Source organism: Pseudomonas sp. VS40 (assembly GCF_018587885.1).
GTDB classification, from domain to species: domain Bacteria; phylum Pseudomonadota; class Gammaproteobacteria; order Pseudomonadales; family Pseudomonadaceae; genus Aquipseudomonas; species Aquipseudomonas pergaminensis.
This window is the reverse complement of the sequence record NZ_JAGYWD010000004.1, coordinates 1-230686: the sequence shown is the minus strand read 5'-3', so window position 1 is coordinate 230686 and position 230686 is coordinate 1. Positions and strand designations below refer to the sequence as shown.

The 230686-nt window shown below is 60.2% G+C and carries 210 protein-coding genes, 5 tRNA genes, 1 other RNA gene and 1 riboswitch (1 of these 217 cut by a window edge); of the genes, 138 read left to right on the top strand and 78 right to left on the bottom strand.

Going from position 1 to position 230686, the window contains the following annotated elements:
- The 7 genes from acs to KHP07_RS13770 all read left to right on the top strand — a co-directional run.
- On the top strand, positions 1-1302 hold the 3' portion of the coding sequence (gene acs / locus KHP07_RS13800; RefSeq protein WP_078049889.1) for an acetate--CoA ligase. The gene continues 654 nt to the left of window position 1, outside the view; the window shows 1302 of its 1956 coding nt (coding positions 655-1956); its start codon lies beyond the left edge, outside the window; it ends in the stop codon at positions 1300-1302.
- Between the two features lie 685 nt (positions 1303-1987).
- Positions 1988-2773 (top strand): L-arginine-binding protein AotJ, encoded by a 786-nt coding sequence (aotJ, locus tag KHP07_RS13795; protein WP_078049888.1) that lies wholly within the window; start codon positions 1988-1990, stop codon positions 2771-2773.
- Between the two features lie 91 nt (positions 2774-2864).
- Positions 2865-3554: an ABC transporter permease gene (locus KHP07_RS13790; RefSeq protein WP_024077013.1), complete on the top strand. Its 690-nt coding sequence runs from the start codon at positions 2865-2867 to the stop codon at positions 3552-3554.
- Positions 3551-4249, top strand: a complete 699-nt coding sequence (locus KHP07_RS13785) for an ABC transporter permease (RefSeq protein WP_010208307.1) — start codon at positions 3551-3553, stop codon at positions 4247-4249. The genes KHP07_RS13790 and KHP07_RS13785 overlap by 4 nt, the downstream gene beginning before the upstream one ends.
- 1 nt (position 4250) lies before the next feature.
- Positions 4251-5363: a succinylglutamate desuccinylase/aspartoacylase family protein gene (locus KHP07_RS13780; RefSeq protein ID WP_214497346.1), complete on the top strand. Its 1113-nt coding sequence runs from the start codon at positions 4251-4253 to the stop codon at positions 5361-5363.
- Positions 5364-5390: 27 nt separating this feature from the next.
- Complete coding sequence (locus KHP07_RS13775) at positions 5391-6155, top strand: ABC transporter ATP-binding protein (RefSeq protein WP_003214336.1); 765 nt, start codon at positions 5391-5393, stop codon at positions 6153-6155.
- A 245-nt stretch (positions 6156-6400) separates the two neighbouring features.
- A complete protein-coding gene (locus KHP07_RS13770; protein WP_078049886.1) occupies positions 6401-7381 on the top strand; it encodes a GlxA family transcriptional regulator in 981 nt (326 codons plus the stop codon).
- Between the two features lie 3 nt (positions 7382-7384).
- On the opposite strand, the gene KHP07_RS13765 is transcribed toward KHP07_RS13770, so the two are convergent.
- The gene (locus tag KHP07_RS13765; protein ID WP_214497345.1) at positions 7385-13294 is read right to left on the bottom strand and encodes a dermonecrotic toxin domain-containing protein; all 5910 of its coding nucleotides are present in this window, start codon (positions 13292-13294) and stop codon (positions 7385-7387) included.
- Positions 13295-13584: 290 nt separating this feature from the next.
- Between KHP07_RS13765 and KHP07_RS13760 the strand changes: the two genes are divergently transcribed.
- From KHP07_RS13760 to astE, 7 genes are all read left to right on the top strand, one after another.
- Positions 13585-14805, top strand: a complete 1221-nt coding sequence (locus tag KHP07_RS13760; protein WP_099493702.1) for an aspartate aminotransferase family protein — start codon at positions 13585-13587, stop codon at positions 14803-14805.
- Between the two features lie 246 nt (positions 14806-15051).
- Complete coding sequence (gene aruF, locus KHP07_RS13755; protein ID WP_003175655.1) at positions 15052-16071, top strand: arginine/ornithine succinyltransferase subunit alpha; 1020 nt, start codon at positions 15052-15054, stop codon at positions 16069-16071.
- A 51-nt stretch (positions 16072-16122) separates the two neighbouring features.
- The gene (gene astA / locus KHP07_RS13750; RefSeq protein WP_078049883.1) at positions 16123-17148 is read left to right on the top strand and encodes an arginine N-succinyltransferase; all 1026 of its coding nucleotides are present in this window, start codon (positions 16123-16125) and stop codon (positions 17146-17148) included.
- The gene (gene astD / locus KHP07_RS13745; RefSeq protein WP_188322596.1) at positions 17145-18614 is read left to right on the top strand and encodes a succinylglutamate-semialdehyde dehydrogenase; all 1470 of its coding nucleotides are present in this window, start codon (positions 17145-17147) and stop codon (positions 18612-18614) included. The genes astA and astD overlap by 4 nt, the downstream gene beginning before the upstream one ends.
- Positions 18615-18775: 161 nt before the next feature.
- Positions 18776-20122: an N-succinylarginine dihydrolase gene (gene astB, locus KHP07_RS13740; protein ID WP_100492273.1), complete on the top strand. Its 1347-nt coding sequence runs from the start codon at positions 18776-18778 to the stop codon at positions 20120-20122.
- A gap of 38 nt (positions 20123-20160) precedes the next feature.
- Positions 20161-20451 (top strand): hypothetical protein, encoded by a 291-nt coding sequence (locus tag KHP07_RS13735; RefSeq protein ID WP_003214319.1) that lies wholly within the window; start codon positions 20161-20163, stop codon positions 20449-20451.
- 11 nt (positions 20452-20462) lie between these two features.
- Positions 20463-21467 (top strand): succinylglutamate desuccinylase, encoded by a 1005-nt coding sequence (gene astE / locus KHP07_RS13730; protein ID WP_214497344.1) that lies wholly within the window; start codon positions 20463-20465, stop codon positions 21465-21467.
- Here the strand turns inward: astE and KHP07_RS13725 are convergent.
- The gene (locus tag KHP07_RS13725) at positions 21464-22939 is read right to left on the bottom strand and encodes a M91 family zinc metallopeptidase (protein WP_214497343.1); all 1476 of its coding nucleotides are present in this window, start codon (positions 22937-22939) and stop codon (positions 21464-21466) included. The genes astE and KHP07_RS13725 overlap by 4 nt on opposite strands.
- A 143-nt stretch (positions 22940-23082) precedes the next feature.
- On the bottom strand, positions 23083-23595 hold the full coding sequence (locus KHP07_RS13720) for a 6,7-dimethyl-8-ribityllumazine synthase (protein WP_099493698.1): 513 nt from the start codon (positions 23593-23595) through the stop codon (positions 23083-23085).
- 96 nt (positions 23596-23691) lie between these two features.
- A riboswitch (FMN riboswitch) is annotated at positions 23692-23861 on the bottom strand.
- Positions 23862-24052: 191 nt separating this feature from the next.
- Here KHP07_RS13720 and ltaE point away from each other — a divergent pair.
- The 8 genes from ltaE (at position 24053) to mgtE (ending at position 31791) form a co-directional block, all read left to right on the top strand.
- Positions 24053-25057, top strand: a complete 1005-nt coding sequence (gene ltaE / locus KHP07_RS13715) for a low-specificity L-threonine aldolase (protein WP_214497342.1) — start codon at positions 24053-24055, stop codon at positions 25055-25057.
- Positions 25058-25203: 146 nt separating this feature from the next.
- Entirely contained in the window at positions 25204-27822 is a 2619-nt protein-coding gene (alaS, locus tag KHP07_RS13710; protein WP_100492277.1) for an alanine--tRNA ligase, read from the top strand.
- A 94-nt stretch (positions 27823-27916) separates the two neighbouring features.
- Entirely contained in the window at positions 27917-29158 is a 1242-nt protein-coding gene (locus KHP07_RS13705; protein ID WP_010208327.1) for an aspartate kinase, read from the top strand.
- A gap of 174 nt (positions 29159-29332) precedes the next feature.
- Entirely contained in the window at positions 29333-29521 is a 189-nt protein-coding gene (gene csrA / locus KHP07_RS13700; RefSeq protein ID WP_003175645.1) for a carbon storage regulator CsrA, read from the top strand.
- A 62-nt stretch (positions 29522-29583) separates the two neighbouring features.
- A tRNA-Ser gene (locus KHP07_RS13695) sits at positions 29584-29674 on the top strand.
- 108 nt (positions 29675-29782) lie between these two features.
- Positions 29783-29859 (top strand) — tRNA-Arg (locus KHP07_RS13690).
- 72 nt (positions 29860-29931) lie between these two features.
- Positions 29932-30008: transfer RNA gene (locus KHP07_RS13685), tRNA-Arg, on the top strand.
- Positions 30009-30348: 340 nt separating this feature from the next.
- Positions 30349-31791 (top strand): magnesium transporter, encoded by a 1443-nt coding sequence (gene mgtE, locus KHP07_RS13680; protein ID WP_058427502.1) that lies wholly within the window; start codon positions 30349-30351, stop codon positions 31789-31791.
- A 171-nt stretch (positions 31792-31962) separates the two neighbouring features.
- Here mgtE and KHP07_RS13675 read toward each other — a convergent pair whose 3' ends face one another.
- Positions 31963-32289 carry an Arc family DNA-binding protein gene (locus KHP07_RS13675; RefSeq protein ID WP_003175643.1) on the bottom strand — a complete coding sequence of 109 codons (327 nt, stop codon included), beginning with the start codon at positions 32287-32289 and terminating at the stop codon, positions 31963-31965.
- A 49-nt stretch (positions 32290-32338) separates the two neighbouring features.
- Between KHP07_RS13675 and KHP07_RS13670 the strand changes: the two genes are divergently transcribed.
- Positions 32339-32653, top strand: a complete 315-nt coding sequence (locus KHP07_RS13670; RefSeq protein ID WP_143523225.1) for a hypothetical protein — start codon at positions 32339-32341, stop codon at positions 32651-32653.
- A 20-nt stretch (positions 32654-32673) separates the two neighbouring features.
- On the opposite strand, the gene KHP07_RS13665 is transcribed toward KHP07_RS13670, so the two are convergent.
- Both KHP07_RS13665 and KHP07_RS13660 read right to left on the bottom strand, forming a co-directional pair.
- Positions 32674-32853 (bottom strand): PA3371 family protein, encoded by a 180-nt coding sequence (locus KHP07_RS13665; protein ID WP_078049874.1) that lies wholly within the window; start codon positions 32851-32853, stop codon positions 32674-32676.
- An 11-nt stretch (positions 32854-32864) separates the two neighbouring features.
- Positions 32865-33092, bottom strand: a complete 228-nt coding sequence (locus KHP07_RS13660; protein WP_078049873.1) for a hypothetical protein — start codon at positions 33090-33092, stop codon at positions 32865-32867.
- A gap of 325 nt (positions 33093-33417) precedes the next feature.
- Between KHP07_RS13660 and KHP07_RS13655 the strand changes: the two genes are divergently transcribed.
- A tRNA-Arg gene (locus tag KHP07_RS13655) sits at positions 33418-33494 on the top strand.
- 269 nt (positions 33495-33763) lie between these two features.
- Complete coding sequence (locus tag KHP07_RS13650) at positions 33764-35143, top strand: MFS transporter (protein ID WP_214497341.1); 1380 nt, start codon at positions 33764-33766, stop codon at positions 35141-35143.
- A gap of 60 nt (positions 35144-35203) precedes the next feature.
- On the opposite strand, the gene KHP07_RS13645 is transcribed toward KHP07_RS13650, so the two are convergent.
- From KHP07_RS13645 to flgA, 4 genes are all read right to left on the bottom strand, one after another.
- On the bottom strand, positions 35204-35953 hold the full coding sequence (locus tag KHP07_RS13645; RefSeq protein ID WP_078049871.1) for a flagellar brake protein: 750 nt from the start codon (positions 35951-35953) through the stop codon (positions 35204-35206).
- A 96-nt stretch (positions 35954-36049) separates the two neighbouring features.
- Positions 36050-36520, bottom strand: coding sequence for a flagella synthesis protein FlgN (locus tag KHP07_RS13640; protein WP_015885461.1), 471 nt, complete (start codon positions 36518-36520; stop codon positions 36050-36052).
- A gap of 48 nt (positions 36521-36568) precedes the next feature.
- Positions 36569-36892, bottom strand: coding sequence for a flagellar biosynthesis anti-sigma factor FlgM (gene flgM / locus KHP07_RS13635; RefSeq protein WP_078049870.1), 324 nt, complete (start codon positions 36890-36892; stop codon positions 36569-36571).
- Positions 36893-37034: 142 nt separating this feature from the next.
- Positions 37035-37799, bottom strand: coding sequence for a flagellar basal body P-ring formation chaperone FlgA (flgA, locus tag KHP07_RS13630; protein ID WP_078049869.1), 765 nt, complete (start codon positions 37797-37799; stop codon positions 37035-37037).
- Between the two features lie 81 nt (positions 37800-37880).
- Here flgA and KHP07_RS13625 point away from each other — a divergent pair, with 81 nt between their 5' ends.
- The 7 genes from KHP07_RS13625 to KHP07_RS13595 all read left to right on the top strand — a co-directional run bounded on the left by KHP07_RS13625 (position 37881) and on the right by KHP07_RS13595 (position 44159).
- Positions 37881-38813, top strand: a complete 933-nt coding sequence (locus KHP07_RS13625; protein ID WP_033901287.1) for a chemotaxis protein CheV — start codon at positions 37881-37883, stop codon at positions 38811-38813.
- Between the two features lie 44 nt (positions 38814-38857).
- The gene (cheR, locus tag KHP07_RS13620) at positions 38858-39685 is read left to right on the top strand and encodes a protein-glutamate O-methyltransferase CheR (RefSeq protein ID WP_016979774.1); all 828 of its coding nucleotides are present in this window, start codon (positions 38858-38860) and stop codon (positions 39683-39685) included.
- A gap of 312 nt (positions 39686-39997) precedes the next feature.
- On the top strand, positions 39998-40405 hold the full coding sequence (flgB, locus tag KHP07_RS13615; RefSeq protein ID WP_010208346.1) for a flagellar basal body rod protein FlgB: 408 nt from the start codon (positions 39998-40000) through the stop codon (positions 40403-40405).
- Positions 40406-40408: 3 nt separating this feature from the next.
- Entirely contained in the window at positions 40409-40852 is a 444-nt protein-coding gene (gene flgC, locus KHP07_RS13610) for a flagellar basal body rod protein FlgC (RefSeq protein WP_076949604.1), read from the top strand.
- 16 nt (positions 40853-40868) lie between these two features.
- Positions 40869-41594, top strand: a complete 726-nt coding sequence (flgD, locus tag KHP07_RS13605) for a flagellar hook assembly protein FlgD (protein ID WP_214497340.1) — start codon at positions 40869-40871, stop codon at positions 41592-41594.
- 31 nt (positions 41595-41625) lie between these two features.
- A complete protein-coding gene (gene flgE / locus KHP07_RS13600) occupies positions 41626-42936 on the top strand; it encodes a flagellar hook protein FlgE (RefSeq protein WP_078049867.1) in 1311 nt (436 codons plus the stop codon).
- Between the two features lie 224 nt (positions 42937-43160).
- On the top strand, positions 43161-44159 hold the full coding sequence (locus KHP07_RS13595) for a hypothetical protein (RefSeq protein ID WP_214497339.1): 999 nt from the start codon (positions 43161-43163) through the stop codon (positions 44157-44159).
- A 102-nt stretch (positions 44160-44261) separates the two neighbouring features.
- On the opposite strand, the gene KHP07_RS13590 is transcribed toward KHP07_RS13595, so the two are convergent.
- Complete coding sequence (locus KHP07_RS13590) at positions 44262-47156, bottom strand: ribonucleoside-diphosphate reductase subunit alpha (protein ID WP_214497338.1); 2895 nt, start codon at positions 47154-47156, stop codon at positions 44262-44264.
- Positions 47157-47873: 717 nt separating this feature from the next.
- Here KHP07_RS13590 and KHP07_RS13585 point away from each other — a divergent pair.
- Positions 47874-48599, top strand: a complete 726-nt coding sequence (locus KHP07_RS13585; protein WP_078049865.1) for a response regulator — start codon at positions 47874-47876, stop codon at positions 48597-48599.
- On the top strand, positions 48596-50206 hold the full coding sequence (locus KHP07_RS13580) for an ATP-binding protein (protein ID WP_099493660.1): 1611 nt from the start codon (positions 48596-48598) through the stop codon (positions 50204-50206). The genes KHP07_RS13585 and KHP07_RS13580 overlap by 4 nt, the downstream gene beginning before the upstream one ends.
- A 65-nt stretch (positions 50207-50271) precedes the next feature.
- Here KHP07_RS13580 and KHP07_RS13575 read toward each other — a convergent pair whose 3' ends face one another.
- Positions 50272-50988: a 4'-phosphopantetheinyl transferase family protein gene (locus KHP07_RS13575; protein WP_214497337.1), complete on the bottom strand. Its 717-nt coding sequence runs from the start codon at positions 50986-50988 to the stop codon at positions 50272-50274.
- Between the two features lie 137 nt (positions 50989-51125).
- Between KHP07_RS13575 and KHP07_RS13570 the strand changes: the two genes are divergently transcribed.
- The 3 genes from KHP07_RS13570 to KHP07_RS13560 are packed head-to-tail and all read left to right on the top strand — an operon-like array spanning position 51126 to position 53473.
- Positions 51126-51434, top strand: a complete 309-nt coding sequence (locus KHP07_RS13570) for a hypothetical protein (RefSeq protein ID WP_078049862.1) — start codon at positions 51126-51128, stop codon at positions 51432-51434.
- Between the two features lie 18 nt (positions 51435-51452).
- Positions 51453-52130 carry a response regulator transcription factor gene (locus KHP07_RS13565; RefSeq protein WP_015885446.1) on the top strand — a complete coding sequence of 226 codons (678 nt, stop codon included), beginning with the start codon at positions 51453-51455 and terminating at the stop codon, positions 52128-52130.
- On the top strand, positions 52127-53473 hold the full coding sequence (locus KHP07_RS13560) for an ATP-binding protein (RefSeq protein WP_078049861.1): 1347 nt from the start codon (positions 52127-52129) through the stop codon (positions 53471-53473). Before KHP07_RS13565 ends, KHP07_RS13560 begins: the two co-directional genes overlap by 4 nt.
- Positions 53474-53603: 130 nt before the next feature.
- Here KHP07_RS13560 and KHP07_RS13555 read toward each other — a convergent pair whose 3' ends face one another.
- Positions 53604-54602, bottom strand: a complete 999-nt coding sequence (locus KHP07_RS13555) for an AraC family transcriptional regulator (protein WP_078049860.1) — start codon at positions 54600-54602, stop codon at positions 53604-53606.
- 338 nt (positions 54603-54940) lie between these two features.
- Here KHP07_RS13555 and KHP07_RS13550 point away from each other — a divergent pair, with 338 nt between their 5' ends.
- The 3 genes from KHP07_RS13550 (at position 54941) to KHP07_RS13540 (ending at position 58107) form a co-directional block, all read left to right on the top strand.
- On the top strand, positions 54941-56272 hold the full coding sequence (locus KHP07_RS13550) for a dicarboxylate/amino acid:cation symporter (protein ID WP_028617588.1): 1332 nt from the start codon (positions 54941-54943) through the stop codon (positions 56270-56272).
- A gap of 261 nt (positions 56273-56533) precedes the next feature.
- Complete coding sequence (locus KHP07_RS13545) at positions 56534-57520, top strand: XdhC family protein (RefSeq protein ID WP_078049859.1); 987 nt, start codon at positions 56534-56536, stop codon at positions 57518-57520.
- Entirely contained in the window at positions 57517-58107 is a 591-nt protein-coding gene (locus KHP07_RS13540) for a nucleotidyltransferase family protein (RefSeq protein ID WP_100492299.1), read from the top strand. The genes KHP07_RS13545 and KHP07_RS13540 overlap by 4 nt, the downstream gene beginning before the upstream one ends.
- A gap of 103 nt (positions 58108-58210) precedes the next feature.
- Here the strand turns inward: KHP07_RS13540 and rne are convergent, their stop codons facing one another.
- Complete coding sequence (gene rne / locus KHP07_RS13535; protein ID WP_502937532.1) at positions 58211-61405, bottom strand: ribonuclease E; 3195 nt, start codon at positions 61403-61405, stop codon at positions 58211-58213.
- A 759-nt stretch (positions 61406-62164) separates the two neighbouring features.
- Here rne and rluC point away from each other — a divergent pair.
- The 3 genes from rluC to KHP07_RS13520 are packed head-to-tail and all read left to right on the top strand — an operon-like array spanning position 62165 to position 64778.
- Complete coding sequence (rluC, locus tag KHP07_RS13530; RefSeq protein ID WP_028617584.1) at positions 62165-63124, top strand: 23S rRNA pseudouridine(955/2504/2580) synthase RluC; 960 nt, start codon at positions 62165-62167, stop codon at positions 63122-63124.
- On the top strand, positions 63111-63773 hold the full coding sequence (locus tag KHP07_RS13525) for an HAD-IA family hydrolase (RefSeq protein WP_214497335.1): 663 nt from the start codon (positions 63111-63113) through the stop codon (positions 63771-63773). The genes rluC and KHP07_RS13525 overlap by 14 nt, the downstream gene beginning before the upstream one ends.
- A gap of 21 nt (positions 63774-63794) precedes the next feature.
- Positions 63795-64778 carry a S49 family peptidase gene (locus tag KHP07_RS13520; protein ID WP_099493655.1) on the top strand — a complete coding sequence of 328 codons (984 nt, stop codon included), beginning with the start codon at positions 63795-63797 and terminating at the stop codon, positions 64776-64778.
- Positions 64779-64905: 127 nt separating this feature from the next.
- Here KHP07_RS13520 and KHP07_RS13515 read toward each other — a convergent pair whose 3' ends face one another.
- Positions 64906-65484, bottom strand: coding sequence for a Maf family protein (locus tag KHP07_RS13515; RefSeq protein ID WP_099493654.1), 579 nt, complete (start codon positions 65482-65484; stop codon positions 64906-64908).
- A gap of 105 nt (positions 65485-65589) precedes the next feature.
- On the opposite strand from KHP07_RS13515, the gene KHP07_RS13510 reads away from it, so the two are divergent.
- The 20 genes from KHP07_RS13510 (at position 65590) to KHP07_RS13415 (ending at position 83315) form a co-directional block, all read left to right on the top strand.
- Positions 65590-66120, top strand: coding sequence for a YceD family protein (locus KHP07_RS13510; protein WP_010566563.1), 531 nt, complete (start codon positions 65590-65592; stop codon positions 66118-66120).
- A gap of 13 nt (positions 66121-66133) precedes the next feature.
- Positions 66134-66316, top strand: a complete 183-nt coding sequence (gene rpmF, locus KHP07_RS13505; RefSeq protein WP_003179396.1) for a 50S ribosomal protein L32 — start codon at positions 66134-66136, stop codon at positions 66314-66316.
- 4 nt (positions 66317-66320) lie between these two features.
- The gene (plsX, locus tag KHP07_RS13500; RefSeq protein WP_099493653.1) at positions 66321-67331 is read left to right on the top strand and encodes a phosphate acyltransferase PlsX; all 1011 of its coding nucleotides are present in this window, start codon (positions 66321-66323) and stop codon (positions 67329-67331) included.
- Positions 67332-67457: 126 nt separating this feature from the next.
- The gene (fabD, locus tag KHP07_RS13495; protein ID WP_021491483.1) at positions 67458-68396 is read left to right on the top strand and encodes an ACP S-malonyltransferase; all 939 of its coding nucleotides are present in this window, start codon (positions 67458-67460) and stop codon (positions 68394-68396) included.
- A gap of 24 nt (positions 68397-68420) precedes the next feature.
- Positions 68421-69164 (top strand): 3-oxoacyl-ACP reductase FabG, encoded by a 744-nt coding sequence (gene fabG / locus KHP07_RS13490; RefSeq protein WP_005790544.1) that lies wholly within the window; start codon positions 68421-68423, stop codon positions 69162-69164.
- Between the two features lie 191 nt (positions 69165-69355).
- Positions 69356-69592, top strand: a complete 237-nt coding sequence (gene acpP, locus KHP07_RS13485) for an acyl carrier protein (RefSeq protein WP_003175607.1) — start codon at positions 69356-69358, stop codon at positions 69590-69592.
- A 128-nt stretch (positions 69593-69720) separates the two neighbouring features.
- A complete protein-coding gene (gene fabF / locus KHP07_RS13480; RefSeq protein ID WP_068935423.1) occupies positions 69721-70965 on the top strand; it encodes a beta-ketoacyl-ACP synthase II in 1245 nt (414 codons plus the stop codon).
- Entirely contained in the window at positions 70965-71780 is an 816-nt protein-coding gene (gene pabC, locus KHP07_RS13475) for an aminodeoxychorismate lyase (protein WP_214497334.1), read from the top strand. The genes fabF and pabC overlap by 1 nt, the downstream gene beginning before the upstream one ends.
- A gap of 1 nt (position 71781) precedes the next feature.
- Complete coding sequence (mltG, locus tag KHP07_RS13470) at positions 71782-72927, top strand: endolytic transglycosylase MltG (protein WP_214497333.1); 1146 nt, start codon at positions 71782-71784, stop codon at positions 72925-72927.
- A 19-nt stretch (positions 72928-72946) separates the two neighbouring features.
- On the top strand, positions 72947-73579 hold the full coding sequence (gene tmk / locus KHP07_RS13465; protein ID WP_214497332.1) for a dTMP kinase: 633 nt from the start codon (positions 72947-72949) through the stop codon (positions 73577-73579).
- A complete protein-coding gene (locus KHP07_RS13460) occupies positions 73572-74561 on the top strand; it encodes a DNA polymerase III subunit delta' (RefSeq protein ID WP_214497331.1) in 990 nt (329 codons plus the stop codon). The genes tmk and KHP07_RS13460 overlap by 8 nt, the downstream gene beginning before the upstream one ends.
- A 63-nt stretch (positions 74562-74624) precedes the next feature.
- Positions 74625-75410, top strand: coding sequence for a TatD family hydrolase (locus KHP07_RS13455; protein ID WP_100492305.1), 786 nt, complete (start codon positions 74625-74627; stop codon positions 75408-75410).
- A gap of 446 nt (positions 75411-75856) precedes the next feature.
- The gene (locus KHP07_RS13450; RefSeq protein ID WP_028617572.1) at positions 75857-76510 is read left to right on the top strand and encodes a TetR/AcrR family transcriptional regulator; all 654 of its coding nucleotides are present in this window, start codon (positions 75857-75859) and stop codon (positions 76508-76510) included.
- A gap of 115 nt (positions 76511-76625) precedes the next feature.
- A complete protein-coding gene (locus KHP07_RS13445) occupies positions 76626-77594 on the top strand; it encodes a GTP 3',8-cyclase MoaA (RefSeq protein WP_078049846.1) in 969 nt (322 codons plus the stop codon).
- Positions 77595-77795: 201 nt separating this feature from the next.
- Positions 77796-78401: a DUF4823 domain-containing protein gene (locus KHP07_RS13440; RefSeq protein WP_214497330.1), complete on the top strand. Its 606-nt coding sequence runs from the start codon at positions 77796-77798 to the stop codon at positions 78399-78401.
- A 16-nt stretch (positions 78402-78417) separates the two neighbouring features.
- On the top strand, positions 78418-78978 hold the full coding sequence (locus tag KHP07_RS13435) for a DUF1285 domain-containing protein (RefSeq protein WP_214497329.1): 561 nt from the start codon (positions 78418-78420) through the stop codon (positions 78976-78978).
- A gap of 70 nt (positions 78979-79048) precedes the next feature.
- On the top strand, positions 79049-79762 hold the full coding sequence (locus KHP07_RS13430; RefSeq protein ID WP_078049843.1) for a GntR family transcriptional regulator: 714 nt from the start codon (positions 79049-79051) through the stop codon (positions 79760-79762).
- Positions 79759-80760, top strand: coding sequence for an ADP-ribosylglycohydrolase family protein (locus KHP07_RS13425; RefSeq protein WP_214497328.1), 1002 nt, complete (start codon positions 79759-79761; stop codon positions 80758-80760). The genes KHP07_RS13430 and KHP07_RS13425 overlap by 4 nt, the downstream gene beginning before the upstream one ends.
- Positions 80761-80938: 178 nt before the next feature.
- Positions 80939-82405, top strand: a complete 1467-nt coding sequence (locus KHP07_RS13420; RefSeq protein ID WP_025854160.1) for a purine-cytosine permease family protein — start codon at positions 80939-80941, stop codon at positions 82403-82405.
- The gene (locus KHP07_RS13415) at positions 82398-83315 is read left to right on the top strand and encodes a PfkB family carbohydrate kinase (RefSeq protein ID WP_214497327.1); all 918 of its coding nucleotides are present in this window, start codon (positions 82398-82400) and stop codon (positions 83313-83315) included. Before KHP07_RS13420 ends, KHP07_RS13415 begins: the two co-directional genes overlap by 8 nt.
- 125 nt (positions 83316-83440) lie before the next feature.
- On the opposite strand, the gene KHP07_RS13410 is transcribed toward KHP07_RS13415, so the two are convergent.
- The 3 genes from KHP07_RS13410 to KHP07_RS13400 are packed head-to-tail and all read right to left on the bottom strand — an operon-like array spanning position 83441 to position 85373.
- A complete protein-coding gene (locus KHP07_RS13410) occupies positions 83441-83707 on the bottom strand; it encodes a hypothetical protein (protein ID WP_078049840.1) in 267 nt (88 codons plus the stop codon).
- A gap of 51 nt (positions 83708-83758) precedes the next feature.
- Positions 83759-84091, bottom strand: a complete 333-nt coding sequence (locus KHP07_RS13405) for a hypothetical protein (protein ID WP_028617564.1) — start codon at positions 84089-84091, stop codon at positions 83759-83761.
- 46 nt (positions 84092-84137) lie between these two features.
- The gene (locus KHP07_RS13400; RefSeq protein WP_214497326.1) at positions 84138-85373 is read right to left on the bottom strand and encodes an MFS transporter; all 1236 of its coding nucleotides are present in this window, start codon (positions 85371-85373) and stop codon (positions 84138-84140) included.
- A 195-nt stretch (positions 85374-85568) separates the two neighbouring features.
- Between KHP07_RS13400 and KHP07_RS13395 the strand changes: the two genes are divergently transcribed.
- From KHP07_RS13395 to KHP07_RS13370, 6 genes are all read left to right on the top strand, one after another.
- The gene (locus KHP07_RS13395; RefSeq protein WP_034099874.1) at positions 85569-86048 is read left to right on the top strand and encodes a GNAT family N-acetyltransferase; all 480 of its coding nucleotides are present in this window, start codon (positions 85569-85571) and stop codon (positions 86046-86048) included.
- Between the two features lie 256 nt (positions 86049-86304).
- Complete coding sequence (locus tag KHP07_RS13390; RefSeq protein WP_099493642.1) at positions 86305-87126, top strand: SDR family oxidoreductase; 822 nt, start codon at positions 86305-86307, stop codon at positions 87124-87126.
- Between the two features lie 32 nt (positions 87127-87158).
- Entirely contained in the window at positions 87159-88139 is a 981-nt protein-coding gene (locus KHP07_RS13385) for a substrate-binding domain-containing protein (RefSeq protein WP_078049836.1), read from the top strand.
- On the top strand, positions 88136-89635 hold the full coding sequence (gene araG / locus KHP07_RS13380) for an L-arabinose ABC transporter ATP-binding protein AraG (RefSeq protein WP_214497325.1): 1500 nt from the start codon (positions 88136-88138) through the stop codon (positions 89633-89635). The genes KHP07_RS13385 and araG overlap by 4 nt, the downstream gene beginning before the upstream one ends.
- A gap of 17 nt (positions 89636-89652) precedes the next feature.
- Positions 89653-90618, top strand: coding sequence for an L-arabinose ABC transporter permease AraH (gene araH, locus KHP07_RS13375; protein ID WP_028617559.1), 966 nt, complete (start codon positions 89653-89655; stop codon positions 90616-90618).
- A 183-nt stretch (positions 90619-90801) separates the two neighbouring features.
- Positions 90802-91605, top strand: coding sequence for an IclR family transcriptional regulator (locus tag KHP07_RS13370; protein ID WP_099493640.1), 804 nt, complete (start codon positions 90802-90804; stop codon positions 91603-91605).
- Here KHP07_RS13370 and KHP07_RS13365 read toward each other — a convergent pair whose 3' ends face one another.
- The gene (locus KHP07_RS13365; RefSeq protein ID WP_078049833.1) at positions 91606-92658 is read right to left on the bottom strand and encodes an NAD(P)-dependent alcohol dehydrogenase; all 1053 of its coding nucleotides are present in this window, start codon (positions 92656-92658) and stop codon (positions 91606-91608) included. It lies immediately after the preceding gene.
- Between the two features lie 181 nt (positions 92659-92839).
- Between KHP07_RS13365 and KHP07_RS13360 the strand changes: the two genes are divergently transcribed.
- Positions 92840-93733: an AraC family transcriptional regulator gene (locus tag KHP07_RS13360; protein WP_078049832.1), complete on the top strand. Its 894-nt coding sequence runs from the start codon at positions 92840-92842 to the stop codon at positions 93731-93733.
- 192 nt (positions 93734-93925) lie between these two features.
- Here the strand turns inward: KHP07_RS13360 and KHP07_RS13355 are convergent, their stop codons facing one another.
- Positions 93926-95590: an electron transfer flavoprotein-ubiquinone oxidoreductase gene (locus tag KHP07_RS13355; RefSeq protein ID WP_214497324.1), complete on the bottom strand. Its 1665-nt coding sequence runs from the start codon at positions 95588-95590 to the stop codon at positions 93926-93928.
- A gap of 521 nt (positions 95591-96111) precedes the next feature.
- Here KHP07_RS13355 and KHP07_RS13350 point away from each other — a divergent pair.
- The 14 genes from KHP07_RS13350 to KHP07_RS13285 all read left to right on the top strand — a co-directional run bounded on the left by KHP07_RS13350 (position 96112) and on the right by KHP07_RS13285 (position 107672).
- A complete protein-coding gene (locus tag KHP07_RS13350) occupies positions 96112-96861 on the top strand; it encodes an electron transfer flavoprotein subunit beta/FixA family protein (RefSeq protein WP_028617555.1) in 750 nt (249 codons plus the stop codon).
- Between the two features lie 2 nt (positions 96862-96863).
- Positions 96864-97793 (top strand): electron transfer flavoprotein subunit alpha/FixB family protein, encoded by a 930-nt coding sequence (locus tag KHP07_RS13345; RefSeq protein ID WP_028617554.1) that lies wholly within the window; start codon positions 96864-96866, stop codon positions 97791-97793.
- A gap of 70 nt (positions 97794-97863) precedes the next feature.
- Complete coding sequence (locus KHP07_RS13340; RefSeq protein ID WP_214497323.1) at positions 97864-98679, top strand: substrate-binding periplasmic protein; 816 nt, start codon at positions 97864-97866, stop codon at positions 98677-98679.
- 9 nt (positions 98680-98688) lie between these two features.
- Positions 98689-99051: a DUF4398 domain-containing protein gene (locus KHP07_RS13335; RefSeq protein WP_016980006.1), complete on the top strand. Its 363-nt coding sequence runs from the start codon at positions 98689-98691 to the stop codon at positions 99049-99051.
- Positions 99048-99863, top strand: a complete 816-nt coding sequence (locus KHP07_RS13330; RefSeq protein ID WP_028617552.1) for an OmpA family protein — start codon at positions 99048-99050, stop codon at positions 99861-99863. Before KHP07_RS13335 ends, KHP07_RS13330 begins: the two co-directional genes overlap by 4 nt.
- 251 nt (positions 99864-100114) lie before the next feature.
- Entirely contained in the window at positions 100115-101554 is a 1440-nt protein-coding gene (locus KHP07_RS13325) for an aminotransferase-like domain-containing protein (protein WP_078049829.1), read from the top strand.
- A 104-nt stretch (positions 101555-101658) separates the two neighbouring features.
- The gene (locus tag KHP07_RS13320) at positions 101659-102144 is read left to right on the top strand and encodes a translation initiation factor 2 (RefSeq protein WP_078049828.1); all 486 of its coding nucleotides are present in this window, start codon (positions 101659-101661) and stop codon (positions 102142-102144) included.
- Between the two features lie 162 nt (positions 102145-102306).
- Complete coding sequence (locus tag KHP07_RS13315; protein ID WP_025854178.1) at positions 102307-102561, top strand: YkgJ family cysteine cluster protein; 255 nt, start codon at positions 102307-102309, stop codon at positions 102559-102561.
- 41 nt (positions 102562-102602) lie between these two features.
- Positions 102603-103208 carry an START domain-containing protein gene (locus KHP07_RS13310; RefSeq protein ID WP_214497322.1) on the top strand — a complete coding sequence of 202 codons (606 nt, stop codon included), beginning with the start codon at positions 102603-102605 and terminating at the stop codon, positions 103206-103208.
- A gap of 103 nt (positions 103209-103311) precedes the next feature.
- Positions 103312-103548 carry a hypothetical protein gene (locus KHP07_RS13305; RefSeq protein ID WP_100492315.1) on the top strand — a complete coding sequence of 79 codons (237 nt, stop codon included), beginning with the start codon at positions 103312-103314 and terminating at the stop codon, positions 103546-103548.
- Between the two features lie 213 nt (positions 103549-103761).
- The gene (locus tag KHP07_RS13300) at positions 103762-104103 is read left to right on the top strand and encodes a ribonuclease E inhibitor RraB (protein ID WP_065873940.1); all 342 of its coding nucleotides are present in this window, start codon (positions 103762-103764) and stop codon (positions 104101-104103) included.
- A gap of 404 nt (positions 104104-104507) precedes the next feature.
- Positions 104508-105917 (top strand): circularly permuted type 2 ATP-grasp protein, encoded by a 1410-nt coding sequence (locus tag KHP07_RS13295; RefSeq protein ID WP_078049825.1) that lies wholly within the window; start codon positions 104508-104510, stop codon positions 105915-105917.
- Positions 105918-105921: 4 nt separating this feature from the next.
- Positions 105922-106872, top strand: coding sequence for an alpha-E domain-containing protein (locus KHP07_RS13290; protein ID WP_071493927.1), 951 nt, complete (start codon positions 105922-105924; stop codon positions 106870-106872).
- Positions 106869-107672 (top strand): transglutaminase family protein, encoded by an 804-nt coding sequence (locus KHP07_RS13285; RefSeq protein WP_099493634.1) that lies wholly within the window; start codon positions 106869-106871, stop codon positions 107670-107672. The genes KHP07_RS13290 and KHP07_RS13285 overlap by 4 nt, the downstream gene beginning before the upstream one ends.
- A gap of 64 nt (positions 107673-107736) precedes the next feature.
- On the opposite strand, the gene KHP07_RS13280 is transcribed toward KHP07_RS13285, so the two are convergent.
- Entirely contained in the window at positions 107737-108543 is an 807-nt protein-coding gene (locus tag KHP07_RS13280) for a c-type cytochrome (RefSeq protein WP_214497321.1), read from the bottom strand.
- A 648-nt stretch (positions 108544-109191) separates the two neighbouring features.
- On the opposite strand from KHP07_RS13280, the gene KHP07_RS13275 reads away from it, so the two are divergent.
- The 3 genes from KHP07_RS13275 (at position 109192) to KHP07_RS13265 (ending at position 113371) form a co-directional block, all read left to right on the top strand.
- Entirely contained in the window at positions 109192-110397 is a 1206-nt protein-coding gene (locus KHP07_RS13275; RefSeq protein WP_214497320.1) for an acetyl-CoA C-acetyltransferase, read from the top strand.
- A 16-nt stretch (positions 110398-110413) separates the two neighbouring features.
- Positions 110414-112561 carry a 3-hydroxyacyl-CoA dehydrogenase NAD-binding domain-containing protein gene (locus KHP07_RS13270; RefSeq protein ID WP_214497319.1) on the top strand — a complete coding sequence of 716 codons (2148 nt, stop codon included), beginning with the start codon at positions 110414-110416 and terminating at the stop codon, positions 112559-112561.
- Positions 112562-112645: 84 nt separating this feature from the next.
- Positions 112646-113371, top strand: a complete 726-nt coding sequence (locus tag KHP07_RS13265; RefSeq protein WP_214497318.1) for an amidotransferase — start codon at positions 112646-112648, stop codon at positions 113369-113371.
- Here the strand turns inward: KHP07_RS13265 and KHP07_RS13260 are convergent.
- The 3 genes from KHP07_RS13260 to KHP07_RS13250 all read right to left on the bottom strand — a co-directional run bounded on the left by KHP07_RS13260 (position 113368) and on the right by KHP07_RS13250 (position 116098).
- The gene (locus KHP07_RS13260) at positions 113368-114339 is read right to left on the bottom strand and encodes a magnesium and cobalt transport protein CorA (protein ID WP_028617543.1); all 972 of its coding nucleotides are present in this window, start codon (positions 114337-114339) and stop codon (positions 113368-113370) included. The genes KHP07_RS13265 and KHP07_RS13260 overlap by 4 nt on opposite strands.
- A 131-nt stretch (positions 114340-114470) precedes the next feature.
- Positions 114471-115193: a 1-acylglycerol-3-phosphate O-acyltransferase gene (locus tag KHP07_RS13255; protein WP_214497317.1), complete on the bottom strand. Its 723-nt coding sequence runs from the start codon at positions 115191-115193 to the stop codon at positions 114471-114473.
- Between the two features lie 212 nt (positions 115194-115405).
- Positions 115406-116098 carry a crotonase/enoyl-CoA hydratase family protein gene (locus KHP07_RS13250; protein WP_010208444.1) on the bottom strand — a complete coding sequence of 231 codons (693 nt, stop codon included), beginning with the start codon at positions 116096-116098 and terminating at the stop codon, positions 115406-115408.
- A 320-nt stretch (positions 116099-116418) separates the two neighbouring features.
- Between KHP07_RS13250 and KHP07_RS13245 the strand changes: the two genes are divergently transcribed.
- Positions 116419-116508: transfer RNA gene (locus KHP07_RS13245), tRNA-Ser, on the top strand.
- 226 nt (positions 116509-116734) lie between these two features.
- On the opposite strand, the gene KHP07_RS13240 is transcribed toward KHP07_RS13245, so the two are convergent.
- Positions 116735-117343: a TetR/AcrR family transcriptional regulator gene (locus KHP07_RS13240; protein ID WP_099493630.1), complete on the bottom strand. Its 609-nt coding sequence runs from the start codon at positions 117341-117343 to the stop codon at positions 116735-116737.
- A gap of 178 nt (positions 117344-117521) precedes the next feature.
- Here KHP07_RS13240 and sdhC point away from each other — a divergent pair, with 178 nt between their 5' ends.
- Entirely contained in the window at positions 117522-117899 is a 378-nt protein-coding gene (gene sdhC / locus KHP07_RS13235) for a succinate dehydrogenase, cytochrome b556 subunit (protein WP_099493629.1), read from the top strand.
- Positions 117900-118080: 181 nt separating this feature from the next.
- On the opposite strand, the gene KHP07_RS13230 is transcribed toward sdhC, so the two are convergent.
- Together KHP07_RS13230 and KHP07_RS13225 are read right to left on the bottom strand one after the other, a co-directional pair.
- Positions 118081-118350: a short-chain dehydrogenase gene (locus tag KHP07_RS13230; protein ID WP_099493628.1), complete on the bottom strand. Its 270-nt coding sequence runs from the start codon at positions 118348-118350 to the stop codon at positions 118081-118083.
- Between the two features lie 331 nt (positions 118351-118681).
- Entirely contained in the window at positions 118682-119314 is a 633-nt protein-coding gene (locus KHP07_RS13225; protein WP_214497316.1) for a hypothetical protein, read from the bottom strand.
- A 269-nt stretch (positions 119315-119583) separates the two neighbouring features.
- Here KHP07_RS13225 and KHP07_RS13220 point away from each other — a divergent pair, with 269 nt between their 5' ends.
- Complete coding sequence (locus KHP07_RS13220; protein WP_028617538.1) at positions 119584-119952, top strand: hypothetical protein; 369 nt, start codon at positions 119584-119586, stop codon at positions 119950-119952.
- Between the two features lie 153 nt (positions 119953-120105).
- Here the strand turns inward: KHP07_RS13220 and KHP07_RS13215 are convergent, their stop codons facing one another.
- Both KHP07_RS13215 and KHP07_RS13210 read right to left on the bottom strand, forming a co-directional pair.
- On the bottom strand, positions 120106-120684 hold the full coding sequence (locus KHP07_RS13215) for a DUF4337 domain-containing protein (RefSeq protein WP_028617537.1): 579 nt from the start codon (positions 120682-120684) through the stop codon (positions 120106-120108).
- Positions 120685-120738: 54 nt separating this feature from the next.
- Positions 120739-121104: a DUF2784 domain-containing protein gene (locus KHP07_RS13210; RefSeq protein ID WP_214497315.1), complete on the bottom strand. Its 366-nt coding sequence runs from the start codon at positions 121102-121104 to the stop codon at positions 120739-120741.
- Between the two features lie 109 nt (positions 121105-121213).
- Here KHP07_RS13210 and KHP07_RS13205 point away from each other — a divergent pair, with 109 nt between their 5' ends.
- Entirely contained in the window at positions 121214-121900 is a 687-nt protein-coding gene (locus KHP07_RS13205; RefSeq protein WP_214497314.1) for an HAD-IA family hydrolase, read from the top strand.
- 70 nt (positions 121901-121970) lie between these two features.
- Here KHP07_RS13205 and KHP07_RS13200 read toward each other — a convergent pair whose 3' ends face one another.
- A complete protein-coding gene (locus KHP07_RS13200) occupies positions 121971-122717 on the bottom strand; it encodes a 3-oxoacyl-ACP reductase family protein (RefSeq protein WP_214497313.1) in 747 nt (248 codons plus the stop codon).
- 126 nt (positions 122718-122843) lie between these two features.
- Between KHP07_RS13200 and KHP07_RS13195 the strand changes: the two genes are divergently transcribed.
- Positions 122844-123767 (top strand): LysR family transcriptional regulator, encoded by a 924-nt coding sequence (locus KHP07_RS13195; RefSeq protein WP_078049769.1) that lies wholly within the window; start codon positions 122844-122846, stop codon positions 123765-123767.
- Positions 123768-123872: 105 nt separating this feature from the next.
- On the opposite strand, the gene KHP07_RS13190 is transcribed toward KHP07_RS13195, so the two are convergent.
- The 3 genes from KHP07_RS13190 to KHP07_RS13180 all read right to left on the bottom strand — a co-directional run bounded on the left by KHP07_RS13190 (position 123873) and on the right by KHP07_RS13180 (position 127350).
- Positions 123873-124601, bottom strand: a complete 729-nt coding sequence (locus KHP07_RS13190; RefSeq protein ID WP_214497312.1) for an aspartate/glutamate racemase family protein — start codon at positions 124599-124601, stop codon at positions 123873-123875.
- A 13-nt stretch (positions 124602-124614) separates the two neighbouring features.
- On the bottom strand, positions 124615-126144 hold the full coding sequence (locus KHP07_RS13185; protein ID WP_099493620.1) for an NCS1 family nucleobase:cation symporter-1: 1530 nt from the start codon (positions 126142-126144) through the stop codon (positions 124615-124617).
- Positions 126145-126615: 471 nt separating this feature from the next.
- Entirely contained in the window at positions 126616-127350 is a 735-nt protein-coding gene (locus KHP07_RS13180; RefSeq protein ID WP_025854206.1) for a phosphoadenylyl-sulfate reductase, read from the bottom strand.
- Between the two features lie 152 nt (positions 127351-127502).
- Here KHP07_RS13180 and thrH point away from each other — a divergent pair, with 152 nt between their 5' ends.
- The gene (gene thrH, locus KHP07_RS13175; protein ID WP_099493619.1) at positions 127503-128120 is read left to right on the top strand and encodes a bifunctional phosphoserine phosphatase/homoserine phosphotransferase ThrH; all 618 of its coding nucleotides are present in this window, start codon (positions 127503-127505) and stop codon (positions 128118-128120) included.
- 139 nt (positions 128121-128259) lie between these two features.
- On the opposite strand, the gene KHP07_RS13170 is transcribed toward thrH, so the two are convergent.
- The 6 genes from KHP07_RS13170 to rloA all read right to left on the bottom strand — a co-directional run bounded on the left by KHP07_RS13170 (position 128260) and on the right by rloA (position 133637).
- The gene (locus KHP07_RS13170) at positions 128260-128616 is read right to left on the bottom strand and encodes a helix-turn-helix domain-containing protein (RefSeq protein WP_099493618.1); all 357 of its coding nucleotides are present in this window, start codon (positions 128614-128616) and stop codon (positions 128260-128262) included.
- Positions 128616-128918, bottom strand: a complete 303-nt coding sequence (locus KHP07_RS13165; protein WP_214497311.1) for a type II toxin-antitoxin system HigB family toxin — start codon at positions 128916-128918, stop codon at positions 128616-128618. Before KHP07_RS13165 ends, KHP07_RS13170 begins: the two co-directional genes overlap by 1 nt.
- 229 nt (positions 128919-129147) lie before the next feature.
- On the bottom strand, positions 129148-130491 hold the full coding sequence (pabB, locus tag KHP07_RS13160; protein ID WP_214497310.1) for an aminodeoxychorismate synthase component I: 1344 nt from the start codon (positions 130489-130491) through the stop codon (positions 129148-129150).
- 85 nt (positions 130492-130576) lie between these two features.
- The gene (locus KHP07_RS13155) at positions 130577-131563 is read right to left on the bottom strand and encodes an alpha-L-glutamate ligase-like protein (protein ID WP_016979244.1); all 987 of its coding nucleotides are present in this window, start codon (positions 131561-131563) and stop codon (positions 130577-130579) included.
- The gene (gene rloB / locus KHP07_RS13150; RefSeq protein ID WP_078049762.1) at positions 131563-133095 is read right to left on the bottom strand and encodes an osmotic stress tolerance membrane protein RloB; all 1533 of its coding nucleotides are present in this window, start codon (positions 133093-133095) and stop codon (positions 131563-131565) included. The genes KHP07_RS13155 and rloB overlap by 1 nt, the downstream gene beginning before the upstream one ends.
- A 5-nt stretch (positions 133096-133100) precedes the next feature.
- Positions 133101-133637 carry a retropepsin-like aspartic peptidase RloA gene (gene rloA / locus KHP07_RS13145; RefSeq protein WP_058427391.1) on the bottom strand — a complete coding sequence of 179 codons (537 nt, stop codon included), beginning with the start codon at positions 133635-133637 and terminating at the stop codon, positions 133101-133103.
- A gap of 270 nt (positions 133638-133907) precedes the next feature.
- Between rloA and KHP07_RS13140 the strand changes: the two genes are divergently transcribed.
- The 6 genes from KHP07_RS13140 to prpD all read left to right on the top strand — a co-directional run bounded on the left by KHP07_RS13140 (position 133908) and on the right by prpD (position 142465).
- A complete protein-coding gene (locus KHP07_RS13140; protein ID WP_214497309.1) occupies positions 133908-134618 on the top strand; it encodes a GntR family transcriptional regulator in 711 nt (236 codons plus the stop codon).
- Positions 134618-135511: a methylisocitrate lyase gene (gene prpB / locus KHP07_RS13135; RefSeq protein WP_078049760.1), complete on the top strand. Its 894-nt coding sequence runs from the start codon at positions 134618-134620 to the stop codon at positions 135509-135511. The genes KHP07_RS13140 and prpB overlap by 1 nt, the downstream gene beginning before the upstream one ends.
- Before the next feature lie 150 nt (positions 135512-135661).
- Complete coding sequence (gene prpC / locus KHP07_RS13130; RefSeq protein ID WP_078049759.1) at positions 135662-136789, top strand: bifunctional 2-methylcitrate synthase/citrate synthase; 1128 nt, start codon at positions 135662-135664, stop codon at positions 136787-136789.
- A 197-nt stretch (positions 136790-136986) separates the two neighbouring features.
- Positions 136987-139581, top strand: a complete 2595-nt coding sequence (gene acnD / locus KHP07_RS13125; protein ID WP_214497308.1) for a Fe/S-dependent 2-methylisocitrate dehydratase AcnD — start codon at positions 136987-136989, stop codon at positions 139579-139581.
- Between the two features lie 9 nt (positions 139582-139590).
- Positions 139591-140781, top strand: coding sequence for a 2-methylaconitate cis-trans isomerase PrpF (gene prpF / locus KHP07_RS13120; protein WP_099493612.1), 1191 nt, complete (start codon positions 139591-139593; stop codon positions 140779-140781).
- A gap of 199 nt (positions 140782-140980) precedes the next feature.
- Positions 140981-142465, top strand: a complete 1485-nt coding sequence (prpD, locus tag KHP07_RS13115) for a 2-methylcitrate dehydratase (RefSeq protein ID WP_078049756.1) — start codon at positions 140981-140983, stop codon at positions 142463-142465.
- Between the two features lie 114 nt (positions 142466-142579).
- Here the strand turns inward: prpD and KHP07_RS13110 are convergent, their stop codons facing one another.
- From KHP07_RS13110 to KHP07_RS13090, 5 genes are read right to left on the bottom strand one after another with little or no spacing between them, the layout of a single operon-like run.
- Positions 142580-143308, bottom strand: coding sequence for an alanyl-tRNA editing protein (locus KHP07_RS13110; protein ID WP_078049755.1), 729 nt, complete (start codon positions 143306-143308; stop codon positions 142580-142582).
- Positions 143309-143310: 2 nt separating this feature from the next.
- On the bottom strand, positions 143311-144303 hold the full coding sequence (locus KHP07_RS13105; RefSeq protein ID WP_078049754.1) for a serine O-acetyltransferase: 993 nt from the start codon (positions 144301-144303) through the stop codon (positions 143311-143313).
- A 37-nt stretch (positions 144304-144340) separates the two neighbouring features.
- Positions 144341-145255 carry a PLP-dependent cysteine synthase family protein gene (locus tag KHP07_RS13100; RefSeq protein ID WP_078050985.1) on the bottom strand — a complete coding sequence of 305 codons (915 nt, stop codon included), beginning with the start codon at positions 145253-145255 and terminating at the stop codon, positions 144341-144343.
- Positions 145256-145270: 15 nt separating this feature from the next.
- Positions 145271-147133, bottom strand: a complete 1863-nt coding sequence (gene moeB / locus KHP07_RS13095; protein ID WP_214497307.1) for a molybdopterin-synthase adenylyltransferase MoeB — start codon at positions 147131-147133, stop codon at positions 145271-145273.
- A 26-nt stretch (positions 147134-147159) separates the two neighbouring features.
- Complete coding sequence (locus tag KHP07_RS13090; protein WP_164673174.1) at positions 147160-148053, bottom strand: DMT family transporter; 894 nt, start codon at positions 148051-148053, stop codon at positions 147160-147162.
- Between the two features lie 160 nt (positions 148054-148213).
- Here KHP07_RS13090 and KHP07_RS13085 point away from each other — a divergent pair, with 160 nt between their 5' ends.
- Positions 148214-149638 (top strand): aminotransferase-like domain-containing protein, encoded by a 1425-nt coding sequence (locus KHP07_RS13085; RefSeq protein ID WP_078049751.1) that lies wholly within the window; start codon positions 148214-148216, stop codon positions 149636-149638.
- A 75-nt stretch (positions 149639-149713) separates the two neighbouring features.
- Here KHP07_RS13085 and ppsR read toward each other — a convergent pair whose 3' ends face one another.
- Positions 149714-150532 carry a posphoenolpyruvate synthetase regulatory kinase/phosphorylase PpsR gene (ppsR, locus tag KHP07_RS13080; protein ID WP_003193298.1) on the bottom strand — a complete coding sequence of 273 codons (819 nt, stop codon included), beginning with the start codon at positions 150530-150532 and terminating at the stop codon, positions 149714-149716.
- A 178-nt stretch (positions 150533-150710) separates the two neighbouring features.
- Between ppsR and ppsA the strand changes: the two genes are divergently transcribed.
- From ppsA to KHP07_RS13040, 8 genes are all read left to right on the top strand, one after another.
- On the top strand, positions 150711-153086 hold the full coding sequence (gene ppsA, locus KHP07_RS13075; RefSeq protein WP_078049750.1) for a phosphoenolpyruvate synthase: 2376 nt from the start codon (positions 150711-150713) through the stop codon (positions 153084-153086).
- A gap of 106 nt (positions 153087-153192) precedes the next feature.
- Positions 153193-154182 carry an alpha/beta fold hydrolase gene (locus KHP07_RS13070; protein ID WP_099493609.1) on the top strand — a complete coding sequence of 330 codons (990 nt, stop codon included), beginning with the start codon at positions 153193-153195 and terminating at the stop codon, positions 154180-154182.
- A gap of 188 nt (positions 154183-154370) precedes the next feature.
- The gene (rraA, locus tag KHP07_RS13065; protein WP_010208490.1) at positions 154371-154862 is read left to right on the top strand and encodes a ribonuclease E activity regulator RraA; all 492 of its coding nucleotides are present in this window, start codon (positions 154371-154373) and stop codon (positions 154860-154862) included.
- A gap of 24 nt (positions 154863-154886) precedes the next feature.
- On the top strand, positions 154887-155882 hold the full coding sequence (gene cmaX, locus KHP07_RS13060) for a divalent cation transporter CmaX (protein ID WP_078049748.1): 996 nt from the start codon (positions 154887-154889) through the stop codon (positions 155880-155882).
- An 86-nt stretch (positions 155883-155968) separates the two neighbouring features.
- Complete coding sequence (locus KHP07_RS13055; protein WP_025854229.1) at positions 155969-156214, top strand: hypothetical protein; 246 nt, start codon at positions 155969-155971, stop codon at positions 156212-156214.
- A gap of 2 nt (positions 156215-156216) precedes the next feature.
- Positions 156217-157041 carry a mechanosensitive ion channel family protein gene (locus tag KHP07_RS13050; protein WP_003175519.1) on the top strand — a complete coding sequence of 275 codons (825 nt, stop codon included), beginning with the start codon at positions 156217-156219 and terminating at the stop codon, positions 157039-157041.
- 87 nt (positions 157042-157128) lie between these two features.
- Positions 157129-157719, top strand: coding sequence for an RNA polymerase sigma factor SigX (gene sigX, locus KHP07_RS13045; protein ID WP_010208495.1), 591 nt, complete (start codon positions 157129-157131; stop codon positions 157717-157719).
- A gap of 107 nt (positions 157720-157826) precedes the next feature.
- Entirely contained in the window at positions 157827-158807 is a 981-nt protein-coding gene (locus KHP07_RS13040; protein WP_010208496.1) for an OmpA family protein, read from the top strand.
- Positions 158808-158867: 60 nt separating this feature from the next.
- On the opposite strand, the gene cobA is transcribed toward KHP07_RS13040, so the two are convergent.
- From cobA to KHP07_RS13015, 5 genes are all read right to left on the bottom strand, one after another.
- Positions 158868-159608 (bottom strand): uroporphyrinogen-III C-methyltransferase, encoded by a 741-nt coding sequence (gene cobA, locus KHP07_RS13035; RefSeq protein WP_078049747.1) that lies wholly within the window; start codon positions 159606-159608, stop codon positions 158868-158870.
- Positions 159609-159634: 26 nt separating this feature from the next.
- Positions 159635-161305: a bifunctional protein-serine/threonine kinase/phosphatase gene (locus KHP07_RS13030; protein WP_099493707.1), complete on the bottom strand. Its 1671-nt coding sequence runs from the start codon at positions 161303-161305 to the stop codon at positions 159635-159637.
- Complete coding sequence (locus tag KHP07_RS13025) at positions 161305-162516, bottom strand: nitrate/nitrite transporter (protein ID WP_034108223.1); 1212 nt, start codon at positions 162514-162516, stop codon at positions 161305-161307. Before KHP07_RS13025 ends, KHP07_RS13030 begins: the two co-directional genes overlap by 1 nt.
- 209 nt (positions 162517-162725) lie before the next feature.
- Positions 162726-163301: an ANTAR domain-containing response regulator gene (locus KHP07_RS13020; protein ID WP_015885342.1), complete on the bottom strand. Its 576-nt coding sequence runs from the start codon at positions 163299-163301 to the stop codon at positions 162726-162728.
- Between the two features lie 13 nt (positions 163302-163314).
- Entirely contained in the window at positions 163315-164541 is a 1227-nt protein-coding gene (locus tag KHP07_RS13015; RefSeq protein WP_250883567.1) for a CmpA/NrtA family ABC transporter substrate-binding protein, read from the bottom strand.
- Positions 164542-164814: 273 nt separating this feature from the next.
- On the opposite strand from KHP07_RS13015, the gene sctC reads away from it, so the two are divergent.
- The 5 genes from sctC to KHP07_RS12990 all read left to right on the top strand — a co-directional run bounded on the left by sctC (position 164815) and on the right by KHP07_RS12990 (position 168623).
- The gene (gene sctC, locus KHP07_RS13010) at positions 164815-166242 is read left to right on the top strand and encodes a type III secretion system outer membrane ring subunit SctC (protein ID WP_214497474.1); all 1428 of its coding nucleotides are present in this window, start codon (positions 164815-164817) and stop codon (positions 166240-166242) included.
- A 15-nt stretch (positions 166243-166257) separates the two neighbouring features.
- Entirely contained in the window at positions 166258-166482 is a 225-nt protein-coding gene (locus KHP07_RS13005; RefSeq protein WP_099493606.1) for a FliM/FliN family flagellar motor switch protein, read from the top strand.
- Positions 166483-166637: 155 nt separating this feature from the next.
- Complete coding sequence (locus tag KHP07_RS13000) at positions 166638-167057, top strand: winged helix-turn-helix domain-containing protein (protein ID WP_078049743.1); 420 nt, start codon at positions 166638-166640, stop codon at positions 167055-167057.
- Positions 167050-167511, top strand: coding sequence for a transglycosylase SLT domain-containing protein (locus KHP07_RS12995; RefSeq protein WP_100492335.1), 462 nt, complete (start codon positions 167050-167052; stop codon positions 167509-167511). Before KHP07_RS13000 ends, KHP07_RS12995 begins: the two co-directional genes overlap by 8 nt.
- Positions 167512-167597: 86 nt before the next feature.
- Positions 167598-168623 carry a quinone-dependent dihydroorotate dehydrogenase gene (locus KHP07_RS12990; protein ID WP_099493604.1) on the top strand — a complete coding sequence of 342 codons (1026 nt, stop codon included), beginning with the start codon at positions 167598-167600 and terminating at the stop codon, positions 168621-168623.
- 180 nt (positions 168624-168803) lie between these two features.
- Here the strand turns inward: KHP07_RS12990 and rmf are convergent, their stop codons facing one another.
- The gene (gene rmf / locus KHP07_RS12985) at positions 168804-169019 is read right to left on the bottom strand and encodes a ribosome modulation factor (RefSeq protein ID WP_002553055.1); all 216 of its coding nucleotides are present in this window, start codon (positions 169017-169019) and stop codon (positions 168804-168806) included.
- Positions 169020-169551: 532 nt separating this feature from the next.
- On the opposite strand from rmf, the gene rlmKL reads away from it, so the two are divergent.
- Positions 169552-171816 carry a bifunctional 23S rRNA (guanine(2069)-N(7))-methyltransferase RlmK/23S rRNA (guanine(2445)-N(2))-methyltransferase RlmL gene (gene rlmKL, locus KHP07_RS12980; protein WP_078049740.1) on the top strand — a complete coding sequence of 755 codons (2265 nt, stop codon included), beginning with the start codon at positions 169552-169554 and terminating at the stop codon, positions 171814-171816.
- A gap of 142 nt (positions 171817-171958) precedes the next feature.
- Complete coding sequence (locus tag KHP07_RS12975; RefSeq protein WP_214497306.1) at positions 171959-174358, top strand: sensor domain-containing diguanylate cyclase; 2400 nt, start codon at positions 171959-171961, stop codon at positions 174356-174358.
- A gap of 101 nt (positions 174359-174459) precedes the next feature.
- Here KHP07_RS12975 and dacB read toward each other — a convergent pair whose 3' ends face one another.
- Complete coding sequence (dacB, locus tag KHP07_RS12970) at positions 174460-175920, bottom strand: D-alanyl-D-alanine carboxypeptidase/D-alanyl-D-alanine endopeptidase (protein ID WP_214497305.1); 1461 nt, start codon at positions 175918-175920, stop codon at positions 174460-174462.
- A 238-nt stretch (positions 175921-176158) separates the two neighbouring features.
- On the opposite strand from dacB, the gene KHP07_RS12965 reads away from it, so the two are divergent.
- On the top strand, positions 176159-176503 hold the full coding sequence (locus KHP07_RS12965) for a YggL family protein (RefSeq protein ID WP_010208515.1): 345 nt from the start codon (positions 176159-176161) through the stop codon (positions 176501-176503).
- A 36-nt stretch (positions 176504-176539) separates the two neighbouring features.
- Here KHP07_RS12965 and KHP07_RS12960 read toward each other — a convergent pair whose 3' ends face one another.
- Positions 176540-177730: a benzoate/H(+) symporter BenE family transporter gene (locus KHP07_RS12960; protein WP_099493601.1), complete on the bottom strand. Its 1191-nt coding sequence runs from the start codon at positions 177728-177730 to the stop codon at positions 176540-176542.
- Positions 177731-177955: 225 nt separating this feature from the next.
- Between KHP07_RS12960 and KHP07_RS12955 the strand changes: the two genes are divergently transcribed.
- Positions 177956-178720, top strand: a complete 765-nt coding sequence (locus KHP07_RS12955) for a GntR family transcriptional regulator (protein ID WP_003175499.1) — start codon at positions 177956-177958, stop codon at positions 178718-178720.
- Between the two features lie 122 nt (positions 178721-178842).
- Here KHP07_RS12955 and guaD read toward each other — a convergent pair whose 3' ends face one another.
- The 4 genes from guaD to xdhA are packed head-to-tail and all read right to left on the bottom strand — an operon-like array spanning position 178843 to position 184864.
- Positions 178843-180147: a guanine deaminase gene (guaD, locus tag KHP07_RS12950; RefSeq protein ID WP_099493600.1), complete on the bottom strand. Its 1305-nt coding sequence runs from the start codon at positions 180145-180147 to the stop codon at positions 178843-178845.
- Between the two features lie 12 nt (positions 180148-180159).
- A complete protein-coding gene (xdhC, locus tag KHP07_RS12945; protein WP_101272467.1) occupies positions 180160-180999 on the bottom strand; it encodes a xanthine dehydrogenase accessory protein XdhC in 840 nt (279 codons plus the stop codon).
- Positions 181000-181020: 21 nt separating this feature from the next.
- Positions 181021-183423, bottom strand: coding sequence for a xanthine dehydrogenase molybdopterin binding subunit (gene xdhB, locus KHP07_RS12940; RefSeq protein ID WP_214497304.1), 2403 nt, complete (start codon positions 183421-183423; stop codon positions 181021-181023).
- Positions 183416-184864, bottom strand: coding sequence for a xanthine dehydrogenase small subunit (xdhA, locus tag KHP07_RS12935; RefSeq protein ID WP_214497303.1), 1449 nt, complete (start codon positions 184862-184864; stop codon positions 183416-183418). Before xdhA ends, xdhB begins: the two co-directional genes overlap by 8 nt.
- A 280-nt stretch (positions 184865-185144) precedes the next feature.
- Between xdhA and KHP07_RS12930 the strand changes: the two genes are divergently transcribed.
- The 13 genes from KHP07_RS12930 to KHP07_RS12870 all read left to right on the top strand — a co-directional run bounded on the left by KHP07_RS12930 (position 185145) and on the right by KHP07_RS12870 (position 203793).
- Positions 185145-185804 carry a GntR family transcriptional regulator gene (locus KHP07_RS12930; RefSeq protein ID WP_099493597.1) on the top strand — a complete coding sequence of 220 codons (660 nt, stop codon included), beginning with the start codon at positions 185145-185147 and terminating at the stop codon, positions 185802-185804.
- 2 nt (positions 185805-185806) lie between these two features.
- Positions 185807-189295 carry a chromosome segregation protein SMC gene (smc, locus tag KHP07_RS12925; protein ID WP_078049732.1) on the top strand — a complete coding sequence of 1163 codons (3489 nt, stop codon included), beginning with the start codon at positions 185807-185809 and terminating at the stop codon, positions 189293-189295.
- A gap of 259 nt (positions 189296-189554) precedes the next feature.
- Positions 189555-190418: a cell division protein ZipA gene (zipA, locus tag KHP07_RS12920; protein ID WP_078049731.1), complete on the top strand. Its 864-nt coding sequence runs from the start codon at positions 189555-189557 to the stop codon at positions 190416-190418.
- A gap of 87 nt (positions 190419-190505) precedes the next feature.
- Complete coding sequence (gene ligA, locus KHP07_RS12915; protein ID WP_214497302.1) at positions 190506-192863, top strand: NAD-dependent DNA ligase LigA; 2358 nt, start codon at positions 190506-190508, stop codon at positions 192861-192863.
- 240 nt (positions 192864-193103) lie between these two features.
- Entirely contained in the window at positions 193104-194267 is a 1164-nt protein-coding gene (locus tag KHP07_RS12910; RefSeq protein ID WP_068934598.1) for a zinc-binding metallopeptidase family protein, read from the top strand.
- 149 nt (positions 194268-194416) lie between these two features.
- Positions 194417-194513, top strand: an RNA gene (ffs, locus tag KHP07_RS12905) — signal recognition particle sRNA small type.
- Between the two features lie 324 nt (positions 194514-194837).
- Positions 194838-195764, top strand: coding sequence for a HamA C-terminal domain-containing protein (locus KHP07_RS12900; RefSeq protein ID WP_214497301.1), 927 nt, complete (start codon positions 194838-194840; stop codon positions 195762-195764).
- A 1-nt stretch (position 195765) separates the two neighbouring features.
- A complete protein-coding gene (locus tag KHP07_RS12895; protein ID WP_214497300.1) occupies positions 195766-198276 on the top strand; it encodes a DEAD/DEAH box helicase in 2511 nt (836 codons plus the stop codon).
- Positions 198277-198470: 194 nt separating this feature from the next.
- Positions 198471-199115, top strand: a complete 645-nt coding sequence (locus tag KHP07_RS12890) for a hypothetical protein (RefSeq protein WP_214497299.1) — start codon at positions 198471-198473, stop codon at positions 199113-199115.
- A gap of 363 nt (positions 199116-199478) precedes the next feature.
- Positions 199479-200015 (top strand): hypothetical protein, encoded by a 537-nt coding sequence (locus KHP07_RS12885; protein ID WP_250883568.1) that lies wholly within the window; start codon positions 199479-199481, stop codon positions 200013-200015.
- A 20-nt stretch (positions 200016-200035) separates the two neighbouring features.
- Positions 200036-201997 (top strand): AAA family ATPase, encoded by a 1962-nt coding sequence (locus tag KHP07_RS12880; protein ID WP_214497298.1) that lies wholly within the window; start codon positions 200036-200038, stop codon positions 201995-201997.
- 157 nt (positions 201998-202154) lie between these two features.
- Complete coding sequence (locus KHP07_RS12875; protein ID WP_214497297.1) at positions 202155-203201, top strand: N-acetylmuramidase family protein; 1047 nt, start codon at positions 202155-202157, stop codon at positions 203199-203201.
- Position 203202: 1 nt separating this feature from the next.
- Positions 203203-203793, top strand: coding sequence for a hypothetical protein (locus KHP07_RS12870; RefSeq protein ID WP_214497296.1), 591 nt, complete (start codon positions 203203-203205; stop codon positions 203791-203793).
- A gap of 127 nt (positions 203794-203920) precedes the next feature.
- On the opposite strand, the gene KHP07_RS12865 is transcribed toward KHP07_RS12870, so the two are convergent.
- A complete protein-coding gene (locus KHP07_RS12865) occupies positions 203921-204784 on the bottom strand; it encodes a LysR family transcriptional regulator (RefSeq protein WP_214497295.1) in 864 nt (287 codons plus the stop codon).
- A 102-nt stretch (positions 204785-204886) separates the two neighbouring features.
- Between KHP07_RS12865 and KHP07_RS12860 the strand changes: the two genes are divergently transcribed.
- Positions 204887-205846, top strand: a complete 960-nt coding sequence (locus KHP07_RS12860) for a DMT family transporter (RefSeq protein ID WP_214497294.1) — start codon at positions 204887-204889, stop codon at positions 205844-205846.
- Here the strand turns inward: KHP07_RS12860 and KHP07_RS12855 are convergent.
- Both KHP07_RS12855 and KHP07_RS12850 read right to left on the bottom strand, forming a co-directional pair.
- Entirely contained in the window at positions 205760-206131 is a 372-nt protein-coding gene (locus KHP07_RS12855) for a VOC family protein (protein ID WP_078049723.1), read from the bottom strand. The two genes, KHP07_RS12860 and KHP07_RS12855, sit on opposite strands and share 87 nt — an antisense overlap.
- Before the next feature lie 54 nt (positions 206132-206185).
- Positions 206186-206935, bottom strand: coding sequence for a substrate-binding periplasmic protein (locus tag KHP07_RS12850; protein WP_099493590.1), 750 nt, complete (start codon positions 206933-206935; stop codon positions 206186-206188).
- A 133-nt stretch (positions 206936-207068) separates the two neighbouring features.
- On the opposite strand from KHP07_RS12850, the gene dnaX reads away from it, so the two are divergent.
- The 5 genes from dnaX to KHP07_RS12825 all read left to right on the top strand — a co-directional run bounded on the left by dnaX (position 207069) and on the right by KHP07_RS12825 (position 212732).
- Positions 207069-209165, top strand: a complete 2097-nt coding sequence (gene dnaX, locus KHP07_RS12845; protein WP_214497293.1) for a DNA polymerase III subunit gamma/tau — start codon at positions 207069-207071, stop codon at positions 209163-209165.
- 43 nt (positions 209166-209208) lie between these two features.
- A complete protein-coding gene (locus KHP07_RS12840; RefSeq protein ID WP_003175481.1) occupies positions 209209-209547 on the top strand; it encodes a YbaB/EbfC family nucleoid-associated protein in 339 nt (112 codons plus the stop codon).
- Between the two features lie 134 nt (positions 209548-209681).
- Positions 209682-210716, top strand: coding sequence for an NADPH-dependent curcumin/dihydrocurcumin reductase (gene curA, locus KHP07_RS12835; RefSeq protein ID WP_214497292.1), 1035 nt, complete (start codon positions 209682-209684; stop codon positions 210714-210716).
- A 65-nt stretch (positions 210717-210781) separates the two neighbouring features.
- On the top strand, positions 210782-211384 hold the full coding sequence (gene recR, locus KHP07_RS12830) for a recombination mediator RecR (RefSeq protein ID WP_078049720.1): 603 nt from the start codon (positions 210782-210784) through the stop codon (positions 211382-211384).
- A gap of 199 nt (positions 211385-211583) precedes the next feature.
- A complete protein-coding gene (locus KHP07_RS12825; protein WP_214497291.1) occupies positions 211584-212732 on the top strand; it encodes an acyl-CoA dehydrogenase family protein in 1149 nt (382 codons plus the stop codon).
- Positions 212733-212867: 135 nt separating this feature from the next.
- Here the strand turns inward: KHP07_RS12825 and KHP07_RS12820 are convergent, their stop codons facing one another.
- The gene (locus KHP07_RS12820) at positions 212868-213416 is read right to left on the bottom strand and encodes an adenine phosphoribosyltransferase (RefSeq protein ID WP_025854263.1); all 549 of its coding nucleotides are present in this window, start codon (positions 213414-213416) and stop codon (positions 212868-212870) included.
- Between the two features lie 92 nt (positions 213417-213508).
- Positions 213509-214243, bottom strand: coding sequence for a fumarate/nitrate reduction transcriptional regulator Fnr (gene fnr, locus KHP07_RS12815; RefSeq protein WP_015885309.1), 735 nt, complete (start codon positions 214241-214243; stop codon positions 213509-213511).
- A gap of 153 nt (positions 214244-214396) precedes the next feature.
- On the opposite strand from fnr, the gene KHP07_RS12810 reads away from it, so the two are divergent.
- Complete coding sequence (locus KHP07_RS12810; RefSeq protein ID WP_078049718.1) at positions 214397-214864, top strand: hypothetical protein; 468 nt, start codon at positions 214397-214399, stop codon at positions 214862-214864.
- A 10-nt stretch (positions 214865-214874) separates the two neighbouring features.
- On the opposite strand, the gene hemN is transcribed toward KHP07_RS12810, so the two are convergent.
- From hemN to ccoN (KHP07_RS12730), 16 genes are all read right to left on the bottom strand, one after another.
- The gene (gene hemN / locus KHP07_RS12805) at positions 214875-216257 is read right to left on the bottom strand and encodes an oxygen-independent coproporphyrinogen III oxidase (RefSeq protein ID WP_214497290.1); all 1383 of its coding nucleotides are present in this window, start codon (positions 216255-216257) and stop codon (positions 214875-214877) included.
- A 261-nt stretch (positions 216258-216518) separates the two neighbouring features.
- Entirely contained in the window at positions 216519-217202 is a 684-nt protein-coding gene (locus KHP07_RS12800; protein ID WP_078049716.1) for a sulfite exporter TauE/SafE family protein, read from the bottom strand.
- Complete coding sequence (gene ccoS, locus KHP07_RS12795; RefSeq protein WP_078049715.1) at positions 217195-217407, bottom strand: cbb3-type cytochrome oxidase assembly protein CcoS; 213 nt, start codon at positions 217405-217407, stop codon at positions 217195-217197. Before ccoS ends, KHP07_RS12800 begins: the two co-directional genes overlap by 8 nt.
- Before the next feature lie 22 nt (positions 217408-217429).
- Complete coding sequence (locus tag KHP07_RS12790; protein WP_214497289.1) at positions 217430-219880, bottom strand: heavy metal translocating P-type ATPase; 2451 nt, start codon at positions 219878-219880, stop codon at positions 217430-217432.
- A 112-nt stretch (positions 219881-219992) separates the two neighbouring features.
- Positions 219993-220532 (bottom strand): FixH family protein, encoded by a 540-nt coding sequence (locus KHP07_RS12785; RefSeq protein WP_078049713.1) that lies wholly within the window; start codon positions 220530-220532, stop codon positions 219993-219995.
- A gap of 16 nt (positions 220533-220548) precedes the next feature.
- Positions 220549-221964 (bottom strand): cytochrome c oxidase accessory protein CcoG, encoded by a 1416-nt coding sequence (gene ccoG, locus KHP07_RS12780; RefSeq protein WP_214497288.1) that lies wholly within the window; start codon positions 221962-221964, stop codon positions 220549-220551.
- 207 nt (positions 221965-222171) lie between these two features.
- Positions 222172-222582, bottom strand: coding sequence for a type II toxin-antitoxin system VapC family toxin (locus KHP07_RS12775; protein WP_214497287.1), 411 nt, complete (start codon positions 222580-222582; stop codon positions 222172-222174).
- On the bottom strand, positions 222582-222836 hold the full coding sequence (locus KHP07_RS12770; protein WP_099493585.1) for a type II toxin-antitoxin system Phd/YefM family antitoxin: 255 nt from the start codon (positions 222834-222836) through the stop codon (positions 222582-222584). The genes KHP07_RS12775 and KHP07_RS12770 overlap by 1 nt, the downstream gene beginning before the upstream one ends.
- 175 nt (positions 222837-223011) lie before the next feature.
- Positions 223012-223989 (bottom strand): cytochrome-c oxidase, cbb3-type subunit III, encoded by a 978-nt coding sequence (gene ccoP / locus KHP07_RS12765; RefSeq protein WP_078049709.1) that lies wholly within the window; start codon positions 223987-223989, stop codon positions 223012-223014.
- Positions 223986-224171 carry a CcoQ/FixQ family Cbb3-type cytochrome c oxidase assembly chaperone gene (locus KHP07_RS12760; protein WP_016775513.1) on the bottom strand — a complete coding sequence of 62 codons (186 nt, stop codon included), beginning with the start codon at positions 224169-224171 and terminating at the stop codon, positions 223986-223988. Before KHP07_RS12760 ends, ccoP (KHP07_RS12765) begins: the two co-directional genes overlap by 4 nt.
- A 5-nt stretch (positions 224172-224176) precedes the next feature.
- Positions 224177-224785 (bottom strand): cytochrome-c oxidase, cbb3-type subunit II, encoded by a 609-nt coding sequence (gene ccoO, locus KHP07_RS12755; protein ID WP_025854274.1) that lies wholly within the window; start codon positions 224783-224785, stop codon positions 224177-224179.
- Positions 224785-226227, bottom strand: a complete 1443-nt coding sequence (gene ccoN, locus KHP07_RS12750; RefSeq protein ID WP_028617468.1) for a cytochrome-c oxidase, cbb3-type subunit I — start codon at positions 226225-226227, stop codon at positions 224785-224787. Before ccoN (KHP07_RS12750) ends, ccoO (KHP07_RS12755) begins: the two co-directional genes overlap by 1 nt.
- Before the next feature lie 351 nt (positions 226228-226578).
- Positions 226579-227526 (bottom strand): cytochrome-c oxidase, cbb3-type subunit III, encoded by a 948-nt coding sequence (gene ccoP, locus KHP07_RS12745; protein ID WP_099493584.1) that lies wholly within the window; start codon positions 227524-227526, stop codon positions 226579-226581.
- Positions 227523-227723 (bottom strand): cbb3-type cytochrome oxidase subunit 3, encoded by a 201-nt coding sequence (locus KHP07_RS12740; protein WP_010208563.1) that lies wholly within the window; start codon positions 227721-227723, stop codon positions 227523-227525. The genes ccoP (KHP07_RS12745) and KHP07_RS12740 overlap by 4 nt, the downstream gene beginning before the upstream one ends.
- Before the next feature lie 3 nt (positions 227724-227726).
- Entirely contained in the window at positions 227727-228335 is a 609-nt protein-coding gene (gene ccoO, locus KHP07_RS12735; RefSeq protein WP_003193159.1) for a cytochrome-c oxidase, cbb3-type subunit II, read from the bottom strand.
- Positions 228336-228345: 10 nt separating this feature from the next.
- Entirely contained in the window at positions 228346-229770 is a 1425-nt protein-coding gene (gene ccoN / locus KHP07_RS12730; RefSeq protein WP_099493583.1) for a cytochrome-c oxidase, cbb3-type subunit I, read from the bottom strand.
- Between the two features lie 79 nt (positions 229771-229849).
- On the opposite strand from ccoN (KHP07_RS12730), the gene KHP07_RS12725 reads away from it, so the two are divergent.
- The gene (locus KHP07_RS12725) at positions 229850-230542 is read left to right on the top strand and encodes an alpha/beta family hydrolase (RefSeq protein ID WP_078049706.1); all 693 of its coding nucleotides are present in this window, start codon (positions 229850-229852) and stop codon (positions 230540-230542) included.
- Positions 230543-230686: the final 144 nt, after the last annotated feature.

Genomic DNA, 230686 nt, shown 5'->3' with positions numbered 1-230686 from the left:
GTGTGCAAGCGCACCAATGGCCAGATCAAGTGGAACCAGCATCGCGATATCTGGTACGAAGACCTGATGAAAGTGGCGGGCACCGTGTGTGCGCCCAAAGAGATGGGCGCCGAAGAAGCGCTGTTCATCCTCTACACCTCCGGTTCCACCGGCAAGCCCAAGGGCGTGCAGCACACCACCGGCGGCTACCTGTTGTACGCCGGCCTGACCCACGAGCGCGTGTTCGACTACCGCCCGGGCGAAATCTACTGGTGCACCGCCGACGTCGGCTGGGTCACCGGCCACACTTATATTGTCTACGGCCCGCTGTCCAACGGCGCGACCACCGTGCTGTTCGAGGGCGTGCCGAACTACCCGGACATCACCCGGGTGGCGAAGATCGTCGACAAGCACAAGGTCAATATCCTCTACACCGCACCGACCGCGATCCGCGCGATGATGGCTTCCGGCACCGCTGCCTGTGAAGGCGCCGATGGCAGCAGCCTGCGTCTGCTTGGCTCGGTGGGTGAGCCGATTAACCCAGAGGCGTGGGACTGGTACTACAAGAACGTCGGCCAATCCCGTTGCCCGATTGTCGATACCTGGTGGCAGACCGAAACCGGCGGCAACATGATGAGCCCGCTGCCAGGCGCCCATGCGCTCAAGCCGGGTTCTGCGGCACGGCCGTTCTTCGGTGTGGTGCCGGCACTGGTGGACAACCTCGGCAACCTGATCGAAGGCGCGGCTGAAGGCAACCTGGTGATCCTCGATTCGTGGCCAGGCCAGGCGCGTACGCTGTACGGCGACCATGACCGCTTTGTCGACACCTACTTCAAGACCTTCCGTGGCATGTACTTCACCGGTGACGGTGCGCGCCGTGACGAGGACGGTTACTACTGGATCACCGGCCGAGTGGACGACGTGTTGAACGTGTCCGGCCACCGCATGGGCACTGCCGAGATCGAAAGTGCCATGGTTGCTCACCCTAAAGTCGCTGAAGCGGCGGTGGTGGGTGTGCCGCACGACATCAAGGGGCAGGGCATCTATGTGTATGTCACCCTCAAAAATGGTGAAGAACCGAACGAAGCGCTGCGCCTGGAGTTGAAAAACTGGGTGCGCAAGGAAATCGGGCCGATTGCTTCTCCAGATGTGATCCAGTGGGCACCGGGCTTGCCGAAGACGCGATCGGGGAAAATCATGCGGCGGATTCTGCGCAAGATTGCCACGGCTGAATACGACGGGCTGGGGGATATCTCCACCCTGGCGGACCCGGGCGTGGTGGCGCATTTGATTGAGACGCACAAGACCATGAACGTCGCTTAAGGCAGGTTTGAGCGATGGAGCCCCATTCGGCGTAGGCCGGATGGGGCTTTTTTATGCGCTCTCAAAAACACTGAAGATCAACTGTGGGAGCGGGCTTGCTCGCGAAGGCGGTGTATGAGTTGGCTGATATGCTGACTGACACACCGCCTTCGCGAACAAGCCCGCTCCCACAGTTTGATTGCATTCCAAGGCTGCTCATGGGTGGGGCGACTTACATAAGGTCAATAAATATCGGATTGTGCTGTGGGATATTTCTGAATGTTACCGTCGAACGCAAATGTGTAACCCGCCGCCCAAACCTGAGGCAAAGCGCTACGCCCATGCCTCGAAAAACCGCGTTTTAGACACCCCCGGAAATAAGATTAAACGCCAGACTTGCCGTGCTAGAAGGGTTTGCGAATAATAGGCCCGCAATTTGCAGCGTCTACAGGTTTAATGTCTTTTGTCTCTGCATAAAATTCAGAGGCTGTCAATGAGCTGGAACCGCTTTCTCGGTGCTTCTGTAAATTGTTGTCGCATTGAGGAAATATCGACTTCCGGCCTGTCGTTAGAATGCCGATCACTCGCTCGTCGTCTCCAGTGTGTAACTGGTGTGGGACGCAGCACCGCAATTCGGTTTCCCTTAAGTCGCATCGTGGGCCATGGCTCATACTGCTGTTTTGCCCTATACCGATGGAGTCCCAAGATGAAGAAACTCGTGCTGTTGGGCGCCCTGGCGCTGTCCGTGCTGTCCATGCAGGCTTTCGCTGAAGGCAAGCCCCTGAAAATTGGTATCGAAGCGGCTTACCCTCCGTTTGCCTCCAAAGCTCCCGACGGCAGCATCGTCGGTTTCGACTACGACATCGGCAACGCCCTGTGCAAGCAGATGGACGTGAAGTGCACCTGGGTCGAGCAAGAGTTCGACGGCCTGATCCCAGCGCTGAAAGTGCGCAAGATCGACGCGATCCTGTCGTCCATGTCCATCACGGATGACCGCAAGAAGTCCGTGGACTTCACCACCCGCTACTACCTGACCCCAGCGCGCCTGGTGTTGAAGGAAGGCACCACCGTCAGCGATAGCCTGGATGAATTGAAGGGCAAGAAGATCGGTGTGCAGCGCGGTTCGATCCACGACCGTTTCGCCAAGGAAGTCCTGGCTCCAAAAGGCGCCACCGTGGTGCCTTACAGCTCGCAGAACGAAATCTACCTGGACGTGGAAGCCGGTCGCCTCGATGGCACCGTGGCTGACGCTACCCTGCTGCAAGACGGTTTCCTGAAAACCCCTGCCGGCAAAGGCTACGCGTTCGTAGGCCCGGCCTTCACCGACGCCAAGTACTTCGGCGACGGCATCGGCATCGCCGTACGCAAAGGCGACAAGGAAAACCTGGACCGCATCAACGCAGCCATTGCCGCGATCCGTGCCAACGGCGAGTACAAGAAAATCCAGGACAAGTACTTCGACTTCGATATTTACGGCGCTGACCCTAAGTAAATCGTCGCAGCTGTCTGTCCCAAATGGCGCAAGCAACAGAATTCCTGAGGTTTGCGCCATTTTTTCATCCCCTTTTTCGAGGACCTGAATCATGTTGAAAGGCTACGGGGCCGTCATCCTCGATGGCGCATGGTTGACGCTTCAGCTCGCCTTGTCGTCCATGGCCTTGGCCATTGTTCTGGGTCTGATCGGGGTCGCGTTGCGCCTGTCGCCGGTGCGCTGGTTGGCCTGGCTGGGTGACTTGTACTCCACGGTGATCCGCGGGATCCCCGACCTGGTGCTGATCCTGCTGATTTTCTACGGCGGTCAGGACCTGCTCAACCGCGTCGCGCCGCTGCTCGGCTATGACGACTATATCGACTTGAACCCCTTGGCCGCCGGTATCGGCACCCTGGGTTTCATCTTTGGCGCCTACCTGTCGGAAACCTTCCGCGGCGCCTTCATGGCCATTCCCAAGGGCCAGGCCGAAGCCGGCCTTGCGTATGGCATGAGCAGTTTCCAGGTGTTTTTCCGGGTGATGGTGCCGCAGATGATCCGGCTGGCGATCCCCGGGTTTACCAATAACTGGCTGGTCCTCACCAAGGCCACCGCGCTGATTTCGGTGGTGGGCCTGCAAGACATGATGTTCAAGGCCAAGCAGGCGGCAGACGCTACCCGCGAGCCTTTTACCTTCTTCCTCGCAGTGGCGGCGATGTACCTGGTGATCACCAGTGTGTCGTTGCTGGCCTTGCGTCATCTTGAGAAGCGCTACTCGGTAGGCGTAAGGGCGGCTGATCTATGATCTTCGACTACAACGTCATCTGGGAGGCCATGCCGCTGTACCTTGGCGGCTTGCTGACCACCCTGAAACTGCTCGCCATCTCGCTGTTCTTCGGCTTGCTCGCCGCGTTGCCCCTGGGCTTGATGCGCGTGTCCAAGCAGCCGATTGTCAATGGTGCGGCCTGGCTCTACACCTATGTGATCCGCGGCACGCCGATGCTGGTGCAGTTGTTCTTGATCTACTACGGCCTGGCCCAGTTCGAGGCGGTGCGCGAGAGTTTCCTCTGGCCGCTGCTGTCCAGCGCCACCTTCTGCGCGTGCCTGGCCTTTGCGATCAACACCAGCGCCTACACCGCCGAGATCATCGCCGGTAGCCTCAAGGCCACCCCCAATGGCGAGATCGAAGCCGCCAAGGCCATGGGCATGTCGCGCTACAAGCTGTACCGCCGCATCCTGCTGCCGTCGGCCCTGCGCCGCGCGCTGCCGCAGTACAGCAACGAAGTGATCATGATGCTGCAGACCACCAGCCTGGCGTCGATCGTCACGCTGATCGACATCACCGGTGCTGCACGTACAGTGAACGCGCAGTTCTACCTGCCGTTCGAAGCGTATATCACCGCCGGTGTGTTCTACCTGTGCCTGACCTTCATCCTGGTGCGCCTGTTCAAGTTGGCCGAGCGCCGCTGGCTGAGCTACCTGGCGCCGAGGAAGCACTGATATGGAACGTATCGATCACCTGTTGCCCTGGGGCCACTTGGGCTGCGAGCGCCAGCTGAGCGTGTTCCGTTTCGGCAAGGGCGAGCGCAAGGCCTATATCCAGGCCAGCCTGCACGCCGACGAATTGCCCGGCATGCGCGCCGCGTGGGAGCTGAAAAAGCGCCTCGCCGAACTGGAACAGCAAGGCGCCCTCAACGGCGTGATCGAGCTGGTGCCGGTCGCCAACCCGATGGGCCTGGGCCAGTTGCTGCAAGGCAGCCACCAGGGCCGTTTCGAGGTGGGCAGCGGCAAGAACTTCAACCGTGATTTCGTCGAGCTGAGCGAGCCGGTGGCCGAGCTGCTCGAAGGCAAGCTGGGCGATGATCCCCACGCGAACGTGCGCATGATCCGCCAGGCCATGGGTGATGCACTCGCCTCATTGCCTGAGCCGAGCAGCCAGTTGCAAGGCATGCAGCGCATCTTGCTGAGCCACGCCTGCACTGCCGATGTGGTGCTTGACCTGCATTGCGACGCCGAAGCCGCACTGCACATGTACGCGCTGCCGCAGCACTGGCCGCAGTGGCGTTCGCTGTCGGCGCATTTGAATGTGAAGGTCGGCCTGCTGGCGGAAGACTCCGGCGGCAGTTCGTTCGATGAAGCCTGCTCGCTGCCGTGGTTGCGTTTGTCCCAGGCATTCCCTGAGGCGCAGATCCCGTTGGCCTGCCTGGCGACGACGCTGGAGTTGGGTGGTCAAGCCGATACGGGCCGCGACGAGGCGATCTTCCACGCCGAAGGTATCCTCGCGTTCCTCGCCGAGCAGGGCTTGATCAAGGGGGAATGGCCCGCGCCACAGTTCGAGCCCTGTGAAGGCTTGCCGTTTGAAGGCACCGAATTGTTGTTCGCGCCCCACGCCGGGGTGATCAGTTACCTGCGTAAAGCCGGTGATGTGGTCGAAAAAGGCGAGCCGATTTTTGAAGTGATTGACCCCCTGGAAGACCGCGTCAGCACGATTTGCGCGGGCACCTCGGGGGTGTTGTTTGCCGTTGAACGGCTACGTTATGCCCAAGCGGGTTTCTGGCTGGCCAAGGTGGCGGGGCGCGAAGCGCTGCGTCACGGGCGCTTGCTCAACGACTGACCACCTGTTTTTGTGAGAACCGACCGCATGTACAAACTTGAAGTCCAAGACCTGCATAAACGCTATGGCAGTCATGAAGTGCTCAAAGGCGTGTCCCTGGCCGCCGCAGCCGGTGATGTGATCAGCATCATCGGTTCCAGTGGTTCGGGCAAAAGTACCTTTTTGCGCTGCATCAACCTGCTGGAGCAACCCCACGCCGGCAAGATTCTGCTGAACAACGAAGAGCTGAAACTGGTGGCCAACAAGGACGGCGCCATGAAGGCCGCCGATCCTAAACAGCTGCAGCGCATGCGTTCGCGCCTGTCCATGGTGTTCCAGCATTTCAACCTGTGGTCGCACATGACCGCGCTTGAAAACGTGATGGAAGCGCCGGTGCACGTGTTGGGCATGTCGAAGAAAGACGCGCGTGAAAAGGCCGAGCACTACTTGGCCAAAGTCGGCGTGGGCCATCGTAAGGATGCGTTCCCAGGCCACATGTCCGGCGGCGAGCAGCAGCGCGTGGCCATCGCCCGCGCCCTGGCGATGGAGCCGGAAGTGATGCTGTTCGACGAACCCACTTCGGCCCTCGATCCGGAACTGGTTGGCGAAGTGCTCAAGGTGATGCAGGACCTGGCCCAGGAAGGCCGCACCATGGTGGTGGTGACCCACGAAATGGGCTTCGCCCGTGAGGTGTCGAACCAGTTGGTGTTCCTGCACAAAGGCATCGTCGAAGAGCGTGGCAACCCGCGCGAAGTACTGGTGAACCCGCAGTCGGAGCGTTTGCAGCAGTTCTTGTCCGGCAGCTTGAAGTAATCAAGACTGCCGTTGTGCACTGACTTAGTGCATGCTTTGCAGTCTTGAGTTTGGCCTCGACCCCCTGTGGGAGCTGGCTTGCCTGCGATAGCGGTGTATCGGAAACAGATGTGCCCACTGACCCACCGCTATCGCAGGCAAGCCAGCTCTCACCTCGATCTCCATTTGTGTTGAGCTTTGTGTTGCTTTACGGGCTAGCATTGGCCCTTGTCTTCATTACTGTTACTGGCTTCGGATAGCACTCCATGACCGCCCATAAAATTGGTTTCCTGATTTGGCCCAGCACAAAAGCACTGACGCTTGCGCTGGCTGAGGAGGCCTTGCGCGTTGCCCAGCGGGTGCATCCGGACGTGGTCTATGAGCTGTCGTTCCTGCAAGCCGAGCCGCCGAGCGATGGCGCCTGGCAATTGCCGGGCGAGCCGTGGGCCGGCAAGCTCGAGGGTTTCCAGAAACTGTTCCTGCTGGCGGATGAGCCGCCAACCGTGATCGCCTCGCAACTGAGCACCGCGCTCAAGCAGCTGGTGCGCGCCGGCTGCGTGATCGGCGGTTTGTCGGCGGGCGTTTACCCGCTGGCCCAACTCGGTTTGCTCGATGGTTACCGCGCCGCTGTGCACTGGCGCTGGCAGGACGATTTCGCCGAGCGTTTCCCCAAGGTCATTGCCACCAGTCATCTGTTCGACTGGGACCGCGACCGTCTCACCGCCTGCGGTGGCATGTCGGTACTCGACTTGCTACTGGCGGTGTTGGCCCGTGACCACGGCGCCGAACTGGCCGGTGCGGTATCCGAAGAGCTGGTGGTGGAGCGCATCCGCGAGGGTGGCGAACGCCAGCGCATTCCGCTGCAAAACCGCCTGGGTTCCAGCCATCCCAAGCTGACCCAGGCCGTGTTGCTGATGGAAGCGAATATCGAAGAGCCGCTGACCACCGACGAAATCGCCCAGCACGTCTGCGTGTCGCGACGACAACTCGAACGTATCTTCAAGCAGTATCTCAACCGCGTCCCCAGCCAGTACTACCTGGAACTGCGCCTGAACAAGGCACGCCAGATGCTCATGCAAACCAGCAAGTCGATCATCCAGATCGGCCTGTCGTGCGGCTTCTCCTCGGGGCCACACTTCTCCAGCGCCTACCGCAACTTCTTCGGCGCCACCCCGCGTGAAGACCGCAACCAGCGGCGCAGCAGCAGCCCTTTCGAGCTGTCCTCGGTGCCGTCAGAGCGGGGCTAGGCGTTATTCTTCCATGAGCTCCTCGTCCACCGATTCCAGTGGATTGTCGTTTTCGTCGACAGTGACTTCCAGAATCTGGAAATCATTTCCGGTTCGCTGGTAGTACTCCCTTAGAAGCTCGATGCTTTCCGGTGTCCAGGGGTTGTTATGCAAATCGCTGTCGTTGTCGAGCACTTGCTGCATTTCCATTATGTCCGCAGGAATATCACGTAGCGCGTTATTGCTCAGGTCCAGGTTTTGCAGCCCGTGCAATTGAAATAATCCGGCCGGCACCTGACTGATCTGCGTGTTGGACAGCTGCAGCGTGGTCAACTGCTGCAGGGCGCTGACATCCGGCGCATTGCCCAGTGGGTTGTTGTTCAAATGCAAGAACTCAAGGTTGTCCAGGTCGCTGATAGAGCGTGCTTCGGCTGGGGTAAGGGCGATTTCGCAGCCGGAAAGTTCAAGGCCGCTCAGCTTGGGCATTGCGAAAATCGCAGAGGGTAACTTCCCGAGCGTGCAATTCGTCACGATCAGGGTTTGCAGGCAGGGAAAGGCTTTGAGAGTGCCGTTTATATCGGTGATGGTGAACGCTCCCTTGAGCTCAAAGTACGTCACATGGTTCAGGCGTACGCTCAGTATCGGCAATGTGCCGATGATGGGTTGGTCGAGCACAACTTCATAGGTGGTGCGGTCATCCAGGCTTTCTTCATCTATCGGGCTTTCGCGTCGCCAGGCCTCTTCGAGCAGGCGCTTGTACTGCTGACGACTGACCTCGTCGGCAATGCGCAGGTCGTCCGATAAGACGCCACCGGTCAGTGGGTGCTGCTCGGGTGTATCGTTCGCCCAGTGCTGCAGTTCGGCGACCAGTCGCTGGTAATCACCCTCCAGTTCAGTCAATTTGGCATCAACGTTCTCCAGAGTTCCAGGCAGCCCGAAAATCAGCCTGTCCGTGTCTTTTTCGGCCATTCTTGGATAGAGCTGCCGGGCCCTGTTGCGGTGCTCGGCGGGTGTCTGGACGTGGAAGCATTCATCGGTGCGCTGGCAGTAGCTTTTGATCAGCTCAAGGCTCTGGTAGGTCAGGGGGTTGGCGGAAAGGTCGAACACTCGGCCCAGATGCTTTGGCAGGGCGAACAGTTCGGGGGGGAGTTGCGTGATGGCATTGCCGCTGAGGTTTATGGTGTAGCGCTGGACGTGTGTCAGCAGGGTCAAAGGCACCGTGTTGAGCCCGGTATCACGCAGGTGCAAGGTGGTCAGTTGAGTCAGATGGCTGAAATCAATGGGAGCGCCCAACGGGTTGCTGTTCAGGTTCAGGTGACTGAGATTTGACAGGCGCTCCAAGCGTGCGCGGCTGTTGTCTGAAAGGCGGATTGCGCAGTTTTCCAGACGCAGGTGCGTGAGCTTGGTCCGTGACAAAATCTCGGGCGGGATGTCGCCGAGTACCGTCTGACTGAGACTGATGGACATCAATTCGGGGAAGTGGGTAAGGAAGCTGTCGACATCCAGTGGGGCGTTATTGCCCTGTATGATCAGCACGGTGATGTGGTCGAACGAGGCGTCAATGGCGGGCAGCGCGCCCGTCAGTTCTTTTGGGATGAACAGCGAATGGCGTTGCACGCCGCTCTCGGTCAATTCATGGCGCCAGCATTTTTCCAGGCGTATGCGCAGCGCGATTCGCCTGGCGAACTCTTGACCACTAAGGTCAGGCGCGCCCTCCCATTGTTGGAGTCGCGCTTGCAGTGTTTGCAGCTCAGCCGCCCTGCGTGCCAATTCCACCTGGCCAGCTTCGACCGTGCCGGGGAGGTCGTAGATCAATCGATTGAGCGCTGACTTGCGCAAGCTTGGATAGAGCTGGTGTGCGTCGCGCAAATCAATGTGGAGTGCGTTGGCTTCAAACGTGAGGCCGTGGCTTTGATAGTAGGATTTGATCTGCTCCACTGCCGCCCGCGACAGCGGGTTGTCGCCCAAGTCGAAGGCGCTGCCCTTGTTCGGCGGCAATGAAAAAAGGGCCGGCGGTAGCTCGCGGATCCGGGTGTTGCTGAGCAGTGCAGTTTGAAGGTTGGGGCGGTCGACTATGCCGTCCGGTAGCTGTTCGATCTGGGTGTGGGATAAGTCGAGGTGAGTCAGCTCCGTCATGGCTTCGACGCTGGGCGCCAAGTCCAGAGGGTTGTCATGCAAAACCAGGGATTGTAAACCTCGCAGCGAGGCGATACGTGCCTGGTCTGCGGGCGTCAGCCTGATATTGCAACTGCTCAGGCTCAGGGAGTTCAAGTGTGGCAGGTTGAAAATGAGATCCGGCACGCTGCCGAGGTTTAAACCCCTGACCGTCAGTTGGCGCAGTTGCTGGAAACGCCCCAGAAACGCAAGGGCGCTAGCGGTTTGCGGGCGACCGCTGAGGGTCAGCAGCGACACGTGATCGAAATTTGCCGTCAGTTCCGGCAACGCGCCGAGAATCGGGTAATCCAGGCGCAGGCTGTAGCCATCTACGCTTGGGTCCAGGAAGAGGTCGGCGGCTTCTTCACGGCGCCAGCATCGGCGCAATTGTCTGGCGATCATGCGACGGTTCTGGCGCTCATTGCGCCGTTCGGCGACGGATAGCCGCGCGCCGGTTTCGGGGTGGGCGGTGGGGATTTGGCGCTGCCAGCTTGTCAGGTCGTTGCGCAGTTGTCGGTATTCCTCGGCCAGTGCCGCGAGGCCATTGGCTGCGCCACCTGGTTGGGTGTGCAAGTGGGTGAGCAAGTCTTGGAGTTGCTGCGGATCGAGCGCGGGGTATATCGCGCGAGCACGTTCCTCCAAGGTCGCGACTGGGGCAGGCGGCGCGTCCTGGATCGGGTAACCGGCATCCATTCCTAGCAAGCGCAGCGTTTCCAGTGTGGGCGGTTTGATAACGGAGGTGTCCAGTACCTGGCGCAGCTCTTCACGTGGCAGCGGTCGTTGTCGCAGTCGCTCTCGCAGCGCAGGCCCCTGATTGACGCCGAGCCCCAGGGCGTCGCGTTGTGCGTCAGGCAGGGCATTGAGTATGGCGGTGTACAGGTCGGTCTCACCTGACAGCGGGCCTTTTTCATCGTGGGGCACGTAACGGCCGTCGGCGGTACGCACCAGCGTGCGAACAACCGTGGCGTCCTTGACGCCAATCTGCAGCCACATTTCCCCCTGGGCAGTGAGGTGCCTGGCCTCAATGCGTACGTTGCCCGGCCAGCCGGGTTGAGTTCTAAGGGTGTTCAGTGCCAGGCGTTCGCTGTCGACAGTGGGCATTGCCTCAAGATGCAGACCTTCGTAGGCACGGTTGATCCGCAGTTCATCCAGCGTGCTGCGGGCAAGGTCGGCCAGGCGCGGCGGGGTGTGTTGGTTGTCCAGCTCTGTGAGCTCCTCAGCGCTGGCGTGGTCGAGCACGTGAGTGATGACCTGGGTTGGCAGGCCGGGGGCGCTCTGTATCAATTGTTGCGCAGGCGCGTGCGCTGTCGGTTGCAGCTGGGCGTAACGTGATTCGAACAGCGTGGCGCGATGCCGCTCGGCCACTCGCGCGAGTTTCTTGCGCCACTGATAGGCGCGGTGGTCCAGGCTCAGCTCAGGGTCGGCCGCGCGTTCGCCGAACAGCGTGCGGATCTCTTCCGGTGTCAGCCTTTGCAGCAGTTCCTTGAGCAATTGACCCTTGTTCAATTGCGCCTCTTGGATCTGCACCACCGGTTTGTTGGTGTCTCCAAACGCCCAGGCTGTATTGCCGTGGGCATCGAGTATCTGTAGGCAGCGGGTCTCGGGCCATTCGCCGTAGGCGGTGAGCAGGTGCAACACGTCTTGTGGATCGACGTGCTGGTACGTGGTGGGATCGTCACTGCCAAGCTGGTCGATAAGGGTGCGCAAACTGCGGTCAATACGCACACGTTCAAGGGTGTCAGCCAGGAGGGGCGGTACGGGTTCGCCCAGTACATGCATTCTGCGCAGCGCGCCGTCATCGACGCCACTGAGCGTCAATGCCAACTCCCGGTCGGCCTCACTCAATTCACTGACGTTATGGCCAAGACGGCGTAACAGGGTGGGACGGTCCCAATGCAAGGGGTCTTCCAGCTCGCTGTGCCAGGCTCCCGCACCGTTGTGCTGTAGCTGCGGGGTATAGGCGTCTGGGCGCGTTGGATGTGTGATTACATACTGTTCGCTGTCGGTCAGCGGTTGCACGGCATACAGATCACCCTCAAGAGGTAACACTGACTCACCGCGCAGGGTGTGCAGGCCCTGTTCATTGATCCCCAGGCGTGGCGGCAGGGTGGTTTTTTGCCGGTAGGCCGTCAGGTCCTTGTTCCAGTAGCGGCCGCTGCCATTGGCGAGGGTGACTGGCTTGAAACGGTCGATAAACGCCAGCACATCGGGCGGCGCGACCTGGCGCAACAGCTTCACCCCGATCGTGCTCCCGGCCGCAAAGGCGCCGATTTGCACCAGCGACTCCAGCATGCTCATCAAGTGACCGAAGGCTTCACTGGACTCACCTATAGCCCAGTCGATGATGCCTTCAAACACCTCATCCAGCAGTTGGTAGGCCATGTAGCCCAGCATCAACTCGCCCAATCCGGGAATGAACGGCGCCACCACCATCACCACCGCATTAACGATCGAAGACGCTACGTTGACGAAGGCATCCCAGGCCGCCCAGCGCGCCTTGCGGTCAGCCTCGGCAGTGGAGACGGCCCGTGTACGCGCATCATTGATGATCTGGTTGAGTCGTTGTTCATAGACGTGCTGCCAGAGATCGCCGGCAATGGGTTGCACAGAGAAGTTCAGCCGAGGATCCGTGGTGGGCTCCTTGCGCCATGGCGCCTGGTCGCTTCCCGATTGCGGTGGGTGCCAGGTAATGCGCGCCAGGCGTTGGCTGAGCCCGGAAAAAAATGGCCCGTGATGTTCATGGTTGACAAAGCGGCTGAAAAAACCCTGATATTGCTCGTCGCGCAGCTTTTCGGTCAGTGCTTGCTTGAAGGCCAGTGATGAGGGGTATTCCTTGATCGGGTGTCGAGGGTCATCAGGCACATAGGCGACGACGCGCTGCACGGAACGGGGGTGTTCAAGGTCAACGGCAAACAGCAGGACGCCGTTCAACGGGGCCTCCATCATGTGCAAATCATAGGCGCGCAGGGGCTGACCGTCCTGGAGCCGCGCAGGCTTGCCCTCGATCAGCTCGCCAATGGCAAGCCACATGTCTTCGGCGATGTCCCCGCTGATGCGAGCCAGGTGCAAGGCATTGCGCAAGGCGGCAGTGTGGCTGGCTATGACTTTGTGTTGCAGTGCGCTGGCGGCCACGGGCTCATCCAGGCCTAAAGCCTCACGCACATGACGAGCGTATTGGGCGCCGATGTCCAGCTCGCGGCACAACCGAGTGAACGCCGTAATCGACAACACCTTCTTGACCGCCGGCAATGTGTCGAATTGGCCGCTGGCGGACGGGCGGGTGATGAACGTTGAATCCGTCTCGTAGGCGTCGACCTCGGTCTCCGTGCTCTCGAAGTTGTGCAAGGCCGCATCGAGCAACGACACCGTCCACGTGCGCGCAGCCCCTGTGCGCACGGGAAACCAGGGGGTGGTCTGTGGGATGTACAGGCGTAGATAAGTGGTTTCGCAATTCAGCTCCAGGTTGAAGCGCTTGAGCAGGGCGTCTTCAAGAATGGGCTTGGCGAACGCCTTGGCATCTTCAAGCTGCTTGAGCGTTTGCTCGACCTTGTTGCGTGCTGTCCAATGCTCAGCTGTTGCCTTTGTGAACGCCGACTTCAAGGGGCTGGGGGCTGTGCCAAGCGCCTGACCCAGTGAGAGTTTGGCTGTTTTTACGGCATTGCGTGCCTGCTGTGAGGATTGGCCCAGCCATGGAGGGATTGCGCTCTTGAGCACCTCGTAGTGGCTGTCGGGTTGGGGGCTGCCGAGGGCTGCTGGCAGTAAGGAAGACGGGGTGGTCATGCGCGCTGATCTCCAATGGACGTGAAAACGCCAGTAGATCAGCCGCCTGGCGACGGATGAGCTTAGATAGATATGCGTGGACGCCTGGTTTTGGTCCTGCCGCAAAACCGCTGGGCAGTTTAAACTGCGCCTTTGCGACGGTAATTGTCGCATTGGCGTAAACCCGCCAAAAACGCGGGTTGGCGCTATAAGAAGTTGTCGCTTGGCGGCAAGGCCGCACTGAAAACTGTCCTTACAATCCCTGCATCGCCCGCCAGTTCCAGGCAGGCGTTCCTCTTCAGGAGACTCCGATGTCCGTTGAGCAAGCCCCGGTGCAACGTGCCGATTTCGACCAGGTGATGGTTCCCAACTACGCACCTGCCGCGTTCATCCCCGTGCGTGGCGCAGGTTCGCGCGTATGGGACCAGGCCGGTCGCGAGCTGATCGACTTTGCCGGCGGCATCGCGGTCAACGTATTGGGTCACGCCCACCCGGCGCTGGTCGGTGCGTTGACCGAACAGGCCAACAAGCTCTGGCACGTCTCCAACGTCTTCACCAACGAGCCGGCCTTGCGCCTGGCTCACAAGTTGATCGACGCCACCTTTGCCGAGCGCGTGTTCTTCTGCAACTCTGGCGCCGAGGCCAACGAGGCCGCGTTCAAGCTGGCCCGTCGCGTGGCGTTCGACCGTTTCGGCACTGAGAAATACGAGATCATCGCTGCGCTGAACAGCTTCCACGGCCGTACCCTGTTCACCGTCAACGTCGGTGGCCAGTCGAAGTACTCTGATGGCTTCGGTCCTAAAATCACCGGCATCACCCACGTCCCTTATAACGACCTGGCTGCGCTGAAAGCCGCCGTGTCGGACAAGACCTGCGCCGTGGTGCTGGAGCCGATCCAGGGCGAAGGCGGCGTGCTGCCGGCCGAGCTGGCCTACCTGCAAGGCGCCCGTGAACTGTGCGACGCCAACAACGCGTTGCTGGTGTTTGACGAAGTGCAGACCGGCATGGGGCGCAGCGGCCATCTGTTCGCTTACCAGCATTACGGCGTGACCCCGGACATCCTTACCAGCGCCAAGAGCCTGGGCGGCGGTTTCCCGATCGCGGCGATGCTCACCACTGAAGCGCTGGCCAAGCACCTGGTGGTCGGCACCCACGGCACCACCTACGGCGGCAACCCGCTGGCGTGCGCGGTGGCCGAGGCGGTGATCGACGTGATCAACACCCCGCAAGTGCTGGCCGGCGTCAACGCCAAGCACGACCTGTTCAAGGCGCGCCTGGAGCAGATCGGCAAGCAATACGGCATCTTCACCGAGGTGCGTGGCATGGGCCTGCTGCTCGGTTGCGTGTTGAGCGATGCGTTCAAAGGCAAGGCCAAGGACGTGTTCAACGCGGCCGAGAAAGAAAACCTGATGATCCTGCAAGCCGGCCCGGACGTGGTGCGTTTTGCCCCGAGCCTGGTGGTGGAAGAGGCGGACATCCAGGAAGGCCTGGACCGTTTTGAACGTGCAGTTAAAGCGCTGACGCAAGCTTGATGGACCGCTCGGCGTCCGAACAATCGGGCGCCGAACACAAATTCCAAAGGCCGGACTGGATCAAATGTGGGAGCTGGCTTACCTGCGAAGACGGTGGTACAGGCAACATCTGTGCTGACTGACGCACCGTAATCGCGGGCAAGCCCGGCTCCCACATAGATTTGTTTACACCGTGAGAGCGGTGTGAGCAGTTCTCCTGTCCGGCATTTTTCCCTCTGTGAGTTTTTCGAGTTAAGGAGTGACACCATGCTGGTGATGCGCCCCGCGCAAATGGCTGATCTGGGCGAGGTACAGCGTCTGGCTGCGGACAGCCCGATTGGTGTCACCTCCTTGCCGGATGATGTGGAACGCCTGAGCGACAAGATCGCCGCCAGCGAAGCGTCCTTCGCGGCCGAGGTCAGTTTCAACGGTGAAGAGAGCTATTTCTTCGTGCTCGAAGACACCGAGACCGGCAAGCTCGCCGGCTGCTCGGCCATCGTCGCCTCGGCCGGTTACTCGGAGCCGTTCTACAGCTTTCGTAACGAGACCTTCGTGCACGCGTCTCGCGAGCTGAAGATCCACAACAAGATCCACGTGCTTTCCCAGTGCCACGACCTCACCGGCAACAGCCTGCTCACCAGTTTCTATGTGGTGCCCGAGCTGGTCGGTTCGCCGTGGTCGGAACTCAATTCCCGTGGCCGGCTGCTGTTTGTCGCCAGCCACCCCGAGCGCTTTGCCGACTCGGTGGTGACCGAGATCGTCGGCTACAGTGACGAGAACGGTGACTCGCCGTTCTGGGACGCCATCGGCCGCAACTTCTTCGACCTCAACTACGCCGCCGCCGAGCGCTTGTGCGGGCTGAAAAGCCGTACCTTCCTCGCCGAGCTGATGCCGCATTACCCGATCTACGTGCCGCTGCTACCGGACGAAGCCCAGGAAGCCATGGGCCAGGTGCACCCGCGTGCACAGATCACCTTCGACATCCTGATGCGCGAAGGCTTCGAGACCGACCATTACATCGACATCTTCGACGGCGGCCCGACGCTGCACGCACGGGTGTCGGGCATTCGCTCGATCGCCCAGAGCCGTGTGGTGCCGGTGAAGATCGGTGAGATGGTCAAGGGTGTCGGTCGCCAGTACCTGGTGAGCAACGCGCAGTTGCAGGATTACCGCGCGGTAATGCTGGAACTGGACTACGCGCCGGGTAAACCGGTGACGTTGGACCTGGCAGCGGCCGAAGCCCTGGGTGTTGGCGAAGGCGCGAGCGTGCGCCTGGTAGCGGTTTAAAAAAAGAGTTTCGCGGGTGGCTGACAACAGCGGCCCGTTCGAGGAGATAGCATGATCGTTCGTCCCGTACGCAGCAGCGATTTACCGGCCCTGATTGATCTGGCGCGCAGCACCGGCACCGGCCTCACGACCTTGCCGGCCAACGAAGAGCGCCTGACCCACCGCGTGGGCTGGGCGGAGAAAACCTTTCGCGGCGACGCCGGGCGCGGCGATGCCGACTACCTGTTCGTGCTGGAAAACGACGAAGGCCGCGTGGTGGGCATTTCTGCCATCGCCGGTGCCGTCGGCCTGCGTGAGCCCTGGTACAACTTCCGGGTCGGGCTGACCGTCAGCGCCTCCCAGGAGCTGAACATCTACCGCGAGATTCCGACGCTGTTCCTGGCCAACGACCTCACCGGCAATTCCGAGCTGTGCTCGCTGTTCCTGCACGCCGATTACCGCACCGGCCTCAACGGCCGCATGCTGGCCAAGGCGCGGCTGTTGTTTATCGCCGAGTTCCCGCAGTTGTTCGGCAACAAGATCATCGCCGAGATGCGCGGGGTGTCCAACGACGCCGGGCGCTCGCCGTTCTGGGAAAGCCTGGGCCGACACTTCTTCAAGATGGAGTTCAGCCAGGCCGATTACCTCACCGGCGTGGGCAACAAGGCGTTTATCGCCGAACTGATGCCGAAGTTTCCGCTGTACAGCTGCTTCCTTTCCGAAGATGCACGCAACGTCATCGGCAAGGTCCACCCGGACACCGAGCCGGCGCTGAGCATGCTCAAGAGCGAAGGGTTCAGCTACCAGGGCTATGTCGACATCTTCGACGCCGGCCCGGCGGTGGAGTGTGAAACCACCAAGATCCGCGCAGTGCGCGACAGCCAGTCATTGGTACTGGCCATCGGCACACCCGGGGACGACGCCACGCCGTTCCTGATCCATAACCGCAAGCGCGAGGATTGCCGCATTACCGCCGCACCGGCCCGCCTGGCCGCAGGCACGCTGGTGGTCGATCAACAGACCGCCAAGCGCCTGCAACTGGTGGTGGGTGATCAAGTGCGTGCCGTACCGTTGTCCGCTGCTCGGGAGTCGAAATAATGAATTCGCTGTATATCGCAGGTAGCTGGCTGGCTGGCCAGGGTGAACTGTTTGAGTCGCGCAACCCCGTGACCCAGCAGGTACTGTGGGCCGGCAATGGCGCCACTGCCGAGCAGGTCGAGTCCGCCGTGCAGGCAGCGCGCCAGGCGTTCCCGGCCTGGGCCCGGCGCCCGCTGGAAGAGCGCATCAATGTGCTGGAAACCTTCGCGGCCACGCTGAAAAACCGGGCGGATGAAATCGCCCGCTGCATCGGCGAGGAAACCGGCAAGCCACTGTGGGAGTCGGCCACCGAAGTCACCAGCATGGCCAACAAGATCGCGATCTCGGTGCAGAGCTACCGCGAGCGTACCGGCGAAAAGAGCGGCCCCCTGGGCGATGCCACCGCCGTGTTGCGCCACAAGCCCCACGGTGTGGTGGCGGTGTTCGGGCCGTACAACTTCCCGGGCCACTTGCCCAACGGCCATATCGTGCCGGCCTTGCTGGCGGGTAACACCGTACTGTTCAAACCGAGCGAGCTGACCCCTAAGGTCGCCGAACTCACCGTGCAATGCTGGATCGAAGCCGGCCTGCCGGCGGGCGTGTTGAACCTGCTGCAAGGCGCGCGGGAAACCGGCATCGCGTTGGCGGCCAACCCAGGTATCGATGGGTTGTTCTTCACCGGCTCCAGCCGCACCGGCAATCATCTGCACCAGCAATTCTCCGGGCGCCCGGACAAGATCCTCGCCCTGGAAATGGGTGGCAACAACCCGCTGGTCGTCGATGAAGTGGCCGATGTGGATGCGGCGGTCTACACCATTATCCAGTCGGCGTTTATCTCGGCTGGCCAGCGTTGCACCTGTGCCCGCCGCTTGCTGGTGCCGGAAGGCGCCTGGGGCGATGCGTTGCTGGCGCGCCTGGTGGCGGTCAGCGCGACGATTGAGGTCGGCGCGTTTGATCAGCAGCCGGCGCCGTTCATGGGCTCGGTCATCTCCCTCGCCGCCGCCAAAGCGTTGATGGACGCCCAGGAGCTGATGCTCGCCAATGGCGCTGTGGCGCTGCTGGAAATGACTCAGCCTCAGGACCAGGCCGCCTTGCTGACCCCCGGCATCATCGACGTGACCGGCGTGGCCGAGCGTGAAGACGAGGAACTGTTCGGCCCACTGTTGCAGGTGATCCGCTACGCTGATTTTGAAGCGGCGATTGCCGAGGCCAACAACACCCAATACGGTTTGGCCGCTGGTCTGTTGTCGGACTCCGAAGCGCGCTACCAGCAGTTCTGGCTGGAAAGCCGCGCCGGCATCGTCAACTGGAACAAACAACTGACCGGCGCCGCCAGTACCGCGCCGTTCGGTGGGGTAGGGGCCTCGGGCAACCACCGCGCCAGTGCCTATTACGCGGCGGATTATTGCGCGTACCCGGTGGCCTCGTTGGAAACCCCAAGCCTGGTGGTGCCAACAACCCTGACCCCCGGTGTAACACTCAAGTGAAGGTGGCACCGATCTAATGTGGGAGCTGGATTGCCTGCGAGGCAGACGACTCGGTCTTTCAGTACAACCGAGTTGATGCTATCGCAGGCAAGCCAGCTCCCACAGTTGATCGGGATGACAAGTTGATGCCTATAAAAACAGATGTTCGTGGAGCCTCGCCGATGAAATCCTATGAAGTCAATTTTGACGGTCTAGTGGGGCCGACCCATAACTACGGCGGTTTGTCCTATGGCAACGTCGCGTCCCAGAGCAACAGCCAGCAGTCTTCCAACCCAAAGGAAGCGGCGTTGCAGGGCCTGCAGAAAATGAAAGCCCTGATGGACATGGGCTTTGTGCAAGGTGTGCTGGCACCCCAGGAACGTCCTGATGTGGCGGCCTTGCGCAACCTCGGTTTCAGCGGCACCGACGCCCAGGTCATCCAGCAGGCCGCCAAGCACGCTATGCCGTTGTTGGTCGCGAGCTGCTCGGCGTCGAGCATGTGGGTGGCCAACGCCGCCACCGTCAGCCCGAGTGCCGATACCTTCGACGGTCGCGTGCATTTCACCGCCGCCAACCTCAACTGCAAGTACCACCGCAGCATCGAACACCCAACCACCAGCCGCGTGCTGGGGGCGATGTTTGCCGACCAGAAGCACTTCGCCCATCACGCTGCATTACCGGCGGTGGCGCAGTTCGGTGACGAGGGCGCGGCCAACCATACACGCTTCTGCCGCGACTATGGCGAGGCGGGCGTGGAGTTTTTCGTGTACGGGCGCAGCGCCTTCGACACCCGTTACCCGGCGCCGCAGAAGTACCCGGCGCGCCAGACGCTCGAAGCGTCCCAGGCCGTTGCACGCTTGCACGGCTTGAAGGATGAGGGCGTGGTCTATGCCCAGCAGAACCCGGCGGTGATCGACGCCGGCGTGTTCCACAACGATGTGATCGCGGTGGGTAACGGCGAAGTGCTGTTCTATCACGAGGACGCGTTCCTCAACACCGAACAGATGCTGGGCGAGCTGCAAGGCAAGTTGGGCAAGCTGGGCGGCAACTTCCAGTCTGTCTGCGTACCGCGGGCCCAGGTCAGCGTCGAGGACGCGGTGCGTTCTTACCTGTTCAACAGCCAGTTGCTGAGCCGCCCTGACGGTTCGATGCTGCTGATCGTGCCGGAGGAGTGCCGCGCCAACGAACGCGTGTGGCAGTACCTGCAGAACCTCACGGCCTCTGGCGGGCTGATCCGCGAAGTCAACGTCTTTGACCTCAAGCAAAGCATGCAGAATGGCGGCGGCCCGGCCTGCCTGCGTTTGCGTGTGGCGTTGAACGAAACCGAGCTGGCGGCGGTGAACCCAGGGGTTATCATGACCGCGCCGTTGTACGACACATTGACCCAGTGGGTCGACAAACACTACCGCGACAGCCTGCGCGAAACCGACCTGGCGGACCCGCAATTGCTGCTTGAGTGCCGGACGGCATTGGATGAACTGACGCAAATCCTTAAACTGGGCTCGGTATATCCTTTCCAGATCAATTAACGCCACCTTCTTTTACGCCCTATGCTGAGAGCTACTTTATGACCACCGACACCCTGAAACTGATTCTTGAAGACACCGACGGCACCCAGCTGGAAACTTCCTGCACCCGCGTCGCCGTGGTCTGGCAGGGCAAGGAAATCTGGATCCAGCACGACGGCCGTGGTCAACTGCTGATCGGTGTGGACGTGGAAGAAGGCGACGCCGAGTACGCGAACCTGCTGATGCGCCCGCTGGCCACCAACCTGATGAGCCTGCAACTGGAAATGGAACCGGCCGACGTCGAAGGTGATGACGACGATCACGTCCACGGTCCTGGCTGCAACCACTAAGGAAGCTGCTTATGCTCGCCCTCGGCAAACTGCTTGAACTGACCCTCGCCGGTCGCGAACCGGCGCAAAAAATTCAACTGACTGTCGACGGCGTGCAGATGCGCTGGCTCAGCGAGGGCGCACTCGAAGTGCGCCCGCCTGAAGCGAAGGACAACGGCAGCGACGTGCTGCTGTCGTCCGGCATCCATGGCAACGAAACCGCGCCGATCGAACTGCTCGACCGCCTGTTGCATGGCATTGCCCGTGGGGAGATCAAGCCCCGTTCCCGTATTCTGTTCCTGTTCGGCAACCCCGAGGCCATGCGCCGCGGCGAGCGTTATCTCGAACTGGACGTCAACCGGCTGTTCAACGGCCGCCATGAAAAAAACATCGGCCCCGAAGCCATGCGCGCCGCTGAGCTGGAGCAATTGGCTCGCAGCTTCTTCAGCCTGTCGGGCCGTTCGCGCCTGCATTACGACCTGCACACGGCCATTCGCGGCTCGAAGATCGAGCAGTTTGCCCTGTACCCGTGGAAGGAAGGTCGCCAGCATTCACGTCAGCAGTTGGCGCGCTTGAACGCGGCCGGCATGCAGGCGGTGCTGCTGCAGAACAAGACCTCGATCACCTTTACGGCCTTTACCTACGAGCAACTCGACGCCGAGGCCTTCACCCTCGAACTGGGCAAGGCCCGGCCATTCGGGCAGAACCAGGGCGTGGATGTGTCGCGCCTGGAAACACGCCTCAAGCAGATCATCGAAGGCACCGAACCTGAGACTGACAGCCTGGAGGGCTTGCAACTGTTCGCCGTGTCGCGCGAAGTCATCAAGCACAGCGATGCCTTCTTGCTGCACCTGCCGGCAGACGTGGAAAACTTTTCGCCGCTGGCCAAGGGTTATCTGCTGGCCGAAGACGTGGCCAAGACCCGCTGGGTGATCGAGGAGGAGGGCGCGCGCATCATCTTCCCCAACCCGAAGGTGAAGAATGGTTTGCGCGCGGGAATTTTGATTGTGCCCACCACCGAGGACGGCCTGGTTTAATTATTCCGGTACTGTTTGCGCGGCGGTAACCCGAGTTCCTTGCGTAGCCCGTTTTCGCTGAACTCCCTCGGGTTGGTGTTGGTGGGCGGCGTGCTCGGGTCGCGATCAAAGTCGAACGGCGGTGCTGTCGTGGGCAGGCCCACGGCTTGCAGTTCGAGGTTTTTCACCGGATAGCGCGGTTTGTTGCCGTCAATACCGTCGGGGCTCTCACCGCGCAACAACGTGCCGCTGATGTGGTTCCAGGCGTGGCACAACTCGTGGAACAGGTTAATGATGCTGGGCGTTCCGGGGATTATGTCAGTGGTGTTGTACCAAATGTCTCCGCCGAACGAGGGACGGCCAGGCTGGTCATTGTCGATAAACGGCCAATCTGCGGTACCGGGCGCCGGGACGAATAGCCCGTTGAGCCTGGGGTAGAACTCATGAATGGTGATGGGGTGTCCGTTCTCGCGTGCGGCATGCTCCAGTTGCGCGAGCAAGCGTTGCCCGGTCGGTGAGCCGAGCAGCAGACGTAGATCGTCATTGACCCGCTGGACGAATTGCGCACTGCCTTGCACAACGAGTCCACTCTGGCCCAAGGGCTTGGGCTCCAAATGAACCACGTGGGAAGCCAATTGGCCGGGAGGAAGGTCATCCGGCACGTCCGGGTGCATCATCAAGGCACAGTCAACTGTCAGGCTGCTCTTGAAGTTGTAGTACGTGACATCGTCGGCCTTGAGCTGGGTGACGTCGTTGAGCCCATCGCCGGTGTAGATAACGTTTTTGGCCGGGCCGGCCTTGATCCGGTCGTTACCGGGGCCGCCGCTGAGGATGTTCAACCCGCGCCCGCCGACAATATGATCATTACCCTGGCCTCCATCCAGGAAGCATGAGCCGCTGCCGCCGCTGATCTCGTCAGCACCGGGGCCGCCATACACGGTCATGTGGGTATCTTGAAAACCGTGGACCTCGTCGTTGCCGTCGCCCGCTTCCACATGGCAAGCGCCGTTGACGACAGCGATGAAGTCATCGCCAGGGCCGGTGTAGAGGGTGGCCGTTTTGGCTGCGGTGACCACGCGGTCGTCGCCTTCGCCGCTGTACACAAAGACCGGCACAATGACGTTATCTTCAATATGAATTCGATCGTTTCCGCCGCGGGTGTCCAGCACCACTGTCTGGGTGCGCCAGTTGAGGGTGATCTCGTAGCGGGCCTGATTGATCTGCACCGTCAGTGTCAGTAGGGCGTCTATCGGAGGGGCGCCAACGATATTGACCATGTCGGGGGTGTTGAAGGTGGTGAGGCATAGTTGGTCGACCTCTTCATCCCTGAACAGCTTGCGTTCGATGCGCACATTTTCATTTTCAAGGATGTCGTGGATTTCGATAAAGCCCGGGCCGCCAGGACGTTTGTTGGTGGGTTCGCGCCTTGGTTTGGGGGTGAGTGTGCGTGCATCGATGACGTAGACGCCTTCGGCATTTTGATTGGGGTGCATCTCGCAGTTCCTTGCGTCGGAGGTAAGGGGGCAGGCCTTACTAAACCGCAGGGGTGCGCTCTTGAAACGGTAGATATGCAGCGTCAAAAAAAAGCCCCGGCAAAGGCTTGCCGGGGCATTTTTGATTACGGGCTGAGAAGGCGTCAGACCGCCAGTTTTTGCGGCTCTTCGCTGCGACGGATCGCGCGGACTTTCTTCAAGGTATCAGCGCAGGTACGGGCGGCTTCCTGGCCCTTGTGCACGAAGTGCTCGTAGAAGAATGTTTGGTGCTCGCTACCGGCGTGGAAGTGATGCGGGGTCAGGGACACCGAGAACACCGGTACTTCGGTTTCCAGCTGCACTTGCATCAGGCCGCTGACCACCGATTGGGCGACGAATTCGTGGCGGTAGATGCCACCGTCCACCACCAGCGCAGCGGCGACAATGCCGGCATAACGACCGGTCTTGGCCAGCAGCTTGGCGTGCAGGGGCATTTCAAAGGCGCCGCCGACTTCGAAGAAGTCGATGTCCGATTCCTGGTAGCCCTGGGCGATGATTTCGGCGAGGAAGCCTTTACGGCTCTGGTCGACAATATCCTTGTGCCAGCAGGCCTGGATAAATGCGATACGTTCGCCGTGGTGGTGTTTGCTTTTGCTGTCGATTGCGGTGGGTTGCATGTTCTGACTCCTGTTTAAGAAAAAAACAGGGCGTTATGAATCGAATGGGATTTAAGGGTACGCAAACACACGTCGTGCGCGGCCCTTAGGTGCCAATCCCGTTCTCTCTTCATCCGGACTATGACCGTCGGCCCCGGGATCACACCGGGTCTGCTGACCTTGGCGCCGTCCTGCATGAGCAGTTCGAGGCGCCAAGCGCTCGCGGGCTATGCACATTGCGTGCAATTACCGCCGGTGGGGAATTGCACCCCGCCCTGAGAACGTTGCCGCCAGAACCCTGGCGGCGGAGAGTTTTTAACACGGTTTTTCGAAAACTGCACGACCGCTGTATCGATAAGCTATATCGGTTTGTTTGGTTGGTATTCGATTGAATGCAGTTGGGGCTTGATATTGCGCGGCTTTGCCCGCAGTAATCACTCACAAAAGGAACTTACTCAACCCTTGAGAGGCGTGCTTCATGTCTGTGATCGACCTGCGCAGCGACACCGTGACCCAACCCACCCCCGGCATGCGGGACGCGATGGCCAATGCCCTCAGCGGCGATGATGTGTATGGCGAAGACCCCAGCGTCAACCTCTTGGAGGCCGAACTTGCCAAACGCCTGGGCTTTGCCGCTGCGCTGTTCGTGCCCACCGGCACCATGAGTAACCTGCTGGCGTTGATGGCCCACTGTGAACGCGGCGAGGAATACATCGTCGGCCAACAGGCCCACACCTACAAATACGAAGGTGGCGGGGCGGCCGTGCTCGGTTCGATCCAGCCCCAGCCACTGGAAGTGCAGGCGGACGGCTCCCTGGACCTGAACCATGTGCTCGAAGCCATCAAGCCCGACGACTTCCACTTCGCCCGCACCCGCCTGCTGGCGCTGGAAAACACCATGCAGGGCAAGGTGCTGCCGCTGGAGTACCTGGCAAACGCGCGCGCGTTCACCCGCGAACACGGCCTGGCCCTGCACCTAGACGGCGCGCGGCTCTACAACGCAGCGGTCAAGCTGGGGGTGGATGCGCGCGAGATTGCCCAGCACTTCGATTCGGTGTCGGTGTGCCTGTCCAAGGGCCTCGGCGCGCCGATCGGCTCGGTGCTGTGCGGCTCCACTGCGCTGATTGCCAAGGCACGGCGCCTGCGCAAGATGGTCGGCGGTGGCATGCGCCAGGCCGGCTCGCTGGCGGCGGCGGGGCTGTACGCGCTGGATCACCAGGTGCAGCGCCTGGCGGACGACCACGCCAACGCACAATGGCTGGGGGATGAGCTGCGCAAGGCCGGCTTTACCGTCGAGCCGGTGCAGACCAACATGGTCTATGTGCAAATCGGTGATCAGGCCCAGGCGTTGAAAGCCTTTGCCGCCGAGCGCGGGATCAAGTTGAGCGCCGCATCGCGCTTGCGCATGGTCACGCACCTTGACATCAGCCGGGCGCAGATCGAGCAAGTCGTGCAGACATTCGTCGACTTTTCCCGGAAATGACAGTGCAGACCGTCTAATTGACAGTTTCTATCGCATAAACACGCTGTACCACCGGCAAAGGGCCGATATAATGCGGCCCTTTGCCGTCGCTTCGTCTGATGATGTTGCGCACTGGCCTTTGGCCGCAGCCTCCGTGGAAGAACCTAATGAAAAGCGCAGAAATCCGTGAAGCCTTCCTTCGCTTCTTCGAAGAGCAAGGTCACACCCGTGTCGCCTCCAGCTCCTTGATCCCAGGCAATGACCCAACCCTGCTGTTCACTAACGCGGGGATGAACCAGTTCAAGGACTGCTTCCTGGGCCAGGAAAAACGCGCCTACACCCGTGCTGTCAGCAGCCAGAAGTGCGTGCGCGCCGGTGGTAAGCACAACGACCTGGAAAACGTCGGCTACACCGCCCGTCACCACACCTTTTTCGAAATGCTCGGCAACTTCAGCTTTGGCGATTATTTCAAGCAAGACGCGATCAACTTCGCCTGGACCTTCCTCACCGGCGTACTGAAACTGCCGAAGGAAAAACTCTGGGTCACCGTCTACGCCAGCGATGACGAAGCCTACGACATCTGGACCAAGCAGGTCGGCGTACCGGCCGAGCGCATGGTGCGCATCGGCGACAACAAAGGCGCGCCGTACGCCTCCGACAACTTCTGGACCATGGGCGATACCGGCCCGTGCGGCCCTTGCACCGAGATCTTCTACGACCACGGTGCCGATATCTGGGGGGGGCCACCGGGCTCGCCAGAGGAAGACGGCGACCGTTACATCGAGATCTGGAACAACGTGTTCATGCAGTTCAACCGCACTGCCGATGGCGTGTTGCATCCGCTGCCAGCGCCGTCGGTCGACACCGGCATGGGCCTGGAGCGGATCAGTGCGGTGATGCAGCATGTGCACTCCAACTACGAAATCGACCTGTTCCAGAGCCTGCTGGCCGCGGCCGCCAAGGCTATCGGTTGCGCCAATGAAGACCAGGCGTCGCTCAAAGTGGTGGCTGACCACATCCGTTCCTGCGGCTTCCTGATTGCCGACGGCGTGCTGCCGTCCAACGAAGGCCGTGGCTACGTGCTGCGTCGCATCATCCGTCGCGCTTGCCGCCACGGTAACAAGCTGGGCGCCAACGGCAGCTTCTTCTACCAGATCGTCGCGGCACTGGTGGCCGAGATGGGCGAAGCCTTCCCGGAACTCAAGCAGAACCAGGCGCACATCGAGCGCGTGCTCAAGGCAGAAGAAGAGCAGTTCGCCAAGACCCTGGAGCAGGGCCTGAAGATCCTCGAGCAAGACCTTGCCAACCTGCAAGGCAGCGTGGTGCCGGGCGACGTGGTGTTCAAGCTCTATGACACCTACGGTTTCCCGATGGACCTGACCGGCGACATCGCCCGTGAGCGCAACCTGACCCTTGATGAGGCCGGTTTCGAGCGCGAGATGGAAGCCCAGCGCGTGCGTGCACGTTCGGCCAGCTCCTTCGGCATGGACTACAACAGCCTGGTCAAGGTTGACGTGGCCACCGAGTTCACCGGCTACAAGGCCACCCAGGGTGCGGCCAAAGTGGTTGCCCTCTATAAAGACGGCCAGTCGGTTGACGTATTGAATGAAGGCGATGAAGGCGTGGTGGTCCTGGACCAGACCCCGTTCTACGCAGAATCCGGTGGCCAGATTGGCGACTGCGGTTTCCTCAAGGCGGCGTCCGGGCGTTTTGACGTGCGTGACACCACCAAGACCGGCGGTGCGTTCCTGCACCACGGCGTGTTGGCTTCGGGCAACCTGACCGTCGGTTCGCCGGTGGACACCCAGGTAGACGCCGACGTGCGCCACGCCACCGCGCTGAACCACTCGGCCACGCACCTGCTGCACGCCGCGCTGCGTCAGGTACTGGGTGAGCACGTGCAGCAGAAGGGTTCGTTGGTCGACAGCCAGCGCCTGCGTTTCGACTTCAGCCACTTTGAAGCGATCAAGCCTGAGCAGATCAAGGCCCTGGAAGAAATCGTCAACGCCGAGATTCGCAAGAACACCCCGGTAGAGACCGAAGAGACCGATATCGAGACCGCCAAGGCCAAGGGCGCCATGGCGCTGTTCGGCGAGAAGTACGGCGACAGCGTGCGGGTACTGAGCATGGGTGGCGACTTCTCGGTGGAGCTGTGTGGTGGTATCCATGCCAACCGTACCGGCGACATCGCCCTGCTGAAAATCGTCAGTGAAGGCGGCGTGGCCTCCGGTGTGCGCCGTATCGAAGCGGTGACTGGCGCAGCAGCCCTGGCCTACCTGAACGCGGCTGAAGAACAACTCAAGGAAGCGGCCACCCTGGTCAAGGGCAGCCGCGACAACCTGATCGACAAGCTGTCCGCTGTGCTGGAGCGCAACCGTGCCCTGGAGAAGCAGCTGGAGCAGTTGCAGGCCAAGGCGGCCAGTGCTGCAGGCGACGATCTGTCGGCCTCGGCCGTGGACGTCAAGGACGTGAAAGTCCTGGCTGCACGCCTGGATGGCCAGGACGGCAAGGCGCTGTTGGCCCTGGTCGATCAGTTGAAGAACAAGCTCGGCCGCGCAGTGATCCTGCTCGGCGGTGTCCATGAGGATAAGGTCGTTCTGGTTGCTGGTGTAACCAAGGACCTGACTGGCCAACTCAAAGCCGGTGATTTGATGAAGCAAGCCGCCGCGGCAGTGGGCGGGAAGGGCGGTGGTCGTCCGGACATGGCGCAAGGCGGTGGTGTAGACGCTGGCGCCCTGGACGCGGCCCTGGCCCTGACCGTGCCGTTTGTCGAGGCAGGTATTTAAGGCACCGTTAACCGGCCCGTGGTCTAGTCACGGGCTGCTCGGTGCTGGTTGATTGGATATTAGGCGCCCCTTTACGGGCTGAGGCGGCTTAGAAATGGCTTTGATCGTACAGAAATTTGGAGGCACCTCGGTCGGCTCTGTCGAAAGAATCGAGCAGGTGGCCGACAAGGTTAAGAAGTTCCGCGATGCCGGCGACGACCTGGTGGTGGTGCTGTCGGCCATGAGCGGCGAGACCAATCGCCTGATCGATCTGGCCAAGGCAATCAGTGGTGATCAACAGCCGCTGCCGCGTGAGCTGGATGTGATCGTGTCCACCGGCGAGCAGGTGACCATCGCCTTGCTGGCCATGGCGTTGAATAAACGCGGTGTGCCGGCGGTGTCCTACACTGGCAGCCAGGTGCGCATCCTCACTGACAGCGCGCATACCAAGGCGCGGATCCTGCAGATTGACGATCAGAAAATTCGTACGGATCTGAAAGCCGGGCGCGTGGTAGTTGTAGCAGGCTTCCAGGGTGTGGACGAGCAGGGCAACATCACCACCCTCGGGCGTGGTGGTTCGGACACCACCGGCGTGGCGCTGGCCGCGGCCCTCAAGGCCGATGAATGCCAGATCTACACCGATGTGGATGGCGTCTACACCACTGACCCGCGTGTGGTGTCCGTGGCCCAGCGCCTGGACAAGATCACCTTTGAAGAGATGCTGGAAATGGCCAGCCTCGGTTCCAAGGTGTTGCAGATCCGTGCGGTGGAGTTCGCCGGCAAGTACAACGTTCCGCTGCGCGTACTGCACAGCTTCAAAGAGGGTCCGGGCACCCTCATTACTATTGATGAAGAGGAATCCATGGAACAGCCGATCATTTCCGGTATCGCATTCAACCGTGATGAAGCCAAGCTGACTATCCGTGGCGTGCCAGACACCCCGGGCGTGGCCTTCAAGATCCTGGGCCCTATCAGCGGCGCGAACATCGAAGTCGACATGATCGTGCAGAACGTTTCGCACGATAACACCACCGATTTCACCTTTACGGTGCACCGTAACGAGTACGATGCGGCGGAGCGAATCCTGCAGAACACCGCGAAGGAAATCGGCGCCCGTGAAGTGGTCGGCGATACCAAGATTGCCAAGGTGTCGATCGTGGGGGTGGGCATGCGTTCCCATGCCGGCGTTGCCAGCCGCATGTTCGAAGCCCTGGCCAAGGAAAGCATCAACATCCAGATGATCTCCACGTCGGAAATCAAAGTCTCGGTGGTGATCGAAGAGAAGTACCTGGAACTGGCCGTGCGCGCGTTGCATACCGCTTTTGAGTTGGACGCTCCGGCCCGACAGGGCGAGTGATGCAGTGCCAGGAAGGCGCGGTTTACCGCGCCTTTCCTTTTTTTGTAGGGCGCATGTTCTTTTGCGTGCGCTCGACAATACTTAGGCAGTAGGACTATGACCTTTTGGTTGTAGGTCGAAGGCCTTTTTTTTGCAGACTGTTGTTCCTGAACTGAAATGCGTGAGGAGAAAGGTATGCTGATTCTGACTCGTCGTTGCGCAGAAAGCCTGATTATCGGTGATGGCGAAATCACCGTGACCGTGCTCGGCGTCAAAGGCAATCAAGTGCGTATCGGGGTTAACGCTCCGAAAGAGGTAGCGGTGCACCGCGAGGAAATCTACCTGCGGATCAAGAAAGAGAAGGACGAAGAACCAAGCCTTTAATTTTTATCGTTTTTTATGTTTGCAAACGGGGATGAACGTGGTTAATATACGCCCCGTGTTGCGGAGAGCTGGCCGAGTGGCCGAAGGCGCTCCCCTGCTAAGGGAGTACACCTCAAAAGGGTGTCGGGGGTTCGAATCCCCCGTTCTCCGCCATTATTTGCTTAGTACGTTGCAATCTGGTTTTTTCGGTAAGTTGTTGAAATTACTCGAAAAAATAGCTTTACATAGAGATTGAACGGCCTATAATGCGCGGCAACAAATGCACTCGTAGCTCAGCTGGATAGAGTACTCGGCTACGAACCGAGCGGTCACAGGTTCGAATCCTGTCGAGTGCACCATTTAAGAGTCAGTTGCAGCAATGCAAGTGATTCGGTTACAACCAGTTGTGATCTGGTCTAAAAACACAATCTGCACTCGTAGCTCAGCTGGATAGAGTACTCGGCTACGAACCGAGCGGTCACAGGTTCGAATCCTGTCGAGTGCACCATACAAACAAAAAGCCCGCCTAGTGCGGGCTTTTTGCCATCTGGGGTTTGTGTAGGACTTCATCTTTTTCTCCTGCCTGCATGTGTTTTCCTTTCCCGCTGCGTCGTCGCAGTTCTTAGATGCAGCCAATGCTTAGCTTTGGCTCGCAAGCGCTTGTTCTTTCCAGTTTTTTAACGTTTAAAGTGGCCGGGCGGTGTATCATTGCGCCCGTCAGCCCCGCCGGGGCTTGTGGAATACCTCCATGGACTTACCCAGTAGTTACTCAGTATCCCGTTTTACCAATCATGAATTGACTGATTGATCCTTCCGGCGTGCCCCGCTGCTGGGAGTGGAGTTCGCCTATGACCGAAGTAGAAGTAAAGAAAACACAAGAAAGCCTGCAGGATCGCCTCGCTCAAGTCATCGAGCTGCTGCAGCGCCAGCGCGTGGTCGAAGACCTGACGCATCGCCAGGACGGCCCGAATAACAACCTGGTCGAAAACCTGGTTCACCGGCAAAACCTCGTCGAGCTGCAACGCAAGCTCGACGACCTGCACTCCGCCGACGTCGCCTACATTCTCGAAGCCTTGCCGCTGGATGATCGACTGACCCTCTGGCAGTTGGTCAAGGCCGACCGCGACGGCGACATCCTGCTAGAAGTTTCCGACTCGGTCCGTGAAACCCTGATCGCCGACATGGACGATCACGAGCTCCTGGCTGCGGCCAAGGAGATGGACGCCGACGAACTGGCTGACCTGGCTCCCGAGCTGCCCCGTGATGTTGTCCATGAGCTCATGGAAGCGCTGGATACTCAGCAGCGTGAGCGCGTGCGCTCCGCGCTGTCCTACGATGAGGATCAGGTCGGTGCGCTGATGGACTTCGAGATGGTCACCATCCGCGAAGACGTCAGCCTGGAAGTGGTCCTGCGCTATCTGCGCCGACTCAAAGAGTTGCCAGGTCATACCGACAAATTGTTCGTGGTTGATTACGAAGGCATTCTCAAGGGTGTGCTGCCGATCAAGCGCCTGCTGGTGAATGATCCGGAAAAGAAAGTTGCGGACTTGATGGCCAGCGACACCGTGAGTTTTCATCCCGATGAGGATGCTTATGATGCGGCCCAGGCGTTCGAGCGTTATGACCTTATCTCGGCGCCGGTGGTCGACAAGAACGGCAAGCTGATCGGGCGTCTGACCATCGATGAAATCGTCGACTTGATTCGTGAGGAAAGCGAAACCGAAGTCCTCAACATGGCGGGTCTGCGTGAAGAGGAAGATATTTTTGCCTCGGTCTGGCGTTCGTTGCATAACCGCTGGGCCTGGCTGGCCGTTAACTTGATCACCGCCTTTATTGCCTCGCGTGTGATCGGGCTGTTCGAAGGCTCCATCGAGAAGCTGGTGGCGCTGGCGGCGCTGATGCCGATCGTGGCGGGGATCGGTGGCAACTCGGGTAACCAGACCATTACGATGATCGTACGGGCGATGGCGCTGGATCAGGTCAGTACGGCCAACTCATCGCGTCTGTTGCGCAAGGAGCTTGCGGTAGGCCTGATAAACGGCCTTGTGTGGGGTGGAGTGATCGGCGTGGTGGCCTACCTGCTGTATGGCAGTTGGTCGCTGGGTGTGGTGATGACCGCCGCCATGACGCTCAACTTGCTGCTCGCTGCCCTGATGGGGGTGTTGATCCCCATGACCTTGGCCCGTCTTGGTCGTGACCCTGCCATGGGCGCCAGCGTGATGATCACGGCTATGACCGACAGTGGTGGCTTCTTCATCTTCCTGGGTCTGGCAACCATCTTCCTGCTCTAATCCCTCTTGGCGCCAGCTCCCCTGTAGGAGCTGGCTTGCCAGCGAAAAATCCTCAACGATAACGCACAAGGCCCAGTAACCCGTTCGTTCTCTCCGGCGCTTTCGCGACCCCCCTCAAATCCCAGGCAAAAAAAAGCCAGCACATGGCTGGCTTCGGCTTTCAGCTGCAAATCAATTGGCTTCTGCGGCCGCCTCAACGTCATGCGCGATAAGCGAGACGAGAGCATTTTGCTGGCGGTGGGAGAGCTGACGAAAGCGCTGCAGCAGTTCGCGTTCGTGCAGCGACAGCTCGGGGCTGTCCAGGCGCATGCTTAACTCGTCGCCCAGCGCACCTTCCTGAATGAGGCTTTGTTCCAGGCGTGCGATGATTTCGGAGTTCATGCTGCGGTGATGATTGCGAGCCACCTCGGCAATGCGTTCCCGCATTCCGTCTGGCAGACGTACGACGAACTTGTCAGCCGTACGGCTGGAATAAATTGCCTGTTTCAATGGGCGCATATATTTAACCGGTTAGTTCAGGGGGGCGGTTTTTGGAATTGGCCGCAAGATGAGTGTTAAGACAAGGCTCACGACCAAAGTTCAACCTGAATTGCAAAGAGGTCGCATCATGCCTCAGATTTGCCATTTCCTTGGCGTCAATTCTGTGACAAATATTGAACTGCCTAAAGGCTTTATGCCAGCACTCATTTGCATTTTTGCGGACTGGTTGGAAAATTTTTCTTCGCGTAAATCCGCGAGGGAACTTCCCGCAAGTCAGGCCACCACAGGGTTTGAGGCCGCACATCCTATCGCAAAGTGGCCTTTTGCCCTTAGCTTTAAGACTAGTGGCAATTTGCCGATTAGCGAGGGTGAGGCGACATAAGGTAGGCGAGGGGGGGTGGGTTAGCGCAGGACGGGATCGAATTTGATGCGACGACCTAGAATCAAGGTCAGCACCAGAAGACTGGCAAACACGCCGCTGGCGATGAATGCGGTAGTTTGGCTGTCTGCAGACTCGGTGCCCATGCCAACAACGACGGCCAATGCAGTCAGGCAGAGAAACAGCCAGGCGAATTTGTTCATCAACGACTTCCTCAGAAAACCCAGTGTTCAGACGCAGGTGCAGATTGGGTGCCCTGGGCCAGACGGACTGGCGACTGCGCGTTCGGCGTCATGACCGCCAGTTGCGGACGTTGTTGCAGGTGATGCGGCACGGCCTGGCTGATCTGCGCCGGGTCGTTGGCACCTGTCGACTGGAAGTGAAACGTGACCAATGCAGCCAGGGCTACGGTGTTAAGGGCTAACAGAAGGGCACTGTTCATGATTATGTTCTCCGCTCAACGCCGTGGCTTATTGGGTTTGTAGGAGAAGTATTGCAGGTGTCGTGCCAATCTAATAATTCAATAAAATCAACAGGTTGAGTCTACTCCAAAGGGTGGAAAGGTTGCAATTTGCAATGATGGCGTTTTGGGGGAGTGCAATTTGCACGATGGCCTCGGGAGCCCGTATTTGCAGGGCCAAACCGCGATCATTCACAGAGGTATAGGCCTACACTCAAAAAGCCCACGGACGACATGACAAAACCCACCCTGACCGTTAACATGCACGCCGTCCGTCGCCATGCCCGTGGCTCGACGGCTGTCATTTGTCCCAGTAGCTCAATTGGATAGAGCATCCCCCTCCTAAGGGGAAGGTTGGCCGTTCGAACCGGCCCTGGGACACCAGATACAAAGCCCTGCACAGAACATTCTGGCAGGGCTTTTTTGTGGGCGTTTTCCGAACATGAGTCGAACCTTGAGGGTGAACAGGGTTCACAGCACGTACGCGGTGTATTTCTCGCAATTCGTGTATCCAGCAAGCCACCGGACAGCGTCTGAGTCCGTAAGCAAAATAATCCCCGGAAACAGCCCCTACCGGCTGTCCGGACTCCGTCACCCCGGACTATCATGCCGATAGGCCTGTCTCTCACTGCAAGGAGCCGCTCGGAACGCCGATGCGCCAGATCTGGAAATCTTTTCGAGCCCTTTATTTCGCCTCCTTGATGATGCTGATCGGCTCCGGCCTGCTCAGTACTTACCTGGCCTTGCGCCTGGCGGCCGACCATGTCGACAGCCTGTGGGTGGGTGCGCTGATGGCGGCCAACTATTTTGGCCTGGTACTGGGTGGCAAGATCGGGCACCGCCTGATCGCCCGGGTCGGGCATATTCGGGCCTATGCAACCTGTGCCGGCATTGTCGGTGCGGCCGTGCTGGGCCATGGCCTGATCGACTGGCTGCCGGCCTGGATCGTGCTGCGGATGATCGTGGGCCTGGGGATGATGTGCCAGTACATGGTCATCGAGAGCTGGCTCAATGAGCAGGCGGACGCCAAGCAGCGCGGCGTGGTATTCAGCGGCTATATGATCGCGTCTTACCTGGGCCTGGTCCTCGGCCAATTGATTCTGGTAATGCACCCTCAGCTCGGCCTGGAATTGCTGATGCTGGTCGCGCTGTGCTTTGCGCTGTGCCTGGTGCCGGTGGCCATGACTCGCCGTATTCACCCGGCTCCCCTGCACCCTGCGCCGATGGAGCCACGCTTCTTTATCAAGCGCGTACCGCAGTCGTTGAGTACGGTACTTGGGGCGGGTGTGATCGTGGGCTCTTTCTACGGCTTGGCGCCGCTCTATGCCTCCCAGCAAGGCCTGACCACCGAGCAGGTGGGTCTGTTCATGGGTAGCTGCATTTTCGCCGGCCTGTTGGTGCAGTGGCCGTTGGGCTGGTTGTCGGACCGTTATGACCGTGCGCTGCTGATCCGTTGTTTTGCCCTGTGCCTGGCGGTGGCTGCTTTACCGTTGGCGATAATGACCCAGGTGCCGCTTGAAGTGTTGTTCGTGGCGGGCTTCCTGTGTTCGCTGGTGCAGTTCTGCCTGTATCCACTGGCGGTGGCGTTCTCCAACGACCATGTGGAAGGTGACCGCCGCGTGTCGCTAACGGCGATGCTGCTGGTGACCTATGGCGTCGGCGCGAGTGTCGGGCCGTTGCTGGCAGGTGTGGTGATGAAGATGTTCGGCAGCCACATGCTGTATGCGTTTTTCAGCCTGTGCGCGTTGATCCTGGTGTGGCGTATTCGGCCGAAAGCCGTGACCAACCTGCATCAGGTGGACGATGCGCCGCTGCATCACGTCGCGATGCCCGACAGCATGTCCAGCTCGCCGCTGGTGGCCGCATTGGACCCGCGTGTGGATGAGCAGGTGGTGCAGGACCAGATGCAAACCGTCGTCCCGGAGCCGGAAGCGGACCCGACCCCGCCCGTGGATGAGCCGCCCTTTGAGGGGCCGCCTGAACCCCTGGGGCCGGACGACCACCCTCATGACCTGAGCAGGGCGCGCCCCTGACAGCAAAAACGGGCAGACCCCTTTAGGGGCTGCCCGTTTTTTTTGCCGCGATCTTTAAGTTTAAAAATCGTCGTCTTTGTCGAAGCGCCGCGCTTCGCGTTGCAGTTGGTACACAAAGCGTTCGACCTGGCGCTGCACCAAGCCACTCATATTGTGGAAGCGCACGCCGGCAAACGTGGTGTTGATCTTCTCTTCGAAGTGCAGGTAACGCAACTCGACCGAGGTGGTCATGCTGCCAAAGGGCAGGGCGGCGATGAAGCGGTCATACACCTGGCCCAGTTGCAGGCGCTCGGAGATGTCCCCTTCAAAGCGCAATTTGCAGCCGGTAGCGGAAATATCCAGCAGCTTGCCGCTGATGGGCGCCTTGAGCTTCTCGCCACCCAGCTCGATATTGACCAATTGGGCCAGCTTCAAGGCGGCGCGAAAGGCGTTGCGGCGCTGGTGGTAAACCACTTCGTCGGGCAGGCTGCCGGTGTAGATACGGTGGCCGTCCTTTTCGCTGATGCTCATGCCGCCGTTGCTTTCCCAGGCAACGCGCACGCCGTCATGGAAGCCTTCGATGCGGAAGGGTTCGCCATTTTCGAGGTGGCGTTCGCCGTCGCGGGGGATCATTTCGTCCAGGGCCAGGGTGCCGCTGTCCCGGTTGACGTCCACCAGGTAGCTCTGGAAGCGCTGGCTGCGTTCGTGGAAGGTAATGATCAGCGGGTCATGGCTGTCTTGCAGCATCCGCAAGGTGCTGGCGATTTCCAGAGGGGTGGTGAGGACCTTGGGTGGCTGCGGGGCATCTTCCGCATTAAGGGCGTTGAACACGGTTCTTCCATCTCCAGACAAAATACGACTACACGCAAGATCAGGCATTCTGCCAGTATGTGACGCGCCTTGGATAGGCCGCGCCATGATCCGGCGTCAGGCTTGGCTGCGGGTGCTTGGCTTGACCAGGCGTGAGGTGGAGCCCTGAGCGTTGTAAAGCGCCGGAGGCTCTCCGCCGTGAAGTATACGCAACTGGTTGGCGGTCGTAGCTTGCTGAAGCTGGATCGACTGACCGTTGAGCAGGTTGGCTTCCTGGCACTGGGCGAGCAATTGATTGAGTTCTTTGCTCTGGGCCAGTAATTGATCGCCGACCGAGGAATGGCTGGCCAGCTGTGCCAATCCGTCATGGTCGGCGGGCAGGCCCAGGCTGACGAGGATCTGGCTGCGTTTTTTGCCGTGCTGTTCCAGCAGGACAATCAGCGACTGCTTGCGCGCCAGAATTTCTTCCAGCAGGGGCATGTCCCGGCCATAGAGGGCCAGGGATTCTTCCCTGAGCAGCTCGAGCAGCTGTTGAGTCGGGGCGAGATCATCAATGATCAGTTGAAGCAGATTTTCGTCGTGATGCATGGCTGGCCTTGGGGTTTAAGCGTCCAAAAGCCCGGCGCAGGCCTTAGCCTAGCGCTCGGCTTCGAAATTAAGCAGCTTGCTGGCTACACGGTTGCTGTCGACTTTATAGCTGCCATCGGCGATTGCCTGTTTCAATTCGGCCACACGGGCTTTATTGACCACTGGTTGATCGCGCAGCGAGTCAGTGACCTTCTGCAACTGTTGAGCCTCATTGCTCAGGTGTACGGATTCCCCGCTCTGGCTGGCGCTGGCCTGTTCTGCCTTGGCGGGCAGTGGCTGGGCCTTGGCTTCTACGCTGTCCTTGGTGCCGGTGGTGCGCGTAGGGGCCGACGTGGTCGGGGTGTTATTCAAACGACTGAAATCGATGACCATGATTGAAAAAACCTCTGGGTATTTGGACGCTTTCCATTTTTTCGGCCATACCCGGACAAACTTTAGGCTCGATTGACAATAAACTGCACAGGCCGACATCCAGTCGACAGTGTAGGAAAAGCTGGCGCCCGATACCAGTGCTCTATAAAGCCACCTCTACCTGGCCAGGTGCCGTGACCCGTGCCTTGATCACGCGGTTGGAGTTGAGGTTCTTCACCCTTATCTGCTCACTCATGCCGCCGTTGGACAGCGCTTCCCCCGGCATTTTGACCTGCAGCGCACCGCTGCTGGCGGAAATCACCACCTGATCACCCTTGCGGATCACCTCCGCCTGTTCCAAATGCACCAGGGTGATGACCTGGTCGGTGACCACTGGTCGGGTCAGTTTCTGCCCCACGGCCTGATCGAGGGACGTCAGGTAACCTTGGCTGATCATGCTGATGTCGCGTTCGCGCAACACCACGTCCTCAAAACCGATGATGCCGGTGCGCTTGAGCGGGCGGGCAACGACCACCACATCGCGGAACAATTTGACTTGGGCTGGCACGAACACCGTCCAGGGCGAGGCGCCGTCGCAGCGGACCTTGACCGTCACGCGGCCGATCGGTTGGGCGGGGCTTTCCAGGGTGGCTGTCAATTCCTTGTCGCACATGGGCATGCGCAGGCGCGGGTCCAGCTGGTTGACCTGGATTTCGTAACGCCCCGGTGTCTGGGTGGTCGCCAGATAATCTTCTACAGTGAACTCAAGAAAGCCCTGGGTGACGCCGATAAGTAGATCAGGCAAGGTGACGTTGTCTGCGCGGGCCGTGGCGCCCAGGCCCAAGGCAAGCAACGCCAACGCTGCGCAGAGCGATCTGCGGTAACGTGTCAGGATGGGGCGTCGGGAAACTGTCGTTTTAATATCCATGACCAATAAATAGCAAAGGCCGTGCCGTTTAGCGTTGGGTGCGCGTCGCACCCTTTAAGGTTTTAGCGTAGGAGTCTGGGCATGGCAGGAGTAATGGATTCAGTAAACCAGCGCACACAGCTGGTAGGGCAGAATCGCCTGGAGTTGTTGCTTTTTCGCCTGGATGGCAAGCAGCTGTATGGCATCAACGTGTTCAAGGTGCGGGAAGTGTTGCAATGCCCCAAGCTGACGATCATGCCCAAGTCCAGCCCGGTGGTGTGTGGCGTTGCCAACATCCGTGGCGCGACGATCCCGATTCTTGACCTGGCCCTGGCCACCGGTTCCGCGGGTTTGCAGGACCGCGAGAACCCGTTCGTGATCATCACCGAATACAACACCAAGACCCAGGGTTTCCTGGTGCGCTCGGTGGAGCGCATCGTCAACATGAACTGGGAAGAGATCCATCCGCCGCCCAAGGGCACCGGTCGCGATCACTACCTCACGGCGGTGACGCGGGTCGACAACCAGTTGGTGGAAATCATCGACGTGGAGAAGATCCTTGCCGAAGTGGCGCCGACCTCGGAATCGATTTCCGTGGGTGTGGTAGACGCCGAAACCGCGCATAAGGCGATCTCCCTGCGTGTGTTGACGGTGGACGACTCCTCGGTGGCGCGTAAACAGGTAACACGTTGCCTGCAAACCGTCGGCGTGGAAGTGGTGGCCCTCAATGATGGTCGCCAGGCGTTGGATTACCTGCGTAAGCTGGTGGATGACGGCAAGAAACCGGAAGAAGAATTCTTGATGATGATCTCCGACATCGAGATGCCGGAAATGGACGGCTACACCCTCACGGCCGAGATACGTAACGATCCACGCATGCAAAAACTGCATATCATCCTGCATACTTCGTTGTCGGGTGTATTCAACCAGGCGATGGTCAAGAAAGTCGGTGCCGATGACTTCCTGGCCAAATTCCGTCCTGATGACCTGGCATCCCGGGTTGTCGACCGGATCAAGGCAGCAGATCACGGCTAGGGGGATTTCCCCCTGGCGGTCACACGATTTAAGAGGCGGTATCATTGTCTACGGGTAATTTGGATTTCGAACAGTTCCGGGTCTTCCTGGAAAAAGCCTGTGGCATATTGCTCGGTGAAAACAAGCAGTACCTGGTATCCAGCCGTCTTAACAAACTGATGGAGCAGCAGGGCATCAAGTCGTTGGGTGAGCTGGTCCAGCGCATCCAGGGGCAGCCGCGCAGCGGGCTCAAGGAAATGGTGGTCGATGCCATGACCACCAACGAAACCCTGTGGTTTCGCGACACCTATCCGTTTGAAGTGCTCAAGAGCAAGGTGCTCCCGGAAGCCATCAAGGCCAGCCCGGGCCAGCGCCTGCGCATCTGGTCGGCGGCCTGTTCCTCGGGGCAGGAACCGTACTCGATTTCGATGTCGATCGATGAGTTCGAGCGGACCAACATGGGCCAGTTGAAGGCTGGGGCGCAAATCGTGGCCACTGACCTGTCCGGCACCATGCTCACCAACTGCAAGACCGGCGAGTACGACAGCCTGGCACTGGGTCGTGGCTTGTCCCAGGAACGCCTGCAACGCTACTTCGACCCGAAAGGGGCGGGGCGTTGGGCGGTCAAGGCGCCGATCAAGAGCCGTGTGGAGTTCCGCTCCTTCAACCTGCTCGACAGCTACGCCAGCCTGGGCAAGTTCGACATGGTGTTTTGCCGCAACGTGCTGATCTATTTCTCGGCCGAGGTGAAGAAAGACATCCTGTTGCGCATCCACGGCACGCTCAAGCGTGGTGGCTACCTGTTCCTCGGTGCTTCCGAAGCGCTGAACGGTTTGCCGGACCATTACCAGATGGTGCAGTGCAGCCCTGGGATCATTTACCAGGCTAAGTAAGTCGTACGCGGTAAAAAATGTGGGAGCGGGCTTGCTCGCGAAAGCGCAGTGTCAGTCGATGCATGTATCAACTGACGGGCTGCATTCGCGAGCAAGCCCGCTCCCACATTTGTTTTTGCGGCAAACCTTTCAATAGCGGCAACCCGGATTGCCGCTTTACTGGCACCACGCGGAAACCCGTTGCCGCTTTTCTGGCATTGCCGCCCGGCAATCCGCCCCCAAGCCCTTTAAATACGGGCTTCCCACAAACTGGCACACACCTTGCTATAACCCTGTTAACGAACAGCAGGTCAGCCCTTAAAGGTTTCCGCCATGAGCATCAGCTTCGATAAAGCGCTCGGTATCCACGAACAAGCCCTGGGCTTCCGCGCCCAGCGTGCCGAAGTCCTGGCCAACAACATTGCCAACGCCGACACCCCGAACTACAAGGCTCGGGACCTGGACTTTTCCGCCGTGCTCGCCGCACAGCAGGACAAGACCAAGAACGGCACCTTCGCCTTGAACATGACCAACAGCCGTCATATTGAAGCGCAAGGCCTGAGCAATGGTGACGAGTCGTTGCTGTATCGCACGCCGATGCAGCCGTCGATCGACCAGAACACCGTCGACGCCCAGCTGGAGCAATCGGCCTACGCCGAGAACTCGGTAAACTTTCAAGCCAGCTTCACCCTGCTCAACAGCAAATTCAAAGGGCTGATGTCAGCCCTGCGTGGAGAGTAAGCCATGTCCCTGTCCAGTGTTTTCAATATTGCCGGCAGTGGCATGAGCGCGCAGACCACGCGTTTGAACACCGTCGCCAGTAACATCGCCAACGCCGAGACCGTGTCTTCGAGCATCGACCAGACCTACCGCGCCCGTCACCCGGTGTTCGCCACCATGTTCCAGGGTGGCCAGAACGGCGGCAGCGATTCGCTGTTCCAGGATCAAGGCGCCGCCGGCTCGGGCGTGCAGGTACTCGGTGTGGTTGAGGACCAGAGCAATCTGGAAGCTCGCTACGAGCCTAACCACCCGGCGGCGAACGAAAAAGGCTACGTGTACTACCCGAACGTCAACGTGGTCGAGGAAATGGCTGACATGATTTCCGCCAGCCGCTCGTTCCAGACCAATGCGGAAATGATGAACACCGCCAAAACCATGATGCAGAAGGTCCTGACCCTGGGTCAGTGATAAGGGGCGCCAAATAATGGCCATCGTTGATACGTCAAACAACACGGCAGTCCAGGACCTTTTCAACTCGAAGGTCAAGACTGCCCAGGACAACAGCAGCGTCAGCGACGCCGCCAACAAGGCGACGGGCAAGCAGGCGTTGGGCAAAGATGCGTTCCTGCAACTGCTGGTCACCCAGCTGAAAAACCAGAACCCGCTGTCGCCGCAAGACAACGGCGCGTTCGTGGCGCAACTGGCGCAGTTCAGCAGCCTGGAAGGCATCAACACCCTGAACGACTCGGTGAATGCGATCTCCAGCAACTTCAGCTCGTCGCAGGCGTTGCAGGCCTCGTCGCTGGTCGGACGCTCGATCATCATCCAGACCGACAAGGCCATGGTTGATACGAGCAAGAGCATGACCGGTTCGGTGGCGGTGACCTCGGCGGTGGGCAACGTCTCCGTCAAGATCACCGACAAAGACGGCAACGTGGTGCGCACCATCGACATGGGGGCCCAGAGCGCCGGCACCCAGAACTTCATCTGGGATGGCAAGAACGACAAGGGCGAAGTTGCCCCGGCGGGCACCTACACCTTCAACGCCACCACCAAGAACGACAAGGGCGACTCCGTTGCCCTGGCCACTTCGCTGCCAGCGACGGTAACGAGCGTGACCCTGAGCAAGACCGGCGGCGAAATGCTGCTGAACCTGGCGGGCGGCATGGGCAGCGTCAAGCTGTCGCAAATTCAGACTATCGGTACATAGAGCCGGCTAAATACGGCAGAGGGAGAGAAACATGTCTTTTAACATCGGCCTTAGCGGCCTCTATGCGGCCAACAAACAACTGGACGTGACCGGCAACAACATCGCCAACGTCGCGACCACTGGCTTCAAGTCGTCCCGTGCGGAATTCGCCGACATCTACGCCGCGTCCAAGCTGGGCACCGGCCAGAACAGCATCGGCAACGGTGTGAACCTGGCGGCCGTGTCGCAGCAGTTCACCCAGGGTGACGTCAACGGCAGCGGCGGTATCCTGGACATGGCGATCCAGGGTGGCGGCTTCTTCGTGCAGAAGGGCAGCGACGGTTCGCTGGAGTACACCCGCAGCGGTGCCTTCCGTGCCGACAAAGACGGCTACATCACCAACAACACCGGCACTTCGCGCCTGCAAGGCTACGCGGCAGATGCCGATGGCAAGATCATCAAGGGCGGCCTGACCGACCTGCAACTGAACCTGTCGAACCTGCCGCCCAAGGCCTCCACCAAAGTGGACTCCACCAGTAACCTGAACTCCTCGGAGCCGGTGATCGACCAGGTGGCCAAGCCGTTCAACCCGAACGACACCAGCACCTTTACCACCCAGTACAGCACCACCTTGTACGATTCCCAGGGCAACGCGCACCCGATGGTGCAGTACCTGGTGAAAACCGACGGTAACAAGTGGAATGCCTATACCCTGATCGATGGTCGCAACCCCAACGGTTCGGCGCCAACCGGCACCCCATCGACTCCACCTGTGCCATCGGCCTTGACCTTTGACGGCGCCGGCAAGCTCACCAGTGTGGTCACCGGTGGTGTCTCTGATAAGACCCTGACCATTACCGGTTGGGTTCCTGGCACCGTGACCAACGGTGTGTGGAAGGCCAACGGTGCGGATGCGAACCCAGCAGGGATCGCCGTCAACATGGCCAACATCACCCAGTACAACTCGGCCACCTACCGCAACCCACCGGTCACCGATGGCTACGCCACCGGCCAGATCACCGGCCTGAAAATCGACGGCAGCGGCGTGTTGTTCGCCACGTTCAGCAACCAGCAGAGCAAGGCCATCGGCCAGATCTCCCTGGCCAGCTTCAACAACGAGCAGGGCCTGCAGCCAGCCGGCGGTACTACCTGGAGAGAGACCTTCGCCTCCGGCCAGCCGGGTTACGACACCCCGCAAGCCGGTACCCTGGGTTCGATCGTGGCCAACTCCCTGGAGAACTCCAACGTCAACCTGACCAACGAGCTGGTAGACCTGATCAAGGCCCAGAGCAACTATCAGGCGAACGCCAAGACCATCTCCACCCAGAGCACCATCATGCAGACCATCATTCAGATGACCTGATGCGGTAGCGCTGCACAAGAAGCCCCTCGTAAGAGGGGCTTTTTTGTGGGCGTAGGAAAAGTGCCCTCGACACATCGGGTTACTCGCTTTGAGGCCTGGGAAGGAACGCTGCGTAGCCATTCTGCCACTGATTGAACCGGAGCCTGGCTGGCTCACCAATCAAGAGGGGCAAGGGTATGTTGCATTCAGGAGTGTCCGGGCCGGGGACCGGTCGTGTGGGGTATATGCCTGGCCTTGCCGGTGGAGAGACACCTGCGGTTGCGCCGGTGACTGAAGTGTCTGCGGTCAAGCAGTTGCTTGGCGAGCTGTTCGATGCGCAGCAGAGCGGCAAGCACCAAACGATGCAGGACACGCGCGACAAGTTGAATGCGCTGCGCGAGAAAATGGGGGATGAGGCATTCAAGGACGTCCTCAAAAAGATGATGGAGGAGGCTGACGAGACACTTCGCGCGTTTCTCAGGCAACTGTTGATGCAGTGGTTTCCGGATGAGGGCGATGCACCGTCACCTGCTCCGCCGTTACCTGCTCCATCGTTGCCGCGTGGTGGTGGCGGCGGCCCTAGGGTTCCCCGAAGTGGTTTCGGGCCCTCTGAGTCCATGAGCAACAAGCCGATTACTGAGGGCGCAAAACACTTCAACTACACACCTGATAACAGCAACCCCAGCAAAAAGCCTGACAATATCTGGAGTGGCTTCAGCCAGGGGCCGGATGGTAATTGCATCACGGTTTCCGCCATAAAAGCCGCAATGATGCAATTTGGCCAGAAGCCCACCGATGTCTTCAAAGACGTGAAGACGACAGCGACCGGCTATGACGTGACAATGCGCGATGGCTTCAAGCTTTCATTGACCAACGAGGAAGTGAAGCAGGCGGCCCGGCATGCACAATTCAAAGGGGATGACCCGGCGATGATGACGGATGCCAACTTCATGTATGCCGCGAGCGCCAAGCGGGCGCAGATGGAGGACAACGATGGCACGGCAGGGCGCAGTTTCATGGGCGCGATGAACAGCCTCAATGATGGAGAACACTCCCGTGAAGGTCTGGACCGCCTTGGGTTGAGGGGCCGCTACAGGTCGGCTACGGATGCCGAATTGAGAAGCGGCAAGGTGGGAACTGTGGAATACGGCGGCCATTCGATGGCCGTGATCGATGGTCGCGTTGAATTGTGGGGGCGGCGAGGCGGCGTGCCGCAGTCGGGTACCGCAACCGTGCTGTTCTAGGCAGATCCCGTGCATTTTCCAGGCAAAAGAAAACCCCCGATACACCGCAGGCATATCGGGGGTTTTGCAGCCTTGGGTGATTAAACCCAAGGCGGGCTCAGCTTATTGGCAAGCTTCGCAATCTGGCTCGTCGATCGCGCAGGCTTTTGGCACTGGGGCCGGGCCGGCTGGAGCGGCGAGGACCGAGTCATCACCGTGGTTGCCGCTGGAAACAGCGTTCAGCTTACCGGTGTTGATGGTCGACTTCTCGGTGCTGGTCGCGGCCAGGGCGCGGAGGTAGTAAGTGGTTTTCAGGCCACGGTACCAAGCCATGCGGTAGGTCACGTCCAGCTTCTTGCCCGAAGCGCCGGCGATGTACAGGTTCAGCGACTGAGCCTGGTCGATCCATTTCTGGCGACGGCTGGCAGCGTCAACGATCCACTTGGTGTCCACTTCGAAGGCCGTCGCGTAGAGCTCTTTGAGTTCTTGCGGGATGCGCTCGATCTGCTGCACGGAACCGTCGTAGTACTTCAGGTCGTTGATCATGACCGAGTCCCACAGGCCGCGAGCCTTGAGGTCGCGAACCAGGTACGGGTTGATCACGGTGAATTCGCCCGACAGGTTCGATTTCACATACAGGTTCTGGTAAGTCGGTTCGATCGACTGCGACACGCCGGTGATGTTGGCGATGGTGGCGGTCGGTGCGATGGCCATGATGTTGGAGTTACGAATGCCTTTCTGCACACGGGCACGTACCGGCGCCCAGTCCAGGGATTCGTTCAGGTCGACGTCGATGTACTTCTGGCCACGGGCTTCGATCAGGATCTGTTGCGAATCCAGCGGCAGGATGCCCTTGGACCACAGCGAACCCTGGAACGTCTCGTAGGCGCCGCGTTCGTCGGCCAGGTCGCAGGAAGCCTGGATCGCGTAGTAGCTGACCGCTTCCATGGACTTGTCGGCGAACTCGACCGCAGCATCCGAACCGTAAGGAATGTGCTGCAGGTACAGCGCGTCCTGGAAGCCCATGATGCCCAGGCCGACCGGACGGTGCTTGAAGTTGGAGTTCTGCGCCTGTGGCACCGAGTAGTAGTTGATGTCGATCACGTTGTCGAGCATGCGTACGGCGGTGTTGACGGTGCGCTCCAGCTTGGCGGTGTCCAGCTTGCCGTTGACGATGTGGTTCGGCAGGTTGATCGAGCCCAGGTTGCAAACGGCGATCTCGTCCTTGTTGGTGTTCAAGGTGATCTCGGTGCACAGGTTCGAGCTGTGGACCACGCCCACGTGCTGCTGCGGGCTGCGCAGGTTGCACGGGTCCTTGAAGGTCAGCCATGGGTGGCCGGTTTCAAACAGCATGGACAGCATTTTGCGCCACAGGTCTTTGGCCTGGATGGTCTTGAACAGCTTGACCTTGCCTGGGTACTCGGTGAGGGCTTCGTAGTACTCGTAGCGCTCTTCGAAGGCTTTACCGGTCAGGTCGTGCAGGTCCGGCACTTCGGATGGCGAGAACAGAGTCCACTTGCCGTCATCGAAGACGCGCTTCATGAACAGGTCAGGGATCCAGTTGGCGGTGTTCATGTCGTGGGTACGACGACGGTCATCACCGGTGTTCTTGCGCAGCTCGATGAACTCTTCAATGTCCATGTGCCAGGTTTCCAGGTAGGCGCACACAGCGCCTTTGCGCTTGCCACCCTGGTTCACGGCGACGGCGGTGTCGTTCACGACTTTCAGGAACGGTACAACGCCCTGGGACTTGCCGTTGGTGCCCTTGATGTACGAACCCAGTGCACGCACCGGGGTCCAGTCGTTGCCCAGGCCGCCGGCGAATTTGGACAACATGGCGTTGTCGTGGATCGCGTGGTAGATGCCCGACAGGTCATCCGGCACGGTGGTCAGATAGCAGCTGGACAGCTGTGGACGCAGGGTGCCGGCGTTGAACAGGGTCGGGGTCGACGACATGTAGTCGAAGGACGACAGCAGGTTGTAGAACTCGATGGCACGGTCTTCTTTCTGCTTCTCTTCGATCGCCAGGCCCATGGCCACGCGCATGAAGAACACTTGCGGCAGTTCGAAGCGGATACCGTCCTTGTGGATGAAGTAACGGTCGTACAGGGTTTGCAGGCCCAGGTACGTGAACTGCTGGTCGCGCTCGTGGTTGATCGCCTTGCCGAGTTTTTCCAGGTCGAAGGTGGCCAGGACCGGGTTCAGCAACTCGTATTCGATACCCTTGGCGATGTAGGCCGGCAGAGCCTTGGCGTACAGGTCGGCCATCTCGTGGTGGGTGGCGCTGTCGGCGACTTTCAGGAAGCCCAGGCCTTCGGCACGCAGGGTGTCCATCAGCAGGCGTGCGGTCACGAACGAGTAGTTCGGCTCACGCTCAACCAGGGTACGGGCGGTCATCACCAGGGCGGTGTTGACGTCGGTCAGGGCCACGCCGTCGTACAGGTTCTTCAGGGTTTCGCGCTGGATCAGGTCACCATCGACTTCTTCCAGGCCTTCGCAGGACTCGGTGATGATGGTGTTCAGGCGGCCCAGGTCCAGCGGTGCAAAGCTACCGTCGGCCAGGGTGATGCGGATCGACGGGTGAGCCTGTACGGCGGCTTCTTCGGCCGGGGAACGTACGGCACGTTCCTTGGCGCGCGAGTCGCGGTAGATCACGTAGTCGCGAGCCACTTTCTGCTCGCCGGCACGCATCAGGGCCAGTTCGACCTGGTCCTGGATTTCTTCGATGTGGATAGTGCCGCCCGAAGGCATGCGACGCTTGAAGGTCGCGGTGACTTGTTCGGTCAGGCGGGCAACGGTGTCGTGGATGCGCGACGAAGCGGCAGCGGTGCCGCCTTCAACTGCAAGAAACGCTTTGGTGATGGCGACGGTGATTTTGTCATCGGTGTAAGGAACGACAGTGCCGTTACGCTTGATCACGCGCAATTGGCCGGGCGCAGTGGCGGACAGATCCAGGTTCGAATCAGCGGCCTGCGGCACGGAGCCTTGCGGGTTCTCGCGAGTTGTGTCGGTTTGCATGGGGGGTTGTCTCCACATTCTATATTTATTTGGGCACCATCAAGGTGCCCACCGTTCCGTCCTGAAGCACTTACAGCAGGCCTGGGCCTGGCATAACAACTTCGGGACAGGAGGAAGGGAGCTGTTCGCGCCGCTTCCATGCCGAAGTCTTCGGTTCGGGGCTGCAAAGCCCTTGGCCGTATTCCTGGTGGGTGACAGTTGCCAGGTTCAAGCACTGCAACACCCGTACCGTTTTGCGCTGTTGGAGCGTGAAAACGGCTGCCATCCGCGTGCGCGGTTTGGTCTTTCAAAAAATGCGTTGGTTCAACCAAACGAGAGCAAGAAAGGGCTTGAGTTTCTTGTCTGATCTGTGTTTGGTCTTTTCGCTCAAAACCCTACATGTAGGGTTTTTTTAGCGCCGACCTACAAGATAATGCGTTTTGGGGGGCTTAGCAACGCACTACCTGTGGATAACGCTGTGGGTAAAATGTGTATGAAACGTGGAACACCCGTGTAGGCCGCATTACTGCTGGAGTCGGCCGTTTGTCACCGAATATTCCAAGGCAAAAACAGCCGGTTGGATTTTTGAGGGCGCGAACCCTATCACAAAAAATCGCGATCACCGAATGGATTTCCCGGCTTGTGTTTGGGGACTGGCCCATGGCTACAATCGGCCGCAACGGGCGGTGATGTGGTTCAGATCATGCCCTCCTTTTATGACAGACATTGAGGTCGCCCGTGGAGCAAGAAGCCTGGCAGGTATTGATAGTCGAGGACGACCAGCGGTTGGCCGAATTGACCCGTGATTACCTGGAGAGCAACGGCCTGCGGGTGTCGGTGGAAGGCGATGGCGCCTTGGCGGCGGCGCGCATCATCGCCGAGCAGCCGGACTTGGTGATCCTCGACCTGATGCTGCCCGGCGAAGACGGCTTGAGCATCTGCCGCACCGTACGCGAGCGCTATGACGGCGTGATCCTGATGCTCACCGCGCGCACCGACGACATGGACCAAGTGCTGGGCCTGGACATGGGCGCCGACGACTACGTGTGTAAGCCGGTGCGCCCGCGCTTGTTGCTGGCACGCATCCAGGCCCTGTTGCGACGCAGCGAGCCTGCGGAGCCGGCAACAACAGAGAGCCCGCGCCGCCTGCAGTTCGGCCCCCTGGTGGTGGACAGCGCCTTGCGCGAGGCCTGGCTGAATAATGAAGGTATCGAACTGACCAGCGCCGAATTCGACCTGCTGTGGCTGTTGGTGGCGAACGCCGGGCGCATTTTGTCCCGCGAAGAAATCTTCATCGCCCTGCGCGGCATTGGCTATGACGGCCAGGATCGCTCCATCGATGTGCGCATTTCACGTATTCGCCCGAAAATCGGCGATGACCCGATCCACCCGCGCCTGATCAAGACCATCCGCAGCAAAGGCTACCTGTTCGTCCCCGAAGCCGCCGCCGACATGTCGCTGTGAACTCGATCTTCCTGCGCATCTACGGCGGCATGTGCGCGGCGCTGATCCTGGTGGCGCTGCTCGGGGTGCTGGCCCTGCACCTGCTCAACGAGGTGCGCAGCGGCCAGTACCGCGAGCGCCTGGCCCACGGCACCTTCGCGTTGATGGGCGATAATCTGCAACCCATGAGTGCCATTGAGCGCCAGCGCGCCCTGGCGGTGTGGGAACGCCTGTTGGGCATTCCGCTGGAGTTGCGCCCGCTGGCCGAGGCGCAACTGGACCTGAGCCAGCGCACTCGCCTGCAACGCGGCCAGGTGCTGGTCGAGCAGACCGGGCCGCACGCCGCGCGGGTACTGCGCTTGGTCAGCGATCAGGAGCAGCTTGTTCTTACCGGTGAAGTGCAGCAGATCAGCGAACAGCTGGCGCGCGCTACCATTTACCTGCTGGCCGACGAGCTGGTGCGCTTCCCCGTGGCCGAACAGCCGCAACGCCTGGCGGATATCAAAGAAGCCAAGGGCTTTGGCTTCGATATGCATTTGATGACCCTCGACCAGGCCGATATGGACGAAGACCAGCGCCGCCGCGTCTCGGAAGGCGATACGGTGATGGCCCTGGGCAAGGGCGGCGATTCGATCCGCGTGTTTGCCGGCATGGTCGGTACGCCGTGGGTGTTGGAACTCGGGCCGCTGTATCAGATGAATCCTTACCCGCCGCAATGGCTGATCCTGATCGCCTTGATCGGCCTGACCCTGATCGGTTTGATCGTGTATCTGCTGGTGCGCCAGCTTGAGCGTCGACTGCGCGGCCTGGAAGCCGCCGCCACTCGCATTGCCAAGGGCAACCTGGAAGTGCGCGTGCCCGCCCGCGGTGCTGACTCGGTGGGGCGCCTGGCTGCGGCGTTCAATGGCATGGCCGAGCACTTGCAGCAGTTGCTGGCGATCCAGCGCGAACTGGTGCGCGCGGTGTCCCACGAACTGCGCACGCCGGTGGCACGCTTGCGTTTCGGCCTGGAAATGGTCGGCGATGCCACCACTGCCGAGGCGCGGCGCAAATACCTGGAAGGTATGGACAGTGATATCCAGGACCTCGACGGCCTGGTCGACGAAATGCTCACCTACGCGCGCCTGGAGCAGGGTTCGCCGGAGCTGAATTTCCAGCGGGTCGACCTCAATGCGCTGCTTGATCAGGTGATCGGCGAATTATCGCCACTGCGTCCACAGGTCAACGTGGCACGGGGGATTTGCCTGTCTTCGGCGCACTGGGATGATGCCTGGGTGGATGCCGAGCCGCGTTACCTGCACCGTGCACTGCAGAATCTGGTGAGCAATGCCATGCGCCATGCACAGGGCCAGGTGCTCATCAGCTATCAAGTGGGGCAGGTGCGCTGCCGCATCGATGTCGAAGACGACGGCCCCGGCGTGCCGGAGAGTGCCTGGGAGCGCATCTTCACGCCGTTCCTGCGCCTGGACGACAGCCGCACTCGCGCCTCCGGCGGGCATGGCCTGGGGCTGTCGATTGTGCGGCGGATTATCTACTGGCACGGCGGGCGGGCGTTGATCAGCAAGAGCAATAACTTGGGCGGGGCGTGCTTCAGTTTGAGTTGGCCGAGGGAGCAGGATAAGCCTTGATATCAGCCTTCGCTGAGGGGGCACATCGCAAATGTAGGAGCCGGCTTGCCGGCGATAGCGGCCTATCAGGCGCTGACGGCCACCAGGCTCAACAGCTGTCCGTCATCCACCGCAAACTGCCCCACCAACTCCTTGCCATGGCACCACTCTGTCGACAAGTCCGTCAGCAACCGCAGCCTTATATAGCCGGCCTCAGTCCACTCCATCACCTGCGCATGCTCAAAATAGAAGCGCTTCTGCACAATCGGGTAGAGCGCCTTGAACAAACTCTCCTTGGCCGAAAACGTCAGCGTCACCAGCAGGGCGTGCTGCTCGCGCGGGAGGGCGCCCATGCGCTGCAGTTCATCGGCGGTAAGAATTTCCCCCGCCAACCGTTCCGCCCGTTCCAGGTCCAGCACGTTCTCCAGGTCCATCCCCAGGCCACGCCATTGCGCCTTGTGCGCGACAATCGCAGCGGCATGCCCGGTACTGTGGGTGATGGAACCGCTGATGTGCGCAGGCCACACCGGCGCGCGGTCTTCACCGATCGCGGGGATGCAGTTGAGGTGATCGAGTTGTTGCAACGCTGCGCGGGCACACAGCCGGCCGGCCAGGAACTCGGCTTGGCGCTTGGCCACCGAGCGCTGGATGCTGGCCGGTGGCGGTACGGCACTGCGCTGGAAGTCGTCCGCCGTTAATAAGGCAGGGTTAAAGCGGGTGCTGAGAAACACCGCGCCCGGCAAGGGCTCAGGCAGGGGCCAGTGGGCGTCGAGTGGGGTGCAGCATGCGGGTAGGGAATTCATGGGCGGTATTTTGCCGAGTTGATGGGCGTGAGGATAGCCCGCAGCGGTTCAGGCGCGGTTCAGAGCCTGTTCAGGAGGAGTTCAGGGGCGCATGCGTAGCCTTGGGCATACACAGCCAAACGCGTAGAGGTAACACCATGACTGCGATCAAACAGCTGATGTTGGCGTTAAGCATGCTCAGTGCCACTGCCGGGGTGCAGGCCGCCGACGGTGCCTTTGCTGGATTCGGTGGTGAGAAGACCAAGAAATCCAGCACCTTGATCCAGCGTGTCAGTTTCGAAGAGTCTGGCAGCCAACCCGCGCCCTGGGGACAGTCCCTGGGCCTTGCAACCCCGCAGCCGGCCTATCGCGCCGGCTATGAACACCTGACCGCACAGTACAATGGCATTAAACTGCGCCCGCAAGACCTGCAGGGCCGCTATGATATCCCTCTGTCGGACAGTTGATTTGCCTTGGAGAGCCTTATGAAATTGCTGGTGGTGGAAGATGAGGCGTTGCTGCGTCATCACCTGTTGACCCGCCTGACCGACAGCGGGCATGTGGTCGAAGCCGTGGCCAATGCCGAAGAGGCCCTGTACCAGACCGGCCAGTTCAATCACGACCTGGCGATCATCGACCTGGGCCTGCCCGGCATGGGCGGCCTGGACCTGATCCGCCAATTGCGTACTCAGGCCAAGACCTTCCCGATCCTGATCCTCACCGCCCGCGGCAACTGGCAGGACAAGGTCGAAGGCCTGGCGGCCGGTGCCGACGACTACGTGGTCAAGCCGTTCCAGTTCGAAGAGCTGGAGGCACGGATGAACGCCTTGCTGCGCCGCTCCAGCGGGTTTACCCAGTCGACTATCGTGGCCGGCCCCTTGCTGCTGGACCTCAACCGCAAGCAGGCGTCCCTCGATGAGCAGCCGCTGGCGCTGACGGCTTATGAATACCGCATCCTCGAGTACTTGATGCGTCATCACCAGCAAGTGGTCGCCAAGGACCGCTTGATGGAACAGCTCTACCCCGATGACGACGAGCGCGATCCGAATGTCATCGAAGTGCTGGTCGGCCGCCTGCGCCGCAAGCTGGAAGGCCCGGGCGGGTTCAAGCCGATCGACACCGTGCGTGGCCTGGGCTACCTGTTCAATGAGCGCTGCCGTTGATTCGCTCGCTACGCGTGCGCTTGATGCTGGCGGCCGCCACCCTGGCCGTGCTGTTCATGCTGGGCTTGTTGCCGGCCATGCAGGGCGCGTTCAGCCTGGCGTTGCAGGACTCCATCGAGCAGCGCCTGGCGTCGGACGTCACCACCCTGATCTCTGCCGCACGCGTGGAGAACAACCGCCTGCTGATGCCGGCGCAGTTGCCCGACGAACGCTTCAACCTCACTGATAGCCGCCTGCTCGGCTATATCTACGACCGTGAAGGCCACCTGGTGTGGCGTTCGCGGGCGACCAAGGAAGAAAACATCAACTACAAACCGCGCTACGACGGGCGCGGTAACGAATTTGCACGGATTCGCGAGGCCAACGGCCAGGAATTCTTCGTGTATGACGTCGAGGTCAGGCTGCTGGGCGGCAAGAGTGCGGCATTCAGTATCGTCGCGCTGCAACCGGTGCGCGAATATCAGCTGACCCTCGAAGGCCTGCGCGAAAACCTCTACCTGGGCTTCGGCGCGGCCTTGCTGGTGCTGCTGACCCTGCTGTGGTTGGGCCTGACCTGGGGCCTGCAAGCGCTGCGGCGGCTGAGCCAGGAACTTGACCAGATCGAAGGCGGTACCCGCGAAAGCCTCTCCGAACAACACCCCCGCGAGTTGCTGCGCCTCACGGGCTCTCTCAACCGCTTGCTGCACAGTGAGCGTGAGCAACGGGCGCGCTACCGCGACTCCCTCGACGACCTGGCCCACAGCCTGAAAACCCCGCTGGCGGTGTTGCAAGGCGTGAGCGAAGACATGGCCCAGCGCCCGGAAGACCGTGACCAGGCCTGGGTACTGCAATCGCAGATCGAGCGCATGAGCCAGCAGATCAGCTACCAGTTGCAGCGCGCCAGCCTGCGCAAAAGTGGGCTGGTGCGCCATCAGGTGCGGCTGGAACCGGTGCTGCAAAGCCTGTGCGATACGCTGGACAAGGTCTACCGCGACAAAGGCGTTACGGTGTCTTTTGAGTTGCCGCAAGACTGCGACGTGCCGATCGAGAAGGGCGCTCTGCTGGAGTTGCTCGGCAACCTGCTGGAGAACGCCTACCGTCTGTGCCTGAGCGAGGTGCGCATCAGCCTGGTGGAAGGCCTGGAAGGCACCGAGTTGTGCATTGAGGATGATGGCCCTGGCGTGCCACCGGATCAGCGTGCGCGGATCCTGCAAAGGGGAGAGCGGCTGGACCGCCAGCATCCGGGGCAGGGGATTGGCCTGGCGGTGGTCAAGGACATCATCGAAAGTTACGGCGCGCGGCTGACCTTGGGGGATTCGCCGTTGGGCGGGGCCGCGTTCAAGATTCACTTTCCTGCCTTGTGATCTTTGTTGACTCCACTGGCCTCTTCGCGAGCAAGCCCGCTCCCACATTCGACCACGTTTATCCTGTAGGAATGCGGTCGAATGTGGGAGCGGGCTTGCTCGCGAAAGGGTCGGCAAAGGCAATACACCTCTAACTCTCCTGCGCGCGATACGCTCCCGGCGTCAACCCTGTCCACTTCTTGAACGCCCGATGAAACGCCGACGGTTCGGAAAACCCCAACTGCTCGGCGATCTCCTGCAATGACAAATCCGCCCGGCCCAAATGATAGATGGCGATGTCCCGCCGCAGCTCATCCTTGAGCGCCTGAAAGCTGGTGCCTTCTTCGCGCAAATGCCGGCGCAGGGTCTGTGGGCTGATATGCAGGTGCTGGGCGACGGCTTCCAGGTCCGGCCAGGGACTGCGGTCGCGGCTGAGCAAGCGGCGTAGCTGGCTGCTCAAACTGTCGCCTTCGTCCGGCCGCGACAGCAGATCGGCGGGGGAGCGCTCCAGGAAGTGCTTGAGCGTGCGCTCATCCTGCAACAGCGGCAGGCTCAGGTAGCGGGCGGGAAATACCAGGCTGCTGTTCGGTGCACCGAATACCTGGGCACAGGGAAACAGCAGGTCATATTCGCTGGCGTGAGCCGGCTGCGGGTAGCTGAAAGTGGCCTGGTGCAGCCGGATACGCTGGCCGATCAGCCAACTGCCCAGGCGATGCCAGATCACCAGCAGGCATTCACTCAGGAAGTGATCCGGGTCCCATAGCTGCGAGTCGTCCAGGCTCAAACGGGCCATTTCGCCTTCGCGTGTCAGCTGCCAGCGCGGGCCTTGCGGGAATAGGCTATAAAATAATAAGCCGCGTTCCAGAGCCTTCTCCAGGGTGCGGCAGTGGATCAACGCGTGGCACATCATGGCGAAGGTCCCGCGTTTACTCGGGCCGTCGGCGAAGCCCAGGTATTCGTCGTCCAGCGCCAGCCAGAGCATTTGCAGCAACCGGGTAAATTGCTCCGGCGCGATGCGCGCGCGGGGTTCGGTCAACAGCTCTGGGGTGATACCCACCTGTTGCAACAGGCCCGTATAGTCGTAACCGGCCCGACGCGCCCCGCCGAGGGCTGCCCGGGCGTAATGACTGGCGATGGTACGTTCACGCATGCGAAGGCCTCGTCCATGAAAGGGCGGATCGTAGCATCCCCGGACAGGGTCACAAGGCGGATATCCGCCAAATTGTAGGACGGGATTGGGTCGGTGGGCGGAAATCCGCCACTCGATCGGGGGCTTGGAAGAATGGCTGTAGAGCCCCAGGCCTGATGTCTAAAGGCCTTCAGGGATTTTGAGAGAAGTGGCACGGCGTTTGCGATAAGGACCACAGCGCAGGCCTGCATCTATAGGTCTCGCAAACAACAAATCCCTCCAGTGCAGGAGGGTTCGCAATTCAAGTGTCGTGGGCAATGGCGGATATTTGCCACACGGGACGATTGAGGAACTTTGCAATGACGACTCGTCAGCCAATCTACAAATCCCTGTACTTCCAGGTGATCGTTGCAATCGTTATCGGTATTTTGCTCGGTCACTTCTACCCGCAGACCGGTGTGGCCCTCAAGCCACTGGGTGACGGGTTCATCAAACTGATCAAAATGGTCATCGCCCCGATCATCTTCTGCACCGTTGTCAGCGGCATCGCTGGCATGCAAAGCATGAAATCGGTCGGCAAGACCGGCGGCTATGCGCTGCTCTACTTCGAGATCGTTTCGACCATCGCGCTGCTGATCGGCCTGATCGTGGTAAACGTCGTGCAACCGGGCGCCGGCATGCACATCGACGTAGCGACCCTGGACGCCTCCAAAGTGGCGGCCTACGTCACTGCCGGTAAAGACCAGAGCATCGTCGGCTTTATCCTCAATGTGATCCCTAACACCATCGTCGGCGCCTTCGCCAACGGCGATATCCTGCAAGTGCTGATGTTCTCGGTGATCTTCGGTTTCGCCCTGCACCGCCTGGGTGCCTACGGCAAGCCGGTGCTTGACTTCATCGATCGCTTCGCCCACGTGATGTTCAACATCATCAACATGATCATGAAGCTCGCGCCAATCGGTGCCCTGGGTGCCATGGCGTTCACCATCGGCGCCTACGGTGTGGGTTCCCTGGTGCAGTTGGGCCAGCTGATGATCTGCTTCTACATCACCTGCATCCTGTTCGTGCTGGTGGTGCTGGGTGGTATCTGCCGCGCCCACGGTTTCAGCGTGATCAAATTGATCCGCTACATCCGTGAAGAGCTGCTGATCGTTCTGGGTACTTCGTCTTCCGAATCCGCACTGCCACGCATGCTGATCAAGATGGAGCGCCTGGGTGCCAAGAAGTCCGTAGTTGGCCTGGTGATCCCGACTGGCTACTCGTTCAACCTTGACGGTACTTCGATCTACCTGACCATGGCTGCCGTGTTCATCGCCCAGGCGACTGACACCCACATGGACATCACCCACCAGATCACCCTGCTGCTGGTGCTGCTGCTGTCCTCCAAAGGCGCTGCTGGCGTGACCGGTTCGGGCTTCATCGTGCTGGCGGCCACCCTGTCGGCCGTGGGCCACCTGCCGGTTGCCGGCCTGGCGCTGATCCTGGGTATCGACCGCTTCATGTCCGAAGCCCGTGCACTGACCAACCTTGTGGGCAACGCCGTTGCCACCATCGTTGTGGCCAAGTGGGTCAAGGAACTGGACACCGACAAGCTGCAAAGCGAGCTGGCGTCCGGCGGTACCGGTATCTCGGAAACCCGTGAGCTGGATGACCTGGGCGTGGCCGAAGGCCCTGCACCTGTCGTCAAGTAAACAGCTGATGGCGTGACCTGACGCCAACTGCTGCCCACAAACGCCCCGACTGGTTCGGGGCGTTTGCGTTTCCGGCCGGTCACTTTTGCCGTGTTTTGATTTAAATTAAGTGAGTACTTCATCAAAAGCCGACGAGGCCTTTTTCACTTCACAGCCTATTTAGGCGAACCGGGTCTTCGCGGATGAAATTTGCGCCGCGCGGCACGATCTACATGCGATCATCAAATGAGCATTTGCGCCGGGGCGCGTGCGGGAGGTTATGTGGACAGTGTTGATTTGAATGTCCTGCGCAGCGTGCTTGAGTGGCGTCGCGCCGGGCAGCAAGTGGTGTTGTACAGCGTTGTTCAGACGTGGGGCAGTGCCCCGCGTCCACCGGGTGCCATGCTGGCGCTGAGAGGTGATGGGGTGGTGATCGGCTCTGTGTCGGGCGGTTGCATCGAGGACGACTTGATTGCACGCCTGCAGGATGGCCGGTTGCCTGCAGACGGGCCGCCGGTCCAGTTGGTGACCTACGGCGTGACCCGCGATGAAGCCGCGCGTTTTGGCCTGCCCTGTGGCGGCACCTTGCGCCTGACCGAAGAGCGTGTGCGCGATTGGGCGTGGGTGTCAGAGTTGCTGGCGCGGTGCGAAGACCATCAGATCGTCGCGCGTGAACTGGACCTGGCCAGTGGTGACGTCACATTGACCAGCGCAAGCAAGACCGATGTGGTCACCTTCGACGGCGAACGCCTGCGCGCCATCTACGGCCCGCGCTGGCGCTTGCTGCTGATCGGCGCCGGGCAACTGTCACGCTATGTGGCAGAGATGGCGCGTTTGCTGGATTTCGAAGTATTGATCTGCGACCCGCGTGATGAGTTCGTCTACGGCTGGGAAGAGCAGCATGGCCGCTTTGTGCCGGGCATGCCCGATGAAGCCGTGCTCAACATCCAGACCGATGAGCGCACGGCCATTGTGTGCCTCACCCATGACCCGCGCCTGGATGATATGGCCTTGCTGACAGCGCTGAATTCATCGGCGTTCTATATCGGCGCACTGGGTTCGCGGGTCAATAGCCAGAAGCGCCGGGAAAACCTCGCCGCGCTGGGACTGTCCGCCGAGGCGATCGCACGCCTGCATGGGCCGATTGGCTTGCACATTGGCAGCCACACTCCGTCGGAGATCGCGTTGTCGCTGATGGCGGAAATTGTCGCGATCAAAAACGGTGTGGCGCCGATGCAGAAGAAGCCATTGCCGGTGGTGGCTGAGTGACTGTCACTGCAATTGTGCTCGCGGCGGGGCAGGGCAGTCGCTTTCGTGCCGTGGCGGGGGTAGACCAGGATAAGTTGTTGGCTGATTGTGTGGGCCTGGATGGCGTAACACGGCCGGTGATCGAGCAGGTGCTGATGAATCTGCCGGCTGCTGTGGTTGAGCGCTGGGTGGTGACTTCACCGGACCGGCTTGAAGTGATTCGCTTGGCAGAGGCCTACGGTTGCAAGGTCTTGCTGCTGCGCTCAGCAGGCATGGGTGACAGTATTGCGGCGGCGGTTGCAGCCAGTGCGGCGGCGGACGGCTGGCTGGTGGTGCTGGGAGATATGCCGTTTATCTGTTCGTCCAGCGTTGAGCGGGTGATCGATGGGCTGGAGGCAGGTGGCATCTGTGTGCCGGTGCAGGATGGGCAGTATGGGCACCCTGTGGCGTTTAGCCGGGCATCTGGGCCAGGGCTGATGGCGTTGAAAGGTGATCGTGGTGCCAGGCCGTTGTTTGCGCAGGCGAAGGTATGTGAAGTGTCTGTTGATGATCCGGGCGTGCTCTGGGATGTCGACCTGCCACAGTCTTTACATTACTCCCCACCCTAATTGTAGGCGCCGGCAAGCCGGCTCCTACGGTTGAATGTGTACCCGTAGTCAATAAAAAGCCCCGCCTGATCACTCAGGCGGGGCTTTTTAGTCGCTGCGCGAATCAGGCGAGAGGTTTGCTCTCGTGCTCTGCTTCCTGTGCTGCGGCAGCAGCTGCGGCGGCTTCGGCTTCCTTGCGACGACGACGCACTTCACGTGGGTCGTTCGGGGCACGGCCGTTTTCGGTCAGCGCGCTGACCGGTGCTGCTTCAACCACGGGGGCGGCAACTTCGGCAACCACCGGCGCTTCAACCACTGGCGCAGGTTCAACGACCGGAGCAGGCTCAACCACTGGGGCTGGCTCGGCAACCACGACTTCGGCAACCGGTGCTGGCGCTTCTTCTACCACAGGGGCAGGTTGTGGCGCTTCAACCGGCGCGGCAGGCTCGGCAGTCCATTGGAAGGCGGTCTGTTCTTCACGAACTTCGCGGACTTCACGTACTTCTGGCGCTGCTTCGACAACCGGTGCTTCAACCACCGCTTCAACCACTGGCTGAGGCTCAACCACTGGGGCGGGCTCAACCGCTGCCACTTCAACTTCTGGCTGGGCTTCTTGAACCGGAGCAACTTCCACTTCCGGAACAACCGGCGCTTCGATTGGGGTGGTGGCTTCGACAACAGGCGCTTCAACAACCGGCGATTCTACGACTGCAGTTTCAGCAACCGGCGCTTCAACAGCAGGTGCTTCAACGACTGGCGTCTCGGCGGCAGGTGTTTCCACGGTGACGGTTTCTTCAACAGCAGCGGTAGCGCGTTCAGCCTGCTCGTGTGCCTGGGCTTCAGCAGGTGCGCTGATGACCGAGCTGGCAACGGCAGCGGTAACGGCCAGGCCGGCAGCCAGTTCGGCGCCAGTCGGTTCGCCGGTAGCGGCTTCTGCGTTTTCGCCGGTCTCTTCCGAGCCTTCGATCACGTTGCCGTTGGCATCACGCTGACGCTCACGACGGTTGCTGCGACGACGCTGGCCACGGGAACGGCGGCGTGGACGATCGCCTTCGGCGCCTTCCTGACCGTCTTCCTGCAGTTGCTCTTCGCCGGTCAGTACTTCTTCTTCGCTGGCAGCAGCGTTCTCGGCACGCGGTTGACGCTCTTCACGCGGGGCGCGAGGTTGGCGTTCTTCACGTGGCGCACGCTCTTCACGCGGCTGGCGGGCCGGACGTTCTTCAGCAACAACGGCAGCGCCGGCAACGGCGGGTGCAGCGTCCAGTGGCTCGCGCAGTTCACGTACACGTTCTTCGCGCTCGCCACGTGGCTTGCGGTCTTCACGTGGAGCGCGCGGCGTACGTGGGGCGCGCTCTTCACGCGGTGCACGTTCTACGGTCGGGGTTTCTTCACGGGCTTCGCGGGGCGCACGCTCTTCACGCGGGGCGCGTTCTTCACGCGGGGCGCGTTCTTCACGCGGCGCACGTTCTTCGCGCGGCTTGCGCTCTTCGTCGCGACGGCCATTGCGGTTACGGCTCTGCTGGCGACCGTTACGACGCTCTTCGTTGCGTGCTGGGCGCTCGGAGGCTGGTTTTTCAACCACAACCGGTGCGGCAGGCTCTTCCTTGGTGGCGAACAGGCTCACCAGCGATTTCACCAGGCCTTTGAACAGGCTTGGCTCAGGCAGGGCAGCCGGCGCGGCAACAGGGGCTGCAGCTTCGGTCGGAACCGGTGCGTTGGCGCGGGCCGGCGCAGTCTTCACGGCTGCTTCCTGGCGAACCAGGGTGCGGGTCGCGGCGGCTGGCTGGACTTCTTCCACTTCGGCGGCGGCAGCGGCGATTTCGTAGCTGGACTGGCCGCTGTGGGCTTCCGGGCTGTCATCACGCAGGCGCTGCACTTCGAAGTGCGGCGTTTCGAGGTGATCGTTCGGCAGGATGACGATACGGGCACGGGTGCGCAGTTCGATCTTGGTGATCGAGTTGCGTTTTTCGTTGAGCAGGAAAGCGGCAACCGGAATCGGCACTTGCGCGCGGACTTCGGCGGTGCGGTCTTTCAGGGCTTCTTCTTCGATCAGGCGCAGGATCGCCAGGGACAGCGATTCAACGTCACGGATGATGCCGGTGCCGTTGCAACGTGGGCAAACGATGCCGCTGCTCTCGCCCAGGGAAGGACGCAGGCGCTGACGGGACATTTCCAGCAAGCCGAAGCGCGAGATACGGCCAACCTGCACGCGGGCACGGTCAGCTTCCAGGCATTCGCGGACTTTCTCTTCCACGGCGCGCTGGTTCTTGGCTGGGGTCATGTCGATGAAGTCGATCACGATCAGGCCGCCGATGTCACGCAGGCGCAATTGGCGGGCGATTTCTTCAGCCGCTTCCAGGTTGGTCTGCAGGGCGGTTTCTTCGATGTCGCTGCCTTTGGTCGCACGCGCCGAGTTGATGTCGATGGACACCAGGGCTTCGGTCGGGTCGATCACAATGGAGCCACCGGAAGGCAGTTCGACCACGCGCTGGAAGGCGGTCTCGATCTGGCTTTCGATCTGGAAGCGGTTGAACAGCGGAACGCTGTCTTCGTACAGCTTGATCTTGCTGGCGTACTGCGGCATCACCTGGCGGATGAAGGTCAGGGCTTCGTCCTGGGCTTCAACGCTGTCGATCAGCACTTCGCCGATGTCCTGGCGCAGGTAATCGCGGATGGCGCGGATGATCACGTTGCTTTCCTGGTAGATCAGGAACGGCGCGGAACGATCCAGGGAGGCTTCTTTGATGGCGGTCCACAGTTGCAGCAGGTAGTCGAGGTCCCACTGCATTTCTTCGCTGCTGCGGCCCAGGCCGGCAGTGCGAACGATCAGGCCCATGTCGGCCGGTGCGATCAGGCCGTTCAGCGCTTCACGCAGTTCGTTGCGCTCTTCGCCTTCGATGCGACGGGAAATACCGCCGGCACGTGGGTTGTTTGGCATCAGGACCAGGTAACGGCCAGCCAGGCTGATGAAAGTGGTCAGGGCGGCGCCCTTGTTGCCACGTTCTTCTTTTTCGACCTGGACGATGACTTCCTGGCCTTCGCTCAGGACGTCCTTGATGTTCACGCGGCCTTCGGGGGCTTTCTTGAAGTACTCGCGGGAGATTTCTTTGAGGGGCAGGAAGCCGTGGCGCTCGGAGCCGAAATCGACAAAGGCAGCCTCAAGGCTTGGTTCGATGCGAGTAATACGGCCTTTATAGATGTTGGCCTTCTTTTGCTCGCGTGCACCGGATTCGATGTCCAGGTCGTAGAGGCGTTGGCCATCTACCAGTGCAACACGCAACTCTTCGGGTTGAGTTGCGTTAATCAGCATTCTTTTCATGTTGTACCGTCGGTTTCCGGGCTGCCGGAAACGGCGTTCGGCACACACGACTTCTCACGGTCGGTGTCAGGTGCGTCAAGAGTGGTTGGCCACTCCAGTGTCCAGCAATAACGAGCCAATTGGGCCGGTATCGCGACGGACGCGTCCTGCTTGTTAGCGGTGGTGACAAAGGCACCACTTCAACAAAAGCTAAGGTCAGGAGGAGGAATCAACCGGCGACTGTGGACGAGATGAAGCGTCTAAATATAAGCCTAGTGCTACACGGTCCGACGGTTGTGCATCTCCACCCTACACGTATCCCTGATAATTCGGGTGCTGCCGCGCGCAGAATCCGCAGCGGGTTGGCATTTACCGTGTTCTCCAATGGGGAGTCCACGCTCATGGCTAAACAAGACTAGGTGTGGGCGATTGCGCTCTCACTCAGCTCTTAACAGGCGTTGTTTCCGAAGCATTCGCCATGGTCTGGCTCAAGACTGACTGCACTTTGTGAACTGGCCGTAAATATCGGCGCAAAACGCGAGTATTCACTCTGCTTTCTGCACTCGCTTCAGGCCTCATGTCACCTGCGCTTGTTACAATCTCGAGCCTTCCAGGGTGGCGAAAGCCCCGTAGGACGGCCTCGCGTCCTGATGAATTGCGATGGTCAGGGCCGGCAGTTTGCCGCATGTCCTCTGTCCAGGCCGCTTTTGGCGGCGTTCGCGACTATAGCAGCAATGATTAAGTGCTTCAATTCCATAAAAAATTGTTATCATCGCCGCCATGACGACTACCGCCCCCCAGACCCCCAGCGTCCAGCTGCTCGAGGTCTCGCCGGAATATGCCGGCCAACGCATCGACAATTTTCTCCTGGCCAGGCTCAAAGGCGTGCCCAAGACCTTGATTTACCGCATCTTGCGTAAAGGTGAAGTGCGGGTGAACAAGGGCCGGATCAAGCCTGAGTACAAGTTGCAGGCGGGCGATATCGTGCGCGTGCCGCCGGTTCGCGTGCCGGAACGTGATGAGCCCGTGCCATTGGCCCAGGGCTTGTTGCAGCGCCTGGAAGCCTCGATTGTCTTCGAAGACAACAAGCTGATCGTGATCAACAAGCCTTGTGGCATTGCAGTCCACGGTGGCAGCGGCTTGAATTTTGGCGTGATCGAAGCCTTTCGTCAGTTGCGCCCGGATGCCAAGGAGCTGGAGCTTGTCCATCGCCTGGACCGCGACACGTCTGGCCTGCTGATGATCGCCAAGAAACGCAGCATGTTGCGCCACTTGCACACCGCCCTGCGTGGCGATGGCGTGGATAAGCGCTACATGGCGCTGGTGCGCGGCAACTGGGCCAGCTCGATCAAGAGCGTCCGTGCGCCGTTGCAGAAGAGCAACCTGCGTTCCGGCGAGCGCATGGTGGAAGTGGACGAGGAGGGCAAAGAGGCCCTGACCCTGTTCAAGGTGCTGCGCCGTTTCGGTGACTTTGCCACCCTGGTAGAGGCCAAGCCGGTGACCGGCCGTACTCACCAGATCCGCGTGCACACCCTGCATGCGGGCCACTGCATCGCCGGAGACACCAAGTACGGCGACGAGGATTTTTCCAAGGAAATCCGCGACCTGGGCGGCAAACGCCTGTTCCTCCACGCCTACATGCTCACGGTACCGCTGCCCGATGGGGGCGAATTGAAGCTGCAGGCTCCGGTCGATGAGATGTGGGCCAAGACTGTGGAGCGTTTGAGTGTCGCACCTTGATTACAAACTGCTGATTTTCGATTGGGACGGCACCCTGGCCAATTCCATTGGCCGCATTGTCGAATCGATGCACGCAGCGTCGACCCGTTCGGGGTTTGCGCTGTGCACGGATCATGCGGTCAAGGGCATTATCGGCCTGGGCTTGCCTGAGGCCATTCGCACCTTGTACCCCGAGATCAGCGACGCTGAGCTGGTCGCTTTCCGGGATCATTACGCCGATCACTACATCGCGCTGGAGGCTACGCCTTCGCCGCTGTTCGATGGTGTGGTGCAGTCCCTGGATGCCTTTCGCGCCGAGGGTTATCACCTGGCGGTCGCCACCGGCAAGGCCCGTCGCGGCCTGGACCGAGTGCTCAAGGCGCATGGTTGGGAAGATTATTTCGATATCACCCGTGCCGCCGATGAAACTGCCAGCAAGCCTCACCCTCTGATGCTGGAGCAGATCCTGGCCCATTGCGGTGTGTCGCCACGCCAGGCCTTGATGGTGGGCGATGCTTCCTTCGACCTGATGATGGCGCGCAATGCGGGCATGGACAGCGTGGCGGTCAGCTATGGCGCCCAGGCGGCTGAAGCCTTGCAACAATATGAGCCCAGGCTGACGATTGATCATTTTTCCGAATTGCAGGCCTGGCTCAGCCGGGCTCAATAAGTCTTTGCTGGGGTTGATGGCATGAGTGACGAGTGGAAAGCGCCCGAAAAGGCTGAAAGCAGTGATGACAAGAGCTGGAAGCTGCTGGAGAAAACCCTCCTGGCCAGTGTCCAGGAGCAGCGTCGTGCGCGGCGCTGGGGGATTTTCTTCAAGCTGCTGACCTTTATCTGGCTTATCGCCATGCTAGCGCTGTTCAGCCCGTTGATGGACATGGAAAAAAGCGCGACCCGTGGCGCCAACTACACCGCGCTGATCGAAGTGCGCGGGGTAATCGCCGACAAGGAATCCGCCAGTGCCGACAATATCGTCAGCAGCCTGCGTGCCGCGTTTGAGGACCCCAAGGTCAAGGGCGTGATCCTGCGCATCAACAGTCCGGGCGGCAGCCCTGTGCAGTCGGGTTATGTGTATGACGAGATTCGCCGTCTGCGTGGCCTGCACCCGGAGATCAAGCTGTACGCCGTTATCTCCGACCTGGGGGCTTCCGGCGCCTATTACATCGCCAGTGCCGCTGACCAGATCTACGCCGACAAGGCCAGCCTGGTGGGCTCCATCGGGGTGACGGCGGCCGGTTATGGGTTTGTCGGCACCATGGAGAAGCTGGGGGTGGAGCGTCGTACCTACACCTCGGGTGAGCACAAGGCTTTTCTCGACCCGTTCCAGCCGCAAAAGGCCGATGAAACCCAGTTCTGGCAGGGCGTGCTTGACACCACCCATCGCCAGTTCATCGCCAGCGTGAAACAAGGGCGTGGCGATCGCTTGAAGGATAAAGACCACCCGGAGCTGTTCTCCGGGCTGGTGTGGTCGGGCGAGCAGGCGTTGCCGCTGGGCTTGATCGACGGCCTGGGCAGTGCCAGTTCGGTCGCACGGGATGTGATTGGCGAGAAGGAGTTGGTGGATTTCACGGTGGAAGAATCGCCGTTTGATCGTTTCTCCAAGCGGCTCGGTGCCAGTGTGGCCGAGAAGCTGGCCTTTTATATGGGCTTCCAAGGCCCATCCCTGCGCTGATCCAGCAGGCGCATCGATTCAAATGTGGGAGCGGGCTTGCCCGCGATAGCGGGCCAGTCGACATCTATAGTGGCAGGACCACCGCTATCGCAGGCAAGCCTGCTCCCACAGTGGTTTGGTGGTGGGCTTAAGGGATCTGGACGCCTTCAGCCAGCAGCATGTCCACCAGTCGTATCAGCGGCAAGCCAACCAAGCTGGTCGCGTCCGGCCCTTCGGTGCTCTGGAACAGGCTCACACCCAAACCCTCAGCCTTGAAGCTCCCGGCGCAGTCATATGGCTGCTCGATCCGCAGATAGCGCTCAACACGCTCAACGTCCAGCTCACGCATGTGCACGGTAAAAGGTACGCAATCGACCTGGCAGTGCCCCGTCTCGCTGTTCAGCAGTGCCAGCCCGGTGAGGAAGCTGACGCGCTTACCGCTGGCTGCCAGCAATTGTTCGCGGGCGTTCTCGAAGGTGTGGGGCTTGCCGATGATCTGGCCGTCGAGCGCGGCCACCTGGTCGGAGCCAATGATCAAATGCCCGGGATGACTGGCGGCCAGGGCGCGGGCTTTCTGTTCGGCCAGGCGCTTGACCAGTTCAATGGCGGATTCATTTTCGCGGTGGCTCTCGTCGATATCCGGCGAGCTGCAGATGAACGGCAGGTGCAGGCGGCTCAGCAATTCCCGGCGATAAACCGAGCTGGATGCAAGTAATAAAGGCAGCATGGGCGTCTCCTCAGGGCAGCGGGGGATTCTAGCGGGGCGACCGGCTGACGCACAGGGCTGAATTTCCTTTGACATGGCTGGGTGCATCCCTATAATGCTGCGCCTATGTTGAATGACCCGATTCCACCTCACGTTGACCCGCGCAAATTGGCTGATCGTGGCACCTCCCTTCAAGGTGAGTTGCTGCTGGCCGATTTGGAGAGACTCTGCGACCCGCTTTCCGACACTGTCGGTACGGTGCAGGCCAAATTCGTTTTTGAACGAGATGAACGTAAATCTGTGGTCATTCACAGCTTTATCGACACCGAAGTCAAAATGGTTTGCCAGCGTTGTCTTGAGCTGGTCACCCTGCCGATCCACAGCGAGTGCAGTTATGCTGTGGTGAAGGAGGGTGCGAATACCCAGTCGTTGCCGAAAGGTTATGACGTGCTGGAACTGGGCGAAGATCCTTTGGATCTGCATGCACTGATCGAGGAGGAGCTTTTGCTCGCCTTGCCCATTGTGCCTGCTCATCATCCGGAAGAATGCCAGCAGCCGGCGGGCCTCGATGACGAGCCCGAACCGAGCGAGGACGAGGTAACGCGGTCCAACCCGTTCAGTGTATTGGCGCAGTTAAAGCGTGACCCAAACGTTTAGGAGTTAATCAATTATGGCTGTTCAGCAGAACAAAAAATCCCGCTCCGCCCGTGACATGCGCCGTTCGCACGACGCTCTCGAGGCTAGCACCCTGTCCGTAGAAAAGACCACCGGTGAAGTTCACCTGCGTCACCACGTATCGCCAGAAGGCGTATACCGTGGCCGTAAAGTGATCGACAAGGGCGCTGACGAGTAATCACTTGTCTGCTCTAGTCATCGCGATAGACGCAATGGGCGGGGACTTCGGTCCCCGCAGCATTGTTCAGGCCTGCATTGCCAGCCTGTCTGCAACACCCTCGCTGCACCTGACCCTTGTCGGTCAACCCTCCTTACTTGAAGAACTGATTGCCAGCCATCCGGCGGTGGATCGCGCGCGCCTGACGATTACGCCAGCCAGCGAAACCATCACCATGGATGAAAAGCCAGCGGCAGCCTTGCGTGGCAAGCCCGACTCTTCGATGCGGGTAGCCCTGGAGCTGCTGCGTGATGGCAAGGTGCAAGCTTGTGTCAGTGCCGGCAATACCGGGGCCCTGATGGCGTTGTCGCGGTTTGTGCTCAAGACGCTGCCCGGCATTGACCGGCCCGCGATGGTGGCGGCGATTCCGACGCAGAAGGGCTACTGCCAGTTGCTGGACTTGGGCGCAAACGTCGATTGCAGCGCCGAGCATCTGCTGCAGTTCGCCGTGATGGGCTCGGTGGCCGCCGAGGCGCTTGGCGTGGCGCGTCCGCGCGTTGCCTTGCTGAATATCGGTACCGAAGACATCAAGGGTAACCAGCAGGTCAAGCTCGCCGCCACGTTGCTGCAAGGTGCGCGCGGCTTGAACTACATCGGCTTTGTCGAGGGTGACGGGTTGTATCGCGGTGAGGCGGACGTGGTGGTGTGCGACGGATTTGTCGGCAATATCCTGCTCAAATCCAGCGAAGGCCTGGCGACCATGATCGCCACGCGTATCGAAGCACTGTTCAAGCAGAGCCTGGCCTCGCGCTTGGTTGGCGCGCTGGCGCTGCCGTTGATGCGCCGCCTGCAGGCTGACCTGGCCCCGGCGCGACATAATGGCGCGAGTTTCCTGGGGTTGCAGGGCATTGTGGTGAAAAGCCATGGCTCGGCCGGCGTGGAAGGCTTTCAAAGCGCGATTGCGCGGGCCCTGATCGAGATCCAGGAAAACCTGCCGCAACGCTTGCATGGCCGTCTAGAGGACCTGTTGCCTTAGGCGAATCGGCCCGGGAGTGCTTAAATGTGACCGGCCAGTTCAATTGACCATCCAATCTGTCAGTTTCGTGCGCTCCCACCGTAGGAGTGCGCATTTTTGACGACCAGATCATTAGGGGCTTGTTACATGTCTACATCCCTCGCATTCGTCTTTCCAGGGCAGGGTTCGCAGTCCCTCGGCATGTTGGCCGAGCTGGGCGCGCAGTACCCGCTGATCCTGGACACCTTTAAAGAGGCTTCCGACGCCCTCGGTTACGACCTGTGGGCACTGACCCAGCAAGGGCCGGAAGAGCAACTCAATCAAACCGATAAAACCCAGCCGGCCATCCTGACCGCTTCGATCGCCTTGTGGCGCTTGTGGCTGGCGGAAGGTGGCGCGCGTCCGGCATTCGTGGCCGGTCACAGCCTGGGCGAATACAGCGCCCTGGTGGCGGCGGGCAGCCTGACCCTCGGTGAAGCGGTCAAGCTGGTCGAGCGTCGTGGCCAACTGATGCAAGAAGCCGTTCCAGCCGGGCAGGGCGGCATGGCCGCGATCCTGGGCCTGGACGATGCCGTCGTGATCGAAGCCTGCGCCGAAGCGGCCCAGGGCGAAGTCGTCAGCGCAGTAAACTTCAACTCCCCTGGCCAGGTGGTGATTGCGGGTGCCAAGGCTGCCGTTGAGCGTGCGATCGAAGGCTGCAAGGCCCGTGGCGCCAAGCGCGCCTTGCCGTTGCCGGTGAGCGTGCCATCGCACTGCGAGCTGATGCGTCCGGCTGCCGAGCGCTTTGCCGAGTCCATCGCCGCCATCAACTGGCAGGCGCCGCAGATCCCGCTGGTGCAGAACGTCAGCGCAGCCGTGGCCGCCGACCTCGACACCCTCAAGCGCGACCTGCTGGAGCAGCTCTACAAGCCCGTACGCTGGGTTGAGTCGGTCCAGACCCTGGCGGCCAATGGCGCCACCGAGCTGGTCGAGTGCGGCCCGGGCAAAGTCCTGGCCGGCCTCAACAAACGTTGCGCCGACGGTGTGTCGACCGCCAACCTCAATACCCCGGATGCCTTCGCTGCCGCTCGCGCGGCACTGGCCTGATTTCCGCACTTAGGAGAAGCCTGCATGAGTCTGCAAGGTAAAGTTGCACTGGTTACCGGCGCTAGCCGTGGCATTGGCCAGGCGATCGCCCTGGAACTGGGCCGTCAGGGCGCTGTTGTGATCGGCACTGCCACTTCCGCTTCGGGCGCCGAGCGTATCGCCGCGACCCTAAAGGAAAACGGCGTGCAAGGCACCGGCCTTGAGCTGAACGTGACCAGCGATGAGTCCGTGGCTGCCGTACTGGCTGAGATCACCGCACAGTTCGGCGCGCCGGCGATTCTGGTGAATAACGCCGGTATCACCCGCGATAACCTGATGATGCGCATGAAAGACGACGAGTGGTACGACGTGGTCGACACCAACTTGAACAGTCTGTTTCGCCTGTCCAAGGGCGTTTTGCGTGGCATGACCAAGGCGCGTTGGGGCCGAATTATCAATATTGGCTCCGTAGTGGGTGCCATGGGCAACGCAGGCCAAGTAAACTACGCCTCCGCCAAGGCCGGTCTGGAAGGTTTCAGCCGTGCATTGGCACGTGAAGTCGGCTCGCGGTCGATTACGGTCAACTCGGTGGCCCCAGGGTTCATCGACACCGATATGACCCGCGAACTGCCGGAAGCACAGCGTGAAGCGTTGCTGACGCAGATTCCGCTGGGCCGTCTGGGTCAGGCTCAAGAGATCGCGAATGTGGTCACTTTCCTGGCATCCGACGGTGCGGCATACGTGACTGGGGCTACAATCCCGGTGAACGGCGGGATGTACATGAGTTAAATTGTGACGGATCGCTTCAAAAAAATGTCATACGAGCTGTCTAAAATCCGTTATAAAGCTGCAACTTAATTTATAGGCAGGTGGCCGACCGGGTACAGGGTGAAGCTTTCAGTTGAAAAGCTGAAAAGGCTTTCTATACACTTACCCACTGGCCAGCTGCCTGAATTTGTCCATTAGGAGTTAAACAAGGTATGAGCACCATCGAAGAGCGCGTCAAGAAAATCGTCGCCGAGCAACTGGGCGTTAAAGAAGAAGAAGTGGTCAACACTGCTTCCTTCGTAGAAGACCTGGGTGCCGATTCCCTTGACACCGTTGAGCTGGTGATGGCTCTGGAAGAGGAATTCGAGACCGAAATCCCGGACGAAGAAGCTGAAAAAATCACTACTGTTCAAGCTGCTATCGACTACGTTACTAGCCACCAGGCGTAATAGTTTGTAGTCGTCGCTTGCTGTCAGGGAAAAACCGCACTGCTGTAACGGCGTGCGGTTTTTTCTTTAGCCCTGATGAAAAGTACGCGCTGAAGCAAAAGTGTCGTCATTAGAAAAAGGAGAGTGCTGTGTCGCGTAGACGCGTCGTAGTCACCGGTATGGGTATGTTGTCGCCACTGGGCACGGATGTGCCAAGCAGTTGGCAGGGCATTCTGGCTGGCCACAGTGGTATTGGTCTGATCGAACACACGGACCTTTCTGCCTATTCCACCCGTTTTGGCGGCTCGGTAAAGGGTTTCAATGTCGAGGAATATCTCTCGGTAAAAGAATCCCGCAAACTCGACCTGTTCATTCAATACGGCCTGGCAGCCGGTTTTCAGGCAGTGCGTAACGCCGGCCTGGAAGTCACCGACGCCAACCGTGATCGCATCGGCGTGGCCATGGGTTCAGGTATTGGCGGTTTGACCAATATCGAAGAAACCAGCCGCACCTTGCACGATTCCGGCCCTCGTCGAATTTCACCGTTCTTCGTACCGGGCTCGATCATCAATATGATTTCCGGTTTCCTGTCCATCCACCTGGGCGCACAGGGGCCTAACTACGCCATCGCCACGGCGTGCACCACCGGCACGCACTGCATCGGCATGGCCGCGCGTAACATTGCCTATGACGAAGCCGACGTGATGATCGCGGGCGGCGCCGAAATGGCCGCCTGTGGCCTGGGCATGGGCGGCTTCGGCGCGTCCCGTGCGCTGTCGACGCGCAATGACGAACCGACCCGTGCCAGCCGTCCGTGGGACAAGGGCCGTGACGGCTTCGTGCTGTCCGACGGTGCCGGTGCCCTGGTGCTGGAAGAGTTGGAGCACGCCAAGGCGCGCGGCGCCACCATCTATGCCGAGCTGATCGGCTTTGGCATGAGCGGCGATGCCTACCACATGACCTCGCCACCGTCCGACGGTGCCGGCGCTGCGCGTTGCATCACCAACGCCCTGCGCGATGCCAAGGTCAATGCGGACCAGGTGCAGTACATCAACGCCCATGGCACGTCGACCCCGACGGGCGACTTGGCGGAAGCCGAAGCCATCAAGTCGGTGTTCGGCGAGCATGCCTACAAGCTGGCGGTCAGCTCCACCAAGTCCATGACCGGTCACTTGTTGGGTGCGGCAGGCGCGGTCGAAGCGATCTTCAGCGTCATGGCCATCAAGGACCAGGTCGCTCCGCCGACCATCAACCTGGATGAGCCGGACGAAGGCTGCGACCTGAACTTCGTGCCTCACGAAGCGCAACCCATGCCGATCGACGTGGTGATCTCCAACTCGTTCGGTTTTGGCGGCACCAACGGTTCCCTGGTGTTCCGCCGGTTCGCCGAGTGATGCACAGCTGGGTCGACGGTCAGCCAGCGGACAGCGTGCCCCTGAAAGATCGCGGCCTGGCGTATGGCGATGGACTGTTCGAGACCATCGCGGTCAAGGCCGGGCAGCCCTTGCTGCTCGACCGTCACCTGCACCGGCTCGATGAGGGGTGCAGGCGCCTCGCCTTGGTTGCGGATCATGCATTGATCCGCAGCGAAGTGCTGGCCTATGCCGCCGCCTTGGGTGACGGTGTTCTCAAATTGATCCTGACCCGTGGCGACAGCCTGCGCGGTTACGGCATCAACCCTGGCGCACCCGTGCGCCGCATCTTGCAGGGCAGTCCGCCCGCGACCTATCCCCACGCCCATGGAATGGACGGCATCCGCCTGTTTCCATGTGCCACGCGCCTGGCCGAGCAGCCATTGCTGGCCGGTCTCAAGCACCTCAATCGCCTGGAGCAGGTGATCGCCCGCGCCGAATGGCAGGATACCGAGCATGCCGAAGGCTTGATGCTGGACATGTCCGGTCGTGTCATCGAAGGGGTATTCAGCAATGTTTTCCTGGTGCGCAACGGCTTGTTACTAACCGCTGATCTGACCCGTTGTGGGGTTGCCGGGGTCATGCGCGCCGAGATTCTGGCCCAGGCACAGACCCTGGGCATCCCGGTGGCCGTGGCCGACATCGATCTTGAGCAACTGCAGCAAGCCGATGAAGTCTTTGTGTGCAACAGCGTTTATGGCATTTGGCCGGTGCGCGGGTACGCTGCGATGAGCTGGTCGGTTGGGCCGCTCACCCGTAAACTGCAGGGCATTGTTCGCGCGCTATTGGAAATTTGAGTTGATACGAAAACTGGTTGTACTGCTGCTGATTGGTCTGTTCTCGGCGGCTTTGCTGTTGGGCTATTCGGCCTGGAAGTTCGACGCTGCCTTGACGCAGCCCTTGAACTTGACCCAGGAGCAATTGCTCGACGTACCGGCAGGGGCGACCCCCACCGGTACCTTCAATCGCCTGGAAGCCGACGGTGTGCTGGAGGGCGCCTTCTGGTTGCGCCTGTACTGGCGCTTCAACCTCGACGGCCAGCCACTGCACAGTGGTGAGTACCGCATGACGCCCGGCATGACGGCGCAGGGCTTGATCGGCCTGTGGCAGCGTGGCGAAGTGGTGCAGTACAGCCTGACCCTGGTCGAAGGCTGGAACTTCCGCCAGGTGCGCTCGGCCCTGGCCAAGCATGAAAAGATCGTGCAGACCCTCTCGGGGCTCAGTGACAGCGAAGTCATGGACAAGCTCGGCCACCCCGGCGTGTTTCCCGAAGGACGGTTCTTCCCGGATACCTACCGCTTCGTGCGTGGCATGACCGACGTCGAATTCCTGAAAAAAGCCTACAACCGCCTGGATGATGTACTCGCCCAGGAGTGGAGCAAGCGCGCTGCCGATGCGCCGTATACCGACCCTTATCAAGCGCTGATCATGGCCTCCCTGGTGGAGAAAGAAACCGGCGTACCCGAAGAACGAGGGCAGATCGCCGGGGTATTCGTGCGGCGCCTTAAGGTTGGCATGCTATTGCAGACTGACCCGACGGTGATCTACGGCCTGGGTGAACGCTACAACGGCAAGTTGACCCGCGCCCACCTCAAGGAAGCCAACCCCTACAACACCTACATGGTCGCCGGCCTGCCGCCGACGCCGATCGCCATGGTCGGCCGCGAGGCGATCCATGCCGCGCTGAACCCGGTGCCGGGCAGCAGCCTGTATTTTGTCGCACGGGGCGACGGCAGCCATATTTTCTCTGATGACCTGGATGCGCATAATGCCGCCGTGCGTGAGTTCCAGCTCAAGCGCCGTGCCGATTACCGGTCCAGCCCGGCACCGGTGGTGAAGCCTGCGCAAGACGCGGCGCCTTCGTCGGACGCGCCCGAGCAGGCGCCGGTTGAAAAACCGGCCGAACCGACGCCGGGCACCGCCGCGCCGCAAAGCCCGCAATAATTCTGACTAAGGACTGCCTGTGACTGGCTTGTTTATTACCCTGGAAGGCCCCGAAGGCGCCGGCAAAAGTACCAACCGCGATTACCTGGCCGAGCGTTTGCGCAGCGAAGGCATCGAGGTGGTGCTGACCCGCGAGCCCGGCGGCACGCCGCTGGCCGAGCGTATCCGCGAGGTGCTGCTGGCCCCAGGTGAAGAGCAGATGAACCCGGATACCGAGCTGCTGCTGGTGTTCGCGGCGCGTGCCCAGCACCTGGCCGAAGTGATTTGCCCAGCCCTGGCACGCGGTGCGGTGGTGATCTGCGACCGGTTCACCGACTCTACCTATGCCTACCAGGGCGGCGGCCGGGGCCTGTCCCTGGAGCGCATCGCCACCCTGGAAACCTTTGTCCAGGGCGACCTGCGCCCCGACCTGACCCTGGTGTTCGACCTGCCGGTGGAAGTGGGCCTGGCACGCGCCAGTGCCCGTGGCCGCCTGGACCGTTTCGAACTGGAAGGCCAGGCCTTCTTCGATGCCGTACGTACTGCGTTCCTCACGCGCGCCGCCGCCGAGCCTGCGCGTTATCACCTGCTGGATGCCGCCCAGCCGTTGGTCAAGGTACAGCAAGCCATTGATGCCCTGCTGCCAACATTGCTGGAGCGCGCCCGTGGCTGAAGCCTACCCGTGGCAGGACAACCTGTGGCAGCAACTGGCCGGCCGTGCCCAGCACGCTCATGCCTACCTGCTGCATGGGCCGGTGGGTATCGGCAAACGTGACCTGGCCGAGCGACTCATGGCCAGCCTGTTGTGCCAGCGCCCGGTCAACCTGGAAGCCTGCGGCGAGTGCAAGTCGTGCCTGTTGCTCAAGGCCGGCAGTCACCCGGACAACTACCTGCTGGAGCCCGAGGAAGCCGACAAGGCGATCAAGGTCGACCAGGTGCGTGACCTCGTCAGCTTCGTGGTGCAGACCGCGCAGATGGGTGGGCGCAAGGTGGTGCTGATCGAGCCGGTGGAGGCGATGAACATCAACGCCGCCAACGCCTTGCTCAAGAGCCTGGAGGAGCCCTCCGGCGATACCGTGTTGCTGCTGGTGAGCCACCAGTCCAGCCGTCTGTTGCCGACCATCCGCAGCCGCTGTGTGCAGCAGGCATGCCCGCTGCCGAGCGAGGCCATGAGCCTTGAGTGGCTGGCGCAGGCATTGCCGGCATGCACCGAGGACGAGCGCGTCGAGCTGCTGACCCTGGCGGCTGGCTCGCCGTTGGCGGCGGTGAAGCTGCAGGCCCAGGGCGTACGTGAGCAACGCGCGCTGGTGGTGGATGGCGTAAAGAAACTGATCAAGCAGGAAGTGTCCGCCACTCAGCTGGCGGAAAGCGCCTGGAAGGATATTCCCCTGCTGTTGCTGTTCGATTGGTTCTGCGACTGGTCGAGCTTGATCCTGCGCTACCAGCTGACCCAGGACGAAAACGGCCTGGGCCTGCCGGACATGCGCAAGGTGGTGCAATACCTGGCGCAGAAAAGCGCCCAGGACAAGGTGCTGACGATCCAGGACTGGATCCTTGCCCAGCGCCAGAAGGTACTCGGCAAAGCCAACCTCAACCGCGTGCTGCTGCTTGAAGCGCTGCTGGTGCAGTGGGTCGGGTTGCTCGGCCGCCGTTAATTCCCGTGGCCGGCGGGTGTATCGTCGGCCGGACACTTTTCGTGACTGAAGTTGTAGATACCTATGCTCGTAGACTCCCATTGCCACCTTGATCGCCTCGACCTGGCCCAGCACGGCGGTTCCCTGGACGCCGCGCTAGAAGCCGCACGCCAGCGCGGGGTAGGGCACTTCCTGTGCATTGGCGTCAGCGCCGAAAACGCCGCCGACGTCAAAGCCTTGGCCGAGCGTTATGCCGATGTGGATTGTTCGGTGGGTATCCACCCGCTGGACCTCAAGCCCGGAGAAGCCCCGGCGCTTGACTGGTTGCTGGGTGAACTCAATCACCCGCGCGTGGTGGCCATCGGCGAAACCGGCTTGGATTACCACTACGAGCCTGAAGCCGCCGAGTTGCAGCAGGCCTCGTTCCGCCTGCACCTGCAAGCCGCCCAGCAGACCGGCAAACCGGTGATCGTCCACACCCGTGGCGCCCGCGCCGACACCCTGGCCCTGCTGCGCGAAGCCGCGCTGCCGCAGGCCGGTGTGTTGCACTGCTTTACCGAGGACTGGGACATGGCCAAGGCCGCCCTGGACCTTGGGTTCTACATTTCCCTGTCGGGTATCGTGACCTTCCGCAACGCTGATGCCCTGCGTGACGTCGCTCGCCAAGTGCCGGCTGACCGCCTGCTGGTGGAAACAGACTCGCCGTACCTGGCGCCGATTCCTCATCGCGGCAAGCCAAACTTGCCCGAGTACGTGCGTGATGTGGCGGATTACCTGGCGATGCTGCGGGGTGAGTCTTATGAGCGCTTTGCCGAGCAAACCACCGAGAACTTCAAGCGCCTGTTCCCGCTGGCTCACGTCGCTGGCTGACGCGACCAAATCGCAGGCAAAAAAAACCCGGGTTCTGGGGGGGTGAATCCGGGCTAAGACCATTAGGAGTAAAACAAGGGCACACGGTCCGTTGGTACCCAGGCCGGCGCTTCACTTGGGGGAGATGTCACGCCGACAGTTCAAGTATTGATCAGTATCTGATTCAGTCCAGTCGCGACTGGTCGTTTTTTAAACAGATTTGGAATACGCGCGCTTCGCTTGAGTTCTCATTGGGCAGGTGCACGGCGGCGGTTGTTGCGTATTATTTCTGACTGAGATCCATGAAAACGTTGGCACGCTGAAAGTAAAGTGCGTTTGCGGTTCACATAGGCATTGCCCAGCGACCGTTCAGTCGGGATAATCCCTCGCACCGGGTAAATCGTATCGCCGCGTATCCGTGGCCGTGCGCAACCCTCCCTATTTTGACCTTTGCAGACCTCTTCCTCATGCACAAAGAACCCCGTAAGGTCCGTGAGTTTCGCCGCCGTGAGCAGGAAATTCTCGACACCGCCCTCAAGCTGTTCCTCGAACAGGGTGAAGACAGCGTCACCGTCGAGATGATCGCGGATGCCGTGGGTATCGGCAAAGGCACGATCTACAAGCACTTCAAGTCCAAGGCGGAAATCTACCTGCGCCTGATGCTCGACTACGAGCGCGACTTGAACGAGTTGCTGCATTCGGCCGACGTCGACAAGGACAAGGAAGCCCTGTCCCGCGCCTACTTCGAGTTCCGTATGCGCGACCCGCAGCGCTACCGCCTGTTCGACCGCCTGGAAGAGAAGGTGGTCAAGGGCCATCAGGTGCCGGAGATGGTCGAGGAACTGCACAAGATCCGTGCTTCCAACTTCGAACGCCTGACCCTGCTGATCAAGGGCCGCATCAGTGAAGGCAAGCTGGAAGATGTGCCGCCGTACTTCCACTACTGCGCCGCCTGGGCCTTGGTGCACGGCGCCGTGGCGCTGTACCACTCGCCGTTCTGGAGCAATGTGCTGGAAGACCAGGAAGGTTTCTTCCAGTTCCTGATGGACATCGGCGTGCGCATGGGCAACAAGCGCAAGCACAGTACCGAGCATCCACCGCTGGAATCGCCTTCCACGTAATGATTTACTGCCGCGCGCAGTACCCCAGGAATATACTCAGGCATGGACCCTTGCTAAAAGCTGATTTTTCAGTCAGCTTTTAGCGCGCCCGAACCATCCTCTGCCGGAGTGATCCATGATCGTTGATCGTCAAGGTAGGCGTTTTCGCAATTTGCGGATCAGCCTGACCTCAGCCTGCAATTATGCGTGTACCTACTGCGTGCCCAACGGCAAGCGGCTGGTGGCTGCCCAGGACGAGCTCTCGGCCGAGGCCATGGCCCGTGGCGTGGCGTACCTGATTGAGGCTGCGGGCATCGACCGCCTGCGTATCACCGGCGGTGAGCCGCTGGTCAGCCCCAAGTTGGAAGCCTTTATGGGCGCCGTGGGTGGCATGGGCCTCACTGATATCAGCCTGACTACCAACGGCCAGTTACTGGCGCGCAAGCTGCCATTGCTGGTCGAAGCCGGGATAAAACGCATCAATGTCTCCCTCGACACCCTGGATGCGGACGCTTTTCGCAGCATCGCCCGTGGTGGCGACCTGGCCACCGTGCTCGATGGCATGGACCAGGCGCGCGCTGCCGGAATCAAGATCAAGGTCAATATGGTGCCGTTGCGCGGCCAGAACCTTGACCAGGTCATGCCGCTGCTCGACTACTGCCTGGAGCGTGGCTACGAGTTGCGCTTTATCGAGTTGATGCGCATGGGGCACCTGGCCAAGGATTCCAACGCGTTCCTGCAGCAATTTGTCAGCCTGCAGCAACTGCTGGGCCTGATCGGCGAGCAGTATGAATACCTGCAAGCCAATGCCCCCGTGGACGCCACCGCCGTGCGCTACGAAGTGCCGGGCAAGGGCTACTTTGGCGTGATCGCCAACGAAAGCGTGCCGTTCTGCCGTACCTGTTCGCGGTTGCGGTTGTCGTCCACGGGCTGGCTGCATGGCTGCCTGTCGTCGAGTAACCGTCACTACATCGGCGACTTGCTCGACAAGCCGCGCCATCAAGCGTTGCCGGCGCTGCAAGGCCTGTTGATGAAGGCCTTGGGCGATAAGCAGGAAGTGGCCTTCTCTGGCGGCGCCACCATCATGAAGATCATCGGCGGCTGACCACACCCCTTATGGATGTTGGCCTTGTAGGCGCTGGCTTGCCAGCGATAGCGCCCTGTCAGTCACGTATGCGATGGCTGGTGCGCCGCGATCGCCGGCAAGCCGGCTCCTACCGTTGTTCAGCATTGCAGATGAATGGCCTGGATTCTGCATCTCACGCCCATTCGCCGGTTTTCCGTCACCGGCTTCTGGAGGATTAGGATGCGTAGTCTGGTTTTGTTGCTGGCGTCGTTGACGCTAAGTGGTTGCATGACCGTCAGCGATATGGCCGAAGGCACCCGTTATCAGATGAGTGATGCCGGCTTGCTGGACCACAGCGATACTCGCCGTACCGCCTCGATTCGCGTGCAGCCGGACTCCTTTATTTTTATCGCCCAGGGCGCTTTCGTGCCACCGGGTAGCGCTTATCCGCGACCGAACGTGGTGGCTGAAGAAGCGTTCAACGGCTTTGTTGAATATTTCCCCATGGTGCGCCGCGCCCGTCAGCCGGAAGGCCTGGAACAGGCAATGACCGAAGCCCGTGCGGCGGGCGCTCACTACTTGCTGTACTGCCGCTTCGCCAAGGCGGATGACCGCATTGGCAACGCCGATGAATGGGCCGATCAGGAAGCCCTCGACCGCGTCGGTCTGGACAGCGGCGTCATCCAGATCATGTTGATCGAGACCAGCACCCAGTATTTGATTGATACTGCACGTATTCGCAGTCGTGGCGGTTTACTGACGTTCCACGACAACAAGCCAGAAGATTTGATTGCTCGCCCGCTGGCACAATACGCCCGTGGTCTGTTAGGGATGAGTAATCAATAAGAACCAGGAGAGCACCATGACCGATTCTGCCAAGGCCAACGACCTGTTGGCGCAACTGCCCAAAGGCAAGGGACCGGCACCGGTGCACCTGTGGAACCCGGACTTCTGCGGCCACATCGACATGCGCATCGCCCGCGACGGCACCTGGTTTTACCAAGGCACGCCGATCGGGCGTAAGCCGATGGTCAAGCTGTTCTCCAACATCATCCGCCGCGACGGCGATGATTACTTTCTGGTCACCCCCGTGGAAAAGGTTGGCATCACCGTCGATGATGCGCCGTTTGTCGCGGTAACCCTCGAAGTCGAAGGACAGGGTGAAGACCAGGTGCTGCGTTTTACCACCAATATTGACGACCAGATCGAAGCCGGCCTGGAACACCCGTTGCGGGTGGTGATCGACCCCGTCACACAGGAACCTGCGCCGTACCTGCGGGTGCGCACCAACCTCGAAGCCCTGGTGCATCGCAACGCGTTCTACCAGTTGGTGGAGCTGGCGGTATGCCGTCCGATCAACGGTCAGAACTGGCTCGGGGTCTGGAGCGGTGGGGAGTTTTTCCGCATTGGCCTGGAGCCCTGAGGCCGGTTTTTTCATCTCCCTGAAATAATTCGCTTGCTGCAAATGGGCGCTTTCGGTTATCAATTTGTACATGATTAGACATGTTCGATTTGATAAGAAAAAACGCGTCGTCGACGAGCTCATCCGCCGTATCGAGGGTGGGGTCATGGCTGACGGTTTCCTGCTGCCGGGCGAGCACCAATTGGCCGAAGAGTTCGCGGTCAGCCGCGGCACCCTGCGCGAAGCCCTCGCCGAACTCAAGCGACGCAACTACATCGCGACCCAGAGCGGCGTCGGCTCCATCGTCACCTTTGACGGCATGGTGCTCGACCAGCGCAGTGGTTGGGCCCAGGCCCTGGCCGACACAGGCGCGCGGGTGAACACCGACATCCTGCGTCTGGAAGCCGTTACCCGCCCGGACCTGTTCAGCCGATTCGGCAGTGAGCAATTCATCGCCCTCGACCGTCGCCGTCGCACCACCGATGGCACCGCGGTGTCGCTGGAGCGCTCGTTGATGCCCGCCTCCGGAGGCCTGGAGAGCCTGCCAGACGTGGGCCTGATCGATAACTCCCTGACCATCACCCTAGCCGCCTACGGTTATGTCGGCGCCGAAGGGGACCAATGGATCGGCGCCGAACCCCTCAGCGATGAAGATGCCGAATTGCTCGGTCGCCCCGCAGGCACGGTGTTTCTCAAGGCGTCGCGTACCACCTATGACCGTCGCGAGCGTTTCATGGAGTACGTCGAAAGCTTGCTCGACCCGCTGCACTTTCGCCTGCACCTCCAGTTTGGAAACTCGAAATGACCCCGCACAACCGCGCCCTCGGCGCCTTCTACGGCCTGGCCTTGGGCGATGCCCTGGGCATGCCGACCCAATCCCTGAGTCGCGAACAAGTCCGCGCGCGTTTCGGTGCCATCACTGGGCTGGAAGATGCCGATGCCCACCAGCCCATCGCGCCGAACATGCCTGCCGGCTCCATCACCGATGACACCGAGCAGGCCATCCTGGTCGGCGAATTGCTGGTGGAAGGCCAAGGCAAAATCGAGCCTACCGAGCTGGCCCAGCGCCTGATCGATTGGGAGGCAGTGATGCGCGCCAAGGGCTCGCAGGATCTGCTGGGGCCGTCTACCAAGCGTGCGATCGACATGATCCTCGCCGGTCACACGCCGGAAGAGTCCGGCCGCTACGGCACCACCAATGGCGCAGCAATGCGCATCACCCCGGTGGGGATTGCCGCCGATGTCAGCGACCCGGCGCAGTTTATCCAGGCGGTGATCCAGGCATGCCAGGTCACCCATAACACCTCCCTGGGAATTTCCAGTGCGGCGGCGGTGGCAGCGGTGGTGTCGGCTGGCATCAACGGCGTGGACCTGGGCGAAGCGCTGAATATCGGCACCCAGGTTGCCCAGAAGGCCGAAGGCCATGGCCACTGGGTTGCCGGCGGGCGCATTTCCACGCGCATCAGCTGGGCGCGGACCTTGAGTGTCGGCAGTGGCGACAAGGCCCTGTTTGCCGACCTGCTGTACGAATTGATCGGTACTTCTGTCGCGTCCCAGGAGTCGGTGGTGGTGTCGTTTGCCCTGGCCCAGCAAGTGGCGGTGGGCGAGATGAACGCCTTCGAAGCGCTATGCCTGGCGGCCAGCCTTGGCGGTGACACCGACACCATCGCCGCGATTCTCGGCGCGATGCTCGGTGCGTGCCTGGGCCTGCAGTGCTGGCCCGAAGTGCTGATTGAACAGGTCAAGCAGGTCAATGGCCTGGATTTGCAGCCGCTGGTCGAAGGGCTGCTGATATTGCGCTGAACCCCGTAGGAGCCGGCTTGCCGGCGATAGCGATCGGCGAGCCGGCGACGCATTGGCTGGGACACCGCCATCGCCGGCAAGCCGGCTCCTAACGAGTTCGCGTCGAGTCAGGATGACCGGTTGACGCTTTGATTCTCTGCCACAACCACAACAATACAGGCACTTGGAGCACCCCCTCATGAGCACGACTTCTTCCGGCCAAAGTGCCGGGCAATTGGAAACACGCGGCATCGAACCGGTTCCGGAAGGCGAGTGCAACGGTCACCCGCTGCAACTTTTCTGGGTGTGGTTCGCGGCGAATATCAGCATTCTTGGCTTGCCGCTGGGTGCGACCCTGGTCGCGTTCCGAGGCTTGGCAATCTGGCAGGCGATCATCGTCGCCATCCTCGGCGCTGCGGGCTCTTTTGCGGTGGTGGGCATCATCTCCATCGCCGGCCGTCGTGGCCGTGCGCCGAGCCTGACGCTGTCCCGCGCCATCTTCGGCGTGCGCGGCAATATCGGGCCGACGTTGGTGTCATTGATGTCACGCCTGGGTTGGGAGACCGTCAACACCACCACGGCCGCCTTCGTGCTGCTGTCGTTGTGCTCGATCCTGTTTGGTTCGCCGGTCGAGGCGAAAAGTGCGCCGGTGCTGACCCTGATCTTCATCGCCATCTTTGTGCTGCTGACCTTGTCGGTGTCAGGCCTGGGCCACGCCACCTTGCTGGTGATCCAGAAGTGGGCCACTTACGTGTTCGGCGCCTTGAACATCCTGGTCGGCGGTTTCCTCTGCGCCACCATCGACTGGAGCGCCGTGTTCAACGCCACGCCGGCACCGCTCAGTGCGATGATCATCGGCATCGGCACCATGGCTGCCGGTACCGGTATCGGTTGGGCCAACGCCGGCGCCGACATGTCGCGCTATCAGCACCGCAGCGTCAAGGCCGTGCGCCTGGTGGCCTCCGCCGCGTTTGGTGCAGGCATTCCGCTGGTGTTGTTGATTACCCTCGGCGGCTTGCTGTCGGTGGGCAACAACGACCTGGCCTCGGCCACTGACCCAATCGTCGCGATCCGCGACATGTTGCCCACCTGGATGGCGGTGCCGTACCTGATCACCGCGTTCGGCGGGCTGCTGCTGTCCAACAACCTGTCGGTGTACTCGGCGGGCCTCACCACCCTGACGCTCGGCTTGAAGGTCAAGCGCGTGCATGCGGTAATCGTCGACATCGTGGCGATCTTCGCCGGCTCGATCTACTTCATGTTGATCGCCGACAGCTTCTATGGCCCGTTCATCACCTTCATTTCGCTGCTGGCGGTGCCGATTACTGCGTGGGTCGGCATCTTTGTGGTCGATTTGATCCACCGTCACTACTACAGCCCCAAGGACCTGCTGGACGTGAGCCCAAGCAGCGCCTACTGGTATCGCGGCGGCGTGGAGTGGCGTGCGTTTGGCGCGTGGGCCGTGGCGATCGTGCTGGGTTTCAGCTTCACCACCATCGGCACCACTGCCGAAAACATCTGGTTCGCCGGGCCTTTGTCCGACTCCTGGCTTGGCCACAACGGCCTGGGCTGGATCGTCACCTTCCTGGTGGCCGGCGGGATTTACGCGGTACTGGGCGGCGCAGCTGATCGTCGTCCGGCTTTAGTCGAGAGCCCTAATGTCTAGATTGCTGCACACCGGCCAAGTCATTGTCGACCTGGTCATGGCCCTCGATACCTTGCCCGCCACCGGCGGCGACGTGCTGGCGCAATCGGCCAGCTTTGAAGCCGGCGGCGGTTTCAATGTGATGGCTGCCGCTCGGCGCAACGGGCTGCCAGTGGTCTACCTGGGGCGTCACGGTAATGGGCGTTTTGGCGACCTGGCGCGCGCGGCGATGCAGGCCGAAGGGGTGGAAATGGCCCAGACGGCCAGCACCGATAAAGACACCGGTTTGTGTGTATCGCTGACCGAGGCTACCACTGAGCGCACCTTCATTTCCCATATCGGCGCCGAGGGTGAGCTGAGTGCCGAAGACTTGGCCAGGGTTGTGCCGCAGGCTGACGACTATGTGTACGTCAGCGGCTACAGCTTGTTGCTGGAGGGCAAGGCGCAGCCGCTGATCGACTGGTTGCTGACGTTGCCACGGGAGATCGTGGTGGTGTTCGACCCAGGCCCGCTGGTGAAGGCGCCGGAATCAGCCGCAATGCGCGCGATATTGCCGCGCATCGACATCTGGACCAGCAATGGCCCCGAAGCGCTCGCATTTACCGGTGCGGCAGATATAGCCGCCGCGTTGCCCGAGTTGAGCCGACACCTGCCGGCCAATACGTTGCTGGTGGTTCGTGATGGGCCGAATGGCTGCTGGGTTGGGCGACCGGGAGCGGTTGCGCATGTGCCTGGCTTCAAGGTGCAGGCCGTGGACAGCAATGGTGCCGGGGATGCGCACGCGGGGGTGTTTATTGCGGGCTTGGCGAAGGGCTTGAAACCTGCCGAAGCGGCACGCCGTGCGAATGCCGCGGCAGCGTTGGCGGTGACGCGCCGGGGCCCGGCTACGTCCCCCGGCACTGCCGAGGTTGATGCGCTGACTGCTGAATAGCCTCAATCAAAATGTGGGAGCGGGCTTGCCCGCGATGGCGTCCAGTCAGTCGAGGAATAAGGTGACTGAAACTCCGTTATCGCGGGCAAGCCCGGCTCCCACACTGTGTTGCGGTGTATTCAGGATTACTGACGGGTCTCGCTGTCCAGCTTGCGCGCCTCATCCACACCGGATGCGGTCAGCTTGATCGGCAGGTTCAACGAATATTCACCGGCGTCGTCGGTGGTCACATGCCCATCCTTGATCAGCCCACGGTCCTGCAGGAACGCCAAGACACTGGCGACCTCTTTTTCGCCGCGGTAGTTATCCAGCACCTCTTTGCCCAAGCCTTGCGGATGAGCGTGCAGCAGGCGGGTGAGGACTTCTTTTTCAAGGTTTCTATCGACGTTCATGCGTACCTCTTCACTGGGAAATGATCGGGTGTTCGTCTTGCGTTCGATGGGTCAAGGCGCAGGTTGTTTCGGCGCACCAGGGACGTTGGAGTCATCGCCCTTGTTGATGTTGGGCTGATTGATCGCCGGGCCCATTTTGCCGTTACCGACGGCAGCAGGCGCTTGACGCTGGGTATCGTTGCCTTGGGTGCGCGGGTCAGCGCCGGGCTCAATGACCGCGCCACCATTGGTGTCCATGCCAGTACCCATGGATTTCTGCGACTCGGTGGTGGCGTCAGGCGTTGGATCGGTAGGTCCGGTGGTCGAGCTGGCGGCAAAGGCGCTCAGCGACGCAGCAGACAACAGGCCGGTGAGGGCGAGGGCGGCAAACTTGGAATTTTTCATGAGGGTGTCTCCATATGATTAATGTCCTTACCCTCTATTGGTCCGCCTAGGTTTGTCGTTCGTGCCTTGATGGCGACGAACGGTCTTGATCGACCTGTAAGATTTTGTGTGTGGACGCGCGTCGCGCGATCAGCCTCGCGACGGTTATCAGCCAATTGAACAGCGCCACCGCCACCAGGCTCAACAGCAGCGCCGGCAGGCCGTACGCGACGATGATCTGCCCCGCGAGCAGCGGAAAACCGAATACCCCGACGAAGTACGCCAAGCTGAATAACAGCAGCGCCTGGGAGGTCGTACCGCCGGGTGCTTCATTGGCGACCAGCCCGTTGATCACCGAATAGGTCAGGCCATAACCCACGCCCAGAGTAATGGCGGCCAGCAGATAGCTGAGGGTTCCGGACACCGTAAAACTGAACATCAACACTGACAGCAGCATCAGCCCCGACAGCACACACGCCGCGCGGTACGCATCGCGCTTGACGACAAATCCTGCGATCAGCAAACGGCTGGTGATCGCCGCGCTCAGGAAGCCCGCAAAGAACAGCGAATAGTCCAGCGCGTGCGCCGCCGCATAGCTGGTCTGGAACGAGGACAGCCCGCCGAAGACGCAACCGCCCAGGCCAACCATCAGGATCGCGAATGCCGCTTTGGAGGACAGCACCTGGCGAGTGGCGACCCAGGAGATTTTCGCCACTGGCGCGGTGTCCTGTTGCTTGAGTTGCGCACCAAGGCGCCAAAACAGCAGCACGCCGACGAGGCTGGCGATAGCGGCAATGTAAAAGGCGGTGGTCAACGGCAACCCCAGCGCGCTTGCCGCCCGCCCCAGCAGCGGCCCGGAACCGATCCCGCTCATCATGCTGCCCGACAGCAGCGCGAAATATTTGGCGCGATGCTGCGGCTCCACCAGCAGGGCGACGATGATCGGTCCCAAGGTGTAGAACACACCCCACCCAAGCCCAAGGGCCAGGCCAAACAGCATCAGGCCTTCGCCGAAGCCGGGCATCAGTGCAAAGCCCAGGCACGCCACCACCAGCAGCAGGCCCATACCTGCAATCGCCCGTGCCGCGCCCCATGCATCGGACAAATGCCCGGAGACCAGCACGGCCACAAAGGTGCTCAGCATCGCCGTGGAAATCACACTGCCCGCATCCTGTTCATTGCCGCCGCGTGTGTGAATCAGCAACGACAGCAGGAAGGTCGAGCCGTAAGACAGCGACAGCAGAAAACTGGCAAGACAGAACAGGGCGAACAGCGAGGTGCTCACCGGGGGCTTGGGATGCATGGGGCGGCCTTCAGGTCGTTGGCGTTATGCCGGGCTTTTTACCATGCAGGCCCTGGCTGATTGTTACGTGGTTGCTGGCGCCAGCGTTACCCGTGGACGGAGTAAGGGCGCCCGACGCAGGTGCAGTGAAAATGCACTGCAATCAGTCATCAAAGCGCCTTAGTATGTGAGCTTTGAAATTGCCAAGGCTCGCCCATGACCATCGAGATTCGCCCCGCCGTACCCAGCGATGCTGCGCAGATCCTGACTTTCATCACCGAGCTTGCCGAGTACGAGAAGGCCCGGCATGAAGTGATCGCCAGTGTGGTGGACATCGAGCGCAGCCTGTTCAGCGAGGGCGCCACCGCCCACGGCCTGATCTGCTCGCGCGATGGTGTGCCGATTGGTTTTGCGGTGTTCTTTTTCAGTTATTCCACCTGGCTGGGCAGCAACTGCCTGTACCTCGAAGACCTCTATATCAACCCGGAACAACGCGGCGGCGGGGCGGGAAAGAAACTGTTGCGCCACCTGGCGAAGATCGCCTTTGACAACGGTTGCGGGCGCTTTGAGTGGAGCGTGCTGGACTGGAACGAACCGGCGATTGCCTTCTACAAATCCATTGGCGCCCAGCCGCAGGAAGAGTGGGTGCGCTATCGCATGGAAGGCGATGCGCTGCGCGATTTCGCCCTGGGCTGAAGCGCTCCTTTCAAAAACACTGAAGATCAAAATGTGGGAGCGGGCTTGCTCGCGAATGCGGTGGATCAGTCAACTCATATATGGCTGACACACCGTATTCGCGAGCAAGCCCGCTCCCACATTCGATTTTGTTCGCCTTGAAGATCATGATTTGCTCACTATATGGGATGCAAATTTATATATTGAGATATTTCAAATGATAGGTTTATAGTCGGCTGCATCAGCACTCACTACCAAAAATAAAACAGGTGAAGCGATGCAGGCACAACCGTTGTCACTCCCCGCCGTGCCCGAGCCAACCTATGGCGAGCGGCTCAAAGGCAAAGTGGTGATCATCACCGGCGCCGCCCAAGGCATTGGCGAGGCAATCGTCGCGTGTTTTCAGGCCCAGCAGGCGCGCTTGATCATTGCGGATATCCAGGGCGAAAAAGTCGAGAAGGTCGCCGCCCACTGGCGCGAACGCGGCGCCGACATCTATGCACAAGCCGTCGACATCACGTCCAAAGATCAATGGCAGGCGCTGGTCAACCTGGCTATCGAGCGCTTTGGCCGCGTGGATGTGCTGGTCAACTGCGCCGGCGTCAACGTGTTCCGCGACCCGCTGGAGATGACCGACGAAGACTGGCGCCGCTGCTTCGCCATCGACCTCGACGGCGCCTGGTTCGGCTGCCGCACGGTGTTGCCGCACATGATCGAGCAGGGCATTGGCAACATCATCAATATAGCCTCCACCCATTCCAGCCACATCATTCCCGGCTGCTTCCCGTATCCCGTGGCCAAGCATGGCCTGCTCGGCCTTACCCGCGCCCTTGGTATCGAATACGCGCCCAAGGGCATCCGCGTGAATGCCATCGCGCCGGGCTATATCGAAACCCAGCTCAACGTCGACTACTGGAACGGTTTCCCCGACCCCCACGCCGAGCGCCAGCGCGCGTTTGACCTGCACCCGCCCAAGCGCATCGGCCAGCCGATTGAAGTGGCGATGACGGCACTGTTCCTGGCGACCGACGAGGCGCCCTTTATCAATGCCACCTGCCTGATGATCGATGGCGGGCGGTCTGTGATGTACCACGACTAAGACGTTTTCCAATAACAAGAACGAGGTGGTTCATGCTCAAGAAGACACTCGGCACCCTGGCCCTTGCGGTCGCGTTCAGCGGCGTTGTATCCGCCGAAGAAGTGAAAATCGGCTTCCTGGTCAAGCAGGCCGAAGAACCCTGGTTCCAGACCGAATGGGCCTTCGCCGAAAAAGCCGGCAGGGACCAGGGCTTTACCGTGATCAAGATCGCGGTGCCTGATGGTGAGAAAACCTTGTCGGCCATCGACACCCTGGCCGCCAATGGCGCCAAGGGCTTCGTCATTTGCCCGCCGGACGTGTCCCTCGGCCCGGCAATCATGGCCAAGGCCAAGCTCAATAACCTCAAGGTGCTGGCGGTGGACGACCGTTTTGTCGACGCCAAGGGCAAGCCCATGGAAGACGTGCCTTACGTCGGCCTCGACGCCTACAAGATCGGCCAGAAACAAGGCGAGGCCATGGCTGCCGAAGCCAAGCATCGCAACTGGGACTGGAAAGAAACCTACGCCGTCATCAACACCTTCGACGAGCTGGAAACCGGCAAGAAACGCACTGACGGTTCGGTAGAAGGCCTCAAGGCCGCCGGCCTGCCTGCTGACCACATCCTGTTCAGCGCGCAGAAAACCCTCGACGTGCCAGGCAGCATGGACGCCACCAACTCGGCCCTGGTGAAGCTGCCCAGCGGCGCGAAAAACCTGATCATCGGCGGCATGAACGACAGTACCGTGCTGGGCGGCGTGCGCGCCACCGAGAGCGCCGGTTTCAAGGCTGCCAATGTGATTGGCGTCGGCATCAATGGCACTGACGCCATCGAAGAGCTGAAAAAATCCGACACCGGTTTCTACGGCTCCATGCTGTTGAGCCCTGACGCCTCGGGCTACAAAACCGCCAGCGCGATGTTCGAGTGGGTCACCAAAGGCACCGAGCCGGCCAAGTTCACCGCCCTGGACAACGTGACCCTGATCACCCGCGCCAACTTCAAGGAAGAGTTGAGCAAAATCGGGCTGTGGAAATGACCGGCGCGGCCCTGCGATTCAACGGCATCGGCAAGGAATTTCCCGGTGTGAAAGCCCTGGCGCAGATCAGCTTTGAAGCGCGGCCGCGCGAGGTGCATGCGTTGATGGGTGAAAACGGCGCGGGCAAGTCGACGCTGCTGAAAATCCTTGGCGGCGCTTACCTGCCCAGCAGCGGCTCACTGCAGATCGGCGAGCAGACCATGGACTTCAAGTCTGCCGCCGACAGCATCGCCAGTGGGGTCGCGGTGATCCACCAAGAGCTGCACCTGGTGCCGGAAATGACCGTGGCCGAAAACCTGTTCCTTGGGCATTTGCCGACGCGGTTCGGGGTGGTCAACCGTAGTCAATTGCGCAAGCAAGCGTTGGCGTGTCTCAAAGGCCTGGCCGATGAAATCGATCCGGACGAAAAGCTCGGACGCCTGTCCCTCGGCCAGCGCCAACTGGTGGAAATCGCCAAGGCGTTGTCCCGTGGTGCCCATGTGATTGCCTTCGACGAACCCACCAGCAGCTTGTCGGCGCGGGAGATCGACCGCTTGATGGCGATCATCACCCGCCTGCGCGATGAGGGCAAAGTCGTGCTCTATGTGTCGCACCGTATGGAAGAGGTGTTCCGCATCTGCAACGCGGTGACGGTGTTCAAGGACGGCCGTTATGTGCGCACGTTCGACGATATGAACGCGCTGACCCACGACCAGTTGGTGACGTGCATGGTCGGTCGCGATATCCAGGACATCTACGATTACCGGCCACGGGAACAGGGCGACGTGGCGCTTAAGGTCGAGGGTTTGCTCGGACCAGGCCTGCGTGAGCCGGTGAGCCTGCAGGTGCACAAGGGCGAGATTCTTGGCCTGTTCGGATTGGTCGGGGCAGGGCGCACGGAGCTGTTTAGGCTGCTGAGCGGTTTGACTCGCTGCACCGCCGGTAGCCTTGAACTCTGCGGGCAAACATTGCAATTGCGTTCACCCCGCGACGCGATTGCTGCCGGCATCTTGCTGTGCCCGGAAGACCGCAAGAAGGAGGGGATCATTCCGCTGTCCAGTGTGGCCGAGAACATCAATATCAGCGCGCGCGGTGCCCATTCCACCTTTGGCTGGCTGTTGCGCGACGGCTGGGAAACCACCAACGCCGACCGGCAGATCAAGGCGATGAAGGTCAAGACGCCCAACGCCGAACAGAAAATCATGTACCTCTCCGGCGGCAACCAGCAGAAGGCCATTCTCGGTCGTTGGCTGTCGATGCCGATGAAAGTGCTGCTGTTGGACGAGCCGACCCGTGGCATCGATATCGGCGCCAAGTCGGAGATCTACCAGATCATCCATAACCTGGCGGCCAGTGGCATCGCGGTGATCGTGGTGTCCAGCGACCTGATGGAAGTGATGGGCATCTCCGACCGCATCCTGGTGATGAGCGAAGGCGCTCTGACCGGCGAACTCACCCGCGACCAAGCGGACGAAGCACGGCTGTTGCAACTGGCTCTCCCGCGTTCGCGGGCTTGAAGAATTCGAGGTGAATGATGTCTGAGGTAAAAACTGCAAAGGGCTTCTGGCCGGGTTTCAACCAGCGCAAGTTCCTTGACGATTGGGTGATGCTGCTCGCCGCGTTGAGCATCTTTGTGCTCAGCGCATTGTTTATCGACAACTTCCTGTCGCCGCTGAACATGCGTGGGTTGGGCCTGGCGATTTCTACCGTGGGCATCGCCGCGTGCACCATGTTGTTCTGCCTGGCGTCGGGGCACTTCGACTTGTCGGTAGGCTCGGTGATCGCCTGTGCCGGCGTGGTCGCGGGGATCGTGATCCGCGACACCGACAGCGTGGTGCTCGGCGTCTCGGCGGCGTTGGCCATGGGCCTGGTGGTGGGGCTGATCAACGGCATTGTCATCGCCAAGCTGCGCATCAACGCCTTGATTGCAACGTTGGCGACCATGCAGATCGTGCGCGGCCTGGCGTACATTTTCTCCAACGGCAAGGCGGTCGGGGTGATGGACGAAGGGTTCTTCGTATTCGGCAACGGCCAACTGATGGGCGTGCCGGTGCCGATCATCATCACTGTGCTGTGCTTTGTGTTCTTCGGCTGGCTGCTCAACTACACCACCTACGGGCGCAACACCATGGCCATCGGTGGTAACCAGGAAGCGGCGTTGCTGGCGGGGGTGAATGTTGATCGCACCAAGATCATCATCTTTGCCGTGCACGGTCTGATCGGCGCCCTGGCCGGGGTGATTCTTGCGTCGCGCATGACCTCGGGCCAGCCGATGATTGGCCAGGGCTTTGAGCTGACCGTGATATCGGCGTGCGTGCTGGGCGGGGTGTCGTTGAGCGGCGGCATCGGCATGATCCGCCACGTGATTGCCGGGGTGTTGATCCTGGCGATCATCGAGAATGCGATGAACCTGAAGAACATCGACACCTTCTACCAGTATGTGATCCGGGGTTCGATCCTGCTCCTTGCGGTCATCATCGACCGCATGAAACAACGCTAGGAAGAACATCGCCTAACCCCTGTGGGAGCGGGCTTGCTCGCGAAGGTGGTGGTTCAGTAAGAACATCTTTGACTGACACATCGCAGTCGCGAGCAAGCCCGCTCCCACATTTGGATCTCCACTGTATTGAGGTCCGTGATTTGCCATAATGGCGCCGTTTTCGTACTTCCCAATAGGCCCGATATGCAGGAAAACGCCCACACTCCCGTCAAAGACGCCGCGCCCACCGGCACCCAGACCCTGCTGCGTGGCCTGGGCGTGGTGCAGGCGGTGGCGGCCGGTGCGCGGGATCTGAAAGAGATCGCCAAGCGCATCGGCACCACCCGCAGCACCACTCACCGCTTGGCCAGTTGCCTGGTGGAAGAGCGTTACCTGCGTGTGGTGCCGCAGGTGGGTTACCTGCTGGGGCCGAAGTTGATTGAGCTGGGTTTCCAGGCGCGCGAAGAACTGCCGCTGGTGACCTTGGCCATCCCGTACCTGGATGAGCTGTCGGCGTTGACCGGTGACACCATCCACTTGGCCATCCGCGAATACGACGACGTGCTTTACCTGCACAAGAACCCTGGCCGCAATGGCCCCGAAATGCGTTCGCGGGTCGGCCACCGCATGCCGCTGGCACGTACGGGTATCGGCAAGGCGTTGCTGTTGGATGACTCGGCAGAAGAGTGGCAGCGCCTGTACGAAGTCAGCCTGCCGGCGGGTGGGAAAAACCTGCAATGGCCGCAGCACCCGGAGCAATCCTGGGCACAGTTCGAGCAGCGCATGCGTGAATACGTGGTGGGCGGTTATGCGTTCGACCTGGAAGACAACGAACCGTCGATCCGCTGCGTGGCGGCACCGGTGCGCGATGCCAGCCGGCGAATCATCGCCGGCATCAGCATCGCCAGTACCGTGCCCTACATGCCGCTGGAGAAAATGGCCGAGCTGATCCCTGTGGTCAAACAGGTCGCAGCACGGCTGTCAGCGGAGTTGGGCGCAAAGGCCTGATCAGGCCTTCAAGGTCGCCATGTCGATGACAAAGCGGTACTTCACGTCGCCGGCGATCATGCGGCTGTAGGCTTCGTTGATATTACGGATGTCGAGCATTTCGATGTCGCAGGTGATGCCGTGCTCGGCGCAGAAATCCAGGACTTCCTGGGTTTCGGCAATGCCACCGATCAAGGAGCCGGCCAGGACTTTTCGGCCCATGATCAGCTTGGCGGCGTTGACCGGTGGGTCGACCGGCTCGATCAGGCCGACCAGGATGTGCACGCCGTCAAAGCGCAGCACGTCGAGGTAGGGGTTCAGGTCGTGCTGCACCGGGATGGTGTCCAGCAGGAAGTCAAAGTGCCCGGCGGCGGCTTTCATCTGCTCGGCGTCAGTGGATACGATCACGTGATCGGCACCCTGGCGACGGCCTTCTTCGGCCTTGCTTGCCGAGCGGGTGAACAAGGTCACTTCCGCGCCCATGGCCTTGGCAAACTTGATGCCCATATGGCCCAGGCCGCCCATGCCGAGCACGCCGACTTTATCGCCAGCCTTCACGCCGTAGTGCTTGAGCGGCGAGTAGGTGGTGATGCCGGCGCAGAGGATCGGCGCGGCGCTGGCCAGGTCGAGCTTGGCCGGGATCTTCACCACGAAATGTTCACTGACCACGATGCTGTCGGAGTAGCCGCCCATGGTGTTGCTGCCGTCGACGCGGTCCGGGGTGGCGTAGGTCATGGTCGGACCTTCGAGGCAGTATTGCTCCAGGTCTGCCTTGCACGCGTCGCAGTGACGGCACGAATCGACCATGCAGCCCACGCCGACCAGGTCGCCGACCTTGTGTGCGGTGACATTGGCGCCGACGGCGGTGACCTTGCCGACGATCTCGTGGCCCGGCATCAGCGGGTACACGGCGATGCCCCATTCGTTGCGGGCCTGGTGGATGTCGGAGTGGCACACGCCGCAGTAAAGGATCTCGATGGCCACGTCATCCACACGCGGGCTGCGGCGCTGGAAGGACATGGGGGCGAGGGGAGTGGTGGCCGACTGGGCGGCGTAACCGATGGCGGTGTACATGGGGAGACCTCGCAAAAGCAATGACAGGTGAGGTGGCGCATTCTCCGCGCCGGGTCCTGATGCGGCCATGGCGATTGCTCCGAGTCTCATGCCTATTCGTCCGGGAGTGCCCCGTGTTTGGATCCATCGGCCGCCAGACCTGCGATGATGTTCTCATCCCTTATTCGCGAAGTTTTTTGCCATGTTGTTGACCCGCCATCTCGATGCCAACGCCACGCTGGTCTCCTTGATCGAAGGCCTTACGCCTTGCGACGGTTTCTCGCCGACGAACCTGCCCGGCGTGCAGGTACTGCGCGCCAGTTGCGACGTGGCGCGTGGGCCGCAGATCTACGAGCCGAGCCTGATGTTCGTGGCCCAGGGTAGCAAGGTCGCCTACCTGGGCCCGCGTACGCTGGAGTATGGCGCCGGGCATTACCTGATCCAGGCGATGCCGGTGCCGTTCGAGTGCGAGACGTTTGCCATGGGCGCCGATGCGCCGCTGTACGGGGTGACGGTGGGCATCGATCGGGTGGTGTTGGGTGAATTGGTGATGGCGATGGGTATGCAGGCCGGGCCACCGCCGACAGCGCAGACGCTGGAGTCTATGAGCTCGGTGGTGCTCGACGATGCGATGCGCGGTTGTGTCGAGCGGCTGTTGCAGTGCCTGCACGATCCGCTGGAAAGCCGGATCATGGGCCCGGCGCGGGTGCGGGAATTGCTCTTCACCGCCTTGCGTGGGCCACAGGCCGATGTGCTGCGCGCATTGGTGGAACAGCAGGGGCAGTTTTCCCGGATTGCCACCTCGTTGAATCACTTGCATGCCCATTACGCCGAGCCGCTGAATATCGAGACGCTGGCGGGGTATGCGCACATGAGTGCGTCGACGTTTCATGAGCATTTCAAGCGCTGCACGCTGTTGTCGCCGGTGCAGTACCTCAAGCGTTTGCGGCTGCTCAAGGCCCAGCAATTGCTGCTGGTGGAAGGCATGGGCGTGGCGCAGGCGGCGCATAATGTGGGGTATCAAAGTACGTCGCAGTTCAGTCGGGAATATAAGCGCTATTTCCTGCGCAATCCTGGTGAAGAACGCGCCGCATAATTCCACCAGGCACAACACCGTAAATGTGTGGGCGGGCTTGCTCGCGAATACGGTGGGTCAGCTAACACCTTCCTCAACTGACAGGCCGCCTTCGCGAGCAAGCCCGTTCCCACATTTGACCGAGGTGACTGGCTTTTTTCGGGCCACAAAAAAGGCTCCCATTTGGGAGCCTTTTTTATTCAAGCAGCGGGCTTACATATTCGGGTAGGTCGGCCCACCCGCGCCTTCCGGCGTGACCCACGTGATGTTCTGCGAAGGGTCCTTGATGTCACAGGTCTTGCAGTGCACGCAGTTCTGGGCGTTGATCTGGAAGCGCTTCTCGCCGTCTTCCTGGGTGATCACTTCATACACGCCGGCCGGGCAGTAGCGCTGCGCCGGTTCATCGTAGAGCGGCAGGTTGGTGCCGATCGGGATGCTCGGGTCCTTGAGCTTCAAGTGGCACGGTTGCTCTTCTTCGTGGTTGGTACCGGAGATGAACACCGAGCTCAGCTTGTCGAAGCTCAGCTTGCCGTCGGGTTTCGGGTAGTCGATTTTCTTGCTGTCTTTCGCCAGCTTGAGGCAGGCGTAATCCGGCTTGGTGTCGTGCAGGGTGAACGGCATCTTGCCGCCCAGGATGTTCTGGTCGAACCAGTTGAAGCCCGCGCCAAGGATCGGACCGAACTTGTGCATCGCCGGGCCGAAGTTACGGCTGGCGAACAGTTCTTCATAGAGCCAGCTCGACTTGAAGCTATCAACGTAAGCGGTCAGTTCATCACCGCCTTCGGACTCGGCAAACAGGCGGTCGGCCACGGCGTCGGCGGCGAGCATGCCGGACTTCATCGCGGTGTGGCTGCCCTTGATCTTGGCGAAGTTCAGGGTGCCGAGGTCGCAACCGATCAGTGCGCCGCCCTTGAAGACCATCTTCGGCAGCGAGTTCAGGCCGCCTTTGCAGATGGCACGGGCGCCGTAGCTGATGCGCTTGCCGCCTTCCAGGTATTGGGCCAGCACCGGGTGGTGCTTGAGGCGCTGGAACTCATCGAACGGCGACAGGAAGGTGTTGCTGTAGGACAGGTCGACGATCAAACCGACCACCACCTGGTTGTTTTCCAGGTGATAGAGGAACGAGCCGCCGGTGTTTTCGGCGCTCATGATGTCCAGCGGCCAACCAGCAGTGTGGACGACCAGGCCTGGTTGGTGCTTGGCCGGGTCGATTTCCCAGATTTCCTTCAGGCCGATGCCGTAGTGCTGGGCGTCGGCGTCGCTGTCCAGGTTGAAACGCTGGATCAGCTGCTTGCCGATATGGCCACGGCAACCTTCGGCGAACAGCGTGTACTTGCCACGCAGTTCCATGCCGGGGGTGTAGACGCCTTCTTTCGGGTTGCCTTCGCGGTCGACGCCGAGGTCACCGGTGATGATCCCGCGCACCACGCCGTTTTCGTCGAACAGCGCTTCCTGGGCGGCGAAGCCTGGGTAGACTTCCACGCCGAGGTTCTCGGCCTGCTGGGCCAGCCAGCGGCACAGGTTGCCGAGGGAGATAATGTAGTTGCCTTCGTTGTGCATGGTCTTGGGCACAAAGAAATCTGGCACCTTGGTGGAGGCGTCGGGGCTGCGCAGTACATAGATGTCATCGCGCACCACGGGGGTGTTGAGCGGGGCGCCGAGTTCTTTCCAGTCCGGGAACAGTTCGTTCAGGGCGCGTGGTTCGAACACGGCACCGGACAGGATATGCGCGCCGACTTCGGAGCCTTTCTCGACCACGCAGACGCTGATTTCCTTACCGGCTTCGGCGGCCTTCTGCTTCAGTCGGCAGGCGGCAGACAGTCCCGCCGGGCCAGCGCCGACGATGACCACGTCGAATTCCATGTATTCGCGTTCCACAGGCTATCTCCTACTCAAGGCTCAACAGGCTTTTTTTCTAATGGGTGGAGGTTCGGTGTCGTATCCATCATCACTGTGCCAAATGGCAGGGGATGACCCACCTTTCTCTCTAGGTGGCGCATTATATCTACACCACTGCTAGCGTCCAATACAAACGTTTGTTTGAATTGCCCGCAGGCTAGGTAAATCAAAGTGGTGCGGCTTATGACTGGCTATTTTGCCGTATTGACCAGAATAGGTGTTCCGGTCAATATACGGTCGGTTTTGCGCTAACCGTAGGCAGACTGCAGGTTTCAAGAGCACGTCCAAAAGCAAGACAGGTGACGCGTGCCCGGACAATGGCGCGCAGTTTACACGCTGCGATAAAGAATGACCTCTCAGTCACCACTGACGAACGGTCATCATTTCCCGTGAGCAAGGTCGCCGCCTGCGTTTTTGGAGGTGCCCTTGTGTGCCGATGAGCATCAACCGCCAGGTTCGCCTAGGCGACTTTCTTTTCACCGGAGAGTAACGAGGAATCCATGAAGGTTCTTGTAGCTGTCAAACGCGTTGTCGATTACAACGTGAAAGTTCGCGTCAAGGCGGACAATTCCGGCGTCGACCTCGCTAACGTCAAGATGTCGATGAACCCTTTCTGCGAAATCGCCGTGGAAGAAGCCGTACGCCTGAAAGAGAAAGGCGTGGCGACTGAAATCGTCGTGGTTTCCATCGGCCCTACCACTGCTCAAGAGCAGCTGCGTACCGCCCTGGCGCTGGGCGCCGACCGCGCTATCCTGGTCGAGTCCGCTGAAGAGCTGACCTCCCTGGCCGTTGCTAAGCTGCTCAAAGCCGTTGTCGACAAGGAACAGCCTCAACTGGTGATCCTCGGCAAACAGGCGATCGACAGCGACAACAACCAGACTGGCCAGATGCTGGCTGCACTGACCGGTTATGGCCAGGGCACCTTCGCTTCCAAAGTCGAAGTGAGCGGCGACAGCGTAGCTGTAACCCGTGAAATCGACGGCGGCGCGCAGACCGTTTCCCTGAAGCTGCCGGCCATCGTCACCACCGACCTGCGTTTGAACGAGCCGCGCTACGCGTCCCTGCCAAACATCATGAAAGCCAAGAAGAAGCCGCTTGAGTCGGTTACTCCTGAAGCTTTGGGCGTTTCCACCGCCTCCACCAACAAGACCGTCAAGGTTGAAGCACCGGCTGCTCGCAGCGCGGGCATCAAGGTCAAGTCGGTGGCTGAACTGGTCGAGAAACTGAAAAACGAAGCGAAGGTGATCTGATCATGACTATCCTCGTAATCGCCGAACACGATAACAAGGTGCTGGCCCCGGCCACCCTGAATACCGTGGCTGCCGCCGCTAAAATCGGTGGCGACATTCACGTACTGGTTGCCGGCCAGGGCGCTGGCGCCGTGGCTGAAGCCGCTGCGAAAATCGCGGGCGTGAGCAAAGTCCTGAACGCTGACAATGCCGCCTACGCGCATCAGTTGCCAGAAAACGTTGCTCCGCTGGTAGCTGAGCTGGGCGCTGGCTACAGCCACATCCTGGCTGCCGCCACCTCCAACGGCAAAAACATCCTGCCACGCGTTGCCGCGCAGCTGGACGTTGACCAGATCTCCGAGATCATCTCGGTAGAAAGCGCCGACACCTTCAAGCGCCCGATCTACGCCGGTAACGCCATCGCGACCGTACAGTCCAACGCTTCGGTCAAAGTCATCACCGTACGTGCCACCGGTTTCGACCCGGTTGCCGCCGAAGGTGGTTCGGCTGCCGTTGAAGCCGTTGCGGCTGCCCACGACGCTGGCACCTCCAGCTTCGTTGGCGAAGAGCTGGCCAAGTCGGATCGTCCTGAGCTGACCGCTGCCAAGATCGTCGTTTCCGGCGGCCGTGGCATGCAGAACGGTGACAACTTCAAGCACCTGTACGCCCTGGCCGACAAGCTGGGCGCTGCGGTCGGCGCTTCCCGCGCGGCCGTCGACGCAGGTTTCGTACCCAACGACATGCAGGTCGGCCAGACCGGCAAAATCGTTGCGCCACAGCTGTACATCGCCGTCGGTATCTCCGGCGCGATCCAGCACTTGGCCGGTATGAAAGACTCCAAAGTGATCGTCGCGATCAACAAGGACGAAGAAGCCCCGATCTTCCAGGTGGCTGATTACGGCCTGGTGGCGGACTTGTTCGAAGCCGTCCCTGAGTTGGAGAAGCTGGTCTAATCCAGTCGCTTCACTTATAAAGAGCCCGGTCCTTGTGACCGGGTTTTTTTTTGACTTGGAGACACACGCCATGGAATTGCGCCCTTGGGCGGTACTGCTGGGCCTCACATTGCTGCCGACGCTGTCGCTGGCCGCCGGCAAATGCGATCGCCTGGTGATCACCGGCAGCCCGGACGCACCGCCGTTGCTCTGGCGCGACCCGCAAGACCCCACGCACCTGATCGGCGCCACCGCCGATGTATTGCAACAAGTGGCCAAGGACCTCGGCTTGAAAGTCGACTTGCTCTACGGTGGCAAACGCTCCCTGGCCCTGGAGGAAGTGCGCAGCGGGCGCATGGATATCCTCGCCGACGCGCCGCTGAACCTGGGTGAGCTGGAAACCCTCGACTACATCCATCCGGCGCTGGTGCAGCTCGACTATCTGGTGTGGACGCGCAAGGATTCGGCGCTGGCCTACACCACGGCTGCCGACCTGCATGGGCACAAGGGTGCCGTGTCGGAGCGTGCACGCTTGAGCGCCGCCTTTGAAACCTTCGCCGGCGAGCAACTGAGCCTGCAACGCCTGCCGTCCCTGACGCCAGCGTTCCAGAAGCTGCTACTGGGGGAGGTGGACTACGTGTTGGCCGGACGTTATTCCGGCATGGCCATGGCGCAGACCCTGGGCATGAGCAATGACCTGGTGGCCCGCGACGTGCCCATCGACCAGCCGGGCCTGTACCTGGCGATTTCCCACAACTCGGCCTGCAATGATCCGTGGCTGCGCGGACAGCTGGCCAAAAAGATGACAGAATTGCCCGCGTCCGGTGTGGCGCAAGCTGCGTTGCAGAGCAATCTGGAGCGCTGGAAAGCGCAATTGCAGCAACCCGTCGGCACCCCAACAAAGTAGGGATTTTCAGTGACTCTTCGACCTCTTTTCGCGGCCCTCGCCGTTGTCGCTCTGGCGGGATGTGCAGCCGATCCTGCGCCGAATGAACAAATGCGCCTCACCCAGCAAGCCTTGGAGCAAGCCAGTGCCGTGGGGGCCAACGCGGATGAATCGCCTGAATTGAAACTGGCTGAAGCCAAGTTCGCCCGGGCCAAGTCGAGTATGGCCGACCAATCCTACAAAAACGCACGTATGCGTTTCGAGCAAGCCGAACTGGATGCACGCCTGGCCGAAGCCCAAGTGCTGACCCGCAAGAGCCAGGAACAGTTGAACGTGCTCAACGCCCGCATCACCCGTCTGCGCAAGCAGTTGCAGTTGGGAGAAGCCCAATGAGCCCGATGATCCGCGGTTTGAGCTGTGCGGTACTGTTGGGCACCGCCGTGTTGGGCGGTTGCGCCACCCATCCCGACAGCGAGCAGGCCTTGCAGCAGGCAAGTAACGACTTCCAGCAAGTCAAGGAAGACGCCAACGTTCTGCGTTTTGCGCCCAAGGACGTGATCCGCGCCGGTGAATCCCTGGCGCGCGCCGATCGCTTGTCCAGCTACTGGGGCAGCGGTGCCGATGTAGTGCATTACGCTTACCTGAGCCAACGCTACAGTGCCATCGCCCGCGAACATACCGAACAGGCGCTCAACCAAGAGCGGGGTGTAAAGCTCGAACTGGAGCGCCAGCGCCTGCAATTGGCCCTGCGTGAAAACAAGCTGATCAGCGTGCAGCAGCAGGGCAAATGGCTCGAAGAACAGATCGCCAGCCTGGCTACTACCCAAACCGACCGTGGCCTGGTGATGACCCTGGGCGATGTGCTGTTCGATACCGGTGAAGCAGAGCTGAAAAACTCGGCCAACCGCACGGTGCTCAAAATCGTACAGTTCCTGCAACTCAACCCCAAGCGCGTGGTGCGCATCGAGGGGTATGCCGACAATACCGGCGGCGAGCGCGAAAACCTCAAACTGTCGCGTGACCGCGCACAGTCGGTGGCGGATGTGCTGGTTGACCTGGGCATCGACGAAAAACGCATCCAGGTCGAGGGTTATGGCGACCAGTACCCGGTGGAGGCCAATGCTTCCGAGCGGGGCAGGGCGCAGAACCGTCGTGTGGAAATTGTGTTCTCCGACGAGAAAGGCCAATTGGGCGCAGCCCGATAAAGGCTTGCATCGATTTAACTGTGGGAGGGGGCTTGCCCCCGATGGCGGAGCGTCAGTCACCGAAGAGGTTGATTGAACCATCGCTATCGGGGGCAAGCCCCCTCCCACATTTGTTGGGTGTACACCCTCACAGTTTTTGCTGTCACTACAACGCGCGCTCGACTATTGTGGCAACTGTCCCCGTACACTTCTAAACTGTGCCGGTATGTTTCACACAAAAATAAAATACCCGTGAAATCGAGTGCTGCGTCATGACCAATCTGTTGCTTTACCAACGTATCGCCCAGCAACTGGCTGAGGATATCCGGCGCGGTGTCTACCAACCGGGCGAGCGTGTGCCTTCGGTACGCAAGATGAGCTCGCAGTTGAACGTGAGCCACGCCACGGTGTTGCAGGCCTACGCCAACCTGGAAGACCAGGGGCTGATCCGGGCGCGGCCGCAGTCTGGCTATTACGTGCACCAGACACCCGCGCTCACCGCGCCAACGCCGGACATCGCCCGGGTAGAGCGCCCGGGGTTGGTCACCCGCAGCAGTATCATCCAGCAGGTGTTGGGCGAGTCGCGCCGCGAAGGCGTATTCCCGTTGGGCGCCGCTGTGCCAAGTGTGGATTACTTGCCGGTGCGCGCGTTGCACCAGCAGTTGGCCAAGGTCACGCGCTTCCAGAGCCCACGGGCCTTCAGCTACATGTTCAGCCCCGGATTCGAACCGCTGCGCCGCCAGGTGGCGATCCGCATGCGCGATGCGGGCGTGGTGGTGGACCCTTCCGAAGTGGTCATCACCCACGGTTGCGTCGATGCCTTGCAGATGTCGCTGCGCGTGCTGACGCGGCCCGGCGACCTGATCGCTGCAGAGTCACCGACCTATTACGGTTTGCTGCAATTGGCTGATCTGCTCGGCCTCAAAGTCATCGAGATCCCCAGCGACCCCTCCACCGGCATGAGCCTGGAAGCCCTGCAACTGGCGGCCAACCAATGGTCGATCAAGGCGTTGGTACTGACCACGCGACTGAGCAACCCCCTGGGCGGCACCATGCCCGAGGAACGACAGAAACACTTGCTGCGCCTGGCCTCGGATTTCGATATCCAGATTGTCGAGGACGATATCTATGGCGAGCTGATGTTCGAACTGGGCCGCACCAAAGCCCTGAAAGCCTACGACCGCCTTGACCGAGTGATCTACTGCTCAAGCTTTTCCAAGACGCTGTCCCCTGGGGTGCGCATCGGCTGGATGATCGCCGGCAAGTACCAGCAGGAAATCCAGCGCCTGCAGATGTTCAGCACCCACTCCGCGTGCAGCGTCACGCAGATGGGCGTCGCCGCGTACCTGGAGAATGGCGGCTACGATCGGCATTTGCGCTATATCCGCCAGGAGTACCGCAAGAACCTCAGCGCCTTTCAGCTGGCGGTGCAGCAGTATTTCCCGGAAGGCACGCAAATGACCCGCCCGACCGGCGGCTTTATTCTGTGGGTCAGTTTGCCGGGGCGGGTCAATACCCAGGAACTGCACGTGCGTGCCCTGCAACAGGGCATCAGCATTGCGCCAGGGTTGATCTTCAGTAATACCGAGCAGTTCAACCACTGCATTCGCCTCAACTGCGGCACCCCGTGGAACCGCGAGGCAGAGCGGGCGCTGATGACCCTGGGGATGCTGGCCAGCCAGTTATGCCAGGAGACGGCGGCCGGCCTCTGAGGCGCAAAAAAGGGACAACTCCGATAGCTGGCTAATCACCGCGCTTGTCATGCCGTGCACAACAAGCGAGCATATGGCCCTCTGCCGTTAACGCTGTAGGCAATATGACTCGGATTTTTCGCGCTGTTTTGGTGATTGGCCTGTTAGGCCTGTGCAACGTCGGCACAGCGCTGGCGGCGGCCCCTGTGAGCGAAACCAAGCCTGCGGCCGACGCCGAACAGAAGGCCCCCGCGAAAAAACCGGCACCCGTCAAAAAGGCGCCCGCGGTGAAGAAGCCAGCTGCCACCGCCAAAAAACGTGCGGCAAGTAAGTCAAAATCGTCCCGAGAAGTGGCACAGACCCAATTGCCGCCGGCACAGTTGGACTTGTCACTGCCGTCGGACATGGTCAGGCACTTGCAGCCTATTGGCACCATGCCCAAGCCCAAGAGCGTGCCCTTGCTGCCGCCGATGTTCGGCGAGAAGCCCACCGATAACAGTGCTTTCCAGATCAACGGCCGCCTGCTCAGCAATGAGATGAGGCTGCAATTGCGCAACGAAGAGCGGCGCGATGTGGAAGGTGCAGCGCTGGATTTCGAATTCAAGCAGTAAACTTTTCCCACAAACGTGACGTGTCCCTTCGACCATCTGTCGCAGACTGGTCAGTCACTTTTGTTTTCTGCGAAAAACCCCTGTTAGACCATTTTAAAACGGCTGTTTTAGGGCGTACTCTAGCCCGGCCATCCACATTGAGTCGTCGAGGACCTGCTGGTCATGAATTGCCGTGAAGGCTGTGGCGCTTGCTGCATCGCCCCCTCCATCAGTTCGCCATTACCGGGTATGCCACAAGGCAAACCGGCGGGCGAACGCTGCCTGCACCTGTCGGTCGAACAGCTATGCCTGCTGTTCGGGCAACCGGAACGACCGGCGGTGTGCAGTGACTTCAAGGCGGACATCGAGGTGTGCGGCACCGACCAGGCCGATGCGATCCGTTTGATCGGCTGGTGGGAGCACATGACGGCGGCTTGATGGGCTTTACTATCGGAACTTCAACAATAAGGAATACAACAATGGGTTCGCTGAAACGAATGGCTGTGTTGTGCGGTTTTACGATGTTGTTTGCTGCCACTGCCCAGGCTGAGGATTGGCAAGTCGCCAAGGACGAAGACGGTATCAAGGTGTCCCTGAGCGAAATTGCCGGCTCCAAGTACAAAGCCTATCGCGGTGTGACCGTGATCAAGGCGCCTGTGGCCAAAATCGTCGCCCTGCAGGAAGACGTGGCCGGTGCCTGTGCCTGGATCCACGAGTGCAAGTCCCAGAAGCTGGTCGACAAGAAAGGCGATGAGAGCTGGACCTACACCCAATTCAAGGCCCCGTTCCCCGTAACGGACCGTGATTCCTACTTGCATATCACCACCACCAAGGCGGCCGACGGCACCCTGACCCGTAAGCTCGAAGGCGTCCCGACCTACAAGCCTGAAGAAAAAGGTTACGTACGGGTTGCCCAGGTCGATGGCTTCTGGAAACTCGTGCCAAAAGGCGATAACCAGACCGAAGTCACTTACCAGGTGCACACCGAGCCAGGTGGCAGCGTGCCTTCGTGGTTGGCCAACAAGTTTGTGGTGGACGCGCCGTTCAACACCTTGAAAGCCTTGAAAGAACACGCTGAAAAATAAGCGCAGTTGATCCGGTGCCTCCTGACTTGAGTGGAACGTTTGGCGAACCCTCAAGGTCCAGATAGTGGTAAGCCCACACACGGGTTTTATCGAGGAGGCACCGATGCAAAAGTGGCAGATTACCTTCGTTGATGATCACGGCGTTCAGACCGTCGAGCAGTTCACCTGCGATCAGAAGCCCAGCCTCGAAGATGCGGCACACATGATTCGCAACAAACTGGTGCCCATCGCCGCTGAACTGGACCTCAATGACCTGGAGGGCCGCAAGCCCGAGCCTACGGTCAAGATCCTCAAAGACCAGAACAGTATCCAGATCCTCGACATCTCTCCCGCCGCCTGAACATTCCCTGTACACACTTAAAGCGCCTCTGGTGGAGGTGATAGCTTCGCGCTACTCTGCAAGTGAGATCAGCGAATGAATCGCTAAGGTCTGGTCTTGTCAGCTACATGCTTGTTTTCCAGCGGTGATGTTTTTGCCGTAGCCCCCACGCCAGTACGGCGTGGGCTTCGGGAAGCACGGAAAGTCTATCCATCAATTCGAGGAGCACTTTTCATGAGCACAGCCTATCAAGAAGACATCAGCACCAACGTTCTGCGCCGCATGAAAGAGGGCGGCTTCGACTTTTCACGTTTTCACCCCATCGAGTTCTACGCCATTTTCCCGGATGAGGAACGGGCGCGCAGGGCTGCGGGTGAGTTTCGTGGGGAATCCCTGAATGCTCAGGTCAGTGCGCGCGACGATGGCGCCTGGTACTTGGAGCTGAGCAAAATCATGTCCGCCACCTACGACGGCATAGGAGACTTCGAGCAAGACTTTGAGGCGGTGGTCGAGCCGCTGGGCGGTATCATCGAGGGATGGGGCGTCAAGCAGGAGGTGCGTGGGTTACCCATGTAGCGGCAATGTATGAGCAACACAACGTATCGGCTGACCTTTGGGTCGGCCGATTTTGTTTGTGCAGCGTCGACATTTTCACCCACGCATTCACCGCGCAAAAAAAAACCACCCAAGAGGGTGGCTTAAAGGGAAGAGCGGTTCGCTGAAGCTGTAGGACGCATCCTGTTCAGCAGATGGGGCTGATTATCCGCAGACTTGGGCGGGCAGTGAAATCAACTCTGACTATGCTGTTGATAGGCAAAGCCCGCATTACGATGAAGCGTGCTGCCATGCACCGGGCATTCTGCGCACCAGGACGGTGCGAGAGGATTCTGGTTGTAATTCAACCCACTGATTTTTAAGTGTTTATGCCGCTGGCACGGGCCTTGCGATGGTTCTTGCGCCCGGGTGACAAGGAGTTCGGCATGATCCGCACTTATTACGATGAAATGTACGATGGGGCAGGGCAGGTCCGGCCTCATTACCGCGAGTTCGCCCGTTGGTTGGCCGAAACCCCGCCTGAATTGCTGGCTCAACGCCGGCGCGAAGCCGATTTGCTGTTTCACCGCGCCGGGATCACTTTCACCCTGTACGGGGACGAGCAGGGCACCGAGCGCCTGATTCCTTTCGACACCATCCCGCGCAGCATTCCCGCCAGCGAATGGCGGATTGTCGAGCGCGGCTGTATCCAGCGCGTCAAGGCGCTGAACATGTTTCTCGCCGACCTGTATCACGAACAGCGCATCATCAAGGCCGGGATCATTCCCGCCGAACAGGTGCTGGCCAACGAGCAGTACCAATTGGCGATGCAGGGCCTGGACCTGCACCGCGACTTGTATTCCCACATTTCTGGGGTCGACCTCGTACGCGATGGCGACGGCACGTACTACGTGCTGGAAGACAACCTGCGTACCCCCAGCGGCGTGAGCTACATGCTTGAAGACCGCAAGATGATGATGCGCCTGTTCCCCGAGCTGTTCGCCGCCCAACGCATCGCGCCCATCGACCACTACCCCAATCTGTTGCTGGACACCCTGAAAAGCTCCAGCCCCCTGGACAACCCCAGTGTGGTGGTATTGACCCCGGGCCGCTTCAACAGCGCGTTCTTTGAGCATGCCTTTCTTGCTCGTGAAATGGGCGTGGAACTGGTGGAAGGCGCCGACCTGTTCGTGCGCGATGACCGCGTCTTCATGCGCACCACCGATGGCCCCAAGGCCGTGGACGTGATTTACCGTCGCCTGGATGACGCCTTCCTCGATCCCTTGGCTTTCAACCCGGATTCCATGCTTGGCGTGCCCGGCCTGCTCGCGGCCTATCGCTCCGGCAATGTGGTGCTGGCCAATGCCATCGGTACCGGGGTGGCGGATGACAAGTCGGTGTACCCCTTCGTCACCGAGATGATCCGCTTTTACCTGGACGAAGAACCCATCCTGAAGAACGTTCCTACATTCCAGTGCCGCAAGCCCGACGAACTCTCCCACGTATTGGCCAACCTGCCAGACCTGGTCGTCAAGGAAACCCAGGGTTCCGGCGGCTACGGCATGCTGGTTGGCCCCGCGTCCACAGCGGCGGAAATCGAAGCCTTCCGGGCGCGTATCAAGGCCAAGCCCCACGCCTATATCGCCCAGCCAACCCTGTGTTTATCCACTTGCCCGACCTTTGTCGAAAACGGCATTGCGCCACGTCATATCGACCTACGCCCGTTCGTGTTGTCCGGCAAGGAAACCCGTGTGGTCCCCGGTGGCCTGACCCGCGTGGCATTGCGCGAAGGCTCGCTGGTGGTCAACTCGTCCCAGGGTGGCGGCACCAAAGACACCTGGGTGGTCGAGGACTGATGCCATGTTGAGTAGAACTGCCTCGGATTTGTACTGGATGTCGCGCTACCTGGAACGCGCGGAAAACCTCGCGCGCATGCTTGATGTCAGCTATTCGCTGTCGCTGATGCCCCAGGACGGGCGCGGTGATGGCCTGCATGAACTGGCTATGCCGCTGTTGATCACCGGCACCCTGGAGGATTATCACGAACGCCACGGCGAACTGCACGCCGAGCGCCTGTTGCACTTTTTTGCCCTGGATGCGGCCAACCCGGCCAGCATCTACAGCTGCCTCGGCGCGGCGCGGGCCAGCGCCCATGCGGTGCGTGGGCGGATTACCGCCGACATGTGGGAAAACATCAACGCGACCTGGCTGGATATTCGCGACATCGCCCAGCAGGGCCTGAGCCGCTATGGCATGAGCCGGTTCTGTGAGTGGGTCAAGGAGCGGTCCCATCTGTTCCGCGGTGCCACCTACGGCACCATCATGCGCAACGATGCCTTCCGCTTTATTCGCCTGGGCACCTTTATCGAACGTGCCGACAACACCCTGCGCCTGCTGGACGCCCGCTACGAAATGGCCGGTGACCGTGCCGAAGCAGTCACGGATGGCACGGCCCACGCCTACTATCAATGGAGCGCCTTGCTGCGTGCGTTGTCGTCGTTCGAGGCCTACACCGAGATTTATCGCGACGCCCCCGGTGCGCGGCAAGTCGCCGAGTTGTTGCTGCTGCGCGCCGATGTGCCGCGCTCACTGCGGGCCTGCAGTGAGGAGATCGACCAGATCCTCGCCAGCCTGCCAGGTATCAATGGCCGCCCGGCCCAGCGCCTGGCCGCGGAGATGGATGCGCGCCTTCGCTTCACCGCCATCGATGAAATCCTTGAGGAAGGCCTGCACGCCTGGCTGACCGACTTTATCCCCTTGGTCCGCCAGTTGGGCGACGCCATCTACAGTTCCTACCTGGAGGCGGCATGAGACTCTCCATCAGCCACGAAACCACCTACCACTACGAAGACCAAGTGCGCGCCAGCATCCAGTACCTGCGCCTCACGCCCCACGACAGCGAGCGCCAGCACGTACTGAGTTGGCAGCTTGACCTGCCGCGTCCGGTGCGCGCCCAGGTGGACCCGTTCGGCAACATCCTGCATGTTTTGACCCTGGATGAACCCCATGACGCCATTATCATCGGCGCCCGTGGCCAGGTGGACATCGACGAATTGCGCGAGGCGGAGCATGAGAGCCAATCGGCGTTCCCATTCCTGCGCTGTACCCGCCTCACCGAGCCCGATGAAGCCCTGCGCGGGTTTGCCGACCAGCATTGCCATCAGCGTCGCGACCGTACGGCGCTGATCGACCTGATGCATGCGCTCAGCCAGACGATGGTCTACACGCCTGGCGCGACCGAGGTCGACACCTGCGCCGCGCAAGCCTTCGCTGGCCGTGCAGGCGTGTGCCAGGACCATACCCATGCGTTCCTGGCCTGCGCACGCAGCCTGGGGATTCCGGCGCGGTATGTGTCGGGGTATTTGTACTCGGAGGACAGCACGCACCTGGCCAGCCACGCCTGGGCCGAAGCCTGGCTGGATGACGCCTGGTACAGTTTTGACGTGACCAACCAACTGGCCCGTCCCGAGCGGCATTTGAAGCTGGCGGTGGGGCTGGACTACCTCGACGCCTGCCCGGTACGCGGCATGCGCCGTGGCGGCGGGCATGAACAGATGCATGCCAAGGTGTTCGTGGCGCCGACGCCGGTTATTTCTGTCCAGCAGCAATAACCCAGAACACCGCAGATCAACTGTAGGCGCCGGCTTGCCGGCTCCTACAGGGGCAACGTCAAGATCAGGGTTGTAGCTTGCGCCCGGCCATATGCTTCAAATACCCCACCAATAAATCCAGCTCATTGTCGGGCAACACACTGGCGGCAAACGCCGGCATCTTCGCCTGTGGCCAATGCCGCAGGCTCTGCGGGTCACGGATATAGCGCTTGAGGAAATCACCGCCAAAATACTCGGTGGGGTTGTAGGGGATATTCAGGTCTGGCCCCACCTGCGCATCGCCGGCGCCATTTAGGCGATGGCAAGCCAGGCAGTTTTTCTGGAACAGCACAAAGCCCTGGTTGATCGGGTCATTGGCTGCCAGTTTTGGATCTGGCAACAAAGCCGGAAAGCGCTCCGCGACCGTCTTCAACTGTTTGATCCCGGAGATCTGGAACGGCCACTGCTCCGGGCTGATGTGCCCGGCTTGCGGGTCGGTCCACACCAGGTAGAACGGCCCGGCACTCGGTTTACCGTCGGCCAGCGCAGGCCATGGCTGGGCGGGATCTTCCACCGCGAGCCAGGCGCGGGCACCGCGTTTCTCCAGCAGCGGCGCAGCCGTGAGTTCGGCGGCGAACCCATCGAGGGCAACGGCTTGCAGGTGACTCTCAGGTTTCAACCCAGGCAGGAGCACCGCCAGCGGCACGGCGCGATAGGTCATGGTGCGCTTGTAGGACACGTCATCAGCGATCTGCACCGACTGCGCTTGTGGGTGCTTGAGCAAGTCGGCGGTCTGCCAAGTCTTGCGGGTGTGGTCGAGTTCGATGGTCAATTGCGCGGCCGCAGCGGGAAGCGTGATCAGCACGGCGAGGAGGGCGATGATGGGTTTCAAGACGCAGGCTCGAATCAAAGGTGTATTTAGGCTAACGATACCGGAATTCGACACGCAAAAAGGCAGCCCCTGCAGGACCGCTATGCGCAATGTCCCGGCAGGTGCTGCCAAAAGCTGCAAACCCTGTGCTGTGATGGCACGCAATGTAGGCGTGGAGGGGTCACCCCATAACCTTGGTTAAGTTGGGCAAGATCAGAATCAGTGTGGTGGCGAACAGAATGAGTCCCGCCTGACGTACTTTCGAATGTTTGAACATGGCTGACTGCCTTTTGTTGTTATTCCTGAGCGTCAAATGCGTGCCGGTTTTTATTTCAGTATGGCGAGATGACGTGTCGCTTTTCTTACAGTTGCTCCAGCAAAACCCGGCAGCAACTTCTTACTGATTGAACCTTAGAGCCCTCGTTCTTCGTGGCTTAGACCCATTTCATATCAGCTAATCAACTTTTGAGCTTAAAAAGGCATGAGGCATATCGCCATCTTGGCGCCAATGCCTTGGCTAGACAGCTAAAACGATTAATCAGGTAATTGCCGACGTTGGCTACCGTTCGTCCGAGCGAGGGGGTCAAAAGCAATGAGCGCATCCGTCATTGAAACCGTGTCAATCGGGCCTAAGGTAGAGGCACACATGCACAGCGGTTCGAGGACGTCATGACCCAAGCTTTGATCTTTGATGCGATACGCACGCCCCGTGGCAAAGGCAAGCCTGACGGCGCCTTGCACAGCGTCAAGCCGGTGAACCTGGTGGCCGGCTTGCTCACCGCCCTGGCCCGACGCAGCGACCTCGACACCCATCAGGTCGACGACATCGTGCTCGGCTGCGTGACCCCCGTGGGCGACCAAGGCGCCGACATCGCCAAGACCGCCGCGCTGGTGGCGGACTGGGACATCAGCGTCGCCGGCGTGCAGATCAACCGCTTCTGCGCCTCAGGCCTGGAAGCGGTCAACCTGGGCGCGATGAAGGTGCGCTCCGGCTTCGAAGACCTGGTGGTGGTCGGTGGCGTCGAGTCCATGTCCCGTGTGCCCATGGGCAGCGACGGCGGCGCCTGGGTGCTCGACCCCCAGACCAATATGCACAGCCATTTCACCCCCCAGGGCATCGGCGCGGACCTGATCGCTACCCTGGAAGGTTTCACCCGCGAGGACGTCGACGCCTTTGCCCTGCATTCGCAGCAAAAAGCGGCCAGGGCCCGTGCGGACGGTGCCTTCAATAAGTCGCTGATTGCGGTGCAGGACCAGAACGGCATTGTGCTGCTCGACCATGACGAATTCATTCGCGGCGACTCCACCCTCGAAGGCCTTGGCAAGCTCAAGCCCAGTTTTGAAATGATGGGGCAGATGGGCTTCGACGCCACCGCGCTACGGGTCTACAGCCATGTGGAGCGCATCCACCACGTGCATACGCCCGGCAATAGCTCCGGCATCGTCGATGGCGCCGCGTTGATGTTGATTGGCTCCGAGGCCAAGGGCCGCGAGCTGGGCCTGCAGCCACGGGCGCGCATCGTCGCGACGGCGGTCACCAGTACCGACCCGACCATCATGCTCACCGGCCCCGCGCCTGCCACACGCAAGGCCCTGGCCAAGGCTGGGCTGCGTGTTGAGGACATTGACCTGTTCGAGGTCAACGAAGCGTTTGCATCGGTAGTGCTCAAGTTCATCAAGGACATGGGCATCGACGCGGGGCGGGTCAACGTGAATGGTGGCTCCATCGCCATGGGCCACCCGCTGGGCGCCACCGGCTGCGCGATCCTTGGCACCCTGCTCGACGAGCTGGAAGTGCGCCAGCAGCGCTATGGCCTGGCCACTTTGTGTGTCGGCGGTGGCATGGGCATCGCCACCATTATCGAACGCCTCTGAGCCCAAGGAATCTGTCATGACCCAAGCCATTCGTTACGAAAAAGGCCAGGACGGTATCGTCGTGCTGACCCTCGATATGCCCGGCCAGAGCGCCAACACCATGAACAGCGTGTACCGCGAGGCCATGGCGGCCACGGTGGAGCGCCTGGAGGCGGAAAAAGACAGCCTTGCCGGGGTAGTGATTACCTCGGCCAAGAAGACATTTTTTGCCGGTGGCGACTTGAATGAACTGATCAAGGTCGACAAGGCTCACGCCAAGGAATTCTATGACAGCGTGCTGGTGTTGAAAGCACAGCTGCGGCGCCTGGAAACCCTTGGCAAACCGGTGGTGGCCGCCATCAATGGCGCGGCGCTGGGGGGCGGCTGGGAGATTTGCCTGGCGTGTCATTACCGTGTCGCGCTGGACGACAAGTCGGTGCAGCTAGGCTTGCCGGAAGTCACCCTCGGCCTGCTGCCGGGCGGCGGCGGCGTGGTGCGTATGGTGCGCATGCTGGGGCTGGAAAAGGCCCTGCCGTATTTGCTGGAAGGCAAGAAAGTACGGCCGCAGCAGGCGCTGCAAGCCGGGCTGGTGAATGAGCTGGCGGCGGACCGCGAAGCGTTGCTGGCTCAATCCCGTGCCTGGATCCTGGCCAATCCGGACGCCAGGCAGCCGTGGGACAACAAGGCCTACTCGATCCCCGGCGGTACCCCGTCGAGCCCGAAAGTCGCGCAGATGCTGGCGATTGCACCGTCGATTTTGCGCAGTAAGACCCAGGGCTGTTTCCCCGCACCGGAGAAAATCCTCTGCGCTGCCGTTGAAGGCGCCCAGGTGGACTTTGACACCGCGCACCTGATCGAAACCCGCTACTTCACCGAGTTGGTAACCGGGCAAGTGGCAAAAAACATGATGGGCACCTTTTGGTTCCAGCTCAACGAGATCAACGCCGGCAGTTCACGGCCGCAAGGGTATGCACCCTACGTCACGCGCAAAGTCGGTGTGCTGGGCGCTGGGATGATGGGGGCGGGGATCGCCTATGTCAGTGCCTGCGCAGGCATCGAGGTGGTGCTCAAGGACATCAACCTGGCAGCCGCCGAGAAGGGCAAGGCGCATTCGGCGGCGCTACTGGACAAGAAGGTCAGCCGTGGGCAATTGACCGCCGAACAGCGGGAAGCCACCTTGGCGCGTATCCATCCTACGGCCTTCGATGCCGACCTGGCGGGCTGTGATTTGATCATCGAAGCGGTGTTCGAAGACCGCGACCTCAAGGCCAAGGTGTCTGCTGCGGCGCAAAGCGTGGTCGGCGCCGAGGCCGTGATCGCCTCCAACACCTCCACCTTGCCCATCAGCGGCCTGGCCACGGCGGTGCCGGATCAAAGCCGGTTCATTGGCCTGCACTTCTTCAGCCCGGTGGACAAGATGCCCCTGGTGGAAATCATCAAGGGCGCGCGCACCAGCGACGGAACCCTGGCGCGAGGTTTCGACTTCGTCCTGCAAATCAAGAAAACCCCGATCGTGGTCAATGACAGTCGTGGGTTCTTCACCTCAAGGGTGTTTGGCACCTTCACCAACGAAGGTATTGCCATGTTGGGCGAAGGCGTGGCGGCGCCGATGATCGAGACCGAAGCGCGCAAGGCCGGTATGCCGGTGGGGCCGTTGGCGGTGTCGGATGAAGTTTCCCTCAGCCTGATGAGCCATATAAGGCAGCAGACGGCCACGGATCTGCAGACCGAAGGCAAGGCCGTGCCGACACACCCGGCAACGGCGGTGATCGATCTGTTGGTCAACGAATACAAACGCGTGGGCAAGGCGGCGGGGGGCGGTTTTTATGAATATCCCAACGGTGGACAGAAATACCTTTGGCCAGAGCTGAAAAGCCGCTTTGAACGGCCCGACCAACGCATCTCGCCACAGGATGTGCGCGACCGCTTGCTGTTTATCCAGGCCATCGAGACCGTGCGTTGCGTGGAGGAGGGTGTGTTGATGTCCACGGCGGACGCCAACGTGGGCTCGATCTTCGGCATTGGTTTCGCGGCCTGGAGCGGCGGTGCGTTGCAGTTCATCAACCAGTACGGTTTGAACGACTTCGTCGCCCGTGCTCGATACCTGGCGGAGCAATATGGCGAACGTTTCACGCCACCGGCGTTGTTGCTGGAGAAAGCGGCGCAAGGTGACGTGTTCCGGTGAAGCAGGAGGGGCTTGCCTTGAAGGGGTATTTCAAGGCAGGCTCTGGGGTGTGCATTATTCCCATCACCGTGTCAGGTATTTTTTATGTCGCTACGCGTCTGTATCCTGGAAACCGATATCCTGCGTCCAGGCTTGATCGATCAATACCAAGGCTACGGGCAGATGTTCAAGCGCCTGTTCTCCAAGCAACCGATTCCCGCCGAGTTTGTTGTCTATAACGTGGTGAACGGTGAATACCCGTCCGACGACGAAGTGTTCGACGCTTACTTGGTGACCGGCAGCAAGGCCGACTCCTTCGGCACCGACCCATGGATCCAGACCCTCAAGACCTACCTGCTCGAACGTTACGAACGCGGCGACAAGCTGCTCGGCATTTGCTTCGGCCACCAGTTGCTGGCACTGCTGCTGGGTGGCAAGACCGAACGCGCCGGCCAAGGCTGGGGCATGGGCATTCACGACTACAAGCTCGATGCCAAGGCGCCGTGGATGAGCCCGGAAGTGGAAGAGCTGACGCTGTTGATCAGCCACCAGGACCAGGTGACCACGTTGCCGGAGAACGCCACGGTGGTTGCATCCAGCGCGTTCTGCCCGTTTGCGGCGTACCACATCGGCGACCAGGTGCTGTGCTTCCAGGGCCACCCGGAATTTATCCACGACTATTCCCGCGAGTTGCTGGAGATCCTTCAGACAACCTTGGGCGAAAAGGTCTACACCAACGGCGTCGCAAGCCTGGAGCGTGACCACCACGGTGCAACCGTGGCGGAATGGATGATGCGTTTTGTGGCACACAAGCCCGAGGCCCGGGTTTAAAGCCAACCCGAACGCTTGAAGCTCGCCCACAAACCTGTGCAGCCTGCCGCAATAAACCCGAGCACCGCAAAATAGCCGTAGTGCCATTGCAGCTCGGGCATGTTCTGGAAGTTCATCCCGTAGATCCCCGCCACCGCGGTGGGGAAGGCGAGTATCGCTGCCCACGCGGCGAACTTGCGCTGCACCACGCTCTGGCGCGAAGCCTCCAGTAACACACCGATCTCGATGGTCTGGCTGGCGATATCGCGCAGGGTAGTGAGGTCTTCCATCTGGCGTGTCACGTGAATCTGCACGTCGCGGAAATACGGACGCATGTTCTTGTCGATAAATGGAAAGCTGAGCTTCTGCAGCTCCTGGCTGATCTCCACCATCGGCGCCACGTAGCGCTTGAGCCGCAATACGTCGCGGCGCAGGCCGTGGATCTTCTGGATATCACGCTCGCTCAACGAACTGCACAGCACATTACGCTCCAGCTCATCGATCTCGGCATGGATCGCTTCGCTCACCGGCTGGTAGTTCTCGGTGACGAAATCCAGCAGCGCATAAAGTACGAAATCTTCCCCATGCTCCAGCAACAGCGGCCGCGCCTCACAGCGTTGGCGCACAAAACCGTAGGACGCCGAGTGGCCGTTGCGTGCGGTGATGATGTAGCCGTTGCCGGCAAAGATATGGGTTTCGATGAACTCCAGCTTGCCGTTCTCGCGCACCGGTGAGTAGGTGACGATAAACAGTGCGTCGCCGAAGGTTTCCAGTTTGGGGCGGCTGTGTTTTTCCAGGGCGTCTTCAATGGCCAATTCATGCAGGTTGAACTGGCGTTGCAGGTTGGCCAGCTCCTGGGCATCGGGTTCTTCCAGGCCGATCCACACAAAGTGGTCGGGTTTGGCGGCCCAGGCCGCGCCTTCATCAAGGGTGATATCAGTGACTTTCTTACCGGCGCTGTAGACGGCGGCCGCAACAACTCTACCCATGGTGCTGATCGCTTCTTATTGGGAGGACAGATGTTGGGCAGCTTAGCCTGAATGGCGTTCCGTCGTAGCGGCAAGCTTTTTTGTGGTGAGCGAGCTTGCTCGCGCCGGGGTGCGAAGCGCCCCCAGAATGTTCAGACAGCTCGCAACTCGCGGTCCATCTGCGCGATGCATTCATCCATCTGCACATGACACGCCTGCATCAACGCCGGGATGTCATCCGAAGTCAGGCCTGTCGTAGGAATCGGCGGCAACGACCGTATGAGCACATCCCCACTGTTCCAGCGATTGAGCTGCATGTGTGTCACGTAGTTACTGACACACACCTGCACGATCGGCACACCGGCCGCAATCGCCATATGGAACGCGCCTTTCTTGAACGGCAGCAACCCTTTACCCAGGTTGCGCGTGCCCTCCGGGAACACCCAGATCGACGTGTCCTCATGCTGCAACGTGCGGGTGGTGGTGAGCATCGCGCGGCGTGCCTTGTGCGCATTGCCCCGGTCGATCAGCACATTGCCCGCCAGCCAGAACAACTGGCCGAACAGCGGCACCCATTTCAGGCTTTTCTTGGCGATGCACACCGTGCGATGCGGCACCACGTTACCGAACACAAACAGGTCGTAGTTGGACTGGTGGTTGGCAATGATCACGCAGGTGCCGGGTTTGTGGCGTAGCGAGTCCACATCGGCCTTTACGTTCAGCCGCAGGATCCACATGGCCGGCAACGCGTAGAGGCGTGCGCACAGACGGCTGTTGTCCGGATTGAACGGCCGGCACAGACCGACCAGCACGCCCAGTACACCGGCGAGCATAAAGTGCAGGCCCATCAACAACATACGTAACAGAAAAAGCATCGACAAGGCCCATCGGGAAAAAAGGTGGCGCAGTGTACGGTTGTGCACTGTATTCGGCAATTACCCCGGTACAGCTCGGAGATAGGCGATGTTTAAGAGCATGTTTCAACATCTACCGACATGGGCACGCTAGAGCGGCTGTAGAAGAATCAGAATTCTTTGTAAGAAAAAGCCCGACTCAAGGTCGGGCTCTGGCGTATCAGGTGTAGGGCTTAGCTCAGGATATGCCCTTGGTCTTGGATGATGGCGTCGTCCAAGGCTTCCAGCAGCGCCTTACGCACCTTCAATTTAGTGTGCTTGTGAGCGTTCATATTGAGCTTCTTCAACTGACGCGCCGCTTCCAGCGCTGCGGCGTGCAACTCTTCCGGTGCCACCACCTTGTCGAGGAAACCGGCTTGCAACGCGCCCTGTGGGTCAAACATCTCGGCATTGATCACAGAGCGATGGAACGCCGACTTGCGCAGACGATCCCGCGCCAACTCGATACCGGCGTGGTGCATGGTCATGCCAATCGCCACCTCGTTCAGGCCAATGCTGAACGGACCTTCCACGCCAATCCGGTAATCCGCCGACAACAGCAGGAACGCGCCCTTGGCCACCGCATGCCCAGGGCACGCCACAATCACCGGGAACGGGTGCGACAACAGGCGACGCGCCAACGTCGAGCCGGAAGTCACCAGGCCGATCGCCTCTTTAGGGCCGGCGGTCATCACCTTCAAATCATAACCACCCGACAGAATCCCCGGCGTACCGGTGATCACCACCACCGCCCGGTCCTTCTCCGCCTGATCCAGCGCTTCATTAAACGCACTGACCACCGCCGGAGAAATGGCATTGACCTTGCCGTTGCTCAAGGTCAGGGTCGCGATACCGTCTTCGAGGTGGTAGGCAATCAACTCACTCATGACGCGGTTCCTTGTAGGACTTGTTATAGAAGTATGCAGCAGACGTTACCCACCACGCCCGCCCCGGTAAAGCGCTGTGACTGACTGGCCAGTCAGGGTTTTCCCCTGCACCGGGCGTTGGAATGCCAGACGCAGGGCGCAATCACCGTCCCAGACGCACACCGCCGATGCCTGAGAATGGCACAATCACCACCCCTTGCCGGGCGTTGAACGGCATAACGGGCTAACCGCATGAATATTCTGAAAAAAACCTTTGCCATCAGAAAGGCTTTCGACTACATTAGCGCGCCTCGACAGACTGAACTGGTTTGACGAGATACGGTGAAGTGTCCGAGTGGCTTAAGGAGCACGCCTGGAAAGTGTGTATACAAGAAATTGTATCGAGAGTTCGAATCTCTCCTTCACCGCCAAATTGAAAAAACGCAAACCCCTGATTTTCCTAGAGAAAGTCGGGGGTTTGTGGTTTTTGACGTCCTAAAAATAGCCCCATGGGACCACCATGGGACTGGCGCGCTATTTTGGTGCGAAAAGGGGGCCGTAGTTATCTAGCAAATAGCGCGGTTTTTGGAGAAGGAAATCGAAGCTTTCAGGTCGTGGGTGAGGAATTTTCGGAGATGGGGTGAATGAGGCTCTGCCCTAGGTAGTGCCGTAGGCTGCCAAGAAGGTTTCTGTGGCTCGAGCAGCAGTTTCTCTGCAGAAGACCTGATCAAATCCCGACATCGTTGAAAACAAAAACAGGTCGAGCCATTCCGATTCCAAGAGAGCCCGCAGATGAAGTGCAGCCACTCGCGCATCTGTCTGACGAAGTTTTCCTTCGTCCATATACTGTTTTAACAAAGCGGACGTGGCGTCCAAGAACTGCGCTGGCCCCGCGTTGTAGCAAGCCTTCCCCAGCCCCGCCTTCCTGCCAGCGGCTGATAGTAAAAGCCGACGGACAGCCATTACCTCTTCTGAGTAAAGCAGCGTGATCACCTGCTCTCCTAGCGTTTGAAGTGCTTCACCAATTGGGAGTGATGAACTCTCCATTGCTGCGAAAGTGTCGCGCATCTGTGTACTTGCCGCGCTCATCAGCACTTCGTAAAACAGGACTTCCTTGGATTCAAAGTACGAGTAGAGCGTTGCTTTAGAGCAGCCGAGGCTTAGCGCTATCTGCGCCATGGATGCTCCTTCAAAGCTCTGGTCGTGAAAAATCTGCCCTGCGGCTTTGAGGATTGCGGCTCGCCGCACCTCTGACTTCGTTCGCATTTACGGTCTCTTTGAAAAATTTTCCTATAGTAGATCATCGGTCGTCGCACACGCATCAAAAGCTAAACTGGTCTGAGTGGTTTAGTTTAGAATCTGGGCCTGGCATACGTTGATCGTTGCCAATCCATCGTGCTGTCAGCCAACGAGCCTGACGTGATATCGGAAATTTGGAGTGGAAATGAACAAGAAGCGGCCAGTAAATCTCGACCTGATGTCTATGAAATACCCCGTCACGGCGCTGACTTCGATCCTGCATCGCCTTTCTGGAATACTGCTTTTCCTATGTCTGTTTGCGATGTTGTACGCCTTGGGTAAATCATTAAGTTCAGAGGATGGGTTCAACGAAATCAAAGGTATGCTGCTGTCGCCCCTCGGCAAGCTGATCGTGTGGGTGCTTTATTCGGCCTTGATCTACCACCTGGTGGCAGGTGTAAGGCATTTGATTATGGACGCCGGTGTCGGGGAAACGCTGGAGGGCGGAAAGCGTGGCTCCGTTATCGTCATCATCGTTTCCGCTATTCTTATTGCAGCCGGTGGAGTCTGGCTTTGGATATAAATAGCCAGGCATTGATGCGAGCGTTCTATTTCTAATAACGCCGCTTATGTTCAATGGCCCCCACTTCTGTGCCAGGTGTGGGGGCCTTTTCACGTGCCCTCGGAAACCAGCACCCCTTGGATTGGTATACCGAACCAAGGGAAACTGGCAGCTATAGTCCTAAAGCGGCATGCAATATCTTCTAGGGCTGCGATACATCCATTCGCCGCTCTATGACATCCAGCAAGTCACACCCATCCCGCAACGGGATAGAGCACAGTAAGGCAAAGTCGCTGAGTACCACCGCATCGCTGCTTATCTCACTACGCAGCGCGAGGTTCTCAAGCACCTGCGTCACAGCACGAAGTCGATAGTTCGCGGCGTCGAGGAGGATTTCAAGCGGGACGGTTGTGTCGACGAAAAGGGCAGGCGTGGTGCTGTCGTTGCTGGTGAGGGCCATGTATGGGTTCATGCGTTAAGTCCGTTCACGTAGGGGGGAGCCACGCATTTGTCGCCAAACAAAAGGTGGCAGCTGTACGCAGGTTGGCGAACCGGGACAAGAACGGACTAAGACCGGCAGACCCGAAGGTCTCCCACGCACAGCTACCATGGAGCAGCTTATTGCGTGCAGGGGCATCCCGCAAATCCACCGGGAGGCTTCTGCCATCTTGTAGTCGAGTCGCCAAACCCGGTCGCCATGTGAGCGACCGCTGGACTATAGGCGGGTCGAATTTGAAGTGGGAGAGTGGCGCTTCTGAATAGGCCGTAGGAAACGGCCCAAATCAATTAGCAGGCCCACATCCTCAAGGCGCCTCTTCCGTATTCAACAAGGGCCCCACCGACCCAAACGGATAACTTCCCATCCCAATCCGCAACGGTGCTATCGGGCTCGCCGCTGCACCCATCAGCAGTACATTGTCGATAACAATGGTTTCCCCTGGCGTGCGGTTATCGGCTGCGACGATAAGGTAGTAAGTCCCGCTGCTTTTCACCGTGCCCTTCAAGACTTGGCTGATAACCCCCACGATGCCCGTCGCCTTGCCAAAGCCTTCAGCCTGCACATTGCCTTGGGCGTCCATCAAGATCAAATAAGGGTTCAGGGCGTATTTGCTGAACCCCAGGCACGAGTTGACGCACCAAGAGTTGACGTCGATATGGAAGGGTTTGTCCTTTATCAAGGCGACGCTGAACAACCGGTAGTTCGACGGTACCCCGTTGATTAGGATGCGCGGTTCCGCGGCAGTGATTTTCCACTGGGGCGGCCGCCATCCCGGGTCGATCGGCATGGGCACCGCCTGCGTATTGTGCATGGCCTCGGAGGGAGTTAGTGCTAACGGCGTGGTGCTATTTTTGACGTGTTCTTCAAACAGTATTTTCGGGTTGCTTGAACAGGCGGTGATCAATAAACAGCCCAGCGCTAAAAACAGAATCCGCATCAGTACTTCCCTGTAGTCGACTTTTTCGAGGTGGCAAGATTACCACCCCGCGCTTCCGGCCTGCGCGTACACCCAAGCAGTCAACCCCGAAGCCACGGTTTCTTCGGGTTATGCGGACACCGGTTTTCCCTCGGCTTGAAGTGAGTTGTTCGCCATTCCTTTTACTCAGCAGCGCTGTAATGGCAAAGGGCTTACATCAACGCTGGAGAAGATTTCCAAGCTTTGTTAAGGTCGCCGCCTTTCCAATAAAGCCATTCAGAGGGATCTAAATGCACCCGGTACTTCGCAAGACATTTGGCGGGCTTTCTGCTCAGTACTACATCCGCAACTTCCTGTTCGGGCTGATTTTTCCCGTGCTGATCTATACCGCGCTGACCCATTCGAAAACCGGTGTGTTCACACTGGGCGCGCTGTTCTATTGCGTGGTCAACAGCCTGCTTTATCCCTACGCGCGTTTCGTTTACGAAAGCATCATGGATTACATTTTTGGCAACAACGTGTTCTTTGTGAATGCCATTCTGATGCTGACCGTCAAGGTGTTCACCATGGCGATCTGCTGGACCATGGCGATTTTCATTGCGCCTATCGGGCTGGCGTATCTGTACTTCCACCATAGCCGTGCGGCGAACCGAGCCTGATTCGATGCTGCGTAGTGCATAGACTGTGGCGCTGGAGCTTGTCGAACCGTCGCAGCGTCCCGTTGGGCCGCGAAGCGGCCATGAAGATGGGACTGCTGCGCAGTCCAGCGGGAGCAAGCTCCCTCGCCACAGGTACTGTGTGTTTGGAAGTGGTTAGATATGCAGCCAGGCGAGGCTCCCTAGTATCACTGCTGCGCCGCCTGCGGTGTACGACATCCGCTTCAACCACTCCCGCCGCGTCAGCAAGGTAATCGCCGCCAACGAAATCGCGATCTGAATCGCGGTCATTGCCTGGGCCCAGCGATGATGCTGGTGCAGGGCCTGTTCCGATTTTTCATCCCATTCCTTCGACGTGGCTTCAAGCTTCTCGGCCTGTTTGCGCACGTCTTCCTTCTGGTTCTTGTAGCGCTCGATTTCTTCCTTGTAATGCACCGCGTCCACACCGGGAATGTGAGTGGCCAGTTCCGCGAGGTTTTGCCGGCTGGACTTGGCCTGGTAGTAGTTCCACTGGTTGGCCGCTTCGGTCTTGAAGATGGCGGCGTTGTTCTTGTCCATCGCCGCTTCGCTTTCGGTCGAGCCGGCCTGGTAGCTGAGCATCGCGCCGAGGGTGGCCATGAGGGCGGTCATCACGGCGATACGGCTGGCGAAATTATCGCCGCGGCCGTGGGCATGCTCGGTGGTGTGTTCGATGTGTTTTTCGTGAGGGCTGGGGACTTCGAAAGCTTCGGACATGGGGGCGTCTGTGAAGGGAATGAGGGAGTTTGATTCTTTACCAGTGAAGCTGTCTCAAACCTGTACATAACGCCGGATCAACCATCCGTATACGGCGATGTTGATCACCAGCACCAACGCGCCCAGGCCCAACTGGATCTGCGGAGTCAGGCCGGCGGGGTAGATCAGCGTGTGAATGTAATGCTCGATAAATCCACCGCCATAGCCGTCCTGCCCGGCGAGGTGACGAAACAGGTTCTCCCAGCGGGTCAGTGGGCAGGGCAGGTGGAACACTTCGACCGCCACGCCCCATGCCGCGGCGGGCAGGTGCAGCCAGATCACCGGGCGCCATTTCAGCGCAAGCAACCCGCCGAACAGGACAAAGAGGATGAAGCTCAAGTGAAATAGCACGAGGCTGTCGGCAGCTAGACGGTAAAGCATTGCGGATACTTTGAAAGGTGAGGTCCACAGTCTAAAGGGTTGCTTGCTGACAAGTGTGACCGTTATTGTGCTGAATCCTTTTAGTCCTTCCCCCCAAGGATCTGTTTTGATGAACGCACCGCGTAGAGTCGGCCCAATCAAGGCTGTGATTTTCGATATGGACGGGCTGTTGCTGGACACTGAAGGCATCTACACCGAAGTCACACAGATCATCGCCGAACGCTACGGCCGCACCTACGATTGGAGCATCAAGCAGCACATCATCGGGCGCGGCGCCCAGGATTTGGCTGACTACGTGGTGAGGGCGCTGGATCTTCCAATCACGCCCGCCGAATTCCTGACGATCCGTGAACCGCTGATGAGCGAGCGCTTCCCAAAAGCCTTGGGCATGCCCGGCGCGGAAGCTTTGGTGCGGCACTTGAAGGCACATAACATCCCGATTGCCGTGGGCACCAGTTCGTCGCGCAATTCGTTTGGCCACAAGACCACCTTGCACCGCGAATGGTTTGGCCTGTTCGACACCATCGTCACCGCTGACGACCCGGAAGTCGGCGCCGCCAAGCCCGCGCCGGACATTTTCCTCACCGCCGCCCGCCGCCTGGGCGTTGCACCGGAGGATTGCCTGGTATTCGAAGACTCACCCTTCGGCGTCACTGCTGCCAAAGCTGCCCATATGACTGCCATCGCCGTACCGGATGAAGCCATGGCCGACAGCAAATACCACCATGCCGACCAGATCATCCGCAAGCTCGCGGACTTTGACCTGGCGGCCTACGGCCTGCCACCTCGACCTTGACTGATCGCGGTTAAAAATGTGGGAGGGGGCAAGCCCCCTCCCACATTTGATTTGCGGTGTCCAGGAAGCCCTAGGCGCTGAAGCCACCATCGATGGTCAGGCTTGCACCGGTGATGTAACCGGCTTCTGGCCCAGCCAGGTAGGCTACGAAGCTGGCAATTTCCTCGACATGCCCATACCGACCTACTGCCATCAAGCCAATCAAACTCTCAGCAAAATCGCTGTTGGCCGGGTTCATGTCGGTATCCACCGGCCCAGGCTGCACGTTGTTGATGGTGATACCACGCGGCCCCAGGTCTCGCGCCAAGCCTTTGGTCAACCCCACCAGCGCCGCCTTGCTCATTGCATACGGGCCACCGCCACCAAACGGCATGCGCTCGGCATTGGTACTGCCGATATTGATCACACGACCGCCGTCACCCATGTGCTTGGCCGCTTCCTGGGTTGCGATAAACACGCTACGTACGTTGACCGCCAGGGTCTGGTCAAAGTCTTCCAGCTTGAAGTCTTCCAGCGGCGCGATGGCCAGCACACCGGCGTTGTTCACCAGGATGTCCAGGCGCCCAAACGCTTCGACGGTGGCGTTGACCGCATTGCGGATTGCCGCCGCGTCGGCGCTGTCGGCGTGAATTGCCAGGGCTTTACCGCCTTCGCTGATCACGCTGTTCTGCAGTGCTTCGGCCTTGGCGGCGGAGCTGACGTAGGTAAAGGCGACGGCGGCGCCCTGTGCTGCGAGGCGCTTGACGATAGCGGCGCCGATGCCGCGAGAACCGCCTTGAATCAAGGCGACTTTGCCGCTGAGGTGTTGTGTGGTCATGTCGATCTCCTAGCTGTTCAAGGCGGGATGCCTTGTTGTTGGAACCGAGTATCGACCTCGCCAGCCCCTCCCGGTAGATCGTGATTGCTATAGTCTGTGTAAACCAAAAGTTTAGAGTGGGGCGATATGGAAAGCTTTGGCAGTATCGAATGCTTTGTGCGCAGCGCCGAAGGTGGCAGCTTTGCCGAGGCGGCCCGGCACCTGAGCCTGACCCCGGCAGCCGTCGGCAAAAGTGTCGCCAAGCTGGAGGCGCGCCTGGGTGTGCGCTTGTTCCAGCGCAGCACTCGGCGCCTGACGCTGACCGAGGCTGGCAAACTGTTTCTCGACGAAGTCAGTGGCAGCCTCACCACCATCCAGAACGCCGTGGCCAACCTGGCCAGTGCCGAAGGACGGCCAGTGGGCACGCTCAAGGTCAGCATGGGGACGGTGTTTGGTAATCGCTATGTGGTGCCGCTGCTGGGGACGTTCATGCAGCGGTTTCCGGATATCAGCCCGGACTGGCATTTCGATAACCGCCAGGTCGACCTGATCGGGCAGGGCTTCGATGCCGCCATTGGTGGTGGTTTCGAGCTGCCCCAGGGCGTGGTGGCGCGTAAGTTGACGCCGGCTCATCGCGTGCTGGTGGCGTCACCGGACTACCTGGCGCAACGCGCGCCGGTGTTAACCCCAGAAGACTTGGCGCACTGCACAGGCATTCTTATCCGTTCACCGCAGACCGGTCGCATCCGTTCCTGGCAGTTGACCAGTATCGAGCGTGAACACAGCCCGCTGGTACTCAAACCGAGCATGACCATGAGCGACTCCGAAGCCGCCTGCTGCGCCAGTGCCCAAGGCTTGGGCATTGCGCTGGTGAGCATGCCGATGGCCGTGCCATTTCTCGACAGTGGTGCCGTCGTGCGTGTGCTGCCCGACTGGTGTGTCGACGACGGCAACATCTCCATTTACTACGCCGAACACAAACTGCTGCCCGGCAAGACCCGGGCGTTTGTAGATTTCATCATTGAGCAGTTTGCCGAGCAGCAATTGGGGCAGCGATTCAGTGCCATTTGATTGCACGCTTACACCGCATCGCGGCCATCGCAGGCAAGCCAGCTCCCACCTTGGAATGCCTTCCCCTTTGGGAGCCGGGCTTGCCCGCGATGGCCACACCTCGGTCTACCGTCCGAACTGGCCCGGCCAACCGATGACTTTTTTCGGCCTCGGCGTTGCATAGGTCCTGATCTTCGACGTCGACAGCCCCAACCGCACCAGCGACTCGGCAATGGTCACCGCTGCGGTCACGCCATCCACCACCGGCACGCCGGTACGGTAGCGGATCTGTTCATCCAGCCCAGCCATGCCACCACAGCCCAGGCAGATTACTTCGGCCTTGTCTTCGCTGATGGCCAGTTCAGCCTGGCGCACGATGGCTTCCATGGCCGCCAGCGGGTCTTCTTCCAGTTCCAGCACCGCCATCCCGCTGGCGCGCACCGAGGCGCAGCGCTGGTAGAGGCCGGCCAGTTTCAGGCGGTCCTCGATCAGCGGCACAGTGCGGTCCAGGGTGGTCACCACCGAATAGGCGTGGCCCAGGAATATGGCCGTGCTGGCAGCGGCTTCGGTGATGTCCACCACCGGCACGTTGAGCAGCTCCTGCAAGCCTTCGCGGCCATGCTCGCCGTAGCCGGCCTGGATCACCGCGTCGAACGGCTGGTCGTAGGCCATCACCCGGTCCATCACCGCGATGGCGGCCAGGTAGCTTTCGAAGTTGCCCTCCACTGACTCCGCGCCGAAGTAAGGGGTGAGCCCGACAATCTCAGTGCCTGGCGCAGCCACGGCCCGCGCCTGCTGGGCGATGGTTTCAGTGATGGATTCGGTGGTGTTGACGTTGACCACGAGGATACGCATGGAAGGTCCTTGATTAATGACTGACGTTATCGACTGCAATGCTTTCGCCGCTGACATCGGCATAGAACGGCTGGCGCTTGGCAATCAGCCCGTACAGCAACCCTGCAATACCGGCGCCAAACATCCAGGAAAACGGTGAAACGCTGGCGAAGCCGGGCAGCAGGGCCAGGAGAATGGCGATCACGGCCGCCGGAATGAACGCCGCCACCGCCCGCAGATTGACGCCACGGCTGTAGTAATAAACGCCGTTCGGGTCTTCGCTATACAGCTGCGGTACGTCGACCTGGCTTTTACGAATCAGCCAGTAATCGACCATGATCACCCCGTACAACGGACCCAGCAGCGCGCCCAGGCCAGAGAGGAAATACACGATCACCAGCGGGCTGTTGTAGAGGTTCCACGGCAGGATCAGTACGGCCACCGTGGCGCTAATCAAACCGGCGCGACGAAAGTTCAGGTACTTGGGCGCCAGGTTGCTCAGCACAAAGGCCGGCGCAACGAAATTGGCCATGATGTTCACCGCCACGGTGACGATCAGGAAGGCCAGGCAGCCCAGCACCAGGAAGAAGGTGTTCGGGATTGCGGCGATGATCTCGGTAGGGCTTTCGATCACCCGGCCATTGAGCTGGAACTGCCCGCCGCACAGCAACACGGTGATCGCGGCAAACACCAGGATATTTACCGGCAGGCCCCAGAAGTTGCCGACCTGGATGGTCTTGCGGCAGGGCGAGGAGCGCGCGAAGTCGCAGAAATTGAGGATCAGCGTGCCGTAGATCGCCAGCCACAGCGCACCACCGGCGAAGATATTGCGCCACATCTCGCCGCCGCTCAGGGGTTCGCGGATCGACCAAGCGATGTTGCCGCCCGTCTGGAAATACATCCAGCCGGCCAACGACGCCACGGTCAGCAGAATCACCGGCCCGGCGAAGCCCTCATAGCGGCGCACCATTTCCATGCCGTAGGCCAGGATCACCAACTGCACCAGCCAGATCGCCACAAAACATGCCCAGCCGAGGGACGAAAGACCAAGGATTGCGTTGTGGTCGTATTCGGCAAAGCCTGGATGAATCGCCGTCAACAGCACCCGGAAAACCACTGACGCCAGGTAGGTCTGGATACCGAACCAGGCAATCGCAATCACTGCGCGGATCAACGCCGGAATCTGCGCGCCATGGATGCCGAAGCTGATGCGGCTGATTACCGGAAAGGGCACGCCGGTCTTCTGGCCCATATAGCCCGACAGGTTCATGAAGAAGTACACCAGCGCCGCACCAATACCCAAGGACAACAGAATCTGCCAGCCGCCCAGGCCCAATGCATACAAGCCAATGGCGAACGAGTAGTTGGCAATGTTGTGCACGTCATTGGTCCACAGCGCGAAGATGCTATAGCGCCCCCAGCGCCGGCCTTCGACCTTGGTGGGTGCCAGGTCCTTGTTATGCAGGCGCGGGCTGAGCACCAATGGACCGGGACGGGTGGCTTCGGGGTTCAGGGAAGAGGAGGGCAGATCCAGTGCGATGTTGTTCGAGAGGCTTGTACGCATTCCGGCAGGCTCCAGCACATCGGCAGCCATGCCGCCGATGGCAAAGTGTATGTAGGTTTTGTATTTATTGTATACAAAGCGTTTTTCACCTTAAGCCACATGCGTGCCAGTTTTCGATCTATGAAAGTGCTGGGTAATTTCGTTTTTATAGGGGATGAATATAAATAGCTGAATTAAAAGCGATATAAATTGACCGTTTGAACAGCTATTTATTTTTTCGAGGAGCGGTGTGAACCGCGATGGGAAATAGCGAGCGAGTAGAGGTGTTACGTTATGGTGCGGCTTTAGAAGAATTGCACACATAAATGGCACCGATCGTTACATCTATGTGTACATGTTGATCGTGCACATAAAACAACTGTGGGAGCGGGCTTGCCCGCGATGACGGAGAATCAGCCACGAAAATTCCGACTGGTCCACCGCCATCGCGGGCAAGCCCGCTCCCACATTGATGACCCGATTGCGAAAAAATCAGGCCTTGCTGATGATATTCCCCGCATGCAGCCCGCATTCCTTCTGCGTGGCTTCCTCCCACCACCAGCGGCCTTCGCGCTCGTGCTGGTTCGGCAGCACCGGGCGGGTGCAGGGCTCGCAGCCGATGCTGATGAAGCCGCGCTCATGCAGGCTGTTGTACGGCAGCTCCAGCATGCGGATGTAACCCCAGACTTCCTCACTGGTCATCTGTGCCAGCGGGTTGAATTTGTACAGGGTGCGTTCCGGTGTGGAGAAGGCCGTGTCGATTTCCAGCGCCGCCACTTGGCTGCGGGTGCCGGGGCTCTGGTCGCGGCGCTGGCCGGTGGCCCAGGCCTTCACGCCTGCAAGTTTACGGCGCAGCGGCTCGATCTTGCGCACACCGCAGCATTCGCCGTGGCCGTCCTTATAGAAGCTGAACAGCCCCTTCTCTTTGACGAAGGGTTCCAGCTTGCTCTGGTCCGGCGAGATCAGCTCGATGTCGATCTTGTAGAAGTCACGCACCTGCTCGATAAACCGGTAGGTCTCCGGGTGCAGGCGGCCGGTGTCGAGGCTGAACACCTTGACGTTCTTGTTCAGCTTCCAGGCCATGTCCACCAGCACCACGTCCTCGGCGCCGCTAAAGGAAATCCACAGGTCATCACCGAACTGGCTGAACGCCAGCTTGAGAATATCCTGGGCGGATTTGTTGGCATAAGTCGCGGCGAGTTCAGCGACGTCGAAGGCTTGGTTCATCAGGACGGTTCCTACAGGTCAGTGGCGCTGAGCGCTCTATAGGGAAGCGATGGTATCAAAATCCGCTCTGCGTTGCGGCGGCGAGCTTGAATCGCTAGAGTTCGGCAGTCCTTTTGCTCGCTCAACCAACAACATACAAATGGGAGTGTCTTGTGGAAATTGCCTGTCTCGACCTGGAAGGGGTGTTGGTTCCGGAAATCTGGATCGCCTTCGCCGAAAAAACCGGTATTGAATCCCTGCGGGCGACCACCCGGGACATTCCCGACTACGACGTGCTGATGAAGCAACGCCTGCGTATCCTCGATGAGCACGGGCTCAAGCTGGCCGACATCCAGGAAGTGATCGCCACCCTCAAGCCCCTGGACGGCGCCATCGAGTTCGTCAACTGGCTGCGCGAACGCTTCCAGGTGGTGATCCTGTCGGACACCTTCTACGAGTTCTCCCAGCCGCTGATGCGCCAACTGGGTTTCCCGACCCTGCTGTGCCATCGCCTCATCACCGACGAAACCGACCGCGTGGTGAGTTACCAACTGCGCCAGAAAGACCCCAAGCGCCAATCGGTATTGGCCTTCAAGAGCCTGTACTACCGCGTGATTGCCGCGGGTGATTCCTACAACGACACCACCATGCTGGGCGAAGCCGACCGTGGGATTCTGTTCCATGCGCCGGAAAATGTGATCCGTGAATTCCCCCAGTTTCCAGCGGTGCATACGTTCGAGGATTTGAAGAAAGAATTTATCAAGGCGTCGAATCGGTCGTTGAGCCTGTAAGTTTTTCAGTGCGGCGGATGGCCTCTTCGCAGGCAAGCCAGCTCCCACATTCGACTGCGTTTATCGTGTAGAAATGCGGCCGAATGTGGGAGCGGGCTTGCTCGCGAAGGGGCCAGTACAGCCACCGTATATTTTCCAGTCAAACCCCTGCAAGCAACCGCTCATAAGGAATACTCAGGCCTTCGTGCAAGCGCTTGATCATCGACAAGCTCAACTTGCGCTTATGATTGAGCACTTCGGACACCCGCCCGCTGGTGCCGATAAATGGCTCCAGGTCCCGGGCGGTCATGCCCAGTTGCTCCATGCGAAATTTGATCGCTTCCACAGGATCCGAGGGCGGCATCGGAAAATGCTCTGCCTCGTACTTCTCAATGAGGACAGCAAGAATTTCCAGCTCGTCACCCTCAGGTGAGCCGATTTCCGCTCCCCATAGCTGCTCCACGCGCGCAAGTGCCGCGGTAAGGTCTTCCTGGGAATGTATAGGTTTGATGTTCATCACACGGTCTCCGCGTTGATCTGGTCGTACTGCGCGTGAGTTCCTACGAAACGTATGAACCCAAGCTGGCGCTGATAATCGATGGCCATAATGACCCGGTACTTGTTACCGCCCACGTTGAAGGCAACCCTGCCACTTTTAAGGATGCTTGCCGTTCTTAGCTCTGCTTTGAGCGCTTGCGGCGTTGGGTAAGTCGCGCTTTCCAGATGGCGGTACAGTTCGACCAGGGGCGTCTTGGCGTCGGAATAGGCTGGATGACTTTCCCAGAATATTCGTAGGGTTGAGAGAGCGATTATGCGCATCGCGCTGATCTCCCAATTTGGGAGAATATAGGCGCGGCTGGATGGAGATGCAATCCCGGAAACAATTTCTGACGAGTAAGCAGTCGGTTCATGTGATCCCTCACAGACGGCTAATGGACGGTCCGAGCCGGACGCTATCGTCCGGCCCGAATACAGTCCATAAACGTTCTGATTCAGGTTTTTTCCTGCCGGTCGGCGCTGTCGACGAGAGCCAGGAAAGGCTTGGCTGCTACAAGTTTTCCAGCGTGTGTAACAACACGCGCACCTTGGTCAGCGACTCCTGATACTCCGCTTCCCATTGCGAATCCGCCACGATCCCACCACCGCCCCAGCAGCATATCTGGCCATCCTTCACCAGCAGGCTGCGGATGGCGATCGAGCTGTCCATCTCGCCGCGCACGTCCAGGTACACCAGCGAGCCGCAGTACAGCCCGCGTCGGGTCGGTTCCAGTTCGTCGATGATCTGCATGGCGCGGATCTTCGGCGCGCCAGTGATGGAGCCACCGGGGAAGCTGCCGGCGATCAAGTCGAGGGCGTCTTTGTCGTCGGCCAACTCACCCGTCACGCTGCTCACCAGGTGATGCACATTGGGGTAGCTTTCCAGGCTGAACAACTCCGGCACGCTGACCGAGCCGATGCGACAGGTGCGGCCAAGGTCGTTGCGCAGCAGGTCGACGATCATCAGGTTTTCGGCGCGATCCTTGGGGCTGGCCAGCAGTTCGGCGGCGTTGGCAGCGTCTTCTTCGGGTGTCAGCCCACGTGGGCGGGTGCCTTTGATGGGGCGGGTTTCGACGCGACCCTCGCTGATATGCACGAAACGCTCAGGCGACAGGCTCAGCACCGCTCCGTCGTCCGGCAGGCTCTGGAACCCGGAGAAGGGCGTGGGGCAGGCTTCGCGCAGGGCGCAATAAGCCACCCAAGGATCGCCGCTGCACGGCGCTCGAAAACGCTGGGCGAAGTTGACTTGGTAGCAATCGCCGGCCTGGATGTAGTCCTGGATACGCACGATGGCCTGGCGGTAAGTCTCGGCGGTGAGGTCAGGCGCCATCGGGCCCTGAAGTGTGAAGGTGGCCAAGGTGTCGACACGTGCCTGGCTGAACAAGGCGATCAGCCGTTGCCGCTCGCTATCGGTCAATGTCGGGTGAAACACCAATTGACTGGTTTGCGCCTGGTGATCACTGATCAATGCCCAGGCATACAACCCGAAGCGCGCATCCGGCAGGTGCAGGTCGTCTGCGGCCAAGTGCGGCATGTGCTCCAGGTGCCGGCCGAAGTCATAGCTCAGGTAGCCGATCAGGCCGCCGGCAAACGGCAACTCATAGCCGGCGGGTAGATCCGCTTTACCCAGCTGGGTCAGGTTTTCGCGCAAGCGTTGCAGGAAATCACTGCCGCTCTCGTCAGGTGAAACCGTCAGGGTTGCGTGCGGCCAGGCGCTCAGCAGGTCATAACGCCCGCGCTCGGCCGCCGGTCGGCCACTGTCCAGCAGCACGGCACCAGGCACATGGCGAATCGCCGCAAAATACGCAGCGGGGTTGGCCTGGTAAGGCAGTGGGTATACAGAGCAGGTCGACATGCGAGGCGAATCAGCTATGGGCATAGAAGGGGCGGCAATTGTACCGCATTCCACTGTAGGAGCCGGCTTGCCGGCGATGCGATCTTCAGCCTTCCACAGGTGGAATATGCCCAAACATTTCCTGCACGAACTTCACGCGTTCTTCCGGGGTTTCCGTCACGCCGGCGGCTTTCAGCTCTTCCAGCCGGGCTTCCACTGCATGGGTGCGCAGGGTCAGGCCACAGTCGTTGGCGATCTGGATATTCAGCCCTGGCCGCGCATTCAGCTCCAGGATCAGCGGGCCTTTTTCCTGGTCGAGCACCATGTCCACGCCGATATAGCCCAAGCCGCACAGCTCATAGCAGCCCGCCGCAAGCTTCATGAAACCGTCCCAGTTGGGCAGTTGCACGCCATCCACCGCGTTGGTGGTGTCGGGGTGTTTGGTGATGATGTTGTTCAGCCAGGTGCCCCGCAGGGTCAGGCCGGTCGCGAGGTCGACACCCACGCCAATCGCCCCTTGGTGCAGGTTGGCCTTGCCGCCCGACTGGCGTGTCGGCAAACGCAGCATGGCCATCACCGGGTAGCCCATCAGCACGATGATGCGGATGTCCGGCACGCCTTCATAACTGATGCTCTTGAAGATCTGGTCGGGCACCACGCGGTACTCGATCAGCGCGCGATCACGGTGGCCGCCCAGCGAGTACAGGCCGGTGAGGATGCTGGAGATCTGGTGCTCGATCTCTTCATGGCTGATGATCTTGCCGGACACCGTGCGATAGCGCCCTTCGAAGCGGTCCGCCACCACCAGGATGCCGTCACCGCCGGCGCCCTGGGCCGGCTTGATCACGAAGTCGCTGCGCCCGCCGATGATGTCGTCGAGCTTGTCGATTTCCTTCTCGGTGGAGATCACTCCGTACATTTCCGGCACATGGATGCCGGCGGCCAGCGCACGTTCCTTGGTGATGATCTTGTCATCCACGATCGGGTACAGGCTGCGCTTGTTGTACTTGAGCACGTAGTCGGCGTTACGCCGGTTGATGCCCATGATCCCGCGCGCTTCCAGGGCCTTCCAGGTCTTCCAGAAGCCGAACATTACGAATCAGCCTTGAGGAAGGCCTTGAAACGCACCAGCTCGGTCAGGCGGTAGCCGCGATAACGACCCATGGCCAGCATGAAACCCACCAGGATCAGCAGGACCGCCGGGAAGGTAAACACGAAGTAGACCAGTTCCGGCACGCTCATGATCAGGTGCGCCAGGGATGCGGCGAACAGCGTACCAATCGCCACTTTCAGCGCATGGTTGGCGCCGCGTTCTTCCCAGGTGATCGACAGGCGTTCGATGGTCATGGTCAGGATCACCATCGGGAACAAGGCCACCGACAACCCACGCTCCAGGCCCAATTTATGGCTGAACAGGCTGATGGCCGCGATCAGCACCACCACGAAGGTGAGCACCACCGACAGCCGCGGCAGCATCTGCAGCTTCAAGTGTTCCAGGTACGACCTGAGGGACAGCCCCAGCGCCGTGATAATCGTGAACAGCACAATCCCGAAGCCCAACTGCGTCTCGCGGAACGCCAGGGCGATCAACACCGGGGTGAACGTGCCCAGGGTCTGCAGGCCGATCAGGTTGCGCAGGATCAGGATCACCAGCACGCCAATCGGGATCATCACCATGATCATGAAGGTCTGCTGGGTCTGCAGCGGCAGGCCGTACAGCGAGTATTCGAGGAAGTTGGCGTCGGTGTTCTCGTCGGTCAGCTTGGCCAGGCGAATCGCATTCATCTCGCTGTTGTTCAGGCTGAAGGTGACCACGGCTTTCTTACCGCCATCGACGGTGATCAGGTTCTCATCACCGGTCCACCACAGCAGGCGGTCGGCCGGCAGGCCCTGTTCGCCGGTTTCCGGGTTGAAGTACAACCAGTCGCTGCCATTAAAGCTGCGCAGCCACAATTCCGGTGCTTGCGGTTGGTCGGCTACCAGGCGGATGGTGTGGACCTTTTCGACCGGCACGTGGGCGATAGACAGCACCAACTCGACGATCTTGGCGCGCTTGGCAACCGAGGTGTCGGCGCCCAGCAGCAGTTTGACGCTGTCGTCATTGAGGTTGTTGGTGCGCTTGATGGCTTCGCTGACGAAGGTTTCGACGTCGGCCGAGTGCTGGCGAATCGGTGCCAGCAGAGCCTCGGCGGCGATTTTCTCCGGGCCTTCTACCGCAATGCTGTCGCGAAAGGTCGGCCCCTTCAGCTTGACCTTGTCGGCTCGGTCTCGCTTGATCAACACCACGCGGTAATACAGCGTCTGGTTGCCCTTGGCCCGGCGCGCAGACCAGGTGACTTTGCGGTTGCCGTCGGTCCGGTTGACGCTGACCCCGTAGTTATTGGAGATAAAACTTTCGTTCAGGCTCACGTAGTCGCGGTTCAGGGGCGGCACAAACATCTGGATCTTCACCGGGTCCTTGGCGCTGGCAACAAACTCGACCTTGGCGTCGACGTTCCACAAGTCATCGGTGGCATTCTCGGTCACGGGGATCCCCTGCACGAAAATCTGGTAGGCGGTGACCGAAATACCCAGGACCACCAGGATGGTGATCAGGATTCTCAGGTGCAGGGTCAGAGAGCGCATTCGGTTTACTCGGCGGTATGAGCGTCGGCGGCGCAGGCAGGTTTGCCTGCTGCGTATTTAAGACTGGGGTCGACCAGCGCATCAAAGCGCTTCAGCGCTTCGGAGCCAATCAGCAGCGGATATTGGAATGCGCTGCGGTCAGTCAAGTTCACTTCGATGCTGCGTAAAGCGGTGCCCATGCAGATATCCAGGGCAATCACAGGACGGGCGGTGTAGTTCTTGTCCTCATCGGGGTCGTAGTCACCGGCGCGGCGCTTGATCTTGCTCACGCGGGCCAGGGGGCGTTCGATGGGGTGGGAATGGGCGGTGTCGATGGCCAGATAGAAGCGCACCCAGGATTCGCCGTTGCGCTTGAAGCGCTTGATATCACGGGCACTGAGGGACGCGGTCTTGGCACCGGTGTCCAGTTTGGCGGCGACTTCCAGGTCGATTCCGGCCAGTTGGGCATATTCGTTGAGGCCATACACGGTCTTCTCGGCGGCAGCGCCGAGGCTGGGTGCGGTCAACAGGCACATCAATAGAAGGAAGGGTTTGAGTCTCATAGATCCCGAGGCGGCAGTGCGATGTTCAATTCAAGGCGACTGGCATTGCTGCGCAAACTCCCTCGTACGCCGTTTCATCCAATGATGTCAGGCAAAAGTGGCGGGCATTCTAACATGATGCTTTTTTGGCGCCAGCGCTGGCAGCCGGCCATGCCCCGATAGGGTGCAACAGCGGTTATTAGACGATTGTCGACAATGTGGATTTATTCTTTGACTATCCTGGGCTGATTGGCTAGTTTTTGCGGCATTGCTTTTAAAGGTGTCGACAATATGCTGGATCAGCTGGAAACCCCAGTGATGGCGCAAGACGATTCGCAGACGATGTCCGAGAACGTCTTCCGGCGTATCCAGGCCGCCATCGTCAAGGGTGAGATCGCCCCCGGCAGCAAGATCTCCGAGCCGGAACTGGCGCGCACCTACGGCATCAGCCGCGGCCCATTGCGCGAGGCGATCCACCGCCTGGAAGGCCAGCGCCTGCTGGTGCGCGTGCCGCATGTCGGCGCGCGTGTGGTGTCCTTGACCCATGCCGAGCTGATCGAACTCTATGAAATCCGCGAATCCCTCGAAGGCATGGCGTGCCGCCTGGCAGCCGAGCGCATGACGGACGCGGAGATCGAAGAGCTGCGCCAGGTGCTGCACACCCACGAACGCGACGAAGCCTTCCAGGCCGGCGTCGGCTATTACCAGCAGGAAGGCGACTTCGATTTTCATTACCGGATAATTCAAGGCGCCGGTAATCGCACCCTCACTCAAATGCTCTGCGGCGAGCTGTACCAATTGGTGCGCATGTACCGCATCCAGTTTTCCGCCACCCCCAATCGTCCACGCCAGGCCTTTGCCGAGCACCACCGCATTCTTGACGCGATTGCCGATCGCGACGGTGAACTGGCCGAGCTGTTGATGCGCCGGCATATCGGCGCGTCCAAACGCAACATTGCCCGTCACTTCCCGGACGGTGCTGCCCAATCACGAGGTGAATGATGACTTCCAATAACAAGAGCACCCCAGGCCAGCGTTTCCGTGACGCCGTCGCCAGTGAACACCCCTTGCAGGTGGTGGGCGCAATCAACGCCAACCATGCGCTGCTGGCCAAGCGCGCTGGGTTCAAGGCGATCTACCTGTCAGGCGGCGGTGTAGCGGCCGGTTCCCTTGGCGTGCCGGACCTGGGCATCACCGGCCTGGATGACGTGCTGACCGACGTGCGCCGCATCACCGACGTCTGCGACCTGCCGCTGCTGGTGGACGTCGACACCGGCTTCGGTTCCTCGGCGTTCAACGTGGCGCGCACCGTCAAGTCGATGATCAAGTTCGGCGCGGCCGCGATCCATATCGAAGACCAGGTCGGCGCCAAGCGCTGCGGTCACCGCCCGAACAAGGAAATCGTGTCCCAACAGGAAATGGTCGACCGCATCAAGGCTGCCGTGGACGCGCGCACCGATGACAGCTTCGTGATCATGGCGCGTACCGATGCCCTGGCCGTCGAAGGCCTGGAATCTGCCCTTGAACGTGCAGCTGCCTGCATCGAGGCCGGCGCCGACATGGTGTTCCCGGAAGCCATCACCGAGTTGGACATGTACAAGCTGTTCGCCTCCCGTGTGAAAGCGCCGATCCTGGCCAACATCACCGAGTTCGGCGCCACGCCGCTGTACACCACCGAACAGTTGAAATCTGCTGATGTTTCCATCGTGCTGTACCCGCTCTCGGCCTTCCGCGCCATGAACAAGGCGGCCGAAAATGTCTACACCGCGATCCGTCGCGACGGTACCCAACAGAACGTGATCGACACCATGCAGACCCGCATGGAGCTTTACGATCGCATCGACTACCACACCTTCGAGCAGAAGCTCGACGCGCTGTTTGCCGCCAAGAAATAAATGCCTGACGAACAACTGTAGGTGCCGGCTGGCCGGCGATTGCGCCTTCGAACCTGGCGCCAGCCTCAAGGGCCGATCGCCGGCAAGCCGGCTCCTACAGGGCCGCGATTAACCAAGGCCTCCTTATAAATACAAGATTGGAGAAGAGAAATGGCTGAAGCAAAAGTATTGAGTGGCGCCGGCCTGCGTGGCCAGGTGGCCGGGCAGACTGCACTGTCCACCGTGGGCCAGGCCGGTGCTGGCCTGACCTATCGCGGCTACGACGTGCGCGAACTCGCCGCCGATGCGCAATTTGAAGAAGTCGCGTACTTGCTGCTGTACGGCGAACTGCCGAGCAAAGCCGAGCTGGCGGCCTACAGCGCCAAGCTGAGCAAGTTGCGCGACCTGCCGCAAGCGCTGAAAGAAGTGCTGGAACGCATTCCCGCCGACGCCCACCCGATGGACGTGATGCGCACCGGTTGCTCGTTCCTGGGCAATATCGAGCCAGAAAAAGACTTCAGCGTGCAGCGCGATATCACCGACCGCCTGCTCGCCGCCTTCCCGGCGATCATGTGCTACTGGTACCGCTTCAGCCACGACGGCAAACGCATCGACTGCGTGACCGATGAGCCGACCATCGGCGGCCACTTCCTGCACCTGCTGCATGGCAAGCAACCGAGCGAGCTGCACGTCAAGGTGATGAACGTGTCGTTGATCCTTTACGCCGAGCACGAATTCAACGCCTCGACCTTCACTGCACGGGTGTGTGCCTCGACCCTGTCCGACCTGTATTCCTGCGTCACCGCCGCCATCGGCTCCCTGCGTGGCCCGCTGCACGGTGGTGCCAACGAAGCGGCGATGGAGATGATCGAGCGCTTCTCGTCCGCGGAAGAAGCGGTGGAAGGCACCCTCGGTATGCTGGCGCGCAAGGACAAGATCATGGGCTTTGGCCACGCGATCTACAAAGACAACGACCCGCGTAATGAAGTGATCAAGGGCTGGTCGAAAAAACTCGCTGACGAAGTAGGTGACAAGGTGTTGTTCCCGGTCTCCGAGGCCATCGACAAAACCATGTGGGAGCAGAAGAAGCTGTTCCCTAACGCCGACTTCTACCATGCCTCGGCGTACCACTTCATGGGCATCCCGACCAAGCTGTTCACGCCGATTTTCGTGTGCTCGCGCCTGACGGGCTGGGCTGCCCACGTGTTCGAGCAGCGCGCCAACAACCGCATCATCCGTCCAAGCGCCGAATACACCGGCGTAGAGCAGCGCAAGTTCGTGCCAATCGAACGTCGCTGAATGGAGAAACCGCTGAACCCGGGGTGAAACCGGATCAAAAATGTGGGAGCGGGCTTGCTCGCGAAAGCGGTGTGTCATTCAACACACATGGCGACTGTTAAACCGCCTTCGCGAGCAAGCCCGCTCCCACCTTTTGATCGCATTCTCTCCCAGGATCCGTGGGCTCCTTTTGCAACCACCGTGACCGAGTCCTGACGATGAACACTGAATTCCGCAAACCGCTCCCCGGCAGCCGCCTGGATTACTTCGACGCCCGTGCGGCCGTTGAAGCAATCACCCCCGGCGCCTACGCCACCTTGCCCTACACCTCCCGCGTGCTTGCGGAAAACCTGGTGCGTCGCTGTGACCCGGCCACCCTCAACGCGTCCCTGAGCCAGTTGATCGAGCGCAAGCGCGACCTCGACTTCCCCTGGTTCCCGGCGCGTGTGGTGTGCCATGACATTCTCGGCCAGACCGCGCTGGTCGACCTCGCCGGCCTGCGCGATGCCATCGCCCAGCAAGGCGGCGACCCGGCCCAGGTCAACCCGGTGGTGCCGACCCAACTGATCGTCGACCACTCCCTGGCCGTCGAAGCCGGTGGTTTTGACCCGGACGCGTTCGAGAAGAACCGCGCCATTGAAGACCGTCGCAACGAAGACCGTTTTCACTTTATCGAGTGGACCAAAAAAGCCTTCAAGAACGTCGATGTGATTCCGCCTGGCAACGGCATCATGCACCAGATCAACCTGGAGAAAATGTCCCCGGTGATCCAGGTGCGCGACGGCGTGGCCTTCCCGGACACCTGCGTCGGTACCGACAGTCACACCCCCCATGTAGATGCCTTGGGCGTGATCGCGATCGGCGTCGGCGGCCTCGAAGCCGAGAGCGTGATGCTCGGCCGCGCGTCGTGGATGCGCCTGCCGGAAAGCGTCGGCGTGGAACTCACCGGCAAGCTGCTGCCGGGTATCACCGCCACCGACATGGTGCTGGCGCTGACCGAGTTCCTGCGTAAACAGAAAGTGGTCGGCGCCTGGCTGGAGTTCTTCGGCGAAGGTGCTTCGGCACTGACCCTGGGCGACCGCGCGACCATCTCCAACATGGCCCCGGAATACGGCGCCACCGCGGCGATGTTCTACATCGACCAGCAGACCATCGCCTACCTGAAACTCACAGGTCGTGAAGACGAACAAGTCACCCTGGTGGAGCAATACGCTCGCCACACCGGCTTGTGGGCCGATGACCTCAAGGGCGCGCGATACGAGCGTGGTCTCACCTTCGACCTGTCCAGCGTCGTGCGCAACATGGCCGGCCCGAGCAACCCGCACGCCCGCGTGGCCACCAGTGACCTGGCCGCCAAAGGCATCTCCGGCCAGTGGGATGACGTGCCGGGGCAAATGCCCGACGGCGCGGTGATCATCGCGGCCATCACCAGTTGCACCAACACCAGCAACCCGCGCAACGTGATTGCCGCAGGCCTGCTGGCGCGCAATGCCAACAAGCTGGGGCTGACCCGCAAGCCATGGGTCAAATCGTCCCTCGCCCCCGGTTCGAAAACCGTGGCCATGTACCTCGAAGACGCGGGCCTGGGCCACGAGTTGGAGAAGCTCGGTTTTGGCGTGGTGGCCTTCGCCTGCACCACCTGCAATGGCATGTCCGGAGCGCTGGACCCGGTAATCCAGCAGGAAATCATCGACCGCGACCTGTACGCCACCGCTGTGCTCTCGGGCAACCGCAACTTTGACGGGCGCATTCACCCGTACGCCAAGCAAGCCTTCCTCGCGTCGCCGCCGCTGGTGGTGGCGTATGCGATTGCCGGTACCATCCGTTTCGACATCGAGAAAGACGTGCTCGGCCTCGATGCCAACGGCAAGGAAATCCGCCTGCAGGACATCTGGCCGAGCGACGAAGAGATCGACGCAGTGGTCAAGGCATCGGTGAAACCTGAGCAGTTCCGCGCGGTGTATATCCCGATGTTCGCCATCCACGAAGACACCGGCCCGAAAGTCGCGCCGCTGTACGACTGGCGTCCGCAAAGTACCTATATCCGCCGTCCACCCTACTGGGAAGGCGCGCTGGCCGGCGCGCGTCCGCTCAAGGGCATGCGCCCGTTGGCGGTGCTGCCGGACAACATCACCACCGATCACCTTTCGCCGTCCAACGCGATCATGCTCGACAGCGCCGCCGGCGAATACCTGGCGAAAATGGGCCTGCCGGAAGTGGACTTCAACTCGTACGCAACGCATCGCGGCGACCATCTGACTGCGCAGCGCGCGACCTTCGCCAACCCTAAACTGTTCAACGAAATGGTGGTTGAAAACGGCAAGGTCAAGCAGGGTTCCCTGGCGCGTATCGAGCCCGAAGGCCAGGTCACGCGGATGTGGGAAGCCATCGAGACCTACATGGAACGCAAGCAGCCGCTGATCATCATCGCCGGCGCCGACTACGGCCAGGGTTCGTCCCGCGACTGGGCGGCCAAGGGCGTGCGCCTGGCCGGTGTGGAAGCGATTGCCGCTGAAGGTTTCGAGCGCATCCACCGCACCAACCTGGTGGGCATGGGCGTGTTGCCGCTGGAGTTCCTGCCGGGCACCGACCGCAACACCCTGAAGATCGATGGCAGCGAGACTTACGACGTGGTCGGTGCACGCACCCCGCGTGCGCAGTTGACGCTGGTGATCAATCGCAAGAATGGCGAACGTGTCGAAGTGCCGGTGACCTGCCGCCTGGACACCGCCGAAGAAGTGTCGATCTACGAGGCGGGCGGCGTGTTGCAACGTTTTGCCCAGGACTTCCTGGAATCGGCGGCGACGGCCTGAGAGGTAACCATGGCACACGCAGCGCAAATCAAGATCCCCGCCACCTACATGCGTGGCGGCACCAGCAAGGGCGTATTTTTCAGCCTCAAGGACCTGCCCGCATCGGCGCAGGTGCCGGGTGCCGCGCGCGACGCCTTGCTGTTGCGGGTGATCGGCAGTCCCGATCCCTACGACAAGCAAATCGACGGCATGGGTGGCGCTACGTCGAGCACCAGCAAAACCGTGATCCTGGCTAAAAGTACCCGCGCCGATCACGACGTGGACTACCTGTTTGGCCAGGTCTCCATCGACAAACCGTTTGTGGACTGGAGCGGCAACTGCGGCAACCTGTCGGCCGCGGTTGGCTCCTTCGCCATCAGCGCAGGCCTGGTCGACCCGGCCCGTGTGCCCCATAACGGCGTGGCCGTGGTGCGAGTGTGGCAGGCCAATATCGGCAAGACCATCATCGCCCATGTGCCAATCACTGACGGTGCGGTGCAGGAAACCGGCGACTTCGAACTCGACGGCGTGACCTTCCCGGCCGCCGAAGTGCAGTTGGAATTCATGGACCCGGCGGCAGAAGAAGAGGGCGGTGGCGGTTCGATGTTCCCCACCGGCAACCTGGTCGACGACCTGGAAGTTCCCGGCGTCGGCACCTTCAAGGCCACGCTGATCAATGCCGGCATCCCGACGATTTTCATCAACGCCGAAGACCTCGGCTACACCGGCACCGAGCTGCAAGGCGCGATCAACAGCGACCCCAAGGCCCTGGCGATGTTCGAAACCGTGCGGGCCCACGGCGCCTTGCGCATGGGCCTGATCAAGCACCTGGACGAAGCCGCCCAGCGCCAGCACACGCCGAAAGTGGCATTCGTGGCCAAGCCTGCGGATTACGTGGCGTCCAGTGGCAAGGCGATCAAGGCGGGTGATGTGGACCTCCTGGTGCGGGCGCTGTCCATGGGCAAGCTGCACCACGCGATGATGGGCACGGCGGCGGTGGCGATTGGCACGGCGGCGGCGATTTCCGGGACGTTGGTCAACCTCGCAGCCGGTGGCGTCGAGCGTAACGCAGTGCGCTTCGGGCATCCGTCCGGCACGTTGCGCGTGGGCGCTGAAGCCACTCAGGTGAACGGCGAATGGGTGGTGAAGAAAGCCATCATGAGCCGCAGCGCGCGTGTGCTGATGGAAGGCTTCGTGCGCGTCCCCGGTGACGCCTTCTAAGGTTCAATACTGGACCCATGTGGGAGCGGGCTTGCTCGCGAATGCGGTGGAACAGTGACATTTCAGTGCCTGACACACCGCCTTCGCGAGCAAGCCCGCTCCCACAGGAGATATCTATTCCAAGGCAGGCATCCAAGATCTGCTTTTTGACAACCGTGAGCCCGAGGACTGATCCCAACCCTCTTCTTGGAGTACTGCCATGAGCGCCAACGTCGACCAGAACAACCGTCCCGACTATGACCAGGTCCTGCAGGACATCGCCGACTATGTCCTCACTTACCGGATCGATTCCCAGGACGCACTGGACACCGCCCGCAACTGCCTGATGGACACCTTGGGCTGCGGCCTGCTGGCCCTGCGTTTCCCCGAATGCACCAAGCACCTGGGGCCGATCGTCGAGGGCACGGTGGTGCCGTTTGGCGCGCGGGTGCCGGGCACGTCGTTCCGGTTGGATCCGGTCAAGGCCGCGTGGGACATCGGCTGCATCGTGCGGTGGCTCGATTACAACGACACCTGGCTCGCCGCCGAATGGGGCCATCCCTCGGATAACCTCGGCGGCATCCTCGCCGTGGCCGATCACCTGTCGCAAAAGCGCGTGGCCAATGGCGACGCACCGTTGACCATGCGCGCAGTGCTGGAAGCGATGATCATGGCCCACGAAATCCAAGGCGTGATTGCCCTGGAAAACTCCTTCAACCGCGTGGGCCTTGACCATGTGCTGTTGGTGAAAGTCGCCTCCACGGCGGTCACCGCCAAGCTGATGGGCGCCAATCGTGAGCAACTGTTGGCAGCCTTGTCCCATGCATTTGTGGACGGGCAGGCGCTGCGCACTTATCGCCATGCGCCGAATGCCGGCTCGCGCAAATCCTGGGCCGCGGGCGATGCCTCCAGTCGGGGCGTACGCCTGGCGGATATCGCGCTGCGCGGCGAGATGGGCATTCCCGGCGTATTGAGCGCGCCGCAATGGGGGTTCTACGATGTGTTGTTCAGCCACACCAACAAGGACCTGGCGCTCAAGCCGCAGGACAAGCGCGCGTTCAGCCTGTCCCAGGCCTACGGCACCTATGTGATGGAAAACGTGCTGTTCAAGATCAGCTTCCCCGCCGAGTTTCACGCACAAACTGCTTGCGAAGCGGCGGTGACGTTGCACCCGTTGGTGAAAGATCGCCTGCATGCAATCGAGCGCATCGTGATCACCACCCATGAATCGGCGATTCGCATCATCTCCAAGGTCGGCCAACTGGCCAACGCCGCCGACCGCGACCATTGCCTGCAATACATGACGGCGGTGCCGCTGGCGTTCGGCAACCTGGTGGCCGAGCAGTACGAGGATGAATTCCACGCCGCGCATCCGATCATCGATGAACTGCGGGACAAGATGGTCATCGTCGAAGACCCGCGCTACAGCCGTGAATACCTGGAGGCCGACAAGCGCTCCATTGCCAACGCGGTTCAGGTGTTCTTCAAGGATGGCACGCATACCGAACAGGTGGCGGTGGAATACCCGATCGGCCATCGCCGCCGCCGGGTGGACGGCATTCCATTGCTCGAAGACAAGTTCAAGGCCAACCTGGCGACGCGGTTCACCGGACAGCGCAGTGCCGAGATTTTTGCGCTGTGCAAGGACCAGGCACGGCTTGAGGCCACCCCAGTCAATCGGTTTGTGGACCTGTTCGTGATCTAAGCCGTTACAGGGTCAATGTGGGAGCTGGCTTGCCTGCGATAGCATCACGTCGGTTTGCCTGAGGCACCGAGTTGCCTGCATCGCAGGCAAGCCAGCTCCCACATTGAATCGTGTTCACTCAAACCGCAGGATCACCCTGCGGTTGTGCTTGCTCTTCTTCTCGATCTTCTCGCAGAACACCCGTCCGATTTCTTCGGTGTTGATCACATGGGTGCCCCCGCATGGCTGGATATCAATGCCGGCAATTTCAATCACCCGTACCGAGCCCTGTATCACCGGCGGCGCCACCGCCTGGGTGCGGGTTATCTGCAGCAGGGTGGAATACTCGGTGGCCGGCATCGACAGGGTTTTCACCGGGTGGGCCTGCTCGATCAGCGCATTGAGGTCGCGAGTGATGCTGTCTTTGTCGAGGGTCATTTCCGGCAAGTCGAAATCCAGGCGGCCCTTGTCTGCACTGATGCTACATCCCGTCACCGGTGCGTCGATGATCGAGCACAGCAGGTGCAGGCAGGTGTGCATCTTCATGTGCTGGTAGCGCCGGTCCCAATCGAGACCGGCGTCCACCTGCACGCCGGCAGTCAACTGCGGTGGGCAGTGGTCCACCTGGTGCCAGATGATGGAACGTAACACCGGGTCTCGCACCGTGCCTGTCACTTCGATGCGCGTACCGTCGGCCAGGGTGAGGTGACCGGTGTCTCCCGGCTGTCCGCCGCCAGTGGGGTAGAACAGCGTGTGTTCCAGGGCAATACCCTGTTCGCTGACCGCAATCACCCGCGCGCTGAAGGCGTTCTGGTAGGGCGCGCTGTCGAACAGCGCCAGGGTTTCCATGGTATGCACGGACATGTTCAACCTCCGACAATCAGTGGGCTGGCTTGCAACAGGGAACGCACCATCGCACTCAAGCCAGGGGGGGAAAGCAATGTGATTTCAAACTCCGGGCCGCACACCTTCAGGTTCAGTGGCAGGCGCGGCAGGTGGTCGCCCGACTCGACACGGTGCAGGCGAAATTGCAGGTGGTGACGTTCCTTCACGGTGGGCTCCAGCATCAGCCCGGGCAGGGGGTAGAAGTCGGCATCCAGTACCGTGACCTTGTGGCTGGTATTGACCTCGCCGACCACGTGCAGACGCTCATCCAATGCGAAGGCGCCGAGGTAGTTACTGTGGTCCGACTCGTCATTTTTTTGCAGCTGGATCTGGTTCACCACCTTCACTTTGGTGCCGGCGGGTACATCCTGGGTGATCACGCAGGATGGGCTGATGAACACGTTGTCGCCGATCAACACATAGCCCAGCACGCGGGCACCGGAACCGACCTCGACGTTATTGCCCAGGCGCGGGTGACGCTTGCCGTCAGGGTTGTTGGCGATGCCACGGGCGCCCAGGGTTACGCCGCAGAGGATGTAGCAGTCGTTGCCGATCTCGCAGGTTTCGCCGATCACCGTGCCGTAGCCGTGGTCCAGCACGAAGCGCCGACCGATACGCGCCGCCGGGTGGATCTCGGCCCCTGAAAGCACCTTGCCCTGGTTGCTCAGCTTGAGGGCGATGCGCGAGAACGTCCCGTTGGTCTGGTCGGGGAAGTTCCACACCAGATGCGCCAGCCGGTAATACAACACCGCCTTGAATGAGGCGTAGGAGTCCAGGATCAGCTCGCCGCGCCCGCGCGATGCCGGGTCGCGATAGGCGTAGGCGATCAGGTCCTCGGCCACCGCTTGTGCGGCATTCTGGATCAGCGGCGCCAGGTGCGGCTCCAACTGCTTCATCTGCACAGGTGTGAGGGTCTTGATGAGGTGAGTGAGCAACTCATCGTGCAATTGTTGCATGTCGATAAAGCCACCCATGAAGGCACCCCCGTAATGTGGTTGGTTGGAAAACCGCTTATTCGAAACTGGGCAGGTAGCTGTCGGCATTGTCGTAGACCATGGTCAACACCACCGTTTCGGGCGGTAGTTCCGGGGCGAGCTGGGCGATGGCCACCATGTTGGCGGCGGACGACAAGCCCAGGCTGATGGCGTCGGTGCGCATGATGCGTTTCATCATGTCGATGCAATCCTGGCGCGAGACCTTGAGCATGCCGTCGATCACATCCAGGTTGAGGATGCTCGGGATCAAACCGATCGACAGGCCCTGGATATGATGGGGCGCGTGCTGGTCTTTCAGCAGGTCGCATTCTTCCGGTTCCACGCCCATGACGCGCAGGCCAGGCCAGGCCGCTTTCAGGGTCTCGCCGATGCCGGTGATATGCCCGCCGGTGCCGATGCCGCTGACGAAGTAATCCACCCTGCGATCACCGAAGGCACGCAGGATTTCCGGGGCGGTGGTATCGCGGTGGGTCTGCGGATTGGCGCCATTGCGCTGCTGGTTGAGCATCACGTAGCTGGGGTTTTCCAGCTGCAGCTCCATGCACTTTTCACCGTGGGAGTTGTTGCCCAGTCGGCTGTCCGACAGCACCACCCTGGCACCGTACAGGCGCAGCAGTTTCTGTTTTTCGGGGCTGTAGTTGTCGGGGATCACCAGCACCACCTTGTAGCCCAACACATTGCCCGCCATCACCAAGCCGATGCCGGTGTTGCCGCCGCTGGGCTCGATGATGGTTTGCCCGGAATCACGGATCAGCACGCCCCGGCGCTCGGCGTCGAGGATCATGCCCAAGGCGATGCGCGCCTTGTGGCTGCCGCCCGGGTTGAGGGATTCGAGCTTGGCGTAGACCTCGATGCCGAGGTCTTCGGAGAACTGCGCCAGGCGCACGATCGGCGTTTGGCCGATCACCTCGAGAATGGAGTTATGCAACATCATTCAATCCTCGGCTCAATACAAAGGCATGTCGGGTTCGACGTCGCGTACCCAATGCTTCATGCCGCCTTGCAGGACTTTGGTGTTGGCGAACCCGGCCGCCAGCAAGGTACTGGCGGCTTGCTCGGCGCGGGTGCCGGCATAGCAGATCAGGTAATGGGTGTTGTCCCGGCTGAGGCTGTCGAGGTGGCCGTCCAGTTCGGCCAGGGGGATATGCACCACGCCCGGCAATTTGCACACTTCCAGTTCGCTGGCATCGCGCACATCCAGCAGCACATCGGCGCTGCTGTGGTGTTCCAGAACCTGCTTGAGCACCCGGGGCTTGATGTAGCGCTCTTCGGCCAGGGACGGTTGGGTGGGCACGGCATCTGCGCACATGGCGGGCGCCAGGGTCTCGTTGTGGCGCGCTTCGGAGCAGCAGGGGCAATCGGCGCGGCGCTTGAAGCGGATCTCGCTGAACTTCATCGCCAGTGCATCGAAGCGCATCAAGCGGCCTGACAGCGGTTCGCCGATGCCAATCAGCAACTTGATTGCCTCGGTGGCCTGGATCATCCCGACCACACCGGGCAGCACGCCGATCACGCCACCGGCGCTGCAATTGGGCGCCAGCTCGGCGGGCGGCGCGCTCGGAAACAGGCAGCGGTAGCACGGCCCGCCTTGATAGTTGAGCACGCTGATCTGCCCGTCGAAGCGGTAGATGGCGCCGTACACCAAGGGCTTGCCGAGTTGCACGCAAGCATCGTTGACCAGGTAGCGAGTGTCGAAGTTGTCGGTGCCGTCGATCACCAGGTCGTAGGCGCCTACCAGTTCCAGGGCGTTGTCGGCATTCAACGCGGTGTCGTGGGCGTTGATCTGGATATGGCGGTTGAGGTCTTGCAGGCGCTGCTTGGCGGATTCGACTTTGGGCATGCCGAGGGTGCTGTTGCCGTGGACGATCTGGCGTTGCAGGTTGCTGCTTTCCACCACATCAAAGTCCACCAGCCCCAGGGTGCCGATACCGGCGGCGGCCAGGTACAGGCTGATCGGCGAGCCGAGGCCACCGGTGCCGATGATCAGCACCTTGGCTTTCTTGAGGTTCAATTGGCCTTCGCGACCGACGCCGGGCAGGGTGATGTGGCGTACGTAGCGCTGTACCTCTTCGTTGCTCAGTGTGTCGACATCCATGCCGCCGGAGGTGGCGAGCAATACTTCGATTCTGGCTTTTTGCGGCAAGGGTTCGTCGGCGTCGATCAGCGCTTCCTCGGCGGTAAACAGGAAGTGTTCCTTGAGCTGGTTGTTCTTCTCGTGGAACAGGTGCGGGCGCAATTGCGGGTGGCTGCTGCAGAGGTTTTCAATGACTTCGCGCAATGTCGATCCGGTGCCCTCAAGGGTCGATTCCGGCAGCTTGGCCACGCGAACCAGAATGTCGGGGAAAGAGACAGCGTTCATGGACAACTCCGTGTGCAGGTCGTTGAAAGGGTTAAGGGCGAAATGCTTGCCATCCCAGGCAAACAGCTTGGAGCCCAGGGCCTGGCCCTGGCGAACGTCTACCACCAGGTAGCTGACGGGGTAGATCGGCTCGCCCATGAACAGCGCCTTGTCCTGGTCTTCGTCGCTGAAATAGGCACCGACATCCGGGTGGGAGTGGTAGATCACCACCACCGGGTTGTCGCTGCGAAACGCCTTGTTCATCAGCAGGGTGTCGGCCACCGAGAACGTGTAGCCGTTGGCCGCGCTGCGCGGGTACATCTCGGGGTTCTTGCGGTGCAGTTCATTCTGGATATTGCTGCCCAGGTACACGCTGCCGTCTGCGAAGATAAAACCGCAGCATTCCTCGGGGTAGCTGCGGCTGGCGTGGGCGTAGATCTGTTCCAGGGCGGAGGGGCGGAGGACGTCCATGTGGCTCTCGCGTTGTTGTAAAGAGGTCAATTTTTCTTGGCCAGGAGTTTTTCAACCGGCAACTTGGTGATCGCAAAGCCGGCCAGCAGGATGGCCGAGTACAGCATCAGGTCGCGGGAAATCGATACGCCTTCGTACCAGGCGCCAATGATCACCGCGAACACCGGGAAGATGATGAACACGAATGACAGGATGATCGGGCTCAAGCGCTTGAGCAGCATGAAGTACACGATGAACCCGCCCACTGAGGCCACCAGCCCCAGGTAGAACAGTGCGCCCCAGGAGCGCAGGGTGATGGCGTCGAAGGTTGGCGCTTCAAACCACAGCCCGGCGACGAACAGCATCAGCCCGGCAATGCCGATGGGCAGGGTGTTGTAGGTGATCACACTGATGGCGCTGCCTTTCTGCTTGGTAATGACATAGCACAAGGCATGCATGATCGCGGCGGTCAGAATCGCCAGCACCCCGAAGAACTCGGCGTGGTCCAGGTGCAGGCCCTGGCTCCTGATGATCATGTAGAGGCTGCCGAAGCCGATACCGATGCCAACCACTTGGGAAAAGTAGATGCGTTCGCGCAGGAACAGCGCGGAGAAAATCAGGATGAATACCGGCATACAGCTGAACAGCAGCGCGGTCAGGCCGGACGAGACATGCATCTCGCCATAGTTGAGCAGGTAGTAGGGCACGCTGAAGTAGGAGAGGGTGACGAACACGAAGAACCAGCGGCTCTCGCGGGGAAACAGGATCGGCTCGCGGCGCACCATGGCAAAACACAGGAACAGCGGGAAGGCGATGAGGAAGCGCAGGCCGGCGGACGTCAATGGCGGCACGCTCTCCACGGCAATCTTGATCCCCAGCCACGTGGTGCCCCAACTCAGGCACACGATCAGGAACATCACACTGGTGATCAGCCCGGCCAGCCACTGTTTTTGGGTTTTTGTCTTAGCGGTATTTTCGAGAACGGCGGACATTGGCATCGTTTATTGCTTCCCTGAGCCGGAATTGAACTCTATATTGAGCTTGTAATGAGTTGTAAAATTCGGCGATTGAACCCGTAAAAGCACACTATTAGGGCGAAAGATGGCTGTCAAAACAAATATTGACATGGTGTCAATTATGCGTGAGGGGTTGTCCAACGGGCAGGGCGTGAAGTACAAGCGCCTGTCCGATGTCATGGAACGGGGCATCCTCGAAGGCTTGATTGAACCGGGAAGAAAACTGCCGCCTCATCGGGTGCTTTCCGACAACCTGGGTGTGACGATTGGCACCATCAGTCGAGCCTACGGCGAACTGGAACGCCTGGGGTTGGTTGTGGCGCGGGTCGGTGACGGCACTTTCGTGCGCAAGCGTGGGATGGAGCGCCAGCGCGATGAAGGGTTTCGCAACTTCAGCGAAGAGCCGCGCCAGTACTTCGACATGAGCCGAAACATGCACATCCCGGGGCAGGAAACAGTATTTCTGGCCCAGAGCTTCCAAACCCTGTCGACCAACGCCAAGTTCCTCCAGGACATCAGTGCCTACACTCCGGACGCCGGTCTGCCGCGCTACCGTGAAGCGGGCGCGCAATGGCTGGTGCAGCGCGATTTTCATCCGATTCCCGAGCAGGTCATTTGCGTCAATGGCGGCCAGCATGGCTTGCTGTGCGCGATGATGGCGCTGTTACGGGCGGGCGATACGGTGGTCACTGAGCAACTGACTTACCCTGGCCTGATAACGGCCGCGCGCATGTTGGGCATCCGCCTGATCGGCCTGGAGATGGACGAGGAGGGCGTGCTGCCGAGCGCGCTGGACGAAGTCTGTCGTAATCACCGAATTTCAGCGCTGTACTGCACGCCGACCATCCAGAACCCCACTACCGCCGTGCTCTCGGTGGCGCGTCGCGAAGCACTGGCCAAAGTGTGTCGCGAACACAACCTGCTGATTCTTGAGGATGAAGCCCACGGTGTATTGGTGGAAGACCGGCCGCCGCCCCTCAGCCATTTCGCCCCTGAGCGTACGATTCTGATCAGCAGCCTGAGCAAGGCGGTGTCCGCCGGGCTGCGCGTGGGCTATGTGCATGCGCCGCCGGCGTTGGTCAGCCGTATTTCGGCGGCCCTGCGTTCGACCTGCTGGATGGCCACGCCCGTCACCCTTGAGCTGGCCACCCAGTGGATCGAAAACGGCACGGCGGAATACCTGCTGCGCCAGCAGATCAATGAGATCAGTCGACGCAAGGCCCTGGTGCGCGACCTGCTGACAGGGTTGGAGTACCGCACCCATCTCAATAGTCCGCATTTCTGGATTGAAGTGCCGGAGCCGTGGCGTGCGTCGGAAATCGAGGCGGAGCTCAAGCAGAATAATTACCTGATCGCCACTGCTGAAGCCTTTGCCGTGGGGCAGACGGCAGTGCCGCAGTTTATTCGGGCGAGCATCTGCAACACCTCGGGGGATGATCAGTTGTTGCGGGCGGGGTTTGATGCGCTGGCGACGGCGTTGGGGCAGGGGGGAGGGAGGTTTCAGTTGTAGGCCTTGATCCTTGTGGTGAGCGGGCTTGCCCCGCGCGAGGCAAGCTCGCTCACCACAAAGTAATAGGCGACAACATTATTTGAAGCGTCGCTCCACGCCTTTCTCCACCAGAATCTTCGCCGAAATCTCTTCCACCGAAAAATGCGTGGAATTGATGTGCGCAATATTCTCGCGACGGAACAGATTTTCTACCTCACGCACTTCGAACTCGCACTGGGCATAGCTCGAATAGCGGCTGTTGGGCTTGCGCTCATTGCGGATCGCCGTCAGCCGGTCCGGATCGATGGTCAGGCCGAACAACTTGTGCGAATGCGCGCGCAGGGCGGCCGGGAGCGTCAGGTGCTCCATGTCGTCCTCGGTCAACGGGTAGTTGGCGGCGCGGATACCGAATTGCATGGCCATGTACAGACAGGTGGGCGTTTTGCCGCAGCGCGACACGCCGACCAGGATCAAGTCGGCCTTGTCGTAGTAGTGGGTGCGGGCGCCGTCGTCGTTGTCGAGGGCAAAGTTCACCGCCTCGATACGCTCCATATAATTGGAGTTGTGCCCAATGGAATGGGACTTTCCGACCGAATAAGACGAGTGTTCACTCAACTCCTGCTCCAGCGGCGCCAGGAAGGTCGAGAAAATGTCGATCATGAAACCATTCGACGTTGCGAGAATCTCACGGATGTCTTGATTGACGATGGTGTCGAAAATGATCGGTCGAAAACCGTCTTTTTCAGCCGCCAGATTGATTTGTTGTACCATGGCCCGCGCTTTATCCACGCTGTCGATATAGGGCCGCGTGAATTTGGCGAAGGTAATGTTTTCGAACTGCGCGAGCAGGCTTTGACCCAGTGTTTCGGCTGTGATGCCGGTGCCGTCGGAGATAAAGAAAGCAGATCGTTTCATTTGAGCCCTGGGCCTTAAGCTGATGGCGAATCTTGGATATGATAGGCGCGATTTTGCCGTCCCGCAGTGGGCCGCATTCTCACTTATTTTCCAGGTCCAGGCCACAAGCGCTGGCGAACGCTCCTACTGAGCAGCCGGCGTCCTGAGCTTTTCCAACACAGAAAGTGGAGAGATCACCTTGGTAGAGTACGTAGTTTCCCTCGATAAGCTCGGCGTCCATGATGTAGAGCACGTGGGGGGCAAGAACGCATCCCTCGGCGAGATGATCAGTAATCTTGCAGGCGCTGGTGTGTCGGTGCCCGGTGGTTTCGCCACCACGGCCCAGGCTTACCGCGATTTCCTCGAACTGAGCGGCCTCAACGCTCAGATCCACGCCGCGCTGGACGCCCTGGACGTCGATGACGTCAATGCCCTGGCCAAGACCGGTGCCCAGATCCGCCAATGGATCATGGAGGCCGAGTTCCCCGAGAAGCTCAACGAAGAAATCCGTACCGCCTTCGCCACCCTGTCGGCCGGCAATCCGGACATGGCCGTTGCCGTGCGCTCTTCGGCCACTGCCGAAGACTTGCCGGATGCCTCCTTCGCCGGCCAGCAAGAAACCTTCCTGAACATCCGCGGCGTGGAAAACGTGATCCGCGCGGCCAAGGAAGTGTTTGCCTCGCTGTTTAACGACCGTGCGATTTCCTACCGTGTGCACCAGGGTTTTGACCACAAGCTGGTGGCCCTGTCTGCCGGCGTGCAGCGCATGGTGCGTTCGGAAACCGGCACCGCCGGCGTGATGTTCACCCTCGATACCGAATCGGGCTTCCGTGACGTGGTGTTTATCACCGGCGCCTACGGCCTGGGTGAAACCGTCGTACAAGGTGCGGTCAACCCCGACGAATTCTACGTGCACAAGCACACCCTTGAAGCCGGTCGCCCGGCCATTTTGCGCCGCAACCTGGGCAGCAAGGCTATCAAGATGATCTACGGCGACGAGGCCAAGGCCGGTCGCTCGGTTAAAACCGTTGAAGTCGACAAGGCCGAGCGCGCGCGTTTCTGCCTGACCGACGCCGAAGTCAGCGAGTTGGCCAAGCAAGCGATGATCATCGAAAAGCACTACAAGTGCCCGATGGACATCGAATGGGCCAAGGACGGTGACGACGGCAAGCTCTACATCGTGCAGGCGCGTCCGGAAACCGTGAAGAGCCGCACTTCGGCCAACGTCATGGAACGCTACCTGCTCAAAGAAACCGGTACGGTGTTGGTGGAAGGCCGTGCCATTGGCCAGCGCATCGGCGCAGGCAAGGTGCGGATCATCAAGGACGTGTCCGAGATGGACAAAGTCCAGCCAGGCGACGTTCTGGTCTCCGACATGACCGACCCGGACTGGGAACCGGTGATGAAACGCGCCAGCGCCATCGTCACCAACCGTGGCGGGCGTACCTGCCACGCGGCGATCATCGCCCGTGAACTGGGCATCCCTGCAGTCGTGGGCTGCGGCAACGCGACCCAGCTGTTGAAAGACGGCCAAGGCGTCACTGTTTCCTGCGCCGAAGGCGACACCGGCTTCATCTTTGAAGGCGAGCTGGGCTTCGACATCAAGCAAAACTCCATCGATGCCATGCCGGACCTGCCGTTCAAGATCATGATGAACGTCGGCAACCCGGACCGTGCCTTCGACTTCGCGCAGTTGCCGAATGCCGGTGTGGGCCTGGCCCGCCTGGAGTTCATCATCAACCGCATGATCGGCGTGCACCCCAAGGCCCTGTTGAACTACGACGGCCTGCCGCTGGACATCAAGGAAAGCGTCGACAAGCGTATCGCCGGCTACAACGACCCGGTGGGCTTCTACGTCGAGAAGCTGGTGGAAGGCATCAGCACCCTGGCGGCGGCGTTCTACCCGAAAAAGGTCATCGTGCGCCTGTCGGACTTCAAGTCCAACGAATACGCCAACCTGATCGGCGGCAAGCTCTACGAGCCGGAAGAAGAAAACCCGATGCTGGGCTTCCGTGGCGCCTCGCGTTACATCAGCGAAGCGTTCCGTGACTGCTTTGAGCTTGAATGCCGCGCCCTCAAGCGCGTGCGCAACGAGATGGGCCTGACCAACGTCGAGATCATGGTGCCGTTCGTGCGCACCCTGGGCGAGGCAAGCCAAGTGGTCGACCTGCTGGCTGAAAACGGCCTGTCCCGTGGCGACAACGGCCTGCGCGTCATCATGATGTGCGAACTGCCGTCCAACGCCATCCTCGCGGAAGAGTTCCTGGAATTCTTCGACGGTTTCTCCATCGGCTCCAACGACCTGACCCAGCTCACCCTGGGCCTGGACCGCGACTCCGGGATCATCGCGCACCTGTTCGACGAGCGTAACCCAGCGGTCAAGAAGCTGCTGGCCAACGCCATCCAGGCCTGTAACAAGGCCGGCAAGTACATCGGTATCTGCGGCCAAGGCCCTTCCGACCACCCAGACCTGGCCAAATGGCTGATGGAACAGGGCATCGAAAGCGTCTCGCTGAACCCCGATTCCGTGCTGGAAACATGGTTCTTCCTGGCGGAAGGCCAAGCGTCCGCCTAAGATCGTGACGTCAAAAGTGCCGGTCACCTGTCGAGGGTGACCGGCATTCTTATCTGTGCAGGGCGGAACTCCTTCCGGACGCCGCCCTTTTTTGTGCAAGAGCATTATGCAAAGCAGCAGCAACCTGTTTCCCGTCGCCCTGATCAGCGCTGAACGTCGTGGCGACCTGAGTGAAGACGTGTACCGCCTCAAGCCCGGTAACAGCCCTGACGGCACCGTCGAACTGGCCGTTACCCGCTTGGGCCTGGCCGATGTCCCGGAAAACCGGGGCATACCGGTTATTTTGTTGCACGGCAGTTTTTCCAATCGGCGCTTCTGGTATTCGCCCAAAGGGATCGGCCTGGGTGCCTACCTGGCGCGCCAGGGGTTTGATGTGTGGATCCCGGAAATGCGTGGCCATGGGTTGTCCAAGCGCAATCATGACTACACCCGCAATCGCGTCGCCGACTATGCGCGCTATGACTTGCCGGCCATTGGCGCATTTGTGCGTGAGCAAAGCGCGCAGATTCCCCACTGGATCGGCCATTCCCTGGGCGGCACGAGCCTGGCTGCGGCACTGGGCGGGCAGCACCTTGGCGCGCCTGCAGTGGCGTCGGTGGCCCTGTTTGGCTGCCAGGTCAGTCGCACCCACTGGCCGTTGAAAGTACCGCCGGTGGAATGGACGGGCCGCTTGCTCCTGAAGCGCTTCGGCGAATTATCCGGCTCGCGGTTCAAGCGTGGCCCGGAAGACGAGCCTGCGGGCGTGTTGATCGAAGCCATGCGCTGGAATGGCCTGTTTGGCCGTTTTGGCGAAGGGAAAAACGACTGGTGGAAAGGCTTGGCAAGCGTTGATGTGCCGTTGTTGGCGGTCAGTGCTGCCGGCGACCATCAGGACCCCGATTGGGCGTGTCGCAAGCTGTTCGAACAGGTCGGTTCCGAGCACCGTCAATACCTGTGCCTCGGCCGCCAGCAAGGTTTTACCGAGGATTTCGGGCACGTTGAAATGCTCGTCAGCAAAGCCGCCCAGGCCGAAGTGTGGCCGCTGGTGGCGCAATGGCTGAAAGACCCGCTCACACCGCTGTTCGGCGCACAGGCCGAGGTGTTGGCCACGGTTTGAGGCAGTGCTCTGCCAAGGGCGTTTCACTCGTGTGTGGTTGCGGCTAAGATATGACGCGTTAAACGCTTCTGGTCATATTCAGTCGCGCAGTGGCTATTGCGTTGCGGCGAAGCGGATGGGATGTTTCGCACCTGCCTGGGCTGGCGCTTCTTTCGAAAGACACTTCTTTGACAGAAAGGAATTTTTCAATGAACCATTACGTGACCCCCGACCTGTGCGACGCCTACCCGGACCTGGTGCAGGTGCTCGAACCGATGTTCAGCAACTTCGGCGGCCGAGATTCCTTCGGCGGTGAGATTGTCACCATCAAATGCTTCGAAGATAACTCGCTGGTCAAGGAACAGGCCGACCAGCCTGGCGCTGGCAAGGTGCTGGTGGTCGACGGTGGGGGTTCCCTGCGCCGCGCGTTGCTGGGCGACATGATCGCCGAGAAAGCCGCGAAAAACGGCTGGGAAGGGCTGGTGATCTACGGCTGCATTCGTGATGTGGACGTCATCGCCCAGACCGACCTTGGCGTGCAGGCCTTGGCCAGTCACCCGATGAAGACCGACAAGCGTGGAATCGGCGATCTGAACGTAGTGGTCACGTTTGCAGGCGTGACGTTCCGCCCGGGTGAGTACATCTACGCCGACAATAACGGCGTGATTGTGTCGCCCAGCCCGCTGAAAATGCCTGAATAAACTGCTGTAACCGACGGGGTGAGGATGTTCGAGGAAGAAAACGCGCAATGGGGGCTGGTGCATGCCCTGGTGCTGGACGGTAAAGGCGGTGCGCGTTCGATTGCCCGGACAGAGCTCGACGACTTGCAACTGCAGCCCCAGGAAAGCCTGTGGCTGCACTGGGATCGCAGCCACCCGCAGACACAGACCTGGCTGCGCAAATCCAGCGGCTTGAGCGAATTCGCCTGTGACCTGCTGCTGGAGGAAAACACCCGCCCGCGCCTGTTGCCACTGCCTGACGCGGAATTGCTGTTGTTCCTGCGCGGCGTCAACCTCAACCCGGGGGCTGAACCGGAAGACATGGTGTCCGTGCGTATCTTCGCCGCAGCAAGCCGGGTGATTTCCCTGCGCCTGCGTCCGTTGCGCGCCACCGATGAATTGCTGGTACAGCTGGCGGATGGCAAGGGGCCGAAGACCGCCTCCGAACTCATCCTTTATATGGCTCAGTACCTGACCAATAAAGTGCAGGATCTGGTCAGTGACCTGTCTGAAATCGTCGATACAGAGGAAGAAAAACTCGATACCGACGAACGGTATACTCCGGAACATGGCAGCGTCTTGCAGATCCGTCGGCGAGCGGCCGGGCTGAAACGTTTCCTCGCCCCGCAGCGGGATATTTTTGCCCAGCTTACGCGGATCAAACTGCCGTGGTTCTGTGATGACGATGCCGACTATTGGAACGAATTGAACAACAGCCTGACCCGCTATCTGGAAGAGCTCGAATTGACTCGAGAGCGCGTGGGGCTTGTGCTTGAGGCCGAAGACCGGCGCTTGAGCGTGCGCATGAACCGCACCATGTACCGCTTCGGGATCATCACCGGGATCTTCCTGCCGATGAGTTTTCTCACCGGCCTGCTGGGTATCAATGTGGGTGGGATTCCGTTCTCTGCCAGCCCTTATGGATTCATGATTGCGTGCCTGTTGATGGTCTCGGTGGCGCTGGGACAATGGTGGCTTTTTCGACGATTGCGCTGGGTTTGAGCTGAATATGACCTGAACGTAGGAAAGGTCTTATGTGACCCCAAGAAATTTACCCTCGTCTTTTAAATCACTTGCGAGAGGTCTTTATGCACGATCCGTTCGAACAGTCTTTGCGTGACATGCTCAATGCCTCGCCGTCCAACCGCGACGACGATGCCTGCCTGGGCCGCGTGTTGAAAACCGCCAACCGCCAGGTCGGTGCGGGAGACCTGTTCGGTCTGCTCGGCCGCTGGGTACCGGCGCTGATGATGGCCCTGAACAACGGTTCGGCCCATGTATCGCCCGTTTCCCGTCGTAAACCTCTTGCTCGCACTGCTGATAAGGCTGATTGAATATGGAACTTGATCTCTGGACCCAGAGCCTGGTCACTGCGATGACCGCATTGTGGACCAAGGTGGCGAATTTCATTCCCAACCTGTTTGGTGCCCTGGTACTGGTGTTGCTGGGCTTTGTCGTGGCCAAGCTGCTCGACACCCTGCTGTCCAAATTGCTCGCAAAACTGGGCCTCGATCGCCTGATGGCAGGCACCGGCCTGACCAAGCTGCTGGGGCGTGCAGGCCTGCAAGTACCGATCTCGACATTGATCGGCAAGATCGTTTATTGGTTTGTTTTGCTGATTTTTCTGGTTTCTGCGGCTCAATCCCTTGGACTTGAGCGAGTTTCAGCTACGCTCGACATGCTGGCGCTGTATTTGCCGAAGGTTTTCGGCGGCGCGCTGGTACTGCTGGTAGGCGTTTTGCTGGCGCAACTGGCCAATGGGCTGGTACGCGGCGCCGCCGAAGGCGTGGGGCTGGACTATGCTGCCGGCCTGGGACGAATTGCCCAGGGCCTGGTGATCATCATTAGTATTTCGGTCGCGATCAGCCAGTTGGAGGTCAAGACTGACCTGCTCAACCATGTGATTGTGATCGTTTTGATTACCGTTGGTCTGGCCGTTGCGCTGGCCATGGGCTTGGGAAGCCGGGAAATTGCCGGTCAGATTCTTGCGGGAATCTACGTGCGTGAGTTGTATCAGGTTGGGCAACAGGTGCGTGTGGGCGAGGTCGAAGGGCAAATCGAGGAGATCGGTACCGTCAAGACGACGGTGCTGACCGATGACGGCGACCTGGTGTCGCTGTCCAATCGGATTCTCCTGGAGCAGCAGGTCAGTAGCCGCTAAACCGGCAAACCCTGCTAATGTACGCCGCCGCTGGCCCGGCTGACCGGGTTGTGGCGGACATTGACCTGACTGTCGGCACGACTTGTTTTGAATAAAGCCCAAACGCTGTCCACGCGCTATGACCCCCGTGAGCTCTCTGATGAGGAGTTGGTCGCGCGCTCGCACACGGAGCTGTTTCACGTAACACGCGCGTACGAAGAATTGATGCGCAGATATCAACGCACTTTGTTCAACGTTTGTTCAAGGTATTTAGGGAACGATAGAGATGCGGATGATGTCTGTCAGGAAGTGATGCTCAAGGTGCTGTACGGCCTGAAGAACTTCGAGGGCAAATCGAAGTTCAAGACGTGGCTGTACAGCATCACGTACAACGAGTGCATCACGCAGTATCGGAAGGAACGGCGAAAGCGTCGCTTGATGGACGCGTTGAGTCTTGACCCCCTTGAGGAGGCGTCTGAAGAAAAGGCGCCGGCACCCGAGGAGAAGGGCGGACTTGATCGCTGGTTGGTGTATGTGAACCCGATTGACCGGGAAATTCTGGTGCTACGATTTGTCGCAGAGCTGGAATTTCAGGAGATCGCTGACATCATGCACATGGGTTTGAGTGCTACAAAAATGCGTTACAAACGTGCTCTTGATAAATTACGTGAGAAATTTGCGGGCGAGACTGAAACTTAGTGCGTGGCAAATATCTCTTACGTGTAGGCAAGTTCTGTTAGACTTGTCGCCGAGTTGTCCCCCGGTTTGTGGGACTGCTTTACAATCACCAGATGGGGATTTAACGGATGAAACTGAAAAACACCTTGGGCTTGGCCATTGGTTCTCTTATTGCCGCTACTTCTTTCGGCGTTCTGGCACAAGGCCAAGGCGCAGTTGAAGGCGAGCTGTTCTACAAGAAGCAGTACAACGATAGCGTCAAGCACATCGAAGACGGCTTCAATCCTGGCGCTCGCATCGGTTACTTCCTGACCGACGACCTGTCCTTGAACCTGTCCTACGACAAGACCAACCACACCCGTTCGAACGACGGTACTGGTAACCAGAAGATCAAAGGCGATACCGGCAGCCTGGTTGCCCAGTATCACTTCGGTCAAGCTGGCGTAGACAGCCTGCGTCCATACGTAGAAGGCGGTTTCGGTCACCAGAGCCGTACCAACGTTCAGGCTGACGGCCACAGCGGTCGCGACCAGACTACCTTCGCTACCGTTGGTACTGGCGTGAAGTACTACTTCACCAACAACCTGTACGCTCGTGCCGGTGTTGAAGCTGACTACGGTCTGGACAACGGCAAGTGGGACTACTCCGCACTGGTCGGCCTGGGCGTGAACTTCGGCGGTAACGCTGGCGCAGTTGCTCCAGCTCCTACCCCAGCACCAGCTCCAGAGCCAACTCCAGAGCCAGAAGCTCCAGTTGCTCAGGTTGTTCGTGTTGAGCTGGACGTTAAGTTCGACTTCGACAAGTCGGTTGTTAAGCCTAACAGCTACGGCGACGTGAAAAACCTGGCCGACTTCATGGCTCAGTACCCAGCTACCAACGTAGAAGTTGCTGGTCACACTGACTCCGTCGGTCCAGACGCTTACAACCAGAAGCTGTCCCAGCGTCGTGCTGACGCTGTTAAGCAAGTCCTGGTTAAAGACGGCGTTGCTCCTAGCCGCATCACCGCAGTAGGTTACGGCGAATCCCGCCCAGTTGCTGACAACGCAACTGAAGCTGGTCGTGCTGTTAACCGTCGCGTAGAAGCGTCGGTAGAAGCTCAAGCTCAGTAATTACTGAGTGGTAGAAAAAAGCCCGGCTTAGGCCGGGCTTTTTTTCGCCTGGAATTTGCCTCAGGCACTGGCTGCTGCGAGGTATGCGGCCTGTTCGCTGCCGGCGACACGGCCGATCACCAGGATTGCCGGGCTCTTCAAGGCAAATGCCTGTGCATCCTCATGCATACGTGCCAGCTCGCTGCGACATTCGCGTTGCTGGGGCAGCGATGCGTTTTCGATCATCGCCACCGGCATATCCGCCGCCATCCCACCGTCCAGCAATTGCTGGCGGATCTCCTCCAGCTTCGCCACGCCCATGTACACCACCAACGTAGTCCCGCCCTCCGCCAGGGCCCGCCAATTCAGGCGGCTGTCGTCCTGGGTATGCGCCGTGACCAAGGTCACGCCACGACTCACCCCACGCAACGTCAACGGCACCGCGCAATTCGTCGCGCCCGCCAGGCCCGCCGTGATTCCGTTGACCAATTCGACCTCGACGCCCCGATCACGCAGCCACAGGGCTTCTTCACCGCCGCGCCCGAAAATGCACGGGTCACCGCCTTTGAGCCGCACCACGCATTTGCCCTGGCGCACATAGCGCAACATCAGGCGATGGATAAATGCCTGCGGGGTCGATCGGCAGCCACCGCGTTTGCCCACGGTAATCACCCGCGCTCCGACACCGTGCTCCAGCACCGCCGGGTTGACCAAGTCATCGATCAGTACCACATCGGCTTCGCGCAGGGCCCGCACGGCCTTGAGGGTCAACAGTTCCGGGTCGCCGGGGCCTGCGCCTACCAGCCAGACTTTTGCATTCATAAGGTGTTCCTCGTCCAGGGATGACGTCAGCGGTGAAAAAGTGAGTACAACAGCACCAGGTTGATCAGCATCGACAGCAGTGCCAAAGTGCGCCAGACCTTGAGGGGTTCACGCTCCAGCAAGGGCCTGGGGCGTATGCTCAGTTCCTGGCGATCCGCTTGTTCGAGCACGCGCAGCCACTCTTCGGCGGTTTCATAACGGTGGGCTGGCTGAGCAGCTACGGCACGTTCCAGGCTGAGAGGCAGCCAATCCGGCAGGTCGGGGCGGTAGCGACTGGCGCTTACCGGGTGGGTAAACCGTGGCCGTTGGAAGGCTTCGATTTCGCCGTAGGGGTAGTGCCCGGTCAGCAGGTAATACAGGCAGACGCCAACACTGTATAAATCCTGCTGGGCCGTAGGGCGGTCGCCACTGAATGCCTCGGGTGCAATAAAGCTTGGCGTGCCCGGCAGCGCATGGGCGCGGTCTTCCGACAGGCCAGGACAGTAAGCCAGGCCGAAGTCCAACACGCGCAGTTCGCCGTCGTCCCCCAATAGCAGGTTTTCCGGCTTGATATCGCGGTGCAGGATCTGCCGCCGATGCAGCATGCCCACCGCTCGCAGCAAACGTTCGGCTATCGATTGCCATTGCGCCAGGGGCAGGGGGCCTTGATGCTGGAACAGTTCGGCCAGGGTCTGGCCGGAATATTCCCGCATCACATAGTACAAATGCTGGCGCCCGCTGCCGGAGTGGACTTCAGGAAATGCCCGCCCGGCAACCCGGCGCAGAAACCATTCCTCCGACAGCAAGGCCTGGCCGGCGTCGCTGTCATCGTCGCGGCTCAGCGGCAGGGTTTTCAGCAGCCAGGGCTGCTGCTGGGCATCCCGCACCCGGTACAGCAATGACTGCCGGCTTTGCGCCAAGACGCTTTCCACCTGCCAGCCTTCAAAATGTTGCCCGGCTTTCAAGGGCGGTGGCAGTGGCCATTGCTGCAACTGCACCAGGGCATCGCCGAGGGTCGCCGCGCCGAGGGTATCGACGCGTACCAACAGGGCGCTGGCATTGTCCTGGCTGCCGGCCAGGTGTGCGGCGTTCACCAAGGTGTTTACCGCCCGCTCCAAGTCCGCTTGTTCGCGCAGAATCGCCCGGATGCTGTGATCACCCAACGTTGCCCACACGCCATCACTGAGCAGCAGGAAACATTCGCCTTCGCGCAGCTGGCCGTCGAGAAAATCCAGCACCAAGTGTTGATCCAGGCCAAGGGCGCGCTTGAGCACATGCTGCATGCCTGGCTGTTCCCATACGTGATCCTCCGTGAGGCGCTGCAATTCGCCATCCAGCCAGCGATAGGCCCGGCAATCGCCGACATGCGCCAGGGTAAAGCGCTGGCCGCGAAACACCAGGGCGCTCAAGGTGGTCAGCAAGGGCTGGCCGCCGCCATTGGCTTGCAACCAGCGATTCTGGGCCAGCAGCAAACGTTCCAGGGCCTGGGCCACGCCCCAGGTCTGCGGCGTGGCGTAGTAATCCAGGGCCAACGCCTGCAAGGTCGAGCGCGCCGCCAGGCCACCGTCGGCGCACTGGCTCACGCCGTCGGCGATGGCGCACAGGTAGCCTTTGCTGGCTGCCAGTTCGGCCACGGGCGTCACCACTCGCAGCGCGTCCTGGTTTTCCGCCCGTGGGCCGATGGCACTGGCGTGGGCGACGCTCAATTGCAGGCTCATCAGACCCGTGCAGCCGTCACGGCGGCCGAGCCCCAGGTGGTCCTCCAACGGCGCTTCACGCCATGCAGGCCGAACCAGGCCAACACGCCCAGGCTGGCAAACAGCCAAAGCGCCATCTGATAACTGCCGGTGCTTTGTTTGATCGCCCCCATGCCGGCCGCCAGGGCGAAGCCGCCGATGCCACCGGCCATGCCGATCAGGCCGGTCATCACGCCGATCTCGCGACGGAAACGCTGCGGCACCAATTGGAACACTGCGCCATTGCCGGCACCCAGGCCGAGCATGGTGCAGACGAACAAGGCCAGTGCCGCGTAGGAACTCGGCAAGTTGAAACCCACCGCCGCGATGCAGATCGCCGCCACGCTGTACATGCCCAAGAGGGTACGGATCCCGCCGAAGCGATCTGCCAGGGCGCCGCCCAACGGGCGCATCAGGCTGCCGCCGAACACACAGGCGGCGGTGTAGTAGCCGGCAGTCACCGGGCTGAGGCCGTACTGGTCATTGAAGTAACCGGGCAGGGCACTTGCCAGGCCGATAAAGCCGCCGAACGTCACACTGTAGAAAAACATGAACCACCAGCTGTCACGGTCGCCCAGGGCTTTGAAGTAGTCGGCCATGGACTTGGCTTTGGGCCGTTCAGGCGCATTGCGCGCGAGCCAGGCAAACACGATCAGGGTCAGCACCAGCGGGATCAAGGCGAAGCCGAAAACGTTGCTCCAACCAAATGCCGCAGCCAGTACCGGCGCCAGCAACGCAGCAAACACCGTACCGGAGTTGCCCGCGCCGGCAATGCCCATGGCCTTGCCCTGATGTTCGGCCGGGTACCATTGGGAGGCCAGCGGCAGTGCAACCGCAAACGATGCGCCGGCCATGCCAAGGAACACGCCCAGCAGCAAGGCTTGCTCGTAACTGTGGATTCCCAGTTTCCAGGCACCGAACAGGGCGCAGATCACTATCACCTGGCCAATCAGGCCGGCGGTCTTGGGCGACAGCTTGTCCGCCAGCATGCCCATCAGGAAACGCAGCACGGCACCCGCGAGGATCGGCGTCGCCACCACCAGGCCGCGCTGTTGGGTGGTCAGGTGCAGGTCGGCAGCAATTTGCACCGCCAACGGGCCCAACAGGTACCAGACCATGAAGCTCAGGTCGAAATACAGGAACGCGGCAAACAGGGTCGGGGTGTGCCCGGATTTCCAGAAGCTTGATTTCATCACGCACCTCAACGGTTGGGAGTCTTGTAAGAAGGCCTGGTGATGGAACAGCCGGCGAAGGCCGCCCCACCGGCCCCGTCTCCGGGGCCAAAACGAAAAAACGCCGCCACCGGGTTCGCGAGGGCAAACCGGGTGTGCGACGTCTTTGTCGTGGAGGGGCAACCGCCGTTGGCTACCTGTGATGAATCCTTAGCAAGAGCTGCGCCAAATCAGCCCAGCAACTCACTCATGGCGATGATCTGCTCCGCCACCTGGATCAGCTTCTGCTGACGGCTCATGGCTTGGCGGCGCATCAGGGTGTAGGCCTCTTCCTCGTTGCAGTCCTTCATTTTCATCAACATGCCCTTGGCCAGCTCGATACGCTTGCGCTCGGCCAGTTGCTGGTCCCGCGCCTGGAGCTGGGCACGCAAGGCCTGGTCGCTTTCGAAGCGGGCCATGGCCACGTCGAGGATCGGCTGCAGGCGCTGGGCCTGGATGCCTTCGACAATGTAGGCGCTGACGCCTGACTTGATCGCCTGGCGCATCACGTTCGGGTCATGTTCGTCGGTAAACATCACGATGGGGCGGGGTTGGTCGCGGCTGACCAGGACCACTTGCTCCATCACGTCGCGGCCCGGTGACTCGGTATCGATCAGGATGACGTCCGGGCGCACCGTTTCGACGCGCGCGGGCAGGTCGATGGTCAGGCCGGACTCATCGATCACTTCAAAACCGGCCTCGATCAGCGCCGCCCTGAGACGGCCGACCTTGCGCGGGGTGTCGTTGATCAACAGGATTCGCAGCATCGGGAGCCCCCTGTCAGCGCAAGGCATGGCGGTTGGATGGGGCAGCCAGGGCATGCAGGCGGAAGCTGCGCGCGTAGCTGGCGGGGTCGGAGCCGTCCCAGACCTTGCCGTCGATCAGCTGACTGCTGCGCATGTCCTGGCCATTGTCGGTAATACCCAGCACCTCGGCCGCTTGGCGGAAAAGCGCCAGTTGCTGCACCTGGCGGGCCACTCCCAGGTAGTCGGGGTCCTCGCGCAGCAGGCCCCAGCGCCGGAACTGGGTCATGAACCACATGCCGTCGGAGAGGTAAGGCAGATTCACCTCACCATCGGCAAAAAAGCGCAGGGCGTGGGGATCCTGCCACTGGTTGCCCAGGCCATCGTCATAGACCCCCAGCAGGCGCGGCTCGATGCAGTCGAGTGGGGCGTCGAGGTACTCGCGGCCACTGAGCAATTGCGCGGTGGAGCGGCGGTTTTCGCTGCTTTCTTCGATAAACCGGCTGGCCTCCAGAATCGCCATCACCAGCACGCGTGCCGTGTTGGGGTACTGGTCGACAAATGCCTGGGTGCAGCCGAGCACCTTTTCCGGATGGTCGGGCCAGATCGCTTGAGTTGTCGCCAGGGTGAAGCCCTGGTTCTGCTTCACCGCGCTGGCGCACCAGGGTTCGCCGACACAGAAGCCATCGATACGCCCGGCTTGCAGGTGCGCAACCATTTGCGGCGGCGGGACCACCACGCTGTCCACATCCTGCAACGGGTGGATGCCTTGGCTCGCCAGCCAGTAATACAGCCACATCGCATGGGTGCCGGTGGGAAAGGTCTGGGCGAAGGTCAGTTTTGTTCGGCTTTGGTGCACGTGGCGGTCGAGCGCCTCAGGAGTGATCACGCCTTGTTGCTGCAAGCCATGGGACAGGTTGATGCTCTGGCCGTTCTGGTTGAGCCCCATCAGCACGGCCATGTCGGTGGGCGCAACGCCGCCGATGCCCAGGTGCACTGCATAAATCAGCCCGTACAGGCTGTGGGCGGCGTCCAGTTCGCCGCTGACCAGTTTGTCGCGCAGGTTGGCCCAGGACGATTGGCGCTTGAGGTTCAGGGTCAGTCCGTAGGGTTGGGCGAAGCCCTGGGTGGCCGCCACCACCATCGAGGCGCAGTCGCTCAAGGCCATGAAACCCAGGTCAAGGCTGCTCTTTTCCGGCGCATCGCTGCCGTTGACCCAGGCCAGCGGGTCGTTCATTGGGCTGTTGCCTGCCGAATCGTTCATCAACACCTACCTTTTCACTCAAAAAAAAGCGTCGTTCCCTCAGATGGCGATGCAAGCCAGTGCGGGTAACGACGCCTTTGTCCGTAAGCACGCTCCGCCGTTGGCGCGGGCTCTGATACCGAGTTCATAGCAAGGCACATGCCACGGGCGGCGCGGCCGGGCAGCCGTCAACTTTCCATCAAGATTGAAACCGGGCGGCCTTTCAGTATGGCGACACTTTCAATGCCAGACCGCCCAGGAAACCCCACGGTGTATGCCGACGTACCTGCAACGATGCCCCGCCGCCGGTTTTGCCGGTGGTTATGGTTCGCCGCGCTATTTGCCGCGCTGCTGTCGACAGGTGCGCTTGCCTCGGGCAAGCCCTATCCCGCACAGGACGAAAGCCTGCATACCGTATTTACCGCGCTCTCGGAGCCACTGGGCTTGCCCATCGTTGTCAGCCAGGCGGTGGCCCGTAAACGCCTTAGCGCCACGCTGGATTTTGCTGCACCGCAACAGGCCCTGGAGCATCTTGCGCGGCAACAGGGGCTGATCTGGTACGGCGACGGGCAAGCGCTCTATGTCTATGACGCTGACGAGGCAAAGAGCTCGGCGGTGACCTTGCGGCATATATCCGTCGATCGACTGCGCAGCCTCATGCGCCGCTCGGGCATCGATGAGTCTCGCCATCCCTTGCGCGAAAGTGGGGGGCGAACATTTTATGTGTCGGGGCCACCCAATTATGTCGACCAGGTACTGCGCCTGGCCCAATTGATGGACCGGCAAAGAGCCGACCTGCGGGTGGGCAAGCAGGCCTTTGCCGTCATGCAAGTGTTCAACACCGATGTAGCTGACCGCGAGTACGGCACGCGCGACAAACCGGTCACCGTACCGGGGATGGCGTCGATGGTTGAGACCCTGCTGGCCAGCGAGCACAAGGGCATGTTGGCCGACAAGCGTGTGGGCGTGATCGCCTACGCGGACAGCAACAGCCTGCTGATCAAGGGCACGTCGGCGCAGGTGGGTTTCATCCAGAAACTGGTAGCGGAACTCGACATACCCAAGCGTCCCATCGAAGTCTCGCTGTGGCTGGTGGATGTGGAGCGCGCTGAACTGAAGAAGCTGGGCCTGGAAGGGGATGGGGAAACCAACGCGTCGTCCACGCGAGTCCTGGAGCCACTGGAGGATAGCCAACTGATGGCCAAGATCGGCGCATTGGAGCGTCGACGGCGAGCGAAGGTGGCGACGTTGCCGGTAATTCTTACTCAGGAGAATGTGCCTGCGGTGTTTCAGGACAACCACACGTTCTATCTGCCCACTCCTGGCAGTGACCGGACTGATTGGAAACCTGTGCGCTATGGCACCGAGGTCAGCGTATTACCGCGATTTGTCGAGGCTAACCAGATCGAGATGCGCCTTGAGGTTGAAGAGGGGCGCCAAGTGAGTGAGGCGGGGCGACGGGAAAAAAACACGGCGGTGGGGCAGATGAACGTCAACAGTGTGGTGCGCTTACCCCAGGGCAGACGGCTATGGCTGGGCGCCTTTCATCGAGAGCGGACGGGGGGCTCGACGCAGGTGCGGCTGTTCGTGATCCAGGCAAAGGCGGTGGGCAGTGAGTTGAATCAGGCGTTCGGGGGCGTAGGGCCACCGCCGTTGACGGCTACGCAATACGAGCGTGTCCGGCGTGCATTTGTTCGGCAGGAGCGCGATGTCTCACAGTGAACAAGGTTTTAACCCATGCATCTGGAAATACTTCTACAGGAACAACTGATCAGCCGCAGGCGCCTGGCGGCCTTTGCCCCAGGGAAGGTCTTACCGTTGGCGCCGCAGGTCATTCACTGCGTGGAGGTTCGGGTTAATGGGCACTTGATGGCCTTGGGCGAGTTGGTGCAATTGGAGGACCGGCTAGGGGTTGAGTTGCATGAGGTGTATGAGGCCTGGCTGCCAGGCGAGGGTGGGTAGTGAAGCGTCCTACATGTGCGTGTCCAAAACCGGTGGAGGTATGGGCTTTTTCCTAGGGTGAGTCGTGAGGCAGGTTCTTATAGTCGTGGCATGGATACCTGAGCCAGTAATGAAAATGAGGACTTCAATGTCAGTAGTCGGATGCCGAGGTAATAATGGCTAGGGTGAGTGAGGGAGGGACGACGACTCCCCTGTTTTTTGCGTGCTGGGCCCTGCATGGCGATGGTCGGCTGACGGGGGCGGGGACTGACGTTCAGCTACCGCCCAAAGAGTGGCAGGTGTTGCGGCTGCTGTTGGTGTCTGGCGGCGTGTTGATGACCAAGGATCGGCTGCTGGAGCAGGCCTGGCCCCAGGGGGAAGTTGCCGAGGAGTCGCTGACTCGCTGTATTTACTCGCTGCGCAAGTACCTGGGAGCCGACAAGGGGTTTATCAAGACGATCTACGGTCGAGGCTACCGCTTTACCTGCCCGGTGCGAAGCGAGGGCCAGGCGCTGGATCGTATGGAACATGTGTGCTCGTCCTGCGGCCAGGTCAGCCACGGCTCGGTGAAACAGGGCTTGGTGAAGCATGGCTAGGTTCTGGAGCAAGGCCCTGGTGTTGAGCGTGGCGATGGCCAGCAATCACGTCATGGCATTTTGCTGGGAGCAGGCTGCCAGCCAACACAATATCGAGCCCGAGTTGCTGCAAGCGATCGCCGCCGTGGAATCGGGCTTCCGTGCGCAGGCGATGAATCACACCAACCGCAATGGCACCCGAGATATCGGCCTGATGCAGATCAACAGCATCCACTTGCCACGCTTGCTCAAGCAAGGCATAACCGAGGATCGGTTGCTCAATGAGCCCTGCCTGTCGGTTGAGGTGGGCGCGTCGATTCTCGCCGAATTCATCCAGCGCTTTGGCTACAACTGGACGGCGGTGGGTGCCTACAACGCAGGCCCGGGTTCCGGTCCAGAGCGTGAGGCGTTGCGCAGGCAGTATGCCGAGAAAATCTGGGCGTATTACGAGCAGTTGGTAGCGCATCGCTACTGATGATTGAGGTTCACGCCTCGCGCGCTACCCGTGACCCCGGCTATAATCGCCGCCACCTTTCGCCGCCATCCGAGTCTAGCCCGCCCATGTATACCCTGGCCCGCCAGCTGTTGTTCAAACTCTCCCCGGAAACCTCCCACGATCTGTCCCTGGACCTGATCGGTGCCGGTGGCCGCCTGGGGCTCAATGGCCTGGTATGCAAGGCACCGGCAAAAATGCCGGTCTCGGTGATGGGGCTCGATTTCCCCAACCCGGTCGGGCTGGCGGCGGGCCTCGATAAGAACGGCGCGGCCATCGATGGTTTCGCACAGTTGGGTTTCGGCTTTGTCGAAATTGGCACCGTGACCCCACGCCCACAGCCAGGCAACCCCAAGCCGCGTATTTTTCGCCTGCCGGAAGCCGAGGCGATCATCAACCGCATGGGCTTCAACAACCTGGGCGTCGATCACTTGCTGTCGCGGGTTCAAGCCGCGAAGTACAAGGGCATCCTGGGTATCAACATCGGCAAGAACTTCGACACGCCAGTTGAGCGTGCGGTGGATGACTACCTGATCTGCCTGGACAAGGTCTACGCCCACGCCAGCTATGTCACGGTCAACGTCAGCTCGCCCAACACCCCGGGCCTGCGCAGCCTGCAGTTTGGCGACTCCCTCAAGCAACTGCTCGAAGCCTTGCGCCAGCGCCAGGAAGACCTGGCCGTGCGTCATGGCAAGCGCGTGCCGTTGGCGATCAAGATTGCCCCGGACATGAGCGACGAAGAAACCGTGCTGGTGGCCCAGGCCCTGGTGGATTCGGGTATGGACGCGGTGATCGCAACCAACACTACCCTCAGCCGCGCAGGCGTCGAAGGCTTGTCCCATGGCGACGAAGCAGGCGGCCTGTCGGGTGCGCCGGTGCGCGACAAGAGTACCCACATCGTCAAGGTGCTGGCTGCCGAACTGGCCGGGCGTTTGCCGATCATCGCGGTGGGTGGTATCACCGAAGGCAAGCATGCCGCCGAGAAGATTGCTGCGGGTGCCAGCCTGGTGCAGTTGTACTCCGGCTTCATCTACAAGGGGCCGGCGCTGATTCGCCAGTCGGTGGATGCAATCGCCGCACTGCCGAAACGGTAGGCGCTGGCGTGCCGGTGATGGCGTCCGAAAGATCAATCGCCATTGCGAAGGCGCCATCGCCCAGGCAATAAAAAGGGCTCCTCAAAAGGAGCCCCCTGGGCCGAAGCCCGCCGCCCGGATGGGGCGTGCATGGTAAGTCGTTACAAATTCAAAGGTGGTGTCGGAATTAAAAGCCCTTGATTAGCCGACGGCGTGAAGTTCGTTGAGTCTGTGGATGCCCGCAGTGCCAGTCATACCGTCCCAGTTGTCGCCGCGTCCTTCTCGCCAGCCGTTGATCCAGGCTTGGCGCACCGACGGTAGAGTAAATGGGCAAAGCTCACGGGATTTGCCATGAACGCCATATTGATATCCGCGTAAAAATGCTCTTTCCAACGGATCACGCTTAAGTCTTCTCATAGGGTGTTTCCCTCACTTGTTGACTGTCTTGATATCCTTCGGCCTCGTCCGAGGCCGGGCAGAGTTTTTCTGCCGTTGGTGGGCTCGCTGCCGGCGTGGCGAGCCAATGTGTCGGCGTCGTTACGGCGCCAACCTGTGTTGAGTTCTAACCAATAGGTCACATGGATTCAATGATCGTTTTGTCATAAGCACGTAACGATAACGATGCTATAGCCATAAGCTGGGATGGCTTTTAGCCCCATTTATTGGGCAAAGCCAGCTATGATGCACCCTGCAAAGAGGATGGGTTTAATCCTTTAGTGAGAATGTCCGCCCGTTGCAGTCGGTTATTATTCGACGAAGGGTCGAGATATTTCTTTTTGTTGCTGCAAATTCTTTATCTGCCCCGTCAATCAAGGCCCACGGGCTCATTAGACGGGGTGGGACGGCACATTCGTGCCACGCGAGCACTCTTCAAGAAAAGTGCTTGATTGAAAACCGAACCGGCGATGCGTCGCTCGTTCATTTATTGCTGAAAAGCCTGGAATGCCCCATGTCGGACCGTTTTGAACTCTTCCTCACCTGCCCCAAGGGCCTCGAAGGCCTGCTGATCGAGGAAGCCGTCGGGCTTGGCCTTGAGGAAGCCCGCGAGCACACCTCGGCCGTGCGCGGCATGGCCGACATGGAAACCGCCTACCGCCTGTGCCTCTGGTCGCGCCTGGCCAACCGCGTGCTGTTGGTACTCAAGCGTTTCCCGATGAAGGACGCCGAAGACCTCTACCACGGTGTATTGGATATCGAGTGGGCAGACCACATGGTGCCCGACGGCAGCCTGGCCGTTGAGTTCAGCGGCCACGGCTCGGGCATCGACAACACCCACTTCGGCGCGCTGAAGGTCAAGGACGCAATCGTCGACAAACTGCGCACCCCGACCGGCGAACGCCCATCCATCGACAAGATCAACCCGGACCTGCGCATTCACCTGCGCCTGGACCGTGGCGAAGCCATCCTGTCCCTCGACCTGTCCGGCCACAGCCTGCACCAGCGCGGTTATCGCCTGCAGCAGGGCGCGGCACCGTTGAAGGAAAACCTGGCGGCCGCGATCCTGATCCGTTCCGGTTGGCCACGTATCGCCGCTGAGGGCGGTGCGCTGAGTGACCCGATGTGCGGTGTGGGCACCTTCCTGGTCGAAGGCGCGATGATCGCCGCCGACATGGCGCCGAACCTGAATCGCGAACTGTGGGGGTTTACCACCTGGCTCGGTCACGTCCCGGCGCTGTGGAAGAAACTGCACGCCGAGGCTGCTGAACGTGCCGCCATTGGCATGAACAAGCCGCCGCTGTGGATCCGTGGCTACGAAGCTGACCCACGCCTGATCCAACCCGCACGCAACAACATCGAACGTGCCGGCTTGAGCCACTGGATCAAGGTGTACCAGGGCGAAGTCGGCACCTTCGAGCCGCGTCCGGACCAGAATCAGAAAGGCCTGGTCATCTGCAACCCGCCGTACGGCGAGCGCCTGGGTGACGAAGCCAGCCTGTTGTACCTCTACCAGAACCTCGGCGAGCGTCTGCGCCAGGCGTGCATGGGCTGGGAGGCGGCGGTGTTTACCGGCGCGCCGGACCTGGGCAAGCGCATGGGCATCCGCAGCCACAAGCAGTATTCGTTCTGGAACGGCGCGTTGCCGTGCAAGTTGCTGCTGATCAAGGTCAACCCGGATCAGTTCGTTACCGGCGAGCGTCGTACCCCCGAACAGCGCCAGGCCGAGCGTGAGCAAGCCGCTTACGATCAAGCCCCGGCCGAGCCGCAAGAGCGTCAGTACAACAAGAACGGTAACCCGATCAAACCCGCCCCGGCCCCTGTGGTCGAGCAGGCGCGCTTGAGCGAAGGCGGGCAGATGTTTGCCAACCGCCTGCAGAAGAACCTCAAGCTGCTGGGCAAGTGGGCCAAGCGCGAAGGCGTGGATTGCTACCGCGTGTACGATGCCGACATGCCGGAATACTCCATGGCCATCGACCTGTACCACGACTGGGTCCACGTGCAGGAGTACGCTGCGCCGAAGTCCATCGACCCGGAAAAAGCCTCCGCGCGTATGTTCGATGCGCTGGCAGCCATTCCACAGGCGCTGAACATCGACAAGAGCCGCGTGGTAGTCAAGCGTCGCGAGCGTCAGAGCGGCACCAAGCAGTACGAGCGCCAGAGCGCCCAGGGCAAGTTCACCGAAGTCAGCGAAGGCGGCGTGAAGCTGCTGGTCAACCTCACCGACTACCTGGACACCGGCCTGTTCCTCGACCACCGTCCGATGCGCCTGCGTATCCAGAAGGAGGCCGCCGGCAAGCGCTTCCTCAACCTGTATTGCTACACCGCCACCGCCAGTGTGCACGCGGCCAAGGGCGGCGCGCGCAGCACCACCAGTGTCGACCTGTCCAAGACCTATCTGGACTGGGCGCGTCGCAACTTCTCCCTCAACGGTTTCTCTGACAAGAACCGTCTGGAGCAGGGTGATGTGATGGCGTGGCTGGAGGCCAGCCGCGATGAGTTCGACCTGATCTTCATTGACCCGCCGACCTTCTCCAACTCCAAGCGCATGGAAGGCATCTTCGACGTGCAGCGCGACCACGTGCAGTTGCTCGACCTGGCCATGGCGCGCCTGGCGCCGGGCGGCGTGTTGTACTTCTCGAACAACTTCCGCAAGTTCGCGCTGGAGGACAACCTCAGCGAGCGCTATGTGGTCGAGGAAATCAGCGACAAGACCATCGACCCGGATTTCGCGCGTAATGCGAAGATCCACCGGGCGTGGAAAATCACCGCGCGCTGATCGCTGCCACTAAAAGAGCCGCAAGCCTGGATTATTCCGGGCTTGCGGCTTTTTTGCGCTGGTCAAATTCAAGGCCCGTGGCTATAACTTAAGGCCTAGCCAAAGTGACACCCCCCGCACGCTGGCGTTGTGAGTGTTGCCTATGCCGTTGCAAGCTGTTCGCCCGAAAATCCTAGGCTTTATCAGTGAGCAGGCGTCGGCTTGGCTGGTGGCATTGGTGGTGTTACTGGCAGGTTTTGCCTTGACGGCAATCGTTGCATGGGCAGCCTCCGACCTCTATCAGCAACAGGTGCGCCAACGCTTCCAGTTGTTGGTCAACGAGCGTTATACCCGCCTGCAGGAACGCTTCGAAGACCAGGAGCAGCGCCTGAACAGCTTGCGGCGTTTCTTCGTCAATTCCGATGAGGTGTCCCGCGAGGAGTTCGACGGCTTTGCCCAGCCCTTGTTGTTGCGCGCCCGCGCTTATTCCTGGGCGCCACGGGTGTACCGCGAGCAGCGCAGCCAGTTTGAACAAGCGGTGGCCGAACAGCGCGGCACTCCCTTTGTTATCCGTGAGCTGAATTCGGCCGGCGAGTTGGCCCCAGCGCCCGAGCGCGATGAATACGTGCCGGTGCTGTACAGCCAGACCCAGAGCCTGCTGGGCGCACCGCTGGGCTTCGATCTGTTGGCCCAGCCGCTGCGGCGTTCAGCGCTTGAGCGCGCGCAGAGCACCGGTAAGTTCGCGGTCTCCCAGCCGATGCAATTGGTCGGGGTAGAGCCGGCCTATGCCACCGGGGTGCTATTGGTCGCGCCGGTGAGCCATCAGCCCACTTCCGAGCAGTCCCAGAATGAGCCCTATGGTTATGTGATGGCGGTGATCAGCATGCGCCAGTTGGTGGCCGATGGTTTGCCCAAGCCGGACCGGGACAACCTGGTGATGCAGATTGTCGACACCTCTGACCTGCAGAATCGCGTGCTTTTCGAATCCAGCAACGAGGTGGGCAGCAGTGACCTTGTCGGCGCGCGCCGCCTCACGTTGGGTGACCGTGTTTATGCGCTGAAATTGCGCCCAAGCCAGGTGTTCGACCAGGCCAACCACTCTTCGCTGTCCACGGTCTTGACCATGGGTGGCCTGCTCAGCCTGTTGCTCAGCGCCTTGCTCTATGTGCTGGTGAGCCAGCGCCAACGTGCGTTGAAACTGGTTGAGCAGCGCACGGCGCAATTGCGTCTGCGCGAGCAGGAATTGCGCGGCGCTCATGGCCAATTGCGCAGCGTGCTGAATGCCGCGACCCAGGTCGCGATCATCGCCACCGACCTGCGGGGTGTCATCAACACCTTCAACGCCGGTGCCGAGCAGATGCTGGGTTTCAGGGCCGAGCAGGTAGTGGGCACCCACACCCTGGAAAGCCTGCACCTGGCGCCGGAACTGGAAGCCCGCTCCGCCAGCCTGAGCGTGGCCTTGGGCAAGCGCATCCCGGCGAGCCAGGCCATGCTGGTTGAAAGCCCTGACACCCTGCATGAAGCCCGTGAGTGGACCCTGGTTCGCGAGGACGGCAGCCAACTGACCGTGAACATGCTGGCCACGGTGTTGCTGGACGACCATGGACTGTGGATCGGCCACCTGGCGATCTACCTGGACGTCACCGAACAAAAGCGTGCCTACGAGGCCCTGGCAGCCCGGGACCGCCTGCTCAAGAAACTCAGCGCCCACGTGCCCGGAGGGATCTTCCAGTTCACCCTGGAGCCCCGGGACAACTGGAAATTCATCTACGCCAGCGACGGCATGCGCGATATCTATGAAATCGAGCCCGGCGTGCTGCAGCAGGATGCAAAGAAGGTCTTCGAGCGTATCCACCCGCTGGACGCGGAGCGGGTGCGCGCCTCGATTCGCTTGTCGGCGTTGCAGTTGAGCCATTGGCGCGAGGAATACCGCGTGCTGTTGCCACAACGGGGCCTGCGCTGGATTCGTGGCGAGGCGACGCCGGAAGAGTTACCCGCGGGCGGCACGTTGTGGCATGGCTACGTGTCGGATATTTCCGATCTCAAGCGGGTGGAAGAGGAGCTGCGTGCACTCTCGATCACCGATGCACTGACCGGGATCCACAACCGCCGCTACTTCCAGGATCGTCTCAAGGCCGAGATGGTGCGGCTCAACCGCACCTCGGGGGCTTTGTCGGTGATCATGCTTGATATCGATCACTTCAAGCGTATCAACGACCAGCATGGGCATGCGGTGGGCGATGGGGTGTTGCAGGAGCTCTGCAAACGCATCAGCCAGCGCCTGCGCCGTACCGATGTGTTCTGCCGCCTGGGCGGTGAGGAATTCATGGTGCTGTGCCCCCACACTGATGGCGATCAGGCCTACCGCCTGGCGATGGAATTGTGGGAGTCGCTGCGCAGTGCGCCGATGGAGCCGGTCGGCGTAGTCACCGCCAGCTTTGGCGTGGCCAGTTGGCGCGTAGATGAAGACGTCGACGGGCTGTTGCTGCGCGCTGACTCGGCGGTGTACGTGGCCAAGCAGGCGGGCAGGGACCGGGTGGAGGCCGAAAGACTGCGTGCCTGATCAACCCCGTAGGAGCTGGCTTGCCGGCGATGAGGACCGAATGTTCAGTGGTGCTCTTTCGGACGTCATCGCCGGCAAGCCGGCTCCTACAGGGTACAGATTCAGAGGACGGGAGCAGCCGCCACTGCCTTCGGCTGACGATACAAGTCCAGCAGCACCTGATCCAGCACCGACGAAGCACCCCATGGCTTCGGATCGTTGAGGATTGCCACCACGGCCCAGGTATTGCCGTTGTTGTCGCGGCTGAACCCGGCGATGGCGCGTACGGTGTTCAAGGTGCCGGTCTTGACGTGGGCTTCGCCGCGCATGGCAGTGGTCTTCAGGCGTTTGCGCATGGTGCCGTCGGTGCCGGCGATCGGCATCGAGCTGATGTATTCGGCGGCGTAAGGGCTTTTCCATGCGGCTTGCAGCATGGCCGCCATTTCACGGGCGCTGACGCGTTCGGCACGCGACAGGCCGGAGCCGTTTTCCATCACCAGGTGCGGCGCGGTAATGCCTTTTTTCGCCAGCCACTGGCGCACCACACGTTGCGCCGCCTTGGCATCATCGCCGTCGGCATCGTTGCGGAACTGCGCGCCCAGGCTCAGGAACAGTTGCTGGGCCATGGTGTTGTTACTGTATTTGTTGATGTCGCGGATGATTTCCGCCAGGTCCGGTGAGAACGCCCGGGCCAGCACCTTGGCATCCTTGGGCACGGGTGCCTGGATGTCACGGCCCTGGATGGTACCGCCCAGTTCTTGCCAGATCGCCCGCACGGCGCCGGCGGTGTAGGTGGCGTGATCGAGCAAGGACAGATAAGTCTGCGAGCTGCAGCCATCGGCCAACTGGCCGCTGACCGTCACTGTCACGCTGCCATCGGCGGCGGTCACCGGGTTATAGCGCACATCGCCAGTGCACTGCTTGGCGTTGGACACCTTGACCTGATTGTCGATGCGGATGCTCGCAATCGGCGGCTCGACCGACACCAGCACCCGGCCGGAGTCATTGCGGGTGACGAAACGCAGCGCCTTGAGGTTGACCAGCAGCGCGTCCGGCTTGACCAGGAAGGGCTTGTTCTCGTCGTTGCCATCGTCGTTGAATTCCGGCAACACCGGTTGGTTGAAGAAACTGCGGTCCAGCACCAGGTCGCCGGTGACTTGCTGCACACCGTTGGCGCGCAGGTCGCGCATCAGCAGCCAGAGTTTTTCCATGTTCAGCTTGGGGTCGCCGCCGCCCTTGAGGTACAGGTTGCCGTGCAACACGCCTGCGCTGAGGGTGCCGTCGGTGTAGAACTCGGTTTTCCACTGGTGGTTGGGGCCGAGTATTTCCAGGGCCGCATAGGTGGTGACCAGCTTCATGGTCGAGGCCGGGTTCACTGAGACATCGGCGTTGAAAACGGTCGGTGTACCGGGGCCGTTCAGGGGAATCATCACCAGGGACAGCGCGGTGTTTTGCAGCTTGGCTTTGGCGAGTGCCTGCTGAACATTCGGTGGCAGGGTATTGTTGACGGGGGCAGCGGAGGTGGAAAAGGCCAGCGGAAGGAGAAGACCGGCGAGCAAGACGGAACGCAAAGATTTGATCATAAGAAGTAAAACCCTACTGCTGAGGAGGGTGAAAAAGGCGAGGGGTAAATAAGAAAAATCCCTCAATAGTCATGAAAGTGTCGGCATTATGCCCCAAGGTTGATCCACTTGTAGCTGAACGATAGCTGGTATTGCGCGTTTTTTTTAGCGCCATTGTGCCGCCTGTCCCAGAGAGTCGGGCAATTGCCGCCTTAAACTGCTAAAGTGCCGCCCGTTATTACTTATGAGGATTGTTCCAATGGCGACTAACCGTTCCCAGCGTCTGCGCAAAAAACTGTGCGTTGATGAATTTCAAGAGCTGGGTTTCGAACTGAACCTGGACTTCAAAGAAGGCCTGAGTGAAGAAGCTATCGACGCTTTCCTCGAAGCATTCATCAAAGAAGCCATGGAAGCCAACGGTCTGGGCTATGTCGGCGGCGATGACTACGGTCTGGTTTGCCTGCAGAAGCGCGGCTCGGTCTCCGAAGAGCAGCGTGCTGCTGTTGAAGCCTGGCTGAAAACCCGTTCCGAGCTGACCAAGGCTGAAGTCAGCCCGCTGCTGGACGTGTGGTATCCGGAAAAGCCGATCAACGCGGCTAAGTGATACTGAAAAAACGGCGACCTGAAGGTCGCCGTTTTTTTATGCCTTGCGCCAATTCAGAATCAGCAGCGTCAACACCCCCGCCACAATTCCCCAGAACGCCGAGCCGATGGAAAACAGCGTCAAGCCAGACGCCGTGACCATAAAGGTGATCAGCGCCGCTTCACGTTCCTTCGGCTCATTCATGGCGATGCTCAGGCCATTGATGATCGAGCCAAACAGTGCCAATGCCGCAATCGACAGCACCAGTTCCTTGGGCAAGGCTGCGAACAACGCCGCCAAGGTCGCACCGAACACCCCGGCAATCCCGTAGAACACTCCGCACCACACGGCGGCGGTGTAGCGTTTGTTCCGGTCTTCATGAGCATGGGGCCCGGTGCAGATGGCCGCGCTGATCGCCGCCAGGTTGATGCCGTGGGAGCCGAAGGGCGACAGCACCAATGAGGCCAGGCCGGTGGCGGTGATCAGCGGCGAGGCGGGTACGTTGTAACCGTCGGCCCTGAGCACGGCGACGCCGGGCATGTTCTGGGATGTCATCGCCACGACGAACAGCGGGATGCCGATGCTGATGGTGGCAGCCAGCGAGAAGTGCGGCGTGGTCCACACCGGCGTCGCCACTTCCAGGTGAAAACCACTGAAGTCCAGCAACCCCATCAAACCGGACAATACGGTGCCGATCACCAATGCCGCCAGCACCGCATAACGCGGCGACAGGCGCTTGATCACCAGATACGTGAAGAACATCCCCAGTACCAGCCCGGTGCGATGCTGCGCGGCGACGAAGATCTCGCTGCCGATCTTGAACAGAATCCCTGCCAGCAACGCGGCCGCCAGCGAGGCCGGGATGCGCTTGACCAGTTTTTCAAAGCTGCCGGTCAACCCGCAAATTGTCACAAGGACGGCGCAGGTGATGTAGGCACCGATGGCCTCGCCATAACTCACACCGCCCAGGCTGGTGATCAGCAGTGCCGCGCCCGGCGTCGACCAGGCAATGGTGATGGGGGTGCGATAGCGCAGCGACAGGCCAATGCTGCACACCGCCATGCCGATGGAAATCGCCCAGATCCATGAAGAAATCTGCGCCGTGGTCAAACCGGCGGCTTGCCCGGCCTGAAACATCAGGACCAGGGAGCTGGTGTAGCCGGTCATCATCGCGATGAAGCCGGCGACAACGGCCGACGCAGACGTGTCGGCCAGCGGGCGCATTGGCGCTTGGGTGGCGTCGTTCATGGAAGGTGTTCCTTTTACCTGGGTGTTTGCCGTTGTCGGCACGGATTCAAGCCTAAACTTAAACGTAACGACTCATTGCAATACAGCCGACGGCGCAAACAGCCGTACAGTGTGTTGGCGCATTGGGTTGTGTACAATGTGCCCTGATTTTAGGTGATACTTGCCAGCGACACGCTGTTGCCGTATTACCGTTAATTCGCCGCCGTTCTCCATACCCGAGTGCCCATGAACGAACAGTTGCAACCTCTCAAGAAACAACCGCGTGCCGGCAAGGCTGGTCGCAGCGGAACCCAGGACGATATCGTCTATGCGCATATCTTCGAGGCGATCCTCGAACAACGCCTGGCACCCGGTACCAAGTTGAGTGAAGAGGCACTGGGCGAAATCTTTGGCGTGAGCCGCACCATCATTCGCCGTGCCCTGTCGCGCCTGGCCCATGAAGGCGTGGTGCTGCTGCGGCCCAATCGCGGTGCGGTGGTGGCCAGCCCAAGCGTCGAGGAAGCACGCCAGGTGTTCCTCGCGCGGCGTCTGGTGGAGCGGGCGATCACTGAATTGGCGGTGCAGCACGCCACGGCCGAACAGTTGGCCGAACTGCGCCAGATGGTCAACGATGAGCGCGACAGCTTCTCCCGTGGCGATCGCGGTGCGGGCATCCGCCTCTCTGGCGAGTTCCACCTCAAGCTGGCCGAAGCGGCGAAGAACGCCCCGCTCATCAGCTTCCAGCGCAGCCTGGTATCCCAGACTTCATTGATCATCGCCCAGTACGAAAGCGGCAACCGCTCGCACTGTTCCTACGATGAGCACACCCAGTTGATCGACGCGATCGAAGCACGGGACGCGGCGCTGGCGGTGAACCTGATGATGCATCACATGGACCATATCGACAGCAAGCTCAACCTCGATGAAGAGAGCGCGTCGGATGATTTGCATGCGGTGTTCTCGCATTTGTTGCAGACCAAGAAGCCGGGGCGCTCGTCTGTGAAGTTGTAAGCCCTGTAAAAGTGTGGGAGCTGGCTTGCCTGCGATAGCATCACCTCCGTCTTGCTGAAAGACCGAGGTGTCTGCATCGCAGGCAAGCCAGCTCCCACCTTTGTCTTGTGGTGTGGATGAAATTAGCGCTGGTGCACCAGCTGCCCGGCTGCATACGTCTGCAACACCGTCCGGTCATCCCCCAGCGTCATCAGCACAAACAACGTCTCGGCAATATTCTTCGCCTGTTTCAAGCGATAGCTCAGCAGCGGCGTGGCGTTGTAGTCCAGCACCAGGAAGTCCGCGTCCGTACCCGGTTGCAGGGTGCCGATCTTGTCTTCAAGGCGCAGCGCCCGCGCACCGCCCAGGGTGGCCAGGTACAGCGACTTGAACGGGCTCAACCGCGCCCCCTGCAGCTGCATGACCTTGTAGGCTTCGTTCAGGGTTTGCAGCAGTGAGAAACTGGTGCCGCCGCCTACGTCGGTGCCCAGGCCAACGTTCAGCTTGTGCTTCTCGGCCATCGGCAGGTTGAACAAGCCGCTGCCTAGGAAGAAGTTCGAGGTCGGGCAGAACGCGACCGCCGAACCCGTCTCTGCCAACCGTGCGCACTCGTCATCACACAGGTGCACGCCATGGGCAAACACCGAGCGCTCGCCCAGCAGTTTGTAGTGGTCGTACACATCCAGGTAGCCCTTGCGCTCCGGAAACAGCTCCTTCACCCACTCGACTTCCTGCTTGTTCTCGCTGATGTGCGTTTGCATGTACAGGTCCGGGTATTCGCCCAGCAGTTGCCCGGCCAGCGCCAGTTGCTCGGGTGTGCTGGTCGGTGCAAAACGTGGCGTGACCGCGTAGTGCAGGCGACCTTTGCCGTGCCAGCGTTCGATCAGCGCTTTGCTTTCCTGGTAGCCGGATTCGGCGGTGTCGGTCAGGTAGTCCGGCGCATTGCGGTCCATCATCACCTTGCCGGCGATCATGCGCAGGTCGAGTTTCTCGGCGGCTTCAAAGAACGCATTCACCGACTGCGGGTGCACGCTGCCAAACACCAGCGCGGTGGTGGTGCCATTGCGCAGCAGTTCCTTGATGAAAATATCCGCGACTTCTTCGGCGTGGGCCTTGTCGGCGAACTGGCTCTCGCACGGGAAGGTGTAGGTGTTGAGCCAGTCGAGCAACTGCTCGCCATAGGCGCCGACCATGCCGGTTTGCGGCAGGTGGATGTGGGTGTCGATCAGGCCGGGCGTGATCAGCGCGTCCTGGTAGTGGGTGATTTCGATGTCGGCGGGCAGGGTTGGCAGCAAATCGCTGGCATGGCCAAGGGCACTGATCTGACCGTTTTCGATCACCAGCAGGCCGTCTTCGAAATATTCGTAGGAGGCTTCTATCCCCACTTCAGCAGGATCGGCGATGCTGTGCAGAAGGGCGGCACGGTAGGCTTTGCGAGTCAAAGGCATGGTGATCTCAATTCAAATGGCTTGGCTGCGACGTGAAGCCGGCAGCAGTTTGGCAATAGGTTCGGCGCTGGCGGTGTGCTGGCCGAAATTGGCGTTATAGGTGGCGATGATTTCCCCGGCGATGGAGATGGCGATCTCCACCGGCAACTTGCCCTTCACCTCGGTGAGACCCATGGGGCAGCGCATGCGTTGCAGCTGAGCGGTGTCGAAGCCACGGTCACGCAGGCGGTGTTCGAACTTGACGCGTTTGGTCTTCGAGCCGATCAGGCCGAAGTAGGCGAAGTCATTGCGTTTGAGCAGGGCGGCAGTCAGTTCCAGGTCCAGCGCGTGATTGTGGGTCATGACGATGCAGTAACTGCCCACCGGCAAGTCGGCAATTTCGTCGACCGGCTCTTCGCTGACGATTTTACGCACGCCCTGGGGGATATGTTCCGGAAACTCCTGGTCACGGGAATCGATCCAGCGCACCCGGCACGGCAGGCTCGCCAGCAACGGCACCAGCGCACGGCCGACATGCCCGGCGCCAAACACCGCGATCTGTGCCTGCACCTGGCCCATGGGCTCGAACAGCAACACCGTCACGCCGCCACAGCACTGGCCCAGGCTCGCGCCGAGGCTGAAGCGCTCCAGATGGGTGTTTTGCTGGCCACGCACAAGCATGTCGCGGGCGATCTGCATCGCCTTGTATTCCAGGTGCCCGCCGCCGATGGTGTCGAAGGTCTGGGCGGCGCTGATCACCATCTTCGAACCGGCATTGCGCGGCGTAGAGCCGAGCTCTTCGATGATGGTCACCAGCACGCAGGGTTCACCCCGGTTTTGCAGGTCGGCGAGGGCGCTGATCCAGTTGTTCATAGTCACCTCTTGTGGTGTCTGTCAGGCCGTCATCGCTGGCAAGCCAGCGCCTACAGGGGGTGGGGTGGTTTGCAACTGCCGCATTTGTTCGCAACCCCACAACACCCGCTCCGGCGTGGCTGGCGCATCGATCTTGGGTTGATGGCGATAGTCACCCAGGCTCGCCACCGCGTCCTTGATCGCGCACCACGAAGCAATCCCCAGCATGAACGGCGGTTCGCCCACGGCCTTGGAATGGAACACCGTGTCTTCCGGGTTCTTGCGGTTTTCCACCAGCTTCACCCGCAGGTCCAGCGGCATGTCGGCCACGGCCGGGATCTTGTAGCTGGCCGGGCCATTGGTCATCAGCTTGCCCTTGTTGTTCCACACCAGCTCTTCCATGGTCAGCCAGCCCATACCCTGGATAAACCCGCCTTCTACCTGGCCAATGTCGATGGCCGGGTTCAGCGAGGCGCCCACGTCGTGGAGGATGTCGGTACGCAGCATCTTGTATTCGCCGGTCAGGGTGTCGACGATCACTTCGCAGCAGGCCGCACCGAACGCGAAGTAGTAGAACGGCCGACCACGGGACTGGCTGCGGTCATAGAAGATTTTCGGGGTCTTGTAGAAGCCGGTGCTCGACAGCGAGACCTGGGCAAAATACGCCTGTTGGATCAACGCTTCGAAGGTGAGGATCTGGTCACGCACGCGCACGTGGCCGTTGTGGAATTCCACATCCGCTTCACTCACGTCGTATTTGCGTGCGGCGAATTCCACCAGGCGTTGCTTGATGGTTTCGGCGGCGTTCTGCGCAGCCTTGCCGTTCAGGTCGGCACCGCTGGAGGCCGCCGTTGGCGAGGTGTTGGGCACCTTGTCCGTGTTGGTGGCGGTGATCTGTACACGGTCGATGTCCACCTGGAACACCTCGGCCACCACTTGCGCGACCTTGGTGTTCAGGCCCTGGCCCATTTCGGTGCCGCCGTGGTTCAAGTGGATGCTGCCGTCGGTGTAGATATGGATCAGTGCACCGGCCTGGTTGAGGAAGCTGGCGGTAAACGAAATGCCGAACTTCACCGGGGTCAATGCCAGGCCTTTTTTCAGGATCGGGCTGTGGGCGTTGTACAGGCGAATCGCTTCGCGGCGTTCGGCGTATTGGCTGCTGGCCTCAAGCTCGGCGGTCATCTCTTCGAGCATGTTGTGCTCGACGGTCTGATAGTAGTGGGTGACGTTGCGCTCGGTCTTGCCGTAATAGTTGGCCTTGCGCACCGCCAGTGGGTCCAGCGTCAGATGGCGAGCGATGGCGTCCATCACTTCCTCGATGGCAACCATGCCTTGCGGGCCGCCGAAACCACGGTAGGCGGTGTTGGACGCGGTGTTGGTCTTGCAGCGATGGCCGTTGACCGTGGCATCGCCCAGGTAATACGAATTGTCGGCGTGGAACATCGCACGGTCGACAATCGAGTTGGACAGGTCCGGCGAACAGCCGCAGTTGCCCGCCAGCTCCAGGTTGATACCGTGCAGGCGCCCTGTGTCGTCGAAGCCCACGTCGTATTCGATATAGAAGGGGTGGCGCTTGCCGGTCATCAACATGTCTTCGACGCGCGGCAGGCGCATCTTGGTCGGCTGGCCAGTCAGGCGCGCCACCACCGCACACAGGCATGCGGGGCTGGCCGCCTGGGTTTCCTTGCCGCCAAAACCACCGCCCATGCGGCGCATGTCGACCACGATCTTGTTCATCGATACGTCCAGCACTTCGGCCACCAGCTTCTGCACTTCGGTGGGGTTCTGCGTGGAGCAGTAGACAATCATGCCGCCGTCTTCGGTGGGCATTACCGAGGAAATCTGGGTTTCCAGGTAAAAGTGTTCCTGGCCGCCGATATGCAGCGTGCCCTGGATGCGGTTTTTTGCGGTGGCCAAGGCGCCGGCCGAATCGCCGCGCTGGTGGGTGTGGCTGTCGAGTACGAAATGTTTTTTACGGAAGGCCTCGACCACGTCCAGCACCGGTTCCAGGTCTTCGTATTCGATCACGGCTGCCATGGCGGCCTTGCGTGCGGTTTCCAGGTCGCGGGCGGCGACCGCCAGTACGACCTGGCCGACAAACTGCACGGTGTCGATCGCCAGCAATGGATCGCCCGGCATCAATGGGCCGATGTCTTTCAGCCCCGGCACGTCTTCGTGGGTGATGACAATGCGCACGCCTTCAAAGGCATAGCAAGGCGTGGTGTCGATGCTGATGATGCGGGCGTGGGCGCGGTCGGACATGCGCGCATACAGGTGCAACTGGTTGGGGAATTCCAGGCGGTCATCGATGTACTGCGCCTCGCCGGATACGTGCTTGGCGGCGCTGTCATGCTTGACGCTGCGACCGACCCCGGAGGTGAGGTCCTGGGCGAACAGCTCGGCGAGTTCGGCCTGGGTTTTAACGACGGCGTGATGGTTAGACATAAGCGGTCACCCGAGTCTCGATGTGCGGCGTTTGCAGTTCGATGAAGTATTTGCGCAGCAGGTTCTGCGCGCTGAGCAGGCGGTATTCCTTGCTGGCGCGGAAGTCCGACAGCGGAGTGAAATCCTCGGCCAGGGCGGCGCAGGCTTTCTCCACGGTGGCGCTGTTCCAGGTGGCGCCGAGCAACGCGGCTTCGCAGCTTTTGGCGCGCTTGGGGGTGGCAGCCATGCCGCCGAACGCCACGCGGGCCTCGCTGATCACACCGTTGTCGATCTTCAGATTGAACGCAGCGCAGACGGCGGAAATATCATCGTCCAGGCGCTTGGAGACTTTGTAGGCGCGGAACAACGTGTGGCCTTTCGGCACGATGATCTTCTCGATGAACTCGCTGTCCTGGCGGGCAGTGACGCGGTAGTCGATGAAATAGTCTTCGAGCGCCAAGGTGCGGCGTGTCTCGCCCTTGCACAGCACAATCTGCGCGCCGAGGGCGATCAGCAGCGGCGGTGAGTCCCCAATCGGCGAGGCGTTGCCAATGTTGCCGCCCAAGGTGCCCTGGTTGCGGATCTGCAGGGAAGCGAAGCGGTGCAGCAGCTCGCCGAAATCCGGGTAGGCGTGGTGCAAGGCGGTGTAGCAGTCGGAGAGGGCGGCGGCGGCGCCGATTTCCAGGCGGTCATCGAAGTCTTCGATGCGCTTCATTTCTTCAATGTTGCCGACGTAGATCATCACCGGCAGCGTGCGGTGGAACTGGGTGACTTCCAGCGCCAGGTCGGTGCCGCCCGCCAGCAGGCGGGCTTGTGGGTAGGCGTCATAGAGGTCGGCCAGGTCGGCGACGGTCAGCGGCACCAGGCAGCGTTTGTCGCCACTGTTGAGTTCACCGGTTTGGGTCGGCGCGATGGCTTTGAGACGGGCGATGGTCTCGGCCTGGCGGCTGTCGAACTGGTCCTGGGGCTTGTTGCAGCAGGCCTGTTCGGCGGCGGCAAGAATCGGGCGATAACCGGTGCAGCGGCACAGGTTGCCGGCCAGGGCTTCATGGGCTTTCTGGCTGTCGGGAGCGTCGCTGTTCTTTTGCAGGGCGAACAGCGACATCACAAAGCCTGGGGTGCAAAAGCCGCATTGCGACCCGTGGCACTCCACCATGGCCTGTTGCACGCTGTGCAGTTGGCCCTGGTGCTTGAGGTCTTCGACGCTGATCAGTTGTTTGCCGTGCAACGACGACACAAAGGTCAGGCACGAGTTGAGGCTGCGATAACGGATCTGCTCGGCGCCTTGAGCATCGGTATGCAGCTCGCCGACCACCACCGTACAGGCTCCGCAGTCGCCGCTGGCGCAGCCTTCCTTGGTGCCGGATTTGCCCACGTGCTCGCGCAAATAGTTGAGCACGGTCAGGTTGGGGTTCAGGGCGTGCTCGCTACGGAGTTCCTGGTTAAGTAAAAACTGGATCACGGAAGGCCTCGCAGACTCATTATTGTTGTTAACCGCTTTGCGCCGAATCTAGTCATGTCTGACTTTTCGGTCAATGATTTTCTGACTAGAAGGTCAAGAAATTGCGATCGCAACACATTCAATTATGGTCCAGTCTTCTGGAACCGTTGTTTTTGGCGGCTTATGGGCTTTGCGTGTTGCTTATTTCATGCCAAATTCGCCACGGTGGGCGTAGCGCCATCAGCGGGCCAATGCGCTACACTGCCGCGCTTGTACCGATAGAAGATTTTGAAGGGAAAACATGACGTTCAAGGCGCCGGACAGTCTCGCCGAGCAAATTGCTCACCACCTCGCCGAACGCATCATTCGCGGCGATCTCAAGCCTGGGGAGCGGATCCAGGAGCAAAAGGTCACGCTGGCACTCAATGTCAGCCGTGGTTCCGTGCGCGAAGCCTTGCTGATCCTCGAACGCCGCCACCTGATCGCGATCCTGCCGCGCCGGGGCGCCCACGTCACCGAACTCACCGCGCACAAGGTGCAGAGCCTGTGCACCTTGATGGGTGAGTTGTACATCCTGCTCGGCAATGCGGTCGCCCAGGGTTGGCAGGTGCAGGCCGACATGGCGCCGTTCCTGCAGATCCAGCAGCGCCTGGTGAGCAGCTTCGAGCGCCAGGATATCCGTGCTTTCGTCGAAGAAAGCTTCAACGTGATGCGCGCCGCGTACCCCTTCGCCAATAACCCTTATTTGCAGGAAACCGTCGAGAACCTGCAGCCGGCGATGAACCGCGCCTATTACCTGGCGCTGGATCAACGCAAGGCCTCCATGAGCGAGTACCTGGCATTATTCGAACAGCTGCTCGCCGCCGTGCTGGCGCGTGACTTGGTGCAGATCCGCCAAGTGCTGTCGGCTTACGGCCAGCGCAGCTGCTCGCTGGTCATCGCAGCGTTGGCGGACGCCTAAGCGTGCGGCTCAAGTGCATCAAACTGGCGGGGTTCAAATCCTTCGTCGACCCGACCACGGTGAACTTCCCCAGTAACATGGCGGCGGTGGTCGGGCCCAATGGTTGCGGCAAGTCGAACATTATCGACGCCGTCCGTTGGGTGATGGGCGAGAGCTCGGCCAAGAACCTGCGTGGCGAGTCGATGACCGACGTCATCTTCAACGGCTCCACCAGCCGCAAGCCGGTGAGCCAGGCCAGCATCGAACTGGTGTTCGATAACTCCGACGGCACCTTGATCGGCGAATACGCGGCCTACGCGGAAATCTCCATTCGCCGCAAAGTGACCCGCGACAGCCAGAACAGTTACTTCCTCAACGGCACCAAGTGTCGCCGTCGGGACATCACCGATATCTTCCTCGGCACCGGCCTGGGCCCGCGCAGCTATTCGATCATCGAGCAGGGCATGATCTCCAAGCTGATCGAAGCCAAGCCCGAAGACCTGCGTAACTTCATCGAGGAAGCGGCTGGCATCTCCAAGTATAAGGAGCGCCGCCGCGAGACCGAAAACCGTATCCGCCGCACCCACGAGAACCTCGCCCGCCTGACCGACCTGCGCGAAGAGCTGGAGCGCCAGTTGGAGCGCCTGCACCGCCAGGCCCAGGCTGCCGAGAAGTATCAGGAATATAAAGGCGAGGAGCGCCAGCTCAAGGCGCAACTGTCGGCCCTGCGCTGGCAGGCGCTGAATGACCAGGTGGGCCAGCGTGAAGCGATCATCGGCACCCAGGAAATCAGCTTTGAAGCTCTGGTGGCCGAGCAGCGCAACGCCGACGCCAGCATCGAACGTCTGCGTGACGGTCATCATGACCTGTCCGAGCGCTTCAATCTGGTGCAGGGCCGCTTCTACTCGGTGGGGGGCGACATTGCCCGCGTGGAGCAGAGCATCCAGCACGGCCAGCAGCGCCTGCGCCAGTTGCAGGATGATTTGAAGGAAGCCGAGCGCGCGCGCCTGGAAACCGAATCGCACCTGGGCCACGACCGCACCTTGCTACTGACCCTCGGCGAAGAGCTCGACATGCTCACCCCCGAGCAGGAAATCACCAGCGCCGCCGCCGAAGAAGCCGCCGCCGCACTGGAAGAATCCGAAACCACCATGCACAGCTGGCAGGAGCAGTGGGACACCTTCAACCTGAAGTCCGCCGAGCCACGCCGGCAGGCCGAAGTGCAGCAGTCACGAATCCAGCAGTTGGAAACCAGCATGGAGCGTTTGGCCGAGCGCCAGCGTCGTCTGCAGGAAGAGCGCGTGTTGCTCGCCGCCGACCCGGAAGACGCGGCGATCATGGAGCTGAGCGAGCAACTGGCCGAAAGCGAAATGACGCTGGAAGAGCTGGAAGCCAGCGAAGAACAACAAGTGGAGCGCCTGGAGCAATTGCGTCAGCAACTGCAACAGGCGACCCAGGCGCAGCAACAGGCCCAGGGCGATTTGCAGCGGCTCAATGGTCGGCTTGCGTCTCTCGAAGCCTTGCAGCAAGCCGCCTTGGACCCCGGTACCGGCACTGCCGAGTGGCTGCGTGACCAGCATCTGGCCGAGCGCCCGCGCTTGGCGGAAGGCTTGAAGGTAGAGGCAGGTTGGGAGTTGGCGGTTGAAACGGTCCTGGGTGCCGACCTTCAAGCCGTGCTGGTGGATGATTTTGGCGGTTTCGACCTGGCCGGTTTCGCCCAGGGCGATTTGCGTCTGCTCAGCCCGGCCGCCGATGGCACGCGGGTGCCGGGCAGTTTGCTGGATAAGGTTGAGGCGGCGATTGATCTGTCACCATGGCTGGGCCAGGTCAAGCCGGTCGAATCCCTGGAGCAGGCCCTGGCCCAACGCGGCCAACTGGCGGCCGGCGAAAGCCTGATCAGCCGCGACGGCTACTGGGTCGGCCGCCACTTCCTGCGCGTACGCCGCGCCAGTGAAGCGGAAAGCGGCGTGTTGGCCCGTGGCCAGGAAATCGTCAACCTGATCGCCGAGCGTGAAGAGCGCGAAGCGACCCTGGAAAGCCTGGAAACCGAACTGCAAACCCTGCGCGCCACCCAACGCCAGCAAGAGACTGGCCGCGAACACTTGCGCCGCCTGTTGCAGGACGAAGCGCGCCAGCAAGGCGAATTGAAAGCCCAGCTCTCCGCGAGCAAAGCCAAGGTCGAGCAACTGACCCTGCGCCGCACCCGGCTCGACGAAGAAGTCGCCGAGATGGGCGAACAACGCGCCCTCGAACACGAACAGATCGGCGAAGCACGCTTGCACCTGCAGGAAGCCCTCGACAGCATGGCGCTGGACACCGAGCAGCGTGAACTGCTGCTGGCCCAGCGCGACAGCCTGCGCGAGCGCCTCGACCGCGTGCGCCAGGAGGCTCGCCAGCACAAGGATCACGCCCACCAGTTGGCGGTGCGCCTGGGTTCGCTCAAGGCCCAGCACGCGTCCACGGCCCAGGCCCTTGAGCGCCTGGAGATGCAGTCTGAACGCCTGACCGAAAAGCGCGAGCAACTGAGCCTCAACCTGGAGGAGGGCGAAGCGCCGCTGGAAGAGCTGCGCCTCAAGCTCGAAGAGTTGCTCGACAAGCGCATGACCGTCGACGAAGAACTCAAGACCGCGCAGATCGCCCTGGAAGACGCCGACCGCGAACTGCGTGACGCCGAAAAACGCCGGACTCAGGCCGAGCAGCAATCCCAGCTGATCCGCGGCCAGCTCGAACAACAACGCATGGAATGGCAAGCCCTGACCGTGCGCCGCAAGACCCTGCAAGACCAATTGCTTGAAGACGGCTACGACCTGCACGGCGTGCTCAATACCCTGACCGCCCAGGCGAACGAGAAAGAAGCCGAAGAAGAACTTGAGCGCATTGCCGCGCGTATCCAGCGCCTGGGCGCGATCAACCTCGCGGCCATTGACGAATACCAGCAGCAATCCGAACGTAAACGTTATCTGGACGCCCAGGACGCCGATCTGGTGGAAGCCCTGGACACCCTGGAAAACGTGATCCGCAAGATCGACAAGGAAACCCGCAACCGCTTCAAAGATACCTTTGATCAGATTAATGGCGGTTTACAGGCCTTATTCCCAAAAGTTTTCGGCGGTGGCAGCGCTTACTTGGAACTGACGGGCGAAGATCTACTCGATACAGGGGTGACGATCATGGCGCGGCCTCCGGGCAAGAAGAACAGCACCATCCATTTGTTGTCCGGCGGCGAGAAAGCCCTGACCGCATTGGCCCTGGTATTTGCGATCTTCAAGTTGAATCCGGCGCCGTTCTGCATGCTCGACGAAGTTGACGCCCCGCTGGATGACGCTAACGTTGGACGGTACGCGCGGTTGGTGAAGGAGATGTCCCAGACCGTGCAGTTCATCTATATCACCCACAATAAGATCGCCATGGAAATGGCGGATCAACTGATGGGGGTCACGATGCATGAACCGGGTTGTTCGCGCCTGGTGGCGGTGGATGTAGAAGAAGCGATGGCGATGGTGGAGTCTTGATCCATGTCAGCAAAGAATTTTGATAGCGCGCGGTAAGACGCTTTACCGGTCTGGCGAAAGTGGCAAATGGACATATTTGTTCAAGGCATTTTGACAGACGGTGTAAAGTTATCTTTGGTCGTGCTAGTTTAATGTCAAATTTTCGTATGCGTGGGCAAAACGTCAGTCAGAACATAGAGTTGGCGCCACGTTTTAAAGCGGTTTGCACGTTGCTAAACCCCTTATTTTTCAGCATTTTTTATTAGAGGCACGGGATTACATGGAAATCGGTCTGCGCGAGTGGCTGATCGTCATCGGCATTATTGTCATTGCCGGTATTCTTTTTGATGGCTGGCGCCGGATGCGCGGTGGCAAGGGCAAGCTCAAATTCCGTCTGGACCGCAACCTGTCCAACTTGCCTGACGACGACGGCAGCGCCGAGCTGCTGGGGCCGCCCCGTGTGCTGGATACGCACAAAGAACCGCAACTGGACGAGCACGACCTGCCGTCGATGAGCGCCCCCGTGCGTGAAGCCCGCGAGCCGTCCTCCAAGCGTGGCAAGCGCGCCGCGCCTGTGGTGGCAGAGCCGCGCCAGGCTGACCTGGACCTGGACGTCGATGACGGCCCTGGCTTCAGCAGCCGCGACGATGATTTCCCAGACGAAAACGCTGGCAAGAATGCCCCGCGCCAGTCCGTGAACGACCAGCCGGCCGCCGAAGAAGTGCTGGTGATCAGCGTGATCTGCCGCGACGCCGCTGGCTTCAAGGGCCCGGCGCTGTTGCAGAACATCCTCGAAAGCGGCCTGCGGTTTGGCGAGATGGATATTTTCCATCGTCACGAAAGCATGGCCGGCAACGGTGAAGTGCTGTTCTCCATGGCCAACGCGGTCAAGCCGGGCACGTTCGACCTGGACGATATCGACCTGTTCAGCACCCCGGCGGTGAGTTTCTTCCTCGGTTTGCCAGGCCCGCGTCACCCGAAACAGGCGTTCGACGTGATGGTGGCCGCAGCCCGCAAGCTGTCCCAGGAACTGAACGGCGAGCTCAAGGACGATCAACGCAGCGTCCTCACCGCGCAAACCATCGAACATTACCGTCAGCGCATCGTCGAGTTCGAGCGTCGCGCCCTGACACAGAAACGCTGAGGATTGGTCTTCAGCGTTGTCAGTAGAATAAGCGCACTAACATATTGAGCAGCTTCGGCTGCTCTTTTGCTTTCTGAGAGAACACCCATGACCGCCGCCCACACCCGCATCCTCGAACTGCGCGCTGAACTGGATCAGCACAACTACCGTTACCATGTCCTCGACGAGCCGAGCATCCCGGACGCCGAGTACGACCGGCTGTTCCACGAGCTCAAGGCCCTGGAAGCCGAGCACCCGGACCTGGTCACGCGCGATTCGCCGACACAGCGGGTCGGCAGTGCGGCGTTGTCGGCGTTCACCCAGGTGAGGCACGAGATTCCGATGCTCAGCCTCGGTAACGCCTTTGATGAAACCACCATGCTTGAGTTTGATCGCCGGGTCACCGAAGGCCTCGACCTGCCGGTGGGTGATCTGTTCGGGGGCGGCGCGGCCGTTGAGTACAGCTGCGAACCGAAACTGGATGGTCTGGCGGTCAGCCTGTTGTATCAGGACGGCGAACTGATACGCGGCGCCACCCGAGGCGACGGCACCACCGGCGAAGACATCAGCGTCAACGTGCGCACCGTGCGCAATATTCCGTTGAAACTGCACGGCAGCGGTTGGCCAGCGACCCTGGAAGTGCGTGGCGAAGTGTTCATGTCCAAGGCCGGTTTCGAACGGCTCAACGCCTCGCAACTGGAGGTCGGCGGCAAGACTTTCGCCAACCCGCGCAACGCGGCAGCGGGCAGCTTGCGCCAACTGGACTCGAAGATCACCGCCAGCCGCCCGTTGGAATTCTGCTGCTACGGTGTCACCACCGACATCAGTGACACCCATATCGGCAACCTGCAACAACTGAAGAAGTGGGGCATGCCGATCAGCCATGAGCTGAAACTCGCCAAGGGGATCCAGGATTGTCTGGACTACTACCGCGACATCGGCGAACGGCGTAACAGCCTGCCGTATGAAATCGACGGCGTGGTGTTCAAGGTCAACAGCATTGCCTCGCAGCGCGAACTGGGCTTCCGCGCCCGCGAACCGCGCTGGGCCATCGCGCATAAATTCCCGGCCATGGAAGAGCTGACCGAACTGCTCGACGTGGAATTCCAGGTCGGCCGCACCGGCGCTGTCACGCCGGTGGCGCGGCTCAAGCCGGTCAAGGTCGCGGGTGTGACCGTGTCCAACGCCACCCTGCATAACATGGATGAAGTCGCGCGCCTGGGCCTGATGATCGGCGACACCGTGATCATCCGCCGCGCCGGCGATGTGATCCCGCAGGTGGTCTCCGTGGTGGCCGAGCGCCGCCCGGAAAACGCCCGCGCCGTGCAGATCCCCGAGAGCTGTCCGGTGTGCGGCTCCCACGTGGAGCGCACGCAACTGGTCAAGCGCAGCAAGGGCAAGGAAACCGTCACCGAAGGCGCGGTGTACCGCTGCGTCGGCCGCCTGGCCTGTGGTGCACAGCTCAAGCAGGCGATCATTCATTTCGTCTCGCGTCGCGCCATGGACATCGACGGCCTGGGCGACAAGACCATCGAGCAGTTGGTGGATGAAAAACTCATCGGCTCGCCCGCAGACCTCTACAAGCTCAAGTACGAGCAGATCATCGACCTGGAAGGCTTCGCCGACATCTCCAGCAAGAAGCTGATCACCGCCATCGAAAACAGCAAGACCCCGACCCTGGCACGGTTTATCTACGCCCTGGGCATTCCCGACGTGGGCGAGGAGACGGCCAAGGTGCTGGCGCGCTCGCTGGCCTCCCTGGAGCGTGTGCAGAAGGCCTTGCCGGAAGTGCTGACGTACTTGCCGGACGTGGGCCTGGAAGTGGCGCACGAGATTCACAGCTTCTTCGAAGACAGCCACAACCAGGACGTGATCGGCGCGCTGCTGTCGCCGCAGGAATGCGCCTTGCAGTTGCAGGATCAGGGCGAGCTGAGCGCCGAGTTCGCCGCCAGCACCACCCTGGGTGGCTTGCTCGACAAGCTGCACGTTCCGAGCGTCGGCCCCGGCGCGGCGCAGAAGCTGGCGGACAAATTCGTCACCCTTGAAGGCGTGATCAAGGCCGACTGGCTGGATATGCGCCAAGCCCTGCCCGAGAAGCAGGCCAAGGCCGTGCGCGAGTTCTTCGATAATGCAGACAACGCCAACCACGCCCTGGCCATCGAGCAGCAGCTCAAGGACTTCGGCATGCACTGGCTGAGCGAGAAGAAAGTCGTGGAAGGTTTACCCGAAGCAGGGCACACCTGGGTGCTCACCGGTTCCCTGGAGCTGATGAGCCGTGACGTGGCCAAGGACAAGCTCGAAAGCCTCGGTGCCAAGGTAGCGGGTTCCGTCTCGGCGAAGACCCACTGCGTAGTTGCGGGGCCAGGCGCCGGTTCGAAACTGGCCAAGGCCAACGAGTTGGGCCTGAAGGTATTGGACGAAGAGGCTTTCGTCGCCTTCCTCGCCAAGCACAACATCACTGTCTGATGTGGACTGTGGGGTAAACAAGCGTGTTGTGGTGAGCGGGCTTGCTGTGGTGAGCGGGCTTGCCCCGCGCTGGGTGGCGAAGCCGCCCCAACAAGGACGCCGAAGTGTTTCGGATAGACCGAAGTGCCGGGTTTGGGGCCGCTACGCAGCCCAGCGCGGGGCAAGCCCGCTCACTACAACAATGTGGAACGATTCTGAAGCGAAAGTGATCTAGTCTCAGTCACCCAGGGAGAGATCGCCATGTTTCGCTACTTCGAGCAACTCAGTTCGCGCATTGCCGCACCGTTCGTGGCCGGCTCGTCTCGTGACAGCAAGGTCTGGCAGTGCCGTTGCGGCCAATCCCTGTTCTTTCGCAACAGCCAGTGCCTGGCCTGCCAGGCGCTGCTGGGCTACCAACCCCAACAAGCCCGGTTGGACTCCCTGCGGCCCGGCCCGGTGGAAGGCACCTGGCTGCAAGATGGCAACCTTGACGCCGGCGCTTTCCGTCGCTGCGCCAACCTCGACACGCCAGCCGCCTGCAATTGGCTGATCCCGGCTCACAGCACCGCGCCGCTGTGCGTGGCCTGCAGCCTCAATCGCACCATCCCTGACCTGTCGATCGTAGAAAACCATGAGCGCTGGCGCAAAGTCGAAACCGCCAAGCGCCGCTTGGTCGCGCAATTGATCAGCCTTGGCCTGCAAGTGGTGCCCAAGAGTGTCGACGAAGACAACGGTCTGGCCTTCGACTTCGTCGGTATCGACCTGGAGGGCAACGCGCCGATGACGGGCCACGCGAACGGCTTGATCACCCTCGACATCAAGGAAGCCGACGACGCCCACCGTGAAAAGGTGCGCGTACAAATGCGCGAACCCTACCGCACGTTGCTCGGTCACTTTCGCCATGAGGTTGGCCACTATTACTGGGATCGCCTGATCGCGAATACCCACTGGCTCGAACCGTTTCGCGCCCTGTTCGGCGACGAACGCGCCAGTTACGCCGATGCCCTCGATCAGCATTATCAAAACGGCCCGCGCCCTGACTGGCAGCAAACCTGCGTCAGCGCCTACGCCACCATGCACCCCTGGGAAGACTGGGCCGAAACCTGGGCCCATTACCTGCACATGATGGACGCCGTCGACACCGCCCTCGGCTTTGGCATGAGCGCCCGCGAGATGGACCTGGATTACCAACCCTTCCCCCTCAGCACGCTCTACGACCCCGAGCACCCCGGCGGCGCGGCGTTCCTGTCGTTCGTCAACGCCTGGATTGAACTGGCCGGCATGCTCAATGAACTGTCACGCAGCATGGGCCAGCCGGATTTCTATCCTTTCGTGCTGCCTCCGGCGGTAATCGCCAAGCTGCACTTCATCCACCTGGTGATCCAGGAGGAAGGTGGCCGAGCAGACGAAGCCGTCACCCTGTAGGAGTCGGCTTGCCGGCGATGGCGTCCCCGCGATAGACACAAGTGCTTGAACCATCGGATATTTTTAATCCGGCCCCAACGGTTGTAACTTCCGATGAGATCGGTACAATGGCCCCGCTTGCCGAGAGGCAGGCGTCGTTATGGTGACCCCATCGGTCCCCCCGCAACGATTACCCGTGAACCTGGTCAGAGCCGGAAGGCAGCAGCCACAGCGGGAACATTGTGTGCCGGGGTGTGGCTGGTGGGGTTGCCTCCATAACGTAAGTCCTTGAATTCTCAAGGATTTCTAAGTCAAAAATTTCGAAGTGTGACAGCGTTTAGTGACCGTGAAGTGGTGCACTTGCTCTGCACTTTAACTCCCTGAATTTGATTTCTCCACTCATCTGATCTCGGCTCGACCTAGGGCATCTCATGCCCGCTGATTAATGCGTCTGGAAAAATTGGCTTTCAGCTCAGCTACGGTATAGTGGCAATCTGTCTTTGCGGTTTTTTTTTGAGTTTTCGTCAGACTCATGCCGCAGATAGATAGAGGTAGCTCAAACCGAATCGTGTAGAGGTGGAGTGACAGGGAATGGTCAAGATTGCAGAGATAAAATCTCTGATTGCAGTGAATAACGATGACTATACTGCGTGCATCGATTCTATTGAGCACAGCGATACAATAAGTTCGCTTAAAGCTAATCTGCGATTTCATCATCTAAAGTTCGATGGTAATGGGCGGCCAATGGTAAAGGCATTAGCCGGTCTATTATATAATTATATAATAGACTATTGTATCGCTGCAAAAAATCGACCTGGACCTATAACCTTCAATGATGCTGCGCGTCTAACTAAAGAAGCTAGAAAGCTCTTTCGTCATCCGGATGTAACTGATGATAGCCCCGATAAGACAGGGGAAGCAGGCGAAGCCCTACTATACTTTTTAGTCGAAGCAATAATTCAGGCTCCGCAAGTAGTGGCGAAGATGGAGCTTAAGACAAATAGGAAGTTAGAAGCAAACGGTTCTGATGGTATTCACGTTAAATGGAACGCAGAAGATCAAATTGTTGATTTCTATTTTGGTGAGTCAAAGCTTTATAAAAATATAGATGATGCAATAACTTCTGCTATAAAAAGTATTGAAAGCTTTCATGCGGACGAGGTCTACAAGCATGAATTCACAATGATTACGAAACACTTTAAGTATGCAGACAAAGAAGTTCAGGATGCTGTTACTGAGCATATACGCCTTGGAGAGCCCGGTCCTGGGGCAAGAATCAACCACGCTTGCCTAATAGGCTATAACTGGGACGCTTACTCAAGTGCTCCTGGTGTCGCCCATTCAGTGTTATCTAAAGAGTTTAAAGAAAATTTCTCGAAAGAAACAAGTCTTATTGCTTCAAAATTAGAAAAAAAGCTTACAGGGTTTTCGAGGTCTTATCTTTGTCTTGATGTTTTTTTTATACCGTTTCCCTGTGTACAAGAGTTCAGAAATGAATTCAATGCGGCGTTAGATTAATATGGCATTCGAAGTTGATAAGTTTGAGGTGGAAATTGAAAAGCTATTCAAATATAGCGTAGATCATTTACTTCCTGGGCGCAGGTTAATAGAAGGACTAAATTCAGAAGAAGTAAGGAAATTGATAGGCGTATCTTCAATTCTCTCGCTCTCAGATGCTCCTGAGGACTTGGCTCTAGCTTATGAGGTTATAAGCCGTCTCGTTGAAAGTTCGTCCAATGAGAAGACTAAAATAGTCCAAGCTGCCGATATAATTTTCTCAAGGATTGGTAACTTTCCGGGAAGATCCCTTTTGCGGGATCGGTACAGAGAGCTAGAAAAATATTCTCCATCGTTGTTATTGTCGTTGGAGCGTATTGCTAGAGAAGCTGAGAATACGGTAGCTGATGAAGTGATGTTAACAGACTTTCAGCACAAACTTTACACTTCATTAGAGAATCAAAAATCTGTAAGCGTTTCTGCACCCACCTCTGCTGGAAAATCGTTTATTCTTAATCTTGATTTAGTAAGGAGACTAAAGTTCGGTGCTGAAGAAAATATAGTATATATTGTTCCTACAAGAGCTCTGATTTCGGAAGTTTCTTCTAGGATAAGGCGTACAATAAAATCCAAAGAAATACATGGGGTTTTGGTTAGGACTGCTCCATTTCCCCTTAAAGACTCTCAGAATATTAAAAATGTAATATATGTGTTGACCCCTGAAAGATTGCTGAGTTTGCTTAAGCCGGAAAATAATAAAAAAAGAATTACGTCTATATTTATAGATGAGGCTCACGAAATCCAGAAGGGAAATCGAGGTATTACTTTGCAAAGTGCCGTCGATTTGGCATTGGATAAACATCCATTAGCCTCGATATTATTTGCGAGCCCGCTTATAAGCAATCCAGGTTATTTTTTGAGCTTGTTTGGGCGCCAAGAAGAAGGATTGTTTTTTACTGAGACTGTATCTCCCGTATCTCAGAATCTGCTTCTTATATCTGAAGTTGCCCGTCAGCCCAGCATGATTAACGTTTCATTGCTTGCTGGGGGGCGTGGAGTAAATCTCGGAAATACGTCTGTTGATTTTTCCTTTAGAGGATCACGTACGAAACAGCGTGCTCTATTTGCTAATGAAATTACGGGAAGTGATGAGTCCACTATTATATTTGCTGATGGGCCAGGGGAAGCAGAGAAAGTCGCTGAAGAATTGCTAGCCGTAAATAAAGAGTTTTTTATATCAGAAGATGTGAAAGACTTTATTAGCTTCATAAAGACTGAGGTGCATGAAGAATATCCTTTGGCTGTGAGTTTAGCATCAGGGGTAGCCTTTCACTACGGGGTTATGCCTTCAATAATTCGATCTGGTGTTGAGGACTTGTTCAAGGCTGGAGAAATTAGATTTTTATGTTGTACTAGCACGCTGCTGCAAGGTGTAAATCTACCGGCAAAGCATATTGTTATAGAAAATCCCCATAGTGGTACTAAGCCGATGTCTAGATCAGATTTTCTCAATCTGTCTGGACGCGCTGGAAGGCTCCTTCAAGAGTTTCATGGCAACATCTGGTGTATCAGACCGAGTGAATGGGAAGAGGAGTCCTACAAAGGTGAGAATCTTCAGGAGGTAAGGGCTTCAATGGAAAAACTTATGGATGATGGTGGTTCCATTATTCAAAGGTTGATGAGTGGCGAGATAGATGCTGATAAAAAAGACTTCGCTGAAGCAGGTTTTAGTAGACTTTATCGCGAGATAATTGAGAATGAAGAGAGCGAGGTTATAAAAAAATACCAAACAGTAGAGAATTCCGAGGTTCTAGCTCAGAATTTGAAGCATGTCCAGGATTTGACATTAACATTGCCTCAAGAAATTTTAGAGTCCCACAGTAGCTTAAGGCCGGATCATTTACAGATTCTTTACGATAAACTCTATGGCGCGGTTTACACCGAAGAATTTTCGCTGTTAAACCCTTTCTCTGTGGGTGGTTATCACCGAATGGAACGGGCTATAGAAATAATATCTGACGTTTTTCAATGGGCGGAAAGCCAAAAGTTCCGCAGTTGGGTTTGCTACTTAGCACATCAATGGGCAACTGGAACGCCAATAAATGTGCTGATTAAAGATAGAGTTAACTATATAAGGCGCCAAGATGATTTTTCTACTCGAACCTCCACGATCATCAGGCAACTTTTAGGCATCATAGAGACAGATATACGCTTTAAGCTAGTGAAATATTTCAGTGCCTATGAGGATGTAATTAGATATTGCCTCCAGATGAAGGGAGTTTCAGATGACGAGGCGAAACAAGCTGCTTATCACACCTTCCTCGAGTTTGGAGCGTGTTCTCCCATTGAGTTAAGCTTAATGTCGCTTGGGTTTTCAAGGTTTACAGCGTTGCGTCTGGGGAAAATGCTGGATTGGGGGGACTCAGTCGAAGTGGAAGACTATGCGTCAGTTATTGCTAATAGCAATATTGACTCTTTAAAAATCCCAAGAGTTTGTATAAAGGAGATTAAAGAAATTATAGGTCAGCAATAGTATTGTCAGTTTTGTGATTTTGACCTGTTTGAATGTTTTCGGAGGTGAGTATTATTTACTATATTTTTCGGGTTGTGGTCAAAATCTGAAAATATTAAAACCTTAGCAAAGTCAGTTGGCTTGGTATAGGCGGTGTTGCTTATGAGACAAAATGCTATTACAGGGTGCGGCGCTACAAGGACAAGGATGAAAAAATGAAATCACGAAACTTGTATACGATCCATGACGTTATTGTTAGAGGCTATACCGTTACAGAACTTCCGAATGGTAAGTTCTTGCATCAGTTCACTCCTGCCACTACTGGTACTCTTTATCAGTTTGAAACGAATAGTAGTGCTGCCGAACTTGTAAATGGTGATCGTTACAATATCGGATTTATAACTGATCGTGAGGGGAGAAATATTATTGAACCTTCAGCTTTAGGAAAAGCTGATAGTGTCAATAAGTTGCTGAGCTATTCAGCGGCGAAACATTTTTCTCTGGATAAGCTTGCAGAAAACCAAGGGAAAAACGATGATCGTGTCAAGCATCGAGCTACTGACGGTTATTATTGGGGACGGAAATACGCTTGGCGACGTTTTGGGTTAGTAATGGCAAAGGGAGCTTTTTACAAGTATATGAAAGAGATCGCTCACCCTTTTGTCGTTTGTAAAACTATCAATGGCGACATCGGTATTCATTCTAATGAAGAATCAATAGCTTATAAGGAAGACGGTCTGGAAGAAGCGATGGATGCACTAATTGATACGGCGGAAAAGGTCGGTCGTTACTTTAAATCGCCTCTTTATAGTGGTAGATTTCAAATTATTCCTGTTAATGCTATATCCGACAAAAAATAATTAAGGTCTAGCTGTTGGAAACTATAATCCCCCTATGTTGTACGGGCTAGGGGGATTTCCTTTGCATTAACCAATATGCACTAGTGTGCGATCAGCTACTAATTAATAGAAGCCCATTGCCAGCGTGTGTGAACCGATTTTCCTGTAAGAGCATTGAGGGCTCTACACATTTGTTTTGAAGATTTATCGAGCATTGTACGTTACTCAGTTCGATTTGGGAGAGAAAGCTTTACTGATTTAAGGCTTTCAGCGATACTCGAGCATGCTTGCATGCGACATGGTCAGAGCCGGAAGGCAGCAGCCACAGCGGGAACATTGTGTGCCGGGGTGTGGCTGGTGGGGTTGCCTCCATAACGCTCTTCCTTGCAATACCTCCTCAAACTCAATTCAAAAAATGCTTTCACGCCATCTGCCATCGGGCAGTCCATGGCGGCATACTCCAGTGCCTGGCATCCGGAGACAGAACACGTGGAAAAAGTCGACGACCTCACTCGCGAAAAACTGCGGGAATGGCAGATGCGGCGCCTGGAGATCAAGGACCGTATTCAATCGCACCCTGAACAGACCCTGGAGTTATCGAAGGTGCTGGACCTGATGGATGACGAGCACGCGGACATCCTCAGCCAGGCGGAAATGATCCGCGCGACCGATGCGGCCGATGAGCCCGCGCCGCCCGCCGAGCCGACGCCGCCGCCACTCACAGGGGCCTTCACGCTGCAATTGAATGTGGCCGCACAGAGTGCCGAAGACTTGCGCAGGCTGCTGGACATGGCGGTGTTCGAACTTCAGCAGCAGATCAGCGCGATGGCTTCAACGCCTGACGCGCGTCCCCAGGGCGGCGGTATGTCAGGCTCCCTTGGAGAATATCGGTTTGAGCTGGGCAGTCAGGGCAATGCCTGATTGCCTGGTTGCGAGGAACTATGCAACCGGAACACTTTGATTTATCCAGCCCCGTCTTCCTGCCTGTCACGCAGGAAACTTGCACGGCGCTGCTTGGCGCGGACGGTGCCAAGGCCCTGACCGGCCTGTCGGACCCGGAGCTGGCCGCCGTGCTGGTCATCCAGAACCTGGCCCAGGCCGTGGAAAAAGACCTGACCTGTGCCGGCGCCGAGCGCATCCTGACCAAGCTGATTGACTGGGCGGTCGACGCGCCGGCAGGGGGCGCCGCGACCTTGCTGTCCGAAGCCCAGCGGCTGTTCGATCCGCGCAAGCTGTACTTCGGCTTCAATGCGCTCAAAACCGTCAACCTGCGGCTGCTGTCGGCTGAAGAAGTCGCGGCGCGCGATTACCTGCTGCCGTCGGGTAAATGGGATATCGGCTACAAGGTCCGCCACCTGCGCAGCAATGACCCGTTCAGCCAGCAGATGATCACGCCCCGGCAGCGCGAGCGCTGGCTCAGCCCGGCCCAGGACAAACTGGTGCGCACCTTCCGCGCCAACCTGAACGAAGACCTGCATGTGCAAGGCTACGCGGGCATCGGCAAGAGCCACCTGCTCGGCGCCTTGATGGAGTGCCTGCGGCCGGCGCAAACCTTGATACTGGCGCGTACTGGAGCAAAACTCGCGACCCTGCGTGAACGCATGGGACTGGCCAAGGACAGCAAGACCGGTTCGACCTTTGCTGCCTTCGCCAAGGCGCTGTTGCAGGGGCAACGGCCCGCCGCGCAGTCCACACCCACTCGGTTGCCCGGCAAACACGAAGTGTCGCAGACCCTGAATATCCACGGCTGGCGTGGTCACGATGGCGCGGCAACGCTTGATATCTGCCTGAAGGTGCTCGACAGCTACTGCCACTCCAACCATCACAGCCTGTCGGCCAGGCATTTGCCGCATTTCAAGCAAGCCTTGTCCAGCGTGGACGCCCAGGCGTTGCTGGAGTATTCCAGCCGGTTGTGGACCTATCTGGACGCCAACCCGCAGTGGGCCGGTCAGACGGCCTTCGCAGCCCTGTTGCTGATCAAGCGCGCAAGCCTCGATGGATGCGTGGTGCCGCCCCGATACACCCATGTGCTGATCGATGAAAGCCAGGACATTCCACCCTCGTTGTTGCAGATCATCGAACGCGGCCGCCAGGTGTTGATTACCCTTGGCGATGAGTACCAATTGGCCAGCGGTGAGGTGGTCAGGCGCAAGCGCGAAGTCCGGCACACCGACATCAGTTACTCGGTGCGTTCGGGCCGCAACGTCGAGCGCCTGGTCAACCCGCTGATCAGCGTGCATTCGCAGAAGGGCAAGACGCCCTTCGAAGGCGCGCGGGATGCCGACGTCGGTATCGAGCACTACCCCCAAGGCTTCGTGCCGCCCGAAGGCTGCGTGGTGTTGACCGCTTCCCATTGGGACACCATGAAGTGGGCGATTCAGTTGCAGCAAGCCAACTGCCCGTTCGGGTTCCCCGACAACGCGGCGCAGCAGGACCTGCAACGCTTTATGACCAGCGTTATCGCCTTGTTCAAGCCGCAGTTCTACAGCAACGAGCACAGTGACAACGGCCCCCACGCGTATTTCAGCGACATGGACGACTGGCAGCAGGTGCGCGATGCCAGCCAATTCGATGAGGCGTTCCTGTGGGTCGAAAGTGAGCTGGAAAAAGGCTTCAACGTCGCCGATATCACGCGCTTGAACCGGCTGGGTGGCGTGCCTGGCAAGCGATGCCTGCTGATGCTGGCGGAGGAGGCGGGCGGCATGGAGTTCGACCGGGTGCTGCTGACGCCCGAACTGCTGACCAACGTGAAGTTCAAGGACGCCTACGCGTTCGACCAGCGGCTGTGCGCGGTGTACATCGCCATTTCCCGGGCGCGGATGCAGCTTTACCTGCCTTACGACGTGGTCGAGTGGATTGATTTCCACACCTACCAGAAAACCCGTGAATTCCACGGTTACTGATTTATTTAATTCGGCTGTTTCACAACTTTCAGCGGTCGCTCTGGACAACCTAAAACCACCTTGTTAGTTTCCGCCAGCCACTTGTTTCAGAGTATGACAAGGGTGCGGATTTGATATTGAAGTGCCATCACTTCTTTAACTAACAAGGATGTCTGTGATGAAAAGCCTGCAAGGGTTGCCCCGTCTTATCAGTGCTTCGGTAGGCGCTCCCGGTAAAGCCCGTAACTTGCCTTCCGATGTGCAGTGCATCCAATATCTATTCAATCTGATCATTCCCAAACTGGGCTTCCCACTGGCCGAAAACGGCAAGTGCGACGGTCAGTTGGTGCAGTGCATCAGCCAGTATCAGTTCCGTCATCTCAAATACGCGCACCCCGATGGTGTGATCGACCCGACCGGTAAAACCTTCAACAGCCTGATCGAAGAGGCGGTGAAGGTACCGGTGAAGGCGTTTCCGAGCATGCGTATTCCAAGCTTTCTGAATGCATTCGGTAACAACCAGGGTGACGCAGTGCAAGCCACCGTCAACGTGTACCTGGACCGTATGCGGGCAATGATCGAGGCTGAGCGGCGCAATCGCCAATTGATGCTCCAGGCCACGTGCGATGGCGGCATGACGCTCACCGATACGGATTTTCAGAATGCCGCCAAGCAGTTGGGCAACGGCATTTCGGTGAATGTCATCAGGGCCTTCGCCACGGTGGAGTCCGGTGGTCGCTCGGGTTTCGGGCCGGCCAAGTTACCGATCATTGCGTTTGAAGGGCACCAATTTCGCAAGTACACCAAGCATATCTACGACCAGGCGCATCCGCTGCTTTCGTACATCTATGTGAGAAAGGCCGGGCCGCAGTGGCAGGTCAATAACAAGGATCAGGTCAAGGCCTGGGAAACCATGGCCACTGCATTCGCCCTGGACCAGGAAGCGGCGTTGATGTCGGCGTCGTGGGGCATGTTTCAGACCATGGGGTTCAACTACGCCTCATGCGGTTACAAAACGGTGTTTGAGTTTGTCGCGGCATTAAAAGTGAATGTCGGTAACCAACTGAAGGCGTTTCTCGCGTTTTGCGCTAACAGCCCGGCGTTGATGACGGCCATGAAAGCCAAGGATTTCACTTCGATGGCCCGTAACTATAACGGCAAGGACTACGGCAACTATGACGTCCTGATGAAAGAAGCCTACGAGAAACTTGAAGGAAAAAAATAAGATGATCCGTTTTCTAGCAGTGGGTGTGTTGTCGTTGTGCGCCGCAGCGCCTGTCTTGGCCGGTTCACCGGCGTTGCATTCAGGCAAATACGAAGGGCTGATGCTGGCCGTGACGCCTGAGCATCAGGTGGAAGGCTATTACGCGGAAGAGATGGGCGAGGGCGTTACTCGCAGCTGCACGTTCTACCTGCAAGGCAAGCCCTCAGCACTGACCACCTGGAACGACACTGCCTACCCCGGCAGCGTGGCACCCTCGTCCGATGGCGTGACCCTCACCGTGGCAGAAGGCCGTCAGCATCCGGGTTGCCTCAATGTGCTGATGCCGGAAGTTGCCACCGGCCTGGACCTGACCCAGACCGCCAGCAAAAAATGGATCGCCCTGGTCAAGGTCTCAGCCGACAAGGCTTACCTGCTGAAAAATCCAAGTGCCAAGGCGGCTAAACGTCCCTACATCGTCAAGAACGACGTGGTCGGTGTGCTGGCATTCAAGGATGGCTGGGCCCAGGTCGAGTTCATCAACGCAGAGGGTCGCTCGTTTACGGGGTGGATCAGCCAGGATCAATACGCGCGGTTGGCGGCCCCCAAAAGCTGATCTCGAAAACGGCAAAAATCTAAATGTGGGAGCGGGCTTGCTCGCGAATACGGAGTGTCAGTCGCTGGATGCAGTGACTGAGCCACCGCTTTCGCGAGCAAGCCCGCTCCCACATTTTGGATCTTCATCAACCGAATATTTCGCGGAGTAACCCGGCAAACGCATCCCGTGCCACATGCCGCTGGGTGTCCTTGTGCCAGAACAGCAGGTTGTCCACTGCCTGCAATTCCTCAAAGCGATACGACGCCAGCTGATTGGCCTGCTCATAGCGGGCCAGGATGCCTTCCGGCGCGAGCGCCACGCCAATCCCGGCACTGACGCAACCGATGATCGTGCCCCAACTGGCATAGCTGGCAATCGCCGGCTTGAAGGCGTGCGGCTTGACCCAGTTTTCCAGCGCCGCCCGGTAGGGGCAGCCGGGAGGCCACACCAGCAAGGTGCGGCCGGCCAGGTCTTCGGCGCCGTGGATCGGGTCGCTGGTGGCGCTGGCGATCAGCACCAGGCGTTCGCTGTAGACCACGCTGTGTTCGAGCTTTGCGCGTTTATTGCCGGCGGCCACCAGGGCCACGTCCAGGCGGTGGTGTTGCAGGTCGTCGAGCAGTTCGCCCCAGGCGCCGGTGACCAGTTCCAGGCTGACGTCCGGGTAGCGTCGGTGATACTCCGCCAACAGTGGCGGCAAGCGCCCGCTGGCGCTGGACTCCACCGCGCCGATACGCAGGGTGCCACGGGGAATGGCGTTGGCGTCCACGGCGCGTTTGGATTCGTCCACCAGCGCCAGGATGCGTTCGCAGTACTCCAGGAAGATCTCACCGGCAGCACTGATCGCCAGCCCACGCCCGGCGCGAATAAACAGCGGTGTGCCCAACTCGTTTTCCAGCTGCTTGATACGCGTGGTGATGTTGGACGGCACGCAATGCAATTGCACGGCGGCCTGGGCCACGCTGCCGGTTTGTGCCACCGCTCGCACCATTTTCAGTTGGGCCAGTTCCATCGCTCAGTTCCAGTGATTTCAGAAGTCAGAAACGGTTAATTGTCCTGCGCCTTGCCCCGGTCAAGACTGACGGCATTCCTTCTCAGTGTTTGGATGCCGTCGATGAATACCCCGTCACCCCTGAAGCTTACGCTAGTCATCGCCAGCGTCATCCTCTGTTGGGCCTATTCGCCGATTGGCGTGCACATGGGCCTGCACAGCTACAGCCCCGGCCAGCTCGCGTTGTTGCGGTTTCTGATCGCCTCGGTGTTCATGGCCGCTGTGGCCCTGGTGCTGGGCATCGGCCGGCCATGCCTGCGGGATGTGCCGTGGCTGCTGGTGCTGAGTTTTTTTGGCGTGTTCCTGCACCACACCAGCCTTAATTACGGCCAGCAGTTCGTGACTGCGGCGGCATCCAGCGTGCTGGCACAATCGGCACCGCTGTTCAGCGTGTTGATCGCGTTTTTCTGTTTGAAGGAACGGGTCAGCCTGTGGCGCTGGAGCTGTGTGTCGCTGGGCTTGCTCGGGGTGCTGGTGGTGATCTGGGGCGATCACGGCGTGGGCGATATCGACCCGCGCGGCTTGCTGATCCTGCTGGCGGCGGTGTCGTGGAGCCTGTACTTCGCCATCCAGAAACACTACGCCCATCGCTACAGCCCGCTGACGATGGCGTGCTACATGGTGTGGGCGGGCACCTTGATGCTCTGCGTGAACCTGCCGGGGCTGCCCGCTGCCGTGATGCAGGCGCCGGCGCCCGAGAACCTCGCGGTGCTGGTGCTCGGGGTTTTCCCCAGCGCCCTGGCATACTTGGCCTGGGGGTATGTGCTGAAACATGTCGAGGTCAGCCGCGCGTCGGTGGCCATGTACCTGATCCCGCCAGTGGCGATGACGATGGCGGCGACGCTGCTGGGTGAGCACATCGCCCTGCAAGTGGTGCTGGGCGGTGTGATCGTGTTGACCAGCGTGGCCGCCATCAGCCTGGAAGGGCGCTGGCGGTCAGTCGCTCAGGCAAAACGCACGCAGCCGGTGGCCATCGAGGTCCTGGGCGACGAAGGTGTAGCCGAAGTCCAGGGTGGTCGGTGATTGGATGATCGTCGCACCGCGCTCTACCCACTGGTCGTGCAACGCATCCACGGCGGCTTTATCGGCCAGCGACAGGCCCACTTCACCGCCACCGCCCGTCAGTTGGGCCGCTGGCTCCACGGTATGGCGCGACCACAAACCCAGCTTTACTCCATTGTCGAGAATAAACAGGGCGAAGGTGGGGTTGAGCTCCACCGGCGGCTTGCCCAGCAGGCGGCTATAGAAGTTGGCGCTGGTGGCCGGGCTGTCGACGTAGAGCAAAAAGTAATGGGCGACGGTGTTCATGCGGGCTCCTGGGGGCTGCGTGTGTGAGGGAGCCGAGTCTATAAGACGGTCCTGTCAGTTCCTGTCAGGAGTCTCGCCGGTGTAGAGCTGGATGATTTGGTCGATCTCCCCCGACATTTTCATCCGCAGCAAGGTGCGCAGGATGAGCTGAACCGGCACGTTTGGGTCATTGCGCACGGTGCAGCCAAGGTTCTGCTCATCAATCACCGCGACCTTGTGCAACCGCTTGCCCACCGGCATCCGCTGGTTGAAGCGGTCGAGGATCCATTCGTTGGTCACGGCAAACTTGAAACGCCCGGCCACCAGTTTGTGCAGCACCTGTTCTTCGCTGCGGGCGTCATCGCGGCTGAGCTGGCCGTTGGCGAACAGCGGGTCGAGGCTGGCATAGCGGTAGTTGAGCACGGTGCCAATGGCCTGTGGCGCGAGTTTGTCGACCTGCACCGGCTGAGGAGGAATGTGGGTGCTCACCAACAGGTTACGCTGCACCATCAAGGGGATGCTCCAGGTGTAGTCCCCGGACAGGTTGTCGACCCAGGCCTGGGTGACATAACAGCGCACATCGATGTCGCCATGTTGCATGGCACTCGAGATGCGCGCCCGCGCCAGTACATGGAACTCAGCCGGTCGGTCCACCTGGGTGGCCAGGCTCAACATCAGGTCATACAAAATGCCCTGGGTGGGCCGGCCGTCCTCCAGTTGCACCATGGGCATCGCCCAGCTGTCGGAAACCGAGAAGCGCAACGGTGCAGGCGCAGCACTGCAAGCCGTGGTAATCATCCATAAAGCGCCCAGGACTACGCGCATATGCTCTCCGGGATCAGGCCTTTTCGGGGCCAACCAGAAGAGCTTAGTCAGATTAGGCGAGCGTGCCGGATGCAATTTCCCCCTTGCTCCGCTAGCATTACCGGCTCCCGCTTCCCAGTTGCGACGGTTTTCGATGAGTTATCAGGTTCTTGCACGTAAATGGCGTCCGCGCTCGTTCCGCGAAATGGTCGGCCAGACCCATGTGCTCAAGGCTCTGATCAATGCCTTGGACAGCCAACGGCTGCACCACGCCTACCTGTTCACCGGTACCCGGGGGGTGGGCAAGACCACCATTGCGCGCATCATCGCCAAATGCCTGAACTGTGAAACCGGTATTACTTCAACGCCGTGCGGCACCTGTTCGGTGTGCAAGGAAATCGACGAAGGGCGTTTTGTCGACCTGATCGAGATCGACGCCGCGAGCCGCACCAAGGTCGAAGACACCCGCGAGCTGCTCGACAACGTGCAGTACGCGCCCAGCCGTGGCCGCTTCAAGGTCTACCTGATCGACGAAGTGCACATGCTCTCCAGCCACTCCTTCAACGCTTTGTTGAAAACCCTGGAAGAGCCGCCGCCCTACGTCAAATTTATCCTGGCCACCACCGACCCGCAGAAACTTCCTGCAACGATTCTGTCTCGGTGCCTGCAGTTCTCCCTGAAAAACATGACCCCCGAGCGCGTGGTCGAGCATTTGACCCACGTGCTGGGCGTCGAGAACGTCCCGTTCGAAGACGATGCACTGTGGTTGCTCGGCCGCGCCGCCGACGGTTCGATGCGCGACGCCATGAGCCTCACCGACCAGGCCATCGCCTTTGGTGAAGGCAAGGTCATGGCCGCCGACGTGCGCGCCATGCTCGGTACCCTGGACCACGGCCAGGTGTTCGACGTGCTGCATGCGCTGATCGAAGGCGACGCCAAGGCGTTGCTCGAGGCCGTACGCCACCTGTCGGAGCAAGGCCCGGACTGGAATGGCGTGCTCTCGGAAATCCTCAATGTGCTGCACCGCGTCGCCATCGCCCAGGCCCTGCCCGAAGGGGTCGACAATGGCCACGGCGACCGCGACCGCGTGCTGGCCTTGGCCCAGGCGTTGCCGGCCGAAGACGTGCAGTTCTACTACCAGATGGGCCTGATTGGTCGCCGCGACCTGCCCCTGGCGCCCGACCCGAGGGGCGGCTTCGAAATGGTGCTGCTGCGGATGCTGGCCTTCCGACCTGCCGATTCGGCCGATGCGCCGAGACAGCCGCTAAAGCCAGTGGGGATCAGCCAGGCCACAGTTGATTCCGCCAAACCAGTGGCTGGCGCAGCAGTGGTTGCGCCAGTGGTTGCTGCGCCTGCGCCAGTTGCGCCGGCGCCTGAGCCAGAACCTGAACCTGAACCTGAACCTGAACCTGAACCTGAACCTGAAACTGTGTCGGCTGCGCCGGTGGTCGCGCTGGAACCGGTCAACGAGCCTGAACCGGTCGTCGACCTGCCCTGGAATGATCCGGTAGAGACTGACGTCGAGGTCGAGCTGGCGCCCGCCGTGGAGCCCGTGCTGGAAACCAGCAGCGAGCAGCCCGAGCTGACGCCGATGCCTACGCCGACCCCGGACAGCGTAGTGCTGGATGCACCGGAGTGGGTGTCTGCGCCGGTCCCCGAGCCCACCGTGGCTCAGGTGGAAGCCGCTACGCCGGGCATCGACCTCGACGACGAACCGCCGCTGGATGAAGACTACATCGAGCCGGACATGGATTCGGCCTACAGCTACCTGGACGACCTGGCCAGCGAACACACCGCCGAGCCAGCCCCCGAGCCCGAGGCTGAGCCTGCCGCGGCCCCGGCCACCGGCCTGGCCCTGCAATGGCTGGAGTTGTTCCCGAAACTGCCGATTTCCGGCATGACCGGCAGCATCGCCGCCAACTGCACACTGATCTCCATCGAAGGCGACCACTGGCTGTTGCACCTGGACCCGGCCCACAGCGCCCTGTTCAACGCCACCCAGCAGCGCCGCCTGAACGATGCGCTTAACCAGTACCATGAGCGCCCGCTGACCATCGCCATCGAGCTGATCAAGCCGGAGCAGGAAACCCCGGCCCAGGCCGCGACCCGCCGGCGTATCAACCGTCAGCGCGAGGCCGAGGATTCGATCCACGGTGATCCGCTCATCCAGCAAATGATGCAACAGTTCGGTGCGGTCGTCCGTCACGATACTATTGAACCTGTCGAAGCCCCGGTTCCCCAAGCGTCATGAAACCGGGCTACTAATTGATCCACGTACTTTTGAGGTGATTCCCATGATGAAAGGTGGCATGGCCGGCCTGATGAAGCAGGCGCAGCAGATGCAGGAAAAGATGGCCAAGATGCAGGAAGAACTGGCCAACGCCGAAGTCACCGGTAAAGCCGGTGGCGATATGGTCAGCGTGGTGATGACCGGTCGTCACGACATCAAGCGTGTAAGCATCGACCCAAGCGTCCTGCCGGGCGTTGGCGAAGATGACCTGGAAATGCTCGAGGCGCTGTTCGCCGCGGCCGTCAACGACGCCGTGCGCAAGATCGAAGCCAACAGCCAGGAAAAAATGGGCGGTGTCACCGCTGGCATGCAACTGCCACCGGGCATGAAGCTGCCGTTCTGATCGACGAGCGTTAGCTAGACTCCAATGCCAGGCCCCGTGCCTGGCATTTTTGTTTGTGCCAATCGGATCGAACCCTGGCACCGCACGCATGGTCTGCACCCTATACCGATGGATTTGGATAAAGGAGCCCCTTCATGCCTCAAGAACCGACCCTGAACCAGCGCATCGTCCTGGTCTCACGCCCGCAGGGCGCACCCACCCCGGAAAATTTCCGCCTGGAGCGTGTGAATCTGCCGGAGTTGGCAGACGGCCAAGTCCTGCTGAAAACCCTGTACCTGTCCCTCGACCCCTACATGCGCGGACGTATGAGCGACGCACCGTCCTACGCGGCGCCAGTGGAAATCGACGAAGTAATGACCGGTGGCGCTGTCAGTCGCATCGAACAGTCGCGCAATCCGAAATTCGAAGTGGGCGACCTGGTGGTCGGCTCCACCGGCTGGCAAAGCCACAGCATCTCCGACGGTCGTAACCTGATGCCGGTGCCCAATGGCCTGGCCAGTCCGTCCATGGCCTTGGGTGTGCTGGGCATGCCGGGCATGACCGCCTACATGGGCCTGATGGACATTGGCCAGCCCACGGCCGGGGAAACCCTGGTGGTGGCCGCGGCGTCCGGCGCAGTGGGCTCGGTGGTGGGGCAGGTGGCCAAGCTCAAGGGCTTGCGCGTGGTCGGGATAGCAGGTGGCGCAGACAAGTGCCGTTATGTGGTGGACGAATTGGGCTTCGATGCCTGCGTCGACCACAAGAGCGCGACCTTTGCCAATGATCTGGCGCTGGCGTGCTTCAAAGGCGTCGATATCTATTTTGAAAACGTCGGCGGTAAGGTGTTCGACGCCGTGGTGCCGCTGCTCAATCCCAAGGCGCGCATTCCACTGTGCGGGCTGATCGCCGGCTACAACGCCCATAAAGCGCCCAGCGGTCCCGACCGGTTGCCGGCGCTGCAACGAACGCTGCTGACCAAGCGCGTGCGCATCCAGGGCTTTATCGTGTTCGACGACTACGGTGACCGCCAGCCCGAGTTCCTCAGCGCCATGGCGCCGTGGGTGCGCGACGGCAAGATCAAGTTCCGCGAAGACGTGGTCGACGGTCTGGAGCAGGCACCCGAGGCCTTTATCGGTTTGCTGGAAGGGCGCAACTTCGGCAAGTTGGTGGTGCGCGTCGCGCAGGATTGAGGATTTGACGCTAATCCGGGGCGCGGGTATAAACCGCGTCTCGTTGTTTTGTCGGACCATTGCCCATGAGCTTCAGCCCCCTGATTCGCCAACTGATCGACGCCCTGCGCACATTGCCGGGCGTGGGCCAGAAAACCGCCCAGCGCATGGCGCTGCAACTGCTTGAGCGTGATCGCAGCGGTGGCACCCGGTTGGCCCAGGCCTTGAGCCAGGCCATGACCGGGGTAGGCCACTGCCGCCAGTGCCGCACGCTGACCGAAGAAGAACTCTGCCCGCAATGCGCCGACCCGCGCCGTGACGACACGCTGCTGTGCGTGGTGGAAGGACCGATGGATGTGTATGCGGTGGAGCAGACTGGCTATCGCGGGCGCTACTTTGTGCTCAAGGGCCACCTGTCGCCGCTGGACGGCCTGGGCCCGGAGGCCATCGGCATTCCACAGCTGGTGACGCGCATCGAAGAACAGGGCACCTTTACCGAAGTGATCCTGGCCACCAACCCGACAGTGGAAGGTGAGGCGACCGCGCATTACATCGCTCAACTGCTGACCAACAAAGGCTTGATCACTTCGCGTATTGCCCACGGTGTGCCGCTGGGCGGCGAGTTGGAGTTGGTCGATGGTGGCACGCTGGCGCACTCCTTCGCCGGCCGCAAACCGATCGCCCTTTAAGGTTCACCGCCGGACAAAGTGTGGGAGCGGGCTTGCTCGCGAAAGCGGTCTTTCAGTACCAGATGTATTGACTGTTCCAGCGCTTTCGCGGGCAAGCCCGCTCCCACATTAGTGTCGTGTTGTTGGCAAAAGGTGTACATGTCTTGATAACCAAGCAAGCGCTTGGTAATTTCGCTCCATCTCGCCATGGAGCTTGCCGATGTCTGCCTACCAGGACTACTTCGACCCCAGCCACCAATTGGTCCGCGACAGCGTGCGTCGCTTTGTCGAGCGCGAGCTGCTGCCGGGCATCGAGCAGTGGGAGGAGGCGCAGAGCTTTCCGCGCGAGCTGTACCTCAAGGCCGGCGCTGTGGGGATCCTCGGCATCGGTTATCCGCAAGCCTTGGGCGGTAGCCATGAAGGTGACCTGTTCGCAAAGGTTGCGGCCAGTGAAGAGCTGATGCGTTGTGGCTCTGGTGGTGTGGTCGCCGGGCTTGGTTCGCTGGATATCGGCCTGCCACCGGTCGTCAAATGGGCCCGGCCCGAGGTGCGCGAGCGCGTGGCGCCGCAGGTCCTGGCCGGTGAAAAGATCATCGCCCTGGCGGTCACCGAGCCGGGTGGCGGCTCTGATGTCGCCAGCCTGCAAACCCGCGCCATCCGCGACGGCGACCATTACCGCGTCAGCGGCAGCAAGACCTTCATCACCAGCGGTATCCGCGCCGATTTCTACACCGTCGCCGTGCGTACCGGCGGGCCGGGCTTTGCCGGCATCAGCCTGCTGCTGATCGAAAAAGACACGCCGGGTTTCACTGTCGGCCAGCCCCTGAAGAAAATGGGCTGGTGGGCGTCGGACACGGCTGAATTATTCTTTGACGATTGCCGGGTGCCCGTCGGCAACCTGATCGGCGCGGAGAACATGGGGTTTGCCTGCATCATGGGTAACTTCCAGAGCGAACGCCTGGCGCTGGCCCTGATGGCCAACATGACCGCGCAGTTGGCCCTGGAGGAAAGCCTTGCATGGGCCGCCCAGCGCGAAGCCTTCGGTAAGCCCATCGGCAAGTTCCAGGTGATCAAGCATCGACTGGCAGAGATGGCCACCGCCGTGGAAGTCTCCCGCGAATTCACCTACCGCCAGGCGGCGAAAATGGCGGCCGGCCTCAGCGTGATCAAGGAGATTTCCATGGCCAAGAACCTCGCCACTGACACCGCCGACCGCGTCACCTACGACGCGGTGCAGATTCTCGGTGGGCAGGGCTATATGCGCGGCAACCTGGTGGAGCGGCTGTATAGGGATAACCGCATCCTGTCGATTGGCGGGGGGACGCGTGAAGTGATGAACGAGATCATCAGTAAGCAGATGGGGTTGTGATTTGCGTTGCTCTTGCGGGCCTCATCGCGGGCAAGCCCGGCTCCCACATTTGATTGGGCTCACACATTCATATCGGTGAAGGCGATCACCTGTGGGAGCCGGGTTTGCCCGCGATGAGGCCGGCCCAGGCGACCGTTACTGTTCAGTCAACGCAAACTGCGTCAAACAAAACGTCGGAATCCCCATGTCCTCCAGGCGTTGCGACCCACCCAGCTCCGGCAGATCAATAATCGCCGCCGCTTCGAAGATCTTCGCTCCCATACGTCGCACCAGGTTCGCCGCCGCGATCAGGGTGCCGCCAGTGGCGATCAGGTCATCGAACATCAACACCGAATCGCCCTCGCACAGGCTGTCGGCGTGCACTTCCAGGAAAGCCTCGCCGTACTCGGTCTGGTAACCCTCGGCCAGCACGTCCGCGGGCAGTTTGCCCTGCTTGCGGAACAGGATCAGCGGCTTGTTCAGTTGGTAAGCGATGATCGAACCGATCAGGAAGCCCCGCGCATCCATTGCGCCGATATGGGTGAAATCGGCTTCGACATAACGCTGGGCAAAGCTGTCCGCCACCAAGCGCAGGGCGCGGGGCGATTGGAACAAGGGCGTGATGTCACGGAAGATCACCCCAGGCTTGGGGAAGTCGATGACGGGGCGGATCAGGGATTTGATGTCGAACGAATCGAAGGTCATCGTCGAAGAGTCCTGGGGCTGGAAACGGACTCGAAGTATACCTGCGGCCTCGGCAATTGGCGCGGCCGCAGGTGTCTGGATCAATCCTTCTCTTAACCTTCGAGCGAGCCGCCCGCCAGCGCGCACAGCTGGATAGGGTCGAGGATATGCACTTCCTTGCCTTCGGCGGCCAACAGTGCGTTCTGCTGGAAGCGCGTAAACACGCGGGACACGGTTTCCACTGCAAGGCCCAGGTAGTTGCCGATTTCGTTGCGCGACATGCTCAGGCGGAACTGGTTGGCGGAGAAACCACGGGCACGGAACCGTGCCGACAGGTTGACCAGGAAGGTCGCGATGCGCTCGTCGGCGGTCTTCTTCGACAACAGCAGCATCATTTGCTGGTCGTCACGAATTTCGCGACTCATGACACGCATCAGTTGGCGACGCAGTTGCGGCAATTGCAGGGCCAGTTCGTCCAGGCGTTCGAAGGGAATTTCGCACACCGAAGTGGTCTCCAGCGCCTGGGCCGACACCGGATGAATCTCGGTGTCCATGCCCGACAAGCCCACCAGTTCGCTGGGCAGGTGGAAACCGGTGATCTGCTCTTCGCCGCCGTCGCTGAGGCTGAACGTTTTCAATGCGCCCGAACGTACTGCATAAACGGAATCGAACTTGTCGCCCTGGCGAAACAGAAATTCGCCTTTTTTCAGCGGGCGACCGCGTTTAACGATCTCGTCCAGCGCATCCATGTCTTCCAAATTCAACGAAAGTGGCAAGCACAGGGGAGCCAGGCTGCAATCCTTGCAATGAGCCTGGCTGTGAGCGCGCAGTTTAACTGGCTCGGACATTTCTTAAATCCTTGTGGGAAAACACACATAAGACGTAAGGGTAACGCACTGGGGGGCGATGAGGCCAGCGTGTACAAAAAACCGCCAGCGGTATAAAGCTTTTTGTATCAGGGTCGATACAGGCTTATGTCTCAACAATCCAGGGTTTGGATCATGGCTTCTATTGGCGGTATTAACCCCTCAAGTATTCGCATACCCACAATGCCGGACCTCAAAAAGGACGCCGTGGTGGACGATGCCAGCAACCCATCGGCACCGCAGGCTGACGCCAAGCCGGTCGAAGGCGTGGCGGTGACAATTTCCGGTGCGGGTCTGCAGGCTGCCCGTAACGACGCGAATAAAGACATCGACGACAGCAACCTGAGCGACAGCGTCAAGCAGTTGTTGAAGATGATCCGTGAGCTCAAGAAACAACTCGAAGACAAGATGGCCGAACTCGCAGCGGCCATGGCTGATACCTCGATGACGCCGGAGGCGCGCCAGGCCAGAGTCGCGGGCTTGCAGAGCGATGTGACGTCATTGCAGGCCGCGCTGGCAACCACCCAGACCCAACTGGCCAAAGCCATGAAAGACCAGCCGCCAGAGGCTCAGATGGAAGCCATGAGCCTCATGGCCAAGTAAGGCGAGTCGACTAGATAACCTTCGAGAAACGCTGCCTGTTCTGGTGCTCCAGATAGGCGTCGAACACCATGCACACCGACCTCACCAGCAGGCGCCCGGCCGGCAACACACGAATGCCCCGGGCGTCGAGTTCAATCAGGCCATCCTCGGCCATGGCCTCCAGTTGTGGCCAGATGTCAGCGAAATACCCGCGAAAATCCACATTGAAGGCCTGCTCGATCGCCTCGAATGCCAGGCTGAACGTGCAGATCAGCTGCTGAATCACCTCCCGCCGCAACCGATCGTCCGTGGTGCAGACCAGGCCACGGCTGGTGGCCAGTTGCGCGCCCGCCAGGGTGTTCTGGTAGCCGTTGAGGTCGCTGCTGTTCTGGCAGTACAGGTCGCCGATCTGGCTGATCGCCGACACCCCGAGCCCGATCAAGTCGCAGTGACCGTGGGTGGTGTAGCCCTGGAAGTTGCGCTGCAGCGTGCCTTCTTCCTGGGCGATAGCCAACTCATCGTCCGGCAGGGCGAAGTGGTCCATGCCGATGTAGCGGTAGCCGGCCTGGGTCAGTTGCTCGATGGTGGTTTGCAGCATCAAGAGTTTAGACGCCGGGGAGGGCAGTTCATCGGTGTTGATACGCCGCTGGGGCATGAAGCGCTCTGGCAGGTGCGCGTAATTGAACACTGACAAGCGGTCTGGTTGCAGGCTGATTACCTCTTCCACGGTACGCGCAAAATTGATCGGTGTTTGCTTGGGCAAGCCGTAGATCAGGTCGATATTGATCGAGCGAAATTGCAGGGTGCGCGCCGCATCGATGACCGCACGGGTTTCCTCCAGGCTCTGCAGGCGATTCACTGCCCGTTGCACCTCGGGGTCAAGGTCTTGCAGGCCGATGCTCACGCGGTTGAAGCCAAGTTCACGCAGCAGGCCCATGGTCGCCCAGTCCGCTTCACGGGGGTCGATCTCGATGCCGTAGTCGCCGGAATCGTCATCCAGCACGTTGAAGTGCTGGCGCAGGCAACTCATGACCTGGCGCAACTCGTCGTGGCTGAGAAAGGTCGGGGTGCCGCCGCCGAAGTGCAGCTGTTCCACCGGCTGTTTCGGGTCGAGGTGGCAGGCCATCAGCTGGATCTCCTGCTCCAGGCGCTGCAGGTAGGCCTGGGCGCGGCCACGGTCCTTGGTGATGACCTTGTTGCAGGCGCAGTAGTAGCAAATGTTCGCGCAGAACGGTACATGCACATACAGCGACAAGGGTCGCACGGCCTTGCGGCTGTCGCGTAGGGCGTGGAGCAGGTCGAAGGTGCCGACCTGGCTGTCGAATTGCACGGCAGTGGGGTAGGACGTGTAGCGCGGTCCCGCCATGTCGTAGCGGTGAATCAGATTGGCGTCCCAACGAATGGCGTCGAGCATGCGGGCGTTCCCCCGGATAGGCTAGTGGGCCGAGTCTAGGGGCGTGGCGGGGATGGCATCTTGATTTGCATCAACGGGGAGCGGCGCTATGCCACATGGCGCCGAGCGCCCTGCCTCGCAAGTACTGATCGTTTTTGACGGCGTCTGTTGCCGTCATGCTGCGTTGCCGCTCCTCCCCATAGCCAGCTATGAGTCGTCGCGGCGCCTTGCCTGACGACAACAGCCACTCGTCAAAAACGATCGTACTTACGAGGCAGGGCGCTAGTGGCCCATCAGCCAGTGCTGGTGCGGGCCGGGCAATGTCCAGATACCGAACAGAATCACCAGCAAGCCGCCGGCCATCCGCACACTGCGTTTGCGCAACAGCGCCGTCACCCGCTCAGCCGCCAGGCCTGTAGCCAACAGCACCGGCCAGGTGCCCAGGCCGAACGCCAGCATCAGCAACCCGCTGTCCAGTGCATTGCCCTGGCTCGCTGCCCATAGCAGCGTGCTGTAGACCAATCCGCACGGCAACCAGCCCCACAGCGCGCCCAGCAGCAAGGCGCGCGGTACGCTGGACACAGGCAGCAAACGGTTGGCGACTGGCTGGATGTAGCGCCACAGGCCGCGTCCGAGGCTTTCGATACGGGTGAGGCCGCTCCACCAGCCGGCCAGGTACAGGCCCATGCTGATCAACAACAACCCGGCCAGTACGCGCATGAACATCGCCGCCGGGCTGTTCGCCACTGCCCAACCGGCAAGGCCGATCAACACCCCGGCAGCGGTATAGCTGAAGATGCGCCCCAGGTTGTAGGCCAGCAGCAGTTTAAACCGGCGACCACGCTGCTCCTTGGGGATGGCCAGGGTCAGCGCACCCATCAGGCCGCCGCACATGCCCAGGCAATGGCCGCCGCCGAGCAGGCCGAGGATCAGCGCGGAGACCAGCAGCGGCGCCAGTTCAAGCATGGGGCGGGTCTTTGGGCGGTTGCTCGTGGTGGTTGGCCTCTTCGACGCCGGCCAGGTGGTTCGGGTCCTGGTCGTCGAACAGCACGCTATGGGCCGGGCCGTCGAGGTCGTCGTACTGGCCACTGTCCACGGCCCAGAAGAAGATGTAGATGGCCACGCCCACTAACAGCAGCGCCGCCGGAATCATCACGTATAAAGCTGGCATCTGCACTCCATGTCCGCGCGGTTCACACCGGCAGCGGGCGGGTTACTGAGGGGGCTCGGGCCGCTGGCGCGCTCGGCAGGCGAGTCAGGCGCAGGGCGTTGAGCACCACGGTCAACGAACTGAGGGACATGCCGATCGCGGCCCAGATAGGGGTGATCCAGCCTAGGGCGGCAAACGGCAGCATAAGGCCATTGTACAGCCCGGCCCACAGCAGGTTTTCAATGATCACTCGGCGGGTGCGCCGCGCCAGGGTAAAGGCTTGTACGAGGGCGTCCAGGCGGTTGGACAGCAAGACCGCGTCGGCGCTGGTCTTGGCCAGGTCGGTGGCCGTGCCCATGGCCACGCTGATGTCCGCGGCGGCGAGCACCGGCACATCGTTGACCCCGTCGCCAAGCATTAGCACCTTGCGGCCTTCCTTGTGCAGTCGTTGCAGCACTTGCAGCTTGTCATCGGGGCGCAGGCCGCCGTGGGCTTCATCGATCCCCAACTCGGCGGCGACACTGGCGACCATCGGCGAGCTGTCCCCGGACAGCAGCAGCGTGCGCCAGCCACGCGCCTTGCACGCGGCCAGCAACGCTGGGGCATCGCTGCGCAGGCGGTCGTCGAGTACGAACCAGGCCAGGGCGCCTTCGCGGTCGCCGAGCAGCAGCCATTGGCCCGACACTTCCGGTGCGGCAGGAATCGGGCAGCCACTGAGTTCACAGACAAAACCGGGTTGACCAATGCGCAGGAGGCGTTCGCCCACGCGGCCTTCAAGGCCAAGCCCAGGCGAACTGAGCACCTCATCGGCGGCCAGCGGGGCGCGACCAAAGGCGCGCGCGATCGGGTGTTCGGAACGGTTTTCCAGGGCGGCGGCGAGGCTCAGGCACAGGTCGGTGCTCAAGCTGCCCAGGGGCCGGATGGCTCTCAACGCCAGGCGTCCTTCCGTCAGGGTGCCGGTCTTGTCGAAGATCACCGTGTCGATCTGGTTCAGTCCTTCCAGCACATGGCCACGGGTCAGCAGCAACCCGAGTTTGTGCAAGGTGCCGGTGGCGGCGGTGAGGGCTGTAGGTGTTGCAAGGGACAACGCACAGGGGCACGTCGCCACCAGCATTGCCAGCACAATCCAGAACGCGCGCGACGCGTCCAGCTCCCACCACAGCAAGCCGATCAGGGCGGCGGCGATCAGCGAGCACAACAGGAACCACTGCGCGGCGCGGTCGGCGATTTGTGCCAGGCGTGGTTTCTCGGCCTGGGCCCGTTCCAGCAGGCGCACGATGGCGGACAAGCGCGTTTCATGGCCCAAGGCGCGCACTTCGACGGTCAAGGCACCCTCGACATTCAGCGTGCCCGCTGTGACGGCGTCGCCGGTCTGGCGCGGTTGCGGCAGGTATTCCCCGGTGAGCAACGATTCATCAATGCTCGATTGGCCATCGAGGATCACGCCATCCGCCGGCAACACAGCGCCCGGATGCACCAGGACGCGGTCGCCCAGTGCCAGTTCCGGGAGCAGGATGCGTTCACTCTGGCCATCGGCCTTGAGCCGCAGGCACGAGGCGGGCAACAGGTTCACCAGCTGCGCGGTGGCGGCGGCCGTGCGCTCGCGGGCGCGGCGCTCAAGGTAGCGCCCGGCCAGCAGGAACAGTGCAAACATGCCCACTGCATCGAAGTAGAGCTCGCCGATGCCGGTGATCGCGGTCCAGATGCCCGCCAGGTACGCACCGCCGATGGCCAATGACACCGAGACATCCATGGTCAGGTGGCGGGTGCGCAAGTCGCGCATCGCCCCCTTGAAAAACGGTGCGCAGCTGTAGAACACAATGGGTGTGGTGAGAAACATCGCCACCCAGCGCAGGATCACGTGCAGCTCCGGGCTCAGGTCGATATTGAATTCCGGCCAGGTGGCCATGGTTGCCATCATGGCCTGGAACCACAGCAGCCCGGCCACGCCCAATTGGCGCAAGGCCAGGCGATTCTCACCGGCCAGTTGCTCGGCAGCGCGGTCGGCCTGATAGGGGTGGGCGGCGTAGCCGATATGGCGCAGCTCGCTGAGCAACTGGCTCAGCGGCAGTTGCCCATCGGCCCAGCGCACCTGCAAGCGATGGTTGGACAGGTTCAACCGCGCCTCGGTCACGGCGGGCAGGCCGCGCAGGTGTTTTTCGATCAACCAGCCACAGGCAGCGCAACTGATGCCTTCCATCAACAGGGTGGCTTCGGCCAGCTCGCCCTCGTGGCGCACAAAAGGTTTTTGCACGTCGGCGCGGTCATACAGTGCCAACTCGTCGACGAGTTGCACCGGCAGCGTCTCAGGGTTGGCCGAGGCTTCGCTGCGGTGCTGGTAATAGCTTTCCAGGCCGCCGGCCACAATCGCCTCGGCCACGGCCTGGCAGCCCGGGCAGCAGAGTTCGCGGTGTTCACCGAGGATCACGGCGGTAAACCGGCTGCCGGGCGGGACGGGCAGGGCGCAGTGGTAGCACGGAGTTGGGCTGGTCATGGCTAGGGATCTTAATCGGCTGGGAGGGCCTCATCGCCGGCAAGCCGGCTCCTACAAGGGATCGCGTTCGAGCGGTAGGAGCCGGCTTGCCGACGATGCGCGAAGCGCAGGCTTATTTTTTCAGGTCTTCAGCGCCCTGCAACGGTTCATCACCCAGCAGCAAGTCCTTGTCGTGGCTGACCAGTTCTTCTTCAAACATACGCCAGGTGCGATCGCCTTCCACGCCGAGCAATTCGACAAAGCGCCGGCCCTCGACCTTGTCGGTGACCTGGCCGATGTAGCGGCCAGTTTCGCTGTCACTGCGGGCCAGGTTGATCTTGCGATCCTTCTCTGGCTGGGTCGGGGAGATCAGGTTCAATTCCAGGGTGGCTGGGTTGCTGTTGCCGGTGAGGTTCACTTCGACTTCACCGGTCAGCTCATCCAGGTGCACCTTGGCGCGCAATTGCAGGGTCTGGGCCAGCAGCTCGCGGTCCAGGGAACGGTTGATGCCCTTGCCGGCCTCGTAGTAGTTGTCGTTGACCAGGTTGTCGGGGTTGTTCACCGCGATAGTCACCATGGACAGGGTCAAGGTCACCGAGCAGGCCAGGATCCCGATGATGATCCAGGGCCAGAGGTGCTTGTACCAAGGGCTTGCGGCAGTTGCTACGGACATTGTTCGGTTCTCTTGATTAACGAACTTGCGGGCCGATGAATCGGCTCTTGGCTTCAATGTGGACGCTGGCGTCATCGGCGTCGGTGAGGATGAATTTCACCTCGTTGGTGCTCGACGGCAGTTGTTCCGGCGCGCTCGACAACTCCACCGGCATGCTGACGATATCACCGGCAGCCACCTTGATTTCGCGGCGGCCTTGCAGCTTGAGGTCGGGCAGGCCGGCAGCGTCGAGCACGTAGGTGTGGTCGCGCTGGTCCTTGTTCATGATCTTCAGGCTGTAGACGTTTTCGATCCGGCCTTCGGCGTTCTCGCGGTACAGCACACGGTCCTTGCTCACGTCGAAACCCACCAGCGAGCGCATGAAGAAGGCCGCCACCAGCAAGCCGATCATCGCCAGCAGCACCAAGGCGTAGCCGATCAGGCGCGGGCGCAGCTTGTGAGTTTTCTGCCCCGACAGGTTGTGCTCGGTGGTGTAGCTGATCAGGCCGCGTGGGTACTCCATTTTGTCCATGATGTTGTCGCAGGCGTCGATACAAGCGGCGCAGCCGATGCACTCGATCTGCAGGCCGTCGCGGATGTCGATACCGGTGGGGCACACCTGCACGCACATCGTGCAATCGATGCAATCGCCGAGGCCCTGGGCCTTGTAGTCGATGCCTTTTTTGCGCGGGCCACGCACCTCGCCACGGCGCGGATCGTAGGAGACGATTAGGGTGTCCTTGTCGAACATCACGCTCTGGAAACGCGCGTACGGGCACATGTAGATACACACTTGTTCGCGCAGCCAACCGGCGTTGCCGTAGGTGGCGAGGGTGAAGAAACCGACCCAGAAATACGACCAGCCATCGGCTTGGCCGGTGAAGAAGTCAAACACCAGTTCGCGGATCGGCGAGAAGTAGCCGACAAAGGTCATGCCGGTGACAAAACCGATCAGCAGCCACAGGGTGTGCTTACTGAATTTGCGCAGGAACTTGTTGGCGCCCATGGGCGCTTTATCGAGCTTGATGCGTTGGTTGCGGTCGCCTTCGGTGACCTTTTCGCACCACATGAAGATCCACGTCCACACGCTTTGCGGGCAGGTATAACCGCACCACACACGCCCGGCATACACGGTGATAAAGAACAGGCCAAATGCCGCGACGATAAGAATGCCCGAGAGCAGGATGAAATCCTGGGGCCAGAAGGTCGCGCCAAAAATAAAGAATTTACGCTCTGGCAGGTTCCACCACACGGCCTGGTGGCCACCCCAGTTCAGCCACACGGTGCCGAAGTAGAGCAGGAACAGAGCGGCGCCGCCGAGCATGCGCAAATTGCGAAACAGGCCGGTGAAGGCGCGGGTGTAGATCTTCTCTCGCGAGGCGTAGAGGTCGACAGTGCTGCTGGCGTTTTTGGCAGGCGGGGTAACGTCATGTACCGGTATCTGGTTGCTCATCATTGCATCCCACGGCGGTGGAGATTTGCCTCGGCCAGTACGTGCCAACCGGGGTCAAATTAAGGGTGTTGCAGTGGCCTAATGATACGCCCCCGATGCGGTGCAAGGGGTGCGACCTTTGGTCGCGTTGGGGAAAATCAATTGATGGTGTACGTGATCTGGATCAATTGACTTGGGAAGTATGGACGGTTTTGGTGGGTAAGCAGGTCATTCGTCCCATGGATTGATCAGTGGAACGCCGCTGGATTTAAAGTCGCTGACATTGCGTGTAACAACAGTAAGGCCATGGACCAGAGCGGTTGCCGCAATCAATGAATCACTTTCATTGGCTCGGTCTGGCACATGCAAGTGTGCACAGCGCAACGCTACTGCTGCATCGATGGGCAGGATTCTGGCATTGAAGGCGGGTATGACATGACGCTTGAGCCAGGTGCGTAATACCTTCCCTTGCGCCGGGTCTCGCTGCTCTATGCGCAGGACGCCGGTTTCCAGTTCTTTGAGTGTGATCGCCGACATATACAGGCGTGGAGCGCTGACGCTTTTAGCCCAGGCGACCACCTTTGCATCGGCGTGGGGTTTGCGAAGTTCGGAAATGACGTTGGTGTCGAGTAGATACATCAGGAGAGGTCCACAGGTCGATGAGTGATCACGGCACGTTCGGTTTCGAAGTCGATATCGGCCGCTTCTGGCATCACTAGCAGATCAACGATGTCGGCATTGAGCCCTGTCAGTTTCTGGTAGTCCTCAATGCTTAGCAGTACGTGGGCTGGCTTGCCTCTATCGGTGATAAAAACCGGCCCCTGGCGGGCTGCTTTTTTGGCACCACTTGTGTCTTGGTTGAATGCGCGGCTGGAAATAGTGGTGATTGTCATGGGGTGGCTCCCCTTTCGCTGGATTCGATGTAGTTACGTTACTACCTCGTTATTGGGCGCGGCAAGCTTCAAGCTACGAGTGGTCGTGGGTTCATGTTTTGAACAGTTACGAGAGCCAGATACAACGAAGCCCCGCCAGCTTTCGCTGCACGGGGCTTCGTTTTTTTTCAAGACTTTACTGCTCTTCGGCCTTCTTATCCCCATGGGACAAGCTGTAAACATACGCTGCCAGCAAGTGCACCTTGTCATTCCCCTGCAGCTGCTCCTGCGCAGGCATCTGACCCTGGCGGCCCCAACGGATGGTCTGTTGCAGTTGGGCAAAGCTCGAGCCGTAGATGAATGCACCCGGGTGGGTCAGGTCGGGCGCGCCCATGGCGGGGGTGCCTTTGCCGGCCGGGCCGTGGCAGGCCACGCAGTTGGCGGCGAAGAGTTTCTCGCCGTTGGCCACATCGGCTTTCACGCCTTCGGGCAGCTTGCGGCCGTCGAGGTTGGTGACCACGAACGCGGCCACATCGCTGACGCCTTGTTCTTTGAGGATGTCCAGCCAGGCCGGCATCACCGCATGGCGGCCCTTCATGATGGTTTCCTTGATGGTGGCCGGCTCGCCACCCCAACGCCAGTCGGCGTCGGTCAAGTTAGGGAAGCCATACGCGCCCTTGGCGTCGGAACCGTGGCACACCGAGCAGTTGGAGGCGAACAGGCGGCCCCCCATCTTCAGGGCTTGCGGGTCCTTGGCCACTTCTTCAATCGGCATCGACGCGAATTTGGCGAAGATCGGCCCGAACTTGGCGTCCGACTTGGCCATTTCCTTTTCCCATTCGTGCACGCCGGTCCAGCCGGTCTGGCCGTTGGCGAAGGGGGTTTGCTTGTCGTTGTCGAGGTAGGCATAGCCCGGCAACAGGCCCTTCCAATTGCCCAGGCCGGGGTACAGCGCCAGGTAGCCGAGGGCGAAGATGATGGTGCCGACGAACAGCATGAACCACCACTTCGGCAGTGGGTTGTCGTACTCCTCGATGCCGTCGAACGAGTGGCCGACGGTCTCGTCGGTTTGCTCGGTGCGCTGGCCCTTGCGGGTCGACAGCAGCAGCCAGGTCAGGGCGAAGATGGTACCCAGACTGAGGACTGTGACGTACAGACTCCAGAACGTAGTCATTCTTTGTTACTCCTAGAAGCTTGCTCGACGTGCTTGATGGCTTCGGGATCATCCGCGAAGGGCAGCATGGTTGCGTCGTCAAACTCCGACTTGCGCTTGGGGCTGAACACCCACAACGCCAGGCCGATAAAGGCCACCATCACCACAACGGTGCCCAGGCCTCGAATCATCCCGATATCCATGAAGGTCACCGTTTGCTTTTGATGAGGGTGCCCAGGCCTTGCAGGTAGGCCACCAGTGCGTCCATTTCGGTCTTGCCCTTCACGGCTGCGGCTGCACCGGCGATGTCTTCGTCGGTGTAGGGCACGCCCAGGGTGCGCAAGACTTCCATCTTCTTCGCGGTGTCCTTGCCGTCGAGCTTGTTTTCCACGAGGAACGGATACGCCGGCATTTTCGATTCAGGCACCACGTTGCGCGGGTTGTACAAGTGCGCACGCTGCCAGTCATCGGAGTAACGTCCGCCGACACGGGCCAGGTCTGGGCCGGTACGCTTGGAACCCCACAGGAACGGGTGGTCCCACACGCTTTCACCGGCGACGGAGTAGTGGCCGTAGCGCTCGGTTTCGGCACGGAACGGACGGATCATCTGCGAGTGGCAGCCGACACAACCGTTGGCGATGTAGACGTCGCGGCCTTCCAGTTCAAGCGCGGTGCGCGGCTTCATGCCTTCGACCGGCTTGTTGGTGACGTCCTGGAAAAACAGCGGAACGATCTGGGTCAGGCCGCCGATACTCACGGCGATGACCATGAAGAAGGCCAGCAGGCCGATATTCTTCTCGACTACTTCATGCTTCATCAGTGGGCTCCCACAACGGCGATCTTGGCGGCGGCTTCGGCTTCTGCAGGGTCGGAGGCACGCACGGTGCGCCAGACGTTGTAGGCCATGAACAGCATGCCGGCGGCAAAGAACGCACCGCCCAGGGCGCGGACGATGTAGCCCGGGTGGCTGGCTTGCAGCGCTTCGACGAAGGAGTAGGTGAGGGTGCCGTCATCGTTGATCGCACGCCACATCAGGCCCTGGGTGATGCCGTTGACCCACATCGAGGCGATGTAGAGCACGGTACCGATAGTGGCCAACCAGAAGTGCGTGTTGATCAGCGCGACACTGTGCATCTGCACGCGGCCAAACAGTCGGGGGATCATGTGATAGATCGCGCCGATGGAGATCATCGCTACCCAGCCGAGGGCGCCGGCGTGTACGTGGCCGATGGTCCAGTCGGTGTAGTGGGACAGCGAGTTGACGGTCTTGATCGCCATCATCGGCCCTTCGAAGGTCGACATGCCGTAGAACGCCAGCGATACCACCAAAAAGCGCAGGATCGGGTCGGTGCGCAATTTATGCCAGGCGCCCGACAGGGTCATCATGCCGTTGATCATGCCGCCCCAGCTCGGGGCCAGCAGGATGATCGACATCGCCATGCCCAGGGACTGCGCCCAGTCCGGCAATGCGGTGTAGTGCAAGTGGTGCGGGCCGGCCCAGATGTACAGGGTGATCAGCGCCCAGAAGTGCACGATGGACAGGCGATACGAGTAAATAGGACGTTCGGCCTGTTTCGGCACGAAGTAGTACATCATCCCCAGGAAACCGGTGGTCAGGAAGAAACCCACGGCATTGTGGCCGTACCACCACTGGATCATCGCGTCCGTTGCCCCGGCGTAGGCCGAGTAGGACTTGAACAGGTTCACTGGCAGCGAGGCATGGTTGACGATGTGCAGCATCGCCGTCACCAGGATGAACGCGCCGTAGAACCAGTTGCCCACGTAGATGTGCTTGGTCTTGCGCTTGACGATGGTGCCGAAGAACACCACGGCATAGGTCACCCACACGATGGCGAGCAAAATGGCGATCGGCCATTCCAGCTCGGCGTATTCCTTGGTGGTGGTGTAGCCCAGCGGCAAGGTGACGATGGCGCTCACGATGACCGCTTGCCAACCCCAGAAGGTGAAGGCCGCGAGGCTGTCGGAGATCAGTCGCGTCTGGCAGGTTCGCTGCACGACATAGTAGGAGGTGGCAAACAGTGCACATCCACCGAAGGCGAAGATCACCAGGTTGGTGTGCAGCGGGCGCAGGCGACCAAAGGTCGTCCATGGCAAACCGAAATTCAACTCCGGCCAAACCAGTTGCGAGGCGATGAACACCCCGAGCCCCATGCCAAGGATCCCCCAGACCACCGTCATGATGGCGAACTGGCGGACTACCTTATAGTTATAAGCAGTCGGACTGATTGCTGTGCTCATTCTAAGGTTCCACGGTTTAGGTTTTTTTATAGGTAAAATCGGCCGCAAGTATGTAGAAAGCGAGGGGCCATTGCAACGCAATGGCTGACCTGTATCAATGCGTTCCACGCCAGATTCTGCGCCCTTTCCATGTTTTGCGTAGGGACAAAATCAGAAATCGAAAGCTGATCGAGTGGACAGGAAAATTTTGGGGTCTCAACGAATGTCGTTGCGTACGCCAGGATTGGTCCGCTGTGGGAACAAGCGTAGACCCGAAAGTGAGGGGGGGAAAGGTGTGCTTTGGAAGGGTGCGACACTTGGTCGCGCAGCTAGGTTGAGCTGCCGCCCCAGAGTGGGGCAGCAGCTCAGAGGTTACTCAGGCTGGCTTTCTGGCGTTGCACCATCAGCGGTGTGGGACAAGCTGTAAACATAGGCCGCCAACAAGTGCACCTTGTCATTGCCCTGCAGCACTTCCTGCGCGGGCATCTGGCCTTGGCGGCCATGGCGGATAGTCTGCTGCAATTGCGCAAGGCTGGTGCCGTAGATATAGCCGGCCGGTTTGGTCAGGTCGGGCGCGCCCATGGCTTCCATGCCGTGGCCTTCCGGACCGTGGCAAGCGACGCAGGTAGTGCTGAACGCCGCCTGGCCTGCTGCCAAGTCTGCGGTGCTGTTGGCCGGCAAGGGCAGCTTGGCCACGTCGTGACGAACATAGGCCGCGACGTTTTTCACCCCGTCATCGCCGAGCATGTCACCCCAGGCCGGCATCGCCGCGTGGCGGCCGTTGAGGATGGTGGTCTTGATCGCTTCGGCCGAGCCGCCCCAGCGCCAGATGTTGTCCGCCAGGTTCGGGAAGCCAAACGCGCCCTTGGCATCCGAGCCGTGGCACACCGCGCAGTTGGAGGCAAACAGGCGACCGCCCATTTTCAGCGCTTGCGGGTCTTTGGCGACTTCTTCCACGGGCATGGCCGAGAATTTGGCGAAGATCGGCCCGAACTTGGCGTCGGCCTTGGCCATTTCCTTGTCCCATTCCTTGGTCTGGGTCCAGCCGTCTTCATAGCCCGGCAACACGCCTTTCCAGTTGCCCAGGCCCGGGTAGAGGATCAGGTAGCCGACCGCAAACACCAGGGTGCCGGCGAACAGCATGAACCACCACTGGGGCAGCGGGTTGTCATATTCCTCGATACCGTCAAAGGCGTGGCCCATGGTCTGGTCGACACTGCCCTTGGTCTCGCCCTTGCGGGTCCCGATCAGCAGCCAGGTCAGGCCGATCAGGCTGCCGAGGGTCAGTACGCAGATCCATGTACTCCAGAATAGGGTCATGGCCGAGTGCTCCTTATTGCAGGCTCTTCTTGAGCGTCGGATGGAGAAGGTTCATCGGCGAAGGGCAGCAGGCGGGCCTGCTCGAATTCCGCATTGCGCCGGTTGTTGAACACCCACAGCGACAGGCCGATAAAGGCGATGGCGACCACCAGCGTGCCGAGGCCGCGGATGGTGCCCGCATCGAATTCAAATCCCATGGCTCACCTCTTGCTCTTGATGGCAGTGCCGAGCACTTGCAGGTACGACACCAGTGCGTCCATCTCGGTCTTGCCCTTGAGGCTGGCGACAGCGCCATTGATATCGTCGTCGGTGTAGGGCACGCCGAGGGTGCGCATCACTTTCAACTTGGTCTCGGTGTGGCTGCTGTCGACGGCGGCGGTGACCAGCCACGGGTAGGCCGGCATTTTCGACTCGGGCACCACGTTGCGCGGGTTGTACAAGTGCGCGCGGTGCCAGTCGTCCGAGTAGCGCGCGCCAACGCGGGCCAGGTCCGGGCCGGTGCGCTTGGAGCCCCACAGGAACGGGTGGTCCCACACGCTCTCGCCGGCGACCGAGTAGTGGCCGTAGCGCTCGGTCTCGGCGCGGAACGGGCGGATCATCTGCGAGTGGCACTGTACGCAGCCTTCGCGGATGTAGATGTCACGGCCTTCCAGTTGCAGCGCGGTATAGGGCTTCATGCCTTCCACTGGCTTGTTGGTCACGTCCTGGAAGAACAGCGGGACGATCTGGGTCAGGCCGCCGATGCTCACGGCGAGCACCATGAGCAGCATCAGCAGGCCGACGTTCTTTTCAATCGTTTCGTGTTTCATCATCGACTCCTCAGGCCATCTGCGCGGCAGCGGTGACTTCGGCAGGTTGCGCCGAACGCACGGTGCGCCAAGTGTTGTAAGCCATCAGGAACATGCCGCTGAGGAAGATGGCGCCGCCCACCAGCCGCACGATGAAGCCTGGGTGGCTGGCCACCAGGGTTTCGACGAAGGAGTAGGTCAAGGTGCCGTCTTCGTTGACCGCACGCCACATCAGGCCTTGGGCGATGCCGTTGACCCACATCGAGGCGATGTAGAGCACGGTGCCGATGGTGGCCAGCCAGAAATGCGCGTTGATCAGGCCGAGGCTGTACATCTGCTCGCGACCAAAAATTTTCGGGATCATGTGGTACAGCGCGCCGATGGAGATCATCGCTACCCAACCGAGGGCGCCGGCATGTACGTGGCCGATGGTCCAGTCGGTGTAGTGGGAGAGGGCGTTGACGGTCTTGATCGCCATCATCGGGCCTTCGAACGTCGACATGCCGTAGAACGCCAGCGACACCACCAGGAAGCGCAGGATCGGGTCGCTGCGCAACTTATGCCAGGCGCCCGACAGGGTCATCATGCCGTTGATCATGCCGCCCCAGCTCGGTGCCAGCAGCACCAGCGACATCACCATGCCCAGCGATTGTGCCCAGTCCGGCAGCGCGGTGTAGTGCAAGTGGTGCGGGCCGGCCCAGATGTACAGGGTGATCAGTGCCCAGAAGTGCACGATGGACAAGCGATACGAATACACCGGACGCTCGGCCTGCTTGGGCACGAAGTAGTACATCATCCCCAGGAAGCCGGCGGTGAGGAAAAAGCCTACCGCGTTGTGGCCATACCACCACTGCACCATGGCATCCGTCGCACCGCCGTAGAGCGAGTAGGACTTGGTCAGGCTGACCGGGATTTCCAGGTTGTTGACGATATGCAGGATGGCCACGGTGATGATGAACGCACCGAAGAACCAGTTGCCGACGTAGATGTGCTTGGTGTTGCGCTTCATCACCGTGCCAAAGAACACGATGGCATAGGCCACCCAGACGATGGTGATCAGGATATCGATCGGCCATTCCAGCTCGGCATATTCCTTGGAGCTGGTGTAGCCCAGCGGCAAGGAGATGGCGGCCAAGAGAATGACCAACTGCCAGCCCCAGAAGCAGAACGCGGCGATCTTCGGCGCGAACAGCTGGGTTTGGCAGGTGCGTTGTACCGAGTAGAAGGAGCTGGCGAACAAGGCGCAGCCACCGAAGGCGAAGATCACCGCGTTGGTGTGCAACGGGCGCAGGCGGCCGAAGCTGGTCCACGGCAAATCGAAGTTGAGTGCAGGCCAGACCAATTGGGCCGCGAGAAAAACCCCGAGCCCCATGCCGACGATGCCCCACACCACCGTCATAATGGCGAATTGGCGGACCACCTTGTAGTTATAGGCGGTACTTAAAGTAGTGTTCATGGTTCCCCATCCACGGTTCAACCCAAGCAGATGCGGCACTTGGGCTGGAGTTATAGGCAGACTAAAAAGCGAGGCAAGCATGGGCAAAGAGCACAAGGCCAGTATTGACGGGGATCAATGGGCGCAGTGTGTGCGGGAGCGGGGCTGGTTGTGGGATGCCGCGTCGACGGTTGCGAAGGACGCGCCGGTGACGCTGATCCTGGCCCACGGCGCCGGCGCACCGATGGACTCATCCTTTATGAACGACATGGCTGCACGCCTTGCCGGGCATGGCGTGAACGTGTTGCGCTTCGAGTTTCCGTACATGGCCCAGCGCCGGCTGGACGGCGGTAAACGCCCGCCGAACCCGGCGCCCAAACTGCTGGAAGCCTGGCGTGAGGTGTACGCCGAGGTGCGACGTCATGTCGCTGGGAAACTGGCGATTGGCGGCAAGTCCATGGGCGGGCGCATGGCCAGTTTGCTGGCGGATGAGTTGGGTGCCGATGGGCTGGTGTGCCTGGGGTATCCGTTCTATGCGGTGGGCAAGCCGGAAAAGCCACGGGTCGAGCATCTGGCGGGGTTGAAGACGCCGACGTTGATTGTGCAGGGCGAGCGGGATGCGCTGGGCAATCGGGCGGCGGTGGAGGGGTATGACTTGTCGCCGAGCATCGAGGTGATGTGGCTGGTGGCGGGGGATCATGACTTGAAGCCTTTGAAGGCGTCGGGGTTTAGTCATGAGCAGCATCTGGAGGCTGCGGCGGTGAAGGTCGCCAGGTTTCTCTGCGGCTGTTAGGGCCTTATCGCAGGCAAGCCAGCTCCCACATTTGAATGTATTCACCCATCAAAATGTGTGAACACAGTCCAGTGTGGGAGCTGGCTTGCCTGCGATAGCGGTTTACCGGTTAAAGCGCTCAACCAGTGAGTACTGGGTATTCGC

Coding starts and splice junctions, on each gene's coding strand:
- KHP07_RS12955 (WP_003175499.1), top strand. CDS start 177,956: ATGAACGAACAGTTGCAACCTCTCAAGAAACAACCGCGTGCCGGCAAG.
- fnr (WP_015885309.1), bottom strand. CDS start 214,243: ATGTCCGAGCCAGTTAAACTGCGCGCTCACAGCCAGGCTCATTGCAAG.
- KHP07_RS12880 (WP_214497298.1), top strand. CDS start 200,036: ATGCAACCGGAACACTTTGATTTATCCAGCCCCGTCTTCCTGCCTGTC.
- KHP07_RS13000 (WP_078049743.1), top strand. CDS start 166,638: ATGGCTAGGGTGAGTGAGGGAGGGACGACGACTCCCCTGTTTTTTGCG.
- KHP07_RS13165 (WP_214497311.1), bottom strand. CDS start 128,918: ATGCGCATAATCGCTCTCTCAACCCTACGAATATTCTGGGAAAGTCAT.
- KHP07_RS13155 (WP_016979244.1), bottom strand. CDS start 131,563: ATGTTCGGCTTCTGGAAGACCTGGAAGGCCCTGGAAGCGCGCGGGATC.
- csrA (WP_003175645.1), top strand. CDS start 29,333: ATGCTGATTCTGACTCGTCGTTGCGCAGAAAGCCTGATTATCGGTGAT.
- KHP07_RS13390 (WP_099493642.1), top strand. CDS start 86,305: ATGCAGGCACAACCGTTGTCACTCCCCGCCGTGCCCGAGCCAACCTAT.
- rloA (WP_058427391.1), bottom strand. CDS start 133,637: ATGAGACTCAAACCCTTCCTTCTATTGATGTGCCTGTTGACCGCACCC.
- KHP07_RS13275 (WP_214497320.1), top strand. CDS start 109,192: ATGACCCAAGCTTTGATCTTTGATGCGATACGCACGCCCCGTGGCAAA.
- curA (WP_214497292.1), top strand. CDS start 209,682: ATGCCTCAAGAACCGACCCTGAACCAGCGCATCGTCCTGGTCTCACGC.
- KHP07_RS13140 (WP_214497309.1), top strand. CDS start 133,908: ATGCTGGATCAGCTGGAAACCCCAGTGATGGCGCAAGACGATTCGCAG.
- rpmF (WP_003179396.1), top strand. CDS start 66,134: ATGGCTGTTCAGCAGAACAAAAAATCCCGCTCCGCCCGTGACATGCGC.
- KHP07_RS12860 (WP_214497294.1), top strand. CDS start 204,887: ATGAATACCCCGTCACCCCTGAAGCTTACGCTAGTCATCGCCAGCGTC.
- KHP07_RS13435 (WP_214497329.1), top strand. CDS start 78,418: ATGACCGATTCTGCCAAGGCCAACGACCTGTTGGCGCAACTGCCCAAA.
- KHP07_RS12760 (WP_016775513.1), bottom strand. CDS start 224,171: ATGGATATCGGGATGATTCGAGGCCTGGGCACCGTTGTGGTGATGGTG.
- KHP07_RS12910 (WP_068934598.1), top strand. CDS start 193,104: ATGTTTCGCTACTTCGAGCAACTCAGTTCGCGCATTGCCGCACCGTTC.
- sctC (WP_214497474.1), top strand. CDS start 164,815: ATGCCCCGCCGCCGGTTTTGCCGGTGGTTATGGTTCGCCGCGCTATTT.
- KHP07_RS13660 (WP_078049873.1), bottom strand. CDS start 33,092: ATGAACAGTGCCCTTCTGTTAGCCCTTAACACCGTAGCCCTGGCTGCA.
- KHP07_RS13185 (WP_099493620.1), bottom strand. CDS start 126,144: ATGCGTACAAGCCTCTCGAACAACATCGCACTGGATCTGCCCTCCTCT.
- KHP07_RS13550 (WP_028617588.1), top strand. CDS start 54,941: ATGACGACTCGTCAGCCAATCTACAAATCCCTGTACTTCCAGGTGATC.
- KHP07_RS13650 (WP_214497341.1), top strand. CDS start 33,764: ATGCGCCAGATCTGGAAATCTTTTCGAGCCCTTTATTTCGCCTCCTTG.
- dacB (WP_214497305.1), bottom strand. CDS start 175,920: ATGATCAAATCTTTGCGTTCCGTCTTGCTCGCCGGTCTTCTCCTTCCG.
- KHP07_RS13330 (WP_028617552.1), top strand. CDS start 99,048: ATGAGCCCGATGATCCGCGGTTTGAGCTGTGCGGTACTGTTGGGCACC.
- KHP07_RS13430 (WP_078049843.1), top strand. CDS start 79,049: ATGATTAGACATGTTCGATTTGATAAGAAAAAACGCGTCGTCGACGAG.
- KHP07_RS12725 (WP_078049706.1), top strand. CDS start 229,850: ATGGGCAAAGAGCACAAGGCCAGTATTGACGGGGATCAATGGGCGCAG.
- KHP07_RS13305 (WP_100492315.1), top strand. CDS start 103,312: ATGCAAAAGTGGCAGATTACCTTCGTTGATGATCACGGCGTTCAGACC.
- KHP07_RS13420 (WP_025854160.1), top strand. CDS start 80,939: ATGAGCACGACTTCTTCCGGCCAAAGTGCCGGGCAATTGGAAACACGC.
- KHP07_RS13415 (WP_214497327.1), top strand. CDS start 82,398: ATGTCTAGATTGCTGCACACCGGCCAAGTCATTGTCGACCTGGTCATG.
- KHP07_RS13310 (WP_214497322.1), top strand. CDS start 102,603: ATGGGTTCGCTGAAACGAATGGCTGTGTTGTGCGGTTTTACGATGTTG.
- KHP07_RS13215 (WP_028617537.1), bottom strand. CDS start 120,684: ATGTCCGAAGCTTTCGAAGTCCCCAGCCCTCACGAAAAACACATCGAA.
- KHP07_RS12900 (WP_214497301.1), top strand. CDS start 194,838: ATGGTCAAGATTGCAGAGATAAAATCTCTGATTGCAGTGAATAACGAT.
- KHP07_RS12840 (WP_003175481.1), top strand. CDS start 209,209: ATGATGAAAGGTGGCATGGCCGGCCTGATGAAGCAGGCGCAGCAGATG.
- KHP07_RS12820 (WP_025854263.1), bottom strand. CDS start 213,416: ATGACCTTCGATTCGTTCGACATCAAATCCCTGATCCGCCCCGTCATC.
- ccoN (WP_028617468.1), bottom strand. CDS start 226,227: ATGAGCACAGCAATCAGTCCGACTGCTTATAACTATAAGGTAGTCCGC.
- rmf (WP_002553055.1), bottom strand. CDS start 169,019: ATGAGAAGACTTAAGCGTGATCCGTTGGAAAGAGCATTTTTACGCGGA.
- recR (WP_078049720.1), top strand. CDS start 210,782: ATGAGCTTCAGCCCCCTGATTCGCCAACTGATCGACGCCCTGCGCACA.
- flgB (WP_010208346.1), top strand. CDS start 39,998: ATGAGCATCAGCTTCGATAAAGCGCTCGGTATCCACGAACAAGCCCTG.
- KHP07_RS13025 (WP_034108223.1), bottom strand. CDS start 162,516: ATGAAATCAAGCTTCTGGAAATCCGGGCACACCCCGACCCTGTTTGCC.
- sdhC (WP_099493629.1), top strand. CDS start 117,522: ATGAACAAGAAGCGGCCAGTAAATCTCGACCTGATGTCTATGAAATAC.
- prpC (WP_078049759.1), top strand. CDS start 135,662: ATGGCTGAAGCAAAAGTATTGAGTGGCGCCGGCCTGCGTGGCCAGGTG.
- rraA (WP_010208490.1), top strand. CDS start 154,371: ATGAACCATTACGTGACCCCCGACCTGTGCGACGCCTACCCGGACCTG.
- acnD (WP_214497308.1), top strand. CDS start 136,987: ATGAACACTGAATTCCGCAAACCGCTCCCCGGCAGCCGCCTGGATTAC.
- KHP07_RS13570 (WP_078049862.1), top strand. CDS start 51,126: ATGACTGCGATCAAACAGCTGATGTTGGCGTTAAGCATGCTCAGTGCC.
- KHP07_RS12785 (WP_078049713.1), bottom strand. CDS start 220,532: ATGTCCGTAGCAACTGCCGCAAGCCCTTGGTACAAGCACCTCTGGCCC.
- KHP07_RS13365 (WP_078049833.1), bottom strand. CDS start 92,658: ATGTACACCGCCATCGGTTACGCCGCCCAGTCGGCCACCACTCCCCTC.
- KHP07_RS13410 (WP_078049840.1), bottom strand. CDS start 83,707: ATGAACGTCGATAGAAACCTTGAAAAAGAAGTCCTCACCCGCCTGCTG.
- KHP07_RS13110 (WP_078049755.1), bottom strand. CDS start 143,308: ATGTCCGTGCATACCATGGAAACCCTGGCGCTGTTCGACAGCGCGCCC.
- araG (WP_214497325.1), top strand. CDS start 88,136: ATGACCGGCGCGGCCCTGCGATTCAACGGCATCGGCAAGGAATTTCCC.
- KHP07_RS13220 (WP_028617538.1), top strand. CDS start 119,584: ATGCACCCGGTACTTCGCAAGACATTTGGCGGGCTTTCTGCTCAGTAC.
- prpB (WP_078049760.1), top strand. CDS start 134,618: ATGACTTCCAATAACAAGAGCACCCCAGGCCAGCGTTTCCGTGACGCC.
- KHP07_RS12775 (WP_214497287.1), bottom strand. CDS start 222,582: ATGTATCTACTCGACACCAACGTCATTTCCGAACTTCGCAAACCCCAC.
- KHP07_RS12810 (WP_078049718.1), top strand. CDS start 214,397: ATGGCTTCTATTGGCGGTATTAACCCCTCAAGTATTCGCATACCCACA.
- KHP07_RS12740 (WP_010208563.1), bottom strand. CDS start 227,723: ATGGGATTTGAATTCGATGCGGGCACCATCCGCGGCCTCGGCACGCTG.
- KHP07_RS13515 (WP_099493654.1), bottom strand. CDS start 65,484: ATGCTGCCTTTATTACTTGCATCCAGCTCGGTTTATCGCCGGGAATTG.
- KHP07_RS13180 (WP_025854206.1), bottom strand. CDS start 127,350: ATGAACCAAGCCTTCGACGTCGCTGAACTCGCCGCGACTTATGCCAAC.
- KHP07_RS13210 (WP_214497315.1), bottom strand. CDS start 121,104: ATGCTTTACCGTCTAGCTGCCGACAGCCTCGTGCTATTTCACTTGAGC.
- KHP07_RS13440 (WP_214497330.1), top strand. CDS start 77,796: ATGCGTAGTCTGGTTTTGTTGCTGGCGTCGTTGACGCTAAGTGGTTGC.
- KHP07_RS13350 (WP_028617555.1), top strand. CDS start 96,112: ATGAAGGTTCTTGTAGCTGTCAAACGCGTTGTCGATTACAACGTGAAA.
- KHP07_RS12890 (WP_214497299.1), top strand. CDS start 198,471: ATGAAATCACGAAACTTGTATACGATCCATGACGTTATTGTTAGAGGC.
- KHP07_RS12895 (WP_214497300.1), top strand. CDS start 195,766: ATGGCATTCGAAGTTGATAAGTTTGAGGTGGAAATTGAAAAGCTATTC.
- KHP07_RS13425 (WP_214497328.1), top strand. CDS start 79,759: ATGACCCCGCACAACCGCGCCCTCGGCGCCTTCTACGGCCTGGCCTTG.
- KHP07_RS12850 (WP_099493590.1), bottom strand. CDS start 206,935: ATGCGCGTAGTCCTGGGCGCTTTATGGATGATTACCACGGCTTGCAGT.
- KHP07_RS13030 (WP_099493707.1), bottom strand. CDS start 161,305: ATGAGCCTGCAATTGAGCGTCGCCCACGCCAGTGCCATCGGCCCACGG.
- KHP07_RS13285 (WP_099493634.1), top strand. CDS start 106,869: ATGAGACTCTCCATCAGCCACGAAACCACCTACCACTACGAAGACCAA.
- KHP07_RS13040 (WP_010208496.1), top strand. CDS start 157,827: ATGAAACTGAAAAACACCTTGGGCTTGGCCATTGGTTCTCTTATTGCC.
- KHP07_RS13230 (WP_099493628.1), bottom strand. CDS start 118,350: ATGAACCCATACATGGCCCTCACCAGCAACGACAGCACCACGCCTGCC.
- KHP07_RS12865 (WP_214497295.1), bottom strand. CDS start 204,784: ATGGAACTGGCCCAACTGAAAATGGTGCGAGCGGTGGCACAAACCGGC.
- flgC (WP_076949604.1), top strand. CDS start 40,409: ATGTCCCTGTCCAGTGTTTTCAATATTGCCGGCAGTGGCATGAGCGCG.
- KHP07_RS12975 (WP_214497306.1), top strand. CDS start 171,959: ATGCCGTTGCAAGCTGTTCGCCCGAAAATCCTAGGCTTTATCAGTGAG.
- mgtE (WP_058427502.1), top strand. CDS start 30,349: ATGACCGAAGTAGAAGTAAAGAAAACACAAGAAAGCCTGCAGGATCGC.
- KHP07_RS13665 (WP_078049874.1), bottom strand. CDS start 32,853: ATGAACAAATTCGCCTGGCTGTTTCTCTGCCTGACTGCATTGGCCGTC.
- KHP07_RS13325 (WP_078049829.1), top strand. CDS start 100,115: ATGACCAATCTGTTGCTTTACCAACGTATCGCCCAGCAACTGGCTGAG.
- prpD (WP_078049756.1), top strand. CDS start 140,981: ATGAGCGCCAACGTCGACCAGAACAACCGTCCCGACTATGACCAGGTC.
- ppsR (WP_003193298.1), bottom strand. CDS start 150,532: ATGAAACGATCTGCTTTCTTTATCTCCGACGGCACCGGCATCACAGCC.
- KHP07_RS13050 (WP_003175519.1), top strand. CDS start 156,217: ATGGAACTTGATCTCTGGACCCAGAGCCTGGTCACTGCGATGACCGCA.
- KHP07_RS12875 (WP_214497297.1), top strand. CDS start 202,155: ATGAAAAGCCTGCAAGGGTTGCCCCGTCTTATCAGTGCTTCGGTAGGC.
- KHP07_RS13385 (WP_078049836.1), top strand. CDS start 87,159: ATGCTCAAGAAGACACTCGGCACCCTGGCCCTTGCGGTCGCGTTCAGC.
- moeB (WP_214497307.1), bottom strand. CDS start 147,133: ATGGACGTCCTCCGCCCCTCCGCCCTGGAACAGATCTACGCCCACGCC.
- xdhB (WP_214497304.1), bottom strand. CDS start 183,423: ATGTCTAACCATCACGCCGTCGTTAAAACCCAGGCCGAACTCGCCGAG.
- KHP07_RS13510 (WP_010566563.1), top strand. CDS start 65,590: ATGTTGAATGACCCGATTCCACCTCACGTTGACCCGCGCAAATTGGCT.
- KHP07_RS12790 (WP_214497289.1), bottom strand. CDS start 219,880: ATGACCAGCCCAACTCCGTGCTACCACTGCGCCCTGCCCGTCCCGCCC.
- KHP07_RS13370 (WP_099493640.1), top strand. CDS start 90,802: ATGCAGGAAAACGCCCACACTCCCGTCAAAGACGCCGCGCCCACCGGC.
- rlmKL (WP_078049740.1), top strand. CDS start 169,552: ATGTCGGACCGTTTTGAACTCTTCCTCACCTGCCCCAAGGGCCTCGAA.
- KHP07_RS12825 (WP_214497291.1), top strand. CDS start 211,584: ATGTCTGCCTACCAGGACTACTTCGACCCCAGCCACCAATTGGTCCGC.
- KHP07_RS13675 (WP_003175643.1), bottom strand. CDS start 32,289: ATGCGCCCATTGAAACAGGCAATTTATTCCAGCCGTACGGCTGACAAG.
- KHP07_RS13735 (WP_003214319.1), top strand. CDS start 20,161: ATGACCACCGACACCCTGAAACTGATTCTTGAAGACACCGACGGCACC.
- KHP07_RS12990 (WP_099493604.1), top strand. CDS start 167,598: ATGTATACCCTGGCCCGCCAGCTGTTGTTCAAACTCTCCCCGGAAACC.
- zipA (WP_078049731.1), top strand. CDS start 189,555: ATGGAAATCGGTCTGCGCGAGTGGCTGATCGTCATCGGCATTATTGTC.
- KHP07_RS13005 (WP_099493606.1), top strand. CDS start 166,258: ATGCATCTGGAAATACTTCTACAGGAACAACTGATCAGCCGCAGGCGC.
- KHP07_RS13295 (WP_078049825.1), top strand. CDS start 104,508: ATGATCCGCACTTATTACGATGAAATGTACGATGGGGCAGGGCAGGTC.
- KHP07_RS13640 (WP_015885461.1), bottom strand. CDS start 36,520: ATGCATCACGACGAAAATCTGCTTCAACTGATCATTGATGATCTCGCC.
- KHP07_RS13100 (WP_078050985.1), bottom strand. CDS start 145,255: ATGTTGCATAACTCCATTCTCGAGGTGATCGGCCAAACGCCGATCGTG.
- KHP07_RS12870 (WP_214497296.1), top strand. CDS start 203,203: ATGATCCGTTTTCTAGCAGTGGGTGTGTTGTCGTTGTGCGCCGCAGCG.
- astB (WP_100492273.1), top strand. CDS start 18,776: ATGAAATCCTATGAAGTCAATTTTGACGGTCTAGTGGGGCCGACCCAT.
- KHP07_RS13405 (WP_028617564.1), bottom strand. CDS start 84,091: ATGAAAAATTCCAAGTTTGCCGCCCTCGCCCTCACCGGCCTGTTGTCT.
- KHP07_RS13170 (WP_099493618.1), bottom strand. CDS start 128,616: ATGAACATCAAACCTATACATTCCCAGGAAGACCTTACCGCGGCACTT.
- KHP07_RS13565 (WP_015885446.1), top strand. CDS start 51,453: ATGAAATTGCTGGTGGTGGAAGATGAGGCGTTGCTGCGTCATCACCTG.
- KHP07_RS13200 (WP_214497313.1), bottom strand. CDS start 122,717: ATGACCACACAACACCTCAGCGGCAAAGTCGCCTTGATTCAAGGCGGT.
- pabB (WP_214497310.1), bottom strand. CDS start 130,491: ATGTCGACCTGCTCTGTATACCCACTGCCTTACCAGGCCAACCCCGCT.
- KHP07_RS13400 (WP_214497326.1), bottom strand. CDS start 85,373: ATGCATCCCAAGCCCCCGGTGAGCACCTCGCTGTTCGCCCTGTTCTGT.
- KHP07_RS13775 (WP_003214336.1), top strand. CDS start 5,391: ATGTACAAACTTGAAGTCCAAGACCTGCATAAACGCTATGGCAGTCAT.
- KHP07_RS13760 (WP_099493702.1), top strand. CDS start 13,585: ATGTCCGTTGAGCAAGCCCCGGTGCAACGTGCCGATTTCGACCAGGTG.
- KHP07_RS13765 (WP_214497345.1), bottom strand. CDS start 13,294: ATGACCACCCCGTCTTCCTTACTGCCAGCAGCCCTCGGCAGCCCCCAA.
- prpF (WP_099493612.1), top strand. CDS start 139,591: ATGGCACACGCAGCGCAAATCAAGATCCCCGCCACCTACATGCGTGGC.
- KHP07_RS13290 (WP_071493927.1), top strand. CDS start 105,922: ATGTTGAGTAGAACTGCCTCGGATTTGTACTGGATGTCGCGCTACCTG.
- cobA (WP_078049747.1), bottom strand. CDS start 159,608: ATGAATGCAAAAGTCTGGCTGGTAGGCGCAGGCCCCGGCGACCCGGAA.
- ccoG (WP_214497288.1), bottom strand. CDS start 221,964: ATGAGCAACCAGATACCGGTACATGACGTTACCCCGCCTGCCAAAAAC.
- ltaE (WP_214497342.1), top strand. CDS start 24,053: ATGTCTGTGATCGACCTGCGCAGCGACACCGTGACCCAACCCACCCCC.
- KHP07_RS13195 (WP_078049769.1), top strand. CDS start 122,844: ATGGAAAGCTTTGGCAGTATCGAATGCTTTGTGCGCAGCGCCGAAGGT.
- KHP07_RS13340 (WP_214497323.1), top strand. CDS start 97,864: ATGGAATTGCGCCCTTGGGCGGTACTGCTGGGCCTCACATTGCTGCCG.
- KHP07_RS13250 (WP_010208444.1), bottom strand. CDS start 116,098: ATGAGTGAGTTGATTGCCTACCACCTCGAAGACGGTATCGCGACCCTG.
- KHP07_RS13395 (WP_034099874.1), top strand. CDS start 85,569: ATGACCATCGAGATTCGCCCCGCCGTACCCAGCGATGCTGCGCAGATC.
- acpP (WP_003175607.1), top strand. CDS start 69,356: ATGAGCACCATCGAAGAGCGCGTCAAGAAAATCGTCGCCGAGCAACTG.
- KHP07_RS13020 (WP_015885342.1), bottom strand. CDS start 163,301: ATGCTGCGAATCCTGTTGATCAACGACACCCCGCGCAAGGTCGGCCGT.
- rne (WP_502937532.1), bottom strand. CDS start 61,405: ATGAAAAGAATGCTGATTAACGCAACTCAACCCGAAGAGTTGCGTGTT.
- flgM (WP_078049870.1), bottom strand. CDS start 36,892: ATGGTCATCGATTTCAGTCGTTTGAATAACACCCCGACCACGTCGGCC.
- KHP07_RS13670 (WP_143523225.1), top strand. CDS start 32,339: ATGAGTGTTAAGACAAGGCTCACGACCAAAGTTCAACCTGAATTGCAA.
- KHP07_RS13520 (WP_099493655.1), top strand. CDS start 63,795: ATGAGTGACGAGTGGAAAGCGCCCGAAAAGGCTGAAAGCAGTGATGAC.
- KHP07_RS13625 (WP_033901287.1), top strand. CDS start 37,881: ATGGCAGGAGTAATGGATTCAGTAAACCAGCGCACACAGCTGGTAGGG.
- flgE (WP_078049867.1), top strand. CDS start 41,626: ATGTCTTTTAACATCGGCCTTAGCGGCCTCTATGCGGCCAACAAACAA.
- flgD (WP_214497340.1), top strand. CDS start 40,869: ATGGCCATCGTTGATACGTCAAACAACACGGCAGTCCAGGACCTTTTC.
- KHP07_RS13260 (WP_028617543.1), bottom strand. CDS start 114,339: ATGGGTAGAGTTGTTGCGGCCGCCGTCTACAGCGCCGGTAAGAAAGTC.
- KHP07_RS13455 (WP_100492305.1), top strand. CDS start 74,625: ATGCTCGTAGACTCCCATTGCCACCTTGATCGCCTCGACCTGGCCCAG.
- KHP07_RS13205 (WP_214497314.1), top strand. CDS start 121,214: ATGAACGCACCGCGTAGAGTCGGCCCAATCAAGGCTGTGATTTTCGAT.
- KHP07_RS13450 (WP_028617572.1), top strand. CDS start 75,857: ATGCACAAAGAACCCCGTAAGGTCCGTGAGTTTCGCCGCCGTGAGCAG.
- ccoO (WP_003193159.1), bottom strand. CDS start 228,335: ATGAAACACGAAACGATTGAAAAGAACGTCGGCCTGCTGATGCTGCTC.
- aotJ (WP_078049888.1), top strand. CDS start 1,988: ATGAAGAAACTCGTGCTGTTGGGCGCCCTGGCGCTGTCCGTGCTGTCC.
- KHP07_RS12965 (WP_010208515.1), top strand. CDS start 176,159: ATGGCGACTAACCGTTCCCAGCGTCTGCGCAAAAAACTGTGCGTTGAT.
- KHP07_RS13190 (WP_214497312.1), bottom strand. CDS start 124,601: ATGCGTATCCTCGTGGTCAACGTCAACACCACCGAATCCATCACTGAA.
- pabC (WP_214497334.1), top strand. CDS start 70,965: ATGCACAGCTGGGTCGACGGTCAGCCAGCGGACAGCGTGCCCCTGAAA.
- KHP07_RS13320 (WP_078049828.1), top strand. CDS start 101,659: ATGACTCGGATTTTTCGCGCTGTTTTGGTGATTGGCCTGTTAGGCCTG.
- KHP07_RS13345 (WP_028617554.1), top strand. CDS start 96,864: ATGACTATCCTCGTAATCGCCGAACACGATAACAAGGTGCTGGCCCCG.
- KHP07_RS13070 (WP_099493609.1), top strand. CDS start 153,193: ATGCAAAGCAGCAGCAACCTGTTTCCCGTCGCCCTGATCAGCGCTGAA.
- ccoP (WP_099493584.1), bottom strand. CDS start 227,526: ATGACCCTATTCTGGAGTACATGGATCTGCGTACTGACCCTCGGCAGC.
- KHP07_RS13015 (WP_250883567.1), bottom strand. CDS start 164,541: ATGAACGATTCGGCAGGCAACAGCCCAATGAACGACCCGCTGGCCTGG.
- ccoP (WP_078049709.1), bottom strand. CDS start 223,989: ATGACTACGTTCTGGAGTCTGTACGTCACAGTCCTCAGTCTGGGTACC.
- KHP07_RS12960 (WP_099493601.1), bottom strand. CDS start 177,730: ATGAACGACGCCACCCAAGCGCCAATGCGCCCGCTGGCCGACACGTCT.
- KHP07_RS13790 (WP_024077013.1), top strand. CDS start 2,865: ATGTTGAAAGGCTACGGGGCCGTCATCCTCGATGGCGCATGGTTGACG.
- astE (WP_214497344.1), top strand. CDS start 20,463: ATGCTCGCCCTCGGCAAACTGCTTGAACTGACCCTCGCCGGTCGCGAA.
- KHP07_RS13705 (WP_010208327.1), top strand. CDS start 27,917: ATGGCTTTGATCGTACAGAAATTTGGAGGCACCTCGGTCGGCTCTGTC.
- flgA (WP_078049869.1), bottom strand. CDS start 37,799: ATGGATATTAAAACGACAGTTTCCCGACGCCCCATCCTGACACGTTAC.
- KHP07_RS13265 (WP_214497318.1), top strand. CDS start 112,646: ATGTCGCTACGCGTCTGTATCCTGGAAACCGATATCCTGCGTCCAGGC.
- KHP07_RS13300 (WP_065873940.1), top strand. CDS start 103,762: ATGAGCACAGCCTATCAAGAAGACATCAGCACCAACGTTCTGCGCCGC.
- KHP07_RS13785 (WP_010208307.1), top strand. CDS start 3,551: ATGATCTTCGACTACAACGTCATCTGGGAGGCCATGCCGCTGTACCTT.
- astA (WP_078049883.1), top strand. CDS start 16,123: ATGATCGTTCGTCCCGTACGCAGCAGCGATTTACCGGCCCTGATTGAT.
- KHP07_RS12770 (WP_099493585.1), bottom strand. CDS start 222,836: ATGACAATCACCACTATTTCCAGCCGCGCATTCAACCAAGACACAAGT.
- fabD (WP_021491483.1), top strand. CDS start 67,458: ATGTCTACATCCCTCGCATTCGTCTTTCCAGGGCAGGGTTCGCAGTCC.
- KHP07_RS13555 (WP_078049860.1), bottom strand. CDS start 54,602: ATGCGTGAACGTACCATCGCCAGTCATTACGCCCGGGCAGCCCTCGGC.
- xdhC (WP_101272467.1), bottom strand. CDS start 180,999: ATGAACAACTGGATCAGCGCCCTCGCCGACCTGCAAAACCGGGGTGAA.
- rloB (WP_078049762.1), bottom strand. CDS start 133,095: ATGCGCTCTCTGACCCTGCACCTGAGAATCCTGATCACCATCCTGGTG.
- rluC (WP_028617584.1), top strand. CDS start 62,165: ATGACGACTACCGCCCCCCAGACCCCCAGCGTCCAGCTGCTCGAGGTC.
- fabG (WP_005790544.1), top strand. CDS start 68,421: ATGAGTCTGCAAGGTAAAGTTGCACTGGTTACCGGCGCTAGCCGTGGC.
- KHP07_RS12930 (WP_099493597.1), top strand. CDS start 185,145: ATGACGTTCAAGGCGCCGGACAGTCTCGCCGAGCAAATTGCTCACCAC.
- KHP07_RS13240 (WP_099493630.1), bottom strand. CDS start 117,343: ATGCGAACGAAGTCAGAGGTGCGGCGAGCCGCAATCCTCAAAGCCGCA.
- KHP07_RS13590 (WP_214497338.1), bottom strand. CDS start 47,156: ATGCAAACCGACACAACTCGCGAGAACCCGCAAGGCTCCGTGCCGCAG.
- dnaX (WP_214497293.1), top strand. CDS start 207,069: ATGAGTTATCAGGTTCTTGCACGTAAATGGCGTCCGCGCTCGTTCCGC.
- KHP07_RS12995 (WP_100492335.1), top strand. CDS start 167,050: ATGGCTAGGTTCTGGAGCAAGGCCCTGGTGTTGAGCGTGGCGATGGCC.
- cmaX (WP_078049748.1), top strand. CDS start 154,887: ATGTTCGAGGAAGAAAACGCGCAATGGGGGCTGGTGCATGCCCTGGTG.
- KHP07_RS13255 (WP_214497317.1), bottom strand. CDS start 115,193: ATGCTTTTTCTGTTACGTATGTTGTTGATGGGCCTGCACTTTATGCTC.
- alaS (WP_100492277.1), top strand. CDS start 25,204: ATGAAAAGCGCAGAAATCCGTGAAGCCTTCCTTCGCTTCTTCGAAGAG.
- guaD (WP_099493600.1), bottom strand. CDS start 180,147: ATGCCTTTGACTCGCAAAGCCTACCGTGCCGCCCTTCTGCACAGCATC.
- KHP07_RS13725 (WP_214497343.1), bottom strand. CDS start 22,939: ATGCACCCCAATCAAAATGCCGAAGGCGTCTACGTCATCGATGCACGC.
- KHP07_RS13315 (WP_025854178.1), top strand. CDS start 102,307: ATGAATTGCCGTGAAGGCTGTGGCGCTTGCTGCATCGCCCCCTCCATC.
- KHP07_RS13270 (WP_214497319.1), top strand. CDS start 110,414: ATGACCCAAGCCATTCGTTACGAAAAAGGCCAGGACGGTATCGTCGTG.
- KHP07_RS13575 (WP_214497337.1), bottom strand. CDS start 50,988: ATGAATTCCCTACCCGCATGCTGCACCCCACTCGACGCCCACTGGCCC.
- ccoN (WP_099493583.1), bottom strand. CDS start 229,770: ATGAACACTACTTTAAGTACCGCCTATAACTACAAGGTGGTCCGCCAA.
- KHP07_RS13780 (WP_214497346.1), top strand. CDS start 4,251: ATGGAACGTATCGATCACCTGTTGCCCTGGGGCCACTTGGGCTGCGAG.
- KHP07_RS13105 (WP_078049754.1), bottom strand. CDS start 144,303: ATGGGTGGCTTTATCGACATGCAACAATTGCACGATGAGTTGCTCACT.
- KHP07_RS12800 (WP_078049716.1), bottom strand. CDS start 217,202: ATGCTTGAACTGGCGCCGCTGCTGGTCTCCGCGCTGATCCTCGGCCTG.
- KHP07_RS13770 (WP_078049886.1), top strand. CDS start 6,401: ATGACCGCCCATAAAATTGGTTTCCTGATTTGGCCCAGCACAAAAGCA.
- ligA (WP_214497302.1), top strand. CDS start 190,506: ATGACCGCCGCCCACACCCGCATCCTCGAACTGCGCGCTGAACTGGAT.
- hemN (WP_214497290.1), bottom strand. CDS start 216,257: ATGCTCGACGCCATTCGTTGGGACGCCAATCTGATTCACCGCTACGAC.
- KHP07_RS13225 (WP_214497316.1), bottom strand. CDS start 119,314: ATGCGGATTCTGTTTTTAGCGCTGGGCTGTTTATTGATCACCGCCTGT.
- KHP07_RS13085 (WP_078049751.1), top strand. CDS start 148,214: ATGGCTGTCAAAACAAATATTGACATGGTGTCAATTATGCGTGAGGGG.
- araH (WP_028617559.1), top strand. CDS start 89,653: ATGTCTGAGGTAAAAACTGCAAAGGGCTTCTGGCCGGGTTTCAACCAG.
- KHP07_RS13595 (WP_214497339.1), top strand. CDS start 43,161: ATGCCTGGCCTTGCCGGTGGAGAGACACCTGCGGTTGCGCCGGTGACT.
- ccoS (WP_078049715.1), bottom strand. CDS start 217,407: ATGCCAGCTTTATACGTGATGATTCCGGCGGCGCTGCTGTTAGTGGGC.
- aruF (WP_003175655.1), top strand. CDS start 15,052: ATGCTGGTGATGCGCCCCGCGCAAATGGCTGATCTGGGCGAGGTACAG.
- KHP07_RS12855 (WP_078049723.1), bottom strand. CDS start 206,131: ATGAACACCGTCGCCCATTACTTTTTGCTCTACGTCGACAGCCCGGCC.
- KHP07_RS13055 (WP_025854229.1), top strand. CDS start 155,969: ATGCACGATCCGTTCGAACAGTCTTTGCGTGACATGCTCAATGCCTCG.
- KHP07_RS13445 (WP_078049846.1), top strand. CDS start 76,626: ATGATCGTTGATCGTCAAGGTAGGCGTTTTCGCAATTTGCGGATCAGC.
- KHP07_RS13360 (WP_078049832.1), top strand. CDS start 92,840: ATGTTGTTGACCCGCCATCTCGATGCCAACGCCACGCTGGTCTCCTTG.
- ccoO (WP_025854274.1), bottom strand. CDS start 224,785: ATGAAGCATGAAGTAGTCGAGAAGAATATCGGCCTGCTGGCCTTCTTC.
- KHP07_RS13720 (WP_099493698.1), bottom strand. CDS start 23,595: ATGCAACCCACCGCAATCGACAGCAAAAGCAAACACCACCACGGCGAA.